Here is a 227272-nt window from a genome sequence, read left to right on the forward strand (position 1 = left end):
CCCACGCGCGGTACACCGCGTTGTCGACGTCGGCGTTGTGCTCCTCGATGCGGTCGGCCGCCCGGCCCGCCGCCTCGGCGAACTGGTCGAGGTCGGGGCCGTCGTCGATCGTCTCGTCCTCGACGACGACGATGTCCTCCTCGCCCATCGAGCGGTAGAGCGCCCCGACCGCGCCGACGAGGACGAGCCCGACCAGGAGCCCGATGGCCCACGACGGGACGTTCGTCAGCGGCGAGATGGGCGCGGTGTCGCCGCCGGGGATGGGGTTACCTCCGCCTCCGCCCGCCCCCGAGGTGGGTCCCTGGGTCGCGCAGTTGGTCCCGAGGAAGTACACCAGCGCCACCGGCGGGAGGAGCGCCCAGCTGGTCAACAGCGCCGCGGAGAAGTTAAACCGATAGTAGACCAGCCCGATCACGCCCAGGAAGCCGGCCACGACGAGTAGCGTCCCGAGGATGGAGTCGAGGAACTCGATACACGCCGAGATCTCGAGGACGTTGCGCTCGGCCGTGTCGCTCGGGTTGCCCGGTTCGAACTGCCCCGGTCCGTCGGGGTTCTCCTGTCCGGGCTGTTGGCCCTCGTCGGGCTGTTCGATGATCCCGCCGTCACCGTCCCCGCCGATGGACTGGGCGGTGTCGACCGTCGCCGCGATCATCCCGATCCCCACGATACAGAGGATCGCGACGATCAGCGGCGTCGCGACGTCTCGACTGACACTCTGGCTCATGCGGCGCCGCCAACCCCGTAACCGAGAGTATCGAGTCGAACGCCGGTGCCGTCCGATCCGATGATTGTGCTGTCGGTAACGCGTCTCATACTACACTGAAAGAGCGGTCTCCTGTTTAAGTTTTTTCCGATAGCCGGGAACTGCCCATCGAGAGGCAGTGAAACGCCGTCATCCGACGAGCGGCCCTCCGGGAGCGCTTCGCGCCCTGACTGGCCCCGACACGCCGGCCGCGGCGCCGCTCGACGGTGCCGCCGACTGCCGTCGTCACCGACGATTTATACGCGCCGGCGCGCTCTGGTTCGGCAATGAGACGCCAGCGCGTGACGGCGGGGACGGAGCGATGACGGACGGCGACCTCGCGGGGACGGAGCGCTTCCGGCGGGTCCCCAGTGAGGGAGTCGGGCGCTATCGCCTCGTCGACCCGCCCCGGAGCGTCGGCGTCCGGCGAGTGGCTCCCGTCAGCGCGGCCCGGTCGGTCTGGCTGTACGCCGGTGCCGAGACGCCGACGCTGGGCGTCCTCGACACGGACTCGGGCGCCTACCGGTCCGCGGCGACGACGACGCCAGGGGGGCCGACGCCGTGGGTCGACGCGGAGTCGAGGACGGCCTACGTCCTCGACGGACACGCCGTCGCCGCACACGACGCGGAGCGGCCGGCGGAACCGCGGCCGGTCGGCCGGTTCGACCCCGGGACAGTCCCGGGCGCCCCCGTCGCCGGCCTGACTCGCTCGGTCGACGGCGAGCAGTTCGGAGCGGTGTTCGCGGCCGACGGCGAGTCGCGACTGACGACCCTGTCGGTCGACGATGGGGCGACGGCCGTCTGGCACACCCGCGACCGGCGCTACGACACGCTCCGGTTCAGTCCTTCGGACCCGTCGCTGACGCTCCTGGCGCGAGACGCGACCGACGGCGTCGGCGGGGAGGCGTGGCTGGCTCGCGAGGGACTGGGGGCCCGCCCGCTCTCGCAGCTGCTCCCCGATCACCACAGCGACCTCCGGTGGGGCGAGGGCGGGACGGGCCTCTGGTACGTCGAGCCGGGACGGGGGGTGGGGTCGCTTCACCTCGAAGCCGGCCACCGCGAGCGCGTCTGGGCGACGGCCGCGCGGGAGGCGGACGCGACTCGCGACGGCGACCTGCTGGCGGGGACGGTCCCCGACGGCGAGGCCGTCCGGGTCGCGGTCTACGATCGGCGCGACGACCGCGAGCGAGTCGTCTCGGACCCGCTCCCGGCCGACGGCGCGTGGTCACCCCGGCCGCAGTTCGTCTGCGGTGACCGCTGGCTCCTGTACACGGCGACGGTCGACGGCGCTCCCCGGGTGACGCTGGTGCCGGTCGACGCGCTCCGGTGAGCGGATCACCGAGTGACGTGAGAGATCACCGAATGACGTGAGAGATAACTGGGTGACGCGAGAGATCACCGTTCCCACGGGTTTCTGAGGAAGTACACGAGAGGACGCGGGAGCCGACGACGCGGCGCAGCCCGTGGCGCCGAGCGGGTAACGGGCCGACGCAGGAGGCGCCGGCCGGCGACGAGAATCGACTGTCGGACGTACGGCGGGGGACCGGGGTCGTCAGTTACCCGACGTGGCCTGGATCTTGCCCTGCTGGACCAGCTGGAAGATGGGCAGGTTCATCTGCCACTCCGACTCGTCTTCCGGCGCGGTCCAGTTGGCGGTGTCCTGGAAGGCCATCTCGAAGCTCTGCACGAACGGCGCGATCGGCAGCCGGTAGTTGAAGACCCAGCACAGCTTCCGCTGGTACTCGGCGCGGACCTCCTCGTCGAGGTTCTGCCCGAGCTGGGTGTCGTAGAACCAGACGGGGTACTCCTGCATCTCGCCGTCGGGTTCGCCCACGGGCGGCGCCTCGAGGGTGAACTCCTTCTGCTGTTCGGGCGTCGCGCCCTCGAGGTTCATCGTCCAGTCGTACTCGACGTTGTCGACGTTGTCGTAGCTGTCGGCGAACTCCTCGACGAACTCGTCGCTCCAGAGGCTCCCGAAGCGGTGGCGCCGGTCGCTCTGCTGGATCATGCGGAACCACGCGCCCTGGTGGCTCGCGAACGGCCACTCGTACATCGCGAGCTCGAACTCGCCCTCGCCTTTCCGCTGGTCGGCGACCGTCGAGTCGACCTTCTGGAGGCTGACCTCGACGCCGAACTCGTTGAGCATCGCGATGACCGTCGACTCGACCTGGACGGACGAGGAGCCGGTCAGCAGCGTCAGCTCGAAGGGGTCGCCGTCGGGAGTGACCCAGGTACCGTTCTCCTTGGTGAAGCCGGCCTCCTCCATGAGGGCGGTTCCCTGGTCCATGCTCTGGTCGTAGCGTGTGAACGAGTCGACCAGCCCCGCGTCCTCGACGTAGCCCCGCTGGACCGGGTCGAGCAGCCCCGCCGGGTACGGGACCTTCTCGTTGGCGTAGCGGTTGCGGATCTCGGCGATCTGCGATTTGTTGATCGCGAAGTTGAACGCCTGCCGGACGAGCGGGTCGCCGAGGTACTCGTTGGCCTGGGCGTTCATCGAGAGCCCGTACTGGCCGCCGCCGGTGTGGTTCACCCGCCGGAACTCGTCGGGCAGGTTGTCGACGGTGCTCGGGTTGGGCTTCAGCACGCGACCGTTGACGCCGTCGAGGATGCTGTTCTGCAGCGCCTGCGTCTGGGACTGCGTGTTCGGGATGATGTTGACCTGCACCGTGTCCCAGTTGATCTGGTCCGCGAGGAAGTACTCGGGGTTCTTCTTGAGGATGACCTGGTCCTCGCGGACGTCCTGGAGCACGAACGGCCCGGAACACGGGATGTTCTGCGGGTCCTGGATCTCGCCCTCGCCGCGCTCGCGGAGACTGTCGAGTTCGGTCTGGATGAGTTCGCTCCGGTAGCTCGGGTTCGACGTGTCGGGCGTCCCCTCGGGGGTGCCCCACTCGAGTTCCTGGGCCTCGTCGTGGATCGGCTTTATGTCCTGGCCCATCGTGGCGAGGGACTCGCCGAGCGACTGGTTGTTGGGGTGCGAGAGGTTGAACGCGCTGATCTGTGCGTCCTCGCTGAAGATGTCGAACCAGCCGGGCTCGCTGCGTGCCGTCACCGTGCCGGCGTCGTCGTCGAACTCGATGCTGGTGATCGCCTCGAACGCGCTGAGCGGTTCGCCGTCGGGGTTCTGCTCGCGGACCTCGTCGGGCGAGAGCCCGTTCCAGCGCGCAAGCCGGAAGGAGTACGCCCAGTCGGACGGTTTGACGGGCGTCCCGTTGATGTCGTTGGGGTCGTCAGGGTTCGCGACCGCCCACGCCGAGTCGTCGCGCATCTGGAACTTGATCTCCGTCTCGTCGACGATCTCCCACTCCGTGACGATGTGCGGGACCCGCTCGGCGGTCTCCTGGTGCATCATCGTCTTCTTCGCGTACATGAACGGGTACACGAAGCGCGGCATCTGGGTCCGGTGGTAGTACTTGTTGAACCGCAGACGGTCGCTCTCGAGTTCGGTCTCGAAAGTGACGTACTTGCGGTCCGGGAACTGTTCCAGATCGCCGCCGTCGCCACCGTCTCCGCCGTCGCCACCGTCTCCGCCACCACCGTCTCCGCCATCGCTGCCATCGCTGCCGTCGCTACCGTCGCTACCGTCGCTGCCGTCACCGCCGTCGGCAGTGTTTCCGCCGTCGCCGTCGTTACCGCCACACCCGGCGAGACCGGCCGTGCCGGCCGCACCTAACGCGGCCAACAGTTTCCGTCTGTACTGGTCAACATCCGTACCCGACCTTCGATTCTCGTTACCGCGTGTCATAAGACGGTCGCACAAACGGAATACCGGTATTTAACCTTTTTGGGAATCAATCAAAGATCAGGCAGGATCCGGCCGAGATCGCGTCACTCCGGGGCGTTCTCGGCGCGTTCGACCGCCGAGCGGAGGGCGTCGAGGCGGGGGTCCATCGTCACGTCGGCGAAAAACGTCAGTTCGTCTCCGTCGCGGTCGGCGTCCACGACGAGATAGGTCCGCTCGTCCTCGTCGTCGACGTACGTCATCGCGACGTGCTCGAAGGGGACCTCGAACAGCGAGTCCGAGAGGCGTCCGCCGACGACGAACAGGAACCGCGAGTCGGTGACGACCACGGCGAGTTCGCGGGTCGGCGTCTGACGGGCCAGCGAGTCGCCGTTGTCGACCATGAGCGTCCCTCCGCGGAAGACGTACTCCGGCTGTTCGTCGTCCTCGACGTACGTGATCAGCGGGTGCCGGGTGCGCTCGCCCGCGGCGGTCAGCGCGTCCGCGGTGACCTCCGGGTCGGCGGCGCCGTCGGCCAACCGCGCCGCGCGCTCCTCGTCTACTTCCGGGCCGGCGTCGCCACCGCCTCCGGCGGCCAGTCGGTCGAACAGGTCGCGCAGTCCCATCGCTCGCACCTTTCCGGGCGACGGTATTCAGACTGTCGGCCGTCCGTCCGGCGGAGACGCGCCGCTCGCCGGCGCTGATCTCGGCGACGATGCGGTCGGACTCGCCCCTCGTGCGCGCGTGACTGAATCAGGTAACAGCGTCGACGGAGTCTCGGCGGGACTCGACCGCAGCCCCGGGGCGCGGCTCGCGGTCCGCGATATACCACCAACATTGATTAGTATCGCCAGTCACGCTCACATATGATTCGTCGAATCGCGACCTTGCCAGACGGGATTATCCGGCGGCGGACGCCGAAACGCGGGCTCACGCTGGAGACCATCGTGGTCCTGCTGTGCGGGCTCGTCGGCGGCGCCGGGTTCGGCTACGTGATGATCGAGGCGCTCAACGCGGTCGACACCGACAACTCGATGTTCCAGGTCCAGCTGGTCGGACGGGTGCTCCGGCCGGTCATGTTGACCGTCGTCGCGTGGGTCCTCTACTCGGTGGGCGCGCACGTTATCGCGAGTTCCAGCGGCGGGCGCGGCCCGATCAGCCGCCTGATGCGCGGCGCGGCGTGGGCGATGATCCCCCTCGGGATCTGGAACCTCCTGCGCTCGCTCGTCGTCGCGTACCTCTTCTTCGACGTCGACATCCCGACCAACCCGGAGGGACTGAGCGCCACCGAGCAGGCCGCCTCGGTGTTCACCGGCACGGCTGCCGGCGGCGAGGACGTCTACGCGGGGCTGACCGACCCGCTGTACGCCGTCGTCATGCTGCTCGGCATCCTCTTCGTCGTCTGGAGCGCCCACCTGCTGTCGATCGCCGTCGCCGAATCCAAGAGCCTCGAGATCGACACCGCCCGCCGGGCGGCGGCGGTCCCGGCCGGACTGCTCGCGCTGTACCTCCTGGTGACCGCCCTCGGACAGGCGGGCATCCTGTAACGCGGCCCCGTTTTCCCCCTGTTGCACGCCGGGCGAGAGCGGCCGCTCGGCTGGTAGCGACACCGGGCCGTCGGGCGGCTACCCGGTATTTTTATATCCGGGCACGGTCCAAACCACAGTAGCGCGGTTCGAGAAGGAGCCATTAGTGTATGAAACAGATAGTTCAGACGGGCCCAGCGTCCGTCGAAGTCCAGGAGGGAGAGCAACCGTCGCCCGGTCCCGAGGAGGTCCTCGTCCGGGTGCACACGGCAGGTATCTGCGGCAGCGACGCCCACGCCTACGAGTACGAGGGCGGGTACGACTGGATCGCCATGCCGCGGATCATGGGCCACGAGTACTCCGGCGAGGTCGTCGAGGTCGGGTCCGAGGTGCGGAGTTTCGAGCCCGGCGACCGGGTCGTCGAGGAGCCGATCCACCACTGCGGGGAGTGTTTCCAGTGTCGTAACGGCGAGGAGAACATCTGCCAGAACTTCTCGATCACCGGCATGCACCGCGACGGCGCCTACGCGGAATACGCGGTCGTCGATCCCCAGTTCCTCCACGCCGTCCCCGACGCGGTCCCGCTGGCCGACGCGGCGATCACCGAACCGTTGAGCATCGCGACACGGGCGGTGTTGACCCGCTCGTCGATCAACCCCGGCGACGATGTCCTCGTCGAGGGGCCCGGCCCGATCGGCGTATTCACTGCCGCTGTGGCCGACTCGCTCGGCGCGAACGTCCTCGTCTCCGGCCTCGACCAGGACGCCGCCACCCGTCTCCCGCTCGTCGAATCACTCGGCATCGACACGATCAACGTCTCCGACGAGGAACTGGAATCCCACGCCGCGGCTCGGACCGACGACGTGGGGTTCGACGCGGTGTTCGACGCCAGCGGGCATCACACGGGCGTGGAGATCGGCGTGGAAGTCGTCCGCAAGGGCGGCGAAGTCGTCGTCGTCGGCATCCCGCGTGAACCCAGCCAAGTCCTGATGACACCGGTCGTCCGTGGCGAGATCGACGTCGTCAGTTCCTACGGCTCGGACTGGACGAACTTCGAACAGGCGTTGCGTCTCATGGAAAACGGCGAGATCGACGCCGAAGCCGTCGTCGACGACTCGTTCTCGACCAGTGACCCCACCGCAGCCTTCGAAGCGTTCCTCAACTCCGAAGCGGTCAAGCCGGTCTTCCGCTTCGCCGGCGACTGAATCGGTCACTCGTCCGCGATCCGATCCGCCTCGTCTGCCGAGTCACTCCTCCTGTCGCGCCGTCCTGCGCGTCGTCGAACGGGTTCCCGATCGCTCCTGTGCTCCGTGAGAGACGATGGCACCGTCGGATTGTCGTCTTCCCGACGGACCGCGTTCGCGCTTTTCGGGCCGAGCTACGGCGATCTCCGCACATCTTCCGGTAATACCGGAAGGCGTCTCGGCGGTAGGGCGCCGATGAACCGGATATCAGCGTCTTTCAGGCCTCAACGTACTCTTTCACTGACTGCTATGACACTTATTCTCACACGCCTTCCGGTATTACCGTACAACGCGCTACGTCCGGGCGAGACGACCTGAGATCGCCGGTCGAGCGCCCGAGTGGTCCCGGCGACCGCCGTCGGGGGACGGAATCGTCCGCTGGCCCGAGCGCAGGGCGGATTACAGAAGTACGAATGTAATTTCCAGTGGATGCCTGCCTGAGACTGGCCGAACGGCGGGGCGGACTATCGGTTTCAGCGTTCCGCCTGCTATCGCAGGCCGATCGATTTCCCGCAGACGGCGGGCTGGTATCCGACCGATTCCGGTAATACCGGAACAATATCACCAGGCCGGTTCGCGGTCGTCGGTGACGGATCGGACGGTGTCGACACGTCGAGCGAGTCCGGGAGAACGCGGTCGTTACAGGTCGACGTGGCGGCGGAACGCCCGGTCGGTGATCCACCGGCGGTCGCCGGTCGAGAGGCCGTCGACCGCGTCGAGCCAGGAGAGCGTCTCGCCGTAGGTCGCCTCGTCGGAGACGTTCGGGAAGTCAGAGCCCCAGACGACGCGCTCGCGGCCGAACTCGTCGAGGAGCCACCGGACGTGGTCGTGCATGTCGGCGTAGGGGTGGTCCTCCGCGGACTGGTGGACGATCTCGGAGACCTTCACGCCGACCGAGTCGTGCTCGGCGAGCGCGGAGAACGTCTCGTAGACGCCCTCGCCGAGCGGTTCGTCGGGCTCGGCGTAGGCGAAGTGGTCGAAGAGGTACGTCAGGTCGGGGTAGCGCTCGACGAGTTCGAGCGCCTGGTCGAGCTGCTCGCCGCGGACGAGGATCTGGACGAGCGCGTCCGTTTCGGCCGCGGCCTCCCAGAACTCGGTCTCCTCGATCGCGTCCCGGAGCCACGTCACCGACCGGTCGAACGTCTCCCACATGCGGTCGTAGGGGCAGAGCCCGCCCAGTCGGAACCCGAGCACGCCGTCGACGGCCATCGCCTCGCGGAGGTCGTCGGCCGCGCCGTCGGCGAACTGGTCGAGCATTACGACGCCGTACAGCCGGTCGTGCTCGCGCGCCGCCTCGACCGTGTACCAGTTGTCCGTCCACTCGCAGATGGGATAGCCCACGACGACGGCCTCGTCGACACCGACGGCGTCCATCTCCGCGAGCAGCGCCTCGTTCCGGAACACCGGGTCGACCGAGAACGAACTGACCGACTCCTCGACGAGCGGCCCGTTGATCCACGGATGCGCCTCGCTGGGCGGGCCCCACGTGTGCGTGTGCGAATCGAGCACCATACCCGCCGGTGGACCCGCGCCGATAGTAAAGGTTCGCACCCGACCGACCCCGAACAACTACAAACGCTCGTACTGTGTCTGTCCGTATGGAGAAAGTAGCGATCGAGGACGTCCCGGTCGAACGGAACCCCCTGCAGGTACACGACGTGCGAAAGCCCGTGTCCCGTGAACTCGGGACCGAGCACTTCGCCGCGAACTACTTCGAACTCGAACCCGGCGACTCCTTCTCGGGGGGCCTCCACCGTCACCACGACCAGGAGGAGGTGTTCTACGTCGAACGGGGGGAGACCACGTTCGAAGTCGGCCTCGACCGCGAGGAGGTCGCGGTCGCCGCCGGCGAGCTGATCCGGTTCGAGCCCGGCGAGTTCCAGACCGGCTACAACGACGGCGACGACCGCGCCGTCGGCTGGGCGTTCGGGGCGCCCGGCGCCGGCCACGACTGGGACGCGCTCGAATCGCGTGCGTACTGCCCGGAGTGCGACGCCAAACGGACCCACGGCGTCGACCTCGCTGGCGGTCGGTTCGAACTGACCTGCACCGAGTGCGGGAACGTCCAGGGCTGAGGACGGCGCTCCCGCGGAACGGAGAACGCGGAAAAAGACGGGAACGGAGAGAGAAGAACTGCGGCCGGCGTCGCGATCGGTCAGCTGTCTCCGGGAGCGATACGGCGTCTCACTCGGCGACGACGTGGTTCTCGAGCGTGCCGATGCCCTCGATCTCGGCCTCGCAGACGTCGCCGGGTTCGAGCAGGTCGAGGGGCTCGCGGAAGATACCGACGCCGCCCGGAGTCCCGGTCGAGATCACGTCGCCGGGTCGTAGCGTCATGTTCTCGCTGATGTACGAGACCGCCTCCTGGATGTCGAAGATGAACTGCTCGGTGTTGGAATCCTGCTTCGTCTCGCCGTTGACGCGCAGGGACACGTCGACGCTGTTCGGGTCGTACCCGTCGCCGGCGACCAGCGCCGGTCCCATCGGCGAGAAGGTGTCGAGGCTCTTCCCGCGGAAGAACTGGCCGTCGTCGAACTGCGAGCGTCGACCGCTCACGTCGTTGAGGACCGTGTAGCCGGCCACGTGGTCGTCGACCTCGTCCTCGTCGATGACCTTGGCCTGGCGACCGATCACGACGGCGAGTTCGACCTCGTAGTCGACCTGTTCGTCGCCACCCGGGTGGACGACCGGGTCGCCCGGGTTCGTTACCGTCGTCGGAGCCTTCGAGAACAGCAGCGGCGTCTCGGGGATCTCCTCGTCCTGTTCCTCGGCGTGGTCACGGTAGTTCAGCCCCACGCAGACGATCTTGCCGGGGACCGGGACAGGCGCGAGCAGCGACACGTCGTCGACGGAGTGCTGGGAGAGCGCGCCGCCCTCGACGCGGCGGCGGACCTCCGCGAGATAGCTGTCGTTGGCCAGGTCCTCGTAGGTCGGTTCGCCCGTCGGCTGGCCGTCCAGCGAGTGGATCGCGTCGCCGTCACGGACGCCCCAGGTGGTGCTACCGCCGTCTGTGTACCGAACGAATTGCATCACCGGATAGAGCTATCCCTCGGAACTTAAAACTTTAGAAGCACTACGGTTCGGGACCGTTGCGGGCCGGACGACGCGTCGGCGGCCACCGCGGGGTCGGCGCGAACGGCGGTCGCGGGGCCGGCGTGAGCGGCGGTCGCGGGGCTACGCGTGGGTCATGTTGACTTCGATGACGTTTGCGATGCGCAGCACCTGCCGAGGGATCTCCTCCTCGAACCGCTCGCCCTGCATCCGGTTTTTCGGGCCGGAGACGGAGATAGCCCCCAGCACCTCGTCGTCGTTCAGCAGCGGTGCGGCGATGCAGATCATCCCGCGGACGCGCTCTTCCCTGTCGATGGCGTAGCCTCGCTCGCGGATCTCCTCGAACTCCGCGAAGAGCTCGTCCTCGTCGGTGATCGTCCGGTCGGTGGTCGCCGGCATGCCGTGGCGGTCGAGGATGTCGCGCACGTTCTCCTCGTCCATGTGCGCCATCATCGCCTTGCCCAGCGCGGTGGTCTGGAGGTGGACGCGGTAGCCGTTGTACGTGTCGAGCTTGACCGCGTTCTGCCCCTCGGTCTTGTAGAGGAAGACGCCGCGGCCGTGCTCCTCGACCATGAGGTTCGAGTGCTCGCCGGTCTGCTCGGCGAGGTTCTGGAGTTCGGGTTTGGCCACCTCGAACACCTTCATGCGCTGGCGCGCGTACCCGCCGAACTCCAGGAACCGGGTCCCCGTCTTGTACGTCCCGTCGTCGTTGACGACCAGCTCCAGCTGTTCCAGCGTTCGGAGGTGGTCGTGCACCGTACTCCGCGGGAGGTCGAGCTCCTCCGCGACTTCCGTCACGCCCGCTCCGTCGAGCGCCCGGAGCACCTCCACGACGTCGAAGCTCACCCGCGTCGCCTTCACAGGCACGTCGATGTCCGTTTTCATTTCGCTTTCCATACTTGTGGATACGATTCGATCGTTATAAAATTGTACGGTATTACCGGAACGGGGGCTACCCCGTTCACGGGCCCGCGTCGAACCCGGACTCGGCCGCTCGGGCGCGTTCGACCGTCGCCGTCGGTCGAGCCGCCGTCGCGAGGGACCCGCAAAGCACAAGAGCGGTGGGTCCGACGTTGATTCCATGCCTCCCGGGAGTGCGGACAGCCTCAGTCAGGACCTCGAAGCGGCAGGTGTACGGACCCGCCGCGTCAGGCCGGCGGCGTTCGCCGAGACCATCGACGACCTCGCCGCCGGACCGGCCGTCGGCGTCGAGTTGACCGATCTCCCCGTCTCGCTGGCGGACGCGCCCGTGAGCGTCGACCCCACGCCGGCCGAACTGAGAGCCGCGACCGTCGGCGTGACGCCTGCGTCCCTGTCCGTCGCCGGCTACGGGTCGCTCGTCCTCCCGGGCACCGCCGACGGCGCGGAACTGGTCAGTCTCTTCGTCGAGCACCACGTCGCTGTACTTCGCGAGAGCGACGTCGTCCACGACATGGAGGCGGCGTTCGACGAGTTCGACGCGGACGCCGAGACGGCGGCGGAGAGCCGGATCCTCGCGACCGGGCCGAGCGCCACCGCCGACATGGGCGCGCTCGTCGAGGGCGCGCACGGACCGAAGACGGTGACAGCGGTCGTCCTGGAGGGGGAGTGACCGTGGCGAAGAAAGACGACTACCGACGACTCATGGACACCGAAGGGGCGGCGGTCCGCGCCAACACGACGGCGTTCAACGACGGCCGCTACGAGTCGGTCGCGAAGCTCGACGACTACGAGGAACTCAAGGAGCGCGCGCGGGCGATCAAGGAAGACGCCATCGAACGGCTGCCGGAACTCGTCGAGCAACTCCGCGAGACCGTCGAGGACAACGGCGGGACGGTCTACGTCGCCGACGACGCCGACGACGCCAACGAGTACATCAGGGAGGTCGTCGCCGACGAGGACGCCGAGCGCGTGGTCAAGAGCAAGTCGATGACGACGGAGGAACTGGAGGTCAACGAGGTCCTGGAGGCCGACGGCGTCGACGTCGTCGAGACGGATCTGGGCGAGTGGGTCCTGCAGGTCGCCGACGAGGCCCCCTCGCACATCGTCGCTCCCGCTATCCACAAGTCCCGCGAGGGCATCGCCGACCTGCTCAACGAACGCTTCGACCCCGACCCGCCGCTGGAGACGGCAGAGGAACTCACCGAGTTCGCGCGCGACCACCTCGGCGAACTGATCGAGGACGCCGACGTGGGCATGACGGGCGCGAACTTCGTCGCCGCGGAGTCCGGGACGATGGCGCTCGTGACGAGCGAGGGCAACGCCCGCAAGTCGGTCGCGGCGACGGACACGCACGTCGCCGTCGCCGGCGTCGAGAAGATCGTTCCGTCAGTCAGTGACTTCGCCCCCTTCGTCGAGCTCATCGGCCGCTCGGGCACCGGCCAGGACATCACTTCGTACATCTCGCTGTTCACGCCGCCGGTCGACACGCCCACCGTCGACTTCGCCGACGACGAGACGCCCCTGTCCGAACTCGACGCGGACCGCGAGTTCCACCTCGTGCTCGTCGACAACGGTCGCCTCGCCATGCGCGACGACGACCAGCTCCGCGAGACGCTCTACTGCATCCGTTGTTCTGCCTGTTCGAACAGCTGTGCCAACTTCCAGAGCGTCGGCGGCCACGCCTTCGGCGGCGAGACCTACTCGGGCGGGATCGCCACGGGGTGGGAAGCCGGGATCGAGGGCGAAGACGTCGCCGCGGAGTTCAACGACCTGTGTACCGGCTGTACGCGCTGTGTGAACGCCTGTCCGGTCGGCATCGACATCCCGTGGATCAACACGGTCGTCCGCGACCGCATCAACCGCGGGGCCGACGAGGGCAGCTTCGACCCCCTCGTCGACGGGCTGACCCCCGACGCCGAGGACGAGGGGAGCCCGCCGCTGGGCAAGCGCTTCTTCGGGAACTTCGAGACGGTCGCGAAACTCGGCAGCGCGACGGCGCCCGTCTCGAACTGGCTGGCCGACGCGGGGCCGAGCCGCTGGGCGATGGAGCGCGTCCTCGGCGTCGACCGGCGTCGCTACCTCCCGACCTTCCGCCGGGAGACGTTCAGCGAGTGGGCGCAGTCGCGACCGAGCGGCCGTACGGACGCCGAGGGGACCGGCCGCCGCGTCGTCGTCTACCCGGACCTGTACACGGACCACGTCCTCACGGACCGCGGGAAAGCGACGGTCCGCGTCCTCGAAGCGCTGGGCTGTGACGTGACCGTCCCCGACGTGCGCTCCAGCGGGCGCGCGCCCTACTCGCAGGGGATGGTCCGCACGGCCGCCGACCACGCCGAGGACGTGGTCGAGTCCCTCTCGGAGTACGTCGCTGCGGGCTACGACGTGGCGGTCGTCGAGCCGAGCGACCTGGCGATGATCGACCGCGAGTACGAGAAGCTCCTCCCCGAGGACGCCGACGCGCTCGAGACCGTCTCGGCGAACACCTACGAGGCGCTGGAGTACGTCTACGGGCTGGTGACCCAGGAGGGCGCCGACGCGTCCGCGCTGACCGACCCCCGTCCCGACGAACCGGGCGTCGTCTATCACAGCCACTGCCAGCAGCGGACGCTCGGCCTCGAATCGCACACGGTCGCCGTCCTCGAACGCGTCGGCTACGACGTGACGACCACCGACGTGGAGTGTTGCGGGATGGCCGGGAGCTTCGGCTACAAGACCGACTACTACGAGATCAGCATGGACGTGGGCGAACAGCTCCGCGGTCAGCTCGACGCCCCCGAGAACGAGGCCCGGATCCCCGTCGCCAGCGGCACCTCCTGTCTCGAACAGATCGACGCCCTGCTGGCGCGCGAGCCCACCCACCCCATCGAACTGCTCGACCCGAACCGCGACTGAGTTTTCGGCTCGACCGAACTTTCGGTTCCCAGGATCGAACTCTCGGTTCCCAGAATCCCGTGAGCGCGCGACCGCTCAGACGTGCGTCGCGCGCGGCCCGAGATACGTCTCGTGCTCCCCGCCGACGGTCACGACGATACGGTCCACGACGAGCCCCGGGTCGAGCCCGGCCAGCACGAGCGTCCCGCTCCCGTCGACGGTGTGCGTCGACGTCCCGACGGCCGCGCCGCGGAGGACGTTCCCCTGCCACTCGGGGTCGTGCTCGCCGCCGTCGGGGTCGATAGAGACGACGCGTCGGTCGTCGCCCAGCGTCACCGCGTATCGGAGGTCGCGGTCGGCGGTGAGCGCCTGGGTCGGCAGACAGTAGACGGTCACCGTCGCCTCCCCGGCAGGCAGGTCCAGGTCGAACGCCAGCGTCGGCGCGTCCTCGGGGTCGTGGGACTCGAACACCGGCGGGTCGAGCGCCATCGCCGCCCCGGAGTGGCGTCCGGGGACGTCGCACGCCGTCCAGCGAGCGTGCTCGCCGGGCGTCCGGCGGCCGTACGCCTCGGCCTCGACGGCCGCGACGCCGTCGACCGCGACGACATCGCCGTCCGGCGTCCGCGCGTCCGCTCGCACCCGGACGCGCCGCTGTTCGCCGGCGCCGGCGCCGGAGACGGTCACCGTCCCCGCAGCCTGTCCTCCGGGGTGTGCGTCCCAGTCCACGTCGACCCACAGCCGGCACTCGTCGGCGACGGTGCCCGATTCGGTGTCGAGCGCGATCCAGTCGGCGTCCGTCTCCGCCGTCCAGTCGACCGGGGCGTCGCCGCGGGCGAACACGTCGACGAAGCGCGCCCGGTCGATGGCGGCGTGGATCGTGGGGAGCGAGGGCGGCGGCGCCTCGCCGTAACTGACCGGATCGGTCCGGCCCTCGATAGCGACGCCGAGCGCCGCGCCGTCGCGCAACTCGACTGTCGCCGTCGTCGGCTCGTCGAACACCGGCAGGTCCCGGGGCTCGTGGGACATCATCCCTTTCCACTTGCCGTCGCGGACCTCGTCGTACCGCTCGGTCAGGGCGGCGATGTGCTCGTGGGCGTCCATCGCGCGGGCCGCGTGTCGGTCGACGCTCGCGCGCCCCTGCGCCGCGTACCGCTTGCTCCGCGCCGCCGCGAGGTACTTCTCGTTCGTCGCGGCGGCACAGCGGACGGGGTACTCGACGAGTTCGAACAGGGCAGCGTGATCCGACTCGGGCAGCCGCTCCCTGACGGTCTCGACGCGGTCGACCAGGTCCTCGAACGCCCCGCGGCGGCGTTCGGCTTCGTCGCCGCCGCGCGTGGCGCTGAACGCCGGGTCCGCCGGCTGCGTGTTCGGATACACCGTGGACCAGCCCATATGCTCGGGCTTGCGGGCGAGACAGAGCCGGTAGTACTCCCGGAGGACGGCGGCCACCTCGTCGGCGACCCGGTCGTCGAACTCGCGGGCGGCCCACCGGCGCAGCCACGATTCCACGGGCTCCTCACGGGCGCCGGAGACGTCCCACGCCGTCTCGAGGAAGTACTCCAGCTCCTTCTCCGTCGGCTTCACGTCGCCGACGTTGACGACCCAGCACTCGCGAGCGCCGGCGTCGTAGGCCTTCAGCATCTCGTGGCGCACCACCGCGGGCGGGACGCTGGAGAGCCAGAGGTAGTCGTGGGGCCGCCCCCAGTAGGAGAGGTGGTAGTAGATGCCCGATCCGCCGGGGCGGTCGCGCTCCGCGGGCGTGGGCAGTTCTCGGACGTAGCCGTGGCTGTCGTTCGGCCACATCAGGCAGACGTCGTCGGGGACGTCGAGACCGCCGCGGTAGAGGTCCAGCACCTCCTTGTACGGGCAGAACACCTGTGGCACGTCCGCGACGGGCGCGTCGTGGGCGTCGTCGAGCAGATCGCGCTGGTCGTCGAGAACGCGCTGCAGGAGCTCGGTCGTCTCCTCGCGGGTGTCGCCGCCGGGCATCCCGGAGTCGTGGATGCCGCGCATGCCGACGGTGAAAACGTTCTCGTAGTCCGCGACGCGTTCGACTCGGTCGCGCCAGTACTCCAGGATCCGGTCGCCGTTCGTCGCGTAGTTCCAGTCGCCGAACGCGTCCTCCCACTCGTCGACGTTGTTGCGGTGCATCGGCTCGCAGTGGGACGTTCCGATCGCGATCGCGTACTCGTCGGCGAGGGCCTCGATGCCGTCGTAGCGGTAGAACGCCTTCGTCCCGGGATGCATCGCCGGCCAGACGACGTTCGCGCGGAGGCGCAGGAGCAACTCGAAGAGGCGTTCGTAGGTACTCGGGGTGACCCCGTCGCGGTCCCGCGCCTCCTCGGGGGCGTGCGTCTCGCTCGACCACGGACGCAGTCCCCAGTCCTCGTCGTTGAGGAAGACGCCGCGGTAGGTCACGTCCGGCGGTCCGTCCCTGTGAGTCCCGGCCTCGACGGCGGCCGTCTCCCGCTGGTCGGGCGCTACGTCGGCCCACCAGTACCACGGCGAGACGCCGAGTTCCCGGCCGAGTTCGTAGGCGCCGTAGGCCGTCCCGCGACGGTCGCTGCCCGCGACGAGGACGGCCGCGTCGGCGTCGACCGGCGGGTCCGCGAGGGTCTCGACGACGAAGCTCTCGCGCTCGTCCGCGAGCGCGTCCAGATCCGCGTCCGCGGCGTCGCGGCAGGCGTCGACTCCGGCGGACTCTCCCAGCGTTCCGACGACGACGACCGCGCCGGACCCGTCGAGTCCGTTCACGACCGACGGTCGCGCGCCGGTCACTCGTTCGACGTCCGCCGTCAGGTCCTCCGCCGCTCGCTCGACGACGCCGTGGTCGTCCGGGTCGACGTACACGTCTGCGACGCCGTCCCCGACGAGCGGCACGTCTCCCTCTCCCGGGGTTTCTGTTATCACACCTCTCGCGTTTTCGGGCCTCCTACAGATATCTTTCGAGGCCAGTCCCCGTTCCAGGTCGGGGGGACTTCGAGCGATCGGTAGAACAGAGGAGAACAGTTTTATCGGAGGATTTCGATAGCCGAGGCGATGAATATCGGCGTTTGCTACTTCCCCGAACACTGGCCCCGGGAGTCGTGGGCGGAGCAGGTGGCACAGATGGCGGAGGCGGGCATCGAGTACGTCCGTATGGGCGAGTTCGCGTGGTCGCGATACGAACCCGAGCGCGGCACCTACGAGTTAGACTGGCTGGAATCGGCCGTCGACCTCGTCGACGAACACGGGATGCAGGCGGTGCTCTGTACCCCGACCGCGACGCCACCGAAGTGGCTCGTCGACGAGCACCCGAGCATCCTCCGGCAGGAACGGGACGGGACGACGGTCGAGTTCGGCAGTCGCCGCCACTACTGCTTCAACTCCGCGGTCTACCGCCGCGAGAGCGCGCGTATCGTCGAGCGACTGGCCGAGCGGTTCGCCGGTCACGACGCCGTCGCGGGCTGGCAGACCGACAACGAGTACGGCTGTCACGGCACCACCCGCTGTTACTGCGACGACTGCGCGACGGCCTTTCGAACGTGGCTCCGCGAGCGCTACGACGGTATCGACGACCTCAACGACTCGTGGGGCAACGCCTTCTGGAGTCAGGAGTACACGGGCTTCGCGGAGATCGACCCGCCCAGGCACACCGCGACCGGACACCATCCCGCCCGCCTGCTCGACTACTATCGGTTCTCCAGCGACAGCGTGGTCGAGTTCAACCGCGAGCAGTGCGAGATTCTCCGGGAAACGGACGACAGCTGGTTCGTGACGCACAACGAGATGTCGCTGTTCGGCGCCATCGACGCGTACGACCTGGGTGCCGACCTCGATTTCATGTCGTGGGACTCCTATCCGACGGGGCACGTCCAGCACGCGCCGGGTGAGACGACCCCCGATCAGTTGCGCGCGGGGGACCCGGACCTGACGGGACTCAACCACGCGATCTTCCGGGACTCCGCCGACGGGGACTTCTGGATACTGGAGCAACAGCCGGGCGGCGTCAACTGGCCGCCCCACCCCACCCAGCCCGGCGACGGAGCGATGGCGCTGTGGGCGCATCACGCCAGCGCGTCCGGTGCCGACACGGTGAGTTACTTCCGCTGGCAACGCTGCGATATGGGCCAGGAGCAGTACCACGCCGGCCTGCGCAACCAGGACGGATCGCCCGACCGCGGGTATCACGACGCCGTCCGCGCGGCCGAGGATCTGGAACGGCTCGCCGAACCGATGGACGACAGCGACAACGAGGCCCGCGTCGCCCTCCTGCACGACTACGAGAACCTCTGGGGGTTACAGATCGAACCGGCGTCCGTCGACTTCGACTACTGGGACCACCTGTTGACGTACTACGCGGCACTGCGCCGCCACGGCGTCGCCGTCGACGTCCTCCCCACCGACGCCGACCTCTCGGAGTACGACGCCGTCGTCGGTCCGACGCTCTACTTCGCCGACGAGGACCTGGCAGAGCGGCTCGACGCCTTCGCCCGCGACGGCGGCGAGGTGCTCGTGACTGTCCGCTCGGGGGTCAAGAACGAACACAACCGCTTGCGCCCCGCGCTCCCGGGACCGCTGTCCGACGCCGTCGGCGCGACTGTCGAGCAGTACGAGGGCTTCCGGGACGACGCCGAACCCGAGATCGCTTACAGCGGTGAGTCCTACGCGTTCCGGACGTGGGGCGAGTGGCTCGACGCCGATGCGACCGAGACCGTCGCTCTGCACGAGACCGGCCCCGCTGCCGGGACGAGTGCCATCACGCGCAACGCGGTCGGCGAAGGGCACGTCACCTACGTCGGTGTCTGGCCCGAGGACGACCTCGCGGACGCCCTCGTCACGGACTTCCTCGACGACGCGGGTATCGCCGTGACCGACCGGCTCCCCGATGGCGTTCGGCTTTCGCGCCGGGGCGGCCTGACGTGGGTCTGTAACTTCACGAGCGACCCGCTCGGCGTCGATACACCCGCCACCGCCGCCTGGCACCTCGGCGACGGGACGGTCGATCCGTTCGACGTCGCCGTGACCGACGCCGACCCCGCCGCCGTGTCCGTGGTGGTGAAGTAGACGGTCGGTTCGCAGACCCGTCCCGTTCTTCGCAGTGAGACCACCGCTGTCGTCGGCCGCCGTGTACCAGTGCACGCGAGACATCCCGACGTAAGTAGTCGGTTATTTTTCGAGAGTCGATCTGGCGCGATACAGTAGGCACAGCTGAACCGAGTTCGACGCTCGGACCGAAAATGCGACCGCTCAGCGATCGGTTCGGCTGGCGCCGGAATCCCTCGAAAGGACCGATATCCGGCGATAAACGCGGTGATGATACTCGCGGTGATACGTGAGTTCGATCCGCGATTCTTCGACGAAGTCGCGCCCCGCTGGGACTCGAAATCTGACCGTCGGGCCCCTCGTGAAGCGGCCTACGACCTCGGTTGCGAAAGGACCACGCTCGTCGGTGGCTGTTCAGAGGGGTCGGAACCCGTTGATAGCCACTATCGCGGAATAACTACTCGATCTCCGAGCGCAAACCGCGAGCGGGAGGGGCCACAGTCGATCGGTTTCCGCGTTCGAGCGACCGCGACGAGACTATAATACTCAGATATATAGCTATTATTCGTTTTCGATAGGTTTCCAGACTTCGGTGCGTTCGTCCCCGTCAGCAGTCGGTGGTTGCGGCCGCGCTCCTTGCCACGTCAGATCGGCGTCTCTCAGCAGTCGCTGGACGTGACGCCGGGAGTATTCGGCGTCGAATTCGTCTTCGAGGAGTTGCTGGGCGAGTTCGGTCGTCCACGAAGGCCGATCGTATCCGGCCTCGACCGGCGGATTCTGGACCGCTTCCCGGAATTCCGCTCGGTCGGCGTCGTCGAGTTTCGGCGGCCGACCGGAACGCTGTCGATCCTGGACCGCTTCGCTGATCGGTTCGGTTTCGAGACGATCGAACCACCGATAGATCGTCTGTTCGCGCGTATCGAGCCACTCCGCGATCATCGGTGCAGAGGGGCCCCGCTTGTAGATAATCGCCACGAGCAATCGCTTCGTCTCCCGTTTTCCGCTCGCCTCGTCGAGCGCCGCCTCCAGTTCCTCGATAGAGACGTTTTCCAGTCTTGTCATACTGCATTTCTCATAACGAACTGGGTTAATACATCCGATTAGTTTTGTCGTTTAGCACAGCGATCCTCGTACTCGGTGCGGGCGCCGACTGCCAGAGGTGGGAACTGTCGGGTGCCCGACTGTCTCTCCTTGTTCCGCAGTCGGGACACCGCTCGCCTGCAGCGATGACTGTTCGTCGATAGGGATGCCGCTCGCCGGAAGGGATGCCGCTCGACCGGGGGAAATCACTCACCGATCGTGGGGACGGCTCACCGATAGAAGGACTCACTCACCAGGGGGTCTGCGCGGTCAGGTCGGACGACCCACACCCCTCGCAACGAGTGTAAGCGAATGGCACGCGGTCGGTTCAGGCCGACACGTCGAGCGCTTCGACGACGATTTCCGGGTCCCGCAGCAGGCGATGCTCGAGGTAGCTGCCTTCGCCCTGCCCGCCGCCGGTGTGGTTCGACTCAGTCACGCCGAGGAACGACTGCTCTTTGAGCAATCGGTACACTCGGTCCTCGGAGAGCGGTTCGGCGCCCTCTCCCTGCGCGAGAGTCACGTAGAGGTTGTACACGCGGTGGGTCCTGAACGCGGCCTGCGCGGGATTGTCGGTGGTCAGCAACGCGAGCGCGCGCAGGATGTACTTCACGTGCGGCGTCGTCCCGCTCACCAGCTTCTCGAAGCGGTTCACCTCCGCCCGCTTGACCGCGTCGTCGACGTGTGCGACCGTGACCGACTCGGTCCCCTGCTTCTCTGCGAGACGCCCGGCTTCGTACAGCGTGTCGATCGCCTTTCGCGCGTCCCCGTGTTCCTTCGCGGAGAGCGCCGCGACCTTCGGGATGACGTCTCCCTCGAGGACGCCGTCCTCGAACGCGTCCGTCCGGTTGTCGAGAATCTCGCGGAGCTGGCCGGCGTCGTAGGGGTCGAACACCAGTTCGTTGTCCTGGAGGCTGGAGTCGATCCGCTCGTTGAGCCGCTCGCGGTACTCGATCTTGTTACTGATGCATATCGCCCCGATGTGAGTCTTCGACTTCCCGCTCTCGCGAGCCCGGGAGAGGCTCCGGAGGAGTTCGTCGTCGTCGAGTTTGTCGATCTCGTCGAGGATGACGACGAGGGAGTCGACGCCGAAGTCGTCGAGCAGGTCCCACGTGATGTCCCGGTAGTCCGCAGCGGCGATGCCGACGCGCGGGACGTCCACGTCGGCGTCCAGGTTCACGGCGAGCTGACGAGCCATCTCCCGACTCGCCTTCGTCTCGGTCTGGTAGTCCGAACAGTCGACGTACGCGTGCTGGAACGTGATGTCGTTGGTCTCGGCCTCGGTGTGGGCCTCTCGAGCCACACACCGGGTAACGAGTGACTTTCCCGCTCCCGTCTTCCCGTAGACGATCGTGGTCTCCGGCGGGCCACCGATCGTCGCCGGTCCGAGCGCCTGTCCGATCGAGTTCACCTCGTCGTCGCGGCCGACGACCCGCTCTAGTTCGGGGACGTGACCGACACGGAGTAGCTCTCGATTCGCAAATATCCCACCCGTCTCGAAGATGTTGTTCGTCTGCTCGGTATCTGGCATCGAGTACGCTGCTAGATTCGGACACCGACCATAAACCTGCCGACTACGCAACGAGTGTATTCGCTCTAACACGCTTCCGACCGGTTTTCTGGCGATCTCAGACCAGTATAAATTTAAATCGTTCTCTTAGAGACACCTGAGACCGAGTGAAAGAGGAGTTCACAGTCGCTGTGCGGTCGTCGAAGTACGTTTCGGGCCGTCCTGATAGTCTCGAACGTTCAGGCACCGACGTGTCCTGCCATTCCCGGAAGTTCGGGCACGGGCGCGTCCTGCCATTCCCGGAAGTTCGGGCACGGGCGCGTCCTGCCATTCCCGGAAGTTCGGGCACGGGCGCGTCCTGCCATTCCCGGAAGTTCGGGCACGGACGCGTCCGGTTACACTCGGTACCCGGTGTGTCTCTCGAACACGTGACCCTCTCGAGTTCGATCTCGAGACGCCGAGCCCGCCGGGGATCGGAGCCGGCGAAAATCTCGGTTTCACTCGTTACGGGGTGTGTCCGTACGGAGGTATCCGGTGTTTGCACCAGCTCGGGGCGGACCTACCGAGGATTCGAGGTCGTGAACTCCCCCTCGTACGACGCTCGGAGACTTTCCTCGGGCTGCGGTGAGGGAACGAGAACTCTATCGACTCGACCGGCGGAGGTCCCATTCGCCGTCCTCGTACGCCAGAACGGTGTCGAAGAGGTCGAGCATCGTCTCGATGGTCTGGTCGTCGTGTGCGTGCGGGTCGAGATGGTAGTGAGCGACGGCCTCGGTCGCCTCGCACCGCTCCGTGACGACGTTGAGGAACTTGAACGCCTGTGGGAGCTCGACGTACTGCAACAGCGCCGACACCGACTGAAAACAGACGGCGACCTGTCGGTCGGGGTCTGCGTCGGCCCATCCGTCGAGACAGTCGGTGATCCGCACGCCCAGTCGCGTCAGGTTCTGGGGCGAGCCGACGCAGTCGACCTTCTGGGCGGGCGACTCGCCCGACTCGTCGCTTCGAGACGTGTTCGACCGGGCGTCGGCGTCGACGGTGACGATCCGACTTCGCTTGGGGTAGGTCCCGACCACCCGCTGCCAGGCGTCGAGGTGGTCGCTCGGCGACTGCGTGAACAGGATGGAGAGCGCGTTCACGTCCGACGGCGCTACAGGGGTCAACAGGTCCAGACAGACCTGTGATTCGTCGCCCGTGAACGAGGGACACATGACGAGTACGTTGTCTCCCGGTTGCACCGACGCCGAGACACGCTCGGTGATGGGGCACATACTACTGAGTTGACTTATCTATCCTGCCTCGTGTTGATAAATCTATGTCTCGGTCGTCGACGCCGCCACAGGTTCGACGACGCGGTTAGTCTCGAACGAGCGGTTCGTACCAGTCGCGATTCGCCCGATACCACTCGACGAAGGCGTCGACGCCCTCGCGGATGGTGTGGGTCGGTTCGTAGTCGATCAACTCGCTGGCCTTCTCGATGTCGGCGTGGCTGTGGTCGGCGTCCACGTCGTACCCCTTGGTGTACTCCAGGTCGAGGTCGGGCGCCAGCTGGTCGCGGATCTCCTCGGCGAGCGTCCGGATCTCGATGTTGTCCGTGCTACCGACGTTCATCACTTCGCCGTCGGCCGCGTCGGTCGAGAGCAGCGCGCGGTTGGCCGCGAGGATGTCCGCGACGTAGGTCATGTCGCGGGTCTGCGTGCCGTCGCCGTAGATGACCGGCGGCTCCCCGTTGATACAGCGAGAGACGAAGTTCGAGATGGCCATGTTCGGGCGCATCCGTGGGCCGTACACGGTGAAGTATCGCAGGGCGACCGCGGGGACGCCGTAGCGCTCGGCGTACACCATCGCGTAGCGCTCGGCGGCGAGTTTCGACGCGCCGTAGGGGCTGATCGGCGTCGTGAGGTGGTCCTCGTCGTAGGGGAGATAGCGGGGCTTGCCGTACACCGACGAGGAACTCGCGAGGACGAGGCGCTCGACCCCGTGTTCGCGGGCGGCGTCCAGGACGTTCAGCGTCCCGTCGACGTTCACCTCGTCGTACTTGCGAGGACTGTAGTCGGTTCGGACGCCGGCCTGTGCGGCCTGATGATACACGTAGTCGGCCTCGGCGACGAGTTCGTCGACCGTCTCGGCGTCGCGCACGTCGCCCTCGACGAGTTCGTAGGACCCATCGCTCTCGTCGGCGGCCGCGCGGCCCGCCTCGACGTTGTGTTCTTTGATCCGCGTGTCGTAGTACGGGTCGAAGTTGTCCAGCACGACCACGTCGTGGTCGTCGCCGGCGAACGTCTCCGCGAGGTGACCGCCGATGAAGCCGGCGCCACCCGTGACCAGGATACGCATTGGTCGTAGGACCGATCGGACCGGAGAAAAAGCCATCGTCACAGCGGTCGGAACGGCGTGTGGGAGACCGCTCACTCCCGGTCGGCGACTATTCCGCGGTCGCGTCGGCCTGCTCGGGGTCCTCGCCGTCGACGACACCGGCCTCCTGCAGCCGTTTTTCGGCCGACTCGCGGTCCTCGGGGTAGCCCACGTCGGTGCGCCAGCCGTCCATGCGGATGGCGTCGATAGTACGACCGGAGTGGATGAGCAGGTCGATGGCGTCGCTGATCTCGTACTCGCCGCGATTGGACGGCTGGACGAGGTGGCAGGCGTGGAGGATCGCCGGCGTGAACGTGTAGAAGCCGGTCATCACGAGGTTCGAGGGCGGGTCCTCGGGCTTCTCGATGACGTCGGTGATCTCGCCGTACTTGTTCGTGTCGCAGACGCCGTACCGGGAGGCTTCCTCCCAGGGGACCTCCTCGACGAGGAAGGCGGCGTCGGCGCGGGACTCGGCCTGTCGGTTGACGACGTCATCCAGATTGGCCTGGAAGATGTTGTCGCCGAGCATCAGCATGAAGTCGTCGTCGATGTGCTCTTCGACGGTGAGCAGCGCGTGGGCGAGCCCCTTCTGTTCGCGCTGGTGGGCGTAGGTGATCGGGACGCCCTCGAATTCGTCTTCGAAGTGGTTGATGATCGCCTGTTTCTTGTAGCCGACGACGACCAGCAGTTCGTCGGCGCCGAGTTCGACCAGTTGCTCGAAACAGTGCGTGAGGATGGGTTTGCCCGCGACCTCGACCATGCCCTTGGGTTTGTCCTCGGTCAGCGGACGCAGGCGCGTCCCCTCACCGGCGGCCAACACGACGGCTTGCATACTCCCGAGTGGTCGGTCCTCGCGTAAAACTCTTGTCGATAGGCGAACCCCTTCGCCCGGCGACGGATAGGGGGCCAGCGAATGCCAGCGCCAGTCGTTTCGGTCTCTGGCCCGAACGAGTGGCCACGATGGGAGGCGACGACCCGCGGCCGACCCGGCGATCCCGCGTCGGCTGGTGGCTGTTCGTCGCCGCGCTCGCGGCCGCCGCGGCGTACGTCGCGTACTCGTTCGTGGGGATGCTCGTCGCCGGCCTGTTCGGCTACTACGCGACGCGCCCGATCAACGACCGCGTCGAGGAGGTGATCGACTCCGACGCCGTCGCGGCCGGCGCGACCGTGCTGGTCGTCCTCCTGCCGGTCGTCCTCGTCACGCTGTACGCGGGATTCCAGATCGCGCTCGCCGCGCAGAGCCTGATCGGCGGGGCGGTCGACCCGCTCTCCTTCGCCGCCCAGTACTTCGGACTCGGCGACCTCCCCGCCGACGAGCGGGAGGCCGTGCGGACGGTTATCCAGGACCCCGGCGAGTTCCTCGAGAACCCCCAACAGACGGCCCAGACAGTTCTCGAACGGGGGCTGACCGTACTCTCGACCGTCGCGAGCACGCTCCTGTTCCTCGCGCTGGCGATCACCCTCTCGTACTTCCTGCTGAAGACCGACGACGCGCTGTCCGACGCGCTCCGGGAACTGTTCGGCGGCCGCGACACGACCGCCTACGCCTACGCGACGGCCGTCGACTCGGACCTCGAGTCGGTCTTCTTCGGCAACTTCCTCTTCGTCGTCGTCATGGCCGTCGTCGCGACGGCCGCCTACTGGGTGACCAACCTGCTCCTCGGCCCCGCGCTCCGCGTCCCGATGGTCCCGGCACTGGGCTTCCTGACGGGTGTCGCGAGCCTGATCCCCGTGGTCGTCGGGAAGGTCGTCTACGTCCCCGTGCTCGCGTATCTCGCGCTCCAGGCCGTTCGAACCGAGGGGACGCCGCTCCCCGCGGTCGGCGGCGTGGCGGTCGGCTATTTCCTCCTGCTGGACTTCCTCCCGCAGACGTTCCTGCAACCGTACATCTCCGGGCGGGACCTCGACGCGACGATGCTGCTGTTCGCCTACATCCTCGGCCCGATCCTGTTCGGCTGGTACGGCTTCTTCCTCCTCCCGATCCTCTTCATCCTGATGCTCGAGGCCGTCCGAATCGCCCTGCCGGAACTCCTCCACGGCGAACGGCTGACCCACACGGCGACACTGGGCGACGACGTCGGTGCCGACCCGCAGGAGGAAGGCCCGGTCCCCACGGACGAACCGGGCGAGAGCGGTACCGGACCGTCGTCGGACGAGTGAGTGACGCGGGGTGACCGACGGCGCCGACCCCCTCGCGACGCGGCCGCTCACCCGGATCCGAATCCTGAAGGGCGGCGGTAGCGAAGCCACGCGTCAATGCACGTCAGTATCGTCGGCAGCGGCTACGTCGGCACGACTGTCGCCGCCTGTCTCGCCGACCTGGGCCACGACGTGACGAACATCGACGTCGACGAGGACGTCGTCGCCGCCATCAACGACGGTGACTCGCCGATCCACGAGCCCGGGCTGGACGAACTGGTCGCCGAGCACGCGGGCGACACTCTGCGCGCAACGACCGACTACGACGCCGTCCGGGAGACGGACGTGACCTTCCTCGCGCTTCCGACCCCGTCGGAGGCCGACGGCAGCATCGACCTCGCGTACATGGAAGCCGGCGCCGCCTCTCTCGGCGAGGCCCTCGCCGAGAAAGACGGGGACCACCTCGTCGTCGTCAAGAGCACCGTCGTCCCCGGTTCGACGGAAGATGTCGTCACCCCCGCCATCGAGGACGCCTCCGGGAAGACCGCGGGCGAGGACTTCCACGTCTCGATGAACCCCGAATTCCTCCGGATGGGGACCGCCGTCGCGGACTTCCTCGACCCCCAGAAAATCGTCTTCGGCGCCCGCGAGGAGCGCGCGTACGAGACGCTCCGCGGCGTGTTCGCGCCGCTAGTCGAATCCACCGACGCCGCCGTCGTCGAGACCGGGATCCGGGAAGCCGAGATGATCAAGTACGCCAACAACGGTTTCCTCGCCGCCAAGGTCTCCCTCATCAACGACATCGGGAACGTCTGCAAGGAGTTCGACGTCGACGCCTACGAGGTGGCCGACGCCATCGCGCTGGACGACCGTATCGGCGGGAAGTTCCTCCGCTCCGGTCTGGGTTGGGGTGGGAGCTGTCTCACCGGCGATCAACGAGTGATGGCAAAAGACGGGAATGGGACGAAACTCCTGACGCTGTCCGAGTTTTTCGATCGATACGTCTCTGACGGCGCCGTCGACGACGTGTCCGTCCTCAGTTGCGACGAACAGGGTGAGTTTTCATTCAAGTCCGTAACGGCCGCGACGAAGCGCCCGTACGACGACGAACTCTATACGGTCGGGACGAAGATGAACAAAGAGGTCACGGTCACCAAGGACCATCCGATGGTGACTGTCGAGCGGGGCGAATCCGTGATCCGTGATGCTGAGGAGCTTTCCCCAGGCGACCAGATACCAGTTCAGACTGGCCTGCCAGAAGACCCCCTCGGCACGATCGATCTAATCGACCTCGTCGAGTCTTCAGAACAGTTCGACAACTCGAACGTCTACCTCAAACCGTCCTTCGAACTAGAGACGATCGACGACGAGTTCCGCGAGGTACTGGCCGAATACAACCGGCAGTTCAGTTACTCGAAGTTACACGACCTCGTCAGAGGCAACTACCTCCCGCTGAACGTGTTCCTCGAGTACGAGGTGGAGCTACCGATCGACCGTCGTGACCTCTCGCTCTATACGGCTGTTGGTGGCGGACAAACGTACGTTCCTGCAGTCATCGACGCGGACGCGGCGTTCTGGCGATTCATCGGCTACTACCTCAGTGAGGGGCATATCAACGAGGACGTTTCTGGAAATGGCTCCACTCCCCGAAAACGCGTCTTTCTGAGCTTTCATCCGAGTGACGAACCGGAGTACGTCTCCGAGGTCGAATCGTATTACCGGAGCCTCGGTATCCGACCGCGGATCGAGACGCAGGACACGGCCACACAGATCGAAGTCTCGAGTCGAGTACTCGCCCATCTACTCGAACGACTCGGTTGCGGTACGGGGTCGTATTCCGCATCTATTCCGGATCTGGCGTATCAGGAGCCGCCGGAGCACAGGAAAGCGCTCCTGTCGGGGCTGTTCCGTGGCGACGGGCACATCGAATACACGAGTCATTCGAACGCGGTCGTGTACGACTACGGGTCAGTGAGCAAGGAACTGATTCAGGGGATGCAGTTCCTCCTGCACAGCCTCGGAATCGTTCCGAGCTACAAAACGTCCCAGTCGGCGAAATCGACCCGACCGGCGCATTTCCTTCGAGTAAGCTCGAAACGACAGATAGCACTACTGAAGGAGATGTTCCTGCCTGCCGAACAGACGAAGATCCAGGATCGACTCGACGGCTACGACAGGGATATCAAACCGACTGGACACGCAGATGGCGGCACGCATACCACGGTCAAAGTGAACGAGATCTCCGTCGAAGCGGCCTCGACCGAGGTCTACTCGCTGGAGGTCGAAGACAACCACACGTTCGTGACGACAGATGGCCTCGTGGTACACAACTGCTTCCCAAAAGACACGAACGCCATCATCGCGGCCGCCCGGAGCGTGGGTTACGAGCCCCCGATGCTGGAGGCCGCTGTCGAGGTCAACGACGCCCAACCCGAGCGCCTCCTCTCGCTGCTCGACGAACGAGCGGACGTGCGCGGCGAGCGCGTGGCGGTGCTCGGACTGTCGTTCAAGCCCGGGACCGACGACGTGCGCGGGACGCGCGCGGTGCCGGTCATCGAGGGGCTCCAGAAGCGCGGGGCCGAAGTGGTCGCCTACGACCCCGTCGCGGCCGAGAGCTTCGCCGAGTACTACGAGGATATCGAGGTCGAATACGCGGCGTCGGCGGCCGAGGCGCTGGAGGGCGCCCACGCGGCCGTCGCGGTCACCGACTGGGACGAGTTCGCCGCGCTCGACGGCGAGTTCGACGCGATGGCGAACCCCCTCGTCGTCGACGGGCGCCACATCGTCGAACGGCGCGACGGCATCGAGTACGTCGGCCTGACGTGGTGACTGACGAACGACGCACGAGTGCCCGGTCCGCCGACGATTACTCTCCGACTCGCACCCGTGTTCCGTTCCGAACCGCCGATTCGGGGACGGTCACGGTTCGTGTCCCGTTCCCCACGGCGAGTTCGTACTCGGCGGGGTAGGGGACGACGAGTCGGTACTCGCCGTCGGCGCCGGTCGCGGCCTGCTGGCGGTACAGGAACGACTCGTTGGGGATGTCCACCGTCGTCCGCGCCTCGACGGTCGTGTTCGCGGACGCGGTCCCCGCGACGGTCGCGCCGGGGACGAGCGTGAACACCTTCTTGCGCGTGGACGCAGAGGCGAAGACCGCCCGGTAGTGCGAGACGGCGTCGTACCCTTCTTCGGCCCAGCGGCTCCCGTAGGTCACGTAGAGGTGTCGCTGGATCGTGTCGGGACGGCGCGGCAGCGCCTCGATCACGACGAATCCGGTCTCCTCGTGCAATCGGTCGTACCACCCGGCCGGGTCGTCGTCGTAGACGAACTCCTCGTAGGTGTCCTGGGCGGTCAGGTAGCTCTGTGACTCCCCGTTGACGAAGTAGTTGAACATCCGGTTGACGCCCCAGCGACTCAGGACGTAGTTCTCGGGGTAGACCAGCTCTTCGTCCTCGGCGTGGGCGTCGATCCACGTCGCGGTCCGATAGCTCTCGTCGTCGACGACCGCCCCGGAAACCTCTCCGGGCAGATACAGTCCGCTGGTTCCGACCAGGAGCGTGACGACCGCGACCGTCACCACGACGGACCTGACCGAGAGGGCGTCTCTGTCGACTCTCCACAGCGTCGACCTCCCGTCGGGCGCCGACGGCCTGTCACCCGGACCCGAACTCGACAGCGGTCCCGTCTCGTGAGCGACACCGGCCGGCGACGCCACGAGTTCCAGGCGGGCGAGCAGCCAGACGAACCCGAGGCCGGCGAAGAGGGCCAGCAGCGGCGCGAAGTGCGCGGCGAAGCGGACCTGGAGCGCCGTCAGGAAGAGGAGCCACCAGCCGTAGCCGCTCAGCGCCAGCCACTGCCGGTCGCCGAGCGCGGCCCGACGCAGGCCCCAGCCCATGACCGGCAGGCCCAGCAGGAGGAACGCGCCCAGCAGTTCGAGTCCGAGCGCGTGGTCGAGGGTGAACGACGGCGCCTTCTCCCCGATATCCGACCGGAACAGCAGGAACCCGACGCCGTCGAACAGGTCGTCCACCAGCCCCGGGACGACTAGCTGTGACAGGAGCAGGACCGCGACGGACGTCCCGATTTCGGCCGCGAGGAGCGTTCGCACGGGCAGGTCTCGGCGACGGACGAGTTCGCCCACTGCGGCGAGACCGAGTCCGCTCGCGAGCACCAGCCCGGGGACGACCGCGACGGTCACCGACTGCCAGCCCAGCGCGAGGTGGGCGCCGAGGGAGGCGACTGCGGCGACGGCGGTACCCAGCAGGACCGGTGCGTTCGCCCGCAGCGGGGGACGGTCGTCGGCGACGTCCAGCGGGACCGCCGCGGCGAGGTACCCGGCGACGGGTACCAGTAGCAGCGGGCTCCCTTCCCACGCCAGGACCTGTGCGGCGAGACAGCCGCCGAGCAGGGCCGCACCGCGACGCGCTCGCGAGCCGAACGGGTCGTCGACGGTGACCAGCCACGCCAGGACGGCCACCGTCGCCGTCAGCCAGAGCGCGTCGAAGGCGTGGTGGTCACCGAAGCCCAGCGAGGTGCGGAACGCGAACCCGGGGACGAGCGCGAGCGAGACGGCGGCGGCGAGCCCGACCCGCCGGTCGCCGAGCACGCGGGCGCCGAGCAGGTACACGAGTCCGCCGACGAGGACACCGGTGACGACCGGGTACAGCGCGAGGACGGTCCCCGATGCCTCCCGCCCGCCTCCGACCAGCGCACTGACCCACCACATCGTCGCCACGAACAGCGGCTCGCCCGAGGGGATCCCGACGAGCGTGGACAGCTCCGCCGGGCTCCGGGCGGTCCCGAGGAGCTGATCGACGAGATACCGGTAGTAGTAGGGGTCGTTCCCGGTGAGCACGACCCGTCCGCTCCTGAACACGTCGGGATAAATGTACGCTCGCGTCCAGACGAACAGCGCGAAGACGACGAGCGCCGTCCCCACGGCCGGTAGCACGCCCGTGGACGCGTCGGGCCAGTCGATCGACCGTCCGACCGCGGTTTCGCTTCCGCTTCCGGATCCGGTTTCGCTTCCGCTTCCGCTTCCGCTTCCGCTTCCGCTCCCGGCCCCACTCCCGTCTTCGTCTCCGTTGCGAGCGCCTCGGCCGGCGTCGAGTCCGCTCCTGACGGCGCCGGGGTCCGAGAGACGGTAGCCGTCGCCCGCTTCCTCGACGATTCCCTGTTCGACGAGCCGGCCGAACGTGCCCGTATCGACGGGCGCGTCCTCGAAGGTCCACGTTTCGGCGTCGTCGTCGAGATCGAGAAGCGCATTCAGCGTCGTCGCGAACTCGAGGTCGTCCGCGACGCGCTCGGAGAGCCCGCTCCTGTCACTCATCTGTTTCAGGATCTGACTGTGACGAAAAAGCCGTTGGGATCAGCGGCGACCGAGACCGACGGACTCGCCGATTTCGCGGCCCTTCACCGTCCCGTTCAGGTTCGGTCCGTCCCTCACCGTGGCTCGTAAGCCGTCGCGCCGCCGCGACACCGGCGTCTGACCGCCCGGAGTTCGACGGACGTAAACCCCGACCGATCCTCCGGGCCGGTATGCGCCAGTTCGTCGTCATCGGCCACGAAGCGCCGACGGATCCGGAGTTCTCGCTCGACGACATCGCGGGCGGCGCCGGCCGCCTCGACGTCCTCTGTCGGTGTGTCACCTCCGCGTTCTTCCTCTCGCACGACATCCGCGAGGCCGTGCGGGTCCACCTCGTCCTCGCCGACGAGTTCACCGTCAGCTTTGACGGTCGGGACCTCCGGCGACTCAACCCCGACGAGCGTTCGACCGCGGCGCTCGTCCGCAACGCCCTCGAGGAGCGCGCCGAAGCCATCGGCCACCAGCCCGTCGAGACCTCCCCCGGCGTCTCGCTCACCCGCCGCGGGTTCGAGCCCACCCTCGATGCCGTGGCGCGGGACGGGACGGTGGTTCAGCTCCACGAGGACGGGGACCCCGTCGTCGACGTCGAACCGCCCGAGAACCCCGTCTTCGTGCTCTCGGACCACCACGACTTCGCCGACCGAGAGGCCGACGTACTGGCCGAGGCGGCCGACGAGCGGGTTCGGCTCGGTCCCGAAGCGCTCCACGCCGACCACGCGATCACGGTGGCGCACAACTACCTCGACACGGACGGGTTCACCCGGTACTGAGGTGCGTTCGGGTCGCCGTCCGGCCCTGAGCCGGGTTCGGAACTGTTAAAACCAGCCGGCGTTTTTGTTCAGGTGCTACCAGCACGGGCCGGTGGGGTAGCTTGGTATCCTTCGGCCTTCGGGTGGCCGTAACCGCGATTCGAATTCGCGCCGGCCCATTTCTACCCCTTTCAGTACGCGAGGAGCGAAGCGTCCACATCGCCACTTTCACCAGTTCAGACGCCTGTACGCGACGATCCGGCAGTCACTGTCCTGTCCGATACATCGCGAAACCGAGTCCAAGTGGCAATCAGAGTTACGACCGATCCGATCGAACTCTCGGGTATGTCGGTGGAGGAACAGCGACAGCGAGTGGAACCGGTGGAGTGTGCGGCCAACCACGACCCCGTCGAGATGTACGAGAAGGAGGCGTTCGGGACCGCGGTCACGTACGAGTGTCCGACCTGTGGACGGGTGATCGAGCTGGACTTCTTCGGCTCGGAGGTAGAGCGAGAGGTACTGGACGAGGGGAACCTCTGCTGAGCACTCGGAGGCTCCTTCGGAGTGGCGAGACACGTCTGGTCGAACTGTCGAACAGACGGGCCCAGAAACTGCGGATACACGACCAGTTGGGCGGGAACGTTTAGGGTGATGCCGTCCTAGGGTTCTGACATGAACGTGCTCGTCGTCGGCGGGAGCGGCTTCATCGGGACGCACCTGAGCGAGGAACTGGTCGAGCGGGGCCACGAGGTGACCGTGCTCTCTCGGGACCCCAGCGGCGAGGGACTCCCGGCCGAGGTCGAGACGTACGCGGGCGACGTGACAGATTACGACTCCATCGAGGGGGCGTTCGAGGGAAAGGACGCAGTGGTGTTCCTCGTCGCGCTGGAACCGATGTACAAGCCGAAGGGCGGTGACGAGATGCACGATCGCGTCCATCGTGGCGGCACCGAGCACTGTGTGCGGGCCGCAGAGGCACACGGCGTCGACCGGTTCCTCCAGATGAGCGCGCTCAGCGCGGACCCCGAGGCCGCGACGCACTACCTCCGGGCGAAGGGTCGGGCCGAGGAACTCGTCCGCGACTCGGACCTCGAATGGGTGATCTTCCGGCCGTCGATCGTCTTCGGCGAGGGCGGCGGGTTCGTCAAGTTCACCGAGAAACTCAAGTCCTGGTTCGCCCCAGGGCTGCCGGTGTACCCGCTCCCCGGTGGCGGCAAACTGACGCGATTCCAGCCGATTCTGGTCGACGACTTCGTCCCGATGATGGCCGACGCCGTCGAGGACGACGAACACGTCGGTCAGATCTACGAAATCGGCGGTCCAGAGGTGCTGACGCTGCGGGAGGTGACTGAGGCGGTTTACGACGCCGAGGGGAAGTCGATCTCGATCGTTCCGCTGCCGATGGCGGTCGCCAACCTCGGGCTCTCGGTACTCGGGACCGTCGGGTTCCCGATGGGCAGAGACCAGTTTCGATCGCTCCGGCTCGACAACACAACTGACCGAAACGACGTGGGGGCGTTCGGCGTCAGCGAGTCCGAGATGACGACGTTCCGGTCGTATCTGGGCCTCGCAGGCTGACGGCTCAGACCTGTGCTGTGGTGGCTATTGTCACGGGCGTGTCATCGGTCGGCACACCGTTTCGTCCCGATATCGGCGCTTTCGCTCCGTACCGGGTAAAGAACTGCTTACCGCGTCGGTGTCGGCGGATTACGTCGAGAGCGGTTACTCGATTGACGCTTTCAGGTTCGATAGGCGGGCAAAAAACTTATATCCGCGATGGGACTGTTTATTTCTCAACGGTAACCGCAGCTATGAAATTGGCGATGATCGGCTTCGGGCAGGCCGGCGGCAAGATAGTTGACAAGTTCCTCGAATACGACGAGGCTACCGGGAGCGGGATCGTTCGCTCCGCGGTCGCAGTCAACACAGCCAAGGCGGACCTGCTCGGGCTAGAACGAATTCCGGAGGAGAATCGAGTACTGATCGGTCAGGCGCGCGTGAAAGGTCACGGCGTCGGGGCCGACAACGAGCTCGGCGCGGAGATCGCCGAGGAAGACATCGACGAGATCCAGGGGGCCATCGACAACATCCCGGTCCACGAGATCGACGCGTTCATGATCGTCGCCGGGCTCGGCGGCGGGACCGGTTCGGGCGGTTCGCCCGTACTGGCCAAGCACCTCAAGCGCATCTACACCGAACCGGTGTACGGGCTGGGCGTCCTGCCCGGCGGCGACGAGGGTGGCATCTACACGCTCAACGCCGCGCGCTCGTTCCAGACGTTCGTGCGCGAGGTCGACAACCTGCTCGTGTTCGACAACGACGCCTGGCGCAAGTCCGGCGAGTCGATGGAGAGCGGCTACGAGGAGATCAACGACGAGATCGTCCGGCGCTTCGGCGTTCTGTTCGGCGCCGGCGAGGTCGGCGCGGGCGACGAGGTCGCAGAGAGCGTCGTGGACTCCTCGGAGATCATCAACACGCTCTCCGGCGGCGGCGTCTCCACGGTCGGCTACGCTGCGGAGTCGGTCGAGGAGAGCGACTCCGGCGGCCTGCTCTCGCGGTTCAAGGGGGACGACGACGGCATCGACGACAGCGGCATGGACACGGCGAACACCACCAACCGCATCACGTCGCTGGTCCGGAAGGCGGCGCTGGGTCGCCTGACGCTCCCCTGTGAGATCGACGGTGCCGAGCGGGCGCTGCTCGTGATGAGCGGTCCCTCGAACCATCTCAACCGGAAAGGCATAGAGCGCGGGCGGAAGTGGCTCGAGGAGCAGACCGGTTCGATGGAGGTCCGCGGTGGCGACTACCCGGTTCACGAGAACAACGTCGCCGCGTCGATCCTGCTGTCGGGCGTGCACAACGTCCCGCGGATCAAGGAGCTCCAGCAGGTCGCCATCGAGGCCCAGGACAACATCGACGACATCCGGCAGCAAAGCGAAGAGAACTTAGAGGAGTTGGTGGAAGATGACGAAGATGAGCTGGATCCGCTCTTCTAAGAGCGCGACGCTGGTCGTATTGCTCGCCCTCTCGCTCTCGGTCGCCGGGACAGCCGGTGCTATCTCGGTCGTCTCCGGCGACGCGCCCGAAGACGCGCGCGTCGGCGAGACGGTGACGACGACGGTCACCATCGAGGACCCGTTCGTCGACATGCCCGACCAGTGGACGCTCCAGGGGAGTACGGAACTCGAGAGCGTCAGCTGGACTATCGTGGTCCGCCAGCAGGGCGAACAGGTCGAGCAGGAAAACTACGGTGACCAGTCCTTCGAACAGGCGCTGAACGCCAGTAACGGCGGCGACACCGTCGAGATCGAACTCACCGGCGACGTGCCGGAAGTCTCGAACTACACGTACGAGCCCCGCGAGACGTTCACGCTCTACGACTTCGACACGACCCAGGGGAGTTCGACCAGCGACCTCAACGAGTCGCAGGTCCACCACTACACGAACGACAGCCGCGACGCGCGACTCGCCATCGACGACGCGTCGGCCGCGATCAACGAGACCGGTGGGAACAGCGAGGCAGAGTCCCAGCGCGACCGCGCCATCTCGGCCTACGAGAACAGCAACTTCGACAACGCACAGTCGCTGGCCAGTGACGCACAGGACCAGGCCGAGCAGGCCCAGGAGTCCGCCCAGCGGACCCAGACGATCCTGATGGGCGTCGGTGCCCTCATCGTCCTGCTCGTCGTAGTCGGCGGCATCTACTACTGGCGCTCCAACAAGGACGAACCCACGAAGCTCCAGTAGATGCGCGTCGTCGTCCCGTTCGACGCCGAGCGGCCCAAGACCCGCCTCGCCGCCCTTCTCGACGAGGCCGAACGCGCCGCGTTCGCACGGGCGATGCTCGACGACGTGCTCGACGCGCTTTCGACGCTCGACAGCGAGCGACGCGTCTCGGTCGACCCGCTCGTCCTCGCGACGACGCCCGTCGACTGCGACGCGCCGGTGGCCGTCGACGACCGCCCGCTCACCGAGGCCGTGAACGCGCGGCTTCCCGAGGGCGCGGACGACGACCCGGTCGCGGTCGTCATGGCCGACCTCGCGCTCGCGACGCCCGACGCCCTCGAACGGCTGTTCGAACCCGACGCGGACGTGGTGCTCGCGCCGGGACGGGGCGGCGGGACGAACGCGCTCGTCGTCCGCGACGCCGACTTCCGCGTCGACTACCACGGCGCGTCCTTCCGCGACCACCGCGAGATCGCGCGAGAAGTCGGCGCGACCCTCGCGGTCGTCGACTCCGTCCGGCTCTCGACGGACGTCGACGAGTCGGCAGATCTCGTCGAGGTCCTGCTCCACGGCGAGGGCGGGGCGGCCGAGTGGCTCCGCGACGCGGGATTCGAACTCGCGACGGACGAGGGGCGGGTCGAAGTCGAGCGGAATTCGGGATGAACCCGAACGAAATTCGGACAACGGTTTTGACCGGCCGACCCAGAGGATCGCACGCACGGGCCGGTCCCGTGTAGCTGGGTCGCGTCTCGCGCCGCGTCCCCGGACTGTGTCGACCTGGCGCCTCGGCGGATCGCTCCCAACTGCCCCGTTGCCCGCGGACCGAGGGGGGTAGCACAGTCCACCGTTCCACGGTCGGCGACCCCGGGTCGGTCGCCGACCATCTCCCGTGTCCCAGTCGGCAGTTCTCTCCTGTCCATCGTGTCCCGGTCGCCAGTGCTCTGTCGTCCATCAGTCGTCTCCTCGCTCCTCGCCGGGAGCGTCAAGGCTTTGCCCGTCGAACGTGGACGGGGGAGTGTGATACCCGGCGCGGACGAGTACGACGTCGACATCGACCCGTCCACCGAAGCGGTGGAGCGACTGCTCGCGGTCACGCCCGACGACGTGGAACCGGCGGACGAGTTGACGTTCGCTCGCAACGTGTTCGTCCCGCTGACGACGGCCTGCCGCTACACCTGCACCTACTGCACCTACTACGACCCGCCCGGCCAGGCGACGCTCATGTCCCCCGAGGAGGTCCGGGACGTGGTTCGCACCGGCGCCGCCGCCGGCTGTACGGAAGCCCTCTTCACGTTCGGCGACGACCCCGACGACCGCTACACCGCGGTCCACGACCAGCTCGACGAGTGGGGCCACGACTCCATCCACACCTACCTCCGCGAAGTCTGCGAGATAACCCTCGACGAGGGGCTGCTCCCCCACTCGAATCCCGGCGACCAGACGCGCGAGCAGATGGCGACCGTCGCCGACGTGAACGCGAGCATGGGCGTCATGCTCGAGACAACCGCCGACGTGCAGGCCCACGGCGGCCCGCGCGCCAAGAACCCGGGACAGCGCCTGAACACCATCCGCACCGCGGGGCAACTGGGCGTCCCGTTCACGACGGGGATCCTCGTCGGGATCGGCGAGGACTGGGCGGACCGCGCGGAGAGCCTGCTCGCGATTCGCGAGTTGCACGAGCGCTACGACCACGTCCAGGAGGTCATCGTCCAGCCCGTCCGGGAGAACGAGCGCTGGACGGACGGCTCGACGGGCGTCGAGACGCTCCGGCGGACGGTCGCGATGGCCCGCGCCGCCCTCCCGGACGAGGTGTCGGTGCAGGTTCCGCCCAACCTCGCGCCCGTCCGAGAGGTGATCGACTGCGGTGTCGACGACCTCGGCGGAGTGTCGCCGGTGACCGACGACCACGTCAACCCCGACTACTCGTGGCCGGCGCTCCGCGAACTCGAAGACGTCGCGGAGTACGCGGGCGTCCCGCTCGACGAACGACTGCCCGTCTACCAGCGGTACCTCCCGGCGCGTCTCCGGAACGCCGGCGTCGAACCCGCGGACCCACCCGCGGAAGTCGACCGCTGGGTCTCCCCGGACATCGAGGCCGCCATGGACGCGGCCGACGACGCGGGCGAGCGCTACCGCGCGGTTATCTCGGGTACGGCGGCCGATTGAGGAGACCGCCACCGCCCGACCGCCTCCGCGCTCTCCCGCCTATCGCCTGATACGCGGCGCCAGTAGCCACCGCCCCGTCCCACCCCCGTCGGCGATGGGGTGTTCCAGCGAGAGCGGACACCCGCCTTCGCCGCCGCCGACGAACTCGACGGTCACGGGCACGTCGCTCGGGACGGCCCCGACGATGTCCCGGAGGTAGTCGACGGAGTACAACGACGCCACCGCGCCGGGGTCGAGCGAGTCGAGGTCGGCCTCGTCGAACTCGAGTCGCACGTCGTCGGTGTCGCCGCTGGCGGTGACCGTCAGCAGCCGCTCCGCCGGGTCGACCGCGAACTCCGCGTGGTCCGCGACCAGGTCGGCAGCGCGGACCGCCCGACGGAGATCGTCCGATCCCAGCACCGCACTCGATTCCACGGACCCGGCGTCGACCCACTCGACCTGCCGGACGGCGTCGGCTGCGATGGGCGCGAAGGTGTACTCGACGGCCCCCGCCGTCACGTCGAACCGGCCGCCGTCGCCGAGCGCGAGTCGGATCGCGTCCCCGTCGGCCATCGAGACGGCGTCGCCGAGGCGGTCGAGCGCGACGCCGAACGTCTCCCCGTTCGCCGTGTAGGCGTCGAACGCCCCGCTGTCGAGTCGCAACTCGGCCATCGCCACGTCGGCGGGGTCGCGCGCCCTGAACGCGAGGCCGTCCTCGAAGGTCATCCGACACTCGCTCGCGACGGCCATCGCACCGTCGAGCGCCGTCGAGAGGGCGGCGGCGTCGAGACTGACGTCGAGCCTCGGGGGTCCCGCTTCGTCGGCGGTCGCGTCGGTCTGCCGGGTCGTTTCGTCGGTCGATGCGTCCGTGCTGTCGCGGTCCTGCCGCTGTTCGGGAGTCATGTCAGTGGTCGTGGCTCGCTCCGGGCGAAAACGGTATCCGGCGCGCCGGCGAACCGACGACCGGGCGAGTCCGCCCGCGTTTCGCGCGGCCGGCGACACCTGCCAGGGAGTCCGGCCGCGCTCTCGATACCGTCCGAGCGACTGCGTCGCCGCCCGGACTCGCGCGTTCTCCGCTTCCCCGAGAACCCCGTTAAGCGTTGCGCCGCTCGCGACATGTATAACTGGATATCGGGTATAATAGCTTAAATACTCCCGCAGTATAATCGGAAACGAGTTATGACGGCCGACGAACGACCGCGGGGAATCCTCTCCCCGGCGGACCGCTCGTATCTGCGCGGGGAGACGACGTTCGAGAGCGCCCAGAGCGAGCGCAACGCCCGCGCGCGGATCCGCGAGCGAGTGCTGTCGGGGCTCCACGACGCCGACCTGCTCGCGGACGCGCTGTCCGAGCGCGACCGGGAACTCGTCTTCGGGAAACACGTCGGCGACGACCCGGACGGCGTCCGCTCGATCATCGCCGCGCTCGCGCTCCTGTATCGGGGCGCCGAGGACGCCGGCCTCGACTTCGGGACGCTCCTCGAAGAGGGGGTCAGCCGCGCCGAGGCCGAGCGCTCGGTCGCCGCGAGCGTCGAGTTCGAGGTCCGCCGCGAACCGCTCGACCCCGACCGGCTCACCCGGAAGCTCAGGCGGACCGGCTCGCTCACCCTCTCCGAACTCTCCTATCTCCGCGAGACCGACGACGTGAGTCTCGACCGCCTGCTCGACCGCTACGCGACCGACGTGGAGACCGACGAGGCCGACGACGACTGGGTGCAGGCGAAGATGACTAATTTCTAGAAACCATCTTTTTCCCGCTCGGGTGTCCTCGGCGCGCTTCGCGCGCCTGCGGGCACCCTCGCGGCAAAAACATGGGTGAAAAAGGCCGGACGCTTCGGTCGCTCCGCTCCCTCGCGTCCGGTGAACCGGCGCCTTCGGCGCCGGATGCTCGGTACAGGGAAAGTACTTAACAGAGTGTCCACACTCCTGACGTGTTCCGATGCGTCACGCGTTCACCGCTCTGTTCCTGTTGCTCGTAGTTTCTGCCGGCTGTGTCGAGACGGGCGGACCGGGGAGTTCCACGCCCGAGGCGGCGTCGATATCGACCGTCTCCGAAGACCTCTCCGCTACCGGCGTCTCGTGTCACGAGGACCTCTCGGTGAACTTCTGGGGAATCGAAGAACAGTTATGGGACCGAAACAGTGTTCGCGTCGGCTACTCCGTTCCGGCGAATACGAGCGTCTTCCTGGTCGCCTACGTAGACGGCGTCCGGTCCGGGGTCGTGTACGAGCGCAACGGAGGCGACGATGCCATCGTAGTCGACGGCGGGGAAATCCACCTCGACTCGAGTTTCTCGGGAACCCATACCGTAGAAATCGTCCTCTACCACGACGAGGGCGGAAACGAACAGTTCGAACGGAGCGTCGACTCTCCGTGTCTCGACGACGAGACGGTGATCATGGCCGGACCGAGGAAGATCGACTTCAGCGAGTTCGCATAGCTCCCGGATTCGGACACGTCACCCGCCGCTCGCTCAGTCCACACACAGGGGCAACCGACTCCCTCGCTCCGAAACAACGGGACCGACGACACGCTCGCCGCCTCGCCTACTCCCCAGCGACGAACCCGGAGAAGACGCGCGATTCGATCTTGCGGAGGTGTTCGCCGACGGTCGCCGCCGACAGATCCAGTTCGTCGGCCAGATCCGCGTGCGTCGCCTCGCGCGGCACGTCGTAGTAGCCAGCCCGGACGGCGACCGCCAGCACCTCGCGCTGGCGGCCGGTCAACCGGCCGAACAGTTGGCGGACGCCGGGGTCGTACTCGCCCGTCTCGACCACTTCCAGGTCGACCTCGTCGGGGATGTCGTCGAACGCCTCCACGAAGGCCCCCTCGTCACCGACGAGCGTGACGACGGTCGAGCCGTCAGTGGCCGACTCGATCGGCATCTCGACCACCAGGTCCGAACCCCGCCGGTACCGCAGGAGCCGGCGCGTGAGGTCGTCGAGTTCGAAGTGCGTGTAGACGAACCCGCGGTCGGTTCCCGTCGCAGTGTAGTCGATGACGTAGCGTGAGTCGTCGAGCAACTCGCCGTAGCGGTCGATTCCGCCCCGCACCTCCGACAGCGAGACGCCCGTCTCACCGTCGATCAACTCGATCTGGTGGATCGGACCGGGCGTCACCGCCGGCTCGTCGGCGACCGCCGCACCGAGCGGGTGGAACGCGTCGCCGTCCGCCGGACTCGCTCGCACCGTGACGTAGCGCATACCGTCCACTGGGACTCCCCAGTGAAAACGCCACGGTATAAACCCACCTCGTATGACTGGCAACAGACCTACGCACCGAGCGTCCCGATACACTGACGCCGGACGAGCACGGTCGCGGCGGTCCGGGGCGCTCGTCCCACGTCGCCCTGAATCTCTCGCCCTCTCCCGGGACCGCCGCCCTGCTGACGCTCCGATGCCCCTAGCCCGCGGTCTCCCGTTGGCGTGCGCGTTCGCGTTCGCGTTCGTGCTCGCGGTCCGACTCCGCTCCGTCTCGTTCACTGTCCGTCCGACGCCCCCTCTCACCGTTCGAGTCCGCTGGCGCTCGGCCTCCTCCCGCCTCCTCGCTGTCCAGTTCGAGCGTAAGCGGTCGGGCGATCCGCCGCGCGAACCCAGCGAGGGCGCCGGTGACGCGGCCGACGGCGCCGTCTTCGTCGTCGGAGTCGTCCACGCGGAGCGAACTCCCCTCACGGACGACGACGCCGCGGGATTCGAGTTTCTCGATAGTGGCGTCGACGGCGTCGTCGTCGGCTTCGAGGGTCTCGGACAGTTCCCGGCGAGTCCGGGGACCGGCGTCGAGCGCCTCGACAACCCGTCGAGCGACGTAGTCGTGGTACACCTCGCGACCGGTGGGCTCGTCCTCCGTTGCGCCCTCGTAGCGGATGGTCTGGACCGCGTCGGCGACGAACCAGACCCCGACGATCAGGAAGGCGACCGGAAGCCACGTCGTCCCGTCGTCGAACAGGAGCATCGCCGCCCCGCCGACGAGCGCGTACAGACCGATTCCGGCGTTCCTGACGGACTGGCGCACGTCGTACACGTCGGTGACGAGTTCGGTCAGTCCGAACAGCGCCATCGAGACGACCGTCGTCACGAACTGCGGCGTCGTCGGGTCGAGGACGTGCCAGAGGAGGGCCAGCAAGCCGGCCCACTGGAGGGCTCCTCGGACGGTCAGTCGCTCGCGGAGGGCTTCGCGGAGGGTCGCTGCCATCGCACTCGTGTTAGACGGACGAACTGATGGGCGTGTCGGAAGCGCTCCACGCTCACTCGTTCCGTGACCTCGCTTCACACTGCCACGCGGCTCGCGGGTCACTTCGTTCACGGCGCTTCGCGCCGTTCACATCGAGGTCTCCTTCGGTCGACCTCGCACGCTCCCCGCTCGCGTTCCGAGGTGCTCACTTCGTTCGCACCTCGCTTCAGTCGTCGGCGCTGCTCGTCTCACCGACCGTCTCGGCGAGCCAGTCGGGGTCGACCAGCGGCGTCCCGTCCGCCTTCGGCCCGAGTTCCGGGCCGTGCGGGCCATCGTCGGGGTCGATGCGGCGGCGCTGCCGGTAGTCCGTCGAGCGCTCGACCGGCACGCGACCGATGGCGTCGATCATCTCGACGTACTCGTCGAACGAGCGGACCTCGCCGAACTCCCCGCCCGCTCGCTTGGTGATCTCCTCCGAGAGGATGGTCCCCATGAAGTCGTCGGCGCCACAGGAGAGCATCTTCAGCCCCTGCTCGTCGCCGTACTTCACCCACGAGGACTGCACGTGGTCGATATTGTCGAGGAACAGTCGAGAGACGGCGATCAGCAGTTCGTCCTCGTCGGTGGTGGCCCCGGCCTCCACCATCCCCTCCTCGTGGAGCGGCGTGTTCTGGTGGACGAACGAGAGCGGGACGAACTCGGTGATCGCGCCCGTCCGCTCCTGCAACTCGCGGATCCGCTTCAGGTGCTCGACCCGGTGCATCTCGTTCTCGACGTGGCCGTACATGATCGTCGAGGTGACGTCGAGGCCGACGGTCGCCGCGGCCTCCATCGCCTCCAGCCACTCGTCGGTCCCGATCTTCCCGGGGCAGATAACGTCGCGCACCTCGTCGACGAGGATCTCGGCGGCAGTACCGGGCACCGAGTCCAGCCCCGCTTCTTTCAGACGGCCGTACACCTCCTCGTAGGACCAGTCGGTGCCGCGGCGGCCGTGGTAGGCCTCTTCGGGCGTCATCGAGTGGACGTGGACGCCGTCGACGCTCATCGCCTCGATCTGCTCGCAGTAGGTGCCCGGATCCACGTCGTACTCTTCCGGCGGCCGGTAGTTCAGGTCGCCGCGGTCGCTCGACTCCAGTATCTCCCGGTGTTCCTCGTCGAGTGCGAACGCCGGGTGGAGTCCCGAGACGGACGTGACCTCGTAGACGCCGCGCTCGACGGCCTTGCGGACGATCTCGCGGGACTCGTGCGGTCGCTTCGTGAACCCGCCGTGTGATTCGTCGTTGGCGCTGCGGAACTGCTCGGAGCGGTCCTTGAAGTTACAGAACAGACAGCCGGTGTTGCAGGCGGTCGTGACGTTGTTGTTCAGGTTGGCGACGAACGTCACCTCGTCGCCGACTACTTCCTCGCGACGGCGGTCGGCCGCCTCGAGGACGAGTTCCTTGCGTTCGCGGTCGATGCCGTCGCTTCGGGTGCCGGTCGTCAGGAGTTCGACGCCGTCGGCGACGGTGAGCCGCTCGCCCGTGCGAGCCTTCGCCAGCGCGTTCTCGAACGACTGATCGGTCTCGGGAACGTGCTCGAACCCGAACTCTCCCCGCGGCACGTTCGGTCGCGGGTCGGCGGCGTCGGTCATTGCCCGTCATCACACCGGCCAGCGTGATAAGCGGACGGGAATCGGCCGATGACCCCGCTGTTCGTGACGGCTCATCCACCAGTCGCCGGCAACACCGAGACGACCTCGGTCAGCGTGTCCAGCACGACCCAGCCCACGAAGAGCGCGTACGCGAGCAGCAGGACGACCGACTCCGCCGTCGAGAGGGCGAGATCCGTTCGGAGGACCGTAAAGAGGAGCACCGTCGCCAGCGTGAGGACGGCGAACATCGGGACCGCGAGTGCGAAGTTGAACGACCACGTCCCGACGATGAGCACGCCGACCGGGATGGCGACGAGCAGGTCGAACGTGTTCGAGCCGAGGACGTTCGCCACCGAGGCGACGCCGCGGCCGTCGCGCGCGGCGCGGACGCTCACCAGCGCGTCGGGCAGACTCGTCGCCCCCGCTGCGACGGTGACGCCCATGACGAAGTCGTCGACGCCGACGGCCAGCCCGATCGTCTCGACCGCCTCGACTAGCTGGTGGACGGCGACGAGGATGACGAGCAGTCCGGCGAGCAGGAACGCCCACTGCCTGCCGGCGTCGACGCCCGCTCCCGTCTCGGGGTCGGCGACGTGGTCGGCGGTGTCCTGCGCCTGGATGAACAGGTAGAGGCCGTAGAGCGCGAGGGGGACGACGGCCAGCGCCCGGGTCAACTCGCCGCCGATGTAGTCGACGCTCGGATCCGGGTTGTATATCACCGCCATCGCGAAGGTGATCACGAGCGCAGAGACGGCGAGCATGTAGAACTGCGCCTCCTTGTAGACGAGCGTCCGGTTTGCCTCGATCTCCCCCTCGGTCGAGAGGCCCGCGATCGCCGGGATGACGAGGACGTTGAAGATGGCCGAACCGACGATCGCGCCGGTCCCGATCCCGAGCGCTCCGCCGAGCGCCGAGACGACGACCGTCGCCAGTTCCGGGAAACTCGACCCGACGGCCGCGACGACCGACCCCTGGACGACCTGCGGGAGCCCGTAGTACGCCGAGAGCCGCTCGCTCGCGGATTCGAGCCACGTGCTCCCGATCCAGACGGCGCCGGTCGCCACCAGGACGATCCCGAGGTCGACTGCCGAGACGCTCTCGCTCATCGTGGTCCGATCTCAGTCGCTCCCCGCACCGACCGGTGCGCCGCCGAACGACCCGACGTCGTCTTCGTCGACGTCGAGGGCGCCCCCGATCTTGCGGATCGTCGCCTGCTCTTTGCGTGTCGTCTCCCCGTCGGCCCGCGCGACCGCGTCGGCGAGCGAGAGCGCCCGCGCCTGCTCGGTCGGCGGGAGTGCGCCGGCGAGCGCCTCGGCGACCGTCGCCGGGTCCGTCGACTCCGCGGCACTCCGTTCGATCGCGGCTTCGACCTCGTCGGCGGTGTAACCGTCGACGCTCTCCAGCGCGGCGTCTCGGACGACCTCCGCCTCCTCGGGCGTCGGGGAGCCGTCCGCGAGCATCACCGCCGACCCGACCGCGACCAGTCCCTGGAGGACCAGCTCGTCGTCAGCGTGGCCCGACGGGTCGAACGCCGACGTGTCCTCGAGGAAGGAGTATTCGACGCCGGCGTCTTCGAGCGCGCCGACCAGCGCCGTCGTCGGCCCTCGGTTCAGCAGTCCGCGACCGAGGTCGTACGCGATCACGAACGGATTCATCAGGATACACGTGATGCTGAACCAGCCCGTGAGCGCGGTCCGCTTGGCCGACCCCCACAGCTGGTCGCGCAGACAGGCGTGACAGGCGAGGTGTCGCTCGGACTCGATCTTGTACGCGAGGAGGTATCCGGTGACCACCGTGGCGTCGGCGGTCTCCTCGATCGGTCGCGTTCCGCAGTACGGACAGGGAACGTCGACCGCGACGGCGCCGTCGGGGACGCCGTACTCCGTCCCGCCGTCTCCGCAGGCGTGACACACCTCGACGCCCGGCTCACCGACCGTCCCGCAGGACGCACAGCCGACCGGATGCTCCGGCGTCGGTCCGGTTCGCGACTCGAACCCGAACAGCCGCCGGAACCAGCCCGGATACAGCGGCGGGACGGACTCGCTGTACTCGAGGACGACCGGCTGCATCGTCACGCCGATCGCGAGCGTCATCATCGGGAGGATGTACAGCAACCCGCCCGCTGTCTCCGGCGCTACCCCGACCATCGCCCCCGAAGAGAGCGTGTCCAGCGACGGGCGGAGGCCCGCCTCGACACCGACGCTCAGGAATCCGACCATCGACGACGTACCGACCAGGACGGCCCCGCGTGGAAACCGCCACGCGACACCGGCGAGGACGAGCCCCAGCGCGAGACCGGTCCCGATCGCGGTGACCGGCGTCGCACTCCCCGTGGCCAGGAGCGCGACCAGCGGCCCGAAACACAGGCCGGTCGCGGCGCCGACCGCGATCGATCCGCCGCGCGTGTGGTATCGTGCCGCCGCCAGTCCGGCCGCCGCTCCAACGACGCCGCCGCCGACGGCTGGCGCCCCGACTCCCACGGTCATGCCGACGACCAGCCCTGCGGTCGCTCCGGCGAGCGTCGCGACGGCCGTCCGAACCCTGTAGAACGCCCACGTTCCACCGAACACCGCGGCCAGCCCCAGCAGCGGGGCGACCAGCGCCCCGAGTATGCCCATTAGTCCCATAGCATGGTGGCAGAACGCCTCCACTTATCTCCACCGGATCCGGTTCGGCTGTCATGTCGCGCGGAATCACCGCAGCGAGGGAGCAGCGCACGGGTTCGGAGCGGACGCGGTCCGTTCCGAGCTAACGGAGAGACCACTCCGGTGGCCGTGCCGACACTGGAACCAGAAATCGCTTTGCCGAGGGGGCTGACTGGACCGACATGACCTCTGTGAAGGAGTTCCGCGTGGAGACGCCCGCGACGGCCGAAGACCTCGGCCGCGGCGCGTTCGTCTTCACCGACGACTACTCGGTGTTCGACTGGGGGAAGATGCCCGACGAGATCCCCGACAAGGGCGCCTCGCTCTGCACGATGGGCGCGTTCAACTTCGAACTGCTCGAACGCGAGGGCGTTCCCACCCACTACGAGGGCGTCGCGACCGACGCGACCGACGGCCCCGTCTCGCTCGACGACGCCCTCGACTCGGGCGAAGCGCCCCGCGAGATGGTCATCGAACTCACCCAGGTCCCCGACCTCCCCTTCGAGGGCGACGCCACCGAGGACCCCAGCGGCTACGACTACGACGCCTACCACGAGGGCGCCGGCGAGAACTACCTCGTCCCGCTCGAGATCGTCTTCCGCAACCGCGTCCCCGTGGGCTCCTCGCTCCGCAAACGCACCGACCCCGCCGACCACGGCCTCGACTTCGAGAGCTGGCCCGACGAGGCGGTCGACCTCGACGACCCGGTCGTCGAGTTCTCCACCAAGTACGAGGAGCAGGACCGCTATCTCGCCCGCGAGGACGCCGACCGTATCGCCGGCGCCGCGAGTGTCGACGACCTCGAATCGGTCGCTCGCGAGGTCAACCGACTCGTCACCGAGCGCGCCGCCGACGCCGATCTCACACACGAGGACGGCAAGATCGAGTGTCTCTACTACCAGGGCGAGGTCCGCGTCGCCGACGTCGTCGGGACGTTCGACGAGAACCGCTTCTCCTACGGCGACCAGCAGGTCTCGAAGGAGGTCGTCCGCCAGTACCACAAGCGGACCCAGCCCGAGTGGGTCGAGGCCGTCTCCGCCGCCAAACGCGAGGCCGACGAGCGCGGCGTCGCCGACTGGAAGTCCCTCTGTGACCGCCGGCCCGAACCGCTCGACGACCGCGTGGTCGCCGCCGCTCGCGACCTCTACTGCGCCGGCACGAACGCGTACGTCGGCCGCGAGGCCTTCGACGCCCCGTCACTCGACGCTGCCGTCGAGGCCGTTCGAGACCTCTGACGCCCGACCGCGAGAATGACCGACGACCCGTGCGACGACCGGCGAACGACCGCCCCGCCGGAAACGGACGACCGCTTTCTGGTGCCGTTGCGCGGCGTCGCGGTCGACGCCGAGACGCGCTGTGCCCACTACGACTCGGCGGCCGACGTGGTCGCGCTTCGCTTTCCCTGCTGTGACCGCTACTACCCCTGTTTTCGCTGCCACGAGGCCGTGACGGACCACGACTCCGAGCGCGTTCCCCGAGCGGCGTTCGACGACCCGGTGGTCCTCTGTGGCGTCTGCGGGACCGCCCTCTCCGTGCGGTCGTATCTCGACTGCGAGGACGCCTGCCCGGAGTGCGGCGCGGCGTTCAACCCCGGGTGTCGGCGTCACCGCGGCCGATACTTCGCCGTCGAGGAGTGAGCCGCCACGAGTCCGCTCCGTAGCTTCAAGTACGAGAGCGGGGCCACCCGGCGGTGTGACCTGAGACCCGCCGCAGAGCGGTCCGCGGGAGCGCGACACGCCGCTCTGCGAGCCGTCCGCGTCGCCTGTTCGCTACTGTGTCCGTCCCTCTCACGCGATATCGCGACTCGTGTCGACGGTGATCCTGTCTGTGAGCGAGACGCGAAGCGCATCGGTGAGCGCACGGCCCCCGCGGAACTTCGGGACGCGGAGCCGGTTCTCGACCCCGTCTCCGTCGGCGACGGTACGCAGGTCGAAGACGAGATCGGCCATGTACTCGGTTCGATGGCGCTGTGGCGGGGCATCGTCGTGTTTGAGTCCGTACACGACGGCGATCCCGCCGGTCTGTGCGACGGTCGCCCGTAGCTCGGACAGAAACGCCCGGTACTGGCCGGGGTCGGTACGTTCCAGCGAGTCGACGGGGTCGACGACGACCAGCGTATCGTCGGGCAACTGGTCGACGTACCCGAGCGCGTCGACGACCGGTGCGTCCCGGTCCAGCGCCGTCACCGCGAGGTCGTCGGGCGACCCACTACATCGGAGTTCCCGCGAGACAGCCGTCGGCGAGCGCTCGGCGGAGAGATACAGCGTCTCGTGGCGGTCGGCGAACTCCGCGAGGAACAGTCCGGCCTGACTCGCCGGCTCCGCGAGCAACGCGGCGACCGTCCCGGGCGGCACTCCGCCGTCGAGTTCCCTGTCGAGCACCGGGACGCCGGTCGAGAAACGATCACTCACGGTTCGACCCACCCGGGCCGTCCACTTCGTCGGTCCCACCCATAACCGGATAGAACGTACCCGTGAGCTTTGTTACGGGGCGTCTAGCCGACTCCCGCCGGAGTTAGTCGTCGGCTTCGGCTTCCGTCTGGTCCTCGTCGTCCTGCTCGGCGACGTACTCGCCGAGGCCGTCGATCGGTCGGTCGGGGTTCGCCTGGTCGAGATCCGACGGGGCGCCCAGTTGCGCGTCGGCCGCCTCGGGGTCGCGGAGCGTCGTCCGCCCGCGGTGGACGGTCACCTCGTCGTTGAGGTGGAGGTCGATGGCCTCCAGCAGCGCCTCGGCCTCCAGCGGCTGACCGATCTGCTGGAGCTCCTCCTCGGTCGCGTCGTCGGGGACGTTGAACGCCCGCTGGGTGATGATCGGCCCCTGATCGAGGTCGGTCGTCACGTAGTGGGCGGTGACGCCCGCGATGCGGACGCCCTCCTCGATGGCCTGCATGTAGGCCGAGGCGCCCGGGAACGCCGGCAGCAGCGACGGGTGAACGTTGATGATCCGGTCCTCGTAGCGGAAGACCACGTCGGGGCTGAGGATGCGCATGTAGCGCGCCAGTACGACGAGGTCGGCGTCGTACTCCGCCAGCAGGTCGAGGAGTTCGTCCTCGTCGGGCGTCCCCTTCTCGTCCCCGATGTCGTGGTAGGGCACGTCGTATTTCTCGGCGAGCGGTTCGAGGTCCGAGTGGTTACCGATGACCACTTCGACGTCCGCGTCGAGGTCGCCGCTCGCCCAGGCCTCGAAGATCGCCTCCAGGCAGTGGGACTCCTTGGTGACGAGGACGGCGATGCCCTGCGTCTCGCGGTCGTCGGGGAACCGCACCTGGACGTCGACACCGAGTTCGTCGCCCAGGTCGTTGAGGTTCTCCCGGAGGGTCTCTTCCTTGACGATCATCTCGGACGTGTCGACCCGCATCGTCATTCGGAAGACGCCCTCGCGGACCGCCTGGTCCATGTCCTCGATGTTGATGTTGCGCTCGAAGAGCAACGAGGTGATCTCCGCGATGAGCCCCGTGTCGTCCTCGCCGACGACGACGATCTCGGTCAACTCCCGTGTCATCGCGACCACCTCGGCCGGGTTCGACCCGGCGAGCGCGTGCGTGAACTGACAGTCATCGGATAGCGCTGACGGGCGTGGGCGTCTAAAGCGTTCCCGTCGCTCGCCGTCGGTTCACACGCCCCGCCTCGCCGATTCTCAGCAGTGGATCACGCACGCAGAGAGTTATAACAGTGGAGTCGAAACGGACTGCAGAGACGGATATGCGAGAATTGACCGTGTTGTGTGCCGACGCCGACGAGACCGAGCGGGCGGTCACGCGCGACGCGCTCGCCGCCGACGGTGACGTCGACGTTGTCGAGGCGTCGTCCGTCGACGAGGCGACCGACGCGCTCGCCGGCGAACGAGTCGATTGCGTCGTCACGGCGTACGACCTCCCGGACGGAACCGGACTCGACGTCGCGGCGCAGGTCCGCGAGACGTCGCCGGACACGCCCTGTATTCTCTTTACCGACGTGTCGCCGGACCGTATCGACACCGACCAGCGCGAAGACGTCGTGGTCGAGTACCTCCCCCGGGACATGCCCGGCGCGCGAGAGTCGCTCGCCCGCATGGTCGGGAACACGGTCACCGAGCGGACGCAGGTCGGCTACCCGCTCCCGACCGCGGAAGACGAGCGCCTCGCAGCGCTCGAACAGTACGACCGGCCGGGGCTGGAGGCCGCCGACGCGTTCGACCGACTGACGACGCTCGCGCGCAACCGGTTCGGCGTCGACGTGGCCTTCGTCGGCCTGATCGACGCCCACGAGGAGCGGTTCCTGGCCTGTGCGGGCTCCGAGTGGGAGACCCTCTCTCGGGAGGATTCGATGTGCACGCACACGATCCTCGAGGACGAATTGCTGGTCGTCGAGGACACCCACGCCGACGACCGCTTCGCCGACAACGACCGCCTCGACGAGCTGGACATCCGCGCGTACGCCGGTGTGCCGCTGGAGACGCCACGCGGCGCGACCGTCGGCGCGTTCTGCCTCACTCACGACGAGCCCCGGACGTTCTCCGAGGACGAACTCGCCGACCTCACGCTGTTCGCCGCGGAGGCGATGGACCAGCTCGAGCTGCGACGGCGACTGAACGACTCGGAGTCGGAGGGGACTGAGACGGCCGGAACGGACGGTGAGGACGCATGAGTATCCAGGAACCGACCTACACGTTCGAGAACCTCCCGATAGCCGGCGTCGACGCGGGGACGAACCTCCTCGTCACCGGTCCGGCGCTGGGTGGTATCCGCGAACTCACGCTGCGGATGCTCCTGCGTCGCCACTCACGCGAGGGGGCGCTGTTCGTCGCCGCGGACGTCGACGGACGACAGACCCTGACCGACTATCAGGCGCTCGGTGGCGACGTGGACTTCGCCCGGGTGGGCGTCGTCGACTGCACGGAGGAAGGGGCCGACGACGACTCGTGCAACGTCCACGCGGTCGGGAGCCCGGCCGACCTGACCGGCGCCGGCATCGAGTTCTCCTCGCTGTACGAACGGATCCACGCGAACGGCGCCAGTCGCGTTCGGACCGGTATCTACACGCTCTCGCCGTTCGTCGTCTACGCGCCCGCGAAGTCCGTGTTCCGGTTCGTCCACACGCTCACCGGGCGCATCCGGGTGGCCGACGGGCTCGGCGTCTGCGCTATCGACCCCGGGACCGTCGACGACCAGACGCTCTCGTCCATCGCGCAGGCGTTCGACGGCAAGATCGAACTCCGCGAGTCCGACGGGCGACGGAAGATCCGGGTGCGGGGGCTCCCCGACCAGCCCGACGACTGGCAGCCCGTCGAGTTCGAGCACTGACCGGGCCGAGTCAAAACCGTTTTCTCCCGGCGTGACCGCCACTCACCTGATGACCGCTTACACCGCGACGGTCGAGGTTCGCCTCAAACACGGCGTCCTCGACCCCGAGGCGGAGACGACCGAGCGCGCGCTCGAACGGCTCGGGTTCGACCTGGAGGACCTGCGAGCGGCCGACCGCTTCGAGGTCGACATGGACGCAGCGTCGGCCGACGACGCCCGAGAGCGCGCCGGCGAGATGGCCGAACGCCTCCTCGCCAACCCGACCATCCACGACTACGAGGTCTCCGTCGAGGAACGATGACCGTCTCCGTCATTCAATTCGGCGGGAGCAACTGCGACCGCGACACCGTCCAGGCGCTCGCCCACCTCGACATCGACACCGAACTCGTCTGGCACGAGGACGGCCTCCCCGCCGACGCCACCGGCATCGTCCTCCCCGGCGGCTTCTCCTACGGCGACTACCTCCGCGCCGGCGCCATGGCCGCTCGCTCGCCCATCATGGACGAGGTCCGCGAGGCCGCCGAAAGCGGGACACCCGTCCTCGGCATCTGTAACGGCGCCCAGATCGGCTGTGAGTCCTCGCTCACCCCCGGCGCCTTCACCACCAACGAGAGCGCACGCTTCCAGTGCGAGCACGTCCACCTCCGCGTCGAGAACGCGGACACCCCGTGGACCGACCACTTCGAGGAGGGCGAGGTCGTCGAGTTCCCCATCGCCCACGGCGAGGGCCGCTACGAGATCGACGACGCTCGACTGGAAGAACTCGAAGCCGACGACCGCGTGCTCTTTCGCTACTGCGACGAAGACGGCGAGGTCACGCCCGAAGCCAACCCGAACGGCTCGAAACACAGCGTCGCGGGCGTCCTCGGCGAGCGCGACACCGTCGCCGTCCTGATGCCCCACCCCGAGCGCGTCTCCCTCCCCGACATCGGCGCCACCGACGGACAGGGCGTCCTCCGCGCGTTCGGCGAGTAGACCTCTTCTCCTCTCGGATTCGACTCTTTAATTCGATGGGTGGCGCGCGCTGTCGAGCGTGTCCGAGCACCGCGAGGACCGCGAGATGGTGCCGTGCGAGGGATGAGTGAAGGAACGGAGTGACTGAGCGAATCGGCTGGGGAGGTGTGAGGCTGTTTGCGGTGCAGTGTTGTCCTGGCGTCCTGACGAGCGCAGCGAGTCAGGGCTCGGAAGACGAACGGAGTGAGTCTTCCGGTGGATCGAAAGGGCGAGGCACGGTCGCACCGCAGGGCAGTCGCTGAGCAGGCACTATTCGAGTGAGCGGAGCGAACGAGAATATCCTGCTCAGCGACCGCGAGCGGGTCGAGGGCTTTCATCGTCCGCTGTCTCTCCCGGTTGAATCGACTCCAGACAGTCGATCCGCTCAGGACTCCTTCTCGCGTTCGAGTTCCTCGACGCGGTTCTCCAGTTCCTCGATCCGTTCGTCCTTGTCGTCGTCCGATCCGCCGAACCGTCGAACGAGGTAGACGAGGCCACCGATAAAGCCGGCGACGATCAGGAGGTTCAGCAGGATGATGATCAGTTCGGTCGCGCCGGGGACTTGAAGCGGAACCATCGTACCGACACCTGCCGCCCGGATGACTTGTAGCTGTGGTGTACTCGCCGTGGCCGGCGCACGACTCACAGCCGGAACGCGAGACCAGAACAGTCAACTATCCGATGGGCGCATCTGCCGACCACCATGACGACGCAGGCGGTGCAGGTGGAGGGCCTGCGCAAACGCTACGGGGACGTACAGGCGCTCGAAGGGCTCTCCTTCGAGGTTCGGCCCGACGAGATATTCGGGCTGGTCGGCCCCAACGGGGCGGGGAAGACGACGACGCTACGGACGCTCGCGACGCTCCTCAACAAGGACGAGGGCACGGTGACCGTCGCCGGTCACGACGTGGAAGCCGACCCGGACGCCGTCCGGCGGGCCATCCGGTACCTGCCGGAGGACGCCGGCGCCTACGAGTCGATGAGCGGTCGGCAGTTCCTCGAGTTCGTCGCCGACTTCTACGCACAGGGCGCGGCGGCGGACGCGATGGTCGAGCGCGGGGTCGAGATCGCGGACCTGGACGAGCGGATCGACGACGACACGCAGGCGTACAGCAAAGGGATGACGCGCAAACTCCTGCTGGGGAGCGCGCTGATGACCGACCCGCACCTCGCCATCCTCGACGAACCCACCTCGGGGCTGGACGTGAAAAACAGCAAGACCGTCCGCGAGGTCGTCAAGGAGTTCCCCGGCGAGGAGCGGTCGATCCTCCTCTCGAGTCACGACATGCTCGAAGTCGAGTACCTCTGTGACCGGGTGGGGCTGCTCAACGACGGTGTCATCGTCACCAGCGGTTCGCCCGAGGAACTGATGGCCGAGTACGACGCCGAGAACCTCGAAGACGTGTTCCTTGAGGTGGTCGCCTGATGAGCGCGGTCCGACCGGAGGGAGGACCGCGGAATCGCGAGCGGGGAGCGGAAGCGATCCGCGAGCACCGGTCGAGCGCGCCTATCCCGGAGCGAAGCGAGGGGGTGGTCGCGTGAGACCCTTCACACGTCTCGTCTGGAAGGAAGCGCGCGAGCTCCTGCGACCGCGCTACATCCTGCCGATCCTCCTGCTCCCGCTCATCTTCGTCGGGATGGGACAGGGGTTCTCGGGCGTCGAGGCACAGCTCGGACAGGAACCGACGGTCGGCGTCGTCGACCACGACGGCGACCGGTACGGCGAGGTAGTGGTCGACACCCTCGACGCCGAGTCGACCCTCGCCCACCGCTCGACGAACGGCTCCGTCGAGACGGCGCTGAACGAGACGACGGCGGCGGGCGGGAGCGCTGTCGTCGAGATACCGGCGAACTTCACCGAGCGGATCGAGTCCGGCGAACGGGGACGGATCCACCTCTACACCACCGTCGAGAGCGTCAGCATCGTCGGAATCGCCTCGTCCTCACAGGTCGAGGAGTTGCTCTCCCAGTCCGCGCACAACGTCACCGTCGCCGTCACGGGCGCGAGCGAGGCGCAACTCGACCCGATCGAGCGCGACCACACCACCTACGTCAAGGGCCGACAGCTCTCGGCGCCGCCGGGCGTCGTCTCCGCCGCGTTCACCTCGCAGTTCATCTTCGTCCCCGTGATCATCATGCTCGCCATCGTCTTCTCCGGGCAGATGGTGATGAACTCGATGGCCAGCGAGACGGAACACAAGACCCTGGAGACGCTGCTGTCGATGCCGGTCGATCGCCGGTCTATCGTCGCCGCGAAACTCGTCGGCGGGTCCGTCGTCGGCCTCATCGCCACCGCCCTCTACACCGGCGGGATCGCCTTCAGCAACCTCTCGATCGGCGAAGTCGGTGGCAACGGGGCGATCACGCTCGGTGCCGGCGACTACCTCCTCGTCGCCGTCTCGCTGTTTTTCACCCTCGTCGGGACGCTCGCGGTCGCGCTCTCCCTGGGTCTGTTCGCCGACAGCCAGCAGGGCGCCCAGATGCTCCTGCTCCCGCTCTCGGGGCTCGCCATCGTCCCGATGTTCGCCACGATGTTCACCGACGTGGACGCGCTCGGTCCACTGGCGAAGGGGGTCCTGTTCGCCATCCCGTTCACGCACCCGATCATCGCGCCCAAGCGCCTGCTGTTCGACGACCGCGGGCTGGTGTTCGCGGGCATCGGCTACGAGATCGTCTTCGCTCTCGTCGCGGTGTGGCTGGCGGTGAAGATATTCGAGTCAGACCGCCCGATCACCGGCAACGCCGGCTGGCTCGACCGACTCGTCCGCATGGTGCAGCAGTAAGGGGCCGCTCCTTCTTTCGTCCGGGAGAACGAACCGTACTGGTCACGCCGACCGACCGACGGCGGTCCGCTCGTCGAGGACCGGCGCGTCAGGCAGTCGCCGACTCTCGGCGTGACGGCATCCGACGCCGCGCTCAGTCCCACGAGTCCGGGAAACTGGCGACCTCGACGGTGAGAGTGTCGTCGTGACCGATAGAGACGCGATTGTCACAGTAGGAGAATCTGAGGCGTGGCCGCGCGTCCGACGACCGCTCGAACAGCTTCTCGAGCGCGTCTACGTCTATCGCCTCCTGTAACGGCGGTAACGACGTGGGCGGCCGGTCCTCGAAGTCGCTCGTCGCTCGGATAACCGCGTGCGGGACCGATTCGTGCTCCCGTATATCACATCTCATAATCAAAATTAATAAACGTAAGATGATAATCCTTCGCATTCACAAATATGATAGCTAGTTGTTGAGACGGAGGCACGTGCTACTGCCTGCGCTAGACCCGGCCCTGTCCGTCTGCCGACGAGCGGTCGAGACCTCGGAGAGCGTACTCGTACTCCCCGGACGATCGTCGCGACTCGCGAGGGTCGGATAGGATGGGGAACGTAGGGGACTGGAGCGTGTGACAATCGGGGTCTCCAGGGCCCCTAAGAGACCGTAGATCGTTGACGCATAAAAACCCACGGCAACCGGAGTGAAAGTGTAACCGCACGACCCTGGCGCTCCTGACTGTGGTAACGAGTCACAAAACGTCGAACGGCGGGGGGTACGTTTCGGGTCGAACGGAGCGGGCGGGTCGGACCGACGAGGAGTGGGCGTCTCAGCGTGCGAGCGGGAGGGAGTAGCTCCGTTCGCGTTCGACGACGGCCTCCCACGTGCGTTCGCACTCGCAGGACACCTGGTCGAACACGGAGGGGTCCTGCCGTTCGTCGAAGTCCTTGATAGCGCGCTGGACGCGGTCGTCGCAGTCGCCGCAGTTGTGCGGGCCGCGGTCCGAGCCGTGGCCGACGGGGTCGGAGACGACGATGCCGTCGACGTCGGCGGTGTCCTCCAGCACCTCGGCGACCGACCAGAGCCACGGCGGGCGGTAGCCGCCATCGTGGTAGAGGTCCTCGACCATCGTGTAGTTCTGGACGTTACAGGGGTTCATCGAGACGGTGTGACACCCCTCGACGTCGAGACAGCGCCGCACCGACCGCTTCATGTCCTCGACGGCCTCGCCCTCCGAGAGGAAGGGCGGTTTCATCAGCAGGTACGCCTTGATGGCGCCGCCGTCGACGGCGCTGGCCTCCGCGCAGGCCGCCTCGAAGTCAGCGAAGTCGAAGTACTTGTTGACGCAGTCGCGGCGGACGCGGTCCGTCGCGGTCTCCAGGCCGATGGCGACGTCGGTCTGGAGGCCCTGCTCGGTGAACTCGCGGATCTTCTCGCGGTCGACGAAGTCGGGGAGAGACTCGACGACGATGCGGTCGCGGTCGCCGAACGTCTCGGCGATGGCCTGTCGAGTTTCGGCGGGCACCTCGCGCTCGTCGAGGAAGGAGCCGGAGGTGTAGATCTTGATCTGCTGGGCGGGGTCGTCCGCGTTCTCCGCTTCGTGGTCGAGACAAGCGTCGATCTGGGCCATGAGGTCCTCGTGGGCGACGCTCCCGCCGTCGACGGACTCGGCGACGTAGCCGCACATCGTACAGCCGCCGGCGCGCGCCCAGCGACAGCCGCCGGTGTTCAGGATGATCGTCAGGGAGGTGACGAACCAGTCCGGCGTGTTGTCCTCGTCGAGCCACACCCGCGTCGGCTCGCGCGGGTCGTAGCTGGCGTCGTTGCGCGAGCGGACCTCGCGCATCACCTTGTTGTGGGCGTCCATCCCCTTGCCCTCCTCGTAGACTTCGGGGCTCGGTTGACTCATTGCCCCGTTCTATCCGGTCTGGCGATAAAACGTCGGCGGTCACAGATTTGCAGAGCAAATCTGTGAGCACGATGGGCAACGGAGTTGCCCATCGGCAGTCGCGGCTTTTGTGGTTTGAAAGCCGCGAGCACGGAAGTCGACGGAGTCGGCTTCAGGCGGTCCCGATGTTCGCGGAGCGAACTCGGGACGACGAGAGACGGCTCAGGGCATCGTGATCGTCAGCCAGCGGAGTTCGCCGGTGAGCACGTCCACGGCCGGTAACGCCGAGGGGCCGTAGTGGAAGAGAACGAACGACGTCAGGAGGAGGTATATCGTGACCGCTCCGACGGCGGCGCCGAACGCGCCGGCGGCCACCGCTTCGGCCCGCTCGTCGCGGGGGCTCGCAAGCAGCGCCAGCGCGAGCACCGCCGCGACGGCCAGCGACGCGAGACCGAGCGCCTGGACGACGTCGCCTTTGGTCGTCTCGAAGACGAACATCGCGCCGACGGAGAGCGGTGCCCCCAACAGAAGAGTTGCCTCGTAGCTCAGGACGGTCGCGCTCGTCCGCGCCGTGAGTATCGATCGAACCCGCGGGATCCGGAACAGTCCGTACACCGCCAGCGGGTACAGCGGGTGGAGATACCGGACGGTGAGCTGGACGAACACGGGGAGTCTGTTGATGTAGAGGCACACGAACAGCGCGGTCGTCACGATCACCAACAGGTCGACCGGGTCGGCGGCGTCGCGGAGCCGTCGCCCGCCGCTCCGGATCTCGTCGACCCGGCGACGGAGCGGGAGCGCGGCCAGCGCCGCGAGCACCGGTGCTGACTCGAGCACCGAGAGGTTCGTCCCGCCGTCGAAGAAGAGGGTCGTCTTGTCGTAGTCCTTCGATCCCCAGCGGACGAAGGTGTCGAAGAGCCGACCGGGCTCGGTGAACAGCGTCACGAACCCGCTCACGTACATGCCTATCGCCCGCCGGGCGAGCGGGACGATACTGTCGACGCCGTCGAGAACCGGTCGGACGAGAGCGGCGACGGCCCCCGCTGCCACGGCGATCACGCCGCCGCTCGATCCAGTTCCATCGGCTGCACCGCCGCCCGTCGCGCCGCCGCCCGCCGCGCCGCCGCCCGCGACTTCCGAACCCTCACCGCCGTTCGCCGCGCCGTCGGCCAGGTCGGCGAGCGACCCCCCGCTGTAGGGATCGAGGAAGTGCGGCGGCAGCAGCGGGTTGCCCGAGACGAGCGCGTTCGTCGCGAAGTACGGGACCAGCGAGAGCGCGAGCGCCAGGCCGACGACGGCCAGCGTCCAGGCGTCGTTGCGCCGCGCCGTCGGGAGGTCGACGACGACGAGCGCCCCCAGCAGCGTGAACCCCTCCGGCGCGTGGACCCAGGCGAGCAGTCCCGCACAGGCGTAGGCGCCGGCGCGGAACGCGATCCGGGAGCGGTGGCTCTCCTCGTCGCGTCGACTGCGCGCGAACGCGTAGACGGCGATGACGACGAACATCGCGGCGACCGCGTGGCGCTTGTGGGTCGTCGCCCAGAAGGCGACCGGCGTGCCCAGCAGGACGGTCGCGCCGCCGAGCAGACCGACGGTCGTCCCGTGTCTGTCCGCCAGCAGCCGATAGACGGCGACGACGACCACCGCGCTCGCCAGCATCGTGACCAGCTGGAGCGCGAACGTCGACAGATCGACCACGAACGGCTTGAAGAACCAGCCGTTGCCGACCAGTGCCAGCGCGGCGAGCGCGCCGCCGGCCGCGAGCCCGCGGCGGCGACGACCGACCTGCTCGCCGACGAGCACGCCGGTCGCCACCAGCAGGGCGCTCCAGCCGACCACGACGAGCCAGCGCAGTTCGACCAGCGGGTCCAGCAGTTCCAGTCCCCACAGGACGGGGAGCGCGAGGGCGGCCAGGCCGTAGCCGCGGCCGTACACCTCGCCGTCCCTGATGTGCATGCCCGGGTAGGCCTCGTCGAGCCCTCCCGGCGGCCCGAACGAGAGGTGGCCGTCCGCCATCCGCCGCAGCATCGCCTCGTACAGCCCGATGTCGTTGAAGAAGGTGCCGACGCGCCACGTCAGCACGAACAGCGCGAGCGATCCGCAAAAGAGCGCGAGCCCGGGTCGCCCGCCGAACAGCGTCCGCGTCAGCGTCGCCCCGAACTCGGCGACTCGCTCGCGCTCGGCCGGCCACGGCAGCCCCGAGGAGCGAGCGGAGTCGCCGCTCATGCGCCTCCGCTCCCCGCTCCTCGCCCGTCGCCGACTCCGTCGTTCGCTCGTCCGACTCTCGGCGTCACGTTGGCCGAACTTCCTCGCTCCCCGAGATAACTATTGCGGGGGGATTATCGAACGCGATAGCGGTCGCGGAGCCGAACCGGTCGGAACCTGGACAATTCGGTCAGTCCCGCTCGTCGACGTGACGGATGTGCGCGGCGATGCCCCGCGAGGAGCGAGCCATCTCGGGGCCGGTCATCTCCGCGCGGCCGACGGCGAAGGCGCTCGGTCCCTCGAAGACGACCTCGTCGCCGACGCGGATGGACTCGTCTGCGTCCACGATACCGGGTGCGAGCACACTCCCGTGGGGGACGAAGTCGTCGATCTCGACGCGTTTCGTGGGGGCGTCGCTCTCGACCCAGCGGCGAGCGCCGGCGAGCGTGAACGCCAGCGTCCCGTAGGGCCGCACGACCACCGCGAGCTGGTTCCCGTCGCCGTCGTGGGCCTGCAGCCCGGGCTGGCTCCCCCGGATCGTCAGGTCGTCGAACAGCGCGTCGCCCGCCCCGTCGCCGAACTGGTAGTCGGCGATGGCGCGGACGGTGTTGTGCTGGCGCTCCCGCTTGCCGTACTTCAGCTCGCCCGAGAGCTCGCTGGCGAGGTTCCCGAGCGAGTCCGTGGTGGTCGGGTGGTCCTCGACGGTGTAGGTGAACTCGGTACCCAGCGACTCCTCGACGCGCTCGCAGATGGGGCGGTAGTCCTCGGGGACGTGCGCGATGACGCGCGGGTAGTCGGTCCGTTCGAGATAGCGCTCCAGTACGTTGGCCACGAACTCGATCTCGTTGGCGCTCCAGCGGCCGGTCACGACCGAGTCGTAGTGCTGGGCGGGGTAGGTGAGTTCGAGTTCCTGCGGCACCACACCGATGGGCGAGGTCATCGACACCTTGTGGGCGCGCCACTGGACGGCGTCGTGGTACTGCCCGTGGCTCTGGGAGTCCGTGTAGGGCTTCCGTGCCGAACAGGGGACCAGGACGAGCGGGTTGTCGAAGCGATTCCGATAGCGCGAGGTGACCCGCTCGGCGAAGCGCTGGATCTCCACCCGCCGGATGGTGTCTTCGGTCGCCGCGGTGATCTCGGCCTGCCGGAGGATCGGCGTGCGCTCCTCCAGGTAGGCGTACTGCTGGTCGAGGCGGCGGAACGTGGCGGTGAGCCACTGTTCGTGGCGGGCCTGCCCCTCGATGTAGTCGCGCAGTCGACCGTCGCGGATGCGCCGGCGGACGGTCTTGAGCGCCGCGGCGAGCGCGTTGACGTTGTGCCGTGCGCAGTCCTCGCGGTCGAACTCCTCGCGGGGCTGCTGGCAGGCCGGACAGGCACACGGGAGTTCGTCGAGGTCTTCGAGGAACTGGTGACCGTCGACGGTGAGATAGCGGCCCTGCGTCCCCCGGACGACGGCGCGGTCGGCGTCCACGAGGTCGACCCCCGCGTACACCAGCGTCGCGACGTTGGCGGGCGTCGCGACGCCCGGCAGGTAGAGCGCCGTGTCCGGCGGGATCGCTTCCCGAACGCCGATCATCGCGTCGACGAAGGCCCGGGCGTGGCCGGCGAGGCCGTGGGCGCCCGAGAGGACGTAGGCGTCGGTGCCGTGGTCGGTCGCCGTCGTCGCGGAGACGACGGCCGCGCTCGGGAAGTCCACGTCGGGGTACTCCGGCTCGAAGGCGTCCTGTACCTCGTCGGGCGTCCCGGCGGGGAACCCGCGAGCGGGGAGGATCGTGAGACGGGAGTCGTCGCCCTCGGGGGCGTCGGGCTCGGTCGCCCAGCCGCTCCCGGGGTCGGAGAGGACGGGATGGGCGACGCCCGCTTCGGGGGCGGCGTCGGGGCCCTGGCCGGCCCCGTCGGCGTCGTCCGCGCGGTCCGCGTCGGTGACGAGCGCGGGGGTCGTCACCGGCGAGTCGAGGCGCAACTCGGCGAGACGGGCCGCCCCGTCGCGCTCGTGGACCTCGAAGTAGTCGGTCATGTGTCGCTCGTCGGGGTGGGCCGGGATGAGCCTATCGTCTCGGGGCGCTACACCAGAAGCGGCAGCGCCAGCAACGCGACGACGCCGACGCAGACCAGCGTCGCCAGGACGAGCCGCTCGAAGCGGTCGCCGACCGGCACCTCGGCGCGATGGGCCGGTCGGAACGTCCAGACCAGCCGGTAGAAGGCCGCCCCGGCGGCCGCGAGGAACGCGACCGTCGAGAGCGCGACGCCGTACGGGAGCGCGACCCCGAGCGCCGCGAAGTACATCGGCCCGAAGGAGTACATCGTCGCGAAGGCGACCGCAGTGACGACGAACCACGGCACCGGGTCGACCGCCGTCCCCTCCCGGTTGTGGAGTTGCATACTCGCGGTTCGGCCCGAACGCCCGTATGCCTTGTCCGGGACTGTGCAGGGCGGATCTCCGTCGCCCCTCACGATCAGTCCCGTCGACCCCCACAGCTAAGGGGCCGGCGGCCGCGCTCGTGCACATGGCGACCGACGGCGAGACGCCCTCGGACGGCGACATCCGCGTGTTGCTCGTCCTCGACCTCCTGCTGTCGCTCGTGTTCAGCCTCGTCGTCGTCTACGCGCTCGACCTGGCGGGCATCGGCGAGTTCACCTGGACGAACGTCGCCGTCGCGACGCTCTTCCTCGCGGTCGTGACGTACTTCGCGGTCCTGCGGTGACGCGGTCGCAACCGCGTCGAATCGAGTCCCGGCAAGACGGTCGGGCGAACGATCACTTACCCGTCTCGCGCCCGTAGTGTGTCTGCAATGACAAACACACTGTTCGTCGTCAGCGAGGAAGGGTACTGGGCAGAGGAGTGCGTGGAACCGCTCACGACGCTCGAATCCGCCGGCGTAGACGTGACGGTCGCGACGCCCTCGGGCGACCCGCCGGTCGTCGACGAGCGCTCGGTCGACCCCGACGAGGTGGGCGAGGAGACCGCAGAACGGGTCCTCGACGTCCACGAGAACCACCCGGAACTCAACGACCCCGACCCGGTCGCGGCGGTCGACGCCGACGACTACGACGCGGTCGTCTTCCCTGGCGGGCACGGCACCGAGTGGGACATCAACCAGGACCAGCACGCCCGCACGCTCCTCCGCGACGCGGTCGCCGGCGGGGACGGGAAAGCGCTCGTCGTCTGCCACGCCGTCGGCATCCTGGCGTTCACGCGGACCGCCGACGGGGAGTTCCTCGTGGACGGCCGCGACGTGACGGGCTTCCCAAACGAGTGGGAGGAGGGCATCGTCGACGACCACCACCGCATGCCCGACGGTCGAAAGCTCCCCTACTTCGTCGCGGACGAGGTCGAAGCGGCCGGCGGCAACTGGGACGCCGAACTCGACGCCGACACGAGCGTCACCGTCGACGGTGACCTCCTGACCGCCCGCGGCCCCGAATCGTCGTCGGCCGCCGCCCAGGCGCTCCTCGACGAACTCGGCGTCGCCGCCGCCGCGAGCGACTGACGAACCGATCGCGACCGCCCGTTTTCGGTCCCGACTACCCGGTTTCAGTCACGCCTACCAGGTTTCAGCCCCGACTTTCTGCTCTTGCTCCACCGACCACGAGCGTCGGCACAGTCGTCAGCCGGACGACTCGTTCGGTCGTGCTCCCGGTGCTCGCGATTCGACTCAGCCCGGTCCGACCGTTCGTCCCCATCACGATCAGGTCGGCGCCGTAGTCGCCGGCGGCGTCGACGATGACCTCGTACGGCACGCCTCGACGGAGGTGCCGCTCGACGGCGACGCCCGCCGCCTCGCCCGCTTCGGCGACCGCGTCGAGCGCCCGTTCGCCGGTCGCTTCCTCCGCCTCGACGACCATGTCCCAGTGACTCACCGCGGGGTAGGTCTCGTCGACGACGAACAGCGCGTCGACGGTCGCGCCGTACCGCTCGGCGAGGTCCACGGCGTGCTCGGTCGCCGTCTCGCTCGGCTCGCTCCCGTCCGTCGGCACCAGTATCCGCTCGTATCGCGCCATGCGGCGTGTCAGTCTCCCCCGTCATGTGAGTGTGTCGACCGTTTAGGTGGTCGTAGTCGTCGAGACGGGCGTCCTCGCCGGTCACGGTGGATATTTGGTGTGGCCACGCACAATCGAGAGTATGGCCATCGAAGACCGCGGTGACGCGAGTCTCATCACGCACGCGCTCGCGACTGACATGCTGACACAGCTTCGCGACGTGGAGACCGAACAGGTAGCGTTCCGGAAGGGACTGGTCAAACTCGGCCGGATCTGCGGCTACGAGATCATCGACGGGGCGATGGAGACCGAGTACGTCTCCGTCCAGACGCCGCTCACGGAGACGATGGGCCAGCGGGTCAAAGGACTGGACGACGTAGTCATCGTGAACGTCCTCCGCGCCGCGACGCCCTTCGTCGAGGGGCTGCTCAAGGCGTTCCCGCGCGCTCGACAGGGCGTCATCTCCGCGAGCCGCGACGAGGCGGCGGGCATGGACGACGACGGCGAGTTCCCCATCTCCGTCGACTACGTGAAACTGCCGGACATCGAACCCGAGGACACCGTCATCGTCGCCGACCCGATGCTCGCGACCGGGTCGACGATGTGTGCCGTCCTAGAGCGCGTGCTGGAAGGCCAGCCCGACCCGGAGCACCTGTTCGTTCTCTCGGCCGTGAGCGCGCCCGAGGGGCTCCTCCGGGTGAACGAAGCGGTCCCGCAGGCGGAGCTGCTGACCGTCGCTATCGACGAGGAACTCGACGACGACGGCTACATCGTGCCCGGACTGGGCGACGCCGGCGACAGGGCGTTCCGAACGACCGAGTAGCGGCGAGCGTCCGCACAGGAGACCGCCGCACCCGCTTCGTCAGTCCATCGCGACGTACGTCTGGGTGTCCTCGATGCCGTCCAGGCTCTGGATGTGGGTCGCGGAGACGGCTTTGACGTCGGCGGTCTCGTCGACGGAGACGGTGGCGATGAAGTCCACGTCGCCGGCGACGATGTACGCGTCTTCGACGCCGTCGACGTCGAGTATCTCGTCTCTGAGCCGTTCGGCGTCGCCGGAGTGGGCCTTGACCATGACGTATGCGCGCACCATCTCAGGCACCTCCCCTGGCCGCGACGGCCTCGCCGACGACCAGCTGGCGAACGTCGGCCAGCTTCTCGAAGTCGGCGAGGATGGCGAGTGAGTCGCCGACCTCCATCGACACGTCGTCGTCGGGGATCGTGAGCGCGTCGCCTTTCTTCCCGAACGCGAGCAGTTCGGTGTTCGCGGGGAGTTCGAGTTCGCTCAGGGTGTAGCCGCGCATCGGCGAGTCGTTCGTCACCGTCAGCTCGACGAGCTGGAGGTTCTGCGCGATGTCGGCGACGGCGCGGATGTTCCCGCCCAGCAGGGCGTTCTTGGCGACGATGGCGCCCAGTCGCTCGGGGTAGATGACCTCGTCGACGTCGGAGGCGTACTTGCGGTAGATCTCCTCGCGGTACTCCTCGTCGATGCGGAGGACTGTGCGACAGCCGTGGTGTTTCGCGACCATGCAGGCGACGAAGTTCGTCGAGAGGTCGCCGGTCAGCGCGCCCAGCGCGTTTGCGTCGTGGAGGTCCGCCGAGAGTAACACCGTCTCGTCGCTGGCGTCCCCCTCGATGACGTCGTACCCCTCGGCTTTCGCGCGGTCGACTTTCGTCGGGTCGCGCTCGATGAGCACGACCGCGTGTCCGCTGTCTTCGAGTGCGCGCGCCGTTCGGAGCCCGACGCGTCCGGCACCCACGATAACGAATCGCATACATCACCTTACGGCGAGGCGCGGGAATAAAGTTACCTCCGCGACAGGCCCCGCGGGGTGTGCCCCAGGGTCGACGGGCCGGCCGCCTCCTCGGACGCGCCGCGAGGCCTCGTGTGGATCCACGGCGTTCTGGGCCTCGAACCACCGATTTACGGCGGGTTCGACCGGCTGGGGGGAAGGTTTTTGGAGCGTCCAGCAGAAGTTCCGTGTACGATGGTGCGGGCCTTTATCATGGTGAAGACGGCGGCCGGGAAGTCCGAGCAACTCCTGGCATCGATCCGGGACATAGAGGGCGTCGAGGAGGCACACATCGTCGCCGGACAGTACGACATCATCGTCGAGGCTGTCGGCGACGAGGTGTACGACCTGATGCACGGCGTCGCGACGAACCTCCGCGACCTCGACGGCGTCGCCGACACGAAGACCTATATCTGCCTCGCGTAAACGACCCCACCCTACTCGCTCACGGCTTCGCCGTTCGCTTCGTTAAGGGTGGGGCTTTCGCGTGGACTCCCGTTCTGGCCATCGCTGGCAGGCTGGTAATCGCCGTTCACGTTCAACGTCCCGCGATTCAAGCGCACGTTTACAGGTGCGCCTCCGCCCGACGACGTTTGCGCCGAGCGGAGATATTTCAGACCGATGTTCTTCGCCGCGTTGTAGTCTGCATTCACTTCGTAGCCGCACTTCTGGCAACAGAACTGCACTTGTGTGAGGCGGTTCTCACGGAGCGTCGTCCCGCACTTCGAACACCGCTGGCTGGTATAGGCGGGACTCACCTGTTCGGTCGTGATACCGAACATCTCGGCTTTGTACTCGACGTACTCGAACAGGTGGTCGAACGCCCACGCGTGGAACTTCTTCGCGTTGGGCATCCGCTCACGAATCCCTGTCAGGTTCTCGAAGGCGATCACGTCGCAGTCGTGTTCGATGGCTTCTGCGACGAGTTCTTTCGAGACGGTGTGTAAGAAGTGGTCGTAGCGACCCGTCTCCGTGCGTCCGACTGATTGGATAGTTTCGTGAGCGGCCCGCGTCCCGCGCTGTTGGAGCGACCCACGTCGCTTCTCGAATTCACGATGCCAGTGGCTCAACTCCGAGCCGCTCCAGAACGTGCCCGTGGAAGTGACGGCGACGTTTTCGATGCCGAGGTCAACGCCGAGGACTGTGCTGTGCCCGTCGTTGCCTTCAGAGGAGTCGGCAGTCTCGGACTCCACGTCCGCCTTTGTTCGGACGTGAAGATAGAACTCGCCGTCTCGGTAGTGGAGTTCCCCGCCCGTCACTTCGTAGTCGTCGTTGAACAGATACTTCGAGTGGGGCGTCTCGCGGCTCTCGTCGGGGAGGACGTACTCGGCGGTGATGCGTCCGTCGACGGTCGAGAGTGTGGCGTGGTCGTCGTCGAATGTTGCACACCGCCTGTCGTAGACGATCATTGGGGCGGTGAAGTGGGGCTTTCCCGCGTAGTTACCTTGTTTCCATCGAGCGACGACGCTCTGGACAGCGTCGGCGGCCTTGTTTCGAGCGTTCTGGACGAGATTCGCCTAGAGTCGCGTCTCGGCCCGCACGTCGTCGTAGGTTTCGCGTTGCAGTTCGGCTTTGCTCGTCGTCTTGTACTCGCCTTGCCACGCGTAGTCGACGACGTAGTTGGCAGCCCACAGAAACTCGGAGATGGTTTCGTGGAGGAGGTTGGCGTCGCTGTCGGCCACGTCGAGTTTGACGGGAACCGTGCGACGCACCTCCATCCGTACTTCAGACGAAGTCCGATGTTTTTATACTAGTACCGGTTCGGTGGGGGAGTCGGCCAGCTATCGAGTGTGGTTGGTGTAGTACTGTGTCGGTTTCCTCTCGACTTGAGGTCGGGGGCTCCATCTTGAGTCACGCTGACCGTTCTCCGGCCGCTCACTCCGAGCGCCGACTTCGCTCCAGAACTTCCGCTCGCTGTGCGCGTAGCCGCGGCGACGGCGTCGCGTAGGCGTACTCGAACACGTCGCCCGGGCCGTCGTCGGGCGTCGCCTCCGCTGTCGCGACCGCCTCGTCCAGTTCCGCCTCGGCGGCCTCGCGCGCCTCGTCGACGAACGCCTCGTCGACGACGCCCTCCTCGCGCAGGTACGCCGCGTAGCGCTCCAGCGGGTCGGCGGTACGCCACTCCGGCAGGTCCTCGTCGCCGCGGTACCGGTCGGGGTCGTCGCTCGTCGAGTGCGCGCCCTGCCGGTAGGTGAGGCTTTCGACGAGCACTGGTTCGCCGGCCCGCGCGGACTCGCGGGCCTCGCCGACGACCTCGTAGACTGCGAGCGGGTCGTTGCCGTCGACGCGGACGCCCTCGAAGCCGTAGGCGCGGGCCTTCTGTGCGATGGTGTCGCTGGCCGTCTGTCGCTCCGCGGGCATGCTGATCGCCCAGCCGTTGTTCTCACAGAAGAAGACGACCGGCGACGCGAACACGCCGGCGAAGTTGAGCGCCTCGTGGAAGTCCCCCTCGCTCGTGGCGCCGTCGCCGAAGTACGCGCAGACCGCTCGGTCGTCGTCGAAGTGGTCGGCAGCCATCCCCGCGCCGACGGCGTGGGGGAGGTGCGTCGCGATGGGCGTCGCCTGCGTGAAGGTGGCGCTGCCGCGGTCCGGTGTTCCACCGTCGGTCGGACGGTCCGGGTCGGCGTCGGCGTCAGCGTCGGCGTCGGTGGGTTCGAACTCGGAGTGGCCGCGGCGAAAGCGGAGGACGTCGGCCGCGGGTCGGCCGCGTGCGAGTTGCATCGCGTTCGACCGGTAGGTCGGGAACAGCCAGTCGTCCTCGGCCAGCGCGTGGGCCGCGCCGACCTGTGACCCCTCCTGACCCTCGAACGGCGGGTAGCCGCTCATCCACCCTCGTCGCTGGAGCGCGACCGCCCGCCGGTCGAAGACGCGTGCGCGAACCACGTCTCGCAGGAGCGTGCGCGCGAGGTCCGGGTCGACGCTCGTCTCCGCCAGCGACCGCTCGCCGATGACGCGGTGCATTGAGATGGTTTTGGTGTGGACGGGGCAAAGCCGTTGTGTCGACTCCGAGGGACTGGGCTCGTGACGACGAGTCGTAGCCCTCGAACGCGTCGGGGCCTTCACGCTGTTCGCCGTCACTATCGAGCGAACGGGAGCGCCGGTCGGCGTCCGATCGCATCACACGGTGTCGTGCACGACGCTATCACGCTCGCCTCGCAGTCGACACCTCAAAGAGCGCGCCGTCCCAAGCGGGGGCATGGTCACTGCCGTCGAGGCGCTCGAACTGGCCGTCATCCTGCTGGTCCACAGCGCCGTCGTCGCCCTGCTGACGCGCTTTTTCCGCGTCCGACTGACGACTCGCTGGGGCGGCTTCCTCTACGCCGCCGTCATCTCTCCGGTCGTCCTCGTCGTGCTGACGCTCGTACTCAGCGGCATCCTCCCGCTGGGTCCCGACCTCGGCTCGGCCGGCGTCGTCGTCACGCTCGTCATCCTCCTCCCGACGGTCACGGGCATCACATTCGACTACTTCTGGATGCCCGCCCCCGACGAGGTCGACCTCCCCGAGCGGTGGGACGACGAACGGCCCAGTCGCTACGAGAACCGGTGAGGCGCGAAATTCGCTGTCCTTCTGGACCCTCGTCGGTGTGCTCTCGACGAGGACCCCTCGCCGAAGTCGGCCCGAGTTAGCGGCCGCAAAGCCGTCTAACAGATGTCGTAACTGGCAAACGCTTTTCCACTGTCCGAGACGCCAGCACGGACACCGGCGTAGCACTCGTTCGTTTCGATGGTGACCCGCCGAGTCTCGTTCCGAACGGTCACGACGGTGGTGAACGCCTCGATTCCGTCGGGGTCCGCCTTGACGAGGTTGTAGACGGTCGGGTCGGTCCCCGGGCCGACCGTATGGGAGCCCTTGTAGACAGTTTCGTTGGTTGCTTCCCGGATCACTCGAACGTCTATCTCGACGATCTCATCCCAGGAGTTCACCAGCTGTACTGGTTTGTTCGGGTCCGGTTGACTCTCCATCTGTTCGACCGGCGGCGGTGTCGAGGTCTGCGTTCCAGCTGGACCGCCGGAGAGACAGCCGGCCGAGAGTACGAGGAGGGCAAGTAGTATCACGACACGTCGCGGCGGAGATCGTGTCACGGGCCGAAAAGGAAGCAGACGAGGGAAGTACTTTGTGGCGGCGATGGCGTTTTCGGCGTTCGGAGCTACTCCAGCAACTCCAGCACCGCCGACTCCACGTCCGACAGCACCGCGTCCTGCGAGCGGGTCGCGTCGATCCGGACGAACCGCTCCGGGTCGTCGTCGATCAGTCGCTCGTAGTTCTCGCGGACGGCCCGGAGAAACTCGACCTGCTCCATCTTGTTGGTCGACCCCGCCCGGCGCGCACCGGTCTCGGGGTCCACGTCGAGGTAGAGAGTCGCGTCGGGGTCCCGGGTGAAGGGAGCGTGTATCTCTCGGACGTAGTCGAGCGGGTCCGCCACGTCGAGGTTCGGATGGTCGGCCAGCGTCGCGCCCTGATAGGCGTATCGCGAGCCCGAGTAGCGGTCGGAGACCACGAGTCGACCTTCGGCGAGCGCGGGGCGAATCGTCCGCGCGAGGTGGTCGGCGTGGTCGGCCGTGTAGAGGAACAGTTCGGCCACGGAGTCCGCGTCGGGATCGCCGATCGAGCGGTTCACCGCGTCGCCGTACCACGACTCCGTCGGCTCGCGCGTGAACACGGTGTCGTCGGGGAGAGCGTCGCTCTCGGCGAGATGGGCGGCGGCGGAGGACTTCCCGCTACCGTCCAGCCCTTCCAGCGTGACGAGCATACCCGTGTGTCTCGGAGGTCTCACCTAAACGACTTCGGCTCTCGGTTGCCTCTTGCCTGTGAGATACGGATCGTGTCAATTCGCAACGTTTTTGATTCGTGCTAACGAATGCCAAGGCGAGGGCGCGACGAGGACACATCGGACGATCCGAGCGGGTGCGTCCACGGGGATGGGCTCGCTCGGATTGGGGGCAAAATCGAAGGGCTCGTAAGAGGGCTACGAGATGAACGCCTCGAAGGAGAACCGAAGCGTGCCGCAACCGGTCCAGCCGGCTGGTCCGGCGTGAAGGCCAACTACCGGATGTTGGGTAATCAACGCTCGGGAACCCGGTCGCTGGCAACCGCTGGTGGAAGCCCAGCCAAAGCCCGGAAGGGCAACGCCGGGGAAACCGGCTACAGCCAGAAAACACCGGAACGGCCGTATGGCACGCGGAAAACGTCTCCCGTCCGGGTCCAGATCGGAACGCCCGACCCGTTCCGTGGTCCCGACCCGTTCTGCGGTCCCGACTTCACCGACAGCGCTCCGTCCCCGTACAGGGACGGTAGTCTATCTGAACGAGTGGCTCTCTCGCTCTCTGTCGAGTCCGGCGCGTCGTCCGTCGGGCGACTATCGAGGTTCTGTGGCGGTCTATCGCGGGACTACTGCTCAGGGCTCGACGTCGACGGGGTCGAGTGTGCAGACGACGCCGTTCGCGTTGCCGACGGTGAACCACTCGTTGCCCTCCCCGTCTTCGATCGCGGTGTCGACGACGGGGTCGTCGCCGGTGCCTCGTTCGTGGCCGAGACGCTTCTCGGGCGGGACGACTTCGGGTTCGTGCGCGTTCGCGGTCGTTCTGGAGTTGTCTCTGTCACTCATTGGTCTCTGGACCGTGTCCGTTCGAGTGTCGCCTACGGACGGCACAGACGGCACTTCGATGTGGTTCAACCGAGGCGCCGTAGCCGGGTGAGGGTTCGCCCTATAGGATTAGGCCGTCTCCGAGAGTCACGAGAGCCGACCGCTCGGGTGAAATGCCGCATCGGCTCCGATGGACGCTGTCGGTCCCATCTCGGGTGCACGGACCCCGGTCTCCGGGACGGACCGGGTGTCCGTCCAAAACAGTCAAACCACCCGCCGCCGATGACCGGGCCATGGACGAGCGGTTCTCACGACGGGCGTTCCTGGGCGCGGCGGGGGCGAGCGTGGCGACGGGGCTCGCCGGCTGTGCGGCCGCGCCCTCGCAGGGCGTCGACAGCCGGATCGACACGGACGACGGGCCGCTCGATACGTTCGCCGCGACGGAGTTCCGCGGCGGCATCCAGCGACAGGGGGTCTACCCGGACGCGACGATCCCGACCGACCCCGAGGTCGAGTGGACGCTCCGCGATATCAACACCGGCGACCACACCGCGGCGAAGGCGAGTCCGGTCGAAGTGCCCGGCGGCGACGTCGTCGTCCCGGGGGACAACCGGGAGATCCGTCGAGTCACCCCCGAGGGCGAGGTGGTCTGGACGGCGAGCGTCGCCGAGACCACGCGGGGCATCCACGGCACGCCCGCGGTGGCCAACGGCGCGGTGTACATCGGCGCGTACGACGGCGCGCTGTACGCCTTCGACCTCGAGACCGGCGAGGGGTACTGGCGGACGAAACTCGGCGACGCCATCGGGTCGAGCCCGGGGTATCACGACGGCACCGTGTACATCGCCGTCGAGTACTACGACCCCAGCGGCGCGATGTTCGCCGTCGACGCCGTCACCGGCGAGGTGGAGTGGGAGGACCAGCGCGTGACCAACCACCCCCACTCGACGTGCGCGATCGACCGCGAGGCGGGCCGACTCGTCGTCGGCTCCAACGACGGCTACCTCTACGCGTGGACCTACCCCGACCTCGAGTTCGAGTGGAAGTTCGAGACCGGCGACGCGATCAAGGGGCCCATCGCGACCCACGACGGGAGCGCCCTGTTCGGGTCGTGGGACGAGACGGTGTACCGCGTCGCGCTCGAGGACGGGAGCGAGGAGTGGACGTTCGAACCCGACGACATGGTGATGTCGGGGCCCTCGATAGAGGCGGAGACCGGGACCGCCTACGTCGGGACGCACGACTCGCGGCTGTACGCGCTCGATCTCGCAGACGGCAGCGAACAGTGGAACTTCGACACCGGGGGCTCGCTCATCGGCTGTCCCACGGTCACGAGCGAGCACGTCCTCGTCGGGTCGTACGACCACAGCTGTTATGCCGTCGAGAAGGCGACCGGCGAGGAAGTGTGGGAAGTCGAGGGCGTCGGCGTCGTGTCGAGCACGCCGCTGGTCGCCGACGGCGCCGTCTACTTCACCGACCGCGCCTCGAGCGAGTATCTCGACGGCGACGGCGAGAGCGACGGGACGGACTCGACTCCCAGCGGGCAGTCCGGCGGGCTGTACAAGGTCGTCTCGGCCGGCGGGAACTGACCGGGCGGGACCGGGGCAGCCTCTCTCGGCGGCTGTCCGCTCGTTCCGGCCGGTCACGGCCGCGGACGGAAGAGCGCGAGCTGTCGGAGGATCGTCCGGTCCTCCAGTCCGCCCGCGAGCGCGCCGGAGAGGACGCCGATAGTCGCGATGAACCCGCCGGTTCGAACGAGGTCGACGACGGTCACGACCGGGTCTTCGAGGCTCGGCCAGTTGGTCATCAGGTTCGGCGGGAAGACGACGAACTCGATGACGAGCATTATCGTCCCGACGAGCGCGAACAGGCCGAGCATCCCGAACACGAGGATGCCGAGGATTGCGACGTTGAGCAGCGCGACGTGCTCGGTGACGACGCCGCGGCGCTCGCGCGGGACGTTGAGACTCAGCGAGAAGACGAGGTACACCGCCGCCAGCAGGACGCTCGCCGCGGCGAACGACACCGCAGTCACGTTGTCGAGGTTCATCCCCACGTCCCACGTCTCGGCGCTGAACACGAGGATCAGCGCCGGCGCGACCGCCGCCGTCGAGAGTTTCGGTAGCGAGAGCGGCAGCAGCGGCGCCCGACTCGTCAGCAGCGCCCGCCCGACCTGCCGCCAGTTCCGCGCCGTACTCGTCAGGTGGAAGCCGACCAGCCCGGCCACGCTCCGCGACTCGACCGACTCCTCCGGGATCCGACTCGCGACCCGCTCCAGATACCGACTCACGTCGGCGTCGAACGACGGGACGCCCGACCGGTCGGGGTCGAACTCGTACGGCGCCATCACGCCACCGGACGGGTCGTGACTCGCTCCGAGGACGTGTCCGATCTGGTGGAGCAGGACGGTCGCGCCGTTGTGGTGGACGGCCGCGGCATCCAGCGACCGGCGGGGCTGGTCTCGGCCGCCGACCTGCAGTCGGTGGGTCGAGACGACGACGACGCGACTCAGCGGCGACGCCAGCCCGGCCACGCGGCGGCGGTTCCGCGCGAGCAGCGGCGCGTCCGTCACGACCACCAGCAGGTCGTAGGGCCCTTCGACCATCCGCAGGGCCGCCTCGTCGAGGAACGCCGAGGGGCGGCGCGGGTCGCGGTCGGAGAGCGGCTCCGGTTCCTCCTCGTAGAACTGCCAGTCCGCCTCCGTCGCGGCTTCGAGTTCCGCGCTCGCCTCGTCGGCGACGGTCGCCGCGAACGACCCCAGCCTGTCGGCGTCGCACTCCGGCGACGGTGCGACGAGCAACCCCGCGTCGACGGTCAGGTCGCCCTCCGACGACCCACGGGTCACTGCCGTCGCCGTCGCGTTTCCCATACCACGCGTTCGAGCGCCGGACGGAAAAGACCGCTCTCGGTCGTCGGCCCGGTCTCAGTCGTCGGCCCGGCCTCGGCGGCCGGCCCGGTCTCAGTCGTCGCCGTCGTCGCGTTCGTCGCCGTCGAGATCCAGATCCGCCAGGTACTCCCGGACGTACTCGTGCAGTCCGTCCTCGTCGCCGGTCACGAACCGGTAGTCGTCGTGTTGCTCGTCGAGTTCGACCGACTGGTCGGGGTCGGTCCGGCGGACGCGGAAGACGATATTGACCGTGTGTCGTGAGTCGACGCCGTCGATGGCCGACGCCTCCCAGAAGTGCTCGTAGACGCCGACTCGCCCCTCGACGGTCACGTCGACGCCGAGTTCCTCCAGGGCGACGCGCCGGGCGGCGTCGTCCAGCCGTTCGCCCTTGTAGAGGCGACTCCCCGGCCAGAACCACTCGCCTTTCGCCGGCTCTTTCGTTCGATGGGCGAGCAGGACCTCGCCGTCGCGCTCCAGCACGACCTCGACGCAGGTCTGGGGGACGCGATTCAGTACGGTCGCGAACTCCTCCTGGGGGATGAACTCGTCGCGGACGTCCATAGTCGTCGCTCGCGCCCCCGCGCCTTCGGGATTGCGAACGGGAAGAGGCGGGGAGCCGACACCGCTAACTCGGTGGCGCCGCCCCCTCCGATATGACTGACGAGCTAGCGTGGGAGACCCTCGACAGCCGAACGTCCTACACCTGTGAGGGGTTCGACGTCGTCACCGACACCGTGCGCTTCCCGAACGGCGAGGAGGCCGAGTTCGACTACCTCTCGGAGGGCGAGAGCGTCGTCGTCCTCCCGTTCACCGCCGAGGGGGACGTGGTCGTCATCGAGGAGTGGCGCCAGGCGGTCGGCCGCGTGAACCGCGCACTCCCTGCCGGGAGCATCGAATCTGACGACGCCGACCCCGTCGACTGCGTCGCGCGCGAACTCGAAGAGGAGGCGGGCTATCGACTCGGAACTGTGGAGCACCTCACGACCGTCGAACCCGCCAACGGCTTCGCCGACGCGGTCTTCCACTACTTCGTCGCCCGCGACTGCGAGCAGACGGGCGAGCAGGACCTCGACTACAACGAGGACATCCGCGTCGAGACGACGACGTTCGACGCGCTGGTCGAGGCCGCCCGCGAGGACGCCCTGCGCGACGGCCGGTCGATGCAGGGGGTGCTGTACTTCGCGCTGTTCGGGGAGGAGTAATCTGGTAGAAAAGTTAACCACGTTTCAGACGCTACTGTTAGATATGGCGACAGCGGTCAAGATGGACGAGGAGTCGAAGTCGATCCTGGAGGAGCTACAGGCCGAAATCAAACTGCGAACGGGGAAGAAAGTCACACAGCAGGAGATAATGGCGACCCTGCTGGAGGACGCCTACGAGTCGAAATCGGCGTTCGTCGACTCGTTCCGCGAGACGAAGGTTCCGCTCTCGGAGGCGGAGATCGAGCGGATGAACGAGGGCACCTTCGATTCCGGGACCGAGACCCGCGAGGAAGACATCGACGACATCCTCTACGGATGAGTATCGTTGTCGACACCGGTGTTCTATACGCGGATCACGACGAGGGCGCGCCTCGGCACGAGACTGCCGACGCCGCGATGAACGCGATCTATCGCGGCAGACACGGGCAACCGTTCGTAAGCGACTATATTTACGACGAGACGGTGACGCTGACGTTGAAGCGTAGCGGTCAATTCGACGCGGCAAAGTCGATTGGTCGGCGGATCCGCGGGGACGGGAAGTTCGCTGATGTGTTCTCGTTCGAACACGTGGACCCAGGGCTCTTCCAACGATCTGTCGACGTATTCGAACGATACGACGACCAGGAGCTGAGCTTTACAGACGCTACGACGGTCGCCGTAGTCGAGGAGCGAGGTCTCGATTCCGTGCTGAGCTTCGACGACGACTTCGACGGCATCGTCGACCGGATTGATCCCGTGGATCTCGGATAGCAACCGAACACAACCCTTAGGCCCGCCGGCCGGATATCGCGGGCAATGGCAGACGTCTTCGAGGTCGACCGCTACGACGCCGCCGGCCGTCTGGGCGAACTGGAGGTCCCGCGCGCCGGCGTCACGGTCGAGACGCCCGCGCTCCTCCCGGTGATCAACCCGCATCTCCAGACCGTCACGCCCGCGCAACTCGAATCCGACTTCGGCGCGGAGATACTCATCACCAACAGCTACGTCCTCTACGGCAGCGAGGACCTGCGTGACCCCGTCGAGGAGCAGGGTCTCCACGAGTTGCTCGACTTCTCGGGCGCGATCGTCACCGACTCCGGTTCCTTCCAGCTCGCCGAGTACGGCGAGATCGACGTGACCAACGAGGAGATCCTGAACTTCCAGCACGACATCGGCTCGGACATCGGCACGCCGGTCGATATCCCCACGCCGCCCGACGTGTCTCGCGAGCAGGCCGAGGACGAACTCGCGACGACGCAGGAGCGCCTCGGCGCGGCGGCCGAGGTCGACACCGGCGAGATGCTCGTCAACGCGCCCGTCCAGGGCTCGACCTACCCCGACCTGCGCGAGTCAGCGGGCGCCCACGCCGCAGCGTCGGGACTCGACGTGTTCCCCGTCGGCGCGGTCGTCCCGATGATGAACGAGTATCGCTACGCCGACCTGGTGGACGTGGTCACCGCCGCCAAGCGCGGCCTCCCCGAGAGCGCGCCGGTCCACCTGTTCGGCGCCGGTCACCCCATGATGTTCGCCCTCGCCGTCGCGCTGGGCTGTGACCTGTTCGACTCGGCGGCCTACGCCATCTACGCCCGCGACGACCGCTACATGACCGTCCGCACCACCGAACACCTCGAAGACCTGGAGTACTTCCCCTGTTCCTGTCCGGTCTGTACGAGCCACACGCCCGAGGACCTCCGCGGGTACGATTCCCAGGAGCGCGAGCGCCTGCTCGCCGAGCACAACCTCCACGTCTCCTTCGGCGAACTCAGGACGATCAAGCAGGCCATCCGCCGCGGGAGCCTGATGGAACTCGTCGAGGCGCGCGCCCGGAGCCACCCGGCGATGCTCGACGGCTACCGCGCTCTGCTCGACCACGCAGCACAGCTCGAACGCACCGACCCCGTCTCCAAGGACACCTTCTTCCACCTCTCCGGCGAGAGCGCCCAGCGCCCCGAAGTCCTGCGCCACCACCAGCGCCTCGACCGCCTCGAACCGCGGGGCGACTCCGTCCTCCTGACCGAGGGCAACGACGCCGACGACTTCGACGAGTGCTGGAACGTCCAGCCGCCCTTTGGCCCGTTCCCGACGGAACTCGCCGACGGCTACCCGCTCACCGCGCAGATCCCCGAGCGACTCGACTCGCCCGCCTACGAGGCCGCCGCCGCGGGCGTCCGCCGGCTCGTCGAGGCCCACCCGGACACCGCGTTCACGCTCGCCCACGACCGCTGGCCCGACAGCGCGCTCAGCGAGGTCCCCGAACGCGTCGAACTGTGGGCCCTCGGCGACGAGTAGACCATTCAACGATCCACGTGGCGCGCGCTGTCGTCTCGGAATCGCTTGCGATTCCGAGGGCCGTCAGAGCTTGCTCTGACGTTGGCGCGCTTTCATGCGCGCGACGTAGCCGTGCGAGGGATGAGCGACCGTAGGGAGCGAATCGGTTGGGGAGGTGTGTGGTGCGGTGCTGTGGAGTGTGGTCCTCGGTGGACTGAAAGGGCGAGACTCGCTCGCGACGTAGTGCAGTCGCCTACGCGACCACTATCCGAGCGAACGGAGTGAGCGAGGATATGTCGCGTAGCGACCGCGAGCGGGTCGAGGGCTTTCGGGGCTCGGTACTGTCTGCTGTCGTAGTAACTCGTAGCGAGCGGGTCGTTGTATTCGCTTTCGAACCGGCAATACCAGAACAGACTCACGCGGTCGAGAGGCCGACTGCGACGACCCCGGCGGCGACGAGCCAGGCGACGTACGTCGCACCGACGACGAGCGTTCCCTGTCCCCGACTCAGATCGTGCGTTTCGACGACGCCGGCGTACGTCACCCACCCGATCAGGAGCAGTACCGGAACGGACGCGAGGAGCGCGGAGACGACCGGATTGGCGACGAAGAAGATGTCGAACCCGAGCAGGACGATGGGAATCGCGAACAGCGGTGCCGGAGCCATCCCGTAGCAGACGCTGGCGAGGGTGTCCTCGTAGTCGCCGGTGCTGTCGAGGACCTGCGTCGCCACCTCGACGGCGGCGGCCGCGAGGAGCGTCACCACCATCAGGAAGAGGTACACCTGCGCGACGGTCTCAGGCCAGCCGCCGAGGAGGAACAGTTTGAACTGCCCGACGTCGAGTCCGATCGCCGACGAGACAGCCGGGTTCCCCAGCACGCCAGCGACGAGGTTGGTCGCGACGGCGGCGACGCCGATGGTGAGCATGAGGAAGCCGAACGTGTCGTCGGTCGTCTTCTGTTCGGCCCGGGTGCGGAAGAACCCGCGCGGCGACGCGAGCAGGTTCCGGAGCGGTTCCGCGTACCACGACACCAGCAGGTCGTAACTGAACCCCTTCAGGATGGCGTCGAGACCGATGGCGGCGATGATGAACCCGCCGGTGATCACGCCCTGCCAGCCGCTGACGTTCAGGCCGGCAAGGGCGAGGACGTTGTTCGCCGTCGCGAGCACGAGCGACCCGAAGAGGACGCCGACCATCGACCCCTCGCCGCCGGTGAGCTTCGTCCCGCCGAGGACGACGGCGGCGATGACGACGAGCGCGAGGCCGTTCCCGCTCCCCGACGAGACGGAGCCGAAGCGGCCGAGGAAGGCGAGGCCGGCGAAGGCGGCCGTCAGCGAACAGAGGGCGAAACAGCCGAGTTTGACGATCTCGGGGTCGATGCCGGTCGTCTCGACGGAGTCGATGTTGTCGCCGGTGGCGCGGGCGTGGAGGCCGAAGCGCGTGTAGTGCAGGATGTAGTGGAACACGCCCAGCAGGACGAAGATCCAGACGATCAGGATCGAGAACTGTCCGAAGGTCTTCGTCTCGGCGTGGAGGAAGGGGATCTGGTACAGGATGGGGCCGCTCATGAACGGCAGGTCGGCGATGATGATCGGGCCGCCGAGCCACTTCAGGAGGCCGACGTTGCCCGCCGACGCAGTGGTGCCGCCGAGCAGGATCCGGTGGACGCCTCGCAACAGCGTCAGCGTGCCGATGGTGACGATGAGCGACGGGAGTTCGAGTTTCGTCACGACGAGCCCCTGCGTGATCCCGAAGACGACCGAGAACGCGAGGACGACGAGGACCGCGAACAGGGGGTCGAAGCCGAACGCGTTCCCGCCGATGAGGATCGCGCCCATCCCGGCGGAGACGCCGTACATCGACCCGACCGAGAGGTCGAACTCGGCGGTCACCATGAGGAGGGCGACCCCGTAGCCGATGATGGCGGTCGTGGCGGCCGACCGGAGGACCCGGGCCATGTTGTCGAGCAGGAGGAACCGGGAGGCGTCGATGTAGACGCCGACGAGGAAGATGGCGATGAGGCCGACGAGGACGCTCCCCTCCCGCCGGTCGAACACCGACGCGGCCGTCGAACTGACGCGCCGCCGGACGCCGGGTGATTCGGTCGCCACGGCGATCAGCGCTCCCGCTCCCGGTGCATGCGCTCGACGATGTCCATGCGCTCGACGTCGTCGCGCCCGGTGTGGAGCACGTCGACGATCTCACCGTCGCGCATGACGGCGATCCGGTCGGCCACGTCGACGACCACGTCGATCTTGTGCGAGATGAGGATCACCGACTTCTCGCCGTCCGGGATCCCCCGCACGAGGTCGATGATCTTGTCCGTCCCGGTCGTCGAGACCTCCGAGGTCGGCTCGTCGAGGATGATGATCGGCGGGTCCCTGATGAGGGCGCGCGCGACCGCGACGGCCTGTTTCTGGCCGCCCGAGAGCTCGTTGACGGGCGAGCGCGGGTCGAAGTCGAACCCGATGTCGTTCAGCAGTGACCGGCTCTCGCTGACCATGGTCTCGCGGTCGACGCGGCGGAACAACCACCCGGCGGGGCCGGGCTCCAGGGGTTCCATCCCGAGGAAGATGTTGCTCGCGGCGCTGGCGTTCGGGCTGAGGTGCTGTTCCTGGTAGACGGTGGCGATGCCTGCGTCCATGGCGTCCTTCGAGGATGAGAAGTACTGCTCGACGAGGCGGCCGTCCTGCCGGAGGTAGATCTCGCCGCGCGTCGGCCGGAGGACGCCCGAGAGCATCTTGATGAGCGTCGTCTTGCCCGCGCCGTTGTCGCCGGCGATGGCGAGGACCTCGTCGGCGTTGACGTCGATGCTGACGTTCCTGACGGCCTCGATGGCGCCGAAGAACTTCGTGAGGTCTCGCGTCCGGAGGACGACGTCCTCGTCGACGGCGTCGCCGGTCGCGTCGGGCCGCTCTCGTCCTCCGGGCGCTCCCGTCTCCGATTCCGAGTCTGACTCTGTCTGTGACATGGCTTGCTCCGTGGAAGGCGCGAACGTGGGTGCGATCGTCCGGGCGACACCGGTCACTGCGGGCGACCCCGTCACTGCAGGAAGTCGTAGTTCTCCTCCTGCCACTGGAGGAGCCCGCCGTCGCCGGCCCACGACCGCCGCTCCAGCGCGAAGTCGACGTTGTCCTCGTCCCAGACCGACACGCCCCACTCGAGGTCTTTCATCTCGATGCCGCGTTCGAGATACATCCACGCCAGCGGGACGTTCTGGAACCCCTGACTGTACGGGTCCTGCCCGACCGTGAAGTCGACGTTCCCCGCCTCGATCTGTTCGAGCAACGGTCGCAGGAGGTCGAACCCGCAGACGACCATCGGCCCGTCCAGTTCGCCGGACTCCAGTGCCTGGCCCGCGCCGACCGCGCCCCAGAACGCCGAACAGACGACGCCGTCTACGTCGGCGCCCGAGATCGTGTCGATGATCTCCGTCTGCGCGTCGGCGATGTTCGCCGGCGGGTTGATGATCTGGTCGTTGTAGAGGCTCACCGACGGATCGCTCTGTGCGTCGAAGTACCGCTCTGCGGTCCCGAGGTCGGCCGCGTCCGCGTTGACTCGACGGGTGACCGACGGGTTGTCGGGCAGTTCGTTGGTGACCAGGACCGTGTACTCGTCCTTGTCGGGGATCTCCTGCTGGAGGCGGTCGTAGGCTTCGGCGGCCATCGCCGCGCCGCCGCGGGCGTCCCGGATGCCCACGTGGGGAACGACCATCGGTTCGCCCCGGTATTCGAACCCGACGTCGTCCATCATGTAGTCGTAGTTCCAGTCCCGCGTGGCCGGCGTCGAGTGGCCGTTGACGACGGCCACGTCGTTGTCGAGCGCGGTCTGGATGGCCTCGTTGTACGCCTCGTTGTTGAGGACCGTCGTCACGAGTACGTCGCCGGCCTCCATGTTCGAGACGTTCTGCTCGATGAGGCTCACCTGGTCCGGGATGCCGCCGTCCGCGGGCGGCCCGGTCACCTGTCCGTCCCACCCGAAGACGTTGAGCGCGTCGTGGAACCCGCAGGTCATCGGGATGAAGAAGGGGTTGTCGATGTTCTGGAGGACGAACACGGCCGTCCGCTCGTTCTGTCCCGACCCCTCGCGCGTCTTCGAGGGGTCCCAGCCTGGCGGTGCGACCGCCGGATGGCGCGAGAACTCGAAGTCGCCGCTCTGTGCCGCGCCGTCGCCACCGACGTTCCCGTCGCCGTCGCCGTCGCCGTCGCCGTCACCGTCGCCGTCGCCGTCACCGTCGCTCGTCTGACACCCGGCCAGCCCCAGGGCGGCGCTCGCCGCACCGATCTGCTTCATTACGCTGCGCCGGCTGATGCTCGTCCCCACGTCGATCGAGACCGAACCGTCCGACTCCACACCATCTTGCGATCCCATACCACGTCAAAACTCCACACGAACTATAGTAAGACGGCCCCTACGACACTCGTAATTCTGACATTATCCGGGAGAGCCCGTCGTGACTGATCGTATTGTCGGCCACTCGGGGGGTGCTCGTATTGTCAATCACTCGGCGGAGTGATCGTATTATCGGTCACTCGGCGGGGTGGCCGTGACGACCGGTCGGTGGCGCGCCTCCGTCTGAGGGCGCTCAATCGTCCGACTTCGCGCCCATCGGGTCCATCTCGACGAACCGGTCTCGGATTTCGGGCGTGGGGATCATACACTGGGCTTTCTTGCCGAATATCGCGTAGCGGTGGCGCCCGACGGTATCGTAGACGGCGTCACGAAGGGGACGCGGGATCACCCGTAACACGCCGGCGAGCGACCACGGAGACTCGAGTCCGCTGGCCACGCGCAGCGCGGCCTCCGACTTCGTGTAGTAGTCGCCGCCGTCGATCAGGACGAACGTGTCGAAGTCGTAGTCGTCGAACCCGACGTCGTCCAGCAACTGCTCGGCGGCCTCGGACTGGAGGGGCGCGAACCGAAACGTTCCCTCGGGGTCGTGGTCGACGACGAACTGGATCGACCCGTTACAGAGGTTGCAGACGCCGTCGAACAGCAGGATCGGCTTGTCTCGTGGGATCGATGCGACCATCGGGCGGATCTACGCCACCCACGTACTTGAAGGACAGTTCGGCGGTCGCCGACCCCGCAGATCTACTCCGAAGGGCACTCCTCGCCGAAGGGACCCTCGTCGTTCTCCCGCAGTCGGGTGCCGGCCGACACCGTCTCCGTGGCGCCGCCGATCTCGCGCTCCCGGTTCGGACTGCCGAAGTCGACCTCCGCCCAGGCACAGCGGCCGCGACGCCAGCCGCCGTCGGGGAGCTGGGCGTCCAGGCCGAGCGAGGCGTCGACCACGTCGGCCCGCAGACGGTAGGACCCGGGGTCGCCCGACCAGTCCCGTCTGATCCGGCTCGACGACGAACTGGCGACGCTCGTCGTCGTCTCGAACGCTTCGGACCCGTCGATCGAGAGCGTGACCGCGACCTCGATGGGCTCGCTCGTCCAGTTGTACAGTTCGAGGCCGGTGAGGACGATCGTGTCGCGCGACTCGCCGCCGAGGCCGAGACAGCCGCCGACCGCCATCGGCGCGGCGAGCGCGCCCATGGCGGCCCGGCGCGTCAGTCCGCGCCGGGATCGCTCCCCCGGCCCGACCGGCTGGTCGTCGTCGGTCATACCGCCACTCCCCTCGTTCGAACGGACGCGGCGCTCCTCGGCACGCGCTGTCGCACCTGAACCCCACACATGTCACCGAGCGATCGGCCGGCGCGCTCCTAAGCGTTTCCCCACGCTCCGGGCCGTCAGCGACCTGTCGTCGGGTCCGTGTCCGGGCCAGCGTTTATACCGCGCGGCCGCGAGACACCGGTCGATGCGCGAAGTCACGGTCGAGCGGTTCGTCGGTGCCACGCCCGCGGAGGTGCGGCGAGCGCTCGAACCTCCGGTCGTCGTCGAGTACGAGGGAAGCTTCGACGTGCTCGACGTCGAGGAGCGCGAGGGGGCGACGGTCGTCACGGCCGGCGCCCGCGGCATCGGCGTCTCGCTCCGGTTCGAGGACCGCGAAGACGGCCTGCGCTACGAACAGGTCGGCGACGAGGGCCCGTTCGACGAGATGTGGACCGAACTCGCCTGGGAACCCGAGGACGAGGGGACGGTCGTCACCGCCCGCTCGGGAGTGAGTCTCGGACTCCCGCTCGCCGCGGTCTCCGACCGCGTGGCCGCCTGGAAGCGCCGCGGCGAACTCGACAGAGCGCTCGAACGACTCGCCGCGGATCTCGAGTGACGTCCCCCGAACCGCGGCCGTCGGCGATCGTGCGAATGTGTCACACGACCGCATACGACTTTAGTCCCCGCCGGTCGCACGTGCTGACACCCATGGGTGTACTGTCGACGATATCGGAGGTGCTCCGGGCCTCGTCCCAGAATCCCAGTCGCGGCGAGGACCCGACGCGAGAGTCCGAGGGTGCCTACTGGTGTCACGACTGCGAGGAGCGGATCCTCGTCCTCGCGGTCGACGGCGACGACCCGCCGACGTGCCCGTCCTGTGGAGAGGGGATGACGTTCGAGCGGTCCGTCGGGACGACCGGGTGCGCCTGCTGACCGCCAGCGCGGACGCCACGACCGCTCGGCGGGAGTGAGAGCGGCGGCCGACGGTCCGGTCGGGGGTGTCGCTCCCGGCGGACCGCTCACAGATTTAAGTCGACCGGAGGTGAACGAACAATCATGACAGACGACGGCCGGTCACTCGCCCGGCGTATCGAGGCGTTCCGGGAGTGGCTGCACGAGTGGTATCACGGGCTGTATCACGGGCTTATCGAGCACCCGGCCTTCGAGAAGATCGAGAAGGAGGCCGAGGACGTCGAGGACACGTTCCTGTTCGCGTGTTTCGCCGACGCCTTCGGCATCCCGAGCCCCGTCTCGTACTACACGGTCGAACTCCTGCCCTACCTCGCCGACGAGTTCGAAGGGTGGGAGCGGCGCATGTGGGACCGCGGGTCGCTCCTCGAACGCAAGGGCCAGCAGTACCACTTCCACTGATGTGGGGGGAGTAGTCGTGGACGAGTTCGTCTTCTTCGGCGGCAAGGGCGGCGTCGGCAAGACGACCGTCTCCAGCGCCTACGCGCTCAAGTGCGCGAACGCGGGGCTGAAGACCCTCGTCGTTTCGACGGACCCGGCCCACAGCACCTCGGACGTGTTCGGCCAGCAGTTCGGCGACGACCCGGCCGCAGTCGAGGGCCACGAGAACCTCTGGGCGATGGAGATCGACCCCGACGAGGAGGTCGAGCGTCACATGCGGGACATCCGCCGGCGCATGACCGAACAGGTCAGCGCCGCGATCGTCAACGAGATCGACCGCCAGATCGAACTCGCTCACCGGACGCCCGGCGCGTACGAGGCCGCGCTGTTCGACCGGTTTATACAGGTGATGCGCGAGGCGTCGCCAGACGCCTCGGAAAGTGCGAGCGGGGAGGAACGACCCGCGAGCAGCGAGGCCGGCGAGTACGACCGCGTCGTCTTCGACACCTCGCCGACCGGCGGCACCCTCCGCCTGCTCGCGCTCCCCGACTTCCTCGGCGATTGGATCGAGCGACTCGTCCAGAAGCGCACGAAGTCGCTCGACCTCTTCGAGAAGGCCGCCATCGGCGAGAAGGAGGCCCGGCGGAAGCTCGACGAGGACCCGCTGATCGCCCACCTGCAGGGTCGCAAGGAGAAATTCGAGTTCGCGGGCCGGGCCCTCCGCGAGCGGTCTGCGTTCTTCCTCGTGCTCAACCCGGACGACCTCTCGATCCGGGAGACCGAGCGCTCGGTCGCCGAGATGGGCAAACAGGGGCTCGGCGTCGAAGGCCTCGTCGTGAACAAGGTCACGCCGTCGCCGGACGACGACGACCGGGGACGCGGCGGCCGGTACCTCCGCGACCGTGTCGCGACCGAGCGCGAGCGGATCGGCCGGATCCGCGACGGGTTCGACGAACCGGTCGTCGCCGAGATCGAGTCGCGCGTCCGCGAGGTACGGGGCGACCTGCTCGCCGACGTGGCCGATGAACTGGCGATCGACGTCGAGGCGGCCTCGGCGGAGGTGTGAGGGCGCGCGCGGGTCGCCCCACCTCGCTGTCACGCGCACCGACCACGGTAGCGACGTATTTGTCATCTCTTCAGTGACACTTATCGGACGCGACTCGCGACTGCCGCCCCTCCTCCCCACGCATCCCGCGGACCGATGATGCCGTTCGCTCGCTCTCGGCCCAGTTTTCGTCGGTAATTGTCGGGTATGTTGTATTATAATGTTCAGGTTTTATAGTGTTCTTTCGTGATGTACGGTGTGAGGTGACACACCAATGGTACAGGTGATGTGGCTCGCGATAGTGGCACTGGCAACGTTCTCGGTGGGGTATATCGGGTACTCCCGATACCTGGCGAGGTTCGTCGAGCTGGACGACGAACGGGAGACACCGGCACACAAGTACGACGACGGCCAGGAGTACGTGCCGTCGAAGAAACCCGTCTTGCTCGGGCATCACTACTCGAGTATCGCCGGGGGCGCCCCGATCGCGGGGCCGATCACGGCGGCCGCGGCGTTCGGGTGGTTGCCGGCGCTGATCTGGATCGCGGTCGGGAACCCGATATTCGGCGCGGTCCACGACTTCATGTCGCTGTCGTCGAGCGTGCGACACGAGGGGAAGTCGATCGGGTACATCATCGGGCAGTACGTGGGCGAGCGCGGGAAGAACATGCTGCTGTGGTTCGCGTACCTGACGATTATCCTCGTCATCGCCGCGTTCGCCTACCTGATCGGCGCGGTGCTCGACGCGTTCCCGTGGGCCGCGACGGCGTCCGTGATCTACATCGCGCTCGCGATCGTGTTCGGCGTGTACCTCTACCAGCTCGACGGCCCGTTCCTGCCGGGCGCGGTGGCCTTCGTCGCCATGGTGTTCGGCGGCGTCTGGGTCGGGCTGGAGTACCCGCTCGCGCTGTTCGCCACCGGGCGGCTCCCGGCGAACACGATCGTCCTCTTCGGGAGCGGCGGCGAGTTCCTGCCGCTGGCGGGCGCCACGAACCCGAACTTCGCCGGCTGGGTCCTCGTCACCGTCATCTACGCCTTCGCCGCGAGCGTCCTCCCGGTGTGGGTACTCCTCCAGCCGCGCGACTTCCTCACGTCGAGCCTGCTGTACACCGGCGTCGGCGGGATGATCCTCGCCGCGATCGTCGGCACGATCATCGGGTTCACCCCCGTCGACCTGAACATCGCCTCGGCCGGCATCGAGGGCGTCGAGGTGTCGTCGCTGACGACGCAGATCCCGGCCTGGAACGGCTTCGTCCACAGCGATCTCGGGCCGCTGTTCCCGTTCCTGTTCGTCACCATCGCGTGCGGGACGATCAGCGGCTTCCACTCGCTGGTCTCCTCGGGGACGACCGCGAAGCAACTCGACAAGGAGAGCGACGCCCGCCTCATCGGCTACGGCGGCATGCTCGGCGAGGGACTGCTGGGGATCACCGCGGTCCTCGCGGTGTCGCTCGTCGTCGGCGCGGGCAGTTCGCTGACCAACGCGCTGATCACCTTCCCCGCCGGTGGCGGCGCGCTGTTGACCGTCTTCGGTATCGGCGTCACCGCCGCCGCGACGTTCATCGGGCTGGTGTTCGTCAGCTTCCTGCTGACCAGCACCGACACGGCGATGCGCCTCGGCCGCTACATGCTCGAGGAAGTCGTCGGCGCGCCGGAGACCAGCGTCGAGCGGACGGTGACTAATCGCTACGTCAACGCCGGCATCCTCTCGCTCGCCGGCTACATGCTGGTCGCCTCGGGCCAGTGGGCGAACATCTGGCCGCTGTTCGGCGGCGCCAACCAGGCCCTCGCCGCGCTGGCGCTGCTGGTCGCGACCGTCTGGCTGGCGAACTGGGACGACAACAAACAGCTGATCAGCACCGGCGTCCCGCTGGTGTTCATGCTCGCCGTGACCGTCGTCGCGCTGCTGACCATCGGCCTCTATCGCAACCCGACCGACATCATCGCCGGCAACTACGAGGGCACCGTCGGCGCCCTCTCGCTGGGGCTCCAGAGCGTCATCGCGCTGGTCCTCGTCGGGCTCATCGTCGGGATCGTCCGGCTCAGTTACCGGAACATCAGAGAGGCCCGCGACGGTCTCGACCGCGACGCCATCGTCGGATCCGGCGGTAGCGGCCCCGTCGAACCCGGTGACGACTAGAAGAGTCTGTCGAGGAGTCCCGACGACTCGGACTCGTCGGGCGACTCCCACAGCGCGAACGCGCTGTCCAGGTCCGTCGCCCGACTCGTGACGATATCTTCTTCCTCGGGCGCGACGACGACCAGGTTCACCTCGTAGTGGCCGTAGTAACCGAACTTGAGCAGCGTTCGGTCCTTGAACCCGGAGACGAACTCGCGAACGTCGTCGCGGATACGCGGGACGACCAGCGCGAACGTGAAGTCCGTGCTGTAGTGTTCCTCGTCGGCATCGATCCACTCCTCGGCCAGGTCGTGCGCCAGCTCGACGTAGCGCTCCACGTCCGCGACGCTCGCACCGTCGCGCCGCGTCGCGAACAGGTGTTCCGTCGCCCCGTGGTTGGCGTAGTTCAGCGACGGGTGGAAGAAGTGCTTCTGACTCGTGATGTCCATCCGCCCGTACAGGACGAACCGCTCGCCCGCGACCGACCGGTCCCGTTCGAGGTCGAAGTTGTACATGAGCCGGTCGCTCACCCGGTCGACGTACTCGTCGTCCCACACCGGCACGTCCTCGGGTATCTCTCCCCCCGTCGACGTCGCCTCGTCCAGTTCGGCGGCGACCGCTTCGTCCGTCTCCGCCGTCTCGGGCTCGCCGTCGCCACCGTCGGCGGTCTCTCCGTCGCTCATGATTCCTCGTAGGGATGGACGTCGTCGACGGCCGGCGCGCCGATCGCCAGCACGACCGCTCGCCCGTCCGCGCTCTCGGCCACGTACGCGCGCTGTGGGCTGTCGGGCTCGACAGCGAGCGCCTCGTCGGCGCCGACCTCGTAGGTCCGCTCGGGCGTCTCGACGGACAGTGTCCCCGAGAGGACGTACAGCACCTCCTCCTGTTCGTCGTGGTAGTGATAGGCCAGCGGGACCGACTCGCCGGGTTCGACCTCGTAGCGGTTCACCGCCACGTTCTCCAGCCCCGCCGCCTCCGAGACCGACCGCCGGACGCTCGGCCGGTCCGGTGTCGGGTCGAGTTCCGACACGACCACGTGATGGTAACCCATGTCGCAGTCGAACGAGCGCGGGCGATAAAAACGTCCTCCTGGATTTCCGGTGGCGTTCTGGAGCGCATGCTTCTTGAGCAGTAGTTGCAGACCCTAATTTCGCGAAGAGAAGTCGGTCTGAAAAGACCGCAAGAGACAGCAAGCGACGAAAGCCCTCGGCGCGCTCACGGTCCCTGAGCGACATATCCTCCCTCCGGTCGGATAGGGGCCGCTCAGTCGACTGCGGGCTTCGCCCGCGAGCGCGCCTCGCCCTTTCAGTCCGCCGGAAGACTCACTCCGTTCGTCTTCCGAGCCCTGACTCGCTCCGCTCGTCAGGACGCCAGGACCGCTCCGCCACACACAGCACCGCAAAACAGCCTCACGCCTCCCCAACCGATTGTGGTGCTCGCTTCGCTGTCACCGAGAATCGAAGATTTTCGAGATCACGAGAGAGCTTCGCCCTCTCGGACGACGCTCCTCATCCACTGTCAGAGCAAGCTCTGACAAGCCTTCGTTCACTCCGTTCACGAAGACCTCGCGCGGCTTCGTCGCGGCACGGAGGCCGCCAACGTCAGAGCACGCTCTGACGGCCCTCGGAATCGCGAGCGATTCCGAGACGACAGCGCGCGTCACCGCAATCTGCTCACTAACCCACCTGTATTGAGTACACTGCTGGGATGAGAATGGTCCTATTCTTTCGACAGTTGTGACTCCGGATTAACCGTTCTGTTTGTGTGCAACGACGACCCCCCATGTCACATCCCACCGGACTGTCGGGGAGTAACCGCTACATGACTGGCGCTTCCGTCAGTGGTATGAGCGTCATCCTTTTGGATTACCCGCTACTGCGCCTTTGAGGGAGACTCCCAACGGTTCGTCAATCTATTTCCTGTAGTCATCATGCTGTTCGTGCAGTCTGAACCCGGAACCGCTGCCTGACTATTTCACCGGGTTCGTCAGGGGGAGCAGCCCCGATGAGATTATCCGGCGAAGGAGGACGACGATACCGTTGTCTAGGCCGTCGGCGAAGACCGCCTGCTCGTGTGATTCGTCGTGGTCGGCGTCCGGGTAGAAGGAACTGACCAGCAATTTTGTGCGGTCAACCAACAGTAGGCGGCTGATGGCAACCTCGTCGTCGTTCGCGGGCCCGAGGAGCCAGTCCAGTTCGGTTTCGAACACCTTCACAGATGGCAGCTCGGTACCGAGCTTGGCGATGATCGCGTCCGTCTCGCCACCGATGATCACGTTGACACCGCGGTCAACCGCGTCGTGGAGCCGCTCGTACAACGCCTCTGTCAACAGTTCCTCCTCGACGACCAACAGGACGATCTCCGATTCGGCGTCCTCCAGTAGCGTGTGTGTCCGGGACTCGATGCCGTCGTGGCCGGACAGCGCCCATACCTCCTGCATTGGGTCGCTGTCGTCGTCCTCCGGTTGGATGTCGAACGCTTCGAGGTGTGACTGGAGGGTGTCGATCCGCGTGTCGTACTGCTGACGGAGGGTCGCGGTTGCCTCCTCGATGCTGACCGCGCGAAACTGCTGAGGGGACCCGTGCTGTACTTCGACCAGCCCTCTCGACTCCAGCACTCGGACGGCGTCGTACACCCGGGTCCGCGGAACATCCGACATCTCGCTGATTGTCTTGGCGGTCCCCGCCGGGAGTTGGGTCAATGCCAGGAAACACCGCGCCTCGTACTCTTTGAGTCCGAGATCCTGCAACAGACTCACCGTCTCGGCTTTACGCTGCTCTGCTATCATTAGGTTGCCCTGTCAAGTCCGACTGATTGAGAGGGGTCCCTACGAACGGGAACAGACAATGTATTGAAGGTATTGGGTACCGCTTCGGTTGATTCGGACATACCGTGGCAAGAATTCCTAAACGAATAAGCCCTTTTACCCATATAATTAATACATTTGGAAAATCCAACCCAAATCGGTTATCGGTGGGTATATTGAAATCCAGATGTGGGCTGAGAGTCTATAGACGCGGATTGATTTGAAAATTTCAAGCGATCTCCCGGCTATCCTTGATCGTTTTCCGACCCGTCGCCGGTGTCGTCGTCCTGGCGCGCGTCGGGGCCCGACTGTGGATAGAAGTGATCCCATGACTGGACCTGCGTCTCGGAGATAATCTCGGAACTGTTGATCGTCATGCCCAAGCCCGCCAGTTCGTTGCGGATCTCTTCGATCTCCCTGACCGTGCCGGCGACGACCTCGACGTGGACATTCCGTTCGCCCCCAAGCAACTCGCGGGTGGTCACCACACCGCGAATGTCGAGGATCTGTTCGCTCAGCGAGTCCAGTTTATTCGGATTGACCGTGCAGACGAACATAACGTGGAGGGGGTAGCCCGCTTGCTCGTAGTTGATCTCGGGGTGGTAGCCCCGGATCACACCCTTCCTTTCGAGTTTGTCGAGGCGATTCCGGACTGTCGTGGAGGTCACATCCACCTTCTCGGCGATCTCCGTATCGGTCTGGCGGGAGTCGAGTTGAAGTTGGTGCAAGATGCTCCGGTCCACGTCGTCAAGTGGGCTGTCGTCCATACGGTATCCTTGGACGGGGCGACTGAAAAGTCCGCATGGGCCCTTTACGAGCAGAGATTGAAGCAGTCCGTCTGATAATTCCGCATCTGAACCTATCACTCGATTTCTAACTGGCCGCTTTCGCCACTTCCCTCACTCCCGTTCTCGTCCCATTCGAGTTCGAACTCGATACTGCGTTCAGTCATGTTGCCAGCCGGACCTTCGCGTTCAGCTTTGACCTCGAAGGTTGGCCGGGCAGGGGGGTTCAGTGTTACAGACTCGGAGCCAGATTTGAACGTGACCCCCTCTCCCTGTTCGAGCCTATCAGCGACGCGGCGAAGATACAATGCAATTTCTTCTCGGGGCTGGTCAGTTTCTGATTTGAACAGGACTTCTTCAGGCATACAGAAACAATACGCCGCCTGCGCCGATAAGTGAATCCCCTGTACTGAGCATTCGCGCGAACGCAGTGAGCGCGATTCACCGTCAGAGCAAGCTCTGACGAGTCCGCGGTCGTTCGCGGCGCTCACTCCCGCGGACACCGAAGCCGAGCGAAGCGAGGCTTCGGCCTTTTTCACCCATGTTCTTGTCGGAGGGGTCGCCGGCGGCGACCCCTCCGGGAAAAAGATGGCTGGCAAAGTTTAAACGCGCAGAGAGCCAACCGGATGACGAATCGATGGCTCCGAAAGAGACAGAGACCTGCGGTCGTTGCAGTATGACAAGCGTCGTCGACGCGGCGAGCGACGGCGACGCGGACGACCGCGACCCGTTCGGCGGCGCGCGCATCGAGGTCCCCGAAGACGAGATGCGTACAGTCGCGAAACCCCAGATCCTGGTGGGGCGCGCGAAGCGAAAGATAGACGAGGTCGCGACGCTGCTCACCTACGGACGATAATGGAAGAGAGCGTCTCAGGCTTCAAGACCCGTGGCGGGTGGGTCGACGCCGTCGAACACGGAGAGCGCATCGTCCGCGCGCTGAAGGACCTCAGCGACGACGAGTCTGTCCCGACGGCGCCGCTCGACGAGTTCGACGAGTGGCGACCGAAGAGCCACGAGCGCCTCGACGAGGACGTCAACGAGAAGACCGCCGACCAGGCCAGTGTCGAGGAAGGCGAGGGGGAGAAAGCCGGCAAGGGGCCGGACGAGGACCTGCAGACCGCCGGCGAGAAACTCACCGAGTCCTACGAGAATCTGGACGAGCCGGACGAGGCCGTCGACAAGTGGGGCGAGTCGCTGGACTACGTCGCCCGCGCGGCGGACTCGGCGGGCCGGAAGGCCGTCAGGAAGGTCGAGGACGCCGTCTACCGCAACGTGATGACCCAGATCGCGCCCTACTACTTCGACAACGAACTGATCAGCGCGAACCTCCAGCGGGTCAACGGCGACGACCGACCGGAGTACGTCTTCGAGATCAACGTCAACGACGACGACCTGAAGATCATGGTCTCGAACAAACTCGCCGACTACGAGTCGGCGGTCGACCGCTGGCACGTCGATACCGAGAAGGCCACCGACGCCGCAGAGGCCGCCGAAGGCGTCGAAGCCCCCGACCCCGAAGCCGAGGCCGACGCCGAGACGACCTGACGGGTCGATTTCCGGCCCGACTGGTTCGCGGAGTCCACGCTCGACGCCGGTAAGCGCCGCCGTCGGTCGGTTCGGCGGAGACACCGTCATGATTGAACCGTGCGATGGGCGAAGTGGGGTCGGCTACCTGGAACCGGCCTGCGAGACGTTTTCGACGTCGATGGTGAGCGTCGAACTGTGGAGTCGTCGGCGTTCCTCGTGGACGTGAGTGTAGAGGACGTACGCCTCTCTGGTGGGGTCGTAGCGGACTGTCGCGTCCTGGATGCCCCGTTCCGGCTGTGCCGTGTCGTTCCGGAACGGTCGGGCAACGGTTCCGACGTGCGTGAAGTTCGACGAAAGCGACTCCGTCGCGAACAGTGAGACCGTGTAGTTCGGATGGACTCTCGTGTGGTCGGCGAATATCAGGTAGATGCCGTCTTGCTCGATAACATCGTAGTCGCCGGTCTTGAACCCGTTTTCAGACTCGTAGACAGGCTGTCCCTCGGTCCAGTTGCTGACCCCGTCCGACGAAGTGGCGTGCCCGATCGCGGAGCCCGAGAGGCCGGTGGTGTTCCCTGCCTCGTAGAACATGTGGAAAGTCTGGTCTTCGTAGTAAACGCCGGCGTCGTCGAGGTGTTCCGGAAGTCGGTACGCTGTCCAGTCCCCGGTCAGCGAGTCGCTGACGAAGACGGCTCCCTGTGCGTACGCGTACCAGCGGTCTTCGGCACGCAACATCGTGTCAATCGACGTCCCAGGCGGCTTCACCTCGTAGAAGACATCGGTCCGGTTGGTCTCCCAGCCTCCCGACTGGGGGATCCGCTCCCCGTCGGTTTCGAGGAGGTGCGCGCAGTGGTACTGGGATAGGAGATAGGTCTTCTCGTCAGCACGCAGTAAGACGTTGTCGTGCGAGACGCCCGGGAGTACGGAACTGTTGCGTTTGCGCTCGGCCCGGAACTGGACGCGGACGCTCGATTCGTTCCCCGTCGACATCGTCTCCGACCCGCTAAGCGTCTGGATCGGGTCCGCCGTCGCCGGTTGCGACGAGTTCCATCCGACCTCGTTCGCCGGCGAGACGCACGCACGCTGTTGTTGCTGTGTGGTCTCCGGCGCGTCGGGCAGTACGACCAGCAGGCCCCCGCCACCGACCAGTCCGAGGAGGAGACCGATCAGCAGTCCGTATTTGAGATACGACCGCAGGGCTCCGCGCGAATCTATCACGTATCGACAAGTCTGGATATTTACTATATCTCTTTCGATCGCGGTGGTCGTCGGAGTCCAGAGGCTATAAGACGCCGTCTTCGACTGGATACGGGTGTATCGATACCACGGCAGTGCTGTCTTCTCACGAACCACCGCAGTCGGCAAGCTATTATACGAACCACCGTTAGCCGTGCGCAGATGGCATCGTTGGCGATACTTGTGATCGCGGCCGGAGCGAGTCTGTTCATGGCGTGGGCGATCGGCGCGGGTTCGTCGGGGTCGACCCCCTTCGCCCCCGCCGTCGGCGCCAACGCGATCTCGGTGATGCGCGCGGGCTTCGTGGTCGGTATCCTCGGTCTCGCGGGCGCCGTGTTCCAGGGCGCCAACGTGACAGAAGCGGTCGGTGAGGAACTGATCCTCGGTGTGACGCTCTCGCCGACCGCCGCCGTCGTCGGCCTGCTGACCGCGGCGATCCTGGTCGCGATCGGCGTCTTCGCCGGCTACCCGATCGCCACCGCGTTCACCGTGACCGGCGCCGTCGTCGGCGTCGGCCTCGCCCTCGGCGGGGATCCCGCGTGGTCCAAGTACCGGCAGATCGGCGCGCTGTGGCTCGCCGTCCCGTTCGTCGGCGGCGGTATCGCCTACGCCACCGCCCGCCTGCTCAGGAGCGAGCGCGTGTCCGAACGGCTCGCCGTCCCCGCGCTCGCCGGCGTGGTCGGCGTCATCCTCGCCAACGTCCAGTTCGTCTTCCTCGGCCCGCCCGGCGAGCAGGCGTCGCTCGTCTCCTCGGGCGTGACCGCGACCGGCGGCCCCCCGCTCGTCGTCCGCGCGCTCGTCTCGCTCGCGGTCGCCGCACTCGCCGCCCTCGTCCTCTGGTGGGACGTGCGCGCCGACAGCGCTCGCGGTCAGCGCCACTTCCTGCTCGTCCTCGGCGGCCTCGTCGCCTTCTCCGCCGGCGGGAGTCAGGTCGGCCTCGCGATCGGCCCGCTCGTCCCCCTGCTGGACCCGTTCGAACTCCCGATCATCGCGGTCCTCGTCGGCGGCGGCCTCGGGCTCCTGATCGGCTCGTGGACCGGCGCCCCGCGGATGATCAAGGCGATCTCGCAGGACTACTCCTCGCTCGGCCCCCGCCGCTCTATCGCCGCGCTCATCCCCTCCTTCGCTATCGCCCAGACCGCCGTCTTCTTCGGCATCCCGGTCTCCTTCAACGAGATCATCGTCTCCGCCATCGTCGGTAGCGGCTACGCCGCCGGCAACAGCGCGGTCAGCCGCGAGAAGATGCTCAAAACCGTGGCCGCCTGGGTCGGGTCGCTCGTGCTCGCGCTCGGTATCAGTTACGGCGTGTTCGTCGCCGTCGACGCCGTTCTGTGACCGGGGACTAACCGACTCACTCCCGCGACGCGGAGCGAGGCTCCCGGTAGCACGTCAACATACGGCACACGGAGAAAACGAACGACCGCGGAGGCGCCTCGACCGGAGGCAGGAACGGGGGCTTACTCGTCGTCGCCGAGCAGGTCGGCGGGGTCCTCGTCGCCGCGCTCGGCGATCCGGGCGTTGATCTGGCGGGTCGCGTCGCCGACCTCGCGACCGCGGACCGTCACGCGCTTGCGCTCGCCGTCGCGGCTGGGGTCGTAGCCCGTGCCGCCCGTCAGCATGATCTGTTTGAGCTCCGTGCCGCGCACGTCGCCGCGCATCGGGCGACCGGTCTCGTCGGAGCCGCCGGTGATCTCCAGCGTGTAGCCCGACAGGCCGACGCTTCCCCCGTCGACCTCCTCACCGATCTCTCGACCGATGAATCGGTTCGCGTCCTGTCCGTCGATCTCGATCTGGTAGGTGTGGCCGTCCTCCGGGTCGGAGACGGCGACCGTGAAATCTGCCATATAAGTCCGAAATCAGCGCGGCTTCAAAAGCCCGTCGGAACGCCTCCTCGGAACGACCCCGCTCGGCGACGACGGTCGGCCGAACCGGGCGAGTCAGCCCCCGCCACCGCTGTTCCGCGCACCCCTCGTTCGCTACGTCAGGTCGAGGGTGAACCCCGTCTTCGCCTCCCTGTCGAAGCCACAGGACTCGTAGAACTCGTGTTTCCACGCCTCGTCGGAGCCCGTCAGCAGCATCACCTTGTAGCAGTCCCGTGCGCTCGCCCGGTCGACGGCCGCTTCGACGCACTGCGTGCCGAAGCCCTCGCCCCGGTAGTCCTCGTGGGTCACGACGTTCTCGATCAGGGCGAACGGTCGGGCGCCCCGGGTCAGGTTCTTCGTCACCGAGAGGACGCAGGAGGCGACGAGGCGGCCGTCGTGCTCGACCACGACCACGTCGAGTTCGTCGTCGGCCACCATCTCGGCCCACAGGTCGTCCACGTCCTCGGGGCCGAGCTCCGGGTCGTCGGGGTTGAGCATCCGGTACAGCGCCAGGAGTTCGTCGAGTTCGCCCTCGCGGACGGATCTGGTCGTGGCCATGTCGCTCTCGGATCGGCCTGCGCGCGCCCCGCAGTTGAATGGCCGTGGTCCGCGGCTCGTCCGGGAGCGAGAGGGGAGCGGGCCGAGAGTGACCGTCTACGACCGCTCGACGCCCGTCACCGTCGAGACGCGAGCGTTCTCCTTCAACCGGATCCCGGCACCACCGACCGACAGCGGCACGCGGTCGAGCTCCGAAAGTTCGAGCGTCGGGTGGAACGCACCGCGCGCCCGGACGGCGTCGCGGGTCTGGACCGTCGCGACCACGTCCTCGGGGGCGGCCAGCGACTCGTTGTACTCGAGGAGGTACTGGCCCGCGTCGAGGTGCCACCACTGGTAGTCGTCGCCCTCGTTCCGGTACTGTCGGTCGTGGGGTTCGAGGTCGGCCGCTTCGAGTTCGCCCCCGCCGAAGTCGACGCGACCCGGTTCGGCCACCTCGTAGACTTCGGTGACTGTGAGGTCGAGTCCTCGCCCCTCGGTCTGGGTCGGTTCGTGGACGATGCCGTCGACGAACGCCGTCAGGTCTGTCACGTTCGAGGGCAGGGCCGCTCGCGGCAAAAGAGTGGGGCGGCTGGAACGGCGTTCAGTGTTCGTGCTTCTTGAGCAGTAGTTGCAGACTCTAATTTCGTGAAGGGAAGTCGGTCTGAAGAGACCGCAAGAGACAGCAAGCGACGAAAGCCCTCGGCCCGCTCGCGGTCGCTGAGCGGGATATCCTCGCTCCGCTCGGATAGTGCCCGCTCAACGACTCCGCTCCCTCCGGTCGCCGCGACCGAGCCTCGCCCTTTCAGTCCGCCAGGAACGCACCACACAGCACCGTACCTCACACCTCCCCAGCCGATTGCGCTACTCGCTTCGCTGCGTTGCTCATCCCTCGCACGGTGCTGTCGCGGCACGAGAGCCGCGACAGCGCGCGCCACCGCAATTGTTCACTCTGTGGGCTGTATTGAACGCTTCAGCGCGAATCGATACGGTGAGCGGCTTCGTCCGCTACTGCGGTTGCAGATCGCCGGCCTCGACCATCGCCTCCAGCGGGTTGTCGTCGATCTCGAGCGGGAAGTCGACGCGGCCGCGTCGGCGCGCAGACTCCCAGACGCCGAAGATGATCTCGGTGGTGTTGAGCGCGTTGCGGGCGCCGATCGACGGTTCCTCGCCGCTCTCCAGACAGTCGACGACGTGCGCGACGGCGTCGTCGATCGGGTCGGTCCAGGCCCCTTCCTCGACGGTCTCGGCGGTCCACTCGTCGCCGTCGGTCCGCCACCGCAGGTCCGCGTCCCCCTCCTCCGGGCCGACTTCGAGGACGCCGTCGCTCCCGACGAAGCGCATGTCGGCGGGGACGAGGGCGGACCCGACGCCGGTCGAGATGACGGCGTCGACGCCGTTCTCGTAGCGCCAGTGGGCGTGGGCCTGGTTCTCGTTGTGGGCGCCGAACCACTGGTTCGCCTCGCGGTAGTCGATCTGGCCGATCACCCACTCGGCCGGCACGTCACCGACGACGCCCGTCGCGAAGTCGATCATGTGGGTGCCGCCGTCGTAGATGTTGCCCGGCGAGAGTTCGACGCGTTCGAGGTCGCCGATAGCGCCCGACTGCACCCGCTCGCGGGCTTCGACCCACGTCGGCTTGAATCGGCGCATGTGGTTGAACGTGAGTTGAACGCCGCGGCGGTCGCACACCTGTGCCATCAGTCGCGAGTTGCCCCACGTGAGGTCCATCGGCTTCTCGCAGTGGATGGCGTCGACGCTGGGCGCTCGCGCGCAGTCGATCACTACGTCGGCGTGGATATCCGGCCACACCGAGATCGAGACGATGTCGGGCTCGGCCTCTGCCAGCATCGTCTCGTAGTCCTCGAAGGTTTCCTCGACGTCGAAGCGGGCGGCGAACGCGTCGGCGCGCTCGGGTTCGAGGTCGGCGCAGGCGACCAACTCGCAGTCGTCGAGTCTCTCGTAGCCCTCCGCGTGGTAGTAGTTCATCGCGAAACCGTCCGGTCCGGGGTTCTTCAGGTCCGCCTCGTCGCCGGTCCCGATAAAGGCGATGTCGTGAGAAGTCACGATTCTCCCTCCCTCGCCCGGTGCGTTAGTCCTTGGGTTGGCGGAAGCGTGACTCGGGCCGTCCCGATTACAACGTATATCTGTGCTGCAAAACAGATATATGGCCCGCACTCGAAATCGAGATATGAGCGAGCCATCGGCACGGGACCACTGGGGGGACGACCGGACGACGTTCCAGCGGGTCTACGACGTCATCGTCGGGACGACTGAGCCGGTGAGCGCGGCGGTGTTCGCCGAGCGGGCGGACTGCTCGGAGACCGCGGCCAGAGGCGCGCTCGAACAGTTGACGGAGATGGGGGTCGCGCGACGGCAGGCGGGGCGGCCGGCGACCTACCGGCGCAACGACTCCTACTTTCGGTGGAAACGCGTCGAGTCGCTGGCCGACGAACACAGCCCCGCTGCGCTCCGGGATCGCGTCGACGACCTGATCGACCGCGATCGGGAGTTTCAGGACCGATACGGCGTGCCCGACCCCGACGCGGTCGGGACCGACGACCTCGCAGTCGACGACCACGACGAGTTGCACGACCGCTGGGACGACCTCCGTGAGTGGCGGACCGTTCGCCGCGACATCCGAGTGCTCCGCGACGCGGTCGATCGAGCGGAATCACGGACCGACGACGGCGCCGTCGCGTGACGCCCGACGACTCCCCGGGCGGGCCGCTCGACGTCGCCACGCTGGAGGTGCTGGGGCGCCGCGCGCGTTCACACGACCTCGTGAGCGACTGGTCGTTCCGCCCGGACAGCATCTCGCCGCGTCGACTCGAACTGCGTCTCGACGCCGACCAGTATCCCGACGCGGTCGACGCCGTCCGGATCGACGTGAGCTGGTACGACGGCGGTGAGTACACGGTCCACTATCTCGAATCCCGGGACGACGGCTCCTGGCAGTGTCGCTGGGACCGCCATCCCAAGCCCGAGGCGCCGACCGCACACTTCCATCCGCCACCGGACGCTTCGCCCGTCGTCGGGGAGTCGTCGATCGACGACTCGCACCACCTCGGAGTGCTGTTCGACGTGCTCGACTGGGTCGCCGACCGCGTCTCCACGCTCCACGAGTAGTGAGCGGAACCGGCGGTTTCTCGGGCCGCCGTGTTTCAGGCCTCGAACCCTCCTCACGGTTCGCTTCGCTCACCGCTCGGTATCCGAGGGCCTCACTGCGCTCGGCCCTCGCTTTCTTCCTCACGGCTCACCGCGTTCGCCGCTCGGTATCCGAGGGCCTCACTGCGCTCGGCCCTCGCTTTCTTCCTCACGGCTCACCGCGTTCGCCGCTCGGTATCCGAGGGCCTCACTGCGCTCGGCCCTCGCTTTCTTCCTCACGGCTCACCGCGTTCGCCGCTCGGTATCCGAGGGCCTCACTGCGTTCGGCCCTCGCTTTCCTCCCACCGGAACACGCCGTCCCGCTGGATCACCTCGCCGTCGACCTCCAGTCGGGAGTCGCCGGTCATGTCGGTGATGAGGTCGACGTGGACGGCCGAGTCGTTGCCGGACTCGCCCTCGGGCAGGCAGGCGTCGTAGGCGCGGCCGAGCGCGAGATGCACCGTCCCGGCCATCTTCTCGTCGAAGAGGATCCGCCCGGTCGGGCGGTCGATGCCGCGATTCATGCCGATCCCCAGCTCTCCGAGCACCCGGGACCCGCCGTCCGTCTGGATCACCTCGTCGATCACGTCCTCGCCCTGCGCGGCCTCCCAGTCGACGACCACGCCGTCTTTGAAGGTGAGCTTCACGTCGCGCACGTCACGCCCGCGGATCGTCATCGGCACGTCGAAGGTGACGACGCCGGCGGTGTCGTAGGGCGCCGTGAACACCTCGCCCGAGGGCAGGTTGTGCGAGTCGTAGGCGACGCTCGCGGCGGAGTTGACCGCTGTGCGACCGTCGATAAAGAGGGTCAGGTCCGTCCCCTCGTTGACGATGCGGACCTCGTCACCGTCGTCGAGGATCTCCTTCAACTGGCCCATCTCCTCGGCGAGACGCTCCCAGTCGCGGAGCGTGGCGTCGTAGACGAAGTCGGCGTACTCCTCGTAGGCCATGCCCGCCTGCTGTGCGAGCGCACGAGTGGGGTGGACCGTCGACACCCAGTCCGTGGCGAGCCGGGCCTCTCTGATGTCCTGCCGGGCGCGACCGTAGCGCTGCGTCCGCTCGCCGGGCACGTCGGCGGTCGCTGCCGTGTTTCGCCCGCCGCCCAGCGACAGCACGCTGTCGGCGTTTTCGTATAGCGATAACTCGTGTATGGGGTCCTCGTCGAACTCGCCGTCGTGTGCGCGGAGATAGGCGCGCTGGACCTCCTCGGAGCTGTACACGGTCGTCACGTTCGCGCCGTGCTCGCCCAGCGCCGCCGCGACGGCGACCGCCAGGTCGTGGGCGCCCTCGTCGACCGACACGACCACGTCGTCGCCCGCCTCGATGCGTGCGCTCCAGTCGACCAGCGTCTCTGCGTGCTCTCGTATGCGCTCGTCCATGCCCGCAGGTCGGCCGCCACGGGCAAAACGATGGCGAGCGACGGACCGCCGTCGCCCCGGATCCTTCCTCATCTTTGGGGTAGAACTGCTCTCCGCACCTCTTTAGGGGGACCTAAATTTCGTAACGACTTTATAGAGTTAGGTTAGCCTAAAACGTATGGGAGACGAGCCGGACATCGAGCAGACCAGGCGCGGATTCGTCCGGGCCGGGGTCGGACTCACGGCGGGTGGACTACTGGCCGGCTGTGTCGGCGGGAACGACTCGCCCGACACGGCCGGTGAGACGACGCCCGCGGAGACCGACGCCGCGTCCGCGAGTCCGACGGCAGCTGAGCCGTCCACCGGTGACACGACCGACGCGCCCGCGACGGAGTCGGCCACCCCGTCGACGGCCTACAGCGTCGAGATGGCGCCGATGGGCGAGGTCAGCTTCGACGAACCGCCCGAATCGATCTTCACCGTGATGAGCAGCCACGCCGACATGGCGCTGGCGCTGGGTCGCGGCGGCGACGTGAACGCCGTCTACGCCGTCGAGTACACGAACTCGCTGATGAACGCGTTCACGCCCCAGCTCGACGGGGTGAGCGTCGACTGGTCGGATCTCCTCGCTTCGTGGAACCCCCCGAAGGAAGCGGTCTACGAGCTCGACAGCGACATCCACCTCGCCGACCCGGCGAAGGTCCTCACGATGGGTGACTGGAACGAGGGCGACGTCGCGGAGATCGCCGAGCACGTCGGCCCGTGGTTCGGCAACTCCTTCAGCGCCGAACACGGCGAGCCGCCCGAGCCCTACGCCGACGACTACGAGTACTACTCGCTCTGGGAGACGTTCGGCCACGTCGCGAGCGCGCTCCGGGAGGAGGCCCGCTACGAGGCGCTCGCCGAGGTCCGCGCCGACCTCCTCGCGACCATCGAATCGGGGCTCCCGCCGGAGTCCGAGCGGCCGTCCGTCGCGATGGTCCTCCCGTCCACCCGCGACGAGGGGATGTGGACCTACGACGTGAACGGCGCGGGGTACCACGCCGCCCACACGCGCCCGCTCGGGGCCGTCGACGCTTTCGCCGACACCACCGTCGCGAACGGCGCGAAGATCGACTACGAGGCGCTCGCCGAAGCCGACCCCGACGTTCTCGTGGCGCTCGGCGGTGTCGTCGACGCCCACGACATGGCCGCGATCCGCGAGACGCTCGAAGACGACCCGGTCGCGAGCGGCGTCACCGCCGTCGACGAGGGCCGCGTCTACGCCCAGGGCACCCGCCACCAGGGCCCGCTCCTGAACCTCTTCCAGTTGGAGATGGGCGCCAAGCAGTGCTACCCCGAGCAGTTCGGCGAGTGGCCGACGTACGTCGAGGGCCCGTACCCCGACCTCTCCGCGGACGAACAGCTGTTCGACCACCAGCGCGTCGCCGCGATCATCACCGATTCACAATGACTGACGACAGTCCCTCCGAGACGACACGAAGAGCCTACCTGACCACCAGCGCGGCGCTGTTCGGCGGCGGCCTGCTCGCCGGCTGTACGAGCGACTCCGGGTCGACCGATACCCCGGAATCGGCCGCCACCGACGCGCCGACCGAGACGCCGACGGACGCGCCGACAGACGCGGCCACCGACACTCCGGCCGGCACGCAGTCGACGCCCGACACGCCATACTCGGTATCGATGGAGCCGGTCGGCGAGGTGACCTTCGACTCGGTCCCCGAGACGTGGGTCGCGAACAACGGTTCGTGGGCCGACATGGGCGTCGCACTCGGCCTCCAACCGCCGGAGGCCGTCTGGCTCACGGGCCGCTATCACACCCAGTACTACGACGATATCCCCGGCGTGAGCGTCGACAAGAGCGACATGGTCTCGCTCTACCAGGGCGAGGTCGACAAGGAACTGTTCCACGAACTGGACGCCGATATCCACGTCGTCGACCCGAACTTCCTCATGAACCGCTTCAAGGGATGGGAGCAGTCCGACGTCGACGAGGTCGCCGAGAGCGCCGGCCCCTTCTTCGGCAACAGCATCTTCTCGACGGGCTACGGGTGGCACGAGGACTACCAGTACTACTCGCTGTACGAGGCCTTCGAGAAGCTTGCCGCGGCGTTCCAGGAACGCGAGCGCTACGAGGCGTTCGAAGCCGTCCACGAGGAGTTCCAGAGCGAGGTCTCGTCGGTCGTCCCCGAGAACGAGAGCGACCGGCCCGCGGTCGCGATCATGTGGGCCGGCGGCGACGAACCCGAGGAGTTCTCGCCGTACCTGATCGGCGAGGGGACCAGCTTCAAGCAGTGGCGCGATCTGGGCGTCAGGGACGCGCTGGCCGAGACCGACGTGCAGGACTTCCACAGCGACCGCTCGCGGATCGACTTCGAGACGCTCCTGGAGATCGACCCCGAGATCGTCCTGTTCCGCGGACAGGAGGCGAAGACCCGCTCGGAGTTCGAGGACACCGTCGTCTCGCACCTCGAGGACCACCAGACCGCGAGCGCGCTCACCGCCGTCCAGAACGACGACGTCTACCGCGGCGGCGGCCTCTACCAGGGCCCGATCACGAACATGGTCCTGACCGAGCGCGGCGCCAGCCAGGTGTACGGCGTCGACGTCGACCTGTTCGACCGCGAGCGCGTCGCGGAAATCGTGAACGGGGACCTGTAGATGGCCGGGCGGGCGAGCGAGAGCGGCGACCGCTCCGTCGACACCGACAGCACGGACCGCTACGACGCCGTCGTCGTCGGCTGCGGTCCGGCGGGCGCGGCCGCCGGGGTCTTCCTCGCGCGCTACGGCCTCGACACAGCCGTCTTCGACCGCGGTTCAGCCTCGCTCGACCGCTGTGCGTTCCTCGGGAACTACCCGGGATTCCCCGCGGGCATCGACATCGAGACCTTCCAGACGTTGCTCCGCGAGCACGCGCGCGAGACCGGCTGTCTCCTCGTGGACGATCTGGTCGAGTCGGTCGAGCGGGCTCCAGTGGGCGACGAGGACGGAGACTCGACAGCCCCCTTCGCCGTCGAGACGCAGGACGATCGCCGCGTCCTCGCCGACCGAGTCGTCGCGGCGACGCGCTACGACGGCGAGTATCTCCGCCCTCTCGGCGGCGACGCGATGTTCGAGACCCACGAACACGGCGGCGAGGAACACGAACACTTCGACCCGGACTACTCCGATACGGACGGGCGGACGCCGGTCGACGGGCTCTACGTCGCCTCGCCCGCGGGCCAGCGAGACGTGCAGGCGGTCGTCGCCGCCGGTCGCGGTGCCCACGTCGCCCGGACGCTCCTCGAAGACCGCCGGGCCGAACGTGGCTATCCGACCGACCTCGCTCGCCACTACGACTGGGTTCGCCCCGACAGCGAGTTCGAAGGCGAGTGGGGCGACCGCGAGCGCTGGCGCGAGTGGTTCGACGAGCGCGTCCCGGACGACCACGAGACGGGCGACGAGCGCCTCGCCGACCTCCGCGAGGAGTATATCGACGACGCCTTCGAGACGCATCGGTCGCCCGAGGAGGTCGCCGATTTGACCGACCGCGCTCACCGGGAACTGCTCGAACACCTCGACGACGATCTCGTCCTCGAACGCGCCGCCGAGATCGAGGCGGACCGCGCCGACACCGAGTAGCCGCGACAGCCTCTCGAGTAGTCTGGGACCCTGAACCCCTCTCGCTTCGGTCTCGAACCGCAATTACTAAGACTGTGTTTAGGTAAACCTAAAACGATCGAATGGCAGAAGACGTCACGTCGGGCGCCGAGCGGGAAGCGGGCGAGAGCGCGCGCTTCGCCTGGATCGACGGGTCGCTCCTCTCGCTGTGTCTCGGGAGTCTGGCCCTCGTCGTGGCCGCGGGGCTCGTGCAGGTGAGCTTCGGGTCGTACTCGATGTCGGTCGGGGAGGCCTGGCGGTCGGTCGTCGACACGGCGGTCCTGCTCGACGAGCGGTGGCTGCTCAACTTCCTGCTCGGCGAGGAGCTGATGCGGACGGTCACCGGGTTCCAGGGCGAGCTCCCGGAACTGGCGACTGAGACGCTCATCGTCTGGAACATCCGCCTACCACGGGTGTTCGTCGCGATGCTCGTCGGGATGAACCTCGCCGTCTCGGGCGCCATCTTCCAGGCGGTGACGCGGAACGAACTGGCCAGTCCGTTCATCCTCGGCGTCTCGTCGGGGGCGGGCCTGCTCATCCTCCTCACGCTGGTCGTGTTCCCGGTGCTGGCCACCGCGCTGCCGCTCATCGCCGCCGCGGGTGGGATGGGCGCGTTCGTCCTCGTCTACCTCATCGCCTGGAAGGGCGGGACCTCGCCAGTGCGACTGGTCCTCGCCGGCGTCATCGTCGGCACCGTCTTTCAGAGCCTGCAGACCGGGCTGTTCTTCTTCGCCGACGACATCGGCGTGGTCCAGTCCGCCATCGCATGGACGACCGGGTCGCTGACGGGCACCGACTGGGAGCAGGTCCGCACCGCGCTCCCGTGGACCATCGTCGCGATGGGCCTCGCGCTCGTGGGCGCGCGGCAGTTGAACGTCCTCCTGCTGGGCGAACGCACCGCGTCGTCGCTCGGCATGAACGTCGAACGGATGCGGTTCGCGCTCTCGGCGGTGGGTGTGCTGGCCGCCGCCGCGAGCATCGCCGTCGCCGGAATCGTCGGCTTCGTCGGCCTCATCGTCCCGCACGTCGTCCGTAACGTCGTCGGGAGCGACTACAAGCGCCTCGTCGTCGGCTGTCTGTTCGCCGGTCCCGCCCTGCTGGTCGCCGCCGACGTGGGCGCCCGGCTCGCGATTCCGGTCCTGATGGGCGGGAGCGGACAGCTCCCCGTCGGCATCGTCACCGGCCTCGTCGGCGGGCCGTACTTCCTCTACCTGATGCGCAAACAGGAGCAACTCGGAGAGATATGAGCCAGAGCGACACCACCCCGATCGGGACGCACCGCGACGACGACCACACCGACTGCGACGAGACGCCGGACGCGCAGACCGCGCTCTCGGCGCCCGCCGTCGCGGCCAGCGAACCCGTGGGCACCCCCTTCGACGCCGAAGACCTCGTCGTCGGCTACCCGACGAGCGAGGAGGCCGTCGTCGACGGGGAGTCCCTCGTCGCCGCGCCCGGCCAGGTGACCGCCCTCGTCGGCCCCAACGGGAGCGGCAAGAGCACGCTCCTCAAAGCGATGGCCGATCAGCTGGCGCCCGAGGCCGGGACGGTCCGGCTCGACGGCGCCGACGTGACCGAGATGGACTCGAAGGACCTCGCTCGCCGGCTCGGTCTGCTCTCCCAGGAGAACGTCGCGCCGGACAGCATCACCGTCGAGAAGCTCGTCGAACACGGTCGCTACCCGCATCGCGGCTTCTTCGACGGGCTGACCGAGGGAGACCTCGACGCGATCGACCGGGCGATCGACCTCGCGGGGGTCGACCACCTGCGCGAGCGCGACGTGGGTAGTCTCAGCGGCGGCCAGAAACAGCTCGTCTGGATCGCCATGATCCTCGCACAGGAGACCGACGTGCTCCTGCTCGACGAGCCCACCACGTTCCTCGACATGCACCACCAGCTCGAAGTGATGGAGATCGTCGAGACCCTGCGCGACGAGAGCGACAAGACCGTCGTGGTCGTCCTCCACGACCTCCAGCAGGCCGCGCGCCTCGCCGACCACGTGGTCGCGCTCAAGGACGGCGCCGTCCAGAGCCGCGGCCAGCCCGAGGACGTGGTCTCCGAGGAGATGCTCGCCGACGTGTTCGGCATCGAGGCGACCGTCACCCAGTCCGACATCGGCCCGCAGATCACGCCGCTCCGCCCGCTCCACGACGACGCCGGCGCCGACCGCCACCGCTGAATCCGTATTCGTCGCTCTCGCGCTCCCGAACGGCTGTTTTTCCGCTCTCCTGTCTCCTGACCGGTTCGACCGCGTCTGACGCTGTCAACGGCATGCCGATATATCGAATCGCGGGAGCGCCGCCACGGACGACCCGTCTGAGCAGCGCCGATTCGGTGCGAGACGGCCGTCGTGACACGCTCGGGAGAGACGACACAGTGTCGACGCCGGATTCCCCGCATCGGAGTGCTTACCGCCCGGTGACCGCCGTTTCTCTCCATGGCGACGACCCTCGACGGCGAGGCACTGGCCGCTCGACTCCGCGACGACCTGCGCGAGTCCGTCGAACGACTCGCGGACGCGGGCGTCCGGCCCGGACTGGCGACCGTCCACATGGGCGACGACCCCGCCGCGGAGTCGTACGTCGAGATGAAACAGCGCGACTGCGCCGAACTGGGTATCGACGGGACGCACGTCGACCTCGACCCCGACGAATCGGCCGCGACGCTCCACGACACCATCGCGGATCTCAATGTGGACCCGGCGGTCCACGGGATCTTGATCCAGGACGACGTGCCCGATCACGTCGACTGGCGGGCGGCGGTCCGCGAGATCGACCCCGAGAAGGACGTCGACGGACTCCACCCCGAGAACGTCGGTCGGCTCGTCGCGGGCGACCCACGGTTCGTCCCGTGTACGCCCCTCGGGATCCAGCGACTCCTCGCCGAGTACGAGATCGACCTCGCGGGCGCGCACGTGGTCGTCGTCAATCGGTCGATGATCGTCGGCAAGCCGCTGGCGGCCTTGCTGACCCAGCGGGGCGAGGGCGGCGACGCCACGGTGACGGTCTGCCACAGTCGGACCGACGGCCTCGCCGAGAAGACCTGGAACGCCGACGTTCTCGTCGTCGCCGTGGACGACCCGGAGTTCCTCGACGGATCGATGGTCAGTGAGGGAACGACGGTAGTCGACGTCGGGATCGGCCGCGTCCCGGCGGACACCGAACGCGGCTACGAACTCGTCGGCGACGTGGAGGCGGCGAGCGTGGAGCCGAAAGCAGACTACTTCGCGCCCGTTCCCGGCGGCGTCGGCCCGATGACGCGGGTGATGCTCCACCGCAACACCGTCGAAGCCGTTCGCATTCAGGCCGGCACGTCCGTCGGTGAGGAGCGGCAGTAAACCGCCACGCGCTATACGAAACCTGCCGTGGCGAGTGATACGCACCGCATCGATCCGCTCGTGGTTCGGGGGTTCGCGTCCTCCTGTGCTGCGATTTCGGTCGTGACGCCGGGTTCGCCGCTCCCGCTTCGAACCACAACCCCTACTTGCGCGCCCGGCGAGCGAGCAGGTATGCAACTGGGCGTCATCGGACTCGGACGGATGGGGCAGATCGTCGTCGACCGCACGCTCGACGCCGGGCACGAGGTCGTCGCCTTCGACCTCGACGAGGAAGCGGTCGCGACGGCCGCCGACGCGGGCGCGACGCCGGCCGACTCCGCCGTCGACCTCGTCGAACGACTCGGCGACGAGAAACGGGTCTGGCTGATGGTCCCGGCCGGCGGGGCGGTCGACGCCGCGCTCGACGACCTCGAACCACACCTCGACGAGGACGACGTCGTCGTCGACGGCGGCAACTCCTACTTCGAGGACTCCGTCCGCCGCGCGGAGTCGACCGAGGCCGCCTACCTCGATTGCGGCACCTCCGGCGGCCCCGCCGGCGCGGAGCTGGGCTTCTCGCTGATGGTCGGCGGCCCCGAGTGGGCCTACGAGGAACTGACGCCCGTCTTCGACGCCGTCGCGACCGGCCCGGACGGCCACGACCGCATGGGTCCCGCCGGGTCGGGCCACTACGTCAAGATGGTCCACAACGGCGTCGAGTACGCGCTCATGCAGACCTACGGCGAAGGGTTCGAACTGCTCGCGAACGGCCGGTACGACCTCGACCTCGAGTCCGTCGCGCGCACGTGGAACAACGGTGCGGTCATCCGCTCGTGGCTGCTCGAACTCTGCGAGGAGGCGTTCCGCGAGGAGGGCAACCACCTCGGGACCGTGGCCGACCGCGTCGAGGGCGGGTCGACGGGGACCTGGACCGTCCAGGAGGCGCTCGAACAGGAAGTGCCGGTGCCGCTCATCTATCAGGCGCTCGCCGAGCGCTTCGACTCCCGGTCGGCGGGAGGCGAGGGGCCCGGTCGGTTCTCCCGGCGGCTGGCGAACCGGCTCCGGTACGGGTTCGGTCGCCACGAAGTTCCGCGGCGCGAGGAGTAGATACTCACCGCGCGCGTAACACGTTCGGCGCGTCTCTCGGCCGCTGTCCGGGGTCGAAGCGTCACCTAATTATACGGGCACTCCGAAGCGAGAGATATGGTCGACCTAACGAGTGTCGTGCTCGGGGCGGGGTTGACGCTCATCGTCGTCGCGATCCACTACGCGAAGGGGACCGGCTGGGAGCCGGCGGCGGACATCTCCCAGGACGTCCTCGAACAGCGAGCGGCGGCGGTGCCCGAGACCGACTTCCCCGAACCTATGAACCGCTCCATCGGCGGCGGCGCAGCCGGCGCCATCCCGTCCGGTGAAGGCGGTGCAGAGCTCGAAGAGGGCGAAGAGAGCGAGGAGGAGGAGGGCTTCGACCCCGAGTCGATCCCCGAGGACGAGGTCGAGTACTACGAGGTCGAGTTCGCCAAGGAAGGCGAGACCATCGAGATCGCCAACAACGAGAACATCCTCGACGTCGGCGAAGAGGAGGGCTGGGACCTGCCGTACGCCTGCCGCCAGGGCCAGTGTGTCTCCTGTGCCGGGCAGATCCAGGACGGCCCCGCGCTCGACTACATCCAGCACGAACACAACGAGGCGCTGTTCGACGACGACATGGAGGACGGCTACTGCCTGACCTGCGTCGCCTATCCGGTTGACGACTTCACGCTCGAAACCGGCGAGCAGCCCTGAACGCCGCGGTCACGAGTGTTCCGCGTTCTCTCCGTCTCGCACCGATACCGAGCGACAGCGCCCATCTCGATCCGAGGGCCCGTCGCTTAGCGGACACAGTAGCTGGTTCCGGGCCGAGATGTCACGGGCTCAAACCGCTCGGGCTCGGTTTGCGACGGCCTCGTGGACGTCAGTGAGTGTGATATCGCCTCTCTGACCGCCGGATACCCCGAATACGTGTCGTTCGATCGGGAATAAATATCATATACGTTCGTTCTAGACACTGGGGGAGATGAGTGACCAGATAGACGACGTGGTCGTCGTGGGGGGCGGGGATTCGGGGCTGTTGGCGGCGCTCGCTCTGAAGAAGATGAACACGGGGCTCGACGTTTCGGTGATCGACGACTTCGAGGAAGACGTCCCACAGGTCGGAAAGAGCACGTTTCTGGCGATCCAGCACATCCTGCACGAGGACCTGGGGATCGACGAACGGGCGTTCGTCTCGGCGGTCAAACCCGTCTGGAAGGCCTCGGTGTACTTCCGGGACTGGTGTGGCTATCCCCCCTTTCACTACCCGTTCGACCAGAACCGGAAGTTCCCGAACCCCAACGAGCGAGACACGAACGAGGGGTACCACTACTACTACGACGAACTCCACAACAGCACCGACCACCAGTCGAAGTGCGAGGAGATGGTGTCGCAGGGCAAATCGCCCTGGTACTTCTCGCCGCGAGAGGGGGGCACTCGCAAGTACGACAACGTCGCCTACCACCTCAACACCGAACGGTTCAACACGTTCCTGCGGGACCTGTGTCTCGACCGGGACATCGGGCTGATCGACGACGAGGTGGTCACCGTCGACGTCGCGAACGACCGGATCCAGCGACTCCGGGGTCGGAACGGGGCGTACGAAGCGGACCTGTACGTCGACGCGACGGGTTTCTCCCGCGTGCTGAAACGCGAGCAGAGCGACGAGTTCCACGAGTTCGACCTCCCGCTCGACTCGGCGCTGAACGCGCGGTCGGACCTCTCGCTCGACGAGGTCGTCCCGGCGACGGTCATCGACACGGGCGACCACGGCTGGTTCTGGCAGATAGACACGTTCGACAACCGCGATCGCGGGTACGTCTACGCCTCGGAGTACGTCTCGGAGGCGGCGGCTCGAGAGGAGTTCGTCGACCACTGCGACGGGATCGCGGCCGAGGACGTGGTGAAATACGAGTTCACGTCCGGCTACCACGAGCGCGCGTGGGTCGAGAACTGCGTCGCCATCGGCAACGCGGAGGGGTTCGTCGAACCGCTCCAGTCGACGGGGCTCACGGCCAACGCCAAGGCGTCGGTCACGCTCGCGACGCTCCTGTCGGGGCACGGGCGGGTGGCGGACGACGCGGTCAGGGAGCGGTACAACGGGTGGGTCTCACGGTCGTGGGAGGCGATCTACGACTTCATCAGTGTCCACTACGCCTACGCCGACGGCGGCACCGAGTTCTGGCGGGACGTTCAGGACATCGAACTCAGCCCGCGGACGGAGATGCTGATCGAGCACTTCGACCGCCACGGGTTCGACACGCACGTCGACCCGGCGATACACTCCGAACACGACGACCTGCTGTTCTTCCGGGCGCGCCACTTCTACGCGCTGATGCGGAACATGGGCGCCACCTCCGAGTTCTACGAGACGCACGACTTCGAACTGAGCGACGCGGTCCGGCGAGCAGTCGACCAGCACTACGGAGCGATCGAGGACGACGTGGCCGACCACTACGACCACCGCGAGTACTACCACGGCGTGCTGGGTCAACACTGAGCTCGTCGGAGTCAGTCGTTGACGAGCGACTCCGTCCGACCGGTCAGCTCGTCGGGCTGGAGTCGGAAGAAGTCGAACGACACCATCCGTAACGGCTCCTCGAACACGTCGACCAGCGGGATGTCGACCCGCTCCATCCCTGCCAGCGTCTCGGTCGCGATCTTCTCCTCGTCCGCGTCCTCGAGCCGTCCGCGAGCGACGACGCTACACCACCGGTCGTCCTCGCCTTCGGTCCCGTAGGCCACGAACGTCACCGGTCTGTCGGCGAGGTCCTCGGGGTCGTCGCCGGGACCGAGCGAGATACGGAAGTAGAAGACGTCGTCCGTCTGGTCGTAGCCGTAGGACACCGGAACCGCGTCCGGGGGTTCGTCCCCTCGCGTCGAGAGGGAGAGGACTCCCGTTCCCCCCGTCCCCAGGAACCGGTCGCGCTCTTCGGGTTCCATCTCGATCTCCTCCGCATCGGTCATGCGAACTGATACGCCCGTCGAGCTAATAAGCCCGCGGCCGGACCCCGACGCTCCGCTCGCAATACTCGATTCGGCGCGCGTCTCCGGGTTTTCGATTCACCCGTTCGAGTCGTCCGAGACGGCCTCTGCGGCGTGTTCTTCTGTGTCTCTCTTCTCGTCCGATCCCGAACTGCACTCGATTTTATATCGCGAAATGTAGTTTATGTGTCGTGGCAGGTGGGTGCCCCGGATGGCGAGATCAACCGGTCGAGGCACGGCAACCGGTGAATCGACGGCGCGGTCGGATGACACCAACCCTTTTGTGCCAGCTCGTCGGTCGGGGTACCATGGCGACGACCGCGGGTGACCTGACGGAACCCCACGTGCTCGCACACGCGAAGCGTCGGCTCTTTCCCGACGACGGGGCCGAGGCGGCCTACGCCGTGGTCGACACGCAGTTCGCACAGGAGCGGTGGGTCGACCGGACGACCATCGACGAAGCGGTTCGCGAGGCGCTCGCCCCGTTCAATCACGTCCGCGTCGGCTCGGGGTATCCCGATCTGGTCGGCGTGCGCCCGCTCGACGACGACCTGCTGAGTGTCGACCGGCTGGGCGGTGAGCCGCCGCTGATCGCCGTGGAAGCGAAGGGATACACCGACGGCGGCGGTGTCGACGTCGAACGCGGCGTCGTCCAGGCTCACGACCGGCTCGACGAGGCGAACGTCGCCTTCCTCGCTGCGCCCGAACCGGCGATCAGCCAGACCGACCGCTCGCTGGCGAGAGAGCTCAACGTGGGCGTTCTCGCCGTGGGGGCCGAGGGGGAGGTGACCGGCGTCGAGACGCCGCGCGTCGTCGGCAACCGGACCGAGGACGCGGCGACCACGATCCGGTTCCAGGCGAGCGCCCAGGGCGTCGCCGGGAAGAGCTTCGGACTCAACCACCCGAAGAACTACCTCGCCTACCCGCTCGCCGTCGCTCACGAGCGGGAGACCGAGGCCGTCCTCGCCGATCGCGTCGTCCGCGCGGTCGACGACGCCCGCACCGGCGCCGCGTTCCTGAATCTGATCTCGGTCGAGCCGGACCGGACCGAACTGACCCCGCTCGGGAAGGAGGTCGTCCGCTTCGCGCTCGCCGAATACGGGAGCGTCGACGCCGCGCTCACCGCGTTCGACGACTGGAAGCGCTCACGCAAGCGCTTCTGCGACATCGCACCCAGGTGGGGACTGCTCGCCCGGCGCGTCGTCTACGCGTACCCCGCGACCGAACTACTGGTGACAGAACTGCAGGCGCTCCACGACGGCGGGGAGCGGTCGCCGACGCTGAAACAGTTCGTCGAGTGGCTCCACGAACTCCACCCGACCTTTACGGTCGAACTCTTCCTGCGGGGAGACGAGGCGGTCCGCGGGCGCGTGCTCACCGACGACGGGGAGTTGCGCGCGGGGGAGCTCCGCGACGGCGCGGTGTATCACTCGCCGACCGTCTTCCAGCTGAAGGCGATGCTGTTCCACGCGGGGGTCCTCACCGAGCGGGGGAGCGAGCCGCACCGACTCGATCCCGTTTCGGACCGGTGGGCGCTCCGTAACGCCGTGGGACCGACGCGAGCCTGAGGGGACCCGTCATATGCCGGTCCGTCGTTTTTGTGACTCTGCGGCCTACCGTCAGGGGGAGACACATGAACTTCGACGAGTTCACGGGGACTGTCCAGAACCGCCTCGAATTGCCCGGGACGGGGGAGACCGTTCGCGCGATACGGGCGACGCTGACGACGCTGGGGGAGCGCATCCAGGAAGGGGAGGCGACGGATCTCGCCGGGCCGCTGCCGATGGAGATCGACTACTACCTGACGGACGCGGTCGCGGAACACGGGCAACGCTTCGACTGGGACGAATTTCTCGACCGCGTCGCCGAGCGCGAGAGACAGCTCGCGCCCGACGACCGCGCCGACGTGGCCTACCACGCCCGGACTGTCGTCGCGGTCGTCAGCGAAGCCACGCCCGAGGGACAGGTCGACCAGGTCCGCGCGCAACTCCCCGCCGACGAGGGCTGGGACAGCCTGTTCGAACTGGTCGACAGCCGCGAAGCCGCCAGCGACGGGGCGTGACACTCCCGGCCCCGGTCTGTCGGGGAGAGCGCCGTCCGCCGCCCGTCATACGGAGCGAAAAGCGCTAAGTGCCCGTCGTCCGAAGCCGATGACATGTGGCGCTCCTCGAAGCGGGGGCAGAGTCAGGTCACCTGTATCGCCTGCGGTGACGCCGTCTCGCGGTCCGACGCCCGGGAGTACGACAAGTTCGGCGACCGCTGGGACCGGCAGGGCAAGGAGTTCGAGTACCTCTGCAAGCCCTGCGACCGGGACCGCTGTCACCAGCCCCGCGGGGACCTCGAAGCCTTGCTGGAGGACGTCGAATCGCACAGCGACGGGACCGACCGGGCGACCTTTCTCGCGACGTACCTCGAACTCGCCGAGCGGCACGACTCCGTCGAGGAGCGCTAGGGCGCCGACCGCTGGTCGTCGGCGTTCGCCGGCCTGACCACAGAAAGACTATCCGTACCGTCGTCATAGCCGAGCACATGACTACCGAGGACGAACAGGCCCAGGCCGGGACCGTCGAGGGTCAGGGCCCCGTCGAGATCGACGAGGAGATGGCCCGCCACCTGGCCAACAAGCGCGAGGAGTTGTTCGAGAAGTTCGAGATCCGCGACGAGTTCCCCGAGGAAGTGATGGCCGAGGCCGAGGCCCGGACCGAGGGCGTCCAGCAGGAGATCGCCGACGAGATCGACGAGCGCCGCGACCTGCGGGACATGACGACGTGGACGACCGACCCCATCGACGCGCAGGACTTCGACGACGCCATCTCGGTCGAAAAGCGCGACGACGAGTACGTCCTCTGGGTCCACATCGCCGACGTGACCCACTACGTCAATCCAGAGACGGCGATGTGGGAGGAGGCCGTCGAGCGGGGCAACACCGTCTATCTCCCGGACTACACGATCCACATGCTCCCGCCGATCCTGGCGGAGACGGTGTGTTCGCTGGTCCCCAACGAGGACCGACTGGCCCACACCGTCGAGATGCACCTCGACCCGGAGACGCTGTCCTACGAGACCATCGACATCTACAAGTCCGTCATCGAGTCGGACGCGCGGCTCACCTACTCCGAGTGCGAGGAGATCCTCGACGACCCCGAGAGCGCCGACGACCTGCTCGAAGACACGGACGTCGACCTGGCGGAGAAGACGGAACTCGTCTGGGAACTCGCAGACCAGATGCACGAACAGCGCAAGGAGGACGGGTCGCTCGTCCTGAACCCCGCCCGCGACCGCGCGCACACCATCATCGAGGAGTGCATGCTCAAGGCGAACAAGGCCGTCACGCACGAACTCATGTGGGACCGGGGCGTCGAGGCGATGTACCGCGTCCACCCCCAGCCCTCGCCGGACGAGTGGGACAAGGCGCTGCGCGAGATCCAGGACCTCGGCGGCGTCTCGATCCCGGGCGACAAGTGGGACGACCCGCGCAAGGCCGTCAACGCGACGCTCGAACAGGCGCCCGGTCGACAGCTCTCGAAGATCCAGCGGGCCGTGATGTTCGTCATGCCCCGCGCCAAGTACATGAGCGACCCCTTCGGCGGCCACCACGCCCTGAACTTCGAGATCTACGGGCACTTCACCTCGCCCATCCGCCGCCTCTCGGACCTGATCAACCACTGGATCGTCGCCACCAACGACGTGCCGGAAGAGCTCGCGGCGCTCTGCAAGCACGCCTCGGACCAGCAGAAAGACGCCGAGCAGTGCGAACGGGAGTACAAGCAGTTCCTCGAAGAGGTCGGCCTCGACGCCCACGCCGTCAACAACCGCGGTATCGAGGTCGTCGACGAGGACGATGAGGAAGCGGACGCGGATGAGGCAGACGCGGACGAGGAGGAAGCGGACGCGGAAGAGGCGGACACGGACGGGGAGGAACCGGACGCGGACACAGCCGAACGCGAATAGCCGCGTCGCCCGACGGGATCGCAGCCTCTATTCTCGCTCACGCCGTCTCGATCGACGAGCGACTCGCTTCGACGCGTTCTCCCCGTGCTCGTATTTCCGTATTCGATGCGAATAATATAGAAATAATCGATAGCCCGTCACAGGGTGTTCGCCGTGTGTTTGGAGAAGTGAATCAGCATAACATTTTAGTGGAATTCTGCCGTACTCACGAACGAGAGGTGAAGGACAGATGGCCACCAGCGACAGGGCTCGACGCACTCTGGGGCACAGTACTGCCGACCGCCGTCTCTCCCGGTACGACCTCCTGTTACTGGTGATACCCGCGGCGTTCCTGTTCGCGCTCGTGGGGTCGACCGTGTCGTCGTTCCCGCTGTCGGCGTTCATGGCGGCCGCGTCGGTCGTCGGCGCGCTCGCCGTCGCCGACGGACTGTTCGTCAACCCGCCCGAACCAGGGCGCGGTCGGTAGGCAGTGCCGATTCTCCGAGGCATCGTTCGCACGACCGGTCCGTCCGGCAGTTGCTTCGTACGCTTCGATCGGCCGGTAGGGTGTGTGTTCGCCGGACGCACCGGGGAGACCACACTAGTTTGGGGGGCTGTTTATTAAATATCTCCCGAACACACCTACACGGACGGCCGGCCGGCGTCGTGGCCAGCGACGGTCCCCGCGACGGGCGGCGCGCGGCCAGCACACACCGGCGGCCCAGTACCAAACAATGCCAGGGAGCGACCAAATCGACACGAGCAAGCAGATACACCGGCGGACCGGGCGAACGTTCTACGTCGCGACGAAACTCCTGCCCGAGCGGGTTCGGGAGGCGACGTACGTCCTCTACGCGTTCTTCCGGATCGCCGACGAGGTCGTCGACCGGCGGGACGACCCCGACCCGGACGCACAGCGACGGCGCCTCGAGGCCATGCGAGCGATCGCGCTGGGCGAATCGACCGACGGGGCCGACCTCTCGGCCGACGAGCGAGCGGTCCTGACCGCGTTCCGGTCGCTGGCCGAGCAGAAGGGCATCGGCGACAGCGAGGTCGAGGTGTTCGTCGACGCCATGATACAGGACATCGAGACCGCCCGCTACGAAGTCTACGATGACCTCGAAGCGTACATGCGCGGCTCGTCGGTCGCGGTCGCGAACATGATGATGGCCGCGATGGAGATGCCAGCGGACGACCGCGAACAGGCACAGCCCCACGCGGCGGCCCTCGCCGAGGCGTTCCAGCTCACCAACTTCCTGCGGGACGTGCGCGAGGACATCCGCGACTACGGCCGCGTCTACGTGCCACGGGAGACCCTGGAGCGCTACGGCGTCACCGAGTCGGACCTGGCCGAGGCGAACGTCACGGACGGGTTCGTCTCGGCGATGCGCCACGAACTCCAGCGCACCGAGCGGCTCTACCGCGAGGGCGTCGCGGGCATCCGTCTGCTCCCCGCGGACTGTCAGTTCGGCGTCCTGCTGGCGGCGGTGTTCTACGCCGAGCACCATCGACTGATCCGCGCCCGGGACTACGACGTGCTCACGGAGACCCCGGAACTGGGCCGCCTCCGCCGGGGCTACTTGCTCGTCCGCACGTGGATCCACTGGCGGCGCCATCGCGACCCCGAGGCGACGTTCTACGCGGTCAGCGCCGTCTCCCGCGGTGGCGAGGGCGAAGGCGTCGAAACCGACGGCGTGACGGGCCACGCCGCGTAAACTGACCACCTGGCACTGTCCGGCGATGGTACCGCCGGGGGCCGCTGTTCTCGGCGCGCAGACGTTGTCACTCCCTGTTTTCGAGTCCGCTGCGAAAAATCGCGAGTCGCGACGTTATCGGCCGCGGTTCTCGTTGCTGGAGAGGCTCGGGCGCGTGCGCTCGGAGCCCTTGCCGCGCTTGTTGAGGCCGCGGTTGCGGCGACCGGCGCTGGTGAGGCCGCGGAGCGCGCGGTCGGTGTGCTGGGACTCGCAGATCCAGCCGAGGTCGTCGTCGTTCTGGATCGCGGGGTGCTCGGGGTCGACGAGGATCACTTCGAACCACTTCTGGCTCCCGTCCTGCCCGACCGGGTAGGAGTTGAGCACGCGGAGGTTCGGGTAGACGCGGGTGGTGCGCTCCTCGGCGACGCGCTGGAGGTTCTTCCGGCGGGTGATCCGGGTCACGCCCTGGCGCTTGGAGCGCCGACCGGCCGTGAATCGCTGCTTGCGAGCGCCGCCCTTGCGGATGCTCGCGCGGACCACGACGACGCCCTGCTTGGCCTTGTAGCCCAGCGAGCGCGCGCGGTCGAGGCGGGTGGGTCGCTCGATACGCTCGAGCGCGCCCTCGTCGCGCCAGTCCTGTTTTCGTTGCCACTGCAGTTCCGCCAGCTTGCCGTCGTCCGGGTCCTTCCAGGCGTCCCGGATGTAGGTGTAGAAGCTTTTTGCCATGGGTGTTCACCGCCGGGCGTTGCGTGGTTCAAGCGCGAGGCCCGCAGGGCCTCGTTCGAGGCGCGCGGGTGGTTCGACACTCACATCCCGACCTGCACAGGCAGGTGCCCGCTGGTGCCCGACCGTCCAGCGAGTTACGCCGATATTCCCGGGTCGCACTCATAAGCGATCCGAACTCGACTCGCCCGATCTGACAGGTGTTCGACCAAATATTATATTACGTCGATATTTAATTGCCTAAGACACGATGGAGGAGGACGAACTCCTGGGTGGACTCGAAGACGCGGGGTTGACGACGTACCAGTCCGAGGCGTACCTGACGCTGCTCGACATGGGGGTGTCGCCAGCGGTGGACGTGGCTCGGAACTGCTCGATCCCGGTGCCGCGCATATACGACGTCCTGAACGAACTGGAGCAGATGGGGTACGTGGAGACGCTCGACAGGGAGACGCTCCACGCGAGAGCACGCGAACCGGCCGAGTTCGTCCAGGACCTCCACGAGCGCAGCGACCGCATCTCGGCGGTCGCGGACGAGATCGAGGACCGCTGGGAGGCGTCGCCGCTGGGGGACAGTAAGATGAACGTAACCAAGCGCGTGGAGACGGTCCTCGACCACGCCGAGGACCTCATCCGCGAGGCGGAGTCGTCCGTCGACCTCGCGCTGACGGACGAGCAACTGGTCGCCTACGAGAGCGCGCTGGACGAGGCGATGGACGACGGCGTCGTCGTCCGCGCATCGGTCGTCCCGGCCGAAGGGATCGACCTCGCCGAGCACCCGGTCAGTGACGTGGTCACCGAGATACGCGAGCGTCCGATCCCGGGGCCGTTCTGCGCGCTCGTCGACCGGACGAAGGCGTGTCTGGCGCCGACGACGCGCATGTCGGACCCGTACGGCGTCGTCATCGACGACGACATCATGCCCTTCATCTTCCGGTGGTACTTCCAGACGTGTCTCTGGGCGGTGTGGGACACCGTCTCGTGCAACAGAGGGGGGTCGCCCGTGTACGTCTCGCTCGAGGAGTTCATCAGGGACATCTACCCGCTCTGGCGCGACGACGCCGTCGTCTCGGTGACCGTCAGGGGGACCGAGACCGAGTCCGGGACGGACCGGGAGGTCTCCGGCGTCCTCGTCGACGTCCAGTACTCCGCGGCGTCGGTGACGTCGAACCAGACGCCGTCGCTCGTCGACCTCTCCGGGCAGGCGGCGATCACGCTCTGGACCCCAGAGGGACGGTGTTCGGTCGGGAGCTGGGGCGCGCTCCTCGAGGACATCGAGGCCTGCCGCGTCACGGTCGACGCGATCGAGTGGCTCGACTGACGCCACCCGGCGACGACCACCGAGAACCCCGGGCGGCTCCGTCACACTCGATGCGATCTAGTGTCACCAGAGAATATAGATTTTCCATGTAAATTACTTGTATTAACTCTCGTTTAAACGAACACGGGCTCCAGATCTCGGGAGACTCTCCCTTTCTCACTGTCAGATCTTCGCAACCCCGATCCGTTCACATCCCTTACTTGTTGGAAATATTACCATGACTTACCAGATTTATTAAGTACTGTCAGCTGTTTCGAAAAACGAATATTTAGCCTCTCTAGTGCAATAATTGGGCACTTTAGGGATGGCGTGAAATCATTACCTATCGAGCTAGAAAAATTTTTTATACCGGTCTTACGTTGTTGGTTCTACACACCACGCGGTGTGTATCGGAGGACGACATGGCAAATAACGAGCAACCCCCTGATGGGGGAAGAGAGGCATCGCTATCCGACGAATCGAGCGCGGACGGCGGGGGACCGTCCAGACGAAACTTCCTGAAAGGCAGCGCAGCGGCCGGCGCCATCGCTCTCGGCGTCGGGGCAGGGGCCATCGGGAGCGCGTCGGCGGGGATCCCGACACCCCGGCTCCACCGCGACGGCAACCTGATCAAGGACCCCGACGGCAACACGGTCACGCTCCGCGGGGTCAACATCGCGGACCCGAAGCGGCTCAACCTCACCGCGTCGGCGCGTGGGAAAGACGCCGTCCAGACGATCGACATGCTCACCGACGCGAGCAACGGCTGGTACCCGCGGACGATCCGCGTCCCGGTACAGCCCGTCGACATCGGCGAGTACGAGCCCGGTTCCGGCCCGCCGGTACCGGCGTTCGACGAGGACCAGCTGCGGAGCTACCTCACGAACCACCTCGACGAGGTGGTCCAGCGGTGCGCCGAGCGCGGCGTCTACTGTATCATCGACTATCACCGCCACCGCGACGTCATGTGGGCCGAGGGCCAGAACGGTCCGGTCAACACGGAGCTCCAGGACGAGGTCGACATGTTCTGGGACGTCGTCGCGCCGCGGTACGCGGAGGACTCGCACGTCCTCTACGAGGTGTACAACGAGCCGACCGAGCCCGGCATGTGGGAGGACCCCACCACCACGCAGTGGGTCGCCGACATCTGGGACCTGTGGCTGGAGATGGCCCAGCCGTGGGTCGACACCATCCGCGGCCACGCCGACAACCTCATCCTGATGGGCTCGCCCAGCTGGTCGCAGAGCCCGGAGGGCGCCCTCGTCGAGGAGTTCGACGGCGAGGACATCGCCTACACGTACCACATCTACCCCGGTCACAACTCCAGCCGGGCCCAGGACTGGGAGGACGCCTCGAACAACGGCGAGGGCGTCGCCGGCGTCTACGAGCAGGCGCCCCTGTTCGTCACGGAGTTCGGCTGGGAGGAGGGCGGCGGCCAGTACATCGGCGGCACCGACGAGTTCGGGACCGCCTTCCTCGACTTCCTCGAGAAGAGCGAGGCGATCCACTGGACCGCCTGGTGTGCCGACCCGGTCTGGCGCCCGGTGATGTTCGACCGGCCGTTCGCCGAGAACGTGAACGACTCCATCGGCGACCCGTACAACGGCACGATCCCCGAGACCTGTGAGGACCTGCCGTGTGAGTGGTCGCTCACCACCGGCAGCGGCGGGATGGGCGACGACGTCAAGGACGCCCTCGAACAGTACCGCAACGACGGGATCCCCGGCGACGGGACGGTGCGTCCGCCGACGGACGAACCCACCGACGAACCGACGGACGAACCGACCGACGAGCCAACCGACGAACCGACGGACGAACCCACCGACGAGCCGACGGACGAACCGACCGACGAGCCGACAGACGAACCGACGGACGAGCCGACCGACGAACCGCCGGCGGACGCGATGGTCGTCGACGACTACGACGGCGACCCGGGCTGGTCGTCCCACCGGAACGATCTGGGTCAGTGGTGCGGGGCCGGCTCGTTCGAGAACGGCGGCGGCGAGGAACAGGGCGGCACGCTCGTCCTCGAGTACGACAACGGCGGCTGGTTCCAGGAGCAGATCAACGAGGACGTCTCCGACTACTCGACGCTGGTGTTCACCATCAGCGGCGCGAACGGTGGCGAGGAGGACGAGGTGCTGTTCGACATGGGCGGTGTCCGTACCATGCTCTCGAACGTCACCGACGACTCCATCGGCACGAGCACGTCCGAAGTGCGCGTCGACATGGAGGCGGCCGGGATCGACCGGTCGTCGCCGTCCGTGCGCTTCAACTTCTGGCAAGGGGGAGCCAGCACGCTCGAACTCGAGCAGATCCACCTCGAATAGCGACGCAACTACCCACACCCTACCACATCAATGTCAAAGAAAGACACACACGGTACCGAACAGTCGACGAACGATTCGACGGGCGATAGCGGCTTCTCGCGACGGAGCGTCCTGAAGGCGACGGGCGCGGCGGCGGTCACGGCCGGCTTCGCCAACAGCATCATGGGGTCGGTGGCGGCAGAGGGGATCGACACCCCGTGGCTCCACCGCGACGGCAACCTCGTCCGCGACCCGAGCGGTAACAAGGTGATCCTCCGCGGTGTCAACATCGCGGACCCGGCCCGTCTCGCGCGGAGCTGGCGCAGCAAGGACGCCATGGGCGTCTTCGAGAAGACGATCAACACCGACGAGTCGAACGACGGCGGCTGGCACAGCCGGATCGTCCGCATTCCGACCCAGCCCCAGGACATCGCGGACGCGGGCTCGGGAAGCGTCGGCAGCATGCCCCACGGCGACGACTGGGGCCCGCTCCTGCCGGGGCAGTTCGACGAGTCGGACATGGAGACGTACTTCACCACGTACGTCGACCCGCTGATCGACGCGGCCGAGGAGCACGGGCTGTACGTGATGCTCGACTACCATCGCCACTTCCCGATCTTCCACCAGCCCCAGAACGAAGCCGACATCGGCGAGTACCAGTGTGGCAACGAGTCGTTCGAGGACGACCTGGGCTTCTGTGGCGAGCGCGGTGTCCTCTGGAACAGCGAGGACCAGGCCTCCGAACTGGACGGGTACACCGAGGAGTACGCGGCGGAACTCGACCAGGAGCTCCACGACTACTGGAACTTCGTCGCGCCCCGCTACAGCGACCGTTCGCACGTCATCTACGACGTGTACAACGAGCCGACCGGCCCCTACGCCGGCGACTGGGGGACGCCCACCCGTGAGCCCAACGCCGGAGAGGACGCCGGGCAGGACACCGACGTGACCGCACAGGAGGCCAAGCGCTACTGGGACATGTGGCTCGACCGCGCCCAGCCGTGGATCGACACGGTCCGCGAGCACGCCGACAACCTGCTCACCATCGGGTCGCCCCGGTGGAGCCAGTACACCTACTGGGCGGCCGAGGACGAGTTCCAGGGCGACAACATCTGTTACACCGGCCACGTCTACACCCACGACGACCTGCGCCCGCTCTCCGAGTACTACGGGACGCCCGCCGAGGAGGTCCCGGTGTTCTTCAGCGAGTTCGGCTGGGCAGAGGGCGGCGGCAAGGACAACTTCAGCTTCCTCGAGGGGACGGCCGACGAGTACGCCGACGACTTCGAGAGCTTCATCGACGAGTACCCGGTCCACCCGATCTGCTGGAACTTCGACCACACCTGGGAGCCCGCGTTCTTCAAGCACGAGGAGAGCCAGGACGGCGACTGGGAGATCCACGACTACCAGGACCGTCCCGGGCAGTGGTGGCAGGGCTACCTCGAAGAGCACCGCAACGACGACCTGCCACAGGCGGACGGCTCGACCACGACGGCGCCGCCGACGACCACGACGTCGCGGCCGACCGACGAGCCGACTGACGAACCCACCGACGAACCGACGGACGAGCCGACCGACGAGCCGACGGACGAACCAACGGACGAGCCGACGGACGAACCCACCGACGAACCGCCGGCGGACGCGATGGTGGTGAACGACTACGACGGCGACCCGGCGTGGTCGTCCCACCGGAACGACCTCGGGCAGTGGTGCGGGGCCGGTTCCTTCGAGAACGGCGGCGGCGAGGTCCAGAACGGTGCACTGGTTCTGGAGTACGACAACGGCGGCTGGTTCCAGGAGCAGATCAACCAGGACGTCTCCGACTACTCGACGCTGGTGTTCACCATCAGCGGCGCCAACGGGGGCGAGGAGGACGAGGTGCTGTTCGACATGGGCGGTGTCCGTACCATGCTCTCGAACGTCACCGACGACTCCATCGGCACGAGCACGTCCGAAGTGCGCGTCGACATGGAGGCGGCCGGGATCGACCGGTCGTCGCCGTCCGTGCGCTTCAACTTCTGGCAGGGCGGCTCCAGCACGCTCGAACTCGAGCAGATCCACCTGGAGTAGGCGACACGAGCGACACCACCCGTCCACCCGGGCGACCCGGCCACACCGCTGGACCCCTTCGACCGGGGTCCCCGGCCGCTGAACCGAACGGACTGTCCCACACATCGAGTCACACGAACCATGTCACACGACGAGCGGACGGACGACCGCGACGGAACGGGCAGTGACCGTGCGTTCGACGCGCCCTCGCGGCGGGAGGACGCGGATCTCGCCGCCGTCCCCGCCGGTGGGGGCCCGGCAGGCGAACTGTCGACTGCCGTCCCCGCGCCGACGGGGTTGACGGTCGAGAGCGTGACCGAGGTCACGGTCACGGTCTCGTGGTCGACGGCCCGCGTCGCCTCCGACGCTCGCGTCGACCACTACGCCGTCTCGGTCGACGGGCGGACGCGGGCGGCAGCCGACCGGGGGAGGAACCGCGCCGCGGTCGCCAATCTGGCGCCCGGCACGACCTACACCATCGGCGTCGCGGCGGTCGACGCCGCAGGCAACGAGTCCCGGCCGGCGACGACCGAGGTGACGACCGATCCCGTCGCAGTCCGGGAGACCGGCGCCGAGTAATCCGCAGCGCGTCCCGCTCCCGTTCACCGGCTGTCGGGCGACACCGGGGGTAACTGACGCCCGACGGGCGACGTGAACGAGGGGCGCGAACAGGGGGAACGGACCGCACGCAACAGCGAACCAACGACGGAGCACACACGGATGACATCACACGACGCGAACGGACGGACCGACGAATCGAACGAACAGAGAGCCGACGCGACCACGGGCGGCGACGGGTCCAGCCAGCGCGGCACGTCTAGACGGAGCGTCCTCAAGGCCGGCGCGGCGCTGGGTGCGGGCGGCCTCGCGCTCGGCCTGGGCAACCGGGCCACGGCGGCGAAGGTCGAGGAGATCTGCAACTCCGACTACGGCACCATCGAGGTGGCCGACGGGTTCTCGCTGATCGACAACCGCTGGGGCAACGACGCCGCCGACCAGTGCATCTGGCTGAACGAGGACGGCAGCTACGGCTACGACTTCGACGCCTCCGGGACCGACGGCGGGATCAACTACCCGGAGCTGCTCGTCGGTACCAAACCCTGGGGCTCGGACAGCGGCGTCGCCGAGTTCCCGATCCAGCGGCGGGACGTCGACGAGCTGGTGATCGACGTCGAGGCGGACTACGAGGAGTCCGGCGGCGAGTGGGACTGGGCCGAGGAGTGGTGGCTGATGGAGCAGCCGCCGAGCCAGGAGACCGGGACCCACCAGTACGAGATCATGTTGCTGCTCGACTGGAACGACCAGCACAGCCACGGACAGCTGGTGGAGGAGTCGATCTGGACCGACCAGTACGGCAACACCGTCGACCTCTGGGCGCGATACGACGGCGGCGGGACGGACGCGACGTTCTTCATCTTCCGCATCCAGGGCGGTCACGACGGCGGCAAGATCGACCTGTCGGAGATCGTCGACTACCTCACCGACGAACGCGGCGTCCGTGAGGACCTCTGGCTCTCCGGGATCGAACTCGGCAACGAGTACTGGGCCGGCTCGTCGGGCGAGACCACGTACAACACGTTCGACGTGACGATCAACGGCACGACGTACTCGAGCGGCAGCGACGGCGGCGGTAATCAGACGCCGACGCCGACCGACACGCCGACTAACACGCCGACCGACACGCCCACCGATACGCCGACCGATACGCCGACGGACACGCCCACCGACACGCCCGACGACGGAGACGAGGGGAGTCCCGGCGATTCGATGGTGGTCAACGACTACGACGGCGACCCGGCGTGGTCCTCCCACCGGAACGACCTCGGGCAGTGGTGCGGGGCCGGCTCCTTCGAGAACGGCGGCGGCGAAGTGCAGGACGGTGCGCTCGTCCTCGAGTACGACAACGGCGGCTGGTTCCAGGAGCAGATCAACCGGGACGTGAGCGACTACTCCGACCTCGTCTTCAGCGTCAGCGGCGCGAACGGCGGCGAGGAGGACGAGGTGCAGGTCAGTATGGGCGGGACGACGGCGATGCTGGCCGATCTGACGAGCGACTCGGTCGAGACGAGCACGTCGGACGTGCGTATCGACATGGAGGCGGCCGGGATCGACCGGTCGTCGCCGTCGGTGCGGCTGAACTTCTGGCAGGGCGGCAGTAGCACGCTCGAGATCGACGAGATTCGGCTCGAATAGAACCACACAGGAGGGATTCAGGTGACACACAACGACTCGACGTCGACGGACGGAACGGGCGAAAGACAGCCGGAATCCGGTCGCGGGACCGGCGGCACGACCAGACGGACGGCGCTGAAGACCATCGGCGCGGCGGCGGCGGGGACCCTCGTCAGCGGACGGGCGAGCGCGGGCGTCCCGACGCCGCGACTCCACACCGACGGCAAGTGGATCCGCGACCCGCAGGGCAACGAGGTCCAGCTCCGCGGGATGGCGACGGCCGACCCCGCCTTCTACCGGCGGACCCATCCCAAGTCCTTCGAGGAGGTGCTCCGGCGGGCGACCGACGAGTCCGAGGGCTGGCACCCGAACGTCGTCCGCCTGCCGTTCACGCAGGACAACGTCGACTACTACGGTATCGACACGATGATAGAGGAGTTCGTCCGACCGTCGGTCGACATCCTCGCCTCGCGGGACGTGTACGCGCTGGTGGACTTCCACCTCATCAGGCCGTACACGCAGGACGCGACGGACACCTACAACGAGGAGAACGACGACAGCCTCGCGCCCATCGACGACGTGATGACGACGTTCTGGGAGGCGGTCGCACCGGAGTTCGCCGACGACGAGCACGTCATCTTCGAGCTGTTCAACGAGCCGACCCAGCCGACGATGTACGGCGACGACGAGGGCGCCTGGCAGGCGTGGCGCGACGCGGCCCAGCCGTGGGTCGACCTCGTCCGCGAGCACGCGCCCGAGACGCCGCTCATCATCGGCTCGCCGCGGTGGACGTCGGTGACCCACATGGCGCCGGAGTACCCCTTCGACGGGGAGAACCTGATCTACGCCTCCCACATCTACCCCGACAACGGGGCGCCCTCGGAGTTCGACCAGTACTACGGCGAACCCGCGAACGACGTGCCGGTCGTCGTGACCGAGTTCGGCTGGGACCCCGAGGGCGGGCAGGTCGACAACGGGACCACCTCCGGGTGGGGCGAGCCGTTCAGCGAGTGGGCCGAGAGCTACGAGAACATGGGCTGGATCTCGTGGTGTTTCGACGACTCGTGGGCGCCGACGTTCTTCGACTCCCCGGGCGACGGCGCGGCCGAGCCGTGGACGCTGAAGACCGACGACGACCAGATGGGCGGCTACATCAAGTCGTGGCTCGACGAGCGGAAGGACGACAGCATCCCGGCCAGCACGATCGACGACTCGACGGCGCCGCCGACCCCGTCGAACCTGACAGTGACGGCGGCGACGGAGATCAGCGTCGACGTCTCGTGGGACGCCGTGACGGACGAGGGCGACGCGGGACTCTCCCACTACGCGCTCTCGGTCGACGGCGAACCGAACCAGGAGGCGCTCCCCGGGGCGACGACGGCGACGGTGTCCGACCTCGACCCGGCGACGACCTACGAGATCGCGGTCACCGCGGTGGACGACGCGGGCAACGAGTCCGACCCCGCGACGGTCGTCGCCGAGACGATCGCGACCGACGCCCAGCAGTCCGCCTACAACGGCCCGCACACGCTGCCCGGCCGGGTGCAGGCGGAGGACTTCGACGAGGGCGGCGAGGGGATCTCCTACCACGACACGACCCCCTCGAACCAGGGCGGCGCCTCGTACCGCGACACGGCCGTCGACATCGGCACGTCGGCGGAGTCGGGCTACAACGTCGGCTACATCGACACCGGCGAGTGGCTGGAGTACACCGTCCAGGTCGAGTCCGCGGGGTCGCGCACGGCCACCGTCAACGTCGCGGCCGGCGAGGGCGGCGGCGGTAGCCTCCGGATCGACGTCGACGGCGAGACGATCGCGACGCAGGACGTCTGGCAGACCGGCGGCTGGTCGAACTGGCAGGAGATCCGCGTCGGCGACGTGAGCCTGCCCGAGGGCGAACACGTCCTCCGAGTCACCGCCGAATCGGGCGCCTGGAACCTCGACTGGCTGCAGTTCGGCGAGGCGAGCGACGACGGCGACCAGCAGGCGCCGTCGGCCCCCTCGGACCTGTCGGTGTCGGGGACGACTCCCTCGTCGCTCGACCTGTCGTGGGACGCGGCCACCGACGAGGGCGGCAGCGGCCTCGACCACTACGTCGTGTACGTCGACGGGTCGCAGGACCAGACCGTGGCTACCGGCACGACGACGGCGACGGTCGCGGACCTCGCGGCCGACACCAGCTACGAGGTCGGCGTCTCGGCGGTCGACGGCGCGGGCAACGAGTCGGCGGTCGTCACCGTCACGGCACGGACCGACCAGATCGACGACGGCGACTCGATGGCGCCCGTGACGCCGTCGAACCTGTCGGTGACCGAGGCGACGACCGATTCGGTGACCGTCTCCTGGGACGCGGCCACCGACGAGGGCGGCAGCGGCCTCGACCACTACGTCGTGTACGTCGACGGATCGCAGGACCAGACGGTCGGCGCCGACACCACGTCTGCGACAGTCGACGGCCTGTCCGCCGACACGAGCTACGACGTCGCGGTCTCGGCGGTCGACGGCGCGGGCAACGAGTCGTCGGCCGCGACCGTCACGGCGACGACCGACCAGTCCGACGACGGCGACGACTCCGGCGACGGGACACCGACCGAGGCGATGGTGGTGAACGACTACGACGGCGACCCGGCGTGGTCGTCCCACCGGAACGACCTCGGTCAGTGGTGCGGGGCCGGTTCCTTCGAGAACGGCGGCGGCGAAGTCGATGGCGGCGCACTGGTTCTGGAGTACGACAACGGCGGCTGGTTCCAGGAGCAGATCAACCAGTCGGTCGAGGCGTACTCCGACCTCGTCTTCCGTGTGAGCGGTGCGAACGGGGGCGAAGAGGACGAGGTACTGTTCGACATGGGCGGCGTCCGCACCGTGCTCTCGAACGTCACCGACGACTCGGTGGGGACGAGCGTGTCGGACGTGCGCGTCGACATGGAATCGGCGGGGATCGACCGCTCTGCGGGGGACCTCTCGGTGCGGCTGAACTTCTGGCAGGGCGGTAGTAGCACACTCCGGATCGACGAGATCCAGCTCGAATAGGACGGACGACCGGACGCGAAAACGGCACACACGGAACGATGACAGACGACACACACGACGACGCGGAATCGACAGCCGACCAGACAGCGGCCGACGGATCGACTGAGGAGTCGGCCGACCTCGACCCGGCGACGGCGGTCGAGACAGAGGTCCTGGACGCCGAGGACGTGCCCGAGGACGGCCTCGCCTCCATGGACCGCCGGGACTACATGCAGGCGATGGCGGCCGCGGCGGCGATGGCGGGGCTCGGGAGCGCCGCGACCGGGAGCGCGGCCGCGGAGACGGCCGACACGTCGAAGACGGTCGACGAGCGCATCGAGGAGCACCGCACGGGGGACCTCGAGGTCGTCGTCGAGAACTCGGACGGGAGCGCGGTCTCCGGCGCCGAGGTCTCGGTGGAGATGCGGGAGCACGACTTCGGCTTCGGGACGGCGGTCAACGCGAACACGCTGATAAACAGCTCCAGCGAGGGCGACAACTACCGCGAGTACATCCCGGAACTGTTCAACAAGGCGGTGCTGGAGAACCGCCACAAGTGGGACTTCTGGGAGAACGAGCAGGGACTGGCCGACCAGGCGACCGAGTGGATACTGGACCAGGGCCTCGACGTGCGCGGGCACGTCTGCATCTGGGGCCGCGAGGACGTGGCGGCGATCCCCTCGGACATCCAGACGGCCATCGACAACGGGGACGAGCAGACGATCCGCGAGCGGTCGATGCAGCACATCGAGGACATCATCACCCACTACGGCGAGGACATGACCGAGTGGGAGGTCGTCAACGAGGCGATGCACACCTACCAGCTACAACTGGGTGTGTACGGCGACCAGATCGACACCGACGAGCCGTGGACCGGGGACGTCGTCCCGTGGACCTCGGACCTGCTCGCCGACTGGTACGACCAGGCCGAGGCCGTCATCGAGGAGAACGACCTCGACGTCGGCATCGCGGTCAACGACTTCAACCAGTTCCCCTACGACTACACCGACCAGCGCTACCGGACGGAGATCCAGCACCTCAACGACAACGCCGTCCAGCTGGACACGGTCGGACTGCAGGCCCACGCGGCCGCGCGGACGGGCGAGTTCAACACGAACGACAACCCGGACGGCCGGATCAGTGCCAGTCAGGTCGCCGAGGAGATCAACAAGTGGGCAGATCTGGGCGCCCGCGTCAAGATCACCGAGTTCGACATGTACAACGGCGACGACTGGAACGGCCAGGAGGAGCGCGCCGACGTGATGGAGAACTACCTCAAGGGCGCGTTCTCGCACCCGGGCGTCGACGACTTCATCATGTGGGGCTTCTGGGACGGCCGCCACTGGGAGAACGAGGCGCCCCTGTTCTTCCAGGACTGGTCGCAGAAGCCGGCCTACGACGTGTGGACCGGGCTCGTCTACGACGAGTGGTGGACCAACGACAGCGGCACCACCGACGACTCGGGCACCTACTCCACGAGCGGCTACCTCGGCGAACACGAGATCACCGTCAGCACGGACAGCGACTCGACGACGACGACGACGGCCGAGCTGACGGACCCGTCGGGGACGACGACGGTGACCGTCACCGTCGACGGCGACGGCGGAGAGGTCGATACGCAGCCCCCGACGACGCCGTCGAACCTCTCGGCGACCTCGACCACCGACTCGACGATCACCGTCTCGTGGGACGCCTCGGAGGACAACGGCACCTCGGGGCTGGACCAGTACGTCGTGTACGTCGACGGGTCGCAGGACCAGACGGTCGGCGCCGGCATGACGACCGCGACCGTCGAGGGACTGTCCGCCGACACGAGCTACGACGTCGCCGTCTCGGCGGTCGACGGCGCGGGCAACGAGTCCGACACGGCGACGGTGTCGGCGACCACGGACCAGTCCGACGACGACTCCGACGACAGCGACGAGTCCACCGGTGACGGCCTCGTCGTCCACGAGTTCGACGGCGGCAACTACCCCGGGTCGAACGACCTCGGGAACTGGGCGGACGGGGGCTCCTTCCAGAACGGCGCGGGCGAGGTCTCCGACGGCGCGCTCAGGCTGGAGTACGACAACGCCGGCTGGATGGGGTCGAACGTCACGCAGTCGGTGGCGGACCGGCCGACCCTGCACTTCCGGGTCCGCGGTGACTCCGGCGGCGAGGAGAGCGACTTCACCCTCCAGATCGGCGGCGCGACCGACCTGCTCGCCGACGTCACCGACGACACCATCGGAACGAGTTACTCGACGGTGTCGGTCGACCTCGAGGCGATGGGCGCGGACCTGCAGAATCCCCAGTCCGTTCGACTGAACTTCTGGCAGGGCGCCTCCGGCGCCGTCGAGATCGATCGCATCAGTTTCGGCGGTGACGGCTCCGGGAGCGGTTCCGACGGTTCGGACGGCAGTGACGGTTCGGACGGGAGCGACGGCTCTGACGGCTCCGGGAACGGCAATCTGATCGCGGAGATGAACCCCAGCACGACGGAGGCGTCGGTCGGCGAGCGGGTCACCTTCGACGTGACGGACACGACCGACAGCGACAACTGGATCGACTCGCTGGAATGGGAGTTCGGCGACGGCGGGACTGCCACCGGCTGGTGGGCGGAGCACAGCTACGAGTCGGCGGGGTCGTACACGGTCACGCTGACCGCGACGAACAACGAGGGCGCTACCACCACCGACGAAGCCACGATCACGGTCTCGTGATCGACATCGACCACTCACAGACGACGGACATCCCACACCAATGACGTCAAACGACACGCCACGAACGGAACGAGACGACGAACAGCCACGCGACGCGGCGGCCGACGGCGACACGGGCCGACTCCCCTCACCGGAGCGACGGACCGTCCTGCAGGCGGTCGGCGGGGGGGTCGCGCTCGGCGCTCTGGGCACGCTCGGCGCGCAGGTGTCGACCGCGACGGGCGCCTCCTTCGGCGACGGGGTGAACCTCCAGCCGTCGTACTTCTGTAGCGGCGACCAGGAGCTGGGGTACGACCTGATGACGGACTACCCCGACATCGAGACGGTTCGCATCGAGATCGAGCCGTTCTCCTTCGACGAGGTCGTCACTACCGTCGAGGACGCCAAGCGCTGGATCGACGAGGCCGCGGCGGCCGGGCTGGACGTGATCGCCACGTACCACCACTACCCGGACAACGGGTCGGCCGAGGCCTCGGCGCTCCAGAACGCGGCCGACTTCTGGGCCGAGCACTACGAGACCCTCTCGCAGGACACCTCGTTCACCGTCAACATGATGAACGAGTGGGGGAACCACCAGGTCTCGGCCGAGGAGTACGCGTCGGCGTACAACGAGGCGATCAGCACGGTCCGCGAGCAGACGAGCTACTCTGGACCGATCGTCTGCGACGCTCCCGGCTGGGGGCAGGGGACCTACCGGCTCGCCGACGCCGCCGAGATGATCGACGACGACGACCTGATCCTCTCCGCGCACGTCTACCCCAGCGCGTACAACGCGACGACTGGGCAGTCGCTCGTGCCCGAGGACCTCGACGTCCTCGACGAGTCGGAGTATCCGTGCATGATCGGCGAGTTCGGCAACTACGCCAACAGCAGCGGCGCCGACTGGTCCGCCATCGTCGACTACGCCAGCGACCTGGGCTGGCCGGTCATCGGCTGGGCCTGGAACGGCGACGGCTCGGACGACCCGATGAACATGGCCGACCCCTACTGGGGCGACGACTGCAGCGCCGACTCGTACACGACCAGCGACTACTTCAGCGTCGTCTACGAGAAGCTCGGGAGCAACCAGACGCGGACGACTCCGACGACGGACGACTCCACCGACGAGCCGACCCCTGAACCGACCGACGAGCCCACCGACGAGCCGACACCGGAGCCCACCGACGAGCCGACCCCGGAACCGACGGACGAACCGACGTCTACCCCCGATTCGACGCCGACGGACGCGATGGTGGTGAACGACTACGACGGCGACCCGGCGTGGTCGTCCCACCGCAACGACCTGGGCCGGTGGTGCGGGGCCGGTTCGTTCGAGAACGGCGACGGCGAAGTGCAGGACGGTGCGCTCGTCCTCGAGTACGACAACGGCGGCTGGTACCAGGAGCAGATACTCCGGGACGTGAGCGACTACTCGACCGTCGTCCTCCGGCTCAGCGGCGCGAACGGCGGCGAAGAGGACGAAGTGCTGTTCGGCATGGGCGGCGTCCGCACCGTGCTCTCGAACGTCACCGACGACTCCGTGGGGACGAGCGCGTCCGACGTGCGTATCGACATGGAGGCGGCCGGGATCGACCGGTCGTCGCCGTCCGTCCGCCTGAACTTCTGGCAGGGCGGCAGTAGCACGCTCGAGATCGAGGAGGTGCGCCTCGAGTAGGGCACGCTCACACCCGTACCCCTTCGGACGCGTCTGCCCGACGCGTCGAGTTCGCAGATCCGGCCGTAGTTCCTGTCCGGCGAGGTTTGCGTATCGAAAACTTATTTTTACTATTCGTTAATTTTATAATTTATCAGGTGTACGTGTAATCTGCAATGGTCGATAGACGAACGTTCCTGAAAGGGGGAATCGCATTCGGTAGCCTGGGGCTGGCGTCGACAGTCCTGGGGCAGGAGTCGGCGATGGTCGTCCACGAGTTCGACGGTGGCAACTATCCCGGGTCGAACGACCTCGGGAACTGGGCCGGTGCCGGGAGTTTCGAGAACGGCGACGGCGAGGTCTCCGACGGCGCGCTCAGACTGGAGTACGACAACGCCGGCTGGTTCGCGAGCAACGTCTCGCAGGCGATCACGGACTACCAGTACCTCACGCTCCGCGTTCGGGGGGACGAGGGCGGCGAGGAGTCGGACTTCCGAATGAAGATCGGCGGGACGGAGGCGCTCCTCTCGGAGCTGACCGACGACAGTATCGGGACGGAGTGGTCGACGGTGACGATAGACCTCGAAGCGGCCGGCGCCGACCTGGAGAACCCGCAGGCCGTGCGGATGAACTACTGGCAGGGCGCGTCGGGCGCAGTCGAGTTCGACCGGATCGCCATCACCGGCGACCCCGACGACGTGGGCGGAACGCCGACGGACGAGCCCACCGACGAGCAGACGCCGACGACAGTTCCACCGACGGACGAGCCGACCGACGAGCCGACGGACGAACCCACGGACGAACCCACTGACGAGCCGACCGACGAGCCGGGTGGCGGCGCGGACTGGGACGTGCCCTTCCCGGACCGGCCGCCGGAACCCGACACGCTCCCGTCCGCGTCGGAGATCACCGAGAGCACCACGGTCGCGGAGCTGTACGAGCACTTCGACGACCCGTACTACGTCCCGCGGAGCTTCCTCGACTACCTGCCCGGCGAGACCGGGTCGAAGAACCAGGAGTGGACCGACTCCCAGAAGGCCGAGGAGTTCGACTACGACGTGAGCGCGGTCGAGAGCAACGTCGGAGACGGGTCGCTGACGCTCGGGGAGCTCGGCACGCAGGCGCTCCCCTACGTGAAACAGCTCGCCGAGGAGGACTTCCCCGCGCACGCGACGGTCAAGCTGCTCCCGCGGCTGGCGCTGTTGCCCGACGAGGAGGAGGACCCCGGCACGCACGACGAACCGTCGACGGTCTGGGACGAGACGGCCGGCCCGACGGCGGCGACCAACGACCCGGACCAGCTGATCCAGGACCGCTGGCCGACGGACGCGCGGACCTACCAGCCCGACGAGGTCCGCGTGCGCGACCGCGCCCACGACCAGCCCGAGTACGACGACAGCCGCGAGTGGGGCAGTTCCGGGTCGCTGCCGGACTCCGTCTACGACAACCCGGACAACCCGGTGCTCGACGCCGCCACGGACAAAGTCGACCCGGTGACGGGCGATTCGCTCGGCGGTGACGGTTTCACCGCGAACGCGCCGATGGAGGCGGAGATCCGCATCCACGAGACCGGCGGCGGGTACCTCAACCAGTACATCAAGCTGAAAAACACCAGCGCGGTGCCGTACTTCCAGGACGCCGCGGTCATCTGGTGGCTGGGTCCGTCCGGCGACGCCGGGAACCTCTCGGACGGACACTGGAACAACCCACACCGCCCGAGCGCGTCGCTGGGCCACCCCCAGCGCGACGTGATCGAGGTGAACCACCCCGACTACGACGACATGTCGGTGTACGCGGTCCGCCTGGCCAACCACGACGAGCCCTACCACATGCGGACGATCTACCCCGGTCAGAGCGTCGCCATGGAGATCGGGACGCCGCGCGACGGGAGCGCGTGGTCGACCAGCGCCGAGCGCCAGGACCTCGTCGACACGATGCTCGACTCCCTGCACGTCGAGATCGAGACGGACCTGGACAGGAACGACGACGTCATCGACGCGATCGACCTGAAGTACCGGGTCCCCAACTGACGGGGCCCCGGCCCGACCCGGAGCGGCACCCGCCGACCGAACCGCGCGGCCGTCCGCCTCGACCGCATTGGGGCCTCGGCGGCGGTACCCGAGTCGCGGGTGGCGCTCCGACCAGCGACAATTTATACAGATGTCACACGACGACACGACGAGCGAACCGACTGACGAATCGACTACCGGTCGCGCGAGCACCGCCTCTCGGCGGGGGTTCCTGCGGGCCGCCGCGGGCGCGGGCGCCGCGACGGCGCTCGGCCTCGGCGTCACCGGGAGCGCCGCAGCCGACGGCATCCCGACGCCGTGGCTCCACCGCGACGGGAACCTCATCAGGGACCCGAGCGACAACAAGGTGCTCCTCCGCGGGGTCAACGTTCCCGACCCCAAGCGGATGGACACGAAGGACTTCCGACCGGACGCCGACGAGACCATCGCGCGCGCGACGAACGAGGACGACAGCTGGTACTCGCGGATAATCCGGCTGCCCGTCCAGCCCGTCGACGTCGGCGACCACGGCACCGGCTCCATCCCGCCGGTTCCCGGCTTCGACAGGAGCCAACTGGAGAGTTACGTCGAGAATCACCTTCGGCCGGCCGTCGACGTCTGCGCGGAGCGGAACGTCTACTGCATCGTCGACTACCACCGCCACCGCGGCGAGGACGACGAACACGCCTACGACAGCGAGGGGATCGACGACGAGTTGACGATGTTCTGGGAGACGGTGGCCCCGGAGTTCGCCGAGGACTCGAACGTCCTCTTCGAGGTGTACAACGAGCCGATCCACCCCTTCCAGGGCCACTACGAGCCGAACGTGGACGTCGCGCCGGACGACGACGAGGCCATCGAGACGTGGAACACGTGGAAGGAGGCGGCCCAGCCGTGGGTCGACACGATCCGCGATCACGCCCCGCGGAACCTGATCCTCGTCGGATCGCCGCGCTGGAGCCAGTGGACCTACCAGGCGCCGCGAAACGAGTTCGACGGCGACAACCTCGCGTACACCGGCCACGTGTACGCCCACGAGAACCTCCGGCCGCTCTCGAAGTACTTCGGCGAACCGGCCGAAGAGGTGCCGGTGTTCGTGACGGAGTTCGGCTGGGGCGAGAACGGCGCGAACTACCTCACGGGCACCGCCGATGTCGAGGGCGAGCAGTTCGTCGAGTTCTTCGCGAACCACGACGTCCACTGGCAGGTCTGGTGTTTCGACAGCAAGTGGTCACCGGCGATGCTCGACCACGACTGGTCGATCAAGGAGTACGGCGAGTTCTGGCGGGACGAACTCGCCGCACACCGCGACGACGACGTACCGTCGGGCGACGTGGAGACTGACACGGACGCCCAGACGACCGTCGCCAGCACCGCGACGCCGACGCCCACGTCGACCGACGAACCGACTCCCACGCCGACCGACGAACCGACTCCCACGCCGACCGACGAACCGACTCCCACACCGACGGACGAACCGACGCCGACGGCCACCCCGCCGGCGGACGCGATGGTGGTCAACGACTACGACGGCGACCCGGCGTGGTCGAGAAACCGGAACGATCTGGGTCAGTGGTGCGGGGCCGGCTCGTTCGAGAACGGGAGCGGCGAAGTCGAGGACGGCGCCCTCGTCCTCGAGTACGACAACGGCGGCTGGTACCAGGAGCAGATCAATCGGTCGGTCGAGGAGTATTCGATCTTGGTCCTGCGGGTCAGCGGCGCCAGCGGCGGCGAGGAGTCGGAGATACAGTTCAGCATGGGCGGCGCGAGCGGGATGCTCGCCGACGTGACGAGCGATCCGATCGGGACGAGCGCCGGAGACGTGACCATCGACATGGAGTCGGCCGGCGTCGACCGGTCGTCGTCGTCGCTGTCGCTCCGTCTGAACTTCTGGCAGGGCGGCAGTAGCACGCTCGAGATCGAGAGCGTTCGACTGGAGTAAGGGCGGCTTCGCCCTCGCGGTCGCTCGCTTTCGCGCGCACGCGGGAGAAAATAGCTAAATTCGACCGGGCGATTCTCACGTTCGGAGACCGCTTCTCGAAAGGCGGGAACAGTAGTACTGGTATATCCTCTCGTCAGTCGTCTCTATAGATAGAGGAGATACAAATGGCAACCACGACGAAGTCGAGAGTGAACGAGTTCGAGAGCAGAGTCGGCGGTCTCACGGTGCAGGGGAAGGCACACAGCCTGAGTGCGTGGTTCGTCCTCGCGCTTCGCCTCATGATGGGCTACGCGTTCCTGTACTCCGGGGTTTCGAAGATCACCGCGGCGGAACCGTTCAGCGCGGGCGGGTACCTGACCCACAGCGCGGCGGCGAACGGCAACCCCCTGGCCGGCGTGTTCGCCTGGATGGGGTCGACGCCGTGGTTCGTCGAGTTCGCGAACGTCGCGGTCCCGTGGGGCGAGCTGCTCATCGGACTGGGCCTGCTCGTCGGCGCGCTCGTTCGCCTCGCGGCGTTCTTCGGCGCGCTCATGATGCTCATGTTCTACTTCGGGAACTGGAGCATCGAACACGGCCTCATCAACGGGGACTTCGCGTACATGCTCGTGTTCCTCGCCGTCGCCGCCTTCGGCGCCGGCCGGATACTCGGGCTGGACGCACTGATCGAGCGGTACGAAATCGACGGTGAAGCGCTGATCGAGCGCTACCCGCGACTCGAGTACGTCCTCGGCTGAGGTCGAGGACGTTTCCGCACCGCTATTTTCCGAGTTTTTCGCGAATACGGCCGAGACGCTCTCTCCGACCCGTTTCTGTGCGCGGCCGAAACCCGACCGGCCCGAATTTAATATAGCGGCATGTAATTTACAAGCACGAAATAGCATGGGGATTTTTGTTCTCTATCGATGGTCAGAAAACGGCAGAACGGGGAAACCAGCGCTCAGGCGGTGAATTCGGTGACCGATTCGAAGGAGTCCTCGGCGAGTGTTGCTGCGAGCTCGGGGACGTCCACGTCGTCGACGTGACTGGGGTACTTGCGGGCGAAGTAGCCGACGAGGTTTTCGACGTCGCGTTCGAGGAGTTCGCGGGCGTTCTCGTGGTCGGTCGGGACGGCCTGGGGCCAGTCGAAGACGACCACCCCCTGCTCGGTGACGAAGACGTTGTACTCGCTCATGTCCGCGTGAACGTACCCCTCCGCGTAGGCGGTCGCCATCTCCGCGAGGATCAGTTCCATCACCGGGACGACCTGCGCGTCGGTGAGTTTCGTCCGCGAGAGCTCGATGCCGTCGACTTTCTCCATCACCAGGGCGTGGCGGTTCTGCCCGATCGGTTGGGGCACGGACACGTCGGGGTAGAGCGCCTCGAGGGTCTCGTACTCGCGTTCGGCGGCCTTGCGCGCGGTGTAGAGCCAGGAGACGTGGTCGCGGTCGGCGGTGTACTCCCGTTCTTTCATCACCTCCCGGAAGTTGGTGTACCCCTCGCGGTGGTACTTCAGGGCGAGCGGCCGGTAGGAGCGGACCTCGTACACGTCGCTCTCCTTGCCGACGCCCAGCGGCGCGCCGACGCCGTCGAACGTCTCCCGTTCGGCGAACGCGTGGAGCGCGAGCGCGTCGTACCCCTCGAAGGTGAGCTTGAACCCCTCGTACTGGATCGTCTTGCGCTCGACCAGTCCGCGGTCCTCACAGCGGTCCAGCCGGTAGTCGACGTCCTCGGCGGTGAGTCGGGAGTACTCGGGCAACTTCTCGCGGTTGACGTACTCTGAGAAGCGCATCCCCTGTTCGACCCCCGAGAGCAGATAGAAGTCCTCGGGCTCGAGGTCGGCTATCACGGATGCGACGTTCTGGACCATTACTCGCCCATACTCCGTCGATAGGGAAAAGCCCGACGCGTTCGCCGACAGACAGTGATAAATCGCTCTCCGCTATATCGAATTGCCATCGAGTCCGCCGGCGGTGAGCACCGGCGATCGCGGAGAGACTGCCTGATACCGGCGTCTCGGGAGTCGTCCGTGGGGCGCGCCGAGTTCGAGCACCGGTCGCGGGCGAGCACACCCGGTGATCGAAACAACTTGAAGAAATTTTTCTACCCGAAATTATTTCAAGGGGTGCTACACAGTAGGGCATGGATCATGGTAGCCAATCACGAGGGTGGCGGAGACGACAGCGGATCGGACGCCGCGGTCTCCCGTCGCCGGTACGCGCAGTTGTTGGCGGGGATGGGTACAGCCGGATTGGCCGGGTGTCCGAGCGAGAGCGGGGGCACGCCGACGAGTCTGGATTCGGACGACGACACCGCGACACCGCTGTCGGGCGGAGACGGCGTCAAGATCGAATCGACGCAGACGGCGACCGAGCGCGACCCGGTCGTCGACAGCATCGCGTACGCGCACTCGAACTCGCCGGACGTGTTCGACTGGAACCCGTGGACGCCACAGGACAACACCAGCGGCGACCTGTGGATGTCCGATCTGTTCGGGCTCCGCAACGTCCACACGACGAACACCACGTTCAGCGGGACGACGGTTCCGACGCCGCACAAGCCCGACCACGACGAGATCGAGATCATGACGTGGGTGGCCGACTGGGAGGTGAACCCGCCGTACGACTGGCGGGACCACCACGACGACCGCTCGTCGTACTGGAACGGCGACCCGCACGACGCGGTGGCCCGGGAGAAGCACAACCACGTCAACTTCTTTCAGGGCGGCAACAAGTTCACCGAGGACGCGACGTTCAACCAGGAGGCCGAGGATCAGTGGACGCTCCACCAGTGGACGGACAAGGGCGCGGTGCCGGCCCAGGACCCCGATCCGACGGCGCGAAACATCCTGGTGACGTACGCGGGGCCGGTCGACGGCGACCCGCCGCTCCATCCCGACTTCACGGAGCCGTACCTCGAACGCTACCGGGACGCGGGCACGCAGGACCAGTCGACCGGCGTCACGGACGACCTGAAGAGCGACCGGGTTAGTCTCGACCGGATCGCGCTGAACGGCGGGACGGACGAGACGCTGGCCGGGTCCGGCCCGTACGTCCTCGAATCGATGGACGACGTGGGCTCGGAGAAGATGGTCCTCCACCTCGACGAGGACCACCCGAACGCCGGGCACACGAACGTCGAGAAACTCGAGGTGTACTGGGCGGAGGGCGACCGTCGCCAGACCCTGATCTCCGAGGGGGTCCTCGACCTGAACGACGGGGACATCTCGCCGGGGTCCGCGATCAATCGCGACGTGCTCCCCGACTACATGCAGGAGTTCACCCGCTGGCTGCGCGCGACGGGCGGGGACATGTGGAAACTCAACTGGAACAACCCGCATCTCCAGAACCTCTGGGTCCGCCGTGCGCTCGTCGAGGCGATCGACTGGAACGCGGTCAGCGCCAACGGCTGGGGCGAAGGCGGCTCGCAGGTGCTCGAACACGACACGTTCATGCTCGACGCCCAGTCGGAGAGCGTCTTCTCCGACGAGTTCCTCGACAGTCTCCACACGTACTCGAAGTCACAGAACCTCGAACGGGCCGACGAGTACATGCGCCGCGCGGGATACTCGAAACAGGGCGGTCAGTGGGTCGACCCGCAGGGTAACCCCGCGTCGATCGACCTGATCGCCACGTCGGACATCCAGGACCACGTGCAGGCCGCCCAGACGATCCGTGCGAACCTCACCAGCTGGGGTTTCGGCATGAACTTCAGCACGCAGGGCTGGTCGACGTGGTCGAACAACATCGACCCGAACGGCGGCCTCAACTACGACTCGACCGTCTTCTGGCACGGCGCCGCCTACGTCTTCCAGTACTACCACGACGTGGGCGCGTGGTGGAACGAGGGGCTCGTCGCCGGCAGTCCGACCGCGGCCAGTCCGTACGAGGCCGACCCCGACGACGAGGTCGACACGCAGGGCAAACCGATCGTCCAGCAGGTGCCCGACGAGGCCGGTGCCTTCGAGGCGCCCGACGAGGCCGGGAAAGCCCCGGATCTCGAGAACGCGACGGAGGTCAACCTCGTCGAGACGGTCGACGCCATCCGCGAGCCCGGCAACTCGGCCGAGGACCGCCAGGAGCTCTACCGGACCTGCGCGAAGTACTACAACTTCTACGTCCCGCACTTCCCGTTCCACCAGTACCTGATGGGGTCGTTCGGGAACGTGCGTGACTTCGACTGGCCCGAGGCGGGCGCGAAGGCGTTCGACTACGAGCACTCGTTCGGCATCGAGGACGCGCTCGTGCTCGGCGGCATCGCACAGGCCAGCTACGACGAGGAGTTCGAACCGCCGGAGGAGGGATAACCGTGTAATCGAGTCGTCTGCGCCGACCGCAGTCGAACCGCCAGTCAGCTCCCACACTCCTTGCCGCGGACCGCCCGGCGACCGCGACGCCGGCGCCGACGAACGGCTCCCCTCAGGCGTCGGGGGTCGCCGGCGACTCCCTCGGCGGAACAGACACACGGATTACCCGTGAGTGAGTGATACCAGATCGATGGCAGACTCCGACGACGAGGCACTCAGAGAGCAACTGCGGGTGTTCGGCCTCTCCGACAACGAGATTAACACCTACTTCACGCTCCTGGAACTGGGCGAGGCGACGACGAGCACGGTCGCCGACGACACCGGCGTCACCCAGCGGTCGGTGTACAACATCGTCGAGCGACTCGAAGCGCGGGCGCTCGTCCGGGTGAACGACCACGTCTCGCCGACGACGATCCGCGCGCTCCCGCCGTCGGAGGCGATGGCGGACATCTCCGACCGCATCGACGCGATGACGCCCGCCCTGGAGGAGCGATTCACCGAGACCGAGCCCCGGACCTCGGAGATCGAGATGGCCAAGTCCCGGCGGAAGGCGCTCAGGCAACTGACCGAGGACGTCGCGGCCGCCGAGTCGGAGGTGCTGGTCTCCGTGCCGGCGGACGTGTTCCCGGAGATCGAGTCCGAGTTGCGGGCGGCGCTCGACCGGGGCGTGTTCGTCCTCCTGCTGGTCGCGGAGGTCGAGGACGCCGACGCCGCGGCCGAGCGCTACGCCGGCGCGGGGACGGTCGTCCGCTGCTGGGGCGACGAGATGGCCTTCGCCTACGCGGTCGACGACGAGCGGGCGATGATCGGCAGCGCCGACGTGTTCGACGGCGCCTACTTCGAGGAGGGGGTCGTCTGGGTCTCGGAGTGGGGACTGACCGGCGCGGTCATCGCCACGTTCCTCGGCGCCTACTGGCCGTTCGCCTGGGAGGTCGACGTCGCGGAGCGGCCGGACCTGCCGGTGACGTGTTCCTGGTTCCGGCGAGCGACGTTCGCAGCGACCCGGCATCTGCGGGCGGGCGCGGACCTGCGTGTCGAGGTCGAGACCGAGAGCGGCGAACGACTCGCCGGTCGGGTCGTCGAGGCGCGGCAGGCGCTGGTCGACCCCGCCACGAACGAGTTCACGCTGGAGAACAGCCTCGTCCTCGAGACGGACGAGGGGCGGGTCAGCGTCGGCGCGCCCGGCGGCTTCCTCGAGGAGTTCCGCGGGTCGTCGGTCACGCTCCGGTCGGTCTCCGAGTGAGCGCTGACGAGGGGAGACGAAGATCGGGAGAAGACGGCGGGACTATTACTCGCTGGCGACGGCTTCGACGGCGGCCATGGCCTCGCTCTCGTCGGCGTCCTCGCCGAGCCACTCGTCGGCCCACCCCTCGATGGCGTCGAACACCGGGCAGAGCGACTCCCCCTTCGCGGTCAGCGAGTAGAAGGTCGCGACCGGCGCGTCCTCTTCGAGGCGGCGGTCGACCAGGTTCATGTCCTGCAGGTCGTCGAGCACGCGCGAGAGCGTCCGCGAACTCGCGCCCGTCGAGCGTTTGAGCTCGTTGAAGCGCTTCTCGCCCTCCTGGAGGTCGTAGAGCACGACCAGTCGCCACTGGGAACCGATCTGTTCGAGCGAGTCGACTACCGGGCACGCATCCGGGTTCGCCGCGTCCGAGTTGGTCGCCATACCCCTCGATACGACACCGGTGTACTTAGGCGGTTCGCTTACGAACCGGGTGTCGTTCGGATACCTGTGGTAGCAGCGTTACCTGGATTGATTCGGATACCTGGAGTCGAGACGGAACCTGACACGCCGTCGAAACCGCGCGACCTGCGTTCGTCCGTAACCACCCGACAACGCCCGGTAACACGGGCGTCCCCCGGTAACACCAATGTCAGATAACGTATATGTGGTGGAGGGTCGTACGTGCTGTCGATGGCAGAGACACGTATTCGACACGACGGGAGCGCGGAAACCAGTGAAACGGACCGAACCGGGGTGACGGCCTGATGGTCGTCGAGTCGGCCGCGGGCGAAGTGATCTTCCTGCTCGCGCGGGTCCTGTTCGGTGCCGTGCTCGCGTTCATGGGGCTCAATCACTTCTCGGGCGTCGAGGGGATGGCCGGTTACGCCGAGATGAAGGGGCTGCCGGCGCCGACGTTCTCCGTAATCGCGGCGGGGGTCGTGCTCGTGCTCGGCGGCGTCGGGATCGTGCTCGGAGTCGCACCGGTGCTCGCGGCCGGTGCGGTCGCGACCTTCCTGCTGGTCTCGGCCGTGACGATGCACGACTTCTGGGCCGTGCCCGAGGACCAGACGCAGGACGAGATGACGCAGTTCCTGAAGAACGTCGCGCTGGCCGGCGGCGCGCTCGCGTTCCTGGCGCTCGGCGGGCAGGCGTGGCCCTACGCGGTGGACGTCGGCCTGTTCTAGCTCGGCGCGGTGACGCGGTCGATGATCTCGTCGGCGGTGTCCCAGCTACTGCGCAGGCGCTCGCTCGGGAGGTAGATCGCGCCGTACTCGTCACCGCTCCGGCGCACGAGGTCCTTCTCCCGGAGGACGTCGAGGTGGTGGCGGACCGTCTTGTAGTCGAGGTCGAGCGCGTCGGCCAGCTGGTTCGCGTTGCGCGGGCGCTCCCGGAGCGCTCGGATGATGCGCGCTCGGTTCGGGCCGCCTCGCGTTCCTGCCAGGACGTGCCAGAGTGTTCCTTCCATTCGTCGGTGTCCGTGTCGGGGGACCGCTCTCCGTGTGCCCGTGTGTCAGGGTCTGTTTCCCTTAAACCCAGTGACGCGACGTACCGCGGACGTTACCGGCGACGGCACGGCTCAGCGCGTCACGTCTCTCCCATTGGACCGCGACCGTCGTTTCTGTGTGACGCCGTACGCGGCGAGACACAGCGTCACGAGGAGGTTGAGTGCGCCGAACAGGGGTACGCCGCCGAGGCCGCCCAGGAGGCCGGCGGCCGAGGCGTCGCGCTGGCTACCGTCGTCAGCGCCGAGCGCCGCCGCATCGTCGGTCGTCTGCCGGTCGGTCGTCGACTCGTCCTCGCTCGTCGGGTCAGCGTCGCTCTCGGCCGTCGATTCGCCGTCGACGCTCGCGAGGCGTTCGAGCACCGCGAGGTCCTGCTCCATCCGGTCGGCGTCGAGTGCGGACTGCTCGGCGCGGAAGTACTCGTGGAACCGGTCGATCCGCGCGTCGTAGGGTTCGGAAACCTCCAGCGACACCGACCCCTGTTCCCACTGGCTGTCGTACTCGCGGTACTCGATGGGGTCGTCCGAGCGCTCGGCGGCGGGTTCGCCGTCGGCGCGCTCGTGGGCCATCCAGTTGCGCATCAGCGTGCCGTACTCGCTGAGCGCGACCGCCTTGCGGACGCCCGTCGACTCGTAGTAGGGCGCCTCGTTCGCCTCGAAGTCGACGCTCCGGGTCACCTCGCGGGCCTCCCCGCCGGGCTCCTCGTAGCTCGCGACGAGGTCGAGTGCGGGGTCCTCGCCGGTCCGCTCGACTTCCAGGAGGACCACGCCGCCCTCGGTCCTGTTGCCCTCGCGTCTGGAGGGGAACAGCGTCGTGACCTCCATCAGTTCGTCGCTGGCGGCGTCGGCCTGGGGCGACCCGTAGACGTTCTCGATCTCGTAGCCGTCGCCGGCGACGCGCAGGGAGAGGTTGTACACAAGCGGCGTGACCATGTACGAGAACCCCTCGTCCATGCGCTCCTCGAACTCCGCCGGCGAGTGGACGGAGTAGTAGTTGGCGCCGCGGACCGTCGAGATGGTCTCGGTCAGCCGGGAGTTGAAGTCGACGCCCACGCCGACGAACGTGGTGTGGATGCCTTCGTCGGCGTAGCTCTGCATGCGCGATTCGAGCGACCCGCCGTCGGTGTCGCCGAGGTTCGGCATCGCGTCGGTGACGTAGACGACGCGGGTCTCGCGCTCGCTGTCGTCTGCCCGCTCGGCGAGCATGTCGTGGGCCTCGGTCATCCCGGCGTCGAGGTTGGTCCCGCCGTCGGCGTTCAGGCTCCGAACGTCGCTGCGGAGGTCGCCGCGGTCGATCTCGGAGACCCGCTGGAGGCCCTGCACGGTGCGAGCGGTGTTGTCGTACCGGACGACACCGACGCGGTCCTCGTCGTTCAGGTGGCCGAGCATGGAGACCACCGCGTCGCCGGCGGCGTCCATCTTCCGCTGGTTCTCCTCGACCCGCTTCTCCTCGCCGCCGTCGTAGTAGTACTCGTCGAACCGGTTCTCCATCGACCCGGAGGTGTCGACGACGACCACGAGGTTCAGCGGCTTCCGTTCGAAGTCCTCCTTCGTGATCCCGGAGTTCAGCCCGACCGTGACGAACCGCTCGGTGTCGTTCGAGAGCGGGTCGCGAGTCACCGCCGTGCTGTAGGACGGACAGAACAGTTCGTCGCAGGGCCGGTCCTGTCCGGTGTCGAAGTAGTAGTCGTGGAACAGTCCCTCGTAGGTCAGGTCCGTCGGTTGCGGGACGTACCCCTCCTCAACGTTCGTCCGGAAGGCGTTGGCGTCCTGTGCGCCGCCGGCGCTGACACCGATGTTGCCGCTGCTGCCGTCGCCGCCGGCCATCGCGCCGCTCCCGCCGTCGCCGCCGGCCGCCACGTCTGCGCTCCCGCCGCTCCCCGAACAGCCGGCGAGGACTACCAACACGACCACTGCCACCGTACCTATCACCTGTCGCATACCCACGTATCGTTCACGTTTCCTAATAGGTGGGATGATGGATCAAAGAGGCGTTTCACCGTCCAGCAGCCGTCTATCGACAGAATATCTGAGGGTGTTCGACGATCGTGATTTCGTGTGAACGCCACGTGGTTCGGGATCGATCGCTGGTCTCGAGACCGGAGAGGTGTGCGTTCCGGTCGAGTAGTGTGGTTACACACTAGCGTTTTACGGCTGGACCTCGTTCCCGGAAATATGAGCAGCGACCGGACCGACGCCGAGAGCAAGGTCTCCGGGAATCAGGCGAACATCCCGGCTCGGGTTCGCCGCGAACTCGGGATCGACGACGGGGACCAGCTCCGGTGGCACGTCGAAGAGGACGGGACGGTCCGCGTCGAGGTCGTCCAGCAGGAAGCCGGGACGTTCGCCAAGTTCGAGGGGTACGACGGCGAATCGGCGACGGACGTTTCGGCCGAGCACGACGCCTGGGGCGTCGACGTCGAGTAGATGCCGCGTGCACTGGTCGATACCACCGTCCTCTTCGCAGCGGCCTACCGGCCGGACAGCGCTCACGACGACGCGCTCCCGATACTCCGGGGTATCGACGACGGTTCACTCCCGGAAGTGGTCGTCCTCGATTACGTCCTCGCGGAGACGCTCAACGGCCTCGTGACACACGCGGGTAACGACGCGGCCGTCGACCTCCTCGACCGGATCGAAGAGAACGCTCGCTTCCACGTCGACTCACTGACCGCGGACGCCCTCGCGACGGGGAAAGCGCTGTTCAGACAGCACGCTCCGCTCTCGTTCGTCGACGCGTGTATCGTCGCCTACATGCGGACCGAGGGGCTGGGCTACCTGTACGCGTTCGACGACGATTTCGACGCGGCCGACGAGGTGTCCCGGCTCCGTACACCGACCGACCCGTACGACCCGAGTTGAGGGTGAGATCGGCTGGCGAGCGATTCCGGCAGCGGACCCGTCTCGGCGCAGCCGGTCACGTCACCGATCTACGTCGCCCATGATGGGGTCGAGACTGCCGATGGTGGCGATGAGGTCGGGGACGAACTCGCCGCGTGCGATCTCGGGGAGGACGGAGACGTGCGCGAACGAGGGCCCGCGGATCTTGAAGCGCGCGGGCTTGTCGGTGCCGTCCGACCGGATGTAGATGCCGAGTTCGCCCTTGGCGGACTCGACGGCCCGGTAGATCTCCGTGTCGGGGCCCGGGCGGAGCGTCCGGGGGACGTTCGCCTGCACGGTGCGTTCGTCCTCGGGCCAGTCTTCGAGTAGGTCGACGCACTGCTCGACGATGCGGGCGGACTGCTCTATCTCGCGCAGGCGCACGAGCACGCGCGCGAAGTTGTCACAGCCGTCCTCGGTGGCCACCTCCCAGTCGAGTTCCGGGTAGTAGCCGTACGGGTCGTCGCAGCGCAGGTCGTAGTCGATGCCCGACCCGCGGGCGACCGGTCCGGTACAGCCGTACTCCTTCGCGGTTTCGGGCGAGAGGTGGCCCGTATCGACGGTCCGTAGCTGGAAGATCTCGTTGCTGGTCAGGAGGTCGTGGTACTCGGCGAGTTTCCGCGGGAGGCCGTCCGTGAACTCCCTGACGTCCTCGAAGAACGCCTCGCGGGGCCCGGGGAGGTCCCACGCGACGCCGCCGACCCGGAAGTAGTTGAACATGAGCCGCTGGCCGGTCAGGTCTTCGAGCAGGTCCTGAATGATTTCGCGGTCGCGAATCCCGTACTGGAAGGCGGCGGTGAACTCGCCGACCACGTCCAGGGCGTAGGTGGCGACGGCGAGGAAGTGACCGAGCATCCGCGAGAGTTCGGCGCTCATCGTCCGGATCACCTGCGCGTACTCGGGCACCTCGACGTCCGCCAGATCCTCGGCGACGCGGGCGTAGGCCCACTCGTTGCAGAGGCCGGCGCCGCTCCAGTCCCAGCGGTCGGGGTAGGGCATGATCTGGTGGCGATACGTCCCCTGCTGGCACATCTGCTCCTCGCAGCGGTGGATGTAGCCGATGTCGGGCGTCACCTCGGCGACGTGCTCGCCGTCGAGAGTCACGCCGAGGTGGAGGACGCCGTGGGTCGCCGGGTGGTGCGGTCCCATGTTGACGTGGAGGGTCTCCCCGTCGCGGTGGTCGTCGGCGAGCGGGTTCTCGTGCTCGCGGAAGGTGACGATCTGTGGTTCGGTGGCGTCGTCGTCCGGGTCGAGCGGGTGACCCTGCCAGGTCTCGGGCAGGAGGATCCGGCGGAGGTCGGGGTGGTCGTCGTACTCGATCCCCACGAGATCGTAGGCCTCGCGCTCGTGCCAGTCGGCGGTCGGGTACACCGTCGCGCCGCTCTCGCTCACTGGACGGTCCGCGGGCACGGGGACGACCACGGAGAGTTCGACGGTCGGGTCGTCGTAGCGCCGGAGGTGGTAGATCGACTCGTACCGGTCGCCGTAGGCCTGCCCGGTGACGCAGGCGCAGTGGTCGAAGCCGGCGTCCTCGCGGAGCGTCGACAGCGTCGCCTGCACGCGGTCGGCGCGGACGACGATCGCGGGGGCGTTCAGATGGTCCTCCGTGTCGGTGACGGCGTCGTCGGGAACGACGGCGAGTGCGGTTTCGAGTGGCGCGTCGCGGTCGCGCTCGGTCGCGTCGCCACTCGAACCCACCTGTCGCTGCTGCTGGGCCATACGGAATCATCAGGCGGACTGACAATCGCGCTTTGCCCTCACAGGTGACCTGGATTTAAGTTCGAACGCCGCGATCGACCGGTCGATGCGCTACTTGCGGCTCGCGGTCCACCAGGAACCGGCGGTTCGGCATCCGATGCACCAGTTCGTGGTCGAGCACGACGGGTACAGCGTCTCTCGACTCCTCCAGTACAACATCGCGCTCGACGACGAACCGGCGTTTCTCTTCCACGTCGACGGCGACCCGGAGCCGTACGAACCCGCGCTGCGGGAGACCGAGAGCGTGAGCACCTACGAGATATCGGAGTGCCCGGACGACACGTTCTACCTCTACGTTCGCGAAGCGATCCCCGAGCACAGCCGGGACTTCGTCGGCGCGTTCTCGCAACCGGGACTGGTGGGGTTGATGCCGGTCGAATATCGCGAGGACGGGACGGTCAGGCTGACCGGCGTCGGGCCGGCGGAGATGCTCCAGGCCGCCGTCGAGGAGACGCCGGAGGGGATGGACGTCGAGGTGCTGGAGGTCGGGGAGTACGACGCCCGGCGGCTGGACGCCGGGAGCGACCTCACCGACCGGCAGTTCGAGGCAGTCGCCGCCGCCGTCGACTGCGGGTACTACGAGACGCCGAGGGAGGGGAGCGTCGAGGCGGTCGGCGAGCGACTGGACTGCGCGCCCGGAACGGCCGCCGAGTTGCTCCGTCGGGCCGAGCGCTCGGTGATGGGGAACGTCGTCTCGACCGGGCCGTTCTGAGCGGGCGGCAGGATTTATCCGACCGCGAGTCGACGGGTTCGCTATGCGACACGACCACAGCGCGCCCGGGTCGCGACCTCGGCGGCCGCGACACTGGTTCCTCCGCGCGTACGTGAGGGCCGTCGGCGCGCTCCTCCTGGCGCTGTCGGTCCTGTTCGCGGTGTTCCTCCGCGTCGGTCCGAAGCCGGTCTGGCCGAACCCCGCCGGCGCTCCCGAAGCCATCGCGGCGCGCTACGGCTTCGAGGTCGTCGGTCGGCCGTTCCTGTTCCAGTACGTCGACTTCCTCGTCGCGCGGCTCTCGTGGTGGCCCGTGCTCGCCGTCCTCGTCGTGGGCGGCGCGGTCGCGGTCGTCGCCGAGTTCCGGTCGGCGCGGTGACCGGCCGGCGGCGCTCGCATGCTCTTTCCCCCAGCGCTCGGTGATGCGAACAGTCGTCTCGGCCGGACCGTTCAGCGGCGCTCGATCGTCACTCGCTTTCTCAAACGTCGGTCGCGCGTGAAAACTACCGGGGTTGATGTGTCGGCGAGGCGAACGAACTGTCGGCGTGCGGTGCGCGACTGGTCGCCCGGCGACCCGACGCATCGTTCAACCAGTGCGGCGCGTAGCCCGTGGGACCAACAGATGCCACGCCAGGACAACACGGTCGTTCAGTGTACCGACTGCGAGCGGGTGTACGCCGCGTACTACACGTCGGAGGGGGAGATACGGACGCCTGCGGGGGAGTTCTGCCCCAACTGCGACGGCGACCGGTTCCTCGACCTGCCCGAGGTCGGGATCTGAGTCGCCCGGTCGGCCCGCCCCGAACCACCCTGAACGCAATCCCTTTCCTGACACTCCTCCAACCCCCCGGTATGGACCTGGCCGACCGGGAGTGGCGGCTGATCACCGAGGAGTCCCGTACGGGCCCGACGAACATGGCCCTCGACGAGACCGCCGCCGAGACGGCCGCGACGGAGGGGATCCGGACGCTCCGCGTGTATCGCTGGGAGCCCAGTACGCTCTCGCTGGGCTATCACCAGGACCCCGCGACCGTCGACTGGGACTTCTGCGAGCGCGAGGGGATCACCGTCACTCGACGACCGACCGGCGGCGGCGCCATCTACCACGACGAGTGGGGCGACATCTCCTACTCGATCGTCGCGCCCGCCGACGAACTCCCCGGCGACCTCATGGAGTCCTACGAGTCGCTCTGCGAACCGTTGCTCATCGCCTTCGAGGCGATGGGTATCGACGCGCGCTTCGCCGAGGAGAAGCGACCCGCGGTGTACGAACCGGCGTGTTATCTGCGGCCGCTCCACCCCGCCCACGACGTCGTCGCGGGCGACGGTCGGAAGATATCGGGTAACGCCCAGTACCGCCAGAAGGACGCGGTGATCCAGCACGGCTCGATCACCTTCGAGTCGACGACCGAGCGCCACCTGGCGTGTTTCGCCGACCCCGACGCGACGGTCTCGGAGTTCGACGAGCGCGTGACGAGCGTTCACGAGCAGACCGGGATCACCCGGTCGGAGGCCGTCGCCGAACTGACCGAGACGTTTCGCTGCTGGGCCGATGCCTACGAAGGAAACTGGTCGGACGCGGAGCTGACGCGGGCGCGCGAGCGTGCGAGCGAGAAGTACGAGGACGAGGGGTGGACGCGCGACGGTGTGGACCCGACCGGCTGAGACCGGGTCCGCTCGCGAGCGGGACCCGTGCTCGCACTCGACGGCCGACGGTGGCCGGCCCCGGTGACCAGACTCGGTAGCCAGCCCAGGTGACCAGACTCGGTGGCCAGTCCCGGTGCAGTCGTCGGATTCGCGGTCGCAGCACCGTTCGGGAAGTCGTCTGCGCGACCGCCGAGACGAACTACGATTCGCCGTGGAGATAGTCTTTGAACGGTGATATCGGCATCTTTCCGCGTTCTCTCACGTGTGGCGGACATCTATCGGACAAGATTGAAGACGGTTCCGACCAACGGTGTCTGAACAGAGCAATCGCTCACCGTGGAGAAGACCGTGGAAGTAGGACACCCGGTCCTTCTCCCTCCGGCGAGATAAGCTTTACCCACGGACAGCGGCGCCGCCGGTTCGTCGGCAGGCGTTTCGTGGGGGGACTACCGACAGACATGGACAACTCACGCGAATCGAACGCAGCACGTATCGACCGGACAGAGTCGTGGATCGACCGCTGGGCGGAAGCCGAAGCGCTCGGGACCGGTGGTGACGGGCGCGCGCCACCGATCCGGCGTCGCGACGCGCTCTCGTTGCTCGCACCGGCCGCGCTCGCGCTCGTGTACGCGGCCGTCGCGCTGGCAGCGGGCGGGGCGGTCTTCGACACGGGGCGCCCGTTCCCGGGCGGGGCCGTCGCGTTCGCCTCGCTCGGGGTGCTGTTCGTCGTGTCGGCGCTCGGGACGCTCGGACTGCACGACGACGCGCGGCGCGTCGCCGGGTCGCGCGCGGAGTGGCGACCGAACCCGTGGCTGTACATCGGTGCCGGGGCGCTCGTTCTCACCGGACTCCAGGCGGTCCGCTTCGCGGCGTCGGGGCGGGTGGTTCCCGACCCCGTCCCGGTGTACGCCGGCACGCTCGCGGTCGCACTCCCCGTCTCGTCGCTCCTCGCCGGCCCCGTCTACCTCGTCCAGCGGCTCAGGCACACCTGACCGATCCGGGGGCCGGTCGCCCGGCGCGAGTCAGCGGAGGACGAGTCCGACGCCCAGTCCGACGACGAGGCCGAGGGCGACGAGCAGTAGCTTCGGGAGCAGCGCCTCGACTCGCCGGCGACCGCGCGGCGTGTCGCTCACCCGCTCGGCGGTCCAGCGCAGGGCGCGTCCGCCGGCGTCGACGAGTCCGGCGACTCCGCGACCGGCGGCCGAGACCAGTCCGCCGGCCAGATACGTGAGAAACTGCGCGGCCTCCCAGGCGGGGTCCGCGGCCGGCTCGGCGGCGCTCTCGCCCGCGTCCGCCGTCGCGCTCGCGGCGGCCGTCCGTCCACCGGTCGAGCCAGTCGCCGTCGACTTCGAGTCCGTTCCGGTCGTCCCCTCGGTCCCGGTCGCGTCGCTGGCGTCCGGGACGTGGTCGCCGCCGCTCGTCTCGTCGGTGCCACCCGTCTCGTCGGTGTCGTTCGGATCGTCGGTCGCGTCGCCGGCGTCGGTTCCGCCGTTCGACAGGTCGGTCTCGAGTTCGGCGAGCAGGTCGCCGTCGACCGACTTGAGATCCGGTCGGTCGACGCTGTCGAGGTCCGGCGTCGCCCCGGCGTCGAAGGTGCGCTTGCGCCGGAAGCGCACGCGCTGGACGCGGCCGTCCCAGTCGGTCATCACGATGGCCTCGCCGTCGTCGAGGTCCTCGACGTCTTCGGCCGCGTCGCTCCCGAGGATCCGCGCGACGACCTTGGTGTCGTTCTCCCAGGTGAGGCGGTGCCAGACGAGCCAGTCGCACTGCGTGATGTAGTCCTTCGAGACGGAGGCCGGCCGCTGTGAGAGCGCACAGATCCCGAGTCCCCGTTTGCGGCCGCGCTTCGCTACCCGAATCAGCGTCTCGCTCACCTCGTCGGTGGCGCCCTGTTCGGGGACGAACTCGTGGGCCTCCTCGACGATGACGAGGAACGGCGTCTTCGCCGTCTTCTCGCGGACGAACAGTTCCTCGACGACCTCCCCGACGAGTTCGTGGCCCTCGTCGGGGTCCCTGAACCCGGAGACGTCGAGGATCACCGGTACCTGTCGTTCGAGCGCGACCCGTGCGATCCGGCCGGCGTGGGCGGGGGTGACCTGCAGGTCGCAGTGGTCGTCGCCGCCGACGTGGAGCAGTTCGAACTCCTCCTTGAGGCCGTAGTACTCGCCGTCTGTGTCGACGATCAGGAGGGGTACCTCGGCGGCGAGCAACTCCTCGGCGACCACGCTGACGGTGTTCGACTTCCCGCTGCCGGACTTGCCGGTGACGAACCCGCGGCCCGTCAGGACCTCGAGCGTCGGCATCGAGAAGCCCTCCTCCGAGAGCGTGATCGCGTCGGGCGTATCGGCCATTCCGCCGTCGATATGTACTCAGCCCGTAAATGCTTCCTGCCCGTTCGCGGGTGACCCCACCCCGTCCACCGCCAGCAAGCTTTTGGGGCCACCGTCGGATCTCCGACCATGGCGCTGACCGACGGGTTCGGCGACCGGGTTCGACAGGTCGCGGGCGCACCCGCAGTCCTCGGCGTGGCCGGTCTGACAGCTCTGCTGACCTGCGCGTTCGTCGGCCTGCTCGCCTTCGTCAGCGGCGCCCGTCCCGACGTCGGGTCGCGACTTCCCTACTACGTCCTCGTCATGGCACTCGTGTTCGTCGTCGCCGTCTTCCGACTCGACGACCGCGACCGGCAGGGCACGCACGTGCTCTCGTCCGTGTCGGCTGTCTCCGTCGTCGCGTTCGTGCTCGTCGGACTCGCCGTCGAAGGCGTGGTGTACGCCGTCCAGAACCCCGGCGAACTCGTCGCCTCGCAGTTGATCGTCTACTTCGCGGCCGCCGCGCTGATCTGTACCGGCGTCTCTGTCTGGGGACTCCGCCACTGGCGCGAGTTCGCTAGCAGTGAGTGACTGAGGTCGTGTCGCAGGTCGGTTTCTCGTCCGTTCCGGTGGTTCGCTCCGAGTCGCGACCGCAAGAGACGGCAAGCGTCGAAAGCCCTCGGCCCGCTCGCTAGGAGTCGTCTCGACCGCAAGAGACTGCAAGCGATGAAAGCCCTCGGCCCGCTCGCTAGGAGTTACTTCGACCGCACTCGACAGCAAGCGTTGAAAGCCCTCGGCCCGCTCGCTAGGAGTCGATTCGGCCGAAAGGGACGGCAAGCGCCGAAAGCCCTCGGCCCGCTCGCTAGGAGTTACTTCGACCGCACTCGACAGCAAGCGTTGAAAGCCCTCGGCCCGCTCGATAGGAGTCGATTCGGCCGAAAGGGACGGCAAGCGCCGAAAGCCCTCGGCCCGCTCACTAGGAGTTACTTCGACCGCACTCGACAGCAAGCGTTGAAAGCCCTCGGCCCGCTCGCGCGGTCTGTGCGGGATATCCTCGGTCGCTGGCGCTCCCTCGGATAGGGCCCGCACAGACCGCGCCAGTCGTGGCGCTCCCTGCGGTCGCGCCACGCGCGCCTCGCCCTTTCAGTCCACCAGGGAATCCGGGAACCGCACGACACAGCAACGCACCTCACACCTCCCCAACCGACTCGCCCGGTCGCTCCGCTCCCTCACTCGTCCCTCGCACGGCTCCGTCTCGCGCCCCTCGCAGGGCTCGGGGACGCTCGCCAGCGCGCGCCACCGCACTTCAGGAATGGTGTCCAGTCAGGTACCGGTCGCTCGCGGGTCGCTTCGATACGACTTTCCCGATCCATTCCCTGCGGTCTGGCATGATCCGGATCGGCGCACACACATCGATCGCGGGCGGCGTCCCGAACGCCGTCGACGAACAGATCGAGATCGGCGGCAACTGCGGGCAGATCTTCACCCACTCGCCGCAGGTCTGGCAGGACCCCAACATCGGCGACGACGAGGCGGCGACGTTCCGCGAGATGGCCGAGGAACACGACCTCGGTCCGTGGGTCATCCACTCCTCGTACCTCGTGAACCTCTGTACGCCGAAAGACGACCTCCGCGAGAAGTCCGTCGACTCGATGCAGAAGGAGGTCGACGCGGCGGACAAACTCGACATCGAGTACGTCAACGTCCACCTCGGCGCGCACACGGGTGCGGGCGTCGACGGCGGCCTCGACAACGCCGCGAGCGCGCTGGACGAACTCGACATCCCCGACGGCGTGACGGTCCTCGTCGAGTCCGACGCGGGATCGGGCACGAAACTCGGCGGCGATTTCGAGCACCTCGCGACCGTGCTCGACCGCTCCGAGCAGGACCTCGACGTGTGTCTCGACACCGCCCACATGTTCGGCGCGGGCTACGACCTCTCGACGCCCGTGGGCGTCGAGGAGACGATCGAGGAGTTCGACGACGTCGTCGGGCTGGAGCACCTGGAGTGCATCCACCTCAACGACTCGAAACACGAGTGCGGGACGAACAAGGACGAACACGCCCACATCGGCGAGGGACTCATCGGCGAGGACGGGATGCGGACGCTGATCAACCACGAGGACCTGCTGGACGTGCCGCTCGTGCTGGAGACGCCGACGGAGAACGGCAAGAGCTTCGCGTGGAACGTCGAGCGAGTGCGAGAACTGCGCGAGGAGTAACGAGCCAGCGTCGGGGTGAGGTGTAGCGTCACGTTTTTGACGACCGAGAGTCCCGAGATGGGAGTACTGCGGCCGTCTCGGGGGACCCGAGCGGTGACGGTCACTTTCGATTCGATGGCCGGGTCACTGACGGGAGCGCGCGGCCCGCGAGGACGGCGCCGAGGGAGAGTCCGACGACAGCGAGGGCAGGTGAGAGCGGCCCGGTGTCCGCCGTCGTCCTCGCCGTCGCCGTCGGCTCCGCGCTCGCCGTCCCTGCGTTCGCCGTCGCCGTCGGCGCGGCTGTCTCGGGAGCGGTCACGGACCCGCCGTCCCCGGATGCGGACGTTTCGACGGCCGTCGTGGCCGTGGCGGCGCCAGGTGTGGTTGTCGGCGTCGTATCGGTGAGTGGGGCGGTCGACGGCGGTTCGAGCGACGATTCAGGCGGCCAGTCGGTGAGGGGGTCGCTGCAATCGACGTTCCCGGTGCAGTCGTCGTCGCCGGCGCCGTTCGCGTCGCCCCAGTAGTTCCGTGTCGCGTCGCCCGCCGGGTTGGCGTCCGGGGCGCGGATATCGCCCGCCTCGTTGCCGACGAACCGGCTGCCGCGGACGGTCCAGGTCCCGTTCGTCTCGGCGGTGTAGACGCCGACGCCCTGTTCGAGGGGCGGCTTCCAGAAGCGGACGCCCTCGGTCGTCGAGACGTTCGCCACGGTCGACCGCCGGATCCTCCAGTCGCCGCTGGCCTCGACGGCGCCGACGCCGACGGTGGCGTCGCGGAGCGTACCGTTGGTCAGTGTCCAGTCGCCGCTCGCGTACGAGGCGTCGACCGCGGCGAACTCGACGTCGCTGACGGTGACGTTCGCGAGCGTCCAGTCGCCGGTCGTCGACAGCGCGTCGAGGCCGTCACCCCCGGAGACGTTCCGGACCGTAACGTCCTCCGCTCGCCAGTCGCCAGTCGCACTCTGCGCCCAGACGCCGGTGTCGACGCGGCGGATCGTGACGTTTTCGAGCACCCAGTCGCCGTCGGACCCGGCGGCTGCCACTGCCACGAAACTCGCGTTCTCGATCGTCGCGTCGCGGAGTTGCCACTCGTCCGTCGAGCCCCTGGCGGACACGCCGACGTTGAAGTCGACGACCGCGAAGCCGGCGACGACCGGCGCTGCGGTGCGTTCGATCTCGACGCCGACCGCGTCGTCGGCGAGGTCCGACCCGTCGAGGGTCGCGCCCCGCGGGGCGGCGAGCGTCAGGTTCTCGTCGACGGTGACTGTCTCTCGGTAGGTCCCCGGCCTGACACGGACCGTGTCGCCCGGGTCGGCGGCGTCGACCGCGGCCTGTACGGTCGCGTATTCGGCGCTTCCGTCGGCGTCGACGACCAGCACGTCGCCCTCCGACGCCGGATCGTCCGGTCGGTTCTGGTCCGGCCCGACGACGGCCGCGTCGCCTCCGACCGTCGCCGTCACGAGTGCGAGCAACACCACCGCGCACACGGCGAGTCGCCGCGCTACGAGTCGACACGTCATTCGAGCGTGAGATAGACCGGCCGGTGGAAGGGACTGTCGAAAGGTACAATCCGGCTTTGAGCGGGACGCGAGGAACGCGGCGTCCGCGGGCGGTGTCGACCGGCTCAGTTCCGCTCCACCGCGTCGGGCCGATTCTGGACGCGAGGGTAGCGAACGCCCAGTGCCTTCCAGTCGAGCCAGCGGGCGCCGGGGCGGTCGTCGGCGAGGCGGCCGTAGGGGGGTTCGCCGCCGGTGGGAATCTCCTCGACTGGACCGCTCGGATCGACCGCGTCGCCGACGTAGCCGAGCGTCTCTTCGACCGTGGCCCAGACGCCGGCGGCGCCGGAGGGGAGGGCGACGCCGACGTTGGCGAGGCCGTCGAGCGGGGCGGCGTGGTGGGCGGTCACCTCGTCGTCGACGCACTGTTCGAGCGTGGCGTAGGCGTAGAACTCCAGGTCCGCGCCGTTCGCGGCGCGGTCCTTGACCGACGGGGCGAGGTCGAACAGTTTGTTGTACCCCACTTCGACCTTCTCCGGGTCGAGAATCCCCTTCGCGTCGTCGGTAGCGTCGGCGGGGTCGACGGACTCGAGCGACGACTCGTTAGTGACGTACCAGGTGACGTAGTTCTCGTCGCGATAGCGATGGCGACGGGCGACGACGGACATCCCCCTGTGCGGGAGGTAAGCGCTGACCGCCGGGAGGTCGGCCGCCGGTCCGCGCACCGCGAGCACGAGCCGGTTCCGGTAGGTCACCGGTGAGAGCGACTCACGGACGCGCTCGGCGTCGCCGCCCGCGCGCTCGAACTCTCCACTGCCTACGAGGGAATCGACGAATCCGTGCGTCCCCGTACCGGTCGCGGCGACGACGTAGTCGGGGTCGAACTCGACGGTCAACTCCTGGTGGGTCTCGACGGTGAGGCCGTCGAGCGCCGGGGCGGAATCGGTGGCGCTGGCCTCGGTAAACGTGGCGTCCGTCACGTCGCCGACGACGATCCGCTCCTCGTGGCCGTCGGCGAGCGCCCGGACGAGCGCCTCGCGGTCGATGGTGTACTCGTCGATGGCGGTGACGTGCTCGCCGCTGCCCTTGGCGAAGATGCTGCCGTCGCGGTACACCTCGGGCAGGCCGTCGATTCCGCGTTCGTCGTACTCGTAGCCGTGCTCGTCCCACTGGTCCGGGAGGTACTGGTAGGGGTGGTCCGTCGAGCAGACGTACCACTCGCCGCCCTCTACGGGGACGCGCTCGTCCTCGGCGAATGGGAGCCATTCGTCTTCGATGGACTCCCGGACGGTCGGGTCGGGGTCGAGATAGCCCTTCGAGAGCGTGCCCGGCCAGTCGAACGACTGCCCGGCGCCCAGCGGCGAGTTCGAGAGGAGCGCCGCGGCGTACCCGCGGTCGGTCAGTTCGTTCAGGAGGGCGAGTCCCTGAATCCCGCCGCCGACGACGAGTACGTCGACGTCGGCGGTCGGGTACCAGCCCAGCGACTCCCGAATCCGCTCGTACAGCGCCACCCCGGTGTCGAACTCCGGTTCCTCCGCTGGCATGTTGTCCCCGCTACTTGCCCGCTGCACATATGCTTGGCTACCATCTTTTCCCCGGACGGATCGAGGAGCGACCCCGCCCGGCAAAAACACGGGTGACAACGCCGCCAGAGCAATCTCTGGCGCCCCCTCGTTCGCCTCGCCCGCGAGGAAGGCCGAGCGCTCACTGCGTTCGCGCTCGGTGAACCGATTCGCGTCGCTCGGTAGCTGCGAAACACAGGACACGGGGAGAACTGTCGTCGAACTACAGGCAGTCGGCCGGAAGTTCGTCTTCGTAGTCGTCCAGCAGTTCGAGCAGCGGCTTGATCTCGTCGAACCTCGTCCCCTTCTTGACTTCGTAGTCCGTCGGTTCCCAGTCGACGAAGTCGTATTCGACGAGTTTCGGCAGGTGAACCTGTTTCATCATGAAGAGCGTCTTGACGGCGTCCCTGGCGTCCCTGTCGACCGTCACCGGCACGTCGCGCTGCGGGTCGTGGTCCAGCAACGCGACGAGTAACTCCCGCCGCTGAACGTCGGCCACCGCGTCCATCATGTCGTCGAACGAGATTGATTTCAGCGTGTTGCTCATACTTCTACGTCAGTGTGTTCACGGATAACTTCTCGACTATTTTACGCCAGCGAGACGTTTGAGTAACTGAGTTACAACGTTCGTACGGAGTCACAGCGTTCACTCGGAGTCACCTCGGGACGAGTCGTGTTCGCTCGATCCGCACGACCGCTGGGCGCCGTCGATGTCGCTCGCTCGTCGCGGGCGGGACCGGGTCTCCGAACGCGACGGATTCTCACAGACCGACGGACATTTGCCGCCGGCCCGCCCACCCACGTTCCAGTGCGACAGTTCAGCGCCGACTACCTGGAGACCACGCGCGAGGGCATGTGGGGCGACTCCCGCGCGGCGCTCGCGGACCTCGACCTCGACAGTCGCGAGCGTATCCTCGACGTCGGGTGTGGCACCGGCGAGTTGACGCGCGTCCTCGCCGAGGAGTCCGGCGGGGAGGTCGTCGGCGCCGACGTCGACCCCGAACTGCTCTCGGTCGCCGGCGAGTTCGCGCCGGTGGTGCGGGCCGACGCGACCCGCCTCCCCTTCTCCGCCGACGCCTTCGACCTCGTGGTCTGCCAGGCGCTGCTGATCAACCTGCCCGACCCCGTCGGCGCCGTCCGGGAGTTCGCCCGCGTGTCTTCGGACCTCGTCGCCGCGGTCGAGCCCGACAACGGCGCCGTGACGGTCGATTCGACCGTCGACGCGGAGCCCCCGCTCGCTCGGCGGGCGCGCGAGCGCTTTCTGGACGGTGTGGCGACGGACGTGGCGCTGGGGTCGGGTGCGCGCGACGTGTTCGAAGACGCGGGGCTGGAGGTGGTGTCGACCCACCGGTACGACCACGAGCGGGTCGTCTCGCCGCCCTACTCCGAGGCCGCGGTCGAGGCCGCCCGGCGGAAAGTGACCGGCGAGGGGCTGGCCGACGACCGCGAGACCATCCTCTCGGGGGAGACCTCCGAGGGCGAGTACGACGAACTCCGCTCGGCGTGGCGCTCGATGGGTCGCGACGTGGTCTCGCAGATGGGCGCCGGGTCGTACGTGCGCAAAGAGACGGTGCCATTCTTCGTGACCGTGGGACGCCTGTAGTCGCATCTGTCGGGCTCTGTGGTGCCGTTATCGGCTCGAAGTGAACGACGCCGACCGCAGTGGACAGCGCGCGCCGAAAAGAAGGTCCCCTCGCTCTCAGTCGTCGGCGGGGGCGGGTTCGTTCGACTCCCAGTAGCTGACGTTCGCGGGCTCGTAGAGATCCGTCGAGAGGTAGCGCTCGCCGGTGTCGGGGAGGACGACGACGACGAGGTCGTCGGGGCGTTCGCGGGCGACCTCGTCGGCGGCGGCGAGGGCGGCGCCCGCCGAGACGCCGGTCAGGATGCCCTCTTCGCGGGCGAGTTTGCGAGTGGTCTGGACGGCCCGCTCGTGTTCGACGGTGCGGACCTCGTCGACGAGGTCGGTCCGGAGGATCTCGGGGATGAACCCGGCGCCGATGCCCTGGATGGAGTGAGAACCGGCGTCGCCGCCGGAGAGGACGGGCGACTCCGCGGGTTCGACGGCGACGCTCTCCACGTCGGCGCCCTGCTCCTCTTCGAAGTACTCCGAGACGCCGGTGATCGTCCCCCCAGTCCCGACGCCGGCGACGAAGACGTCGACCTCGCCGTCGGTGTCCGCCCAGATCTCTGGACCGGTGGAACTGCGGTGTGCCTCCGGGTTCGCGATGTTCTCGAACTGGCTGGCGACGACACCGTCGCGTTGTTCGGCGATGGCGTCGGCGGCCTCGATCGCGCCGTTCATCCCGCCTTCGGCGGGCGTGAGCACGAGTTCGGCACCCAGTGCGGAGAGGAGCGCGCGGCGTTCCTCGCTCATGGACTCGGGCATGGTGAGCACGAGGTCGTAGCCGCGGGCGGCGCAGGCCATCGCGAGACCGATGCCGGTGTTGCCGCTGGTGGCCTCGACGACCACGGGGTCGTCGTCGAGGTGGCCCATGCGTTCGGCCCGGTCCAGCATCGCGGCGCCGATGCGGTCTTTCACCGAGTTCGCGGGGTTGAACGACTCGACCTTGCCCGCGAGGTTCTCGGCGAACGAGTCGAGCCACACGAGCGGTGTGTCGCCGATCTCCGCGGCGATGTCGTCTGCGATATCCATCGTCCGAGCGTTGGGTCTCGCGTGGGTTGGATAACGGCCCTCAACATCGGGGGGAACGACCCCCTCCGACGGCTCGACCGGCGAGCGTATCAGATCCCGTACCGAACGGCAGTTCGGCAAATCGTTATTGAGCGGGCGGACGACCGTCAGGTATGGACCCACGAGTCGAGGACCACGCGGACGTCATCGTCGACCACTCGATCGATCTGCAGGCCGGCGACGAGGTACTGATCTCGGCGTCGCCGGAGGCCGACGACCTGGTCGTCGCGCTGAGAGAGCGTATCGGCGAGCGGGGTGCCCACAGCGTCACGATGGGCGGGAGCAGTCGCGGCGGGCGGGCGTTCATGCGAGCGATGGATCCCGAGGACTACGACAGTCCGTCGGACACGATGATGGCGATCGCCGAGGCGATCGACGTGGCCATCTCGATCCGCGCGTCGTCGAACACGCACGAGACCGGCGACGTGCCGCCCGAGAAGAACGCCGCCTACGCGCAGATCATGAAGCCCTTCCAGGACGAGATCATGGGCAAGCGCTGGGTCGGCACCCAGTTCCCGGCGCCGGGCAACGCACAGGACGCCGAGATGAGCACCGAGGCGTACGAGGACTTCGTCTACGACGCCGTCACGAAAGACTGGGACGCCCAGCGAGAGTTCCAGGACAACATGGTCGAGATCCTCGACGGCGCCGAGGAGGTCCGGATCGTCTCGGGCGACACCACGGACGTGACGATGTCCGTCGAGGGGATGGTCCCCGTCAACGACTACGCCGAGAAGAACCTCCCCGGCGGCGAGGTGTTCACCGCGCCCGTGCCCGACAGCGTCGAGGGCGAGGTCCTCTTCGACATGCCGCTGATGGCCCAGGGCCGAGAGATCGAGGACGTTCGACTCGTCTTCGAGGGTGGCGAGGTCGTCGAGTTCGAGGCGGCGAAGAACGAGGACGTGCTCGCCGCCGTCCTCGACACCGACCCCGGCGCGAAGCGACTGGGCGAACTCGGCATCGGGATGAACCGCGACATCGACCGGTTCACCTACAACATGCTGTTCGACGAGAAGATGGGCGACACCGTCCACATGGCGCTGGGCCGCACCATCGACGAGAACGTTCCCGACGACCGCGACGACCGGGAGGGCAACGACTCCGCGATGCACATGGACATGATCGTCGACATGAGTGAGGACTCGTTCATCGAAGTCGACGGCGAAGTCGTCCAGCGTGACGGGACGTTCACGTTCGAGAAGTAGCGAGGCCGACTAGTGAGGGACCTTCGGTCCCTCATACCATGCGAACGGCGTCGAAGACGCCGTGAGCAGACGAAGGGGGGCCTCGAACATCCGAGCGGGGAGCGAAGCGAGCCGTGAGGAGTAGCGAGGGCTTCGCTCCGCTCAGTCCTCGTAAACCCGAGCGGGGAGTGAAGTGATCCGCGAGAAGTAGGGAGGTTCGACGGAGTGAGACCCTCCGATGTTTCAAACGGGGGGTGCGCGGCGCGAAGCGACCGTGAGGGAGGTGACTCGAAATCGGCGTTTCGTGCGTTCCCGTTCCGTCGACTCGAAGTTCGACTGATCTCGAAGACCGATCGCGTCCGGTTTCGGCGAGGAGAGGCGTTACGGGGACCGGTCCTCGGAGCGCTCACGGACGGTGACTCGTTGCCCGTCCACGACCACGATCTCGTACCCGGCGAAGGTGAACGTGACGCGGAGGGGGCCGCTCCGTTCACTCGAGGTGTGATACAGGGAGTCGAGCGCCTCCGGATCGACGCTGTCGTGTAGTTGCGCGGTGAGTTCGGTGGATTCGATCCCTTCGATGGTCGCGACCGTCTCGACGACGGCCCGACTGGTCCGTTGTTCGTCCGAGATGTCTGCCGTCACGAACCCCTGTCCTGATTCGTCGACCGCTCGAATTGCCTGACTCATACGTCTTGTCCACTCTCCAATTATCGTGTTACACCGTTGTTATTGGGTGCCTGATGCCCGTCGAAAACGAACAAGCTCGACTTGAAGGCGGACGAGAACCGGCGAGGTGAGGACTGACGAGCAGTTTCTCCGAACAGACCGCGTTCGGACCCGAGAGAGACCCGATCAGACCACGTCACCGCGAACGGTCGCGCCGTCCTGAGCCTCGCGGTAGGCCCGAACGGCGTCGGCGGCCTCCTCGGCGACGTCGGGGTCGGCGCCCAGCATCTCCAGGGCGCCCGACAGGGTCGGCAGGACGAACTCGCCGGCACGGAGTTTCTGGAAGGCGTCTTCGCTGCGCTGGCCGTCCACCCACAGGCAGGCCCCCCGCGGGTCGAGGATGTTCTCGTAGGTCTCGCGCGCGAGCGCGCCCTCGAGGCGCTGGGTGACGTTGTCGTCGAAGCTCGCGTTGCACACTTCGAGGTGAACCGGCTCGTCGTCGTCGACGAGGTGCGCGCCGAGGCACTTCTCGGGGGCGGCGTAGCCGTTCGAATTCGTCCGGACGTGTTCGGGGTGTTCGGCGGCCCAGTCGGCGCGCACGGTCTCGCCGATGCCCTCGACGCCGAGGGCCAGATCGTCGGGGTCGGTGTCGTCGCTCTCGTCGCCGATAAGGATGTCCTTGGTGAGGTAGACGTCGAGCCGTTCGACGGGGTCGAGGCCGAGGGCCACGTCGCCGAAGACCCAGATCTCGCGGACGGGGACGGGCATGCGGTCGTCCTCGACGGTGGCGACGAGATCTTCGACGCGGGCGACGGCCTCGTCGCGTGAGAGGTCGGTCATCGACGCGACGTAGCCGTCGGAGCGGCAAAACGGTTTCTCGACAGGCACGCAAATTTAAGGACTCAGTCGGAAAACGTTAGGCGATGCGACTACGGACTCGGTTCGCCGTGGCGCTGGTGCTGGTGGGGCTGGTACTCTCCGCCACGTCGCTGGTTGGGTTCGTCCTCTACCGGGACGCGGTCGTCACCCACGAGCGCGACGAGCTCACGCGCACCTCCGAGTCCATCGCGATGCAACTCGATACGGTCCTCTGGGAGCGCGAGCGCCAGGTCGAACTGTGGGCGAAGTCACCGTCGCTGACCGACCACGGGTCGCAGTTCCAGCGGTCGCGAGTCCGGTCGTTCGTCCAGGCGACGGAGTTCAGCGGCGCGTCGGTCATCGCGGCCAACGGGACGATGGTGGCGCTCCACTCTGCGGGGCTGTCGCCCGCGGACCGGGACCGGGTCGTCGGGGAGCAGTTCGAGAACCGGGAGTACTTCCAGCGAGCGATGGCCGGCGAGACGTACGTCAGCGACCCCGTCCGGGCGAACACGGGCAACCTCATCGTGACGGTGAGTTCGCCCCTCTACGAGGGCGGCGGTGTGGTGGGGACGTTCAACGCCGCGTTCCACCTCGAGGCGGGCGACCTGTCGTCGATCGTCCGGACGAACGCCGGGCCGACGCAGGGGGTCCGGATCGTCGCCAACGGGTCGACCGTCTACAGCGCGGGCCAGACCGCGAGCGACGGGTCGGAGATGATCGTCGCCAACGAGACGGTCGAGGGGACGGGGTGGACCGTCTCGACGTCGACGACCCGGGCGGCCTTCGAGTCGCGGCTGTGGGCGGTGACGCTCGCGCAGGTGGGAGCGTTCGCGCTGGTCCTCCTGTCGCTCGCGGCGTTCGGCGCGTGGCTCTACCGGGAGTTCCTGGGCAATATCGAGCGGCTCCACGGCGGGTTCGGGGCGCTCGTCGACGGCGACTACGGGTCGACGGTCACGCTCTCCGGGTCGACCGAGTGGACGGAACTCGAGACGCAGTTCAACGAGCTGAGCGAGACGCTCGCCCAGCGGCGGACGGAGGTGATCGTCCTCAACCGCGTCCTCAGACACAACCTGCGCAACGCGATGACGGTCGTCGTCGGCAACGCCGACCGCATCGCCGAGCGCACCGACGACGAGACGACCGCGACCGAGGCCGACCGGATCCGCCGGCGCGGCGACTCCCTGCTCGACCTCGCCGACCACGCGCGGGCCATCGAGACGTCGCTGGGCGCCCGTACCGACGAGGCGGCGACCCGCACGGTCGACGACATCGTCGAGGGAGTCGTCGCGACGCTCGTCGAGGAGTTCCCTGACGCGGACGTCCGCGTCGACGGGGCCGAGGAAGCGGCGGCGGTCCCCAACGGCGACCTCGTGCTGGTCGTCCTCGACGAACTCGCGCGTAACGCGATCACACACAGCGAGACGGACGAACCGACGGTGTGGCTCGCCGCCAGCGTCGACGACGGGACGGCGACGTTCACCGTCACCGACGAGGGACCGGGGATGCCCGCCGTCGAGCGTCGCGTCCTCACCGAGCAGTTCGTCGAGACGCCGACCCAGCACGGCGCCGGACTCGGCCTGTGGCTGGTCAACTGGCTGGTCCGCTGGACCGACGGCGACGTGTCCGTCACTGTCGACGACGGGACGACGGTGACGGTCACCGTCCCCTGTGAGCCGACCGAGGAGTGACCGCGGTCGGTCCGTGACGACGCGTCGGCCGCCCGGGAACGAAACGCTCACACCGCTCGGTCCGATACGTCGGGGCGATGGACTGCGACAAGTGTGGCGACGAGGCGGTCATGCACGCCGCCTACTCGGGGCTCCACCTCTGCGACGAGCACTTCCGTCGGACGGTGGAGACCCGTGTCCGCCGGCGGGTTCGCGAGGACAATCTGGTCCCGCGCTCGGCCACGCCCGACGACCCCGAGACGTGGGTGGTCGGCCTCTCGGGCGGGAAGGACTCGGTCGTCCTCACGCAGGTGCTCCACGACACGTTCGAGGAGGACCCGCGGGTCGAACTCGTCGCCCTCTCGATCCACGAGGGCATCGAGGGGTACCGCGACGAATCGCTGGCGGCATGCGAGGAACTCACGACGGACCTCGACATCCGCCACGAGGTCGTCTCCTACGCCGAGGAGTTCGGCGTGCAGATGGACGACGTGGTCGAGGACGACCCGGAGGGGATGGCCGCCTGCGCGTACTGCGGCGTGTTCCGCCGAGACGTCCTCGAACGCTACGCCGAGGAACTGGGCGCGGACAAGCTCTTCACGGGGCACAACCTCGACGACGAGGCCCAGACGGCGCTGATGAACCTCTTCGAGGGCGACGTCCAGCAGATGGCGAGCCACTACGGCGCCTCGCTCGGGCCGTTCCCGGCGGAAGACCGCGACGGGAACCCGGTCGACGAACCGGTCGACCCGACCGAGCGGACTCGACGACCCCAGGACCACCACGTCCCGCGCGCCAAGCCACTGCGGGACGTGCCCGAGAAGGAAGTCGCTCTGTACGCGCATCTCGAAGACCTGCCGGCACACATCACGGAGTGCCCCCACGCCGAGGAAGCGTATCGCGGCGAGATTCAGGGGTTGCTGCTCGGCATGGAGGACAAGCACCCGGGGACGCGTCACTCGGTGATGGCGGGCTACGAGAAACTGGCCGCGCTGGCGGCGTCGGCGTTCGGTGCGGCGGAGCCGGACGAGTACGGCGAGTGCGACGAGTGCGGCGCGCCGACGGGTCGGGCGGTCTGCCGGAAGTGCGACCTGCTGGACGCGCTGGAAGCGGTCTGAACCGGTCGCACGTTTCGTTTGCTGCAGTCGGTCGTCGCCGCTGGCCAGTGTCGACACCGCGAGCGGAATCGGACGGTGTGAGACGAGTCGGACACAGTGTGACCAGTCAGACACCGCGAGCGGACGCGAACGGCGTCGTCACTCGACGGGTGAGAACGCAAAGAAGGGTCGAGCGGTCCCTGGAAACAGTGGAGGGGTCTCCAGTGATAGTCGACCCGGGAGTCGTCGGACGACCGACCGTTCAGTCGGGCCGGATGACGTCCAGCCCGTTGTTCTTCTCGGCGCTGTCCCGACCGCCGTCCGTGTGGCCGTAGTCGGGTTCGCCGCCGCCGCCGTGACCGCCGCTCGCACCGCCGCGGCCGCCGGAGCCGCCGACGTCGTCGAAGTTGTCGACGTTCTGACTGGCGTCGAAGGACGCGTCGTCCACGCCGTCGAGCGCCTGTCGCGACTTGTCGGCCTGTTTCTGGGTCGTCGGACCCAGCACCTGCGCGGACTTGACGCCGGTCATGATGGCCATGACCCGCACCTTGCCCTTGTACTCCTCTTCGATGCGCGCGCCCCAGATGACGTTCGCGCTCGCGTCGAGGCGTTCGGTGATGTTCTGGGCGATGCCCTCGGCCTCTTTCAGCGCGAGGTCGGGGCCGCCGGTGATGTGGACGAGGCCGCCGGTCGCACCGCGGTAGTCCACGTCCAGCAGCGGGTGGTTCATCGCGTCCTTGACGACTTCCTCGGTCTTGTTCTTGTCCTGGGTCTCGCCGACGAGCATCACCGCGACGCCGCCCTGGTTCATGATGGCGGTCATGTCGGCGTAGTCCAGGTTGATGAGCGAGGGTTGGGTGATCGTCTCCGAGATGCCCTTGACGGTCTCCGCGATGATCTGGTCCATCACGGAGAACGCCTTGCCGATGGGCAGGTTGGGGACGTAGTCCAGCAGGCGGTTGTTGTCCAGCACGATGATGGAGTCGGCCTCGCTGCGGAGGTTCTCCAGGCCTTCCTCGGCTTTCACCGTGCGGGCGCGCTCGACGTTGAACGGCGTCGAGACCATGCCGACCACGATGGCGCCCTGGTCCTTGGCGATGTTCGAGACGACGGGGGCGGCACCGGTGCCGGTCCCGCCGCCCATGCCGGCCGTGACGAACACGAGGTCGGCGTCGCCCAGCACTTCTTCGATAGTGCCCTGGGCCATCTCGGTGGCGCGCTTACCCATCTCCGGGTCGCCACCGGCGCCGAGCCCGTTGGTCAGCGACTTGCCGACCAGGATCTTCGTGTCGGCCTCGATCATCTGGAGGTGCTGCTTGTCGGTGTTGATGGCGACGGTGTCCGCGCCGTCGACACCGATGTTGTACAGGCGGTTGACGGTGTTGTTCCCGGCACCACCACAGCCGACGATGACGATGCGCGGGTCGCCGAACCCGTCGCCGTCGGTCTCCTCCAGCTGCTGCTGTTCCTGCTCGTCGCGTTCGAGGGCTTCCTTGACGATATCCTGCATCGATCAGGCCCTCTGGAAGCTCCGGCGCTTCCGTTTCTCCGACGGGCGCTCCTTGCTCCCGTCCTGCTCATTTAGTTTCTCGCGGACGGCCGCCCGGATCGCTTCGCTCCGGTTGGGGTACTCCCCCGTTTCGACCATTCGCTCGACCTCTTCGATCTGCTGCTTCGGAATCCGTAGTGTCACACGCTCCATGTTTGATGTTCCCCTTGGGTAAGACGGAACCGGCGGACTGTCCCGCACGTTCGTCTTACACGGCGTCTTCGACCTCCCATCCGACGTAATCGCACGATAGCGCGGGTCACACGTCCGCGCCACGGCCCGTGTAAGACGACCGTCTTACGCAAGCATTACATCTGGGTGTGGCATTATAAAGGTAACGGCGACCGTCATACACTCCTTCGTTTACGGCGTTTAACGCGCTCTACGTTGCGTTTGCACCGTAATCACGGCTGGTCGAGCACGTCCGCCGCGGGAGTGCGCCGTCCGCAGCTGGGGCAGAACGCCCAGTCCGACCGGAGTTCGTCCCCGCAATCGCAGAAGACGCGGTGGGACGCCTTCTCTCCGCAGTTCGGGCAGTAAACGTGTCCAGCGGAGACGTTTTCGCCGCATTTGGAACACGAGCCACCGGTGTCTTCGACCGCGTTTTCGGCCGCGTTCGGGCCTGTCTTACGACCTGGATCGGCGTTAGACGCGTCAGCGGTCGCGGTGTGTGCCGCGGTCGCCGACGCGTCAGCCGCAGTGGCGTTTTCGCCGTCGAGAGCGATGTTTACGTTGATATCCTGGGGCTGGGACGGTGTAAACGCTCCGTCCAGTCGGTCGGCGACGATCTCGTCGACGCGCTCGGCGATGAGGTCGTCGATAGACCCGGTGTCGTCGGTCAGGTCGACGGTCGGTTCCGGCGGCGCGCCCGGGCGCGTGTCCGACACGTCACCGAGGTACTCCCGCAGGGCCTCCCGCATGATCTCGCTCTTCGAGGCGTCGAACCCCTCGAGTTGCTCGATGAGGTCGTCGTCCGCGCGGAAGGTTATCTTGCTCATCCGACTCGTCCGTACAGGTTGTCTTCCGGGTATTTCAATCTTCCCGAGCGTCTGACGCACGTCTGTCGACCGACAGACGATCGCGTGCGTCTGGTTCGCACACCCGTCCCCGGTGCGAGTCAAAACGGTTAAGTCCGACACGGCGGCTACCTGAAGGTACGCCCGCCCTTAGCTCAGACTGGTAGAGCAGTCGACTGTAGATCGACTTGCCCCCCGTTCAAATCGGGGAGGGCGGATACCTCTCGCGGCGCTCATTCGCGAGCGCCGCGTGTGTACCCACACCGGATGCGATTTGAACACGAGAGTCGCAGTCCCGGAACGGCGCGGCGCGCCGCAGCCCGGAACGTCTCTCATCTGTTCAAATCGGGGAGGGCGGACTTGGAATCCCGTTGAATCACAACAGATAGCTACGCGGCCGTTCGCGTGCTATCTGAGCCTTCTACACCGGGAATCGGTTGCGCGAAAATCGGCCCGATCTGGTGAGTTCAACTGGAGGCAAACCGCGGGTCCGCGCCGTCCTGCGAATTTTGTAGTCCAGACGGAGGGGTGTGCGTGAGCCAGCGCGCCACGGCCGACCGGCGCGCGGAGCTCGAGACGGCGCTCACTCGAACCGAGTCCGAATCGCCCAGTGCACTACAGCGGGAGCTGGGTCAGGAAGTCCTCGCTCTGGGTGTCGAGATGGTCGAGTCGGTCGCCGAGCAGTTGTCGAAGCAACACGACGAAGGCGTTGTCGTCACCGTCTCCGGTGATCGCCATCTCCTCGTAGCCGTCTTCGGTCTGTTCGCCGAGCGTGCCGACCAGGACGGCCTCCCGGTCGGCCAGGACGAGCCGGCCGACTTTCTCCTGGTGGGGCGGCAGGTTCATCCAGTCGAGTTGGGGCTCCCAGATGACCACCTCGGGCAGTTCCTCGCGGACGAAGTCACGAACCTCCGAGGACTGGGAGCCGAGATACACGTCGACTCCTCTGTCGAGAGCGTCCTCCAGTCGGGTTACACATCCCCTCTGGAGCAGACCGTCCGTGGAGATCATGAGGAACAGTTCGTCGTCGGCCTGTTCGAACAGCGACTGGCCGCGCGCGACGATGTCTCCGGCGCCCTCTATCGACCACACGTTCTCCATCTCGTCGGCCGTGTCCGTCTCCTGTTCGAACGCCCCTTCGGGCTCGATTTCGAGCCACTCCGATTCGAGGTCGGGATGTCCGGTGTATCGCGACGTCTCACCGTCGTAGCCGACGAGACCGGCGCGCTCGAGCGTCGGGAGGTGGACGTGGTGGAGCGAGTTCAGGACTTCCTCGACGTCGCTGCGCGCTCCGGGTGTGAGCTGGTTCTCGCGGTTCGCGACGCGCCGGGCGAGTGCGGTCCTCCCGATACTGTCCGCGGACCGGACGACGGAGAGAGCGAGCCGTCGCCGGGTGTGTCCGATAGCCTCCAGCACGCCGTCCCAGTCGTCGGCCCGGACCTCGGTCAGGCGTCGAATTCGGTCGTCCCGTATCGCGGGGTGGTCCGTCGTGGTGACGGCATCGTCGTCCGCGTTCCACTCGATAAGACCGGCGTCGGCGAGTTTCGGGAGATGGGCGTGATACAGGTCGACGTGTACGCTGTCGCGCTCTTCCTGCGAGACGTCCACGAGCGATTCGTCGGCGACCGCGGCCGCGACGTGGGTCGCCAGTTCCTCGATCGAGACGTGTGTCGTCCGCTCTCGAAGGGTGGAGAGGACTACGCGTCGCTCGTGATCGGCGAGGCACGCCAGTATCTCGTCCGTCGACCAGTTCCGCTCGCCCGATAGGGGATCCGTCATTATCCCTTCGAGATGCCCGAGCAGGATGTGCCTCGCGCCTAAGCATCTTGGGTCGAGGTGAACCTGTCCCATCGAAATGGGTCCTGCAGACGAGAGAGCGCCCGTCTCGGCGAGGAGTCCGCACAGTCCTCCCGCGGCTGGTCGAAGCGTCTGCACGGAGACTCGAACGGAGCAGGTCCGGGAGCGAAAACGAGGGTGGGGGGACGGTCCGAGAGATCGATTGGGGAGTCGGCCGCTCGGTTCGATGGGGTCGAACTCGGTCGGGGACCGAGGGCGGGTGCCGGGACCGTTCGCGGTCCCGGCGTAGAATCTCGTGACTGTGACGGCTGCGCGAGGGGACGTGGCTGTGCTACCGTGCGTCGAGCCGCTGTGGTGAAACGGGGGCTGCGGTCAGTTCATCCCCTATCACGACAGAGGGTGTGAAGACGTAACAACCCCCTACTTCACGCAGATCCTCAAACGTCGCGCGCCTCGGAGCGGCCCGCCCCGAGTGCGCGCCCGTCCGCGGGGGCGTCCGTCTCACTCGTCGGGTCCGTCGGAGCCCATCGCCTGTGTAACGTGGGTGAACGTGACCAGACCGAGTCCGCCGACGAGGTTGCCGGCAGTGACGACAGCGGTCAGCGTGACGAGCGTCGTCCGGGTGACGGTCGCACCCAGTAGCGCGCCCAGGAAGACGTGGAGCACGGAGACGACGACGTGGTCGAAGGGGCCGAGCGCGAGCAGGACTCCGACGGCGTAGGCGAGGCCGAGTCGGCTCCCGTCGCCGCGGACGGAGACGAGGAGGAAGGAGAGGAGACTGACGAGGGCGCCGCCGGCGATGCCGCGGGTGAACCACGACAGGGGCGAGCGGTGCGCGACCGCCTCGGCCGTCGTCTCGAGGACCGTCGCGGACTCCGGTGGGACCGCCCCCTCGGCGGCGAAGACGAGCGAGAAGAGGCCGCCGCCTACGAGGTTGAAGACGAGGGTGACGACCCACAGTCGTCCGAGCGCGGGGAGCGGAGAGACGTCTGATCGTTCGACGGCGGCCGCGGTCGGGTCCGAGAAGTTCTCGTTGAACAGCTCGGTCCGGCCGGCGACGAGGAAGACGACGCCGAGGCCGAACGCGAGCGCGCCAGCGACGTTCGCCACGTGGCCGAGGGTCGGTTCGACGAACGATTCGACGAGTCCGAGCGCGACGATCCCGAAGACGATCGTGAACCCCGCGATGAAGCTCGTCGAGGCGAGTTCGAGGAACGACTGGTCGAGACGCCGGTCGCCCTCTTCGACGGCGCGCTCGAAGATCTCCGAGGGAGTCCTTGGCGCGGTCACGATCGCTCTGGGTCCGGTGCGCTCAAAAGCGACAGGCCGGCTATAGAGCGTGTCTCACGCCGGCTTGCGAGTGCACGCGCGGACGACATCGGTGTCACTCCCGAAACACAGTCGTGACCCACACACGGACCGTTCTGACCGTCCTCGTTCTCGTCGCGCTCGCTATCGGCGCCGGCTGTGGAGAGCCGGGCGGCGGCGTGACCGACGCCGACGGTGCCGACGGCGGCGACGTCCCGACGACCGACAACGACGCGGGGGCCGAACCGATCGCGCCGAACGGGACGGAGACGGGCCCGACGACGGCCGACACGCAGACCGCGACGCGGACCGCGCAGTCGGCGCTCGAGTCGCCCGGAGTCGCTGTCGAGCGACGATCGGTGGCGTCCGAGAGCGTGAGCCGGCACGGAGCGTAAAGGGCCGCGGCCCGAACGAGTGACATGGACGAGATCGAACTCGGCCAGGCGACGATCGTCTACGAGGACCCCGACGAGGGGACGACGGAGCTGACGGTCGACAACGAGGAGGTCGTGTACGCGCGCGACCACTGGATGCTCAGGTCGGGGACCGACGAGGAGGGCAACGACCTGATGAAACAGATCCCGCGCGACCGCGTCTACCGCGTCGACCGGAACGTCGAGCGCTTCGAGGAGGAGGCGTCGACGGTCCGCCACCGTGTCGAGTCGCTCGCGAGCGAAGTGCGCGACCGACTGCCCGTGGGCGGCGACGGGGAACACCGCCGGCACGCGAGGGAAGACGAGGGGCCGACGCGCGTCCCGGTCACCGACGCCAACGACGAGCAGGGAGACGACTGAGCGACTGGGAGCGGTCGAGTCTCCCGTCGAGCCGAAGTGGCAGACGCGTGTCGGCCACCGCCCTTAGACCCGCTCACAGACGGCGACAGGGGCCGAAGCAGGTGTTTTCTCGGGACGTAAACTATCCTCGCTCTTTTTAGTGAGAGGGTGCCTGTCATCTGTGTGGTCACGATGGGCGTCTTGGAACGGGCCAAACGCGCTTCAGGGCTGTCGAAGCCGGAGGCGCTTCCGTACATGTGTCTCGGCTGCGAGACGCAGTTCGACATCCAGTATCACACCTGCCCGGTCTGTGGGAAGTACGACATCCGACGGGCCAAGTGGGTGCAGTCGGACGGCGAGAGCAGCTGAGTTCGGCTCGGAGCGCCGCCGCGACAGCTCAGGCCTGCCCGAAGCCGAGCGCGCGGCCCACGACCCATGTGACCCGGGGCCGATTCGGCCCGCACACCCCTTTATTTATAGCCGACCCGTCGAGCGACGGCGGTCGGGCGATCCGCGAACCGACGAACGGTCCGTACAGTTGAAGGGAACCCGTGTCGATGGGGGGTTCGTGGCAGTCTCGTTCGATCTGTTCGGCACGCTCGTCGCCGTCGAACGACCGGCGGATCCGGCCGACGCGGTCGCTCGCGAACTACGGGACCGCGACGTCGCAGTCCCCGGGGACTGGGGCAGCGCCTATCGAGAGCCGCAGGTCGCGGTCGACCCGGGTCGGGAAGCGGCGCTGCCGGACCACGTTCGCGCGGTGCTGGCGAGTCGCGGCATCGAGGTCGAGGCGGCGCTCGCGGAGTCGGCCGTGCGCGCGGCGTTCGACGGTGCGGTGACGACGCGCGACGGAGCCCGGGCCGCGGTCGCCGCCGCTGCCGAACGCGGACCGGTTGGCGTCCTCTCGAACTGCAGCGTCCCGGGGCTGGTCGAGCGGTCGCTCGACCGCTCCGCAGTCGACGTCGACCGGTTCGACGCCGTCGTCGCGAGCGTCGACTGCGGGTGGCGAAAGCCGGACCCGCGGGCGTTCGAGGCGGTCGCGTCGGCGCTGGACGTACCGATCGAGCGCCTCGTCCACGTCGGCGACGACCCCGAAACCGACGGCGGGGCCGACGACGCCGGTGCGACGAGCGTCTCGCTCTCGGCGGTCTCACTGGCCGACCTCCCGGCGGAGCTGGAGGCGATCGAGTGTCGCTGAGCGCCGCCGCGGTCGGGGTCGCGTTCGCGCTCGACGCGGCTCTCGGGGAGCCGCCGACCCGCCTCCACCCGGTCGCCTGGTTCGGGCGGCTCGTGGCGCCGTTCGACCGCGAGTGGTCGCGACCGCGGCTCGTCGGCGCGCTCGCGGCGCTCGGGCTCCCACTGGTCGCGGCGCTCGCACTGGGCGGGCTCGTGGCGGCGGTCGGCGCCTGGCGACCCGTCGCGGGCGCCGCCGTGGGGGCGCTCGCGCTGTTCGCGACGACGAGCCTCCGCCGACTGCTCGCGGTGGCCCGCGACGTGACGGCCGCGAGCGAGACGGACCTCGACGGTGCGCGCGAGCGGTTGCGCGCGCTGGCCGGGCGCGACGCGTCGGACCTCTCGGCGGGACAGGTACGCAGCGCGGTCGTCGAGAGCGTCGCGGAGAACCTGGCCGACGGGCTGGTCGCTCCGCTGGGCGCGTTCGCCGTCCTCGCGGTCGCCGTCGAGGGGCTGGGAGCGACGTTCGTGACGGCGACCGACCCGTCCGTCGCGGCGCTCGCCGTCGGCGCGGCGGGCGCGGTGTGGGTCAAGGCGGTCAACACCATGGACTCGATGCTCGGCTATCGCTCGAAGCCGGTCGGGTGGGCGCCGGCGCGACTGGACGACGCGGTGATGTGGCTGCCGGCGCGAGCGAGCGCGGTCCTGATCGCCGCGGCGTGTCTCGCGCCGCGGTCGCTCGGGAGCGCGCGCCGCTGGTCCCCCGAGGTCCCGTCGCCGAACTCGGGGTGGCCGATGGGGACCGTCGCCGCGGCGCTCGACGTGCGACTCGTCAAGCCCGGCGTGTACGACCTCGATCCCGGCGCGGCGTTGCCGACGGCGAGCGACGCGGAGCGGGCGGTCCGGCGCGTAGGACTGGCGGGCGCGCTGGCGTATCTCGGGGCGGGGGTGGCGACGTGGGTCTGAGGGAGGCACCGACGGCGCTCCGCGGCGCGCTGGGCTTTCTCTCCCGGCTCCCGGTCGGTCGCGACGAGCGCGCCTGGGAGGCGTTTCGGACGGCGCCGTGGACGCTCCCAGTGGCGGGGTACGTTCTCGGCGCGCTGGTCGCGGTCCCGGTCGCCCTGGCGCTCGTCACCCCCGCGCCGGCCGTGACGGTCGCGCTCGTCTACGTGCTCGCGGTCGTCGCGCTCACCGGGATCAATCACTTCGACGGCGTCGCGGATCTGGGCGACGCGGTTGTCGTCCACGGCGACGCGGAGCGCCGCCGCGAGGTGATGGGAGACACGGTCCTCGGCGTGGGCGGGACGCTCGCCGTGGCGGTCGTGGTCGCCGGGCTCGCGCTGGGCGCGGCCGGCCTCGCGGCCCTGCCGCTCACTGCGGCCGTCGGCCTGCTCGTCGCCGCGGAGGTCGCTGCGAAGGTCGCAATGGCGACGCTGGTCGCGCTGGGCTCGGCCGCCCAGGACGGGTTCGGCGCGGCGGTCGCCGACGAGACGCGGCCCCGTGGCCTCGTCGTCCCGCTCGTGCTCGCGGCGCCTGCCGCCGTACTCACGCTCCCGTCGCTCGCGGCGCTGGGCGCGCTCGTCGGCGCGCTCGTGGTCGCCGTCGGACTCCTCTGGTGGGCCCGGCGGCGACTCGGCGGCGTGACAGGCGACGTGGTCGGCGCCGCGAACGAACTCGCGCGCGTCGCCGCGCTCCACGTCGGACTGGTCGTCTGGCGCGCGGCCCTCGACGCGCCGGTCGGCCTCGGTCTCCCGGAGGTGGTCGGATGGACGCTCTGGTGATGTGCGGCGGGAAGGGGACGCGCCTCGACTGGGACGGCGAGAAGCCGCTCTTCCCGGTCGACGGCGAGCCGATGGTCGACCGCGTGGTCGCCGCGCTCGAAGCGAGCAGGGTCGAACGGGTGTACGCCGTCGTCTCGCCGCACGCGCCGGAGACGGCCGCTCACGTCGACTGCCCGACGATCGAGACGGCGGGCGAGGGGTACGTCGCGGACCTCGGAGCGGCGCTGGACGACGAGCGAATCTCCGAGCCGGTCCTGACGGTCGCGGCCGACCTGCCGCTGCTGGACGCCAAGGTCGTCGACGACGTGCTCGACGCCTACGAGGGCGGGTCGCTGACCGTCGCGACGCCGACGTTCCTCAAGAGCGCGCTCGGGGTGAGCGTCGACACGTCGTTCGTCCACGAGGGCGAGGAACTCGCCCCCACTGGCGTCAACGTCGTAGGTGAGGGGCCCGACGAGACGATCGTGCGCGACGAGTCGCGTCTCGCGGTCAACGTCAATCGCCGGGAGGACGCCGAGGTCGCCGAGCGGCTGCTGTTCTGACGCGGCACCCGGGTGTGGGAAACCCTCAATGGGCTGACCGACGAAGGTGTGGTATGGCATTCGACCCCGAGATACCCGACCCGCCGAGACTCGACGCCGCGGAGGACCCGGGCGACTACGACGCGGTCGAGGAACCGGAGACGAGGACCGGCGAGGAGGGGCGCCGCGAGGCGCTCGCGGAATTCCTCGAAGACGGCGCGTGGGAGGACGCCTTCGACGAGTGGGCCGAGCACACGTACCTCTCCGACGAGCAGTTCGAGGCCGCACTCGAACTGGGGGTGGTCGCCGCGCTCGACTTCTACTGGAACGAGTCCGCGGGCGACGTGGGGTATCTCGCGCCGACGCTGGCCGAGGACCTCCCCGAGCCCTGGGACGACCGGCTCGCCCGGGCCGACCGCGCGGACATCGACGAGGCGATGGACGACCTCGGCCGGACGACCAGCGAGGTGCTGGAGAACCGATACATCGACCGCAGCTCCGAGGCGTTCGGCTACACCTGGGAGTGAGGCCGACGGAGGGATTCGGGGGCCGCGACGAACGGGCCGTCGCGGCCGACGCGAGGCCCGGAGAGACAGATTCTTGCCGGCGCTGGTCGACGAACGAGCATGGACAGCGAGGCGGTCGCGCGGCTCGCCGGGACGGACGTCACCCACGGGAGTAGCGACGACCCGGACGTGCTGGATTTCAGCGCGAACGTGAACCCGGAGATCCCCGACGGGGTCGCGGAGGTGTACGGGGAGGCGCTGGACGGGTCGCGTTCGTACCCCCCGGAGGACTACCCCGAGTTCCGCGCGGCCGCCGCCGCGTACGTCGGCTGCGAGGGCGAGGACGGAGGTTGCGAGGCCGGAGACGTGATCCCCGCCTCGGGCGGGCTCGCGGCGATCCGACTCGCGGTCGCGGTCACCGTCGACCCGGGTGACAGCGTGCTCGTTCCCGCGCCGAGCTTCGGGGAGTACGCCCGCGAGGTCGAACTCCAGGGCGGCGACCCGGTGGCGGTCTCTCACGACGACCTCCTCAATCGCGACCCCGAAGAGTTCGCGCTCGCGGTGGTTTGCAACCCGAACAATCCGACGGGCGACGCCTACGAGCAGGACGCACTGGCGGCGTTCGCCGACCGCTGTCGCGCGGCGGGGACGCCGTTGCTCGTCGACGAGGCGTTTCTGGGATTCACCGACCGCGAGTCGCTGGCGGGCGCGGAAGGAGTCGTCGTCGCGCGCTCGCTGACGAAACTGTTCGGGCTCCCGGGGTTGCGCGCGGGCTTCACCGTCGCGACGGGTGACCTCCGCGACCGGATCCAGACGGCGGCGATCACGTGGGGACTCGGCTGGCCGGCCGCGACAGTGGGGGCCCACTGTCTCGCCCGCGAGGCGTTCGTCGCGGCGACGCGCGAGCGGGTGGCGAGCGAACGCGAGCGCCTCAGGACTGCCTTCGACGGCGATCCCCGATTCGCGGTGTACAGTCCGTCTCCGCCGCTGGAACGGTCGAGCGCGCCGTTCCTCCTGCTCGACTGCGGGTCCGACGAACGGGTCGACGAGGTGCTGGCGACGGCTCGCGAGGCGGGCATCGCGCTCAGGGACGCCCGGAGCTTCGACGGGCTCGACTCGCACGTCCGTGTCGCCGTCAGGCTCCCCGCGGAGCACGACCGATTGCTGGAGGCATTCGATGTTCGACAGTGAGGTCGCGGCGGACGTGCTGTGCGCGCGGCGGCCGGGAACGCGCTGGCTCTCGACGGGCTTCTCCGGCGGGTACGAGACGGCCGACGCGGCGTACAACGTCACCGTCCCCGAGGGGTTCGACCGCACCGATCTCTGCGAGTACGTCGCCGAGCGCCGCGAGCGCGCGGGCTTCGAAGCGGCGGGGCCGGCGATGCTCACCGGTGTCGCACAGCGCCACGCCCGCCGCGCTCGACTCGACGGCGTCGAGGTGGTCGCGACCGCGGGCGTGTCCAATCCCGCGTCGCTCCCGACGGACGGCGAGAGCGCGGGCGAGGCGGGGCCGGTCGGCGGTTCAGGTCGAGACGACCCGCCGCGGCCGGGGACGGTGAACCTCGTCGTCGGGACGACGCGGGCGCTCGACGACGGCGCGCTCGCGACGCTGCTGGCGACCGCCGTCGAGGCGAAGACGGCGACGATGCTGGCCGAGACGGGGTTCACGGGGACGACCTCGGACGCGGTGGTCGTCGGCTCCGACCCGTCGGGCGAGCGGGCGGCGTTCGCTGGCAGCGCGACGCCGGTCGGGCGCGCCGCGCGGGTGTGCGTCCGCGACGCGGTCGGCGCGAGTCTCGCCGCGCGCTACGAGCACGCCGACACGGACGACGCGGTTCCCGAATCCGTCTCGGCGGCCGACTACGGCGTCGTCTCGGCGGGCGCGGCGACGGTCTCGCGAGTGGACGATTGAGTTGTCCGCGCCCGGCGTGTCGAAGCGGCTACGGTCCCGGGGGGCGTCGGTCCGCCCATGACCGGAGACGGCGCTGACGACGGCAGCCAGGCCAGTGACGACCCGCTCGAACCGCAGTCGATCGAACCGGCCGCGCCGGAGGAGTTCGGCCTCGTGCAGGTGTGGTGGGGCGACGGCAAGGGCAAGACGACCGCCGCACTGGGCATGGGCATGCGCGCCGCCGGCCACGGCTACCGCGTCCACATGCTCCAGTTCATGAAGGGCGGGACCAGTACTGTGGAAGACGTGCGCGGCGAGTACAACGCGATCCACGCGCTCCCGGGCTTCTCCTACGAGAACAGCGGCCACTACGGCTGGCATCGCTTCCACGACGGTACCGACGACGACGAGCACGCCGCCCGCGCGAAGGGCGGACTCGAACGGGCGCGCGAACTGGTCGACGCCGCCGGCGAGGCGGATCTCTCGACGCCCTTCGACAGCGACGCGCCCGCCGACGAGGGCGTCCACATGCTGATCCTCGACGAGATCGGCTACGCCGGCAACCGCGGGCTGGTCGATCAGGAGGAAGTGCGCGAACTCGTCGAGTCCAAGCCCGACGACCTCGAACTGGTCCTGACGGGCGGTCACGACCGGCCGGAGTTCGTGACCGAACTCGCCGACCTGGTGACCGAGGTCGGCAAGGAGAAACACCCGATCGAGTCCGGCCACAGCGCGCGGAAGGGCACCGAGTTCTGAGGGGATCGGGGTGTGATGCTGTCGGCGCGACCGCGAACAGCGTGAAAGCCCCGACCCTTTCATTCCCACCCACACAGACCGTCCGGTTGGCCGACACGGGTGGGACTGAAAGGGGCCGGGCGCTCGCCGGTATCTGACGACGCAAGCACCGCAGTCGAACGCAGTGAGACGAGGAGCACAGCGAGTCAGGACCGGTCGAGCGCCCGGGGGCTTTCACGCTGTTCTCACTGGATCTCGTCGTCGCGGTCGCGGATCAGTGTCGAAGGAGAGCAAATACGACTCCCACAGAGCGAACCACACCTAGGCGATGGTGTACCGATCGAACGAGCGGACGGCGTAGCGGTAGGAGAGCGCGGGGAGGAGCAACAGGACGACGAGCGCGACGGCGCTGGCGTAGTAGAGCGCCGAGGGCGACACGGTAACGTCGGCGGAGACGACCAGCGAGAGCAGGCCGGACAGCAGCGCGGCGCCGAGTTCTCGCGCGCCCGTGAGGCCGACGAACAGGGCGGAGAGGGTCGTCGCGACGACGTGGACGCTGAAGAGGAGGAACGCCCACGGGCTCGGGACGACGGCCTCCATCGACCGGGTGACGTTCGTGGCCTCAAAGCGGGGGAAGGCGACGCCGATGCCGACGGAGAGGCCGGCCGCGACGACCATCGCGACGGGCGCGAGGCCGGTCAGGATCGCCACCGAGTCGGCTTCGAGCGGGCTCAGGGCGCCGGTGACGGCGACGAGGACGGTCCCCAGCGGGACCACGACGAGGAGGCCCGCGAGGACGTGCGCGAGGACGAACCGGTGGCCGGTCACCTCGCTGAGGAGCGTCGTCGAGAGCACCGACCCCTGGTCGCCGAGCGGGTTGAGCGTGAAGACGACGCCGCCGGCCCACGCGACGAACACCAGCAGGGCGTAGGGGAGGTAGGCGGGGATCGAACCGGACTGGACGATGTCGATGAACGCGCCGGTGCCGAAGAAGAGGGGGTAGGCGGCGTACATGAGTTTCAGCGGGGCGCGGGCGGCCCGGCGCCAGGCGAGGACGACGAGCGCCGCGGTGGGACGGTCGAGGACGCGCTCGACGGCCGCGGTGAGTCGGTCCTCCGTCGACGCCGCCGCGGTGTGCTCGGCGTCGGTTGGGCTCCCCGTCGACTCGTCGGGGGTGGTGTCCTCGCCGGCGAGGGCGGGGTCGGCGAACCAGTGGCGGCCGGCGACCCAGGTGCCCGCGGCGACGCCGACGGCCGCGACGGCGACGGTGCCGGCGACGACGGCGGCCGCGAGGGTGGGGTCGAGGGCCATCGCGGGGAAGGAGAGTAGCGCGAGGTCGGCGTACCAGCCGACGGGGGAGGCGGCCATCGGCTCGAACAGCGCGGCGACGATCTGGTTGAACGACCCGGAGACGATGGCGGCCATGTAGACGAGGAAGACAAGCGCGATGAGGCCGGTCTTGTGGCGCGCGACGAAGGGGAAGCGAGTGACGACGTGGCGGACGGCGAGTCCGAGCGCGTACGCGACGGTGACGGCCGACAGGCCGGCGAGCGCGAGAGCCACGGGGACGGTAACGGCCAGCGAGAGCGTGCCCGTTCCGAGCGCGAGGCCGACGCCGGCGCCCGCGGCGGGGAGGAGCGCCCAGACGAGCAGGTACACCCACTCGCTGGCGACGAGTCCGAGGTACGCCTCGGCGGTGGGGACGACGGTGAGGATCCCGTCTGCGTTCGTGAGTGTCCCCCGCTGGCCGACGGCGCGGACGCCGAAGACGACGACGAGGACTACCCAGAGGACGCCGACGAGTCCGCGTGCGGCCGTCGCGGTGCCCGTGGGATCGGTCGGGAACGACCCCGAGGTGATCGCTCGGGCGAGTGCGCGCGCACCGTACGCGCCGCCGACCGTCAACGCGAGCGTCAGGAGGGCGTAGAGCCCGACGGAGACGACCGCGGTCAGCCAGCTCTCGGGAGCGGTCCGCTTGCGGATCATCCGCCTGACGTCGATCCGCGCGAGCCGGAGGCTGTGTCCGACGTTCATGGCTGGCTGTCCGGCGCCGTCGCGCCCGCCTCCGTCCCGTCCGCCCCGCTCACGGCCGCCTCCTCGGCGTGGTCGGTCGTCACTTCGAGGAACACGTCCTCCAGCGAGCCGGCCTCGCCGCGCTCGGCGCGCTGTTTGAGCCGGTCGGGCGGGCCTTCGGCGACGAGCCGACCGCGGTGGAGGACGCCGACGGTGTCGGCGAGTTCGTCGACCACCGGGAGGATGTGCGTCGAGAGGAAGACGGTCGTCTCGCCGCCCGAGAGCTCGGCGACGAGGTCCTTGACCGTGCGGGCGGCCCGCGGGTCCAGCCCGCTCGTCGGTTCGTCGAGGAACAGGACCGGCGGTTCGTGGAGGACGGTGGCGATCAGGCCGACCTTCTTGCGCATCCCGGTCGAGAACCCTTCGAGCCGGCGGTCGGCCTCGCCGGCGAGGCCGAAGCGGTCGAGGTAGCGGTCGATGCGCTCGCGGGCCTGCTCGCGGGGCACGTCGTGGAGCGCGGCGACGTGGCGCAGTTGCTCGCGGGCGGTCAGCTCGTCGAACAGCGGCGGCTCTTCGGGGAGGTAGCCCACGACCGAGATCAGCTCACGGCGGTCGGTCACGTCGACGCCGGCGACGCGCGCCGAGCCGCTGGTCGGTCGCGTCAGCGTCGTCAGCATCCGCATCGTCGTGGTCTTCCCCGAGCCGTTCGGGCCGAGGAAGCCGTACACGTCGCCCGTCGGGATCGAGAGGTTCAACCCGTCGACCGCGAGCACGTCGCCGAAGCGCTTCGTCAGGTCGGTCGTCTCGATGGCGGGGCCGTCGAGACCGGCGTCGGGAACCATGGGGACGTTTCACGCGCGCTACACTTATGTGATCGGGGGCCGGTCGGTCGTTCCGGTTCCCGGTCACGCGACGAGTTCGGCCCGCAGGCAGAGCGAGCGCGGCGGCCGGTGGGCGAGGTCGGACTCCTCGTCGAGGAGGTCGTCGTCGAGTCGCTCCGAGAGGTCGGGTTCGCGGAGGTCGCGGAGCGCGAAGCCCGCCTCGAACAGCGGGCCGGTGAGGGCGTCGAGCGGCCGTCGGTAGAAGGTCGTCGGGGTTTCGGCCGCTCCCTCGCCGTCGTCGGAACGCGCTCCTGGAACGGTCCCGCCCCAGTAGAGGTCGTAGCGTTCGGTGTCGTCGTAGGTCGGCGGGCGCGAGTCGGCACGCACGGCCGGGCGCGTATCGAGGTCGTCGATAGCGACCGTGTCCGGGTACTCCTCGTCGCGGACGACGAGGTACTCGTGGAAGGGGTGGTGGGTGGAGAGGACGGCCGTCCCGTCGGGTCCGAGCACGCGAGCGAACTCGGTCGCGAGCGGATCGAGGGTCGGCAGGTGTGAGGCGACGTGCTGGCAGAGGACGAGGTCGAACTCGTTTGCGTCGACGAAATCCAGTCCGTCGGCGACGTTCCCACGACGGAAATCGGCGCGGTCACCGTAGCGCTCCGCCGCTGTGTGGACCATCTCCGCGCTCAGGTCGACGCCGAGCACGTCCGCGCCGCGGTCGGCCAGCCACGCCGAGTAGTAGCCGTCGCCACAGCCGGCGTCGAGGACGCGCGCTCCGTCGAGGTCGGGGAGCAGTTCCGCCACGGCGGGCCAGAGCACCTGCTCGCGCCACGGTACCTGTGCGTACTCGCTCCAGTCGTCGGCCAGGTCGTCGTAGTGGGCCGCGACCTCTGAGTCGTCCGCCATGCCCGACGATGGATCGCGGGCAGCAAGACTGTGGGGGTGACGGAGGGAAACTGGTTTGGCGGCGCCAGCGCTGGATCGGGTATGCGACGCCGTTCGTTGCTGACAGCGCTCGCCGGTCTTGCCAGCGCCTCGCTGGCCGGCTGTTCGACCGGGGAGACCCAGGGCGGCCTGGGGATGGTCGGCGAAGCGCCGACCGCTCGCTTCGAGCTGACCGCCCGCTCCGACGCGGAACTCGCCCGCGGCGTGCTGTACGGGGTCGACGAGGCGGACGACGACGGGGCGCTGTTCGAGCGGATTCTCGACGGCGGCGCCAGCGTCGAGCGCACGCGGCCGCCGCTCCCCGAGGCGCGACACGTCCACTTCGACGGCGGCGTCTACGAACTCGCACACGAGGTCGTCGACCGGACGCCAGCGACCACCTACTCCGTCAAGGTCGACGTGCCACAGGGGACGGCCGCGGACGCGCGGACGGTGCGGTTCTCTGCCCTCCCCGAAGTGGACCGCGAGACGTTCGCCGCGCGCGGGCTGGACGACGGCGAGGCGGTCGGGATCGGGACCACCCTCCTCTACACCGACGCCGAGGCCGAGCGGTCGGCGCTCGTGCCCGACTCCGAGTACAGCCAGATCGTCTGGCCGGACAGTCGGGCGGAGTGGGTCGTCGGCGACGCCCACGAGACCACGCTGAACGCGTACGAGTACACGGCCGACCGCGTCGCGAGCGCGAGCGAGTACGGCCGGCGGATGCGCGAGCGGTTCGCGTTCGAATTCGCAGATCTCTCCGACGCAGAGCGGGAGATCGTCGGAACGGCGATCGAGGAGGACGGGTACGTCGTGGACGCCGACGAGTCGATCCCTTCAGCGTTCGCGTCGCTGGCCGACCGATTCGGTGGGCGCACGCAGGCAGTCGCGCTCGACGAAGACGGCGAGGGCGACCTGAGCGGCCCGTACGTCGTCCGGTACGACGGCGAGCCGTACTGGACCGTGCTCGTGGTCGACCCCGAGGCGCTCCCGGAGACGACGGCGACATGAACGGAGTCGAACACCGATGACACGCACGATCCTCGTCGCGGGAACGGCCAGCCACGTCGGCAAGAGCACCGTCGCCGCCGGACTGTGTCGCCTGCTGGCCGACCGGGGCGTCGACGTGGCGCCCTACAAGGCCCAGAACATGAGCAACAACGCCCGCGCGGTGCCGAAGGCAGCGGCCGTCACGGACGAAAACGATGCCACGGCCGAAACGGCGGACGACGAAGACACGGCCACGGCCTTCGGCGAGATCGGCGTCTCCCAGTACGTCCAGGCCCGCGCGGCGCGGGTGGCGCCGACGACCGACCACAACCCCGTCCTGCTCAAGCCGCGCGGCGACGCCGAGTCGCAACTCGTCCTCGACGGGGAGGCGGTCGCCCACTACAGCGCCGGCGAGTACTACGAGGACCACTGGGAGCGCGCCCGCGAGACCGCTCGCCGTGCACACGAGCGACTCGCCGCCGAGCACGAAGTCGTCGTCGCCGAGGGCGCGGGATCGATCGCCGAACCCAACCTCCGCGACCGGGACCTCGCGAACATCGAGACGGCCCGCTTCGCCGACGCCGACGTCCTGCTCGTCGTCGACATCGAGCGCGGGGGCGCCTTCGCCAGCCTCGTCGGGACCGTCGAACTCCTGCCCGACGACGTCCGCGACCGGGTCGCGGGCGCGCTCCTGACGAAGTTCCGCGGCGACGAGTCGCTGCTCGACCCGGCCGTCGCCGAGGTCGAGGAGCGGACCGGGGTGCCCGTCCTGGGCGTCGTCCCGCACGACGACCCCGGGCTCCCCGCCGAGGACAGCGTCGACCTCCCCGCCGAGGGCGAGCGGTCCGTTCGCGGTCGGGACGACGGCGTGGCCGACGAGCGTGCGGTCAGCGTCGCCGTTCCGCGCCTCCCGCGCATCTCGAACTTCATGGACCTGGAACCGCTGGCGCGAACGCCCGGCGTCCGAGTCGTCTACCTCCCGCTGGACGCCGACCCGTCCGACCCCGACGCGGTCGAGTCGGGCACCGGCCGCGGCGCCGACGCGGTCGTGATTCCGGGGACGAAAAACACCGTCGACGACCTGCGAGCGCTCCGCGCGGGCGGGGGCGCCGAGCGACTCCGGGCGTTCGACGGGCCGGTCGTCGGCCTCTGTGGCGGGTACCAGATGCTGGGCGAGCGCGTCACGAACGCCGGCGTCGAGAGCACCGACGAGATCGATGCCGTCGAAGGCATCGGCCTGTTACCGGTCGAGACGCGCTTCTCACGGGAGAAACGAGTCGAACAGACCACTCGCCGGATCGAGGGGGTCGGACCGCTCGACGGCGCCTCGGGCGAGGTGTCCGGGTACGAGATACACATGGGCGAGACGCGAGCGGTTGCGGGGGACCGCGCCGACGCCGCCGACGGTTCGACACTCTCGCGGCCGTTCCCGGACGCCGACGCGGGCGCCGCGACCGACCGCGCGTTCGGCACCTACCTGCACGGACTGTTCGAGAATTCACGCGCGCGCGAAGCGTTCGTCGACCGCGTCTTCGCGAGCGCGGGCGTCGACCGACCGACCGCAGCGGCCGATTCCGATGACCCGTTCGACGGCGCGGCCGCGCTGGTCGCCGAGAACGTCGACCTCGCGCCGCTCCTGCGCGGTCGCTGATCGCTCGGGCGCGTCACCCTCCGCGAAACCGGAACCGAACACGTTCGTTGGGTGCATTCTCTATACAGTATACAATTGTCTCGAAATACTGCATATCGTCGAAAATATGCCGGTAGGGATCGGAACAAAGTTACCGATGCTGTAGTCTTCTGGATGTATGGGCGAGTATCGGATACGTGGCAGTCCGCGCCGCGGCCTGGCGTCTGCGACGCTGGGCTTTTTCGTCGGGTTCGCCGGCGTCGTGCTGTACGGGCCCGTCGCCGCCGAGTTCGAGGCGGCCATGGGGCTGTCGGGGGTAGCGCTGGGGCTCCTGGTCGGGGTCCCGCAACTGACCGGGTCGGTCCTGCGGGTCCCCTTCGGCGCGTGGGTCGACGACGTGGGTCCCAGAAAACCGTTTCTCGCCCTGCTGGGGCTGTCGCTCCTCGGGATGGCGGGGCTGTCGGCGGTGCTCCTGACCGCCTACCCGGACGGGCTGACGATGGAGCTCTACCCGCTGATACTCTTCTTCGGTGCGCTGAGCGGCTGCGGCATCGCGACGTTCTCCGTCGGGACGACTCAGACGTCGTACTGGTACCCGAAGGCGCGTCAGGGGACGGTGCTCGCGGTGTACGCCGGGCTGGGCAACTCCTCGCCGGGCCTGTTCACGCTGGTCCTCCCGGCGGCGCTAGCGGCGCTCGGGCTCACGAACGCGTACCTCGCGTGGTTCGCCTTCCTCGCGCTCGGGACGGTCGCGTACGCGGTCCTCACGGTCGATCCGCCGTCCTTCCAGTTGCGCGAGCAGGGGATGGAGGCCGACGACGCCCGGGTGCGCGCGGCCGAGCGCGGTCAGGAGCTGTTCCCGGGCGGTGACGCCTTCGCGTCGATCCGCGACGCGGCGAGCATCCCGCGGACGTGGGCGCTCGTGGCGCTGTTTTTCACGTCGTTCGGCGGGTTCCTCGCGCTGACGGTGTGGCTCCCATCCTACTGGGCCGCGGTCCACGAGATGGAGGTGCAGTCGGCCGGGGCGCTGACGGCCGTCGCGTTCACCCTCCCGGCGGCGCTCGTCCGAGTGCCGGGCGGGTACCTGAGCGACCGCGTCGGCGGCGAGATCACGGCGGTCGCGAGCTTCGTCGTCGTCGGGCTCGCGAGTTTCGCGCTCGTCGGGACTCGTGTCTACACCGTCGTGCTCGGAGCGACGGTCCTGCTGGCCGTCGGCGTGGGCGTGGCGAACGCGGCGGTGTTCCAGCTCGTCCCGACCTACGTCCCGGAGGCCGTCGGCGGCGCCTCGGGACTGGTCGGCGGGCTCGGCGCGTTCGGCGGGTTCGTCGTGCCGCCGGTGCTGGGCGTGTTCGTCGACGTGCACGGCACGTCGGGCTACGCGACCGGGTTCGTCGTCTTCGTCGCGCTCGCACTCCTCTCGGTCGCGCTCGCCGACCGACTGTATCGGGTCCGGCCGACGGTCGCGCCGGACAGCGCGCCCGCCGGGGACTGACCGCGCACGGGGCCACGCGACCCTCCCGATAGAGTGACACGGGTGGCTGCCGTTGACTCGCGGTATGCACGCACCGTCCCGTGACGACGTCCGGGCGTGGGTCGCGAACCGCTCGCTGCGGCGGATCGCGATCCGCGTCGCCGTGGCCGTCGCGGTCCTCGCGGTGATGGGCACGCTCGGCTTCTACGCGTACTTCGAGCTCCTCGCTCACCACGCGCCGGACGACGTCCGGGAGTCGGTCCGGGCGGACGCGAACGTCTCCGTCTCGGAGCGGTACGGCGGTTACGTCGTATCTGACGCCGACCCCGGGGACGAGCACCTCGGACTGGTGTTCTATCCGGGCGGTCGGGTCGCGCCGGACGCGTACCTGCCGATGGCCGCGCAGGTCGCCGAGCGCGCGAACGTGACGGTCGTCGTGCCCGAGATGCGGGTGAACCTCGCGGTCCTCTCGCCCGGCCGAGCGGACGCGGTCGTCGAGGGGGAACCGACCGTCTCGCGGTGGGTGGTCGGCGGTCACTCGCTGGGCGGGGCGATGGCCTGTCGGTACGCCGGCAGCCACGGGGAGACGGTTGACGGACTCCTCCTCGTCGGGTCGTACTGCGACCGACCGGTCCGCGAACTGTCGGCGCTGGCGGTCCTCGGGACGCGAGACGCGGTGCTCGACCGCGACCGGTTCGCGGCCAACCGGGCGTTCCTCCCGCCCGACCACACCGTCAGGCGCATCGAGGGGATGAACCACTCGCAGGCCGGGTGGTACACCGGTCAGCGCGGCGGGCAGCCCGCACGGATCTCGACCGCGGCGGCCCACCATCGACTCGCGGCGGTCGTCGCCGAGTGGCTCTGTCGCGACCTCGACCACTGCCCGGACGACCGGACCGACCGACAGCGGGACGTGACGTCGTCTCGAACCGGACCGGTCGGTGTCCCTGTCCGGTGACGGCGTCGTCCTCGGACCCGCTCGAGAAGAGGTGGATGGGTGGGTGGGAGATGATGATGTGCGTGCGGTGTCGATTCGACGACCCCCTTGCCCGAAAGGAGTCGTCGTCCGCGGTCGCGAGTCGGCGAGTCACTCGACGCTGATCTCGACCTCGTGGGTGGTCGACTGGCCGGCGTTGTCGGTCGCGGTGAGCGCGACGGAGTACGTCCCGGTCGACCCGTAGCTGTGGGACGCCCACCAGCCCTCGGCGGTCTCGCCGTCGCCGAACTCCCACTCGAGGCCCTCGATCCAGCGGTCCTCGCCGGAGCAGTCGCGGGCCTCGAACTCGACGGACTCGTCGACGGCGACCTCGGTCGCGCTCGGGTCGGCCTTCGCGACCATCTCGGTCACTTCCGTGACCGTCAGGACGACGCCGTGGGTGGTCGACTCGCCGTCGTCGTCGGTCGCGGTGAGCCGCACCTCGTAGCTCCCGGGCTCGTCGTACTGGTGGTCGACCCACCAGCCCTCGTCGGTGGTGCCGTCGCCCAGCTCCCACTCGAGGGATTCGACGGACGCGTCGTCGCCGGAGGCGTCGAGGGCCTCGAACTTGACCCAGTCGCCGGCGGTGGCCTCGGTCCTGTCTGGCTGTTGGCGCGCAATTGGACCCTCGGAGGTCTCGGCGAGCCACTGGCGGATGAAGTCGCCCTCCTCCTCGGGGCCGCCGCGGAGCGTCCACTCGTCGGCGCCGCCCTGCCCGGGGGAGTCGAACATCGTCGGCGCCCAGGAGTCGTCGAAACACCACGCGGCCCAGCCCATCGCCTCGTAGGACTCGGCCCACTCGCGGAACGGCTCGCCCCAGCCGGTGTTGGTCCCGTAGTCGAGGCCGTCGCTGTAGGGGTCCCAGCCAAACTCCGTCACGACGACCGGCACCTCCTCGGCGGGCGCGCCGTACTGGTCGTCGAACTCCGAGGGCGCGCCGTTGTCCGGGTAGATGTGGGCGGCGTACACCAGGTTCTCGCCCTCGAAGGGGTACTCCGGGGCGAACTCCGTCCGCGAGGTCCAGTGGGGCGACCCGATCACGATGGGTGTCTCGGGCGCCGCGTCGCGGACCGCGTCGACCCACGGCTGGGCGGCGTCGCGCCACAGGAGCCAGGCGTCCTCGGGACCCTCGACGTTCTCGCCGTTGTCGCTCCAGAACACCGGGTAGGTCGGTTCGTTGAACAGTTCGTAGCAGACGTGTTCGTCGTCGGCGAACGCCGGCGCGACGCCGTCCCAGAAGGTCCGAACGAGTTCGTCCGGGCCGGTGTCGTAGCCGGCGTCGTCCGAGGCCGCCTCGGTGTAGGGCCGGATGACGTGGTAGTCGATCAGCGCGTAGACGCCCCGCTCGCCGAGCAGGTCGACGACGGGGCGGAGGACGTCCTCGACGAGGCCGTCGACGCCCAGTTGCTCGACGTCCCACTGCGTGACGGGCAGTCGGACGACGTTCGGGTACCAGCCGCGGGCGTCGTCGGTCGCCCACCCGACGACTTCTGTGGGGCTCTTGGGGTGGACCCCCTCCACCTCGTAGAACCCCATCGACGCCGGCGCGACCCCGCGCAGCTCGACGGCCTCGCCGTCGGCGTCCCGGATCCACTTGCCGTCGGTGTGGAGCCGCGACGGCGTCTCGGCGCCCGCGGCCGCGACGGTCCCTGGGACGCCCCCGAGCGCGAGGCCCGCGGCGGCCACTCCGGCCCCCCGCAGGACGCCGCGTCGCGTCGCCGTCCGTGACCCCCGTTCGTCCCGCGTGCTCCTCCGATCGTGACAGTCGTGTTCGCGTGTCATTCCATCTGGTCGTCGAAACGTTACGTCTTAATACCACAGCTAAATGAAACGTCATCCAGGGCTCAGTCGGCGGTTTTCACAGTGTGGAACGGCTAGGGTGACGCATCCGCTACGAGAGGCTGTTCGGGCGGGACCGGCGCGTCACACGTGGCGGGCGGGACGGTGGCGGTCGGACCGCGGAGTCACACCGTGCCGGGGTCGTCGACGGGGAGGAGCCCGGTCGCCATCAGGCGCCGGACGATGGTCACGAGCCCGTTGTCGAAGCCGCGGCCGAACACGGCCTGTTCGTCGGTGGTGCCGTCCCCGGTGTCGTGGGCGGTACTCACGAGTATCGTCGAGCGGTCGACCAGCAGGATGCGCGTGATCTCCGTGTCGTCGTCCGGCATCGACCCGTGGAGCCACTCCAGCCCGGAGACGAACACCTCCGCGTCCGGGAACCGGTCCTGGACGCCCTCGCGGAGCGAGTCGCTGGCCGTCCCGACGACGAGCGTGACGCCGCGACGCTGCGCCTCCTCGAGCGCGTTCAGCAGCGGGTCCGTGGCGACCGAATCGCTCCCGAGGATGAGGACGACCTCCTCCTCGGCCTCGCCGACGAGTTGCTTCGTCCGGCCGTCGACCCCTGGCCGACCGGTCAGCGCCCACACCTCGTGGGTCGCCTCCGGTTCCGTCGCGTCTGTCGCCGGTTCGATCCCCGCCAGCGTCTCCCGGAGCGAGTCGGTCTTCGACTCGTACTCCGTCCGGAGCGTCTCGGCCGCCTCGTCGATCCCCACCGCCCGGAACTGCTGGGGGTTGGCGTGCTGGATCTCCACGAGCCCCTTGGACTCCAGCACGCGAACCGCGTCGTAGACGCGGGTCCGCGGTACCTCGGAGATGTCACTGATCTCCTTGGCCGTCGCCTTCGGCAGCCGCGTGAGCGCCACGAAGGCTTTGGCTTCGTACTCCTTGAGTCCGAGTCCCTGGAGTAGTTCGATCGCTTGATCTCTGTTCGAAATGTTGTCCATAGGGTCCCAACCTCTGCCACCGGTCTCCCGGCGATACTACTGTGTAACCGCTCCAAGTGAAAACAAGTTCCCCTTGCGCGCTCGCGGCCACGGAGCGGACGGGAGCGTGTAAGAATCCCTCGAGCGCCGGTAAATGGCCTGTATCGGGTTCTATACTGTTTTCCCCGATTCGAACCCCGTCCGGTGCGGCCGACCACGGGGGTAGTAGCCAGGAACCACCGAGTCACGTACTTAACTCAGATAATCACAACACCAATATATGGCTGTGTTCCGAACGGGTATCTGGCACGCGGTGACCAGTAGGGTCCCAACCACGCTGTGGCCGCGTGCCCAACTACCCCGCGGGGTAGTTTCTGCGGAAGGCAGGCACGTATCCGATGACACACGACGGCACAGAGTCGCCCCGGTCGGTGGCGATCGAACAGCTGACGGAGTTCGGTTTGAGTACGTACGCCGCGCGGACGTTCGTGGCGCTCGTGAGTCTCGGTGGTGGCACGGCACAGGAAGTGAGCGACGTGGCCGACGTGCCCAGGACCCGCGTGTACGACGCGGTCGCGGAGTTACAGGAGCGCGGACTGGTCGACGAGCGCCAGTCGACGCCCAAACAGTTCTGGCCGGTGTCCGGGGAGACGGGCGGGCGCCACTTCGAGCGGTACTACCGTCACCGCGTCGCCCGACTGACCGACGCGCTCGCCGACCTCGAATCACCCTCGCGAGCCGACAAGCAACGCGGGGTCTGGACGGTCACCGGCCGAGAGACGGTGACCGACCGGCTCCTCGAGTTCGTCGATGGCGCCAGCGACGAGGTCGTCCTGATGACCGTCGAAGACCTGCTCACAGACGAACTGGTCGACCGGCTGGCCGCCGCGAGCGACCGCGGCGTCTCGATCAAACTCGCCGGCATCTCCGACTCGGTCGCGGACGGCCTCCGCGAGCGACTGCCCGACGCCGAACTGTTCGAGTCCATCTGGGTCTGGTCGGAGACCCCCGCCGGGCGCCTCCTCATGGTCGACCAGGACAAGACGCTCGTGAGCGTCCTCGTCGAGAACGGCGACCAGCAGGCCCGCGACGAGACGGCGATCTGGGGCTCCGGGGAGGCCAACAGCCTCGTCGTCGTCCTGCGCGCGATGTTCACCTGGCAACTCGACGGCACGCGGGCGTGACCGGCGGGACCCCGGATCGGTGATCCGGGACCTGTCACCCTGATGTTCACACAACTCGTATATGCCGCAGGAGTGTTACTCACATTCGTACCCGAACGGAGACCAGCGTCGGGCGATCGAACGAAGTGAGATCGGAGTCGCTGGTGACAGTCGGGATTCCTATGTCAGAGACAACCAATTCAATCGGCGACCTCGCTACAGACGACGAGTTCCGCGTCCGATACGAGTCGGACGACACGACCGAGACGAGTATGGCCGTCGTCGAGGCGGTCGCCGCCGCGACGGAGACCGAACCGACCGAGATGCCGCCACTTGCTCGAAGCGTCGACCCCGACGCCCTGGACACGCTGTTCGCGTCCGCGGACGGACCGATCGATCTCTCCTTCCGGTACGGCGGCGTCACGGTCACGCTCGAATGCGGCGGCGTGATCGTCGTCGAGTCTGGGCCCGGTCCGGTGTAGTCGGTTCTCGCGGCCGTTCCACGCGCAGTCCCTTCAGGCCGCTCGTCTGTAGCTCGCGACGACGAGCCCGGTCAGGACAGTCAGGACGAACAGCGACCGAACCCGTGCCGCGTCACGGTCCCGTTGGCGACAGGAACCGTCGGATCAGCAGGTACGAGTACCCCACCGTTCCGATCAGCGCGAGAACGGGGCCGTAGAAGCGAAACGAGGAGACGTCCCCGACGACGCCGAGTGCGTGGACCGCGGTTCCGGTCCCGAGGAGGGCTATCGTACTCGCCGCGGTTCGACCGGTCGCTCCCGGGAACTGTCCGTTCGAGACGGGAAAGAACTGGTAGGCGTATCCGATAATCGTCAGTAACAGGAATCCGTCGAGTGCGACGATGACGTGCGCAGCGAGGTCGGGGTTGCCACCGATCCCGGTCACGCTCGCGAGGGCGACACCGACGGAGAGGACCCCAGCGGCCGCTCCGAGCCCGATGCCGTAGAGTCCGACGCGGTGGCGGTCGGTTCGGTACGCGACGACGGCGACGAGGGAGGCGTACCCCGCCATCGCGACGAACTCCAGCCCCGCGCCGATACCGAACCACGGCGGTCGGTAGAAGTTGAGCGCCAGGACGCCCGGAGCGACGCTCCCGCAGGACAGGACGAGCCACGACAGCGATATCGGCGGGGTAACGCGGAAGAACCCGGTCAAAAGCCTGATCCCGAGTGCGAAGATCAACAGCGCGACGAACCCGGTCGCGTAGAAGTGGACGACCATCGGACCGGTGGAACCCAGCGGATCGGGGACCCCGTCTACCGTCGAGAGGAGGGCGACCGTCCCGACGACGAGATAGCCCAGAGCGACCGGAATCGCCAGCGTCGCGAGTTCCGACGGCCGTCGAGGCGGGACTCCGGGTAGCCGCTTCGTCGCTGGGTTCGCCAGTATCGCGGGGAGGGTCGTCTGGAGCAGCGTTCCGACGAAGATCGTCACCCCCGCGCTCCAGAGGAACACGCCGCCCACAGCGACGGACGGTCCGAGTCCGAGGAGCTCGTCCCCGACGAGCAGGCCGGTTCCCGCGTAGGTAGCTGCGAAGTGGACTCCGGGGAGCCGCTGCGTCGAGAGCGTCCGGCCGACGTAGGACGGGAGCAGGAGATACGCCATCCCGAACACCATCGGGAGGACCGCCCCGAACAGCCCCACGAGAGCCACGACTCGGAACGACGCGTCGAACAGGTACGCGAGCTGGAGTCCGACCATGGAGAGCGCGCTCCCGACCGAGAAGCTCCGTGTCCACCGGCCGACCCCTCCTGATGCGGCCATCTGTACGGGAGAACGCTCTCTCAGTCCCTTGGAGGCTCCGATGTGTCGTCTCCGCCGTCCACGGGAACCGCGGCCACCCGTCGGAACACCGTCTCGAGGAACCGGACCGCGACCACTTCAACCCGGGCCGAACACGTTCACACCAACATACTTTTAGGACGGCCTAAAACATGGCGAGTGAACTAATTCGGGTCGGCTCGGTCGGACGCGGGACCGAGCAGCCGATCCACAGCTCCACCCATGCCCTACGCAAACCTCACGATCACGGTTCCCGACTCGGTCTGGATCAGCGAAGTGTCCCGGACGTATCCCGACGCGCGGTTTCGCGTCCTCGCGGCCACGGCGAACACGGCGACCGGCGTCGCCCGGATCGAGATACTCGGGACGACTCCGACGAGATCTGCGAGACGATCCGGGGGTACGACTCTGTCACCGGCCTGACGGTCTTCGAGAGCGGAGCCGCGCTGAGCCGGGTGCAGGTGGAGACGACCGTTCCGCTCCTGCTGACCTCGTTACAGGACTCGGGCGTCCCCCTCGAGATGCCCTTCGAGGTCCGGGACGGCGAGATGTCGCTCGAAGTCACGGTCCCGCAGGAGACGCTCTCGGGGCTCGCCGAGACGCTCGACGAGTTCGGTATCCAGTACACCGTCGAACGGATCCAGCAGGAGGTGGCGTCGGACCCGCTCCTGACCGAGCGCCAGCGGCGGATCCTCGACGAGGCGATCGACCGCGGCTACTACGACACGCCGCGCCGGATCACGCTGGTCGACCTCGCCGAGGAACTGGACATCGCGAAGTCGACCTGTAGCGAGACCCTCCACCGCGCGGAGGAGCGAGTGGTGAAAGACTACCGGTCCGACGAACGCGACCTCCCGCCGGAGATCGCGGCGACGTCTGACTGACGCGGACGACCGCAGGTCCCGCTCCCGGCTCACGGTCTCCGGCGAGGGGTACCGACAGTGTCCGGCCCGCAGACCTGTCGGCTACACGAACGTTTTTAGGGGAGGGCGAACCACGCGGAGGTAATGGTCGAGGCGTTCGCGGTCGCCAGCGGCAAAGGGGGGACCGGCAAGACCACGAGCACGCTCGCGCTGGGGATGGCGCTGGCCGAGGAGTACGACGTGACCGTCGTCGACGCCGACATGGGGATGGCGAACCTGCTCTTTCACGCCGGCCTCGCGGACGTCGAGACGACGCTCCACGACGTGCTCGTCGAGGGGGGCGCGCCCGTCGACGACGCCGTCTACGAGCGCCACGGACTCCGGGTCGTCCCCTGCGGGACGAACCTCGCGGACTTCGAGGCGGCCGACCCGCGCCGGTTGCGTGACGTGGTCGCGGCGCTCGCCGCCGACACCGACGTCATCCTGCTCGACTCCGCGGCCACCCTGTCGAGTCGCGCCGCCGTCCTCCCGGTGGTGCTCGCCGACCGCGTCGTGGTCGTGCTCGAACCCACCATCCCCGCGCTCTCGGACGGGCTGAAAGTCCAGGAGTACGCGAGTTCGTACGGGACCGACACGGCCGGAATCCTGTTCAACAAGGTGCGGGACGCGGACGCCATCGAGCGCATCGCGCCCAAGGCCGAGCGCTACTTCGAGGGGCCGACGCTCACGACGGTGCCGGCCAGCGAGCGGGTGCGGGCGGCCCGTCGCAACGGACGCCCGCTGCTCGCGCACGCGCCCGAGTCCGACGCCGCTCGCGCCTACCGGGAGGCCGCCGCGTCGCTGACGGTCAGGGACGGGGACTCCGAGGCCGTCGCCGACCGCTTCCGCAGCGCGGTCGTCCCCGAATCGCCATGAAGCTCCCCGAAGGCCGGCTCCTGCGCTCGCGGGTCGTCAGCGACCCGCGGACCGTCCTCGTCGACGCGCTCGACCGCGAGCTCACCGGCTACGCCGTGTTCGAACCGCAGGACGCCCTCCTGCTCGGCGCCGACGGTCGCGGCGTCGTCACCTTCCGCGCCGGCGTCCCGGTCGTCGCCTACCACACCGGGAGCGAACGAGCCGGTCCGCCGGCGCTCGCCGACCTCGCTGCCGAAGGCCCGTACAGACTGCGGCTGTTCGCCCTCGCTCCCGCCGACCTCACCGCGGTCCACGACGAGGACGAGTTTCGCGTCCCACCGGGGATGCCGGCGGAGCGACTCGCCGGCGACCAGGCACTCGCCGAGCGGACGCGGGAGGCGGCGCCCGCCGAGCGGTTGGCCGTGGTGTCGAACGGCGGTGCGGAGCACGCTGAGCCGGTAGTGGGTGAGGACGGCGACGACCGGCAACCGGGTGCGGTCGAGGCGTTCCTCGACGACGCCGAGAAGATAGAGGCGATCCGCGAACAGGCCCGCGACGAGGCCCAGCAACGGGCCGACGAGTGGGGCTTCGACGACGTGGGGTGACTCCTCCTGACCGAGACCCGGTCCGACGGCGCTCGAACGCGCCTCGTCAGCGCCTCACACGGACCTTTGGACGGTTTTGCCACAAGCGCTTTTCACCGCTCCGGTCACGTCACGGACGGAGATTCACGATGAAACGAACCGTCGCGATACTGGCGATGCTGGTCGTATCGGCGATCGCGCCCGTCACGGCACTGGCCGGGACGGCCGATCGACAGGCCTACGCGGGGAATCACGTCGCCTTCGACACGCAGAGTACCGCCGTCGTCGACTACCGGGTCGACGGGGAACAGACGGTCGACTCGGTCCGCGTCCAGTCCCAGTCCGAGGCCGAGTCGGCGGTCGGTCTGGACGGGTCGGCCGGCCTCGACGCCGTGGCCGGCATGGTCGGCGCGGCCGTCTCGCTCGACGCCGAGACCGACGCGAGCGCGTCGCTGACGACCGACAGCGGTGCGAGCGTCGAGGCCCACGACAACGGCCACGGCTCGCTGGTCGTCGCGGCCGACGAGTCCGCGCAGTACGTCGCGCTGAACGTCAGCGACGACGACGCCGAGCGCGTCGACGACGGCCGCGTCGTCTTCGAGACCGAGGGCGACGCGACGGCGACCGCGATGGTCGTCGGCGAGGGGAACGTCTCCGTGACCGACGACGGCAACCTGACCGCCGCGGTCGCGGAAGACAGTCGCCTCGTGGTCCGAAGCTACACGGACGGCCGCACGGACGACGACGAGCGCGAAGAGCGGCTGATCGCTAACGAGACCGCCGCCGCCAGCGTCTACGTGATGAGCCAGGGCGAACAGCGAGTCACCGACGTCGTCACGTACGGGCAGGACACCGCGGTCGAGGTCGAAGAGCGCGCGGCGGGGCGCGTCGACATGACGGTCGAGCGGTCTGCTCACGAGGGGCGCGTGGTCCTCACGCACGTCTCCGACGAGACCTTCGAGTCCGCGAGCGACGTCCAGGTGGCAGTGGACGGCGAGGCCGCGGCCAGCGCCTCGTCGTACGCTGAACTGCGCCGTGCCACCGAGGGCGGTGACACCTCGAAGTACATGGTCCGGCAGTCCAGCGAGGCATCGGCCGACGCGACCGTCCTCGTCGGTGTGAACCACTTCTCGACGCGAGCGGTGACGCTGACCGACTCGTCGGCGGACGACAGCGGGACGGACGCGTCGGACGGGACCGATTCGTCCGCGACCGACTCGCCCGACGGTACCGACAGCGACTCGTCGGACAGCAGCGACGACGGTGACGCGTCCGACGGCGACGCGGCCGACGACGAGTCCGCTACCGTCGCGACCACGTCGGGTGATGGCGCCGGCTTCGGCGCCGTGGTCGCCCTGCTCGCATTGGCAGCCCTGATGGGTGTCGCCGTCGTCCGGCGACACTGAGGATGCAGTCGCGTTGCAGGGCCGTTCGAGATGGCGACCGGCGATGGATCTGGTGATGTGTCTCGATTGCGGTGCGTTCACGGCCGCCGTTCCCGGTGAGGTTCGCCGGCCGGTCGCCGACGAGTGCCCGAGTTGCGGGGGCGTGCGGTTCAGAGACACGGATTCCGGCCGAGACGTCCGCGCCGACTAGGTCGTCCCACGAGACTTATTACGGACTGGGGGGACTACGGCGGTAACCGGTGTTCCACCATGGACGATAGCCGGGCCGTTCGCACCCTCGCGGCGACTGCGGTACTGGCCGTCGTAGCCGCGAGTCTGCTCGGTGCCGGCGGGTTCGGTTTCGCCGGTTTCGCGTCGGCCGACGCCGACGACGCGACCGACTCGTCCCCGCTCGCCGGGACGGTCGTTCCGACGGCCGGGACCGATACCCTCGGAACGCTGAGTGAGAACACCACGGCGACGGCGACGCCGACACCCACGCCGACCGCCACCCCCTCCTCGCCGACGAACTCGACGCCCACACCGACACCCGACGGCGCGCTCTCGGACGTGACGAACACGACCGAGAACACCACCGATTCCGTCACGAACACGACCGAGAATACGACTGACTCGACGACGGACACGACCGATTCCGTCACGAACACCACCGAGAACGCGACCGACTCGGTGACAGAGACGACGGACGACACCACGGAGTCACTGACCAACGCGACCGAGGAGACGCTCCAGAACACCACCGACACCGTCACGAATACGACCGACGGTGTCACGAATACGACCGAGAACGTCACGTCACCGATCGCCAGCGAGACCGACGAGCTTCTCGAGACGAACCTGACAGCGACCGTCTCACTGGACTCGAACGCGACGGCCGGAACGAACGCGACGGCCGACGCCAACGCGTCGCTCGCCCTCCAGAGCGAGCCATCGACGGCCGAGCCGACTACCGTTGCTCCGACCTCGAGTCCGTCACCGGGGGCCGATAGCAGTGACCAGGATCACGAACGCTCGACGACTGCGACAGCTTCGGGAGCGCTGGCTCCCGGCGACGGCGAGGCCGGAGACACAGGCACCGCGCCGCCTCGCTCGCCGGGCGGAGCGGCCATCGGTGGCGCGCTCGTCGTCGCCGGCGTCGCCGCCGCCGGGGCGTCGAAACACGTCGCGGCGAACACGGCTGCTACCCAGAGCGGGCAACTCGGGTGGATCGCTCGAGGACTGCACCTGAAAGCCCGCGCGGCCGTCGACGCCGCGGGGAGACAGGTGGCGCGCCTCCCGCGGATCGTCTTCCCACCGGGGTACAGTCGGCACGACGACTCCGACCCGCTCGAACACGAGACGCGGCGGTCGCTGTTCGAGACGGTCGAGCGTTCGCCGGGGGTCAACCTCTCGACGCTGGCCGACGACAGCGACGGCTCGCTGTCGACCGTGCGCCACCACCTCCGCATCCTCGAAGAGGAGCACCTGCTGGTCAGCGAGCGCATCCGCGGTCAGCGCCGGTACTTCCCCAGCAACGAGTCCGACCCGGCGCTGGTCGCGGCGCTCGACGACACCGCGACGGAGCCTATCCTCCGGACGCTCGCACAGCACGGGCCGTCCTCCGTGAGCGAACTCGCCGACGCGCTCGGCCGCGACGCGAGCACCGTCTCTCACCACCTCTCGCGGCTGGAAGACGACGGGCTGATCGAGCGCGAGCGCGACGGTCGGTCCGTCCAGAACAGTCTCTCGCCGGTCGCCGAACGAGTACTCTCGCGACCGGAGGGAGTGAGCGGTCCGCGGCGGTCGGTCGCGACGGAGTGACCTACTCCTCCAGTCGAACCGGGATCCACCACACGCGACTGCGGCCGCCGACCTTCTTGCTCGTCACGTCCGTCTCGTCCTGCAGGTCGTGGAGTCGGTTGAGCGCGGTGCGCCGGGAACACTCGAGCACCTCGGCGACCTCGGTTGCGGTCAGCGGCTCCGCGTAGTCCTCGCGCTCGCGGAACACCTCGATCACGTCCGATTCGGTGTACTGGGTCTCGCGACCGGGGTCGACCATACCGACTGTTGGGCCGTGACACACTTAGCCGTTCCTTCGAGGGAATGGATCCGTCCGGATCAGCCTTTGGTGGGCCGCGAGGAGGCCGACGCTGTCCTTCCTGACACTGAACGGGAGGATTCACACTGAGCCGCGCCGACGGCCCGGATGTGCCAGCCCAACTGGACCCCGACTTCCCGCTGTTTCTCGGCGGTATGCTCGCCGGGATCTGTCTGTTCGTCGCCGCGCTGGTCTACGTCGTCGCCCTCCCCGGTTCGCCCGCGCTCGTGCTCTCGTACGCCTTCGGCGCGCTCGGTGCCGTGTTTCTGGGTGTCGGCGTGCTGGCCGCGGTGGGGCTGTGGGCGTATCGGCGGGACTGAATCACTCCACGGCCCGCAGGACGGTCGTGATCTGCGTCTCCTCACCCTCGGTGGTCACGTCGAGGTCGTAGCCGACGGCGAGGACGAGCGTGCGGTCGTCCCGTTCCTGGACGACGACACCGCGGTCGGCCTCGCAGGGACCGAACTGGCGGCCCGAGCCACCGGGGCACTCGGCGCTCGCCCAGCGCTGGGCGACGGTCTGGTTGAACGCGGCCGTCACGGCGACGCCCGATTCGACGCGGGAGCGGTGAATGTGATATATTAATTACCATTCTTCTACGCCCGCGTGAGGGTTGCTGGAGTACCAAAACTCTAGAACCAAGTTACAATATGAAGGAAGATATTATCTGATGAATTATAATATTGTAGCTATCGAAAATTGACGTGGCTGGGTTGTCTCCGACCCATAATTGCTTTCACATTTTCGGGAATACGAAACGGCTTGATTCAGTGGCACAGCTCAGACGAGACAATTTCATTCGATTGGAAATTAGTATAACCAATTCAATAAGTTGTCGCGAAGTGCGTTGGTCCTCGGGGGGTATCTATACACTCAGAGTTGCCTTTCTCAGAACTAAATTGATCCCGACTTACGGTGTCCAAAGCCCCCGTTAAACGGCGTTTTTGTAATTACACCCCATTCAGAATCGGTTTTACGGAAGGTACAGCCTGCGCGCCACACCGCTATAATAGTGAATAGAAGGGGTCGAGCGTGGCTAGACTGGGGTGTTTGAACGCTGTCGCGAACGGACGTAGAAGCGCCGAAGCGGGCGATATCGCCGTAGAAAAGCCGTCTCGGCGGAACCTGATGAAATCCCGGCGGGCCGAAAACATGTCAACCCTGTCGTTCGAGGCACACCCGAAATCGGAAAAGGGTAGCAATAGCGGGCCTCTACTGCCAACCTTGCAACTGCTCGGCTCCCGTAGGTGTGCGACACGACGGACAGGACGCGCTCGCTCACGACTGGGATTTCACGGGTCTGAGCCCGCTCTGATTCCCCACGCGGCGCGCGCCGCTCGTCGACGACCCATCTAGGCACGATCTCGATTTCAACGCACCATTATAGCGGGGAATCGCCTCCCCTGTATCGCCGAAACGATGGCGGAAGACCACGGTCTTCTGTCCAGATCGCCATATATCTGGCCCTGCACAGTCGAGTGATCAGCAGACGCGTTTCAACCCTGACTGTCTCCGTCGAACGGTCCCTTCAGCACCCGGTAGAGTGACTTCAAACACACTCTAGAAAATATGATAAATTGAATCAGATCGGCACCGGTCGAAGTCCGACTCGACCTACTCGAATCGTCCCACACACCGACTCGAAAAATCATACAATATCTGACTAACTAACGCTGACTCGCTGATCACGGTCCAGAATCGGTAACCGACTTCGAGAATCATACGAATTCTAACAGTAGCTGTTCGGCCTCGTACGAGGGTCGGATCTGGATACTCATGTGACTCCCAGATCGACCATGGACGCCGATCTACTCAGATTTCATATGGATTTGAATCGGCCGATCAACTGGTCCGGTTTGGGGCCTCTCGATGGCCCTGTCTGTGAGGGTCCAAACCGAGGTCGGCCCGGCGACGACTAGCCGAACTCCCTCGCGCTGTAGCACCGTGCCCATCGTCCAGCGTCGCCCCTCGTGGAACGATCCCTCGGCTACGCTCACTGACCGAACGCTCGCTCGCCCGCTGGTTTTTCTCGGGGCACGAGGGGTGCCCCCGATGCAGCACAACAGCACGGGACGCGACGGAGACGGCGCGTCCACGACGGGTGGTACAGGCACGATCGAACTCGCAGCCGGTGGCTTCAGGCCGGACACGGAACTCATCACAGCGAGCGGGCCGACGCGCATCTCGGAGCTCTCGGCTGGCGACCGCGTCTACGCCTTCGACCTGACGACGCACCTGATCAAACTAAAGCGGGTCACCAGTGTCCAGCAGGTCACCTACGACGGTGACCTCGTCGCACTCGAAACGAATCGCTGCAATCTGCACGTCCATCCAGAGCACCGGATAGTCTGTCGAACGATCGGCCAGGACGAACTGAGAATTCGGCCGGCCGAGGCACTCGAAGACTACGAGAACTACAAGCTCGCGAACGACTGGCGGACGCTTCCAGGCGAGCGTCTCGAGGAAGTCGATATCACCGACTTCGTCGACGACTACGAGATGTGCGCGGAAACCGACGTCCACGGACACACCGTGCGAGCGCGACTGCCGGAGGGGTGTGAACCAGTCCGGCGGAACGGCCACGTCGGCTACTGCTTCGACCCGGAGACGTTCGAAGCCCATCAGGAGGCGATCGAGTCGATCGCTGCCGAGGTATTCATCCACGCCGGTCCGAACCACCATCGTCGCCCGTACCGCTTCGACGGTGACGACTTCGTCGAGTTTCTCGGCTGGTTCGTCACCGAAGGGAGTACCACCTGGCCGACCAGCAGCGACACGATACAGATACAGATCGCACAACAAGACGAGGAACATCGGCCGGCGATACGGGACCTGTTCGACCGGATGGGGTTCGCAGGGCACACGGATTCGAAATCGTTCAGCTTCTCATCGAAGGTCTTCGGACGGCTCCTCGAATCGCTGTGTGGGACGGGGAGCCACGAGAAACACCTCCCGGCGTTCGTCTGGGACCTCAGTACGAACCAACAGGAGCTCCTGTACGAAACGCTGCTGGCGGGCGATGGATCGGAGTGCGGTACCTACTACACCGCGAGTGACAGGCTCGCCGCGCAGTTGTGTCGACTCCTCGTCGAACTCGGACTGAAACCGAAGTGGACGAATCGGCGCGGGACCTGGCGTGTGTGCGGGCGGGACGTCAACGACGGGTTCATGTCCTCTCAGAATGTTCGCCGCGTGGACTCTTCGGGGACACTCTATCGACTTACGATGAAGGATTATTCGTCGGTACTGGCCGGTCGGACCGGAATCTTCCAGTGGGTCGGAGTGAGTCGAGTTTCGTAGGTGGTGTTGCTATAGCTCGGGCACTGGCCAGTTATGGAAGCCAACAGCGATCGTTCGGTTTCGACTATCTTACTTTCGTACTTCGTAGATCAATAATATTCGTTCAGTACGTGTGCGTCTTCAGCGCGATGTCTGGTGGAAGGAAAGAGACTGGTGAGCAAACGACAGAACAGCCAGTTACTCAGCCTCGGCATCGATCACTGGTTCTTCGCTTTCGGTAGTCTCGTTCGAATGCGCCGCCTGGTAGGCGTTTTTATACCGCTGGATTTTTCGGTAGAGCAGGTAGCCAAAGCCCCCTACATACAGTACAACATAGACGAAGAAAGCGGTAAGTTGGGGGAGGCCCGTCACGGCCTGGATCAACCCGCTCCCGATTCCGACTGTGGTGTTGTAGGTTGCGTGGATTACCGCCGCGATGATGAGCCCTTTTACGATGATTGGACCACGGTTCTCAGAATTAAACTTCGCTAACCCGAGGTAATAGCCCGCGAACGCCGAGTAGATGACGTGCCCGGGCCCGGCTAACGCGCGGGTGGCAGTGATATCACCGCCGATACCGATCAGGTCCAAGCCGAGAGACAGACCGCCGACTTCTCCGACTGCTCCACTGATATAGATGGCATTTTCGATAGTAGCGAATCCGAGTCCGGCGACAGCACCGTACACTGCACCGTCGATAACTGCGGCGAACCGAGCGTCGTTATACGCATAGAGCCGTACAGCAAGCAGTTTCACTGACTCCTCTATGGGGCCCACGATGAGGTAGAAAAACAGAACCATCCCGATACCACCGAGCGTCGTGAAAACCGGCTGAAACAAGCTATTGACAACGGCAGCAAACCCTGCGATGAGCACGCCAAGTATGAAGGTAGCCGCGAGCAGCGATAGCGGCTCGCTGGTCGTTACATCGCTGTACCAGACATACCCCGCCAATGCCAGCGCAGGGAGGGCAGAGAGGATCGCTAGCACGCCGATTAAGGGCTCCCTCAGAATACTGAGTCCGCCGACGGCGAGGAAAATTAATAGTGCGAGCAGGACCAAGAGAATCTGGCCGGTACGAACCGCCAACCAGTAGACCGCGACCGAGGCGCTATCAAGGAGGGACCGCTGTTCCCACGATGAGATCCCGTAGAGATCCCGCTCACCGTCCGCCGCCTCGACAGGATCCGTCTCTTTTTCTATGTCTTGCATACCGTTTCTATCAGAGAGTAGTTCGCTTCTTCAGCACAGAACAGAAGGAACCTATCAATCAACGCTTGACAGACCACTAGTTAGGTATAAGTTCTGGATGGTTCTTAAACCACAGTTTGTCTCAGTTAATCAATTGTGAGGCCTGGAGTGACAGAACGACGTTGTCGTGCTGACTACACGCTCTGTACTGAGCAGATCCGACCCTGTGGTAGAATCGGACACGACTTTCTGTGCCGGACTCACTGAGTTTCTTATTCAGTACGGACGCGAACAGATAGCGGCCGCAGGAACCCAGTTCTATCGTATCAACTGTCGCGATCAGAGGTTTAAATGAAATCGAGTTCCACTACGATCGGCATTCAGCTATTGAATCTGTCAACTTCTGCAGGTTGACTGCCGTATCAGACATCTGTAGATAACGGCTTTCGGCTATCCCGTTCGACAACCCTACCAGTCCGTGTTAGCATGTATCTCGGCCAAATTGGCCGATCATAGTTCCTGCGACAGTAACCGATTCTGTCAGAGTTGACAGCTTACCCGGGACTATTTTACCTCTTTCTGTCGAGTAGGGCAGTCATGTTTAATAACTGAACAGTAGTAGCGATATAATCCCTCTGACGACGAAGTGATCGGTTGCAGTACAGCAGTAACTGCGTTGAAGGAGCGAAAAATGACACCAGCAAAAGAAACACGAGCTGAGGAACTATCCCCGGAAACGAGCGGCGAGACACCCAGATTCATGCGGCGACCGGTGCTCAAAGCCCTCGGTGTCGGAGCCGGCCTTTCGGCTGGCAGCGGCATTGTCGCTGCTTCAGGTGGCGATGACCACGACACCAAAACTGACGAACCCGGGGACGATGACGATGACGACGACGAACAGGACACTCAGGTCGATGAACCAGACGGATTCGAAGTAGAGATACTTGCGGGGCATGCCCCGTTCCCTGACGAAGTGTCCTCGACATCGGCACTCACGTTCACTGGAACAGGCGACGACGACGACGGCCCTCCGATCGGTTCTCACTATCATCTGGACGATGATTCGACCATGGTGGTTGGCGAAGTGACCTGGAAGCCGGGCGGGACCTCTGGCTGGCACCGCCACCCAGGAGTGGTGTTCGTCACTATGCTCAAAGGCGAGATCGAAGTCACCTGGGAGCGAGATTGCGTTCCCCGTACCTACTCGGAGGGTGAGGGGTTCTTCGATCCAGGGGTGGTACACAACGCGGATAACCGGAGCGACGACGAGAATGCGAGGGCATACGCGGTCTTCCTCGGCATCCCCGACGGTGAACCTGCGACAATATGGGTCGAACCAGTGGACTGCTGAGGATCCGACCCATCTATTTGATGGTTTATGTTAGTCGAGTAAAGCGGAACGTGAACAGACGCAGTTTCTCAATTTCGGCCAGAGAGACGAACTCCGAACAATGTTCCAATTCAGGTACGCCCACTCGATGGAGAGCAATAAGCCGGAGACGAACTCCTTGAGACATCGCCTCTATCGGATACCATCAAATTCTTAACACGCTTGCCGGATAGCGAGAGAACTGACCAGCACTACTCGTCGATAATCTCGTCGCGGAGCTGTGCTACCGTATAGACATCCGTAAAGCCGGGCTCGTCGATGTTCATCGACTGGGCGGGCGTCCCCTCGGAATAGGTCTTCTCGACGCGCGGCTCGCCCTCGAGCGGGTCGTTGAGTGCCGCGAGCACCTCATGGGCGTCCGTATGGGACATCACGACCCAGATTGCCTCTTCTGGGTCACAGGCGGCCATCTTGTCGTAGTCCTCGGGGACTGCCCGGCGAGTGTCGTGATTGATGCGTTCGACCTCGATGGTCAGGACGACCTCGCCATCCTCGTCGAGGCCGACGAGATCCAGCCGGTGGCGCTCGAAGTCGTCGGCAGCCGCCTCGACATCCTCACCGTCACCGAAGAACGCATCGGCGTCGATCGACCCCTCCTTCAGGTCGTAGTAGGGGCGGATAGTCACCACGTCGGAGTCGGGATCCTTGGCGAACTCGCGAGTGGCCCAGCGGTCGCTCACCTCAACGCCGAGGACGTGCTCGGCGGACTCGTCGAGGTCGCCCTTGCCGTGGCCGAAGGCAACGCCGTGGCTGTGGGACTCCTGGATCACGGCTCGCCCGTCGGGCGTGAGCGAGTAGAGGCGATAGGGGCGGTCGGTATCCTTGGTGACCAGTCCGTCGTCGATCAGTCGCTCGACGTCGTCGGTCTCGATGCCAGCGTACTCCTGTATCCTGATCATGGAGTCACGGGCGATGTCGTACTCCGGGCGGTCGTACTGGTTCTGCTGGGCATTGTACACTGCCTGCATGAAACACAGCTCTCTGGGCGAGTAGTCCGAGGCGACGATCTCCTCGGAGGAGAGCGAGAGGTTCAGTTCGCAGATCGGGAAGTCGTCAGGGTCGACGCCCGTCATAGAATGACAGCAGTCGATCGCCTGCATCATCCCGTGGGCGCTGACGTTGTAGCGATTCTCACACTGCTCACAGCGGATCGCGTGGGAGGTGTCGTCGTAGCCGACGCAGTCGGGGAGGCGCTTCGTGTAGGGAAGCAGGGTATCGACGCGGGGGAGTTCGTCGGCGCTCTCGTCGTCTGCACCGAACTCGTGGTCGACGGTGCTTGGTCCACCAAGCTCGATGCCCGCTTGCTCGGTGGTTCGCTCGACCACGTCGTCGACGGCCGCCTCGAAGGCACCGCGATCGGCGCCCCGGAGCGGGTCGTCGCTCGCAGGGTGGCCGGGCGGTGCCGGCAGGGACTCGCCGAGGAGCGGGCGGACCGGGTCGTCCCCGAAGTCCGCGCCGGGTCTGACGAGCCACTCGCCGCGGCCGAGCGCGCCGAGGCGCCGTTCGACATCACTGGGGGACATGTCCCCCGTCGCGAGGACGTCTGGCAGGTGGCGGTCCACAGCGACGTTCCCGACGACGAAGGTCGCGGTCTCGTTGAGGGCTTCACGATAGGTGTTGTTCGCCGGGTCCGGCGAGTCGAGTTGCTCGAGGAACTGGACACCGAGCGTCACCGACAGGTCGAAGCTCCGGCCCTGGGCGAGCAGCGTGTCGACGAGTTCCGTGTCGGCGACGTCCTTCGCCTCCTCAAGATAAAGGTTGACCTGCGGAGTGTCCGCGCCGCTCGGTGTCCGTTCCTCTCGGGCTTTGAGCGCGGTCCAGAGATTCGAGAGGAGGACGAGCGTGAGCGTCCGCTTGACGCGGGTTTCCATCCCGCCGAAGTCGAAGATGATGACCGTGTCCTCGTCGACGACCCCGTTGAAATCGAACCGAGCGTCGTCACCCTCGGGGACGTGGTCGAACAGTGGCGCGAGGCGGGCGTCGGTCGCGATGGTCTCGACACGCGAGATCGCACCACCGAGAATCTTCGTGAAGACGTCGCGGTCCCGCTCGAGGAGGCCGGTGAAGTACGTCTCGAAGGTGGACTCTGAGACGGGCGGTGGCGTCTCGTTGCCCTGCGTGCGCTGTAGGGCGTCGTAGAGGGTCGTGTGCCCGAAGGCGTCCGACCCGTGGACGGGGTCGTACAGTGCGCGCAGGTGGTTGCGGATGACTCTGGGAGATTCGGTGGCGTCGTCGTACTGGCCGGCCGGCATCGCGCCTCTGAGAATCTCCTCGTAGTGGCCGGTCTTCCGCGAGCGGGCCTCCTCTCTTGGGAGGCCCGCGTCGAGGAGCGGCCCGATATCGAAGAAGGAGAACGCCGGGAGCACACTAGTCAGATCGAAATAGCGGACGTCGTCGAGATTGCCTTGTGTCCGGTAGTGCGTTCGCAGGTACTCCTGGGCGGTGCCACCGCCCTTGTAGTCGAAGAGGATGTCCGGGCCGTCCGTGGCGTCGATATTGGAGAGCATCGCGCCGATGGTGAGGACGGACTTGCCCGACCCGGTGTCGCCGACGATCACCTGGTGTCGGGGCTGGTGTTCGGGCGGGAGGACGAGCGGATGGTCGACGGGCTGGCGGTCGCTCGTGAGCGGCTGGACGAGCGCCATGCCCGGTGGGCGGTAGCGCCGGAGCTTGCCGGGTTCCGGGAGTGCGATGCCCGTGCGCTCGCGGTTGCGGACGCCGACGGCGCGCTGGCCGGTCGGCGTGAGTGCCGCGCCGTCGAGTAGGCAGAGGCCGGGGAGTTCCTCCGGGGTAGTGACGAGGCCGGGGCTGGTGAACGAGCGACGGATGCGGTTCCACGTGCGCTCGTATTCGACGGGGTCGTGGACGCGCTCGCAGAGTGCCTCGAAGCAATCAGTTCCTGGGCCTGCCTCGTCCGGGTCGTCGACGCGGACCTCGCCCTCGACGTGGTGGAAGGGGCCGTCGACCGGGCCGAGTGCCGTGGCGAGACTCTCGGCGATTCTGGTTGGTGGGCGACCCGTGTGGTCCGGGAAGACGACAGCGCGTGCAGTGACCTGGAACGTGCGGTGAGCATCCCGGTCGGCGAGACCGTGAAGGCGCTCTTTGTCTGCAGCGGGCGGTTCGTATGCGCGGTCCTCCTCGACCGGTCGCGGGAACAAAGCCTCCTGGAGTTTGCCACCGAGCGAGGCCGTCCCGTCTTCGAGGGCGAGTTCGTACTCTTCGGCGTCGGGTGTGATATCGCGATAGGGTCGACAGAGCACCTGATAGATAATCGGTGCGTCGGCGTCGCGCATCGTCTCGACGAGCGTCGTCAGCGGCAGGCGATGCGTGTCGTCTGTGGTCCGGGTGTCGGTGGTCAGGTCGGCGAAGCGCGTGAGTGGAGTCTGCCAGTCTGCCGGTCGGTCGGCACGGCCGTGATAGTCGACGCCGGCGACGGGTGGGTTCGTGTCGGTGTGATCCGGCTGCTTCGTGGCAGACTCGTAGAGGTCGATGGGTGTGGTGTTCGAACCGAGATTCGTGATGTCCTCCGGGTGCCACGCGACTGTCTGGAGTTCGTAGGTGTTCGGGAACGCGGTGCGGCAGATCCGCTTGAGTTCGTCGTGGAGTTCGGGCTCGGTAGCGCCGACGAGATAGCGGATCGTGGTGTCGTCGTTCCCATCGGCGACGAGCAGCCACTCGATGCTCGGCTGAGCAGTGTCTCCGCGGAGGCGGTCGCGGAGTCGTATTTGCGTTGCCCGGTCGAGTGTCGAGTGGAACTGTTCCATCGCCTGCGTGACGGCGCGAGGCGAGAGCGGCGTGTCCGTCGGTCGGATCTCGACGTACCGACGGCGGTCGAACTCGTTTATCTCTGGCTCGTCGGTCGGCCGGAGTTCTGTTTCGTCGACGGGCACCGGCAGTGGCGGCTGTGGCTCGGTCGTTTCGGACTGTCCCCCTGTGGTCGGTACATCGCTATCGTCACTCGCCATCGGTGATTCTGGTCTGGTTGGGACTGCGCGGCAGTTGCTAGTTTGATCCGGTTTTGTTTCTCTATTGAACATTTCGGTGTGGGATAGAGAAGTACTGTCGCCGGTGGAGTGCGAACGCCCCCGCACGCTCGTACCGCCGCGCCTCGCTGCGCGCCTCGATCGCGTTGCTCCCTGTGGTGCTTGTATCGGCGGGGCGGTGACGAGCGCGCGGCCCCGTTCGATATCCCGCCCGTCGATGGTTCTTGTCGGCGAGTCGGACACCGGCAGACAGATGATCCTACTCTGGATGGACGACCGCGCGACAGTCGGGACACTCCGCGTAGTATTGGCGTCCGTCGTCGGTTTCGTACGTGACGAGGACGTCGACCTCGAACACGGACGCGCCACATTCGGTGCAGGAACCGAGCTGGTCGGGACTCTGGTGCATTGGGATCACCCAAAGGAGAGCGAGTGCGTGTGACACTCGCGAGGATTCGCTCCTCTATCGGACCGATCGGTGGGTCTGTACTTAATGGTCCGCTGAGCGGGGTGAAAGTGGAACCGCAACACTCCGACGTTACTCGGGAACGTAGCCGATTCCAGGACTATCAGAACGCTCCTGTGCCCCATCTCTCGCGTCCTACGGGTCGAGTCCAGACGGTCGTCCTCGGTCGCTCCGAACGAGGTCCGCGTCCCGATATGCGTGCCCGCATCCATTGCAGTACACCATCGGGCCAGCCTGGTCGACGATGTCGCTGTGATGTTCTGGGCACAGCAACTGCTCCCGCTCAACGGGGTCGTCTGCGATCGCTGTGCGCTCACAGGTCGGCATTCTCGACCCTCTGGCAGTAGTCGGCGGCCGCTTGGGCAGCAGTCTGGCCATGCCCTTCGACATTGACCCCGCCCTGGGTGACGACCCACGCGTCGTCACCTCGCTCTTCCAGGAGCAGGGTCGTCATGTGCCTGCGCGTGTAGTCGGTCGAATCGGTTTCCGCGAATGTCGAACTCACACGCTCTCGGTGGATTGGAGCGGTAATCAACGCCAGCCATCACCGGAGTGGAACTGGATCCACTTTCACTCTCGACACCCGCGGTCGAGACGGGTGTGGCAGTTTGTCTTATGTAACAATCTCCGCCTGTGGTCGCCTGCTCTGTTACATAAGACATCTTGCGAACCATCCTCGGGTTCGTCCGGTTACGAGGCACTAGAACGGTCGTCTCACGCAAACTGTAGCGATAACTGGCTGGCACAGCTACTCGGAGTCACATTCGAAAACGGAGGCCCGCGGTGGGCCCGTCAGCAAAGTAGTGAACGGTGGGTTCGGGTGGGGTGGGTTCGGCAGTGCCGAAACGAAGTGGATGGCTCCGTTTGTCCGTGTGTGCGGACAAGTATGCGATGTGGCGCATCACGCCATAAGTTTTCTGTAGCCGCAGCTTCGGCACGACCAGAAACGTTCTCGAGAGACACTGTACTCTCACACTGGACTTTGCTCTCGGTTTCCGAGTTGCCACTGTCGCTATCGACGCTTCGTGCAGCCCACTTTCTTGCCGTCGCCATACCTTGCGCCCTGAGATCGCGCGAATACTGGTGCACAGATCGATGGCTGTACTGGGCCTTCGATCTCTGCTTCTGTCACACGTAGAGGCCAGACTAGCTGTCAGCGGGAAGTACGAGGATGGCGGCAATCACCGCGGCTCGGTCTTCCGGCTTCGCGTGGGCCAGGCGATGATCGAACGAGACGGGTTGCACGACTTGTATCCAGAGTGGGCAGACGGGAGTTCAGCTGGCGCCGAGATCCGCAAACAGGAACTTGCCCACGAACGGCGCGTCAGCGAGTACATCCGGGACCTGCCGTTTCTCTGGGTCCGCGTCGACGACGGACCGAGCCCGGATAGTCGTCGGGCGTACCTCGAACAGAACTTGATCGCTCTCGTGAGTAGCTACGGGAACTCATCCGTCGATCCCCGCGACTCGCAGTGGTTAGGGAACCACAGCCGGAGCGACGCGATCCTTCAGTCCGGCCTCTGGAACGTCAACCACGTCGACGAGGCCTACGACCCGGCATTCCTCGACACTCTCGAGGAACAGATGTCGAAGACGACGCCGATATAGAGTTCTGTAACGATTGTCGCTTGTCCCGACCTATCTGTTACATAAGACTGTGTGCGGCAGGCCACCATCTTTCCGAGAGAGATAGTCACTGGCTCACGAATTGGAAATCCGTTCGAGTTGGAGAGTTCCAACTCGACACCGACGGTCGAGAGCGCGAGTTCGAGCCTGAGAGAGTCGCCGACGGCCACCCGGCAACGACGTCTCTACCGGCCGGTCGCCGGTCCCAGCTGTCCCGGTGTCGCAGAGCCGGACCGACTGATCACGTCACTGGAGTTTGCTGTGGGCTCGGTCATGTCCCGATGGTTTCGACATTGAGGATCTCGAAGCGTGCGCCACCTGCATCACTGTCAGTGATACGAACATCCCAGCCGTGAACGTCGGCGATTTCCCGGACGATCGAGAGGCCGAACCCCGTTCCGTCCTCGCTTGTCGAATACCCGTAGTCGAACACGACATCCGTGTCTGCATCCGAAATCCCGGGACCGTCGTCCGCAACGTAGAACCCATCCTCTAGATCACCGACGGTGACGGTCACTGCACCGTCTCCGTGTCTGATTGCGTTACTAAAGAGATTCTCCATCAGTTCCCGTACGCGACTCCTGTCAGCGTGGATTACTTGCTGGGAGTCGGTGACGAGCGTCGCTGCGCCCGTCTCGATGTGTCCCCAGCATGTTCGACAGAGATTCGTGAGATCGACGTTTTCGGGATCTAGCGTCACTGTCCCGGCCCGGGCGAACGCATAGAGGTCGTCGAGCAGCGTCTCCGTCCGCCTCAGCGCCTGGTCGACATCCGCGAGATGTGGGCAGTCACACGCATCCTGTGCCAGTTCTAGACGGCCGATCGCGACGTTGAGTGGGTTCCGCAGGTCGTGGCTCACGATATCGGTGAACGTCGCGAGCCGTTCGTTCTGTCGGGTGAGTTCTCGCTCGCGTTCGACGCGTTCGAGCGCCGCTGTCGCATGCGCGGCGACCGTTTTCGCGAGTGAGACATCCGTCTCGTCAAATGCCGCGGGTTCGGGCGCCCCGATGAGGTGGACGCCGCGGCCGTCCAGCGGGAGGGCCAACTGGCTCCGAATCGGTGTGTCCGGGTTGTATCGCTTGTCGTTCGTTGCGATATCGTCGTACACTAGCGGTTCGCCTGCCGCAAACGCCTCCCAGGCGATTCCTTCACCCGATTCGAAGACTGGTGGCTCGCCGACGAGTTCCTCGGTCCGGTCGGTCCACGTGACCGGCACCAATCTGTCGTCGGTCCCGTCGTAGCGATGGAACCCGTTGGCTGGCATTTCGAGGATGTCACGGACGGCCGTGACAGCTATCTCCGCGACCTCTTCGGCGGTCTCGGCCTGAATGAATGCCCGGGCGGAACTGTGCAGTTCCTCGATCGCCTGTTTTTGCCTCCGTTGTTCGGTCGTATCGAGGACCGTACAGACGAGTTCGCCGTGGTCGGTCGTGGCGAGTCGGTGATCCTCGAGGAACGTGCTCCCGTCCGCGCGGAGGCCTATCGTTTCGCCACGCCAGAACCCGTTGGCTCGCACGGACGGGAGTATCGTTTCCCGGATCGTTTGCGTATCCTGGTCGGGGTAGAGGAGTGACCAGTGCGCACCGAGTATCTCCTCTCGGTCGTACCCATAGAGGGCTGCGTAGGCCTCGTTAACGTAGATAAACTCGCCATCTGCGTTGAGAATGCTGATACCCTCTTGAGCGGTTTCGATCGCTCGGAGGTGGCGTTGTTCGGCCTGTTCCGCACGCGCTCGCTCGACAGCGTTGATGACACGGTTGGCGAGAATGGTGTACTGTTCGGTACTCGTCTCCTTCTGGAGGTAATCGGTGACACCGGCCGAGATCGCCTCGCTCGCGATCGCCTCGTTCCCCATGCCCGTGAACAGAATAAAGGGCAGGTCGGGCCGGCCCGTTCGAACGGCCTCGAGGAATTCGAGGCCGTTCCGACCGGGCATCTCGTAATCGGAGACGACGCAGTCGATATTCGTCTCGTCGAGACGGGCCATCCCGTCGGCAACGGTCGCCGCTGTCTCGACCGTGAGCCGCTCGTCTTCGCGTTCGAGAAAGGTCGCCACGAGATCCGCAAGATCCGGCTCATCGTCGACGTGGAGTACCCGAATCGACTCCGATGTCGATGTCGACGGCTGCATTCGGAATACTCAATCGACCGCTCGAATAAGAATTGGGGTGCAGCTATCGACGCTGGATCCGTGACTGGCGTTCGCCGTGGCCAAGTCCTTCTATCGGCTGCAGCAGTGCCCCCAATATCTCGGATTCGAACCGGCACTGATGCGATGGTATCTCAGCGTATCCGCTTGAACCTCCCAGTGGTTCGGAGGGCCGGACAGCAGGGAACACCAGCCATCTCGATCGGAAGCCACCTATTCGAGGCGCTCGACGACGAACGCGGTCGCGGCGGGCACGGCACGGGCGTAGAGTTCGACCCGCGCCAGCTCACCCTGGACTCGTGGCGTGTCGGCGTACCCCCTCTCGATGCGGTTCGGGATGTAGTCGAACGTCGCTAGGGCAGGGCGGGCGATCCGTGTCGCAAGTCGCCAATTCTCGCTGTCGTCGATCGCCGTGATCGCCGTTCGGGCTCGCTCGGCCGTCCGGGTGACCGACTCGACGATCGCTGATGCCTGATAGGCGCCGTCACGGATCCCGTGCTGGGGTTCGTCGCCGAATGTCGCGGCCCGCCCGTTCCAGTGCTGCCGGACCAGTTGTTTGACGGCCGTCTCGTCGTCTGACTGTGTCATCGAGACCGCTCCCGAGCGTGCTGTGTTTCTGGCTCGAAGTCTGTGGCCACGAGTGAGTCTCGAATCCGTCTCATCACAGTAGAACGTTCACGACTGGTCGACGATCTCGCTTTCGCCGATATCGAGTTCGGCTTCGAGGTCTTCGAGGAGCGATTCTCCCTCGTCGCGTAACTCCTGTGCCCGTTCGAGGGAGACCTCGCCGTCTTCGAGCTGAGTGATGATCGTCTCGATACGGTCCGTCTTCGTTGCGATCGAATCGCTGGTTGATGTGTCGTCGGTCATAGGTTCACGAGGAGGAGGCCGAGGGTGAGCAGGAGCAGGACGAGCAGGAGGGCGATGATGGCTCGCTGGCGGCGCGTGGTCTGGCGCTGGGATTCGACGGCTTCAGCTTTCTCCTGCTCGTGGGCTTTCTGTTGTTCGAGCGTCTCGTAGGCGTGGTCGAGGCGGGTCGAGAGGTCGGTGAGTTCGTCGCCGACGTGTTGTTCGTAGGCGCCGTCCAGTCGCTCGCCGAGCGCGTCGAGGTGGTCCCGGACGGTCCGCGTGTAGGCCCGGTCGAGTTCCGCGGAGAGTTCGTCGAGGTCGCTCTGGAGGTCGGCCTTCCGTGGGATGATCTGCCCGACCTCCGTGGGTGTCATCACACGCCGGTCGGCCACCTCGTCGGCGAGCGTGCGGTCGTTCTCGTGGCCGATGGCGCTCACGATCGGCGTCGTGGTCTCGTGGACGACCCGACAGAGCGGCGTCTCGTTGAACACGCGGAGGTGTTTGTCGGCGCCGCCCCCGCGAGTGCAGACGATCACGTTGACGGTGGGGTCGTCGTCGAGCGTGCTGATCGCGTCCATCAGTCCGAGCATCGCCTCGTCGCCCTGGACGGTCGTGTCCTGGATGACGACGTCGACGTCCGGGTGACGGTCGTGGATGCTCGTCACCGTGTCTTCGCGGGCGTCGCTATCGGCGCTGGTCGCGATGCCGATGCGGGTGGGGAACTCGGGGAGAGACTGTTTCGCCTCCGGCGCGAGATAGCCGGCTTCCTCGAGCGCCTGCTTGTTTTCCTGGTAGACTTGCTGGTAGGTGCCCTCCCCGACCGGGACGACTTGCTGGACGATGAGCGAGACATTCCCTTCGCTCTCGTAGTACGAGAGGTCACCCTTAACGGCGACCTGTGTCCCGTCTTCGATATCGTCGGCGACGCGGTCGAGTCGCGACGCGAAGACGACGTAGTGGATCGAGGTATCCTCGTGGACGAGGTCGAAGTGACCGTGCCCGTTCGCGGAGACGCCGTAGTCGGAGATGTCTCCGCAGATGTAGTCGTAGTCGAGGTGATCGGTGTTTTCGACGAGGTCAGCGATTTCGGCGTTGAGTCGGTCGACGAACGTGACGTTCTCTGTCTCGAGTTCCGTGGCCAGGGTCGCGAGTTCGTTATCGGCCCCTGGCTCGGTTTCCATGGGTCTGAGGTGGGACGGTCTGGTTCATAAACGCTGGGTTGGAAGCAGCCATGAATTGGCAGTGACCCTCGTGAGACTCTCCGGTGGCTTCGACTGCGGAATTTGTCAGTCCCTTGCCTCGCCCCCGATCGGCTATTCAGAGCGTCATTGTTCTTTCCAGAGAGTCTCCGTTGGATCAATTGTCCGGTGCAGACTACATATTTAGCGGCGGCTTCACTACAGAGTGTTAGTCTCCCCTCATCAGGTGACGAAGGTTCTGCTGAGTGTTTGTATCCTCGTCGAATTCGAAGTCGGTTGCTTCGGAGATCCTCCGCATCGCGTTACGCGTCTGTCCTTCACAGATTTCGAGTTCTGCTATAGAACGACCGTCGTCGCTTGGTTGTTTCTTGAATACGCGGCCGCTGTCGTCCTCAAACTGGATTACTAAGTAGTGGCCACCTTTGTCGTCGCTGAATTCTTTGAATGAGTCTAGCTTCTCCACAAAATCGTTCGCGTCACTTGGCATACCAGAGCCATATCTACCCTATCGACTTAGTGGATGTCATACAGCGATTCGCAGACCGCTGTTGGACTATGAATGAATCGACAGATCTGGTGGCTGAACTGATCGATGAGTAAATCGCCTGTATTGAACAGTGTGCGTATTCTCCGACTCTACTGAGTTTCACGAGAGACTACAGCGCTCAAGGCTGAGTCCCATGTGAACAGATACAGAGAGACAATTAGTCCACTTCTTTGTGATCGAACCCGGCAGCGACCAGTGCCTCTTCCACGTTCCCGAACTCGTGCTGATATGCAGGGTAACCGAAGTCCGTTTGTTCGTCTAGTTCTTTGGCGGTAGGTGGCTCTCCAAGTCGTTGGTAGACTCCAACCAGTTGCATCAACATCTCTCGTTTGTCCCTACCAGTGCTTTCTGCGACAGCCTCATTCGACGTCGATGAATCAGTCGACTCGTCGGAGGTCCAACCTAACCCGAAATTTCTGTTTTGGATATCCTCGATGTTCTCCACTAGTGAGCGATGCTCGGTCGCAACTTCCCGTGGCCTCGGGAGGTTCCCTCTCGAATCGAATCTCGCACACGATGGGCAAACCACCAAATCGACCTCGCCCTCGATTCTCCAACTACTGATTTCCTCGTCGAACTGCTGGTGACAGACATCACACTCCGTGGGGTCGCTCGTAGGCTCGTTAAAGGAGAATTCCTCGAGACCGACACCGAGTGATTCGTATCGGTCTTTCGCTTCCTGGTACTCGTCCAAAGCAACCTCGTATTCACCATCGTGGAACGCCTTGTCGCCTGCAGTAGCGTGATCCCGGGCATCCACTGTAAGCTCGCGGATTGAGCGATGTGCCTCCGATAGTTCGAGACTTTGTCGACAGACTCGGGCCCTGCGCAGGCGGCGTTTGATCTCTTGGACCCGAGCGGACGGAATGTCACGCGACATTGCTAATTCCAGAGCGTCCTCGAGTGCGTCGGCAGCGTCCTCGTATTCACGTGCTGCCGAATTAGAGGCGACGCCAAGGTGCTTGTCGTCGCCACTGTCGATCGCGTTCTCTGCTCGGTCGACCAGTTCGTCGATTGCTTGCACCTGTTCTGCGGCTTCGACTTCAGCGATCGTATCGAGCACCTCGCTACGATGGTCGGCAATAGACGAGGTTGAATCCGTGTATAGTTGCGCTCGTTGGTACTGCCAGAGTGCCTCCTCCAGTCTTTGAATCGCTTCCGGGAATTCGCCGTTGCCCCTCGCTTTCCGAGCCCTCTCCTGGAAGTTGCGTCCCTTCTCAAAGTGGACGTCATGTCGGAACTCATCAATGTCCTGAAAACCAAGCACCCCCCAGTCGTGTTTCTCATCATCTCTTTCGTCAACATGGGTCGCAACTTCTGCCATTGTGCCTTCGAATGGGCATGTCTGCACTGGGCAATGCACGTCCGTCATCCGGTCCAGCCCCTGTCAGGCGAGCAAACGGGTGTCATAACAGAACAGATTGGACGGTACCCACTTCACTGTAGAGGTGAGTGGCAATAGAGCCAAATCACTGTCTTTCAGGATTAGCCGCTGTCGTCTCATACTCGTTCGACTTTGCTTCAAGGACTTTTTGTCTCTGCCGAGATTTTTGCTCTTGGGTCCGTTGGTCGTAGTGTTTGTCTAGAACAGGTACGGAAACGCCAACGCGCAGTATCGTTCTGTCGTCGATACCTCGCTCGATTCGACGGGCATTCGGAGACCGCCCCTCAACTTCCGAGGCCACGACTTCCATTGAACGCCCTCGAGTCGCTCGCGGTCGCTACGCGGGATATCCGCGCTCGGACAACAGCACCGCACTCCCGCGGATAGTAGCCCGCGCAGGCGACTATACGGAGCGCGAGCGTCCCTCGCCCGTTCAGTCCACCAGGGTGGTGGTTGGGTGTTCTGTTGATGCGATCGGCTGGTTGGGTGGTTCGTAACGGCTCGCCACGCGCGCCGCGTGCCGCCCTCCGCGTCGCTCGCGACCGACCATTCCGGGCATGCGGGCGCTCTCCGCACCGCGAGCGCCCGTTCCGGGCTAAAATGCATGTGCCCTCGCGCCAGCGGGTATCCCCGTCGGTTGCGCCCCTCGCGGGCTTTCGCGTTCCAGCGCTTGGTGCCGCCTGCGCTGGCGCGCGCCACTGCGCGGCGCGCGTGCTCGGCGACAGTCGCGCTGGACACGGACCCGCAGTCCGGGCCGGACACGAGCGGGCATATCCCGCTGGCCGCTCGCTCCGGGCGGGTCGACGCGCGTGGCTGGTTGGGTCTGTCTCGACAGCGCGTCTCGCTCGCGCCCAGGGGCGCTCGCGAAGGCGCGAGCGAGACGCGCAGACGTGTCTGTCGGTCGTCGTCGTCGGAAAACCGCGATGCTGCAACATCGCGGTGAGCGGCGCGTGAGCGCCTTCGGAACCAGTGTGATTCCAATGAACAGTAGAACTCGATTCGGTAATGAAGTTTCGGTCGAAACGCATCCTGAATACAACACTGACGACGAGGCGGTGGTCGACGAGGGGCCGGAGCTGCGGCGGTCGGTCGACCAGGAGATACAGGGGAAGGTCGATACGAATCACCCGGATGCCCGGCCGGAAGGCATGACGCTGGAAGGCGAGGAACGATTCAGAGCGCGGGAGGACGAGATTCGACGCACCCGCCAGCGGTGGGATCGGCGACAGTCCTCGGACCGTGCCCAGCGGACGCGCGACGTGGTCAGTTCCCAGACGCGTTACGCCCGGGAAGAGCCCCCAGCTGATCCCCGGGAGCACCTGAGCAAGGAGCAACTTGCGGAAGTTAACAAACGCGCGGCGAAAATTGCGGAGGATCTCGAAAATCGCTCCAGGGCGGGGGCGGCCTACAGGCTCGCAAGGAAGGTGCGCGACGGCGTGGACATGTTGAACGCGGCGTTGCTGGTCAAAGAGGAGTTGCACGCATCCCCGGGCGTTCCGGTTCCTATCGGGACGCTGGAGACGGTGCCGCGGTCGACGGTGGACATCGAAGGTGAAATCGTCCAGTTGTGGGATGCCGATAGCCCGGCCGTGTGTCAGGTCGGCCTCATCGAGGACGACACAGGGAGAACCAAGTTCACCTCCTGGACGCGGTCAGACTCCAAACTCGTTCAGGAGGGCGACCACGTCCGGTTGACCCAGGTCGAGAAGAACTGGTATCAGGGACGCGTCTCGGTAGCCGTCACTGGGTGGTCACAGATCGAGTTCCCGGATCGCGGGCGGTGGTGGGCCGAGTAACGGGTAGAGTCCTCTCTCGTTTTTATTCTGTGCCGGACCAGCCCAACCCCGCCTCCCCGTCCTCCGCTCCGTGCTCGCTTCGCTGCGCGCGCAGCCACGACCCAAACCGCCGATCGACTACTCGGCGTGTTCGTCAGCCCAGGGCCGCAAGATTGCGGTGATAGCTTCGCTCATCGGAACGTCGACACCGACGTCTTCGGCGTGGCGAACGACCGAGGCGTTGAGTGTGTCGAGTTCGACGAGGCCGCTACGCGAGATGCCGAGATGCACAGTGAGATCGACGAGTGGATTGACGACCTTGTCGGGGCCGTCAACGAGGCGCGGGCCAGTGAAGAATTCCAGGAGTGGTTGGACGTTCAGCAACGGTTCCACGACTACTCGTACCGGAGTTCATTGCTGATCAAGCGGCAGTGTCCAGAGGCGACGAAGGTCGCCGGCTACCGGACCTAGCAAGAGGAATTCGATCGGCACGTCAAGGGAGACGAGTCAGCTATCTGGATCTGGGCGCCGATCATCACGACGCGTTGTCCCGAGTACGACGAGGATCCAAAGAGGACAATTTACTGGGAATTCCTGTGCTTTCAAACAGCCTTCCAGATGCTATTCCGGAGCAGGATATCCGAGGACAGATTGCAGGAAATCAAGACTGCTTCCGTACTCGTGATCACAGCGGTTGTTTTGTTGAATGTTGATTTCTCGTACTTGGTTGCCGTCGTACTCAGCATTTGGGAGCATAACATCGTTTGCTCCGACACACATCTCGAACCGAACCCCTTCGTAATCGACTAAGTCACAGGTACTTCTGAGGGTCTCCTGAAGATAAGAGGGCATCTGAGAGACATCAGTATATATGACAACCGGATCCTGAGCCTGTTGTAGCTGATATCCTAGGTGTGTTTCCGACCAACTGTCAGCGTGCTCCCCCTCCACGTCAAACGCGATAGGATTGGTGATTGAGGGCGTACAAAGCGTTACATCTAGACCCTTGTTGATCCGACGTGCGGCGTACCCATACAATATCGACGATTCATTCCCGTAAAAGGTACAGTTGTCTGTCGACATCTCAGAACCTTAGGAAATAAGCATGTTCGTCGTCGGAGTACGCGCTCAGTTTCCCCCTATTATCCATCTCCTCAATCTCGTTCTCCGCTGGGACTTTATCGACGAGCCATTCCTCAATTTCCGGTAGCAGACCATCACTAAGCACCTCTGATTGAGGTCGATCGAAGAGAGTCCGGTCAAGGTGGAGATTCGCCTCACAGCCATCGAAGTCGGGTGACATCAAGACTGGCCTGATCGCACCTTGGTCAATTTCGTCGAAGATATCGTATTCTGTGATGATACGCTCAGGAATTTCTTCACCGTTGTTTTGTTCTTCGTTTTGCATCCGAGCAAGTGCGATATCGGCCTTGAGTTCAGCCATTGTAGACGGCGCCACTTCATATCGGCTGGCAAGTTGTTCAATGTGATTCAGCGTCACCACCAATTCATCCGTTATCCGTTCGAGCGTCTGTTCGTAGGTATAGCCCAAGTACTCTGATATTATATCACCGGTAGCGGCACGTTCTTCCTGACGGATACCGTCGTCATCTGACCTGAGACGGCTGATTTCCAGATCTTGAATCAATCGCTCCCAGGCGGGTTGTTCATCTCTAGTCTCTAATCCTGCCGCCCAGAGCTTCTCATTCAGGACCTGTGCGTTACGGGTCAAACGGTAGAGTGAATCCAATACTTCTTCTGGACGACTCTCCAATATCTCCCAGAAGAGATCCGTAACACCCTGACCACCTTCGATTTGTTCGAATGTGTGAACCGTAAAAGAGTCTGAACCCGTCTCATCGGCGGGTTGGTTGATTCCATAGAGGAGAACTTGTGTATTTACTCCCGCTACGTCTGCAACAAGCATCGTCAGTAGGTGTGCGGTGGTATATGTGACGATGTCTTCGGGATCGACCTCTGAGAGATTCTTATGTTGGGGGATGTGATTTAGTGAGAGATCTAGACGACCGTCCTCTGTGCGGAAGCGATCGATGAGGGATTCGATATCCAGCGTTAATCCGCGGGTATTCAGTGAATAGCCCAGTCGCTGGTCGCCTGCAAAGATTGTTTGCTCTAATGTTGGTGCATCGTAGTCCGCATGGGTCCACCCACCCGTTTCCTCTGACTGTGTTATCTCCAGATCAACTGCCTGAATCCAGGCTTGGGCATTCATCGAACGGAGTTCAAGTAATTGGCTCGACTTATCTAGGTTGGCTAGGTTCTCCGTAGGGTCGTTGACCCGAGTGGCTATCTGGGGACTGGCGTATACTTGACCACATTCAACTATCTCTTGATCAAGGCGTTCAACTTCTTCAGAGTCCAGAATCTCGAAGGTGTTTGAGTTGTATGGGACGATTTTGTCACCACGATGTTCAGACTCGTCATATACTCGCTTGAGTTCAACCCTATCCGGCACAAGGACTCCATTATGTATCTCTCCCAACTCCGAGAAATTGAACTCCAGGTCCCCATCTTCTGTGCGAATAACATCCGGTTGGAAGACGTTCATCGCTGTTGGATCACCTCGTTCACTTCGCCCAGAGGCATATTCCGTCCGGAACGGCAAGTACTGTGTAAGAAGCTTATCAACTGACTTCTTTGACTCGTCGTCTTGTCTAATCAAGTCGAAGTACCAGCCTGCATCTGCAAAGTAATTCGGGGGAACATACCAGATATCACCCATCACAGCATCCTCATCCCTCTCCACAGAGAGCCGATCAATTCGGAGGGCCTTCTCATAGTAGTAGGCTCCTCGAAGTAAATATTTCACTGCATATAGACTCCCCCAACGATAGTTGACGCTCTTATACTCTCTAATCTCTTCGAGTGCTTTTCGGAGGTAATAGCTGATCCGGCGCTTTCGGTTGCTCTCCTGAATTTTTCCGTCAACGACACCCTCAACTATGTCTTGGATTGTATCCGATAGATCGAAGAACTCGCTAGTCGGATTCTCCGCGGTGAGCATACTTTGATCAAGTTGCCGTACACGACCGACTAAGCCTAACGCACCGTTGATTTCATCTTCGAGTTGGTTTGCGGCGACATCAGGGTCATCAAACGTTATCTCACGGACCGTCTGTTTGACCTCTTGCAGCTCCTCAATCAGTTGTTCATCCCCCTCATACTCAGCAACGTTGATAAACGTATCAATCTTCTCAAGTAAAATTCGGCGGAAATCCTGAAGTAGGTCCTCAACAGCGTCCTCCTGTAGAAATACCTCTCCTGCATCTCTTTCAACAACGCTCTGAAATTGATTAGAGTATTCATTGAGTTCGTCTACCTTGTCTTCTAGAGGGCCGAATGCCCTTGCGAGCGAATCGTCAAGAAGTGAATCCGAGTAAACATCAATGTCTAAAAGCTGGTCGAAACACACCTGCGGAGACTGGATAAACTCGTTGTACTCGCTCCACCCCATAGAGTCGAAGAAATTTTCTAGAACCTCTGACTCATTGTCAGTCCAATCGTCTACCGATGCGAGATCCTGATAGTATTGGTAGAACCAGTCATGTATTTCATCGACGACGTGATTGTTCGTCCGGATGGGAGTTGATATATCCTTATTGACGAACCCATCAGCCCGATAGTAGAAGTTCGTGTCTCCACTGTAGCTCGAGAGGAGGTTAAACATATGGGCGTCTCCATCCTCCCTAGCTGCTCTTCCTGCCCTCTGCTTGAGGGCAGCAACGCTCTCGGGCTCACGGTAATTAATGATGTACTGTAGTGTATCAATGTCGACACCGACCTCCAAGAATTTCGTCCCAAGTATGATATCGTGGTCCGGAATTTCGTCAATGGAATGGTCCGATCCTGAGTATACTGGAAGAGGCTCACGCAAGGGTTCGTCGTCTTGGGCAATATGGTCAGTCTCACTTGCTAATCGGCTCCATTCACCTGGCCCTTCATGACCAAAGTGGTATTCGTAAAGATGATCATCTCGGTCGGCATTTGAGAACTTTGTATCAAGGTTCCGCAGTAGGCTCTTGCTGTCGATGAACGTGAGAATATTAGACCGATCCCCTGCCGAACCGTCTTCACCTGCCTCCCGAAGTAATGAATGACCAACCATCATCCCGTGTTGAAGAAATTGGGACGATACGTCTGGTCCTTCGTCGTCTTCGGTGGATAACATGAAATAGTAGTGTTGTTTATCGTTGCTGTCCTCCTCAATGTCCGAGGTACTGGGAGAGACAACCTGAAAATCGCCCGACGTATGTTGGAATGATTCTTGGGATGGAACTTCCGATTCCGGAGAGAGACCGAACAAACTGCGACCAAACCGGCCTGGGTCCTGAATAGTCGCACTAGAGCCAATAAACAGTGCTGGGGCAGTCGCTTCCGAGCCTTCCGAGTGTCGAACGCGCTTGATATTCTTAACTATATTCGCAGCATGCGAGCCACGGAGACCACTGTACTGGTGTATTTCGTCAAATACGAAATAGTCTGCCAGATTCGCGATATCGTAGTGAGGCTTCATCGAGATGTTTTCGAGCGACTCCAAAGTCGTCAGAAGTAAATTTGGCCCTCTATTAACAATTTCCTGGCGACCGATGTAAAATTCACTTGAGTCGAATAACTCGTCACCGGCGTGATTTTCGATGACGTAGGAGTTTATATCATCGTCTGAGATGTAAAGGGCTCTGTCGTTGACAGCTTCGTCCCAATATTTTGCTCCAGTGAACCGAATTCCGCCTCGATGTCGGACTGCTGTGGATCTTGAGGTATTTCTGGCCTCTTGAGCGGTCTGTGGTTGGTTCCCGTACCAGAACCCGAAATTAGGAATCGATCCACCTGCGCTCTTAATTCGATAGAAGAGTTCCATCACCTTTGTCAGCTGGTCGTGCAGGAGCGCTCGACTCGGATACACAAAAATAGCTGCATCGCCATCGGTTTCAGCGCTTGCGCCGACTCCCGGATTATCGAGACTATCGAGTAACTGCTTCATCACAAATCCGAAAAAGCATGCCGTCTTCCCAAACCCGGTGGGGGCAGAGATTACCAAGCCCTGATCTCGGCCCGTTTCATGTGCACGAGAGTCCATCCGTGCAAGTTTCGACCAGCTCTCGAGTTGGAATTCCAAGGCCGTCTCTCCGTAGTCAAGCAACTCTAAAATTGCTTCATAGTCAACGTCATAGTCACCGCTGATCTCAGAAATATCCCGGTAGTCCGCGCGGGGTTTGTTCCGCTCGGCGTACTTTATCGACTCAGTCGTATATGTAGGATTGCCGTCCGGCTCGTTGAAGAGCTGCTGGTTATAAACTGACGCTCGAAGAATTGCTGCAACCTCTGGCTTCACCGCTAGATCGTCGAAATTCGTGTAGCGATCTACGTATCTCATTATGATGCTTTTTTATGGCGATCAGTTAATAATTCCCCTTCCAGCAACTGATTAGTCTTGTTCACTTTGCCGATGGTGCTCGACGTCCGCTCTAGCATCCAGTACGGCGTTGGTTTGCGATTTTCGTTCATACCTCGCATAGGGAATCTCTGCCGCCATTGCTTCTTCGAGATTGTTACAAATCCCAGGGAAAATAACAGAGTCAATAATTCTAGAGAACCGATCCCGGAACTCAATTGGACCAGTGTACACCAGTTTCACTTTCAATCGCAAAACAGATTTCTCAGGAAAGTCATGTGTGAGAACCTCATCTAAACTGAGAGTACGGTCTTCGGATTGAACATGTAAACGTGTGATATAACCGGTGTTCGACTGATCACCTGGAACTGTCTTTTCCATCGTTTCCGTCCAGTCTGAGTGATAGACATCCTCTCGGGCTACATCAAGTGTAAGAGAACGCGGAGTCTTAAATTCAGAGAGAGAAACCATAGAACGATTGCTATTGTTCTCTTGGCCTCCATCAGAGATACCCTTCTCTTCATCCTGGCTCTGATTAGGTTCAGCGGTGGGTCTGCCGGCATTAGAGTCTGTACTGCTGTTTACTACATTCGTACCGGCCGAATCACCTTCTTCTAACATCCATAGCTTCGACTCTGCTCTAACTTGGGTTGCAGTCCCGCTTCCGAGGTTTGAAATCTCAAAGAGGATCTCGTCTCCTTTTATATTCTGACGGTCAATATCAAGGTCTCGTTCCTCGATGACCGTGGCATGATGAGCGACTTTTGGGACGGTTAGGTCTGGTCGGAACTCCCGGCTTTGTATCCGGAATTGTGAGTATGTCAATAGAACCAGCATAAAGGAGATGGCGAGCGAAAAGATACCAAGTGATCCGCTATCGAATCCAAACATAGATTGAGGGTGCGCCTCCTTGGAGTTATTCGTTTCCACCTAAGAGACAAGATTCTATCCCCAGCAGAACACCGTTAAAGATTTGAAAATCATCCTCTGGCTCTTCCTCGAGTAGTCGCAGTATCTCAATTTGTTAGAGACTAATATGAATCTCCTCTTGGACGTAGGTGTCGGCATCGTTGTGATCGTTAGTAACGATTTTGCAGAGTTCGCGGTTGATAAGAAGACCGCGGCGGGTGATGTTGGCGGAGCCAGCATAGACCCAGTCGTCGGTGATAACTGCTTTGGCGTGGAGGTCAGGGACATCAACGATGGTCGCATTCCGTTCAACGCGGGATTTGATGTAGTCATTATGGTCTTCTGTACCGTTGATGAGGAAGGTGATGTCGGTGTCAGTGAGCTCGGCGACGGCTTCGGAGAGTAGGAGTTCGCGCCTGGATATCTGGTCGTTCACCGGGAAGCGGAGTTCGACGTCGCTCAGCCAAGGGGAGACGAGGACGACCCTGTCGGCGTGGATCAGGGTGTACCCGATGAAGTAAGCAAGTTCGTTAGAAGAGCGTGTCATAGAAAGCCTCCCAAGGGAGGCCGCAGGGTTTGGAAACTGTGTCCACCAGCTCCAACGCCCTGCAAGACGTAGCTTCGGTTAACGACTTCTTGAATGCGGCGGCTACTGAGACAGTA

Annotated in this window: 203 protein-coding genes, 2 tRNA genes and 7 pseudogenes (1 of these 212 running past the window's edge); 119 read left to right on the plus strand and 93 right to left on the minus strand. The window is 66.8% G+C overall.

All coding sequences use genetic code 11. The features are described 5' to 3' along the window. A protein-coding gene (locus D1409_RS14335; RefSeq protein ID WP_123537680.1) for a DUF4129 domain-containing protein crosses the window boundary here: on the minus strand, positions 1-724 show its 5' portion. 260 nt of this gene lie to the left of the window's left edge; only the first 724 of its 984 coding nucleotides appear in the window; its start codon is at positions 722-724; its stop codon lies off the left edge, out of view. A 340-nt stretch (positions 725-1064) separates the two neighbouring features. Between D1409_RS14335 and D1409_RS14340 the strand changes: the two genes are divergently transcribed. Further along, on the plus strand, positions 1065-2072 hold the full coding sequence (locus D1409_RS14340; RefSeq protein WP_123537681.1) for a hypothetical protein: 1008 nt from the start codon (positions 1065-1067) through the stop codon (positions 2070-2072). Positions 2073-2294: 222 nt separating this feature from the next. On the opposite strand, the gene D1409_RS14345 is transcribed toward D1409_RS14340, so the two are convergent. Then, positions 2295-4424, minus strand: a complete 2130-nt coding sequence (locus D1409_RS14345) for an ABC transporter substrate-binding protein (RefSeq protein WP_206425070.1) — start codon at positions 4422-4424, stop codon at positions 2295-2297. A 146-nt stretch (positions 4425-4570) separates the two neighbouring features. Continuing rightward, positions 4571-5089: a hypothetical protein gene (locus D1409_RS24610; RefSeq protein ID WP_164471704.1), complete on the minus strand. Its 519-nt coding sequence runs from the start codon at positions 5087-5089 to the stop codon at positions 4571-4573. Between the two features lie 240 nt (positions 5090-5329). Between D1409_RS24610 and D1409_RS14350 the strand changes: the two genes are divergently transcribed. Further along, positions 5330-6010: a YIP1 family protein gene (locus D1409_RS14350; RefSeq protein WP_123537683.1), complete on the plus strand. Its 681-nt coding sequence runs from the start codon at positions 5330-5332 to the stop codon at positions 6008-6010. 149 nt (positions 6011-6159) lie between these two features. Further along, on the plus strand, positions 6160-7194 hold the full coding sequence (locus D1409_RS14355; RefSeq protein ID WP_123537684.1) for a zinc-dependent alcohol dehydrogenase: 1035 nt from the start codon (positions 6160-6162) through the stop codon (positions 7192-7194). A gap of 678 nt (positions 7195-7872) precedes the next feature. Here the strand turns inward: D1409_RS14355 and D1409_RS14360 are convergent. Next, the gene (locus D1409_RS14360; protein ID WP_123537871.1) at positions 7873-8742 is read right to left on the minus strand and encodes an amidohydrolase family protein; all 870 of its coding nucleotides are present in this window, start codon (positions 8740-8742) and stop codon (positions 7873-7875) included. A gap of 89 nt (positions 8743-8831) precedes the next feature. On the opposite strand from D1409_RS14360, the gene D1409_RS14365 reads away from it, so the two are divergent. Then, positions 8832-9308 (plus strand): cupin domain-containing protein, encoded by a 477-nt coding sequence (locus D1409_RS14365; RefSeq protein WP_123537685.1) that lies wholly within the window; start codon positions 8832-8834, stop codon positions 9306-9308. 109 nt (positions 9309-9417) lie between these two features. On the opposite strand, the gene D1409_RS14370 is transcribed toward D1409_RS14365, so the two are convergent. Both D1409_RS14370 and D1409_RS14375 read right to left on the minus strand, forming a co-directional pair. Continuing rightward, the gene (locus tag D1409_RS14370) at positions 9418-10263 is read right to left on the minus strand and encodes a fumarylacetoacetate hydrolase family protein (protein WP_123537686.1); all 846 of its coding nucleotides are present in this window, start codon (positions 10261-10263) and stop codon (positions 9418-9420) included. Positions 10264-10407: 144 nt separating this feature from the next. Continuing rightward, positions 10408-11181, minus strand: coding sequence for an IclR family transcriptional regulator (locus D1409_RS14375; RefSeq protein ID WP_235853565.1), 774 nt, complete (start codon positions 11179-11181; stop codon positions 10408-10410). 184 nt (positions 11182-11365) lie between these two features. Between D1409_RS14375 and D1409_RS14380 the strand changes: the two genes are divergently transcribed. Beyond that, entirely contained in the window at positions 11366-11875 is a 510-nt protein-coding gene (locus D1409_RS14380) for an LUD domain-containing protein (RefSeq protein ID WP_123537687.1), read from the plus strand. 2 nt (positions 11876-11877) lie between these two features. Continuing rightward, positions 11878-14097, plus strand: coding sequence for an LUD domain-containing protein (locus tag D1409_RS14385; RefSeq protein WP_206425071.1), 2220 nt, complete (start codon positions 11878-11880; stop codon positions 14095-14097). 75 nt (positions 14098-14172) lie between these two features. Here the strand turns inward: D1409_RS14385 and D1409_RS14390 are convergent, their stop codons facing one another. Further along, positions 14173-16986: a glycosyl hydrolase 115 family protein gene (locus D1409_RS14390; protein ID WP_123537688.1), complete on the minus strand. Its 2814-nt coding sequence runs from the start codon at positions 16984-16986 to the stop codon at positions 14173-14175. 129 nt (positions 16987-17115) lie between these two features. On the opposite strand from D1409_RS14390, the gene D1409_RS14395 reads away from it, so the two are divergent. Next, positions 17116-19122 (plus strand): beta-galactosidase, encoded by a 2007-nt coding sequence (locus D1409_RS14395; RefSeq protein WP_123537689.1) that lies wholly within the window; start codon positions 17116-17118, stop codon positions 19120-19122. Positions 19123-19662: 540 nt separating this feature from the next. Here D1409_RS14395 and D1409_RS14400 read toward each other — a convergent pair. From D1409_RS14400 to aglF, 5 genes are all read right to left on the minus strand, one after another. After that, the gene (locus D1409_RS14400) at positions 19663-20163 is read right to left on the minus strand and encodes a helix-turn-helix domain-containing protein (protein ID WP_123537690.1); all 501 of its coding nucleotides are present in this window, start codon (positions 20161-20163) and stop codon (positions 19663-19665) included. 346 nt (positions 20164-20509) lie between these two features. After that, positions 20510-21712 carry a Cdc6/Cdc18 family protein gene (locus D1409_RS14405; protein WP_123537691.1) on the minus strand — a complete coding sequence of 401 codons (1203 nt, stop codon included), beginning with the start codon at positions 21710-21712 and terminating at the stop codon, positions 20510-20512. Between the two features lie 620 nt (positions 21713-22332). Further along, entirely contained in the window at positions 22333-22929 is a 597-nt protein-coding gene (locus tag D1409_RS14410) for a DUF7504 family protein (RefSeq protein ID WP_164471705.1), read from the minus strand. Positions 22930-23047: 118 nt separating this feature from the next. Continuing rightward, positions 23048-24028 (minus strand): NAD-dependent epimerase/dehydratase family protein, encoded by a 981-nt coding sequence (locus D1409_RS14415; RefSeq protein ID WP_123537693.1) that lies wholly within the window; start codon positions 24026-24028, stop codon positions 23048-23050. A gap of 88 nt (positions 24029-24116) precedes the next feature. Next, the gene (gene aglF, locus D1409_RS14420; RefSeq protein WP_123537694.1) at positions 24117-24878 is read right to left on the minus strand and encodes a UTP--glucose-1-phosphate uridylyltransferase AglF; all 762 of its coding nucleotides are present in this window, start codon (positions 24876-24878) and stop codon (positions 24117-24119) included. Between the two features lie 128 nt (positions 24879-25006). Here aglF and D1409_RS14425 point away from each other — a divergent pair, with 128 nt between their 5' ends. From D1409_RS14425 to D1409_RS25410, 3 genes and pseudogenes are all read left to right on the plus strand, one after another. Beyond that, positions 25007-26206 carry an AI-2E family transporter gene (locus tag D1409_RS14425; protein WP_123537695.1) on the plus strand — a complete coding sequence of 400 codons (1200 nt, stop codon included), beginning with the start codon at positions 25007-25009 and terminating at the stop codon, positions 26204-26206. 96 nt (positions 26207-26302) lie between these two features. Continuing rightward, a pseudogene (locus D1409_RS25595) lies at positions 26303-28510 on the plus strand (nucleotide sugar dehydrogenase); the annotation flags it as partial. Positions 28511-28513: 3 nt separating this feature from the next. Next, positions 28514-29014, plus strand: a pseudogene (locus tag D1409_RS25410) (UDP binding domain-containing protein); the annotation flags it as partial. 37 nt (positions 29015-29051) lie between these two features. Here the strand turns inward: D1409_RS25410 and D1409_RS14435 are convergent. Then, positions 29052-31514 (minus strand): STT3 domain-containing protein, encoded by a 2463-nt coding sequence (locus D1409_RS14435; protein WP_123537697.1) that lies wholly within the window; start codon positions 31512-31514, stop codon positions 29052-29054. A 209-nt stretch (positions 31515-31723) separates the two neighbouring features. Here D1409_RS14435 and trmY point away from each other — a divergent pair, with 209 nt between their 5' ends. The 8 genes from trmY (at position 31724) to cofG (ending at position 38191) form a co-directional block, all read left to right on the plus strand. Beyond that, a complete protein-coding gene (gene trmY / locus D1409_RS14440) occupies positions 31724-32320 on the plus strand; it encodes a tRNA (pseudouridine(54)-N(1))-methyltransferase TrmY (protein WP_123537698.1) in 597 nt (198 codons plus the stop codon). Between the two features lie 85 nt (positions 32321-32405). After that, positions 32406-32478 (plus strand) — tRNA-Pro (locus D1409_RS14445). A gap of 166 nt (positions 32479-32644) precedes the next feature. Beyond that, positions 32645-32842: a hypothetical protein gene (locus tag D1409_RS14450; protein ID WP_123537699.1), complete on the plus strand. Its 198-nt coding sequence runs from the start codon at positions 32645-32647 to the stop codon at positions 32840-32842. A 129-nt stretch (positions 32843-32971) separates the two neighbouring features. Beyond that, on the plus strand, positions 32972-33877 hold the full coding sequence (locus D1409_RS14455; RefSeq protein WP_123537700.1) for a complex I NDUFA9 subunit family protein: 906 nt from the start codon (positions 32972-32974) through the stop codon (positions 33875-33877). 233 nt (positions 33878-34110) lie between these two features. Continuing rightward, positions 34111-35295, plus strand: coding sequence for a tubulin/FtsZ family protein (locus D1409_RS14460; protein WP_123537701.1), 1185 nt, complete (start codon positions 34111-34113; stop codon positions 35293-35295). Further along, positions 35273-36046 carry a hypothetical protein gene (locus D1409_RS14465; RefSeq protein ID WP_123537702.1) on the plus strand — a complete coding sequence of 258 codons (774 nt, stop codon included), beginning with the start codon at positions 35273-35275 and terminating at the stop codon, positions 36044-36046. The genes D1409_RS14460 and D1409_RS14465 overlap by 23 nt, the downstream gene beginning before the upstream one ends. Then, positions 36047-36688 carry a 2-phospho-L-lactate guanylyltransferase gene (gene cofC, locus D1409_RS14470; protein WP_123537703.1) on the plus strand — a complete coding sequence of 214 codons (642 nt, stop codon included), beginning with the start codon at positions 36047-36049 and terminating at the stop codon, positions 36686-36688. A 354-nt stretch (positions 36689-37042) separates the two neighbouring features. After that, entirely contained in the window at positions 37043-38191 is a 1149-nt protein-coding gene (gene cofG / locus D1409_RS14475) for a 7,8-didemethyl-8-hydroxy-5-deazariboflavin synthase subunit CofG (RefSeq protein WP_123537704.1), read from the plus strand. 39 nt (positions 38192-38230) lie between these two features. On the opposite strand, the gene D1409_RS14480 is transcribed toward cofG, so the two are convergent. Beyond that, entirely contained in the window at positions 38231-39073 is an 843-nt protein-coding gene (locus tag D1409_RS14480; RefSeq protein WP_123537705.1) for a beta clamp domain-containing protein, read from the minus strand. A 276-nt stretch (positions 39074-39349) separates the two neighbouring features. Here D1409_RS14480 and D1409_RS14485 point away from each other — a divergent pair, with 276 nt between their 5' ends. Next, positions 39350-39910 (plus strand): hypothetical protein, encoded by a 561-nt coding sequence (locus tag D1409_RS14485; RefSeq protein WP_123537706.1) that lies wholly within the window; start codon positions 39350-39352, stop codon positions 39908-39910. Between the two features lie 199 nt (positions 39911-40109). Next, positions 40110-40610: a hypothetical protein gene (locus tag D1409_RS14490; protein ID WP_123537707.1), complete on the plus strand. Its 501-nt coding sequence runs from the start codon at positions 40110-40112 to the stop codon at positions 40608-40610. Positions 40611-40716: 106 nt separating this feature from the next. Here D1409_RS14490 and D1409_RS14495 read toward each other — a convergent pair whose 3' ends face one another. The 5 genes from D1409_RS14495 to D1409_RS14515 all read right to left on the minus strand — a co-directional run bounded on the left by D1409_RS14495 (position 40717) and on the right by D1409_RS14515 (position 46597). Continuing rightward, positions 40717-41373, minus strand: coding sequence for a helix-turn-helix domain-containing protein (locus D1409_RS14495; RefSeq protein ID WP_164471706.1), 657 nt, complete (start codon positions 41371-41373; stop codon positions 40717-40719). Between the two features lie 199 nt (positions 41374-41572). Further along, positions 41573-42361 (minus strand): MFS transporter, encoded by a 789-nt coding sequence (locus D1409_RS14500; protein WP_123537709.1) that lies wholly within the window; start codon positions 42359-42361, stop codon positions 41573-41575. Between the two features lie 205 nt (positions 42362-42566). Further along, positions 42567-43970: a 7,8-didemethyl-8-hydroxy-5-deazariboflavin synthase subunit CofH gene (gene cofH / locus D1409_RS14505; RefSeq protein WP_123537710.1), complete on the minus strand. Its 1404-nt coding sequence runs from the start codon at positions 43968-43970 to the stop codon at positions 42567-42569. A 71-nt stretch (positions 43971-44041) separates the two neighbouring features. Then, positions 44042-45076, minus strand: a complete 1035-nt coding sequence (locus D1409_RS14510) for a sodium:calcium antiporter (protein WP_123537711.1) — start codon at positions 45074-45076, stop codon at positions 44042-44044. Positions 45077-45088: 12 nt separating this feature from the next. Next, positions 45089-46597 (minus strand): tellurite resistance TerB family protein, encoded by a 1509-nt coding sequence (locus tag D1409_RS14515; protein WP_164471707.1) that lies wholly within the window; start codon positions 46595-46597, stop codon positions 45089-45091. A gap of 200 nt (positions 46598-46797) precedes the next feature. Between D1409_RS14515 and D1409_RS14520 the strand changes: the two genes are divergently transcribed. Further along, positions 46798-47850, plus strand: coding sequence for a phosphoribosylaminoimidazolesuccinocarboxamide synthase (locus D1409_RS14520; RefSeq protein ID WP_123537713.1), 1053 nt, complete (start codon positions 46798-46800; stop codon positions 47848-47850). 15 nt (positions 47851-47865) lie between these two features. Further along, a complete protein-coding gene (locus tag D1409_RS14525; RefSeq protein ID WP_123537714.1) occupies positions 47866-48252 on the plus strand; it encodes a CHY zinc finger protein in 387 nt (128 codons plus the stop codon). 150 nt (positions 48253-48402) lie between these two features. Here the strand turns inward: D1409_RS14525 and D1409_RS14530 are convergent, their stop codons facing one another. Together D1409_RS14530 and D1409_RS14535 are read right to left on the minus strand one after the other, a co-directional pair. After that, positions 48403-49026, minus strand: a complete 624-nt coding sequence (locus tag D1409_RS14530) for an RAD55 family ATPase (RefSeq protein ID WP_206425072.1) — start codon at positions 49024-49026, stop codon at positions 48403-48405. A 103-nt stretch (positions 49027-49129) separates the two neighbouring features. Next, positions 49130-50116, minus strand: a complete 987-nt coding sequence (locus D1409_RS14535; protein ID WP_123537874.1) for a formyltetrahydrofolate deformylase — start codon at positions 50114-50116, stop codon at positions 49130-49132. 200 nt (positions 50117-50316) lie between these two features. Here D1409_RS14535 and D1409_RS14540 point away from each other — a divergent pair, with 200 nt between their 5' ends. The 4 genes from D1409_RS14540 to purQ are packed head-to-tail and all read left to right on the plus strand — an operon-like array spanning position 50317 to position 52871. Beyond that, complete coding sequence (locus D1409_RS14540; RefSeq protein WP_123537716.1) at positions 50317-51240, plus strand: GAF domain-containing protein; 924 nt, start codon at positions 50317-50319, stop codon at positions 51238-51240. Beyond that, positions 51237-51896 carry a DUF7504 family protein gene (locus D1409_RS14545; protein WP_123537717.1) on the plus strand — a complete coding sequence of 220 codons (660 nt, stop codon included), beginning with the start codon at positions 51237-51239 and terminating at the stop codon, positions 51894-51896. The genes D1409_RS14540 and D1409_RS14545 overlap by 4 nt, the downstream gene beginning before the upstream one ends. A 49-nt stretch (positions 51897-51945) precedes the next feature. After that, the gene (purS, locus tag D1409_RS14550; RefSeq protein ID WP_123537718.1) at positions 51946-52197 is read left to right on the plus strand and encodes a phosphoribosylformylglycinamidine synthase subunit PurS; all 252 of its coding nucleotides are present in this window, start codon (positions 51946-51948) and stop codon (positions 52195-52197) included. Beyond that, entirely contained in the window at positions 52194-52871 is a 678-nt protein-coding gene (purQ, locus tag D1409_RS14555) for a phosphoribosylformylglycinamidine synthase I (RefSeq protein ID WP_123537719.1), read from the plus strand. The genes purS and purQ overlap by 4 nt, the downstream gene beginning before the upstream one ends. Before the next feature lie 403 nt (positions 52872-53274). Here purQ and D1409_RS14560 read toward each other — a convergent pair whose 3' ends face one another. Further along, positions 53275-53466, minus strand: coding sequence for a hypothetical protein (locus D1409_RS14560; RefSeq protein ID WP_123537720.1), 192 nt, complete (start codon positions 53464-53466; stop codon positions 53275-53277). A gap of 126 nt (positions 53467-53592) precedes the next feature. Here D1409_RS14560 and D1409_RS14565 point away from each other — a divergent pair, with 126 nt between their 5' ends. Both D1409_RS14565 and D1409_RS14570 read left to right on the plus strand, forming a co-directional pair. Then, positions 53593-54315, plus strand: a complete 723-nt coding sequence (locus tag D1409_RS14565) for an ABC transporter ATP-binding protein (RefSeq protein ID WP_123537721.1) — start codon at positions 53593-53595, stop codon at positions 54313-54315. Positions 54316-54427: 112 nt separating this feature from the next. Further along, a complete protein-coding gene (locus D1409_RS14570) occupies positions 54428-55672 on the plus strand; it encodes an ABC transporter permease (protein ID WP_164471708.1) in 1245 nt (414 codons plus the stop codon). 133 nt (positions 55673-55805) lie between these two features. Here the strand turns inward: D1409_RS14570 and D1409_RS14575 are convergent, their stop codons facing one another. The 5 genes from D1409_RS14575 to D1409_RS14595 all read right to left on the minus strand — a co-directional run bounded on the left by D1409_RS14575 (position 55806) and on the right by D1409_RS14595 (position 62121). After that, on the minus strand, positions 55806-56063 hold the full coding sequence (locus D1409_RS14575; RefSeq protein ID WP_123537723.1) for a HalOD1 output domain-containing protein: 258 nt from the start codon (positions 56061-56063) through the stop codon (positions 55806-55808). A 415-nt stretch (positions 56064-56478) separates the two neighbouring features. Further along, positions 56479-57558, minus strand: coding sequence for an archaeosine biosynthesis radical SAM protein RaSEA (locus tag D1409_RS14580; protein ID WP_123537724.1), 1080 nt, complete (start codon positions 57556-57558; stop codon positions 56479-56481). Positions 57559-57759: 201 nt separating this feature from the next. After that, positions 57760-59760, minus strand: coding sequence for a hypothetical protein (locus D1409_RS14585; RefSeq protein ID WP_123537725.1), 2001 nt, complete (start codon positions 59758-59760; stop codon positions 57760-57762). Between the two features lie 169 nt (positions 59761-59929). Then, positions 59930-61756 (minus strand): archaeosine synthase subunit alpha, encoded by a 1827-nt coding sequence (gene arcS, locus D1409_RS14590; protein ID WP_123537726.1) that lies wholly within the window; start codon positions 61754-61756, stop codon positions 59930-59932. A 47-nt stretch (positions 61757-61803) separates the two neighbouring features. Further along, on the minus strand, positions 61804-62121 hold the full coding sequence (locus tag D1409_RS14595) for a hypothetical protein (protein ID WP_123537727.1): 318 nt from the start codon (positions 62119-62121) through the stop codon (positions 61804-61806). 125 nt (positions 62122-62246) lie between these two features. Here D1409_RS14595 and D1409_RS14600 point away from each other — a divergent pair, with 125 nt between their 5' ends. Further along, positions 62247-62444 carry a hypothetical protein gene (locus D1409_RS14600; RefSeq protein ID WP_123537728.1) on the plus strand — a complete coding sequence of 66 codons (198 nt, stop codon included), beginning with the start codon at positions 62247-62249 and terminating at the stop codon, positions 62442-62444. Positions 62445-62531: 87 nt separating this feature from the next. Beyond that, a complete protein-coding gene (locus D1409_RS14605) occupies positions 62532-63230 on the plus strand; it encodes a DJ-1/PfpI family protein (RefSeq protein WP_123537729.1) in 699 nt (232 codons plus the stop codon). A gap of 64 nt (positions 63231-63294) precedes the next feature. Here D1409_RS14605 and D1409_RS14610 read toward each other — a convergent pair whose 3' ends face one another. Then, the gene (locus tag D1409_RS14610) at positions 63295-63741 is read right to left on the minus strand and encodes a universal stress protein (RefSeq protein ID WP_123537730.1); all 447 of its coding nucleotides are present in this window, start codon (positions 63739-63741) and stop codon (positions 63295-63297) included. 121 nt (positions 63742-63862) lie between these two features. Between D1409_RS14610 and upp the strand changes: the two genes are divergently transcribed. Continuing rightward, entirely contained in the window at positions 63863-64543 is a 681-nt protein-coding gene (gene upp, locus D1409_RS14615) for a uracil phosphoribosyltransferase (protein WP_123537731.1), read from the plus strand. A gap of 39 nt (positions 64544-64582) precedes the next feature. On the opposite strand, the gene D1409_RS14620 is transcribed toward upp, so the two are convergent. Continuing rightward, positions 64583-64813, minus strand: coding sequence for an Lrp/AsnC family transcriptional regulator (locus D1409_RS14620; RefSeq protein ID WP_123537732.1), 231 nt, complete (start codon positions 64811-64813; stop codon positions 64583-64585). Between the two features lies 1 nt (position 64814). Further along, positions 64815-65495: a potassium channel family protein gene (locus D1409_RS14625; protein ID WP_123537733.1), complete on the minus strand. Its 681-nt coding sequence runs from the start codon at positions 65493-65495 to the stop codon at positions 64815-64817. 213 nt (positions 65496-65708) lie between these two features. On the opposite strand from D1409_RS14625, the gene D1409_RS14630 reads away from it, so the two are divergent. After that, a complete protein-coding gene (locus D1409_RS14630) occupies positions 65709-65939 on the plus strand; it encodes an Lrp/AsnC family transcriptional regulator (protein WP_123537734.1) in 231 nt (76 codons plus the stop codon). 11 nt (positions 65940-65950) lie between these two features. On the opposite strand, the pseudogene D1409_RS14635 reads toward D1409_RS14630, so the two are convergent. Further along, positions 65951-67231, minus strand: a pseudogene (locus tag D1409_RS14635) (RNA-guided endonuclease InsQ/TnpB family protein). A gap of 157 nt (positions 67232-67388) precedes the next feature. Further along, positions 67389-68474, minus strand: coding sequence for a thiamine pyrophosphate-dependent enzyme (locus D1409_RS14640; RefSeq protein ID WP_123537735.1), 1086 nt, complete (start codon positions 68472-68474; stop codon positions 67389-67391). Between the two features lie 235 nt (positions 68475-68709). Here D1409_RS14640 and D1409_RS14645 point away from each other — a divergent pair, with 235 nt between their 5' ends. After that, the gene (locus D1409_RS14645) at positions 68710-69060 is read left to right on the plus strand and encodes a hypothetical protein (RefSeq protein ID WP_123537736.1); all 351 of its coding nucleotides are present in this window, start codon (positions 68710-68712) and stop codon (positions 69058-69060) included. A gap of 95 nt (positions 69061-69155) precedes the next feature. On the opposite strand, the gene D1409_RS14650 is transcribed toward D1409_RS14645, so the two are convergent. The 3 genes from D1409_RS14650 to D1409_RS14660 form a co-directional block, all read right to left on the minus strand. After that, the gene (locus D1409_RS14650; protein ID WP_123537737.1) at positions 69156-69476 is read right to left on the minus strand and encodes a hypothetical protein; all 321 of its coding nucleotides are present in this window, start codon (positions 69474-69476) and stop codon (positions 69156-69158) included. A gap of 185 nt (positions 69477-69661) precedes the next feature. Beyond that, positions 69662-70264, minus strand: coding sequence for a dTMP kinase (gene tmk / locus D1409_RS14655; RefSeq protein ID WP_123537738.1), 603 nt, complete (start codon positions 70262-70264; stop codon positions 69662-69664). 645 nt (positions 70265-70909) lie between these two features. Continuing rightward, positions 70910-71119: a hypothetical protein gene (locus tag D1409_RS14660; RefSeq protein ID WP_123537739.1), complete on the minus strand. Its 210-nt coding sequence runs from the start codon at positions 71117-71119 to the stop codon at positions 70910-70912. A gap of 272 nt (positions 71120-71391) precedes the next feature. Between D1409_RS14660 and D1409_RS14665 the strand changes: the two genes are divergently transcribed. Further along, positions 71392-72687, plus strand: a complete 1296-nt coding sequence (locus tag D1409_RS14665) for an outer membrane protein assembly factor BamB family protein (RefSeq protein WP_123537740.1) — start codon at positions 71392-71394, stop codon at positions 72685-72687. A 53-nt stretch (positions 72688-72740) separates the two neighbouring features. Here the strand turns inward: D1409_RS14665 and D1409_RS14670 are convergent, their stop codons facing one another. Both D1409_RS14670 and D1409_RS14675 read right to left on the minus strand, forming a co-directional pair. After that, positions 72741-73967: a hypothetical protein gene (locus D1409_RS14670; protein ID WP_123537741.1), complete on the minus strand. Its 1227-nt coding sequence runs from the start codon at positions 73965-73967 to the stop codon at positions 72741-72743. A gap of 90 nt (positions 73968-74057) precedes the next feature. Next, complete coding sequence (locus D1409_RS14675; RefSeq protein WP_123537742.1) at positions 74058-74546, minus strand: NUDIX domain-containing protein; 489 nt, start codon at positions 74544-74546, stop codon at positions 74058-74060. 92 nt (positions 74547-74638) lie between these two features. Here D1409_RS14675 and D1409_RS14680 point away from each other — a divergent pair, with 92 nt between their 5' ends. Genes D1409_RS14680 through tgtA form a run of 4 tightly spaced genes read left to right on the plus strand, consistent with a single transcriptional unit; the run spans position 74639 to position 77455 of the window. Next, the gene (locus tag D1409_RS14680; RefSeq protein ID WP_123537743.1) at positions 74639-75187 is read left to right on the plus strand and encodes an NUDIX hydrolase; all 549 of its coding nucleotides are present in this window, start codon (positions 74639-74641) and stop codon (positions 75185-75187) included. A 43-nt stretch (positions 75188-75230) separates the two neighbouring features. Then, complete coding sequence (locus D1409_RS14685) at positions 75231-75506, plus strand: hypothetical protein (protein ID WP_123537744.1); 276 nt, start codon at positions 75231-75233, stop codon at positions 75504-75506. Continuing rightward, on the plus strand, positions 75503-75937 hold the full coding sequence (locus D1409_RS14690) for a type II toxin-antitoxin system VapC family toxin (protein ID WP_123537745.1): 435 nt from the start codon (positions 75503-75505) through the stop codon (positions 75935-75937). The genes D1409_RS14685 and D1409_RS14690 overlap by 4 nt, the downstream gene beginning before the upstream one ends. Before the next feature lie 45 nt (positions 75938-75982). Continuing rightward, positions 75983-77455 carry a tRNA guanosine(15) transglycosylase TgtA gene (gene tgtA / locus D1409_RS14695; RefSeq protein ID WP_123537746.1) on the plus strand — a complete coding sequence of 491 codons (1473 nt, stop codon included), beginning with the start codon at positions 75983-75985 and terminating at the stop codon, positions 77453-77455. 394 nt (positions 77456-77849) lie between these two features. On the opposite strand, the gene D1409_RS14700 is transcribed toward tgtA, so the two are convergent. From D1409_RS14700 to D1409_RS14720, 5 genes are all read right to left on the minus strand, one after another. Then, a complete protein-coding gene (locus D1409_RS14700) occupies positions 77850-79547 on the minus strand; it encodes an ABC transporter permease (protein ID WP_123537747.1) in 1698 nt (565 codons plus the stop codon). Positions 79548-79552: 5 nt separating this feature from the next. After that, the gene (locus tag D1409_RS14705; protein WP_123537748.1) at positions 79553-80407 is read right to left on the minus strand and encodes an ATP-binding cassette domain-containing protein; all 855 of its coding nucleotides are present in this window, start codon (positions 80405-80407) and stop codon (positions 79553-79555) included. 71 nt (positions 80408-80478) lie between these two features. Continuing rightward, entirely contained in the window at positions 80479-81807 is a 1329-nt protein-coding gene (locus tag D1409_RS14710) for a substrate-binding domain-containing protein (protein ID WP_123537749.1), read from the minus strand. 214 nt (positions 81808-82021) lie between these two features. Continuing rightward, positions 82022-82468, minus strand: coding sequence for a thiol-disulfide oxidoreductase DCC family protein (locus D1409_RS14715; protein WP_123537750.1), 447 nt, complete (start codon positions 82466-82468; stop codon positions 82022-82024). A 62-nt stretch (positions 82469-82530) separates the two neighbouring features. After that, positions 82531-83049 (minus strand): hypothetical protein, encoded by a 519-nt coding sequence (locus tag D1409_RS14720; protein WP_123537751.1) that lies wholly within the window; start codon positions 83047-83049, stop codon positions 82531-82533. A gap of 193 nt (positions 83050-83242) precedes the next feature. On the opposite strand from D1409_RS14720, the gene D1409_RS14725 reads away from it, so the two are divergent. The 5 genes from D1409_RS14725 to D1409_RS14745 all read left to right on the plus strand — a co-directional run bounded on the left by D1409_RS14725 (position 83243) and on the right by D1409_RS14745 (position 87572). Then, on the plus strand, positions 83243-83653 hold the full coding sequence (locus D1409_RS14725; protein WP_123537752.1) for an SRPBCC family protein: 411 nt from the start codon (positions 83243-83245) through the stop codon (positions 83651-83653). A 92-nt stretch (positions 83654-83745) separates the two neighbouring features. Next, complete coding sequence (locus D1409_RS14730) at positions 83746-83970, plus strand: zinc-ribbon domain-containing protein (protein WP_123537753.1); 225 nt, start codon at positions 83746-83748, stop codon at positions 83968-83970. 123 nt (positions 83971-84093) lie between these two features. Further along, positions 84094-84408, plus strand: a complete 315-nt coding sequence (locus tag D1409_RS14735) for a hypothetical protein (RefSeq protein ID WP_123537754.1) — start codon at positions 84094-84096, stop codon at positions 84406-84408. A 16-nt stretch (positions 84409-84424) separates the two neighbouring features. Beyond that, positions 84425-85453, plus strand: coding sequence for an ArsA family ATPase (locus tag D1409_RS14740; protein ID WP_123537755.1), 1029 nt, complete (start codon positions 84425-84427; stop codon positions 85451-85453). Positions 85454-85706: 253 nt separating this feature from the next. After that, positions 85707-87572, plus strand: coding sequence for a carbon starvation CstA family protein (locus D1409_RS14745; protein ID WP_123537756.1), 1866 nt, complete (start codon positions 85707-85709; stop codon positions 87570-87572). On the opposite strand, the gene D1409_RS14750 is transcribed toward D1409_RS14745, so the two are convergent. The 5 genes from D1409_RS14750 to D1409_RS14770 form a co-directional block, all read right to left on the minus strand. After that, positions 87569-88234, minus strand: a complete 666-nt coding sequence (locus D1409_RS14750; RefSeq protein ID WP_123537757.1) for a hypothetical protein — start codon at positions 88232-88234, stop codon at positions 87569-87571. The two genes, D1409_RS14745 and D1409_RS14750, sit on opposite strands and share 4 nt — an antisense overlap. After that, on the minus strand, positions 88231-88602 hold the full coding sequence (locus D1409_RS14755; RefSeq protein ID WP_123537758.1) for a cupin domain-containing protein: 372 nt from the start codon (positions 88600-88602) through the stop codon (positions 88231-88233). The genes D1409_RS14750 and D1409_RS14755 overlap by 4 nt, the downstream gene beginning before the upstream one ends. A gap of 918 nt (positions 88603-89520) precedes the next feature. Beyond that, entirely contained in the window at positions 89521-90339 is an 819-nt protein-coding gene (locus tag D1409_RS14760) for a TrmB family transcriptional regulator (protein WP_123537759.1), read from the minus strand. 263 nt (positions 90340-90602) lie between these two features. Further along, positions 90603-91124 carry an Lrp/AsnC family transcriptional regulator gene (locus D1409_RS14765; protein WP_123537760.1) on the minus strand — a complete coding sequence of 174 codons (522 nt, stop codon included), beginning with the start codon at positions 91122-91124 and terminating at the stop codon, positions 90603-90605. Between the two features lie 95 nt (positions 91125-91219). Further along, positions 91220-91507, minus strand: coding sequence for an amphi-Trp domain-containing protein (locus D1409_RS14770; RefSeq protein ID WP_123537761.1), 288 nt, complete (start codon positions 91505-91507; stop codon positions 91220-91222). A gap of 311 nt (positions 91508-91818) precedes the next feature. Here D1409_RS14770 and D1409_RS14775 point away from each other — a divergent pair, with 311 nt between their 5' ends. After that, complete coding sequence (locus D1409_RS14775; protein ID WP_235853566.1) at positions 91819-91998, plus strand: hypothetical protein; 180 nt, start codon at positions 91819-91821, stop codon at positions 91996-91998. Beyond that, positions 91998-92687 (plus strand): DUF5828 family protein, encoded by a 690-nt coding sequence (locus tag D1409_RS14780; protein ID WP_123537763.1) that lies wholly within the window; start codon positions 91998-92000, stop codon positions 92685-92687. The genes D1409_RS14775 and D1409_RS14780 overlap by 1 nt, the downstream gene beginning before the upstream one ends. 123 nt (positions 92688-92810) lie before the next feature. Here the strand turns inward: D1409_RS14780 and D1409_RS14785 are convergent, their stop codons facing one another. Continuing rightward, positions 92811-93884 (minus strand): glycoside hydrolase family protein, encoded by a 1074-nt coding sequence (locus D1409_RS14785; protein WP_123537764.1) that lies wholly within the window; start codon positions 93882-93884, stop codon positions 92811-92813. A gap of 180 nt (positions 93885-94064) precedes the next feature. On the opposite strand from D1409_RS14785, the gene D1409_RS14790 reads away from it, so the two are divergent. Continuing rightward, complete coding sequence (locus tag D1409_RS14790) at positions 94065-95237, plus strand: inorganic phosphate transporter (protein WP_123537765.1); 1173 nt, start codon at positions 94065-94067, stop codon at positions 95235-95237. A 122-nt stretch (positions 95238-95359) separates the two neighbouring features. Here the strand turns inward: D1409_RS14790 and D1409_RS14795 are convergent, their stop codons facing one another. The 4 genes and pseudogenes from D1409_RS14795 to D1409_RS14810 all read right to left on the minus strand — a co-directional run bounded on the left by D1409_RS14795 (position 95360) and on the right by D1409_RS14810 (position 98365). Beyond that, positions 95360-95746, minus strand: coding sequence for a 30S ribosomal protein S6e (locus tag D1409_RS14795; RefSeq protein WP_123537766.1), 387 nt, complete (start codon positions 95744-95746; stop codon positions 95360-95362). A gap of 132 nt (positions 95747-95878) precedes the next feature. After that, a pseudogene (locus D1409_RS14800) lies at positions 95879-96328 on the minus strand (GNAT family N-acetyltransferase); the annotation flags it as partial. A 90-nt stretch (positions 96329-96418) separates the two neighbouring features. Beyond that, positions 96419-96850 carry a dCTP deaminase/dUTPase family protein gene (locus D1409_RS14805; protein ID WP_123537768.1) on the minus strand — a complete coding sequence of 144 codons (432 nt, stop codon included), beginning with the start codon at positions 96848-96850 and terminating at the stop codon, positions 96419-96421. Between the two features lie 456 nt (positions 96851-97306). Further along, complete coding sequence (locus tag D1409_RS14810; RefSeq protein ID WP_235853567.1) at positions 97307-98365, minus strand: Gfo/Idh/MocA family protein; 1059 nt, start codon at positions 98363-98365, stop codon at positions 97307-97309. A gap of 124 nt (positions 98366-98489) precedes the next feature. Here D1409_RS14810 and D1409_RS14815 point away from each other — a divergent pair, with 124 nt between their 5' ends. Both D1409_RS14815 and D1409_RS14820 read left to right on the plus strand, forming a co-directional pair. Continuing rightward, positions 98490-99002 (plus strand): DUF7342 family protein, encoded by a 513-nt coding sequence (locus D1409_RS14815; RefSeq protein ID WP_123537769.1) that lies wholly within the window; start codon positions 98490-98492, stop codon positions 99000-99002. Further along, positions 98999-99427, plus strand: a complete 429-nt coding sequence (locus tag D1409_RS14820) for a hypothetical protein (RefSeq protein WP_123537770.1) — start codon at positions 98999-99001, stop codon at positions 99425-99427. The genes D1409_RS14815 and D1409_RS14820 overlap by 4 nt, the downstream gene beginning before the upstream one ends. A 293-nt stretch (positions 99428-99720) precedes the next feature. On the opposite strand, the gene D1409_RS14825 is transcribed toward D1409_RS14820, so the two are convergent. Next, a complete protein-coding gene (locus D1409_RS14825) occupies positions 99721-100824 on the minus strand; it encodes an aminopeptidase (protein WP_123537771.1) in 1104 nt (367 codons plus the stop codon). A gap of 157 nt (positions 100825-100981) precedes the next feature. On the opposite strand from D1409_RS14825, the gene D1409_RS14830 reads away from it, so the two are divergent. The 9 genes from D1409_RS14830 (at position 100982) to D1409_RS14870 (ending at position 111329) form a co-directional block, all read left to right on the plus strand. Then, the gene (locus D1409_RS14830; protein ID WP_123537772.1) at positions 100982-102256 is read left to right on the plus strand and encodes an ABC transporter substrate-binding protein; all 1275 of its coding nucleotides are present in this window, start codon (positions 100982-100984) and stop codon (positions 102254-102256) included. Further along, entirely contained in the window at positions 102253-103464 is a 1212-nt protein-coding gene (locus D1409_RS14835) for an ABC transporter substrate-binding protein (RefSeq protein WP_123537773.1), read from the plus strand. The genes D1409_RS14830 and D1409_RS14835 overlap by 4 nt, the downstream gene beginning before the upstream one ends. Beyond that, positions 103465-104424 (plus strand): NAD(P)/FAD-dependent oxidoreductase, encoded by a 960-nt coding sequence (locus D1409_RS14840; RefSeq protein ID WP_123537774.1) that lies wholly within the window; start codon positions 103465-103467, stop codon positions 104422-104424. A 101-nt stretch (positions 104425-104525) separates the two neighbouring features. Further along, positions 104526-105689 (plus strand): FecCD family ABC transporter permease, encoded by a 1164-nt coding sequence (locus tag D1409_RS14845; RefSeq protein ID WP_123537775.1) that lies wholly within the window; start codon positions 104526-104528, stop codon positions 105687-105689. Further along, positions 105686-106621, plus strand: a complete 936-nt coding sequence (locus D1409_RS14850; RefSeq protein ID WP_123537776.1) for an ABC transporter ATP-binding protein — start codon at positions 105686-105688, stop codon at positions 106619-106621. Before D1409_RS14845 ends, D1409_RS14850 begins: the two co-directional genes overlap by 4 nt. 258 nt (positions 106622-106879) lie before the next feature. Next, positions 106880-107779 (plus strand): tetrahydrofolate dehydrogenase/cyclohydrolase catalytic domain-containing protein, encoded by a 900-nt coding sequence (locus D1409_RS14855; protein WP_123537777.1) that lies wholly within the window; start codon positions 106880-106882, stop codon positions 107777-107779. Positions 107780-107950: 171 nt separating this feature from the next. Beyond that, the gene (gnd, locus tag D1409_RS14860; protein WP_123537778.1) at positions 107951-108865 is read left to right on the plus strand and encodes a phosphogluconate dehydrogenase (NAD(+)-dependent, decarboxylating); all 915 of its coding nucleotides are present in this window, start codon (positions 107951-107953) and stop codon (positions 108863-108865) included. Between the two features lie 96 nt (positions 108866-108961). Further along, on the plus strand, positions 108962-109543 hold the full coding sequence (locus tag D1409_RS14865; protein ID WP_123537779.1) for a 2Fe-2S iron-sulfur cluster-binding protein: 582 nt from the start codon (positions 108962-108964) through the stop codon (positions 109541-109543). Positions 109544-109814: 271 nt separating this feature from the next. After that, a complete protein-coding gene (locus D1409_RS14870) occupies positions 109815-111329 on the plus strand; it encodes a tryptophan 7-halogenase (protein WP_123537780.1) in 1515 nt (504 codons plus the stop codon). A gap of 11 nt (positions 111330-111340) precedes the next feature. Here the strand turns inward: D1409_RS14870 and D1409_RS14875 are convergent, their stop codons facing one another. Further along, positions 111341-111796 carry a pyridoxamine 5'-phosphate oxidase family protein gene (locus D1409_RS14875; RefSeq protein ID WP_123537781.1) on the minus strand — a complete coding sequence of 152 codons (456 nt, stop codon included), beginning with the start codon at positions 111794-111796 and terminating at the stop codon, positions 111341-111343. 326 nt (positions 111797-112122) lie between these two features. Between D1409_RS14875 and D1409_RS14880 the strand changes: the two genes are divergently transcribed. The 6 genes and pseudogenes from D1409_RS14880 (at position 112123) to D1409_RS14905 (ending at position 117459) form a co-directional block, all read left to right on the plus strand. Next, complete coding sequence (locus D1409_RS14880) at positions 112123-113382, plus strand: hypothetical protein (RefSeq protein ID WP_123537782.1); 1260 nt, start codon at positions 112123-112125, stop codon at positions 113380-113382. 65 nt (positions 113383-113447) lie between these two features. Then, a complete protein-coding gene (locus tag D1409_RS14885; protein WP_123537783.1) occupies positions 113448-113876 on the plus strand; it encodes a DUF2267 domain-containing protein in 429 nt (142 codons plus the stop codon). 93 nt (positions 113877-113969) lie between these two features. Continuing rightward, a complete protein-coding gene (locus D1409_RS14890; RefSeq protein WP_123537784.1) occupies positions 113970-114266 on the plus strand; it encodes a DUF7562 family protein in 297 nt (98 codons plus the stop codon). 77 nt (positions 114267-114343) lie between these two features. Next, positions 114344-115663: pseudogene (locus D1409_RS14895) on the plus strand (RNB domain-containing ribonuclease); the annotation flags it as partial. A gap of 331 nt (positions 115664-115994) precedes the next feature. Next, on the plus strand, positions 115995-116231 hold the full coding sequence (locus D1409_RS24615; protein WP_164471709.1) for a hypothetical protein: 237 nt from the start codon (positions 115995-115997) through the stop codon (positions 116229-116231). A gap of 247 nt (positions 116232-116478) precedes the next feature. Further along, positions 116479-117459, plus strand: coding sequence for a phytoene/squalene synthase family protein (locus D1409_RS14905; protein ID WP_123537785.1), 981 nt, complete (start codon positions 116479-116481; stop codon positions 117457-117459). 114 nt (positions 117460-117573) lie between these two features. Here the strand turns inward: D1409_RS14905 and D1409_RS14910 are convergent, their stop codons facing one another. Continuing rightward, the gene (locus D1409_RS14910) at positions 117574-118164 is read right to left on the minus strand and encodes a 50S ribosomal protein L15e (protein ID WP_123537786.1); all 591 of its coding nucleotides are present in this window, start codon (positions 118162-118164) and stop codon (positions 117574-117576) included. Between the two features lie 247 nt (positions 118165-118411). Between D1409_RS14910 and D1409_RS14915 the strand changes: the two genes are divergently transcribed. From D1409_RS14915 to D1409_RS14965, 11 genes are all read left to right on the plus strand, one after another. Further along, positions 118412-119482: a TrmB family transcriptional regulator gene (locus D1409_RS14915; RefSeq protein WP_123537787.1), complete on the plus strand. Its 1071-nt coding sequence runs from the start codon at positions 118412-118414 to the stop codon at positions 119480-119482. A 401-nt stretch (positions 119483-119883) separates the two neighbouring features. Then, complete coding sequence (locus tag D1409_RS14920) at positions 119884-121791, plus strand: cellulase family glycosylhydrolase (protein WP_123537788.1); 1908 nt, start codon at positions 119884-119886, stop codon at positions 121789-121791. Between the two features lie 30 nt (positions 121792-121821). Then, positions 121822-123840 carry a cellulase family glycosylhydrolase gene (locus D1409_RS14925; RefSeq protein ID WP_123537789.1) on the plus strand — a complete coding sequence of 673 codons (2019 nt, stop codon included), beginning with the start codon at positions 121822-121824 and terminating at the stop codon, positions 123838-123840. A 120-nt stretch (positions 123841-123960) separates the two neighbouring features. After that, positions 123961-124398, plus strand: a complete 438-nt coding sequence (locus tag D1409_RS14930; RefSeq protein WP_123537790.1) for a fibronectin type III domain-containing protein — start codon at positions 123961-123963, stop codon at positions 124396-124398. Between the two features lie 141 nt (positions 124399-124539). Continuing rightward, positions 124540-126012 carry a GH12 family glycosyl hydrolase domain-containing protein gene (locus D1409_RS14935; protein ID WP_123537876.1) on the plus strand — a complete coding sequence of 491 codons (1473 nt, stop codon included), beginning with the start codon at positions 124540-124542 and terminating at the stop codon, positions 126010-126012. Between the two features lie 21 nt (positions 126013-126033). Then, complete coding sequence (locus D1409_RS14940) at positions 126034-129021, plus strand: fibronectin type III domain-containing protein (RefSeq protein ID WP_235853569.1); 2988 nt, start codon at positions 126034-126036, stop codon at positions 129019-129021. Between the two features lie 38 nt (positions 129022-129059). Beyond that, a complete protein-coding gene (locus D1409_RS14945; RefSeq protein WP_123537792.1) occupies positions 129060-131702 on the plus strand; it encodes an endo-1,4-beta-xylanase in 2643 nt (880 codons plus the stop codon). A gap of 40 nt (positions 131703-131742) precedes the next feature. After that, positions 131743-133356: a cellulase family glycosylhydrolase gene (locus D1409_RS25680; protein WP_123537793.1), complete on the plus strand. Its 1614-nt coding sequence runs from the start codon at positions 131743-131745 to the stop codon at positions 133354-133356. A gap of 155 nt (positions 133357-133511) precedes the next feature. Then, positions 133512-135365 (plus strand): hypothetical protein, encoded by a 1854-nt coding sequence (locus D1409_RS14955; RefSeq protein ID WP_123537794.1) that lies wholly within the window; start codon positions 133512-133514, stop codon positions 135363-135365. A gap of 130 nt (positions 135366-135495) precedes the next feature. Beyond that, positions 135496-137286 carry a glycoside hydrolase family 5 protein gene (locus D1409_RS14960; RefSeq protein ID WP_123537795.1) on the plus strand — a complete coding sequence of 597 codons (1791 nt, stop codon included), beginning with the start codon at positions 135496-135498 and terminating at the stop codon, positions 137284-137286. Positions 137287-137450: 164 nt separating this feature from the next. After that, positions 137451-138020, plus strand: a complete 570-nt coding sequence (locus D1409_RS14965; RefSeq protein ID WP_123537796.1) for a DoxX family protein — start codon at positions 137451-137453, stop codon at positions 138018-138020. A 203-nt stretch (positions 138021-138223) separates the two neighbouring features. Here D1409_RS14965 and D1409_RS14970 read toward each other — a convergent pair whose 3' ends face one another. After that, on the minus strand, positions 138224-139132 hold the full coding sequence (locus D1409_RS14970) for a serine/threonine-protein kinase RIO2 (protein WP_123537797.1): 909 nt from the start codon (positions 139130-139132) through the stop codon (positions 138224-138226). A 279-nt stretch (positions 139133-139411) separates the two neighbouring features. On the opposite strand from D1409_RS14970, the gene D1409_RS14975 reads away from it, so the two are divergent. After that, a complete protein-coding gene (locus D1409_RS14975) occupies positions 139412-141568 on the plus strand; it encodes an ABC transporter substrate-binding protein (protein WP_123537798.1) in 2157 nt (718 codons plus the stop codon). Positions 141569-141758: 190 nt separating this feature from the next. Further along, positions 141759-142811, plus strand: a complete 1053-nt coding sequence (locus tag D1409_RS14980) for a TrmB family transcriptional regulator (RefSeq protein ID WP_123537799.1) — start codon at positions 141759-141761, stop codon at positions 142809-142811. Between the two features lie 45 nt (positions 142812-142856). Here D1409_RS14980 and D1409_RS14985 read toward each other — a convergent pair whose 3' ends face one another. Beyond that, complete coding sequence (locus D1409_RS14985) at positions 142857-143234, minus strand: winged helix-turn-helix transcriptional regulator (protein WP_123537800.1); 378 nt, start codon at positions 143232-143234, stop codon at positions 142857-142859. Positions 143235-143557: 323 nt separating this feature from the next. Here D1409_RS14985 and D1409_RS14990 point away from each other — a divergent pair, with 323 nt between their 5' ends. After that, on the plus strand, positions 143558-143977 hold the full coding sequence (locus tag D1409_RS14990) for a DoxX family protein (protein ID WP_123537801.1): 420 nt from the start codon (positions 143558-143560) through the stop codon (positions 143975-143977). Here D1409_RS14990 and D1409_RS14995 read toward each other — a convergent pair. Both D1409_RS14995 and D1409_RS15000 read right to left on the minus strand, forming a co-directional pair. Next, positions 143974-144258 carry an ArsR/SmtB family transcription factor gene (locus D1409_RS14995; protein WP_123537802.1) on the minus strand — a complete coding sequence of 95 codons (285 nt, stop codon included), beginning with the start codon at positions 144256-144258 and terminating at the stop codon, positions 143974-143976. The genes D1409_RS14990 and D1409_RS14995 overlap by 4 nt on opposite strands. Positions 144259-144369: 111 nt before the next feature. Then, positions 144370-146235: a vWA domain-containing protein gene (locus tag D1409_RS15000; protein WP_123537803.1), complete on the minus strand. Its 1866-nt coding sequence runs from the start codon at positions 146233-146235 to the stop codon at positions 144370-144372. A gap of 234 nt (positions 146236-146469) precedes the next feature. Here D1409_RS15000 and D1409_RS15005 point away from each other — a divergent pair, with 234 nt between their 5' ends. After that, positions 146470-146721 carry an AbrB/MazE/SpoVT family DNA-binding domain-containing protein gene (locus D1409_RS15005; protein WP_123537804.1) on the plus strand — a complete coding sequence of 84 codons (252 nt, stop codon included), beginning with the start codon at positions 146470-146472 and terminating at the stop codon, positions 146719-146721. After that, entirely contained in the window at positions 146722-147156 is a 435-nt protein-coding gene (locus D1409_RS15010; protein ID WP_123537805.1) for a PIN domain-containing protein, read from the plus strand. It abuts the gene before it with no gap. A gap of 60 nt (positions 147157-147216) precedes the next feature. On the opposite strand, the gene D1409_RS15015 is transcribed toward D1409_RS15010, so the two are convergent. Further along, positions 147217-148893: an NADH-quinone oxidoreductase subunit D gene (locus D1409_RS15015; protein WP_123537806.1), complete on the minus strand. Its 1677-nt coding sequence runs from the start codon at positions 148891-148893 to the stop codon at positions 147217-147219. 85 nt (positions 148894-148978) lie between these two features. Here D1409_RS15015 and D1409_RS15020 point away from each other — a divergent pair, with 85 nt between their 5' ends. The 5 genes from D1409_RS15020 (at position 148979) to D1409_RS15035 (ending at position 152280) form a co-directional block, all read left to right on the plus strand. Beyond that, positions 148979-149644 carry a helix-turn-helix domain-containing protein gene (locus D1409_RS15020; RefSeq protein ID WP_123537807.1) on the plus strand — a complete coding sequence of 222 codons (666 nt, stop codon included), beginning with the start codon at positions 148979-148981 and terminating at the stop codon, positions 149642-149644. Positions 149645-149687: 43 nt separating this feature from the next. After that, complete coding sequence (locus D1409_RS15025) at positions 149688-150020, plus strand: hypothetical protein (RefSeq protein WP_123537808.1); 333 nt, start codon at positions 149688-149690, stop codon at positions 150018-150020. Between the two features lie 243 nt (positions 150021-150263). Continuing rightward, on the plus strand, positions 150264-150422 hold the full coding sequence (locus D1409_RS24620; RefSeq protein WP_164471710.1) for a hypothetical protein: 159 nt from the start codon (positions 150264-150266) through the stop codon (positions 150420-150422). 71 nt (positions 150423-150493) lie between these two features. Further along, positions 150494-151306 (plus strand): lipoate--protein ligase family protein, encoded by an 813-nt coding sequence (locus D1409_RS15030; RefSeq protein WP_123537809.1) that lies wholly within the window; start codon positions 150494-150496, stop codon positions 151304-151306. 440 nt (positions 151307-151746) lie between these two features. Beyond that, a complete protein-coding gene (locus D1409_RS15035) occupies positions 151747-152280 on the plus strand; it encodes a hypothetical protein (protein WP_123537810.1) in 534 nt (177 codons plus the stop codon). A gap of 513 nt (positions 152281-152793) precedes the next feature. Here D1409_RS15035 and D1409_RS25830 read toward each other — a convergent pair. Next, positions 152794-153639: pseudogene (locus D1409_RS25830) on the minus strand (ATP-binding protein); the annotation flags it as partial. A 108-nt stretch (positions 153640-153747) separates the two neighbouring features. Between D1409_RS25830 and D1409_RS15045 the strand changes: the two are divergent. Then, positions 153748-154188, plus strand: coding sequence for a hypothetical protein (locus D1409_RS15045; protein ID WP_123537812.1), 441 nt, complete (start codon positions 153748-153750; stop codon positions 154186-154188). A gap of 797 nt (positions 154189-154985) precedes the next feature. Further along, positions 154986-155819, plus strand: coding sequence for a deoxyribonuclease IV (locus D1409_RS15050; RefSeq protein ID WP_123537813.1), 834 nt, complete (start codon positions 154986-154988; stop codon positions 155817-155819). 100 nt (positions 155820-155919) lie between these two features. Here D1409_RS15050 and D1409_RS15055 read toward each other — a convergent pair whose 3' ends face one another. The 3 genes from D1409_RS15055 to D1409_RS15065 all read right to left on the minus strand — a co-directional run bounded on the left by D1409_RS15055 (position 155920) and on the right by D1409_RS15065 (position 159399). Further along, positions 155920-157314, minus strand: a complete 1395-nt coding sequence (locus D1409_RS15055; protein ID WP_123537814.1) for a right-handed parallel beta-helix repeat-containing protein — start codon at positions 157312-157314, stop codon at positions 155920-155922. 104 nt (positions 157315-157418) lie between these two features. Continuing rightward, positions 157419-158834 carry an FAD-dependent oxidoreductase gene (locus tag D1409_RS15060; protein ID WP_123537815.1) on the minus strand — a complete coding sequence of 472 codons (1416 nt, stop codon included), beginning with the start codon at positions 158832-158834 and terminating at the stop codon, positions 157419-157421. 241 nt (positions 158835-159075) lie between these two features. Next, entirely contained in the window at positions 159076-159399 is a 324-nt protein-coding gene (locus D1409_RS15065; RefSeq protein ID WP_123537816.1) for a transcriptional regulator, read from the minus strand. 261 nt (positions 159400-159660) lie between these two features. Between D1409_RS15065 and D1409_RS15070 the strand changes: the two genes are divergently transcribed. After that, positions 159661-160455 (plus strand): class I SAM-dependent methyltransferase, encoded by a 795-nt coding sequence (locus tag D1409_RS15070; RefSeq protein ID WP_123537817.1) that lies wholly within the window; start codon positions 159661-159663, stop codon positions 160453-160455. A gap of 96 nt (positions 160456-160551) precedes the next feature. Here the strand turns inward: D1409_RS15070 and cysK are convergent, their stop codons facing one another. Then, positions 160552-161505 (minus strand): cysteine synthase A, encoded by a 954-nt coding sequence (cysK, locus tag D1409_RS15075; RefSeq protein ID WP_123537818.1) that lies wholly within the window; start codon positions 161503-161505, stop codon positions 160552-160554. 152 nt (positions 161506-161657) lie between these two features. On the opposite strand from cysK, the gene D1409_RS15080 reads away from it, so the two are divergent. Further along, the gene (locus tag D1409_RS15080) at positions 161658-162749 is read left to right on the plus strand and encodes an aminopeptidase (protein ID WP_123537819.1); all 1092 of its coding nucleotides are present in this window, start codon (positions 161658-161660) and stop codon (positions 162747-162749) included. A gap of 360 nt (positions 162750-163109) precedes the next feature. Here D1409_RS15080 and D1409_RS15085 read toward each other — a convergent pair whose 3' ends face one another. Next, complete coding sequence (locus D1409_RS15085; protein WP_123537820.1) at positions 163110-163418, minus strand: HalOD1 output domain-containing protein; 309 nt, start codon at positions 163416-163418, stop codon at positions 163110-163112. Between the two features lie 165 nt (positions 163419-163583). After that, positions 163584-164237 carry a DUF7095 family protein gene (locus tag D1409_RS15090; RefSeq protein WP_123537821.1) on the minus strand — a complete coding sequence of 218 codons (654 nt, stop codon included), beginning with the start codon at positions 164235-164237 and terminating at the stop codon, positions 163584-163586. A gap of 83 nt (positions 164238-164320) precedes the next feature. On the opposite strand from D1409_RS15090, the gene D1409_RS15095 reads away from it, so the two are divergent. Continuing rightward, complete coding sequence (locus D1409_RS15095; protein ID WP_123537822.1) at positions 164321-165946, plus strand: sensor histidine kinase; 1626 nt, start codon at positions 164321-164323, stop codon at positions 165944-165946. A 77-nt stretch (positions 165947-166023) separates the two neighbouring features. Continuing rightward, positions 166024-167043, plus strand: coding sequence for a tRNA 2-thiolation protein NcsA (gene ncsA, locus D1409_RS15100; protein WP_123537823.1), 1020 nt, complete (start codon positions 166024-166026; stop codon positions 167041-167043). Between the two features lie 241 nt (positions 167044-167284). On the opposite strand, the gene ftsZ is transcribed toward ncsA, so the two are convergent. The 3 genes from ftsZ to D1409_RS15115 form a co-directional block, all read right to left on the minus strand. Continuing rightward, entirely contained in the window at positions 167285-168532 is a 1248-nt protein-coding gene (gene ftsZ, locus D1409_RS15105) for a cell division protein FtsZ (protein ID WP_123537824.1), read from the minus strand. Positions 168533-168535: 3 nt separating this feature from the next. After that, on the minus strand, positions 168536-168724 hold the full coding sequence (locus tag D1409_RS15110; RefSeq protein ID WP_006881776.1) for a ribbon-helix-helix domain-containing protein: 189 nt from the start codon (positions 168722-168724) through the stop codon (positions 168536-168538). A gap of 251 nt (positions 168725-168975) precedes the next feature. Then, entirely contained in the window at positions 168976-169569 is a 594-nt protein-coding gene (locus tag D1409_RS15115; protein WP_123537825.1) for a double zinc ribbon domain-containing protein, read from the minus strand. 162 nt (positions 169570-169731) lie between these two features. Between D1409_RS15115 and D1409_RS15120 the strand changes: the two genes are divergently transcribed. Beyond that, positions 169732-169805, plus strand: a tRNA-Tyr gene (locus D1409_RS15120). Positions 169806-170202: 397 nt separating this feature from the next. On the opposite strand, the gene D1409_RS15125 is transcribed toward D1409_RS15120, so the two are convergent. Next, complete coding sequence (locus D1409_RS15125; RefSeq protein ID WP_123537826.1) at positions 170203-171366, minus strand: DUF7344 domain-containing protein; 1164 nt, start codon at positions 171364-171366, stop codon at positions 170203-170205. Between the two features lie 519 nt (positions 171367-171885). Beyond that, positions 171886-172674, minus strand: a complete 789-nt coding sequence (locus tag D1409_RS15130) for a formate/nitrite transporter family protein (RefSeq protein WP_206425075.1) — start codon at positions 172672-172674, stop codon at positions 171886-171888. A 113-nt stretch (positions 172675-172787) separates the two neighbouring features. On the opposite strand from D1409_RS15130, the gene D1409_RS15135 reads away from it, so the two are divergent. From D1409_RS15135 to D1409_RS15185, 11 genes are all read left to right on the plus strand, one after another. Further along, on the plus strand, positions 172788-173087 hold the full coding sequence (locus D1409_RS15135; protein ID WP_123537828.1) for a hypothetical protein: 300 nt from the start codon (positions 172788-172790) through the stop codon (positions 173085-173087). A 24-nt stretch (positions 173088-173111) separates the two neighbouring features. Beyond that, a complete protein-coding gene (locus D1409_RS15140; RefSeq protein ID WP_123537829.1) occupies positions 173112-173486 on the plus strand; it encodes a hypothetical protein in 375 nt (124 codons plus the stop codon). A gap of 171 nt (positions 173487-173657) precedes the next feature. Next, positions 173658-173834, plus strand: a complete 177-nt coding sequence (locus D1409_RS15145) for a hydrogenase maturation nickel metallochaperone HypA (RefSeq protein WP_164471718.1) — start codon at positions 173658-173660, stop codon at positions 173832-173834. 199 nt (positions 173835-174033) lie between these two features. After that, positions 174034-174663, plus strand: a complete 630-nt coding sequence (locus D1409_RS15150) for an HAD family hydrolase (RefSeq protein WP_123537831.1) — start codon at positions 174034-174036, stop codon at positions 174661-174663. After that, complete coding sequence (gene cbiB / locus D1409_RS15155; RefSeq protein WP_123537832.1) at positions 174654-175604, plus strand: adenosylcobinamide-phosphate synthase CbiB; 951 nt, start codon at positions 174654-174656, stop codon at positions 175602-175604. The genes D1409_RS15150 and cbiB overlap by 10 nt, the downstream gene beginning before the upstream one ends. Then, positions 175595-176419: an adenosylcobinamide-GDP ribazoletransferase gene (gene cobS, locus D1409_RS15160; protein ID WP_235853570.1), complete on the plus strand. Its 825-nt coding sequence runs from the start codon at positions 175595-175597 to the stop codon at positions 176417-176419. The genes cbiB and cobS overlap by 10 nt, the downstream gene beginning before the upstream one ends. Beyond that, complete coding sequence (locus tag D1409_RS15165; RefSeq protein ID WP_206425083.1) at positions 176419-176961, plus strand: NTP transferase domain-containing protein; 543 nt, start codon at positions 176419-176421, stop codon at positions 176959-176961. The genes cobS and D1409_RS15165 overlap by 1 nt, the downstream gene beginning before the upstream one ends. A 53-nt stretch (positions 176962-177014) precedes the next feature. Further along, the gene (locus tag D1409_RS15170; protein ID WP_123537834.1) at positions 177015-177467 is read left to right on the plus strand and encodes a hypothetical protein; all 453 of its coding nucleotides are present in this window, start codon (positions 177015-177017) and stop codon (positions 177465-177467) included. A 99-nt stretch (positions 177468-177566) separates the two neighbouring features. Further along, entirely contained in the window at positions 177567-178637 is a 1071-nt protein-coding gene (locus tag D1409_RS15175; RefSeq protein ID WP_123537835.1) for an aminotransferase class I/II-fold pyridoxal phosphate-dependent enzyme, read from the plus strand. Further along, positions 178624-179358, plus strand: coding sequence for an adenosylcobinamide amidohydrolase (locus D1409_RS15180; RefSeq protein WP_123537836.1), 735 nt, complete (start codon positions 178624-178626; stop codon positions 179356-179358). The genes D1409_RS15175 and D1409_RS15180 overlap by 14 nt, the downstream gene beginning before the upstream one ends. Before the next feature lie 57 nt (positions 179359-179415). Beyond that, positions 179416-180093, plus strand: a complete 678-nt coding sequence (locus D1409_RS15185; protein WP_123537837.1) for a cob(I)yrinic acid a,c-diamide adenosyltransferase — start codon at positions 179416-179418, stop codon at positions 180091-180093. Between the two features lie 300 nt (positions 180094-180393). Here D1409_RS15185 and D1409_RS15190 read toward each other — a convergent pair whose 3' ends face one another. The 3 genes from D1409_RS15190 to D1409_RS15200 form a co-directional block, all read right to left on the minus strand. Beyond that, the gene (locus tag D1409_RS15190) at positions 180394-182106 is read right to left on the minus strand and encodes a hypothetical protein (RefSeq protein WP_123537838.1); all 1713 of its coding nucleotides are present in this window, start codon (positions 182104-182106) and stop codon (positions 180394-180396) included. Further along, positions 182103-182927: an ABC transporter ATP-binding protein gene (locus tag D1409_RS15195; protein WP_123537839.1), complete on the minus strand. Its 825-nt coding sequence runs from the start codon at positions 182925-182927 to the stop codon at positions 182103-182105. Before D1409_RS15195 ends, D1409_RS15190 begins: the two co-directional genes overlap by 4 nt. Positions 182928-182990: 63 nt before the next feature. Continuing rightward, positions 182991-183812, minus strand: coding sequence for a class I SAM-dependent methyltransferase (locus D1409_RS15200; protein WP_123537840.1), 822 nt, complete (start codon positions 183810-183812; stop codon positions 182991-182993). Between the two features lie 81 nt (positions 183813-183893). Here D1409_RS15200 and D1409_RS15205 point away from each other — a divergent pair, with 81 nt between their 5' ends. The 4 genes from D1409_RS15205 (at position 183894) to D1409_RS15220 (ending at position 188879) form a co-directional block, all read left to right on the plus strand. Then, positions 183894-184841: a hypothetical protein gene (locus D1409_RS15205; protein ID WP_164471711.1), complete on the plus strand. Its 948-nt coding sequence runs from the start codon at positions 183894-183896 to the stop codon at positions 184839-184841. Between the two features lie 16 nt (positions 184842-184857). Continuing rightward, the gene (locus D1409_RS15210) at positions 184858-186471 is read left to right on the plus strand and encodes a cobyric acid synthase (RefSeq protein WP_123537842.1); all 1614 of its coding nucleotides are present in this window, start codon (positions 184858-184860) and stop codon (positions 186469-186471) included. Between the two features lie 157 nt (positions 186472-186628). Then, positions 186629-187942 (plus strand): MFS transporter, encoded by a 1314-nt coding sequence (locus D1409_RS15215; protein ID WP_123537843.1) that lies wholly within the window; start codon positions 186629-186631, stop codon positions 187940-187942. A gap of 64 nt (positions 187943-188006) precedes the next feature. Continuing rightward, a complete protein-coding gene (locus D1409_RS15220) occupies positions 188007-188879 on the plus strand; it encodes an alpha/beta hydrolase (RefSeq protein ID WP_235853571.1) in 873 nt (290 codons plus the stop codon). 129 nt (positions 188880-189008) lie between these two features. Here the strand turns inward: D1409_RS15220 and D1409_RS15225 are convergent, their stop codons facing one another. Both D1409_RS15225 and D1409_RS15230 read right to left on the minus strand, forming a co-directional pair. Continuing rightward, positions 189009-190679, minus strand: coding sequence for a PKD domain-containing protein (locus tag D1409_RS15225; protein ID WP_123537844.1), 1671 nt, complete (start codon positions 190677-190679; stop codon positions 189009-189011). A 182-nt stretch (positions 190680-190861) separates the two neighbouring features. Continuing rightward, a complete protein-coding gene (locus tag D1409_RS15230; protein WP_123537845.1) occupies positions 190862-191680 on the minus strand; it encodes a TrmB family transcriptional regulator in 819 nt (272 codons plus the stop codon). Between the two features lie 377 nt (positions 191681-192057). Between D1409_RS15230 and D1409_RS15235 the strand changes: the two genes are divergently transcribed. Together D1409_RS15235 and D1409_RS15240 are read left to right on the plus strand one after the other, a co-directional pair. After that, the gene (locus D1409_RS15235) at positions 192058-192843 is read left to right on the plus strand and encodes a TrmB family transcriptional regulator (protein WP_123537846.1); all 786 of its coding nucleotides are present in this window, start codon (positions 192058-192060) and stop codon (positions 192841-192843) included. A gap of 161 nt (positions 192844-193004) precedes the next feature. Continuing rightward, on the plus strand, positions 193005-193304 hold the full coding sequence (locus tag D1409_RS15240) for a HalOD1 output domain-containing protein (RefSeq protein ID WP_123537847.1): 300 nt from the start codon (positions 193005-193007) through the stop codon (positions 193302-193304). Between the two features lie 112 nt (positions 193305-193416). On the opposite strand, the gene D1409_RS15245 is transcribed toward D1409_RS15240, so the two are convergent. Continuing rightward, entirely contained in the window at positions 193417-194607 is a 1191-nt protein-coding gene (locus D1409_RS15245) for a hypothetical protein (protein ID WP_164471712.1), read from the minus strand. 473 nt (positions 194608-195080) lie between these two features. On the opposite strand from D1409_RS15245, the gene D1409_RS25430 reads away from it, so the two are divergent. The 5 genes from D1409_RS25430 (at position 195081) to D1409_RS15270 (ending at position 200172) form a co-directional block, all read left to right on the plus strand. Further along, positions 195081-195509: a helix-turn-helix domain-containing protein gene (locus D1409_RS25430; protein WP_235853579.1), complete on the plus strand. Its 429-nt coding sequence runs from the start codon at positions 195081-195083 to the stop codon at positions 195507-195509. Positions 195510-195632: 123 nt separating this feature from the next. Further along, complete coding sequence (locus D1409_RS15255; RefSeq protein ID WP_123537849.1) at positions 195633-196403, plus strand: nucleotide-binding protein; 771 nt, start codon at positions 195633-195635, stop codon at positions 196401-196403. Continuing rightward, a complete protein-coding gene (locus D1409_RS15260) occupies positions 196400-196987 on the plus strand; it encodes a hypothetical protein (protein ID WP_123537850.1) in 588 nt (195 codons plus the stop codon). Before D1409_RS15255 ends, D1409_RS15260 begins: the two co-directional genes overlap by 4 nt. A 128-nt stretch (positions 196988-197115) precedes the next feature. Beyond that, positions 197116-198372 (plus strand): hypothetical protein, encoded by a 1257-nt coding sequence (locus D1409_RS15265; RefSeq protein ID WP_123537851.1) that lies wholly within the window; start codon positions 197116-197118, stop codon positions 198370-198372. Between the two features lie 249 nt (positions 198373-198621). Next, the gene (locus D1409_RS15270) at positions 198622-200172 is read left to right on the plus strand and encodes a winged helix-turn-helix transcriptional regulator (protein ID WP_123537852.1); all 1551 of its coding nucleotides are present in this window, start codon (positions 198622-198624) and stop codon (positions 200170-200172) included. A 1-nt stretch (position 200173) separates the two neighbouring features. Here the strand turns inward: D1409_RS15270 and D1409_RS15275 are convergent, their stop codons facing one another. After that, the gene (locus tag D1409_RS15275; RefSeq protein WP_123537853.1) at positions 200174-200410 is read right to left on the minus strand and encodes an SgrR family transcriptional regulator; all 237 of its coding nucleotides are present in this window, start codon (positions 200408-200410) and stop codon (positions 200174-200176) included. 149 nt (positions 200411-200559) lie between these two features. Between D1409_RS15275 and D1409_RS24625 the strand changes: the two genes are divergently transcribed. Beyond that, complete coding sequence (locus D1409_RS24625) at positions 200560-200769, plus strand: hypothetical protein (protein ID WP_164471713.1); 210 nt, start codon at positions 200560-200562, stop codon at positions 200767-200769. A 1-nt stretch (position 200770) separates the two neighbouring features. Here the strand turns inward: D1409_RS24625 and D1409_RS15280 are convergent, their stop codons facing one another. Beyond that, complete coding sequence (locus D1409_RS15280) at positions 200771-201031, minus strand: DUF7261 family protein (RefSeq protein ID WP_449404904.1); 261 nt, start codon at positions 201029-201031, stop codon at positions 200771-200773. A 1470-nt stretch (positions 201032-202501) separates the two neighbouring features. Here D1409_RS15280 and D1409_RS15285 point away from each other — a divergent pair. Then, positions 202502-203749, plus strand: coding sequence for a Hint domain-containing protein (locus D1409_RS15285; RefSeq protein ID WP_123537855.1), 1248 nt, complete (start codon positions 202502-202504; stop codon positions 203747-203749). A gap of 177 nt (positions 203750-203926) precedes the next feature. Here the strand turns inward: D1409_RS15285 and D1409_RS15290 are convergent, their stop codons facing one another. Continuing rightward, complete coding sequence (locus D1409_RS15290; protein WP_123537878.1) at positions 203927-204931, minus strand: PrsW family intramembrane metalloprotease; 1005 nt, start codon at positions 204929-204931, stop codon at positions 203927-203929. A gap of 679 nt (positions 204932-205610) precedes the next feature. Here D1409_RS15290 and D1409_RS15295 point away from each other — a divergent pair. Continuing rightward, positions 205611-206270 carry a cupin domain-containing protein gene (locus tag D1409_RS15295; protein WP_206425077.1) on the plus strand — a complete coding sequence of 220 codons (660 nt, stop codon included), beginning with the start codon at positions 205611-205613 and terminating at the stop codon, positions 206268-206270. A 230-nt stretch (positions 206271-206500) separates the two neighbouring features. Here D1409_RS15295 and D1409_RS15300 read toward each other — a convergent pair whose 3' ends face one another. From D1409_RS15300 to D1409_RS15305, 3 genes are all read right to left on the minus strand, one after another. Beyond that, on the minus strand, positions 206501-210199 hold the full coding sequence (locus tag D1409_RS15300) for an ATP-binding protein (RefSeq protein ID WP_123537857.1): 3699 nt from the start codon (positions 210197-210199) through the stop codon (positions 206501-206503). 352 nt (positions 210200-210551) lie between these two features. Next, complete coding sequence (locus D1409_RS24630) at positions 210552-210701, minus strand: DUF7837 family putative zinc-binding protein (RefSeq protein WP_164471714.1); 150 nt, start codon at positions 210699-210701, stop codon at positions 210552-210554. A 370-nt stretch (positions 210702-211071) separates the two neighbouring features. Then, entirely contained in the window at positions 211072-211263 is a 192-nt protein-coding gene (locus D1409_RS15305) for a hypothetical protein (protein ID WP_123537858.1), read from the minus strand. A gap of 590 nt (positions 211264-211853) precedes the next feature. Between D1409_RS15305 and D1409_RS15310 the strand changes: the two genes are divergently transcribed. Continuing rightward, positions 211854-212366 carry a hypothetical protein gene (locus D1409_RS15310; RefSeq protein WP_235853581.1) on the plus strand — a complete coding sequence of 171 codons (513 nt, stop codon included), beginning with the start codon at positions 211854-211856 and terminating at the stop codon, positions 212364-212366. 289 nt (positions 212367-212655) lie between these two features. On the opposite strand, the gene D1409_RS15315 is transcribed toward D1409_RS15310, so the two are convergent. The 6 genes from D1409_RS15315 to D1409_RS15340 form a co-directional block, all read right to left on the minus strand. Then, positions 212656-214515 (minus strand): hybrid sensor histidine kinase/response regulator, encoded by a 1860-nt coding sequence (locus tag D1409_RS15315; protein ID WP_123537859.1) that lies wholly within the window; start codon positions 214513-214515, stop codon positions 212656-212658. 231 nt (positions 214516-214746) lie between these two features. Next, on the minus strand, positions 214747-215121 hold the full coding sequence (locus D1409_RS25250) for a hypothetical protein (protein ID WP_206425078.1): 375 nt from the start codon (positions 215119-215121) through the stop codon (positions 214747-214749). 87 nt (positions 215122-215208) lie between these two features. Next, a complete protein-coding gene (xseB, locus tag D1409_RS15325; protein ID WP_123537860.1) occupies positions 215209-215403 on the minus strand; it encodes an exodeoxyribonuclease VII small subunit in 195 nt (64 codons plus the stop codon). Further along, entirely contained in the window at positions 215400-216563 is a 1164-nt protein-coding gene (gene xseA / locus D1409_RS15330; RefSeq protein ID WP_123537861.1) for an exodeoxyribonuclease VII large subunit, read from the minus strand. The genes xseB and xseA overlap by 4 nt, the downstream gene beginning before the upstream one ends. A gap of 226 nt (positions 216564-216789) precedes the next feature. Next, positions 216790-217068: a hypothetical protein gene (locus D1409_RS15335; protein ID WP_123537862.1), complete on the minus strand. Its 279-nt coding sequence runs from the start codon at positions 217066-217068 to the stop codon at positions 216790-216792. Positions 217069-217285: 217 nt separating this feature from the next. Then, positions 217286-218452, minus strand: a complete 1167-nt coding sequence (locus D1409_RS15340; protein WP_164471715.1) for a homing endonuclease associated repeat-containing protein — start codon at positions 218450-218452, stop codon at positions 217286-217288. A 1010-nt stretch (positions 218453-219462) separates the two neighbouring features. Here D1409_RS15340 and D1409_RS15350 point away from each other — a divergent pair. Both D1409_RS15350 and D1409_RS15360 read left to right on the plus strand, forming a co-directional pair. After that, positions 219463-220308: a DNA-binding protein gene (locus D1409_RS15350; protein ID WP_206425079.1), complete on the plus strand. Its 846-nt coding sequence runs from the start codon at positions 219463-219465 to the stop codon at positions 220306-220308. Between the two features lie 264 nt (positions 220309-220572). Continuing rightward, positions 220573-220857 (plus strand): annotated as a pseudogene (locus D1409_RS15360) (DUF955 domain-containing protein); the annotation flags it as partial. A gap of 514 nt (positions 220858-221371) precedes the next feature. Here D1409_RS15360 and D1409_RS15365 read toward each other — a convergent pair. The 3 genes from D1409_RS15365 to D1409_RS15370 all read right to left on the minus strand — a co-directional run bounded on the left by D1409_RS15365 (position 221372) and on the right by D1409_RS15370 (position 227156). After that, the gene (locus D1409_RS15365) at positions 221372-225682 is read right to left on the minus strand and encodes a DEAD/DEAH box helicase (protein WP_123537865.1); all 4311 of its coding nucleotides are present in this window, start codon (positions 225680-225682) and stop codon (positions 221372-221374) included. A gap of 51 nt (positions 225683-225733) precedes the next feature. Then, positions 225734-226591, minus strand: a complete 858-nt coding sequence (locus D1409_RS24635; RefSeq protein WP_164471716.1) for a hypothetical protein — start codon at positions 226589-226591, stop codon at positions 225734-225736. A 133-nt stretch (positions 226592-226724) separates the two neighbouring features. Beyond that, a complete protein-coding gene (locus tag D1409_RS15370) occupies positions 226725-227156 on the minus strand; it encodes a phospholipase D-like domain-containing protein (RefSeq protein WP_123537866.1) in 432 nt (143 codons plus the stop codon). Between the last annotated feature and the right edge of the window lie 116 nt (positions 227157-227272).

Origin of the sequence: Halosimplex salinum (assembly GCF_003730195.1) — an archaeon.
Lineage (GTDB): Archaea > Halobacteriota > Halobacteria > Halobacteriales > Haloarculaceae > Halosimplex > Halosimplex salinum.

Bases quoted from the DNA above. Each gene is read 5' to 3' on its own strand.
- D1409_RS14340 (WP_123537681.1), top strand. From the start codon at position 1,065: ATGACGGACGGCGACCTCGCGGGGACGGAGCGCTTCCGGCGGGTCCCC.
- D1409_RS24610 (WP_164471704.1), bottom strand. From the start codon at position 5,089: ATGGGACTGCGCGACCTGTTCGACCGACTGGCCGCCGGAGGCGGTGGC.
- D1409_RS14350 (WP_123537683.1), top strand. From the start codon at position 5,330: ATGATTCGTCGAATCGCGACCTTGCCAGACGGGATTATCCGGCGGCGG.
- D1409_RS14355 (WP_123537684.1), top strand. From the start codon at position 6,160: ATGAAACAGATAGTTCAGACGGGCCCAGCGTCCGTCGAAGTCCAGGAG.
- D1409_RS14365 (WP_123537685.1), top strand. From the start codon at position 8,832: ATGGAGAAAGTAGCGATCGAGGACGTCCCGGTCGAACGGAACCCCCTG.
- D1409_RS14370 (WP_123537686.1), bottom strand. From the start codon at position 10,263: ATGCAATTCGTTCGGTACACAGACGGCGGTAGCACCACCTGGGGCGTC.
- D1409_RS14375 (WP_235853565.1), bottom strand. From the start codon at position 11,181: ATGGAAAGCGAAATGAAAACGGACATCGACGTGCCTGTGAAGGCGACG.
- D1409_RS14380 (WP_123537687.1), top strand. From the start codon at position 11,366: ATGCCTCCCGGGAGTGCGGACAGCCTCAGTCAGGACCTCGAAGCGGCA.
- D1409_RS14395 (WP_123537689.1), top strand. From the start codon at position 17,116: ATGAATATCGGCGTTTGCTACTTCCCCGAACACTGGCCCCGGGAGTCG.
- D1409_RS14400 (WP_123537690.1), bottom strand. From the start codon at position 20,163: ATGACAAGACTGGAAAACGTCTCTATCGAGGAACTGGAGGCGGCGCTC.
- D1409_RS14405 (WP_123537691.1), bottom strand. From the start codon at position 21,712: ATGCCAGATACCGAGCAGACGAACAACATCTTCGAGACGGGTGGGATA.
- D1409_RS14415 (WP_123537693.1), bottom strand. From the start codon at position 24,028: ATGCGTATCCTGGTCACGGGTGGCGCCGGCTTCATCGGCGGTCACCTC.
- aglF (WP_123537694.1), bottom strand. From the start codon at position 24,878: ATGCAAGCCGTCGTGTTGGCCGCCGGTGAGGGGACGCGCCTGCGTCCG.
- D1409_RS14425 (WP_123537695.1), top strand. From the start codon at position 25,007: ATGGGAGGCGACGACCCGCGGCCGACCCGGCGATCCCGCGTCGGCTGG.
- D1409_RS14435 (WP_123537697.1), bottom strand. From the start codon at position 31,514: ATGAGTGACAGGAGCGGGCTCTCCGAGCGCGTCGCGGACGACCTCGAG.
- trmY (WP_123537698.1), top strand. From the start codon at position 31,724: ATGCGCCAGTTCGTCGTCATCGGCCACGAAGCGCCGACGGATCCGGAG.
- D1409_RS14450 (WP_123537699.1), top strand. From the start codon at position 32,645: ATGTCGGTGGAGGAACAGCGACAGCGAGTGGAACCGGTGGAGTGTGCG.
- D1409_RS14455 (WP_123537700.1), top strand. From the start codon at position 32,972: ATGAACGTGCTCGTCGTCGGCGGGAGCGGCTTCATCGGGACGCACCTG.
- D1409_RS14460 (WP_123537701.1), top strand. From the start codon at position 34,111: ATGAAATTGGCGATGATCGGCTTCGGGCAGGCCGGCGGCAAGATAGTT.
- D1409_RS14465 (WP_123537702.1), top strand. From the start codon at position 35,273: ATGAGCTGGATCCGCTCTTCTAAGAGCGCGACGCTGGTCGTATTGCTC.
- cofC (WP_123537703.1), top strand. From the start codon at position 36,047: ATGCGCGTCGTCGTCCCGTTCGACGCCGAGCGGCCCAAGACCCGCCTC.
- D1409_RS14480 (WP_123537705.1), bottom strand. From the start codon at position 39,073: ATGACTCCCGAACAGCGGCAGGACCGCGACAGCACGGACGCATCGACC.
- D1409_RS14485 (WP_123537706.1), top strand. From the start codon at position 39,350: ATGACGGCCGACGAACGACCGCGGGGAATCCTCTCCCCGGCGGACCGC.
- D1409_RS14490 (WP_123537707.1), top strand. From the start codon at position 40,110: ATGCGTCACGCGTTCACCGCTCTGTTCCTGTTGCTCGTAGTTTCTGCC.
- D1409_RS14495 (WP_164471706.1), bottom strand. From the start codon at position 41,373: ATGCGCTACGTCACGGTGCGAGCGAGTCCGGCGGACGGCGACGCGTTC.
- D1409_RS14500 (WP_123537709.1), bottom strand. From the start codon at position 42,361: ATGGCAGCGACCCTCCGCGAAGCCCTCCGCGAGCGACTGACCGTCCGA.
- cofH (WP_123537710.1), bottom strand. From the start codon at position 43,970: ATGACCGACGCCGCCGACCCGCGACCGAACGTGCCGCGGGGAGAGTTC.
- D1409_RS14510 (WP_123537711.1), bottom strand. From the start codon at position 45,076: ATGAGCGAGAGCGTCTCGGCAGTCGACCTCGGGATCGTCCTGGTGGCG.
- D1409_RS14515 (WP_164471707.1), bottom strand. From the start codon at position 46,597: ATGGGACTAATGGGCATACTCGGGGCGCTGGTCGCCCCGCTGCTGGGG.
- D1409_RS14520 (WP_123537713.1), top strand. From the start codon at position 46,798: ATGACCTCTGTGAAGGAGTTCCGCGTGGAGACGCCCGCGACGGCCGAA.
- D1409_RS14525 (WP_123537714.1), top strand. From the start codon at position 47,866: ATGACCGACGACCCGTGCGACGACCGGCGAACGACCGCCCCGCCGGAA.
- D1409_RS14535 (WP_123537874.1), bottom strand. From the start codon at position 50,116: ATGACACGGGAGTTGACCGAGATCGTCGTCGTCGGCGAGGACGACACG.
- D1409_RS14540 (WP_123537716.1), top strand. From the start codon at position 50,317: ATGCGAGAATTGACCGTGTTGTGTGCCGACGCCGACGAGACCGAGCGG.
- D1409_RS14545 (WP_123537717.1), top strand. From the start codon at position 51,237: ATGAGTATCCAGGAACCGACCTACACGTTCGAGAACCTCCCGATAGCC.
- purS (WP_123537718.1), top strand. From the start codon at position 51,946: ATGACCGCTTACACCGCGACGGTCGAGGTTCGCCTCAAACACGGCGTC.
- purQ (WP_123537719.1), top strand. From the start codon at position 52,194: ATGACCGTCTCCGTCATTCAATTCGGCGGGAGCAACTGCGACCGCGAC.
- D1409_RS14560 (WP_123537720.1), bottom strand. From the start codon at position 53,466: ATGGTTCCGCTTCAAGTCCCCGGCGCGACCGAACTGATCATCATCCTG.
- D1409_RS14565 (WP_123537721.1), top strand. From the start codon at position 53,593: ATGACGACGCAGGCGGTGCAGGTGGAGGGCCTGCGCAAACGCTACGGG.
- D1409_RS14575 (WP_123537723.1), bottom strand. From the start codon at position 56,063: ATGAGATGTGATATACGGGAGCACGAATCGGTCCCGCACGCGGTTATC.
- D1409_RS14580 (WP_123537724.1), bottom strand. From the start codon at position 57,558: ATGAGTCAACCGAGCCCCGAAGTCTACGAGGAGGGCAAGGGGATGGAC.
- D1409_RS14585 (WP_123537725.1), bottom strand. From the start codon at position 59,760: ATGAGCGGCGACTCCGCTCGCTCCTCGGGGCTGCCGTGGCCGGCCGAG.
- arcS (WP_123537726.1), bottom strand. From the start codon at position 61,756: ATGACCGACTACTTCGAGGTCCACGAGCGCGACGGGGCGGCCCGTCTC.
- D1409_RS14595 (WP_123537727.1), bottom strand. From the start codon at position 62,121: ATGCAACTCCACAACCGGGAGGGGACGGCGGTCGACCCGGTGCCGTGG.
- D1409_RS14600 (WP_123537728.1), top strand. From the start codon at position 62,247: ATGGCGACCGACGGCGAGACGCCCTCGGACGGCGACATCCGCGTGTTG.
- D1409_RS14605 (WP_123537729.1), top strand. From the start codon at position 62,532: ATGACAAACACACTGTTCGTCGTCAGCGAGGAAGGGTACTGGGCAGAG.
- D1409_RS14610 (WP_123537730.1), bottom strand. From the start codon at position 63,741: ATGGCGCGATACGAGCGGATACTGGTGCCGACGGACGGGAGCGAGCCG.
- upp (WP_123537731.1), top strand. From the start codon at position 63,863: ATGGCCATCGAAGACCGCGGTGACGCGAGTCTCATCACGCACGCGCTC.
- D1409_RS14620 (WP_123537732.1), bottom strand. From the start codon at position 64,813: ATGGTGCGCGCATACGTCATGGTCAAGGCCCACTCCGGCGACGCCGAA.
- D1409_RS14625 (WP_123537733.1), bottom strand. From the start codon at position 65,495: ATGCGATTCGTTATCGTGGGTGCCGGACGCGTCGGGCTCCGAACGGCG.
- D1409_RS14630 (WP_123537734.1), top strand. From the start codon at position 65,709: ATGGTGCGGGCCTTTATCATGGTGAAGACGGCGGCCGGGAAGTCCGAG.
- D1409_RS14640 (WP_123537735.1), bottom strand. From the start codon at position 68,474: ATGCACCGCGTCATCGGCGAGCGGTCGCTGGCGGAGACGAGCGTCGAC.
- D1409_RS14645 (WP_123537736.1), top strand. From the start codon at position 68,710: ATGGTCACTGCCGTCGAGGCGCTCGAACTGGCCGTCATCCTGCTGGTC.
- D1409_RS14650 (WP_123537737.1), bottom strand. From the start codon at position 69,476: ATGGAGAGTCAACCGGACCCGAACAAACCAGTACAGCTGGTGAACTCC.
- tmk (WP_123537738.1), bottom strand. From the start codon at position 70,264: ATGCTCGTCACGCTGGAAGGGCTGGACGGTAGCGGGAAGTCCTCCGCC.
- D1409_RS14660 (WP_123537739.1), bottom strand. From the start codon at position 71,119: ATGAGTGACAGAGACAACTCCAGAACGACCGCGAACGCGCACGAACCC.
- D1409_RS14665 (WP_123537740.1), top strand. From the start codon at position 71,392: ATGGACGAGCGGTTCTCACGACGGGCGTTCCTGGGCGCGGCGGGGGCG.
- D1409_RS14670 (WP_123537741.1), bottom strand. From the start codon at position 73,967: ATGGGAAACGCGACGGCGACGGCAGTGACCCGTGGGTCGTCGGAGGGC.
- D1409_RS14675 (WP_123537742.1), bottom strand. From the start codon at position 74,546: ATGGACGTCCGCGACGAGTTCATCCCCCAGGAGGAGTTCGCGACCGTA.
- D1409_RS14680 (WP_123537743.1), top strand. From the start codon at position 74,639: ATGACTGACGAGCTAGCGTGGGAGACCCTCGACAGCCGAACGTCCTAC.
- D1409_RS14685 (WP_123537744.1), top strand. From the start codon at position 75,231: ATGGCGACAGCGGTCAAGATGGACGAGGAGTCGAAGTCGATCCTGGAG.
- D1409_RS14690 (WP_123537745.1), top strand. From the start codon at position 75,503: ATGAGTATCGTTGTCGACACCGGTGTTCTATACGCGGATCACGACGAG.
- tgtA (WP_123537746.1), top strand. From the start codon at position 75,983: ATGGCAGACGTCTTCGAGGTCGACCGCTACGACGCCGCCGGCCGTCTG.
- D1409_RS14705 (WP_123537748.1), bottom strand. From the start codon at position 80,407: ATGTCACAGACAGAGTCAGACTCGGAATCGGAGACGGGAGCGCCCGGA.
- D1409_RS14710 (WP_123537749.1), bottom strand. From the start codon at position 81,807: ATGGGATCGCAAGATGGTGTGGAGTCGGACGGTTCGGTCTCGATCGAC.
- D1409_RS14715 (WP_123537750.1), bottom strand. From the start codon at position 82,468: ATGGTCGCATCGATCCCACGAGACAAGCCGATCCTGCTGTTCGACGGC.
- D1409_RS14720 (WP_123537751.1), bottom strand. From the start codon at position 83,049: ATGACCGACGACGACCAGCCGGTCGGGCCGGGGGAGCGATCCCGGCGC.
- D1409_RS14725 (WP_123537752.1), top strand. From the start codon at position 83,243: ATGCGCGAAGTCACGGTCGAGCGGTTCGTCGGTGCCACGCCCGCGGAG.
- D1409_RS14730 (WP_123537753.1), top strand. From the start codon at position 83,746: ATGGGTGTACTGTCGACGATATCGGAGGTGCTCCGGGCCTCGTCCCAG.
- D1409_RS14735 (WP_123537754.1), top strand. From the start codon at position 84,094: ATGACAGACGACGGCCGGTCACTCGCCCGGCGTATCGAGGCGTTCCGG.
- D1409_RS14745 (WP_123537756.1), top strand. From the start codon at position 85,707: ATGGTACAGGTGATGTGGCTCGCGATAGTGGCACTGGCAACGTTCTCG.
- D1409_RS14750 (WP_123537757.1), bottom strand. From the start codon at position 88,234: ATGAGCGACGGAGAGACCGCCGACGGTGGCGACGGCGAGCCCGAGACG.
- D1409_RS14755 (WP_123537758.1), bottom strand. From the start codon at position 88,602: ATGGGTTACCATCACGTGGTCGTGTCGGAACTCGACCCGACACCGGAC.
- D1409_RS14760 (WP_123537759.1), bottom strand. From the start codon at position 90,339: ATGATAGCAGAGCAGCGTAAAGCCGAGACGGTGAGTCTGTTGCAGGAT.
- D1409_RS14765 (WP_123537760.1), bottom strand. From the start codon at position 91,124: ATGGACGACAGCCCACTTGACGACGTGGACCGGAGCATCTTGCACCAA.
- D1409_RS14770 (WP_123537761.1), bottom strand. From the start codon at position 91,507: ATGCCTGAAGAAGTCCTGTTCAAATCAGAAACTGACCAGCCCCGAGAA.
- D1409_RS14775 (WP_235853566.1), top strand. From the start codon at position 91,819: ATGACAAGCGTCGTCGACGCGGCGAGCGACGGCGACGCGGACGACCGC.
- D1409_RS14780 (WP_123537763.1), top strand. From the start codon at position 91,998: ATGGAAGAGAGCGTCTCAGGCTTCAAGACCCGTGGCGGGTGGGTCGAC.
- D1409_RS14790 (WP_123537765.1), top strand. From the start codon at position 94,065: ATGGCATCGTTGGCGATACTTGTGATCGCGGCCGGAGCGAGTCTGTTC.
- D1409_RS14795 (WP_123537766.1), bottom strand. From the start codon at position 95,746: ATGGCAGATTTCACGGTCGCCGTCTCCGACCCGGAGGACGGCCACACC.
- D1409_RS14815 (WP_123537769.1), top strand. From the start codon at position 98,490: ATGAGCGAGCCATCGGCACGGGACCACTGGGGGGACGACCGGACGACG.
- D1409_RS14825 (WP_123537771.1), bottom strand. From the start codon at position 100,824: ATGGACGAGCGCATACGAGAGCACGCAGAGACGCTGGTCGACTGGAGC.
- D1409_RS14830 (WP_123537772.1), top strand. From the start codon at position 100,982: ATGGGAGACGAGCCGGACATCGAGCAGACCAGGCGCGGATTCGTCCGG.
- D1409_RS14835 (WP_123537773.1), top strand. From the start codon at position 102,253: ATGACTGACGACAGTCCCTCCGAGACGACACGAAGAGCCTACCTGACC.
- D1409_RS14840 (WP_123537774.1), top strand. From the start codon at position 103,465: ATGGCCGGGCGGGCGAGCGAGAGCGGCGACCGCTCCGTCGACACCGAC.
- D1409_RS14845 (WP_123537775.1), top strand. From the start codon at position 104,526: ATGGCAGAAGACGTCACGTCGGGCGCCGAGCGGGAAGCGGGCGAGAGC.
- D1409_RS14850 (WP_123537776.1), top strand. From the start codon at position 105,686: ATGAGCCAGAGCGACACCACCCCGATCGGGACGCACCGCGACGACGAC.
- D1409_RS14855 (WP_123537777.1), top strand. From the start codon at position 106,880: ATGGCGACGACCCTCGACGGCGAGGCACTGGCCGCTCGACTCCGCGAC.
- gnd (WP_123537778.1), top strand. From the start codon at position 107,951: ATGCAACTGGGCGTCATCGGACTCGGACGGATGGGGCAGATCGTCGTC.
- D1409_RS14865 (WP_123537779.1), top strand. From the start codon at position 108,962: ATGGTCGACCTAACGAGTGTCGTGCTCGGGGCGGGGTTGACGCTCATC.
- D1409_RS14870 (WP_123537780.1), top strand. From the start codon at position 109,815: ATGAGTGACCAGATAGACGACGTGGTCGTCGTGGGGGGCGGGGATTCG.
- D1409_RS14875 (WP_123537781.1), bottom strand. From the start codon at position 111,796: ATGACCGATGCGGAGGAGATCGAGATGGAACCCGAAGAGCGCGACCGG.
- D1409_RS14880 (WP_123537782.1), top strand. From the start codon at position 112,123: ATGGCGACGACCGCGGGTGACCTGACGGAACCCCACGTGCTCGCACAC.
- D1409_RS14885 (WP_123537783.1), top strand. From the start codon at position 113,448: ATGAACTTCGACGAGTTCACGGGGACTGTCCAGAACCGCCTCGAATTG.
- D1409_RS14890 (WP_123537784.1), top strand. From the start codon at position 113,970: ATGTGGCGCTCCTCGAAGCGGGGGCAGAGTCAGGTCACCTGTATCGCC.
- D1409_RS24615 (WP_164471709.1), top strand. From the start codon at position 115,995: ATGGCCACCAGCGACAGGGCTCGACGCACTCTGGGGCACAGTACTGCC.
- D1409_RS14905 (WP_123537785.1), top strand. From the start codon at position 116,479: ATGCCAGGGAGCGACCAAATCGACACGAGCAAGCAGATACACCGGCGG.
- D1409_RS14910 (WP_123537786.1), bottom strand. From the start codon at position 118,164: ATGGCAAAAAGCTTCTACACCTACATCCGGGACGCCTGGAAGGACCCG.
- D1409_RS14915 (WP_123537787.1), top strand. From the start codon at position 118,412: ATGGAGGAGGACGAACTCCTGGGTGGACTCGAAGACGCGGGGTTGACG.
- D1409_RS14920 (WP_123537788.1), top strand. From the start codon at position 119,884: ATGGCAAATAACGAGCAACCCCCTGATGGGGGAAGAGAGGCATCGCTA.
- D1409_RS14925 (WP_123537789.1), top strand. From the start codon at position 121,822: ATGTCAAAGAAAGACACACACGGTACCGAACAGTCGACGAACGATTCG.
- D1409_RS14930 (WP_123537790.1), top strand. From the start codon at position 123,961: ATGTCACACGACGAGCGGACGGACGACCGCGACGGAACGGGCAGTGAC.
- D1409_RS14935 (WP_123537876.1), top strand. From the start codon at position 124,540: ATGACATCACACGACGCGAACGGACGGACCGACGAATCGAACGAACAG.
- D1409_RS14945 (WP_123537792.1), top strand. From the start codon at position 129,060: ATGACAGACGACACACACGACGACGCGGAATCGACAGCCGACCAGACA.
- D1409_RS25680 (WP_123537793.1), top strand. From the start codon at position 131,743: ATGACGTCAAACGACACGCCACGAACGGAACGAGACGACGAACAGCCA.
- D1409_RS14955 (WP_123537794.1), top strand. From the start codon at position 133,512: ATGGTCGATAGACGAACGTTCCTGAAAGGGGGAATCGCATTCGGTAGC.
- D1409_RS14960 (WP_123537795.1), top strand. From the start codon at position 135,496: ATGTCACACGACGACACGACGAGCGAACCGACTGACGAATCGACTACC.
- D1409_RS14965 (WP_123537796.1), top strand. From the start codon at position 137,451: ATGGCAACCACGACGAAGTCGAGAGTGAACGAGTTCGAGAGCAGAGTC.
- D1409_RS14970 (WP_123537797.1), bottom strand. From the start codon at position 139,132: ATGGTCCAGAACGTCGCATCCGTGATAGCCGACCTCGAGCCCGAGGAC.
- D1409_RS14975 (WP_123537798.1), top strand. From the start codon at position 139,412: ATGGTAGCCAATCACGAGGGTGGCGGAGACGACAGCGGATCGGACGCC.
- D1409_RS14980 (WP_123537799.1), top strand. From the start codon at position 141,759: ATGGCAGACTCCGACGACGAGGCACTCAGAGAGCAACTGCGGGTGTTC.
- D1409_RS14985 (WP_123537800.1), bottom strand. From the start codon at position 143,234: ATGGCGACCAACTCGGACGCGGCGAACCCGGATGCGTGCCCGGTAGTC.
- D1409_RS14990 (WP_123537801.1), top strand. From the start codon at position 143,558: ATGGTCGTCGAGTCGGCCGCGGGCGAAGTGATCTTCCTGCTCGCGCGG.
- D1409_RS14995 (WP_123537802.1), bottom strand. From the start codon at position 144,258: ATGGAAGGAACACTCTGGCACGTCCTGGCAGGAACGCGAGGCGGCCCG.
- D1409_RS15000 (WP_123537803.1), bottom strand. From the start codon at position 146,235: ATGCGACAGGTGATAGGTACGGTGGCAGTGGTCGTGTTGGTAGTCCTC.
- D1409_RS15005 (WP_123537804.1), top strand. From the start codon at position 146,470: ATGAGCAGCGACCGGACCGACGCCGAGAGCAAGGTCTCCGGGAATCAG.
- D1409_RS15010 (WP_123537805.1), top strand. From the start codon at position 146,722: ATGCCGCGTGCACTGGTCGATACCACCGTCCTCTTCGCAGCGGCCTAC.
- D1409_RS15015 (WP_123537806.1), bottom strand. From the start codon at position 148,893: ATGGCCCAGCAGCAGCGACAGGTGGGTTCGAGTGGCGACGCGACCGAG.
- D1409_RS15020 (WP_123537807.1), top strand. From the start codon at position 148,979: ATGCGCTACTTGCGGCTCGCGGTCCACCAGGAACCGGCGGTTCGGCAT.
- D1409_RS15025 (WP_123537808.1), top strand. From the start codon at position 149,688: ATGCGACACGACCACAGCGCGCCCGGGTCGCGACCTCGGCGGCCGCGA.
- D1409_RS24620 (WP_164471710.1), top strand. From the start codon at position 150,264: ATGCCACGCCAGGACAACACGGTCGTTCAGTGTACCGACTGCGAGCGG.
- D1409_RS15030 (WP_123537809.1), top strand. From the start codon at position 150,494: ATGGACCTGGCCGACCGGGAGTGGCGGCTGATCACCGAGGAGTCCCGT.
- D1409_RS15035 (WP_123537810.1), top strand. From the start codon at position 151,747: ATGGACAACTCACGCGAATCGAACGCAGCACGTATCGACCGGACAGAG.
- D1409_RS15045 (WP_123537812.1), top strand. From the start codon at position 153,748: ATGGCGCTGACCGACGGGTTCGGCGACCGGGTTCGACAGGTCGCGGGC.
- D1409_RS15050 (WP_123537813.1), top strand. From the start codon at position 154,986: ATGATCCGGATCGGCGCACACACATCGATCGCGGGCGGCGTCCCGAAC.
- D1409_RS15055 (WP_123537814.1), bottom strand. From the start codon at position 157,314: ATGACGTGTCGACTCGTAGCGCGGCGACTCGCCGTGTGCGCGGTGGTG.
- D1409_RS15060 (WP_123537815.1), bottom strand. From the start codon at position 158,834: ATGCCAGCGGAGGAACCGGAGTTCGACACCGGGGTGGCGCTGTACGAG.
- D1409_RS15065 (WP_123537816.1), bottom strand. From the start codon at position 159,399: ATGAGCAACACGCTGAAATCAATCTCGTTCGACGACATGATGGACGCG.
- cysK (WP_123537818.1), bottom strand. From the start codon at position 161,505: ATGGATATCGCAGACGACATCGCCGCGGAGATCGGCGACACACCGCTC.
- D1409_RS15080 (WP_123537819.1), top strand. From the start codon at position 161,658: ATGGACCCACGAGTCGAGGACCACGCGGACGTCATCGTCGACCACTCG.
- D1409_RS15085 (WP_123537820.1), bottom strand. From the start codon at position 163,418: ATGAGTCAGGCAATTCGAGCGGTCGACGAATCAGGACAGGGGTTCGTG.
- D1409_RS15090 (WP_123537821.1), bottom strand. From the start codon at position 164,237: ATGACCGACCTCTCACGCGACGAGGCCGTCGCCCGCGTCGAAGATCTC.
- D1409_RS15095 (WP_123537822.1), top strand. From the start codon at position 164,321: ATGCGACTACGGACTCGGTTCGCCGTGGCGCTGGTGCTGGTGGGGCTG.
- ncsA (WP_123537823.1), top strand. From the start codon at position 166,024: ATGGACTGCGACAAGTGTGGCGACGAGGCGGTCATGCACGCCGCCTAC.
- ftsZ (WP_123537824.1), bottom strand. From the start codon at position 168,532: ATGCAGGATATCGTCAAGGAAGCCCTCGAACGCGACGAGCAGGAACAG.
- D1409_RS15110 (WP_006881776.1), bottom strand. From the start codon at position 168,724: ATGGAGCGTGTGACACTACGGATTCCGAAGCAGCAGATCGAAGAGGTC.
- D1409_RS15115 (WP_123537825.1), bottom strand. From the start codon at position 169,569: ATGAGCAAGATAACCTTCCGCGCGGACGACGACCTCATCGAGCAACTC.
- D1409_RS15125 (WP_123537826.1), bottom strand. From the start codon at position 171,366: ATGACGGATCCCCTATCGGGCGAGCGGAACTGGTCGACGGACGAGATA.
- D1409_RS15140 (WP_123537829.1), top strand. From the start codon at position 173,112: ATGGACGAGATCGAACTCGGCCAGGCGACGATCGTCTACGAGGACCCC.
- D1409_RS15145 (WP_164471718.1), top strand. From the start codon at position 173,658: ATGGGCGTCTTGGAACGGGCCAAACGCGCTTCAGGGCTGTCGAAGCCG.
- D1409_RS15165 (WP_206425083.1), top strand. From the start codon at position 176,419: ATGTGCGGCGGGAAGGGGACGCGCCTCGACTGGGACGGCGAGAAGCCG.
- D1409_RS15170 (WP_123537834.1), top strand. From the start codon at position 177,015: ATGGCATTCGACCCCGAGATACCCGACCCGCCGAGACTCGACGCCGCG.
- D1409_RS15175 (WP_123537835.1), top strand. From the start codon at position 177,567: ATGGACAGCGAGGCGGTCGCGCGGCTCGCCGGGACGGACGTCACCCAC.
- D1409_RS15180 (WP_123537836.1), top strand. From the start codon at position 178,624: ATGTTCGACAGTGAGGTCGCGGCGGACGTGCTGTGCGCGCGGCGGCCG.
- D1409_RS15185 (WP_123537837.1), top strand. From the start codon at position 179,416: ATGACCGGAGACGGCGCTGACGACGGCAGCCAGGCCAGTGACGACCCG.
- D1409_RS15190 (WP_123537838.1), bottom strand. From the start codon at position 182,106: ATGAACGTCGGACACAGCCTCCGGCTCGCGCGGATCGACGTCAGGCGG.
- D1409_RS15195 (WP_123537839.1), bottom strand. From the start codon at position 182,927: ATGGTTCCCGACGCCGGTCTCGACGGCCCCGCCATCGAGACGACCGAC.
- D1409_RS15200 (WP_123537840.1), bottom strand. From the start codon at position 183,812: ATGGCGGACGACTCAGAGGTCGCGGCCCACTACGACGACCTGGCCGAC.
- D1409_RS15205 (WP_164471711.1), top strand. From the start codon at position 183,894: ATGCGACGCCGTTCGTTGCTGACAGCGCTCGCCGGTCTTGCCAGCGCC.
- D1409_RS15210 (WP_123537842.1), top strand. From the start codon at position 184,858: ATGACACGCACGATCCTCGTCGCGGGAACGGCCAGCCACGTCGGCAAG.
- D1409_RS15215 (WP_123537843.1), top strand. From the start codon at position 186,629: ATGGGCGAGTATCGGATACGTGGCAGTCCGCGCCGCGGCCTGGCGTCT.
- D1409_RS15220 (WP_235853571.1), top strand. From the start codon at position 188,007: ATGCACGCACCGTCCCGTGACGACGTCCGGGCGTGGGTCGCGAACCGC.
- D1409_RS15225 (WP_123537844.1), bottom strand. From the start codon at position 190,679: ATGACACGCGAACACGACTGTCACGATCGGAGGAGCACGCGGGACGAA.
- D1409_RS15230 (WP_123537845.1), bottom strand. From the start codon at position 191,680: ATGGACAACATTTCGAACAGAGATCAAGCGATCGAACTACTCCAGGGA.
- D1409_RS15235 (WP_123537846.1), top strand. From the start codon at position 192,058: ATGACACACGACGGCACAGAGTCGCCCCGGTCGGTGGCGATCGAACAG.
- D1409_RS15240 (WP_123537847.1), top strand. From the start codon at position 193,005: ATGTCAGAGACAACCAATTCAATCGGCGACCTCGCTACAGACGACGAG.
- D1409_RS15245 (WP_164471712.1), bottom strand. From the start codon at position 194,607: ATGGCCGCATCAGGAGGGGTCGGCCGGTGGACACGGAGCTTCTCGGTC.
- D1409_RS15255 (WP_123537849.1), top strand. From the start codon at position 195,633: ATGGTCGAGGCGTTCGCGGTCGCCAGCGGCAAAGGGGGGACCGGCAAG.
- D1409_RS15260 (WP_123537850.1), top strand. From the start codon at position 196,400: ATGAAGCTCCCCGAAGGCCGGCTCCTGCGCTCGCGGGTCGTCAGCGAC.
- D1409_RS15265 (WP_123537851.1), top strand. From the start codon at position 197,116: ATGAAACGAACCGTCGCGATACTGGCGATGCTGGTCGTATCGGCGATC.
- D1409_RS15270 (WP_123537852.1), top strand. From the start codon at position 198,622: ATGGACGATAGCCGGGCCGTTCGCACCCTCGCGGCGACTGCGGTACTG.
- D1409_RS15275 (WP_123537853.1), bottom strand. From the start codon at position 200,410: ATGGTCGACCCCGGTCGCGAGACCCAGTACACCGAATCGGACGTGATC.
- D1409_RS15285 (WP_123537855.1), top strand. From the start codon at position 202,502: ATGCAGCACAACAGCACGGGACGCGACGGAGACGGCGCGTCCACGACG.
- D1409_RS15295 (WP_206425077.1), top strand. From the start codon at position 205,611: ATGACACCAGCAAAAGAAACACGAGCTGAGGAACTATCCCCGGAAACG.
- D1409_RS24630 (WP_164471714.1), bottom strand. From the start codon at position 210,701: ATGCACCAGAGTCCCGACCAGCTCGGTTCCTGCACCGAATGTGGCGCG.
- D1409_RS15310 (WP_235853581.1), top strand. From the start codon at position 211,854: ATGGCTGTACTGGGCCTTCGATCTCTGCTTCTGTCACACGTAGAGGCC.
- D1409_RS15315 (WP_123537859.1), bottom strand. From the start codon at position 214,515: ATGCAGCCGTCGACATCGACATCGGAGTCGATTCGGGTACTCCACGTC.
- D1409_RS25250 (WP_206425078.1), bottom strand. From the start codon at position 215,121: ATGACACAGTCAGACGACGAGACGGCCGTCAAACAACTGGTCCGGCAG.
- xseB (WP_123537860.1), bottom strand. From the start codon at position 215,403: ATGACCGACGACACATCAACCAGCGATTCGATCGCAACGAAGACGGAC.
- xseA (WP_123537861.1), bottom strand. From the start codon at position 216,563: ATGGAAACCGAGCCAGGGGCCGATAACGAACTCGCGACCCTGGCCACG.
- D1409_RS15335 (WP_123537862.1), bottom strand. From the start codon at position 217,068: ATGCCAAGTGACGCGAACGATTTTGTGGAGAAGCTAGACTCATTCAAA.
- D1409_RS15340 (WP_164471715.1), bottom strand. From the start codon at position 218,452: ATGGCAGAAGTTGCGACCCATGTTGACGAAAGAGATGATGAGAAACAC.
- D1409_RS15365 (WP_123537865.1), bottom strand. From the start codon at position 225,682: ATGAGATACGTAGATCGCTACACGAATTTCGACGATCTAGCGGTGAAG.
- D1409_RS24635 (WP_164471716.1), bottom strand. From the start codon at position 226,591: ATGTTTGGATTCGATAGCGGATCACTTGGTATCTTTTCGCTCGCCATC.
- D1409_RS15370 (WP_123537866.1), bottom strand. From the start codon at position 227,156: ATGACACGCTCTTCTAACGAACTTGCTTACTTCATCGGGTACACCCTG.